210 protein-coding genes, 2 tRNA genes, 1 pseudogene and 2 riboswitches (2 of these 215 only partly in view) are annotated in these 226250 nt (G+C 61.0%); of the genes and pseudogenes, 80 read left to right on the top strand and 133 right to left on the bottom strand.

Annotation, left to right across the window (positions count from 1 at the left end; all coding sequences use genetic code 11):
- Both AB4Z25_RS21845 and AB4Z25_RS21840 read right to left on the bottom strand, forming a co-directional pair.
- Nucleotides 1-1697, bottom strand: partial view of a primosomal protein N' gene (locus AB4Z25_RS21845; RefSeq protein WP_112539080.1) — the 5' portion only. Its footprint begins 520 nt before the window's first position; 1697 of the gene's 2217 nt are visible here — the first part of the coding sequence; its start codon is at nt 1695-1697; the stop codon falls past the left edge of the window.
- A 51-nt stretch (nt 1698-1748) separates the two neighbouring features.
- A complete protein-coding gene (locus AB4Z25_RS21840) occupies nt 1749-2894 on the bottom strand; it encodes an AAA family ATPase (RefSeq protein WP_112539081.1) in 1146 nt (381 codons plus the stop codon).
- A gap of 135 nt (nt 2895-3029) precedes the next feature.
- Here AB4Z25_RS21840 and AB4Z25_RS21835 point away from each other — a divergent pair, with 135 nt between their 5' ends.
- Both AB4Z25_RS21835 and AB4Z25_RS21830 read left to right on the top strand, forming a co-directional pair.
- Nucleotides 3030-3965 (top strand): tyrosine recombinase XerC, encoded by a 936-nt coding sequence (locus AB4Z25_RS21835; protein ID WP_112539082.1) that lies wholly within the window; start codon nt 3030-3032, stop codon nt 3963-3965.
- A gap of 90 nt (nt 3966-4055) precedes the next feature.
- The gene (locus tag AB4Z25_RS21830; RefSeq protein ID WP_112539083.1) at nt 4056-5129 is read left to right on the top strand and encodes a TraB/GumN family protein; all 1074 of its coding nucleotides are present in this window, start codon (nt 4056-4058) and stop codon (nt 5127-5129) included.
- Nucleotides 5130-5351: 222 nt separating this feature from the next.
- Here the strand turns inward: AB4Z25_RS21830 and lpdA are convergent, their stop codons facing one another.
- The 15 genes from lpdA to sdhC form a co-directional block, all read right to left on the bottom strand.
- On the bottom strand, nt 5352-6758 hold the full coding sequence (gene lpdA, locus AB4Z25_RS21825) for a dihydrolipoyl dehydrogenase (RefSeq protein WP_112539084.1): 1407 nt from the start codon (nt 6756-6758) through the stop codon (nt 5352-5354).
- A 43-nt stretch (nt 6759-6801) separates the two neighbouring features.
- On the bottom strand, nt 6802-7554 hold the full coding sequence (locus AB4Z25_RS21820; protein ID WP_112539085.1) for an SDR family oxidoreductase: 753 nt from the start codon (nt 7552-7554) through the stop codon (nt 6802-6804).
- Nucleotides 7551-8057: a hypothetical protein gene (locus tag AB4Z25_RS21815; protein ID WP_442208966.1), complete on the bottom strand. Its 507-nt coding sequence runs from the start codon at nt 8055-8057 to the stop codon at nt 7551-7553. Before AB4Z25_RS21815 ends, AB4Z25_RS21820 begins: the two co-directional genes overlap by 4 nt.
- A complete protein-coding gene (locus AB4Z25_RS21810) occupies nt 8054-8800 on the bottom strand; it encodes a DUF4241 domain-containing protein (protein WP_442208965.1) in 747 nt (248 codons plus the stop codon). The genes AB4Z25_RS21815 and AB4Z25_RS21810 overlap by 4 nt, the downstream gene beginning before the upstream one ends.
- 14 nt (nt 8801-8814) lie before the next feature.
- Entirely contained in the window at nt 8815-10056 is a 1242-nt protein-coding gene (gene odhB / locus AB4Z25_RS21805; RefSeq protein WP_112539088.1) for a 2-oxoglutarate dehydrogenase complex dihydrolipoyllysine-residue succinyltransferase, read from the bottom strand.
- Between the two features lie 51 nt (nt 10057-10107).
- Nucleotides 10108-13092, bottom strand: a complete 2985-nt coding sequence (locus AB4Z25_RS21800) for a 2-oxoglutarate dehydrogenase E1 component (RefSeq protein ID WP_112539089.1) — start codon at nt 13090-13092, stop codon at nt 10108-10110.
- A gap of 166 nt (nt 13093-13258) precedes the next feature.
- Nucleotides 13259-14161 carry a succinate--CoA ligase subunit alpha gene (gene sucD / locus AB4Z25_RS21795; RefSeq protein ID WP_112385776.1) on the bottom strand — a complete coding sequence of 301 codons (903 nt, stop codon included), beginning with the start codon at nt 14159-14161 and terminating at the stop codon, nt 13259-13261.
- 15 nt (nt 14162-14176) lie between these two features.
- Nucleotides 14177-15370 (bottom strand): ADP-forming succinate--CoA ligase subunit beta, encoded by a 1194-nt coding sequence (gene sucC / locus AB4Z25_RS21790; RefSeq protein ID WP_112385777.1) that lies wholly within the window; start codon nt 15368-15370, stop codon nt 14177-14179.
- 40 nt (nt 15371-15410) lie between these two features.
- Entirely contained in the window at nt 15411-16373 is a 963-nt protein-coding gene (gene mdh, locus AB4Z25_RS21785) for a malate dehydrogenase (RefSeq protein ID WP_112385778.1), read from the bottom strand.
- 176 nt (nt 16374-16549) lie between these two features.
- Nucleotides 16550-17713, bottom strand: a complete 1164-nt coding sequence (gene zapE, locus AB4Z25_RS21780; RefSeq protein ID WP_442208962.1) for a cell division protein ZapE — start codon at nt 17711-17713, stop codon at nt 16550-16552.
- Between the two features lie 48 nt (nt 17714-17761).
- Nucleotides 17762-18271 (bottom strand): protease inhibitor Inh/omp19 family protein, encoded by a 510-nt coding sequence (locus AB4Z25_RS21775; protein WP_112385780.1) that lies wholly within the window; start codon nt 18269-18271, stop codon nt 17762-17764.
- Between the two features lie 274 nt (nt 18272-18545).
- Nucleotides 18546-19325, bottom strand: a complete 780-nt coding sequence (locus tag AB4Z25_RS21770) for a succinate dehydrogenase iron-sulfur subunit (protein WP_112517747.1) — start codon at nt 19323-19325, stop codon at nt 18546-18548.
- A 12-nt stretch (nt 19326-19337) separates the two neighbouring features.
- A complete protein-coding gene (sdhA, locus tag AB4Z25_RS21765) occupies nt 19338-21179 on the bottom strand; it encodes a succinate dehydrogenase flavoprotein subunit (protein WP_112517748.1) in 1842 nt (613 codons plus the stop codon).
- A 7-nt stretch (nt 21180-21186) separates the two neighbouring features.
- Nucleotides 21187-21567 carry a succinate dehydrogenase, hydrophobic membrane anchor protein gene (sdhD, locus tag AB4Z25_RS21760; RefSeq protein WP_112539092.1) on the bottom strand — a complete coding sequence of 127 codons (381 nt, stop codon included), beginning with the start codon at nt 21565-21567 and terminating at the stop codon, nt 21187-21189.
- An 11-nt stretch (nt 21568-21578) separates the two neighbouring features.
- Nucleotides 21579-21971, bottom strand: coding sequence for a succinate dehydrogenase, cytochrome b556 subunit (gene sdhC / locus AB4Z25_RS21755; RefSeq protein WP_112517952.1), 393 nt, complete (start codon nt 21969-21971; stop codon nt 21579-21581).
- A 316-nt stretch (nt 21972-22287) separates the two neighbouring features.
- Between sdhC and AB4Z25_RS21750 the strand changes: the two genes are divergently transcribed.
- Nucleotides 22288-22731, top strand: a complete 444-nt coding sequence (locus AB4Z25_RS21750) for a hypothetical protein (protein ID WP_112539093.1) — start codon at nt 22288-22290, stop codon at nt 22729-22731.
- On the opposite strand, the gene AB4Z25_RS21745 is transcribed toward AB4Z25_RS21750, so the two are convergent.
- The 5 genes from AB4Z25_RS21745 to tsaD are packed head-to-tail and all read right to left on the bottom strand — an operon-like array spanning nt 22721 to nt 26188.
- Nucleotides 22721-23368 (bottom strand): class I SAM-dependent methyltransferase, encoded by a 648-nt coding sequence (locus AB4Z25_RS21745; protein ID WP_442208959.1) that lies wholly within the window; start codon nt 23366-23368, stop codon nt 22721-22723. The two genes, AB4Z25_RS21750 and AB4Z25_RS21745, sit on opposite strands and share 11 nt — an antisense overlap.
- A 6-nt stretch (nt 23369-23374) precedes the next feature.
- Nucleotides 23375-23806, bottom strand: coding sequence for an EVE domain-containing protein (locus AB4Z25_RS21740; protein ID WP_112385787.1), 432 nt, complete (start codon nt 23804-23806; stop codon nt 23375-23377).
- Between the two features lies 1 nt (nt 23807).
- Nucleotides 23808-24101: a YciI-like protein gene (locus tag AB4Z25_RS21735; RefSeq protein ID WP_112517751.1), complete on the bottom strand. Its 294-nt coding sequence runs from the start codon at nt 24099-24101 to the stop codon at nt 23808-23810.
- A 9-nt stretch (nt 24102-24110) separates the two neighbouring features.
- On the bottom strand, nt 24111-25094 hold the full coding sequence (locus tag AB4Z25_RS21730) for an NAD(P)H-dependent glycerol-3-phosphate dehydrogenase (RefSeq protein ID WP_112540497.1): 984 nt from the start codon (nt 25092-25094) through the stop codon (nt 24111-24113).
- The gene (tsaD, locus tag AB4Z25_RS21725) at nt 25091-26188 is read right to left on the bottom strand and encodes a tRNA (adenosine(37)-N6)-threonylcarbamoyltransferase complex transferase subunit TsaD (protein ID WP_442208956.1); all 1098 of its coding nucleotides are present in this window, start codon (nt 26186-26188) and stop codon (nt 25091-25093) included. The genes AB4Z25_RS21730 and tsaD overlap by 4 nt, the downstream gene beginning before the upstream one ends.
- Before the next feature lie 72 nt (nt 26189-26260).
- On the opposite strand from tsaD, the gene hemC reads away from it, so the two are divergent.
- The 6 genes from hemC to AB4Z25_RS21695 all read left to right on the top strand — a co-directional run bounded on the left by hemC (nt 26261) and on the right by AB4Z25_RS21695 (nt 32133).
- A complete protein-coding gene (gene hemC, locus AB4Z25_RS21720) occupies nt 26261-27190 on the top strand; it encodes a hydroxymethylbilane synthase (RefSeq protein ID WP_112540495.1) in 930 nt (309 codons plus the stop codon).
- Between the two features lie 5 nt (nt 27191-27195).
- Entirely contained in the window at nt 27196-27894 is a 699-nt protein-coding gene (locus AB4Z25_RS21715; RefSeq protein WP_112540494.1) for a uroporphyrinogen-III synthase, read from the top strand.
- Nucleotides 27895-27984: 90 nt separating this feature from the next.
- Nucleotides 27985-29262, top strand: coding sequence for a COG4223 family protein (locus AB4Z25_RS21710; protein WP_112540493.1), 1278 nt, complete (start codon nt 27985-27987; stop codon nt 29260-29262).
- A 3-nt stretch (nt 29263-29265) separates the two neighbouring features.
- On the top strand, nt 29266-30879 hold the full coding sequence (locus AB4Z25_RS21705) for a heme biosynthesis protein HemY (RefSeq protein WP_112540492.1): 1614 nt from the start codon (nt 29266-29268) through the stop codon (nt 30877-30879).
- Between the two features lie 17 nt (nt 30880-30896).
- Nucleotides 30897-31382, top strand: coding sequence for a TerB family tellurite resistance protein (locus AB4Z25_RS21700; RefSeq protein WP_112385795.1), 486 nt, complete (start codon nt 30897-30899; stop codon nt 31380-31382).
- A complete protein-coding gene (locus tag AB4Z25_RS21695; protein ID WP_112385796.1) occupies nt 31372-32133 on the top strand; it encodes a glutamine amidotransferase in 762 nt (253 codons plus the stop codon). Before AB4Z25_RS21700 ends, AB4Z25_RS21695 begins: the two co-directional genes overlap by 11 nt.
- Here AB4Z25_RS21695 and AB4Z25_RS21690 read toward each other — a convergent pair.
- A pseudogene (locus tag AB4Z25_RS21690) lies at nt 32108-33357 on the bottom strand (MFS transporter). The gene AB4Z25_RS21695 and the pseudogene AB4Z25_RS21690 sit on opposite strands and share 26 nt — an antisense overlap.
- Before the next feature lie 140 nt (nt 33358-33497).
- Between AB4Z25_RS21690 and AB4Z25_RS21685 the strand changes: the two are divergent.
- Together AB4Z25_RS21685 and AB4Z25_RS21680 are read left to right on the top strand one after the other, a co-directional pair.
- Nucleotides 33498-33788, top strand: coding sequence for a YggT family protein (locus tag AB4Z25_RS21685; RefSeq protein WP_112386055.1), 291 nt, complete (start codon nt 33498-33500; stop codon nt 33786-33788).
- A complete protein-coding gene (locus AB4Z25_RS21680; RefSeq protein WP_112540491.1) occupies nt 33785-34099 on the top strand; it encodes a DUF167 domain-containing protein in 315 nt (104 codons plus the stop codon). Before AB4Z25_RS21685 ends, AB4Z25_RS21680 begins: the two co-directional genes overlap by 4 nt.
- Before the next feature lie 2 nt (nt 34100-34101).
- Here the strand turns inward: AB4Z25_RS21680 and ppa are convergent, their stop codons facing one another.
- Nucleotides 34102-34635, bottom strand: coding sequence for an inorganic diphosphatase (gene ppa, locus AB4Z25_RS21675; RefSeq protein ID WP_112517760.1), 534 nt, complete (start codon nt 34633-34635; stop codon nt 34102-34104).
- A gap of 9 nt (nt 34636-34644) precedes the next feature.
- Nucleotides 34645-34854, bottom strand: a complete 210-nt coding sequence (locus AB4Z25_RS21670) for a hypothetical protein (RefSeq protein WP_112540490.1) — start codon at nt 34852-34854, stop codon at nt 34645-34647.
- On the opposite strand from AB4Z25_RS21670, the gene AB4Z25_RS21665 reads away from it, so the two are divergent.
- Entirely contained in the window at nt 34853-35293 is a 441-nt protein-coding gene (locus AB4Z25_RS21665) for an MEKHLA domain-containing protein (protein WP_112540489.1), read from the top strand. The genes AB4Z25_RS21670 and AB4Z25_RS21665 overlap by 2 nt on opposite strands.
- Nucleotides 35294-35303: 10 nt before the next feature.
- Here AB4Z25_RS21665 and AB4Z25_RS21660 read toward each other — a convergent pair whose 3' ends face one another.
- The 4 genes from AB4Z25_RS21660 to AB4Z25_RS21645 all read right to left on the bottom strand — a co-directional run bounded on the left by AB4Z25_RS21660 (nt 35304) and on the right by AB4Z25_RS21645 (nt 41756).
- Nucleotides 35304-35810 carry a GNAT family N-acetyltransferase gene (locus AB4Z25_RS21660; RefSeq protein WP_112385801.1) on the bottom strand — a complete coding sequence of 169 codons (507 nt, stop codon included), beginning with the start codon at nt 35808-35810 and terminating at the stop codon, nt 35304-35306.
- Nucleotides 35811-36013: 203 nt separating this feature from the next.
- Nucleotides 36014-37831 (bottom strand): translational GTPase TypA, encoded by a 1818-nt coding sequence (typA, locus tag AB4Z25_RS21655; protein WP_112385802.1) that lies wholly within the window; start codon nt 37829-37831, stop codon nt 36014-36016.
- Between the two features lie 123 nt (nt 37832-37954).
- A complete protein-coding gene (locus AB4Z25_RS21650) occupies nt 37955-39532 on the bottom strand; it encodes an alkaline phosphatase D family protein (RefSeq protein ID WP_112540488.1) in 1578 nt (525 codons plus the stop codon).
- 133 nt (nt 39533-39665) lie between these two features.
- Nucleotides 39666-41756 carry a M3 family metallopeptidase gene (locus AB4Z25_RS21645; protein ID WP_112540487.1) on the bottom strand — a complete coding sequence of 697 codons (2091 nt, stop codon included), beginning with the start codon at nt 41754-41756 and terminating at the stop codon, nt 39666-39668.
- A 212-nt stretch (nt 41757-41968) separates the two neighbouring features.
- Here AB4Z25_RS21645 and AB4Z25_RS21640 point away from each other — a divergent pair, with 212 nt between their 5' ends.
- Nucleotides 41969-42403 carry a hypothetical protein gene (locus AB4Z25_RS21640; protein WP_112385805.1) on the top strand — a complete coding sequence of 145 codons (435 nt, stop codon included), beginning with the start codon at nt 41969-41971 and terminating at the stop codon, nt 42401-42403.
- A gap of 3 nt (nt 42404-42406) precedes the next feature.
- Here the strand turns inward: AB4Z25_RS21640 and AB4Z25_RS21635 are convergent, their stop codons facing one another.
- Together AB4Z25_RS21635 and AB4Z25_RS21630 are read right to left on the bottom strand one after the other, a co-directional pair.
- The gene (locus AB4Z25_RS21635; RefSeq protein WP_112540486.1) at nt 42407-43048 is read right to left on the bottom strand and encodes a LysE family translocator; all 642 of its coding nucleotides are present in this window, start codon (nt 43046-43048) and stop codon (nt 42407-42409) included.
- Nucleotides 43049-43167: 119 nt separating this feature from the next.
- Entirely contained in the window at nt 43168-44391 is a 1224-nt protein-coding gene (locus tag AB4Z25_RS21630; RefSeq protein WP_112385807.1) for an argininosuccinate synthase, read from the bottom strand.
- A 190-nt stretch (nt 44392-44581) separates the two neighbouring features.
- Here AB4Z25_RS21630 and AB4Z25_RS21625 point away from each other — a divergent pair, with 190 nt between their 5' ends.
- Complete coding sequence (locus AB4Z25_RS21625; protein WP_112540485.1) at nt 44582-45433, top strand: SDR family NAD(P)-dependent oxidoreductase; 852 nt, start codon at nt 44582-44584, stop codon at nt 45431-45433.
- A 98-nt stretch (nt 45434-45531) separates the two neighbouring features.
- Nucleotides 45532-46173 carry a LysE family translocator gene (locus tag AB4Z25_RS21620; protein ID WP_112385809.1) on the top strand — a complete coding sequence of 214 codons (642 nt, stop codon included), beginning with the start codon at nt 45532-45534 and terminating at the stop codon, nt 46171-46173.
- 2 nt (nt 46174-46175) lie between these two features.
- On the opposite strand, the gene AB4Z25_RS21615 is transcribed toward AB4Z25_RS21620, so the two are convergent.
- The 7 genes from AB4Z25_RS21615 to AB4Z25_RS21585 form a co-directional block, all read right to left on the bottom strand.
- Complete coding sequence (locus AB4Z25_RS21615; protein WP_112540484.1) at nt 46176-47429, bottom strand: DUF6596 domain-containing protein; 1254 nt, start codon at nt 47427-47429, stop codon at nt 46176-46178.
- The gene (locus tag AB4Z25_RS21610) at nt 47429-47707 is read right to left on the bottom strand and encodes a YciI family protein (RefSeq protein WP_442208950.1); all 279 of its coding nucleotides are present in this window, start codon (nt 47705-47707) and stop codon (nt 47429-47431) included. Before AB4Z25_RS21610 ends, AB4Z25_RS21615 begins: the two co-directional genes overlap by 1 nt.
- Nucleotides 47708-47874: 167 nt before the next feature.
- A complete protein-coding gene (locus tag AB4Z25_RS21605) occupies nt 47875-48669 on the bottom strand; it encodes an ABC transporter ATP-binding protein (RefSeq protein WP_112540483.1) in 795 nt (264 codons plus the stop codon).
- Nucleotides 48666-49547 carry an ABC transporter permease gene (locus tag AB4Z25_RS21600; protein WP_112385813.1) on the bottom strand — a complete coding sequence of 294 codons (882 nt, stop codon included), beginning with the start codon at nt 49545-49547 and terminating at the stop codon, nt 48666-48668. The genes AB4Z25_RS21605 and AB4Z25_RS21600 overlap by 4 nt, the downstream gene beginning before the upstream one ends.
- A gap of 116 nt (nt 49548-49663) precedes the next feature.
- Nucleotides 49664-50617: an ABC transporter substrate-binding protein gene (locus AB4Z25_RS21595; protein WP_112385814.1), complete on the bottom strand. Its 954-nt coding sequence runs from the start codon at nt 50615-50617 to the stop codon at nt 49664-49666.
- A gap of 89 nt (nt 50618-50706) precedes the next feature.
- Nucleotides 50707-51936 carry a 23S rRNA (adenine(2503)-C(2))-methyltransferase RlmN gene (gene rlmN, locus AB4Z25_RS21590; RefSeq protein ID WP_112385815.1) on the bottom strand — a complete coding sequence of 410 codons (1230 nt, stop codon included), beginning with the start codon at nt 51934-51936 and terminating at the stop codon, nt 50707-50709.
- Nucleotides 51937-52164: 228 nt separating this feature from the next.
- Complete coding sequence (locus AB4Z25_RS21585) at nt 52165-52683, bottom strand: invasion associated locus B family protein (protein ID WP_112385816.1); 519 nt, start codon at nt 52681-52683, stop codon at nt 52165-52167.
- A 337-nt stretch (nt 52684-53020) separates the two neighbouring features.
- On the opposite strand from AB4Z25_RS21585, the gene AB4Z25_RS21580 reads away from it, so the two are divergent.
- Nucleotides 53021-53581, top strand: a complete 561-nt coding sequence (locus tag AB4Z25_RS21580; RefSeq protein WP_112540482.1) for a sigma-70 family RNA polymerase sigma factor — start codon at nt 53021-53023, stop codon at nt 53579-53581.
- Here AB4Z25_RS21580 and AB4Z25_RS21575 read toward each other — a convergent pair.
- Together AB4Z25_RS21575 and AB4Z25_RS21570 are read right to left on the bottom strand one after the other, a co-directional pair.
- A complete protein-coding gene (locus AB4Z25_RS21575; RefSeq protein ID WP_112385818.1) occupies nt 53578-53967 on the bottom strand; it encodes a YkvA family protein in 390 nt (129 codons plus the stop codon). The genes AB4Z25_RS21580 and AB4Z25_RS21575 overlap by 4 nt on opposite strands.
- A gap of 50 nt (nt 53968-54017) precedes the next feature.
- Nucleotides 54018-54326 (bottom strand): 4a-hydroxytetrahydrobiopterin dehydratase, encoded by a 309-nt coding sequence (locus tag AB4Z25_RS21570; RefSeq protein WP_112540481.1) that lies wholly within the window; start codon nt 54324-54326, stop codon nt 54018-54020.
- Between the two features lie 36 nt (nt 54327-54362).
- Here AB4Z25_RS21570 and AB4Z25_RS21565 point away from each other — a divergent pair, with 36 nt between their 5' ends.
- Nucleotides 54363-54863, top strand: a complete 501-nt coding sequence (locus AB4Z25_RS21565; RefSeq protein ID WP_112540480.1) for a low molecular weight protein-tyrosine-phosphatase — start codon at nt 54363-54365, stop codon at nt 54861-54863.
- On the opposite strand, the gene thpR is transcribed toward AB4Z25_RS21565, so the two are convergent.
- Nucleotides 54770-55363, bottom strand: coding sequence for an RNA 2',3'-cyclic phosphodiesterase (gene thpR / locus AB4Z25_RS21560; RefSeq protein ID WP_112517775.1), 594 nt, complete (start codon nt 55361-55363; stop codon nt 54770-54772). The two genes, AB4Z25_RS21565 and thpR, sit on opposite strands and share 94 nt — an antisense overlap.
- A 68-nt stretch (nt 55364-55431) precedes the next feature.
- Entirely contained in the window at nt 55432-56076 is a 645-nt protein-coding gene (locus AB4Z25_RS21555) for an arylesterase (RefSeq protein ID WP_112385822.1), read from the bottom strand.
- Nucleotides 56077-56129: 53 nt separating this feature from the next.
- On the opposite strand from AB4Z25_RS21555, the gene AB4Z25_RS21550 reads away from it, so the two are divergent.
- From AB4Z25_RS21550 to AB4Z25_RS21540, 3 genes are all read left to right on the top strand, one after another.
- Nucleotides 56130-56837, top strand: coding sequence for an ABC transporter ATP-binding protein (locus tag AB4Z25_RS21550; protein WP_112540479.1), 708 nt, complete (start codon nt 56130-56132; stop codon nt 56835-56837).
- Nucleotides 56834-59377, top strand: coding sequence for an ABC transporter permease (locus tag AB4Z25_RS21545; protein WP_112540478.1), 2544 nt, complete (start codon nt 56834-56836; stop codon nt 59375-59377). Before AB4Z25_RS21550 ends, AB4Z25_RS21545 begins: the two co-directional genes overlap by 4 nt.
- Nucleotides 59378-59571: 194 nt before the next feature.
- The gene (locus tag AB4Z25_RS21540) at nt 59572-60300 is read left to right on the top strand and encodes a Bax inhibitor-1/YccA family protein (protein ID WP_112540477.1); all 729 of its coding nucleotides are present in this window, start codon (nt 59572-59574) and stop codon (nt 60298-60300) included.
- A 149-nt stretch (nt 60301-60449) separates the two neighbouring features.
- Here AB4Z25_RS21540 and AB4Z25_RS21535 read toward each other — a convergent pair whose 3' ends face one another.
- Nucleotides 60450-60686 carry a hypothetical protein gene (locus AB4Z25_RS21535; protein WP_207225207.1) on the bottom strand — a complete coding sequence of 79 codons (237 nt, stop codon included), beginning with the start codon at nt 60684-60686 and terminating at the stop codon, nt 60450-60452.
- A gap of 262 nt (nt 60687-60948) precedes the next feature.
- Here AB4Z25_RS21535 and AB4Z25_RS21530 point away from each other — a divergent pair, with 262 nt between their 5' ends.
- Nucleotides 60949-61506, top strand: coding sequence for a GNAT family N-acetyltransferase (locus AB4Z25_RS21530; RefSeq protein WP_112540510.1), 558 nt, complete (start codon nt 60949-60951; stop codon nt 61504-61506).
- A 3-nt stretch (nt 61507-61509) separates the two neighbouring features.
- Here AB4Z25_RS21530 and AB4Z25_RS21525 read toward each other — a convergent pair whose 3' ends face one another.
- The 3 genes from AB4Z25_RS21525 to acnA form a co-directional block, all read right to left on the bottom strand.
- On the bottom strand, nt 61510-61911 hold the full coding sequence (locus AB4Z25_RS21525) for a DUF2794 domain-containing protein (RefSeq protein ID WP_112540476.1): 402 nt from the start codon (nt 61909-61911) through the stop codon (nt 61510-61512).
- 276 nt (nt 61912-62187) lie between these two features.
- A complete protein-coding gene (locus tag AB4Z25_RS21520) occupies nt 62188-62928 on the bottom strand; it encodes a DUF1223 domain-containing protein (RefSeq protein ID WP_112385827.1) in 741 nt (246 codons plus the stop codon).
- A gap of 220 nt (nt 62929-63148) precedes the next feature.
- On the bottom strand, nt 63149-65839 hold the full coding sequence (gene acnA, locus AB4Z25_RS21515) for an aconitate hydratase AcnA (protein WP_112540475.1): 2691 nt from the start codon (nt 65837-65839) through the stop codon (nt 63149-63151).
- 261 nt (nt 65840-66100) lie between these two features.
- On the opposite strand from acnA, the gene ccmA reads away from it, so the two are divergent.
- From ccmA to AB4Z25_RS21490, 5 genes are all read left to right on the top strand, one after another.
- Nucleotides 66101-66748 (top strand): heme ABC exporter ATP-binding protein CcmA, encoded by a 648-nt coding sequence (ccmA, locus tag AB4Z25_RS21510; protein ID WP_112540474.1) that lies wholly within the window; start codon nt 66101-66103, stop codon nt 66746-66748.
- Between the two features lie 232 nt (nt 66749-66980).
- Nucleotides 66981-67640 carry a heme exporter protein CcmB gene (gene ccmB / locus AB4Z25_RS21505; RefSeq protein WP_112385831.1) on the top strand — a complete coding sequence of 220 codons (660 nt, stop codon included), beginning with the start codon at nt 66981-66983 and terminating at the stop codon, nt 67638-67640.
- Between the two features lie 58 nt (nt 67641-67698).
- Entirely contained in the window at nt 67699-68460 is a 762-nt protein-coding gene (locus tag AB4Z25_RS21500; RefSeq protein ID WP_112517784.1) for a heme ABC transporter permease, read from the top strand.
- A gap of 3 nt (nt 68461-68463) precedes the next feature.
- Nucleotides 68464-68631 carry a heme exporter protein CcmD gene (gene ccmD, locus AB4Z25_RS21495; RefSeq protein WP_112540473.1) on the top strand — a complete coding sequence of 56 codons (168 nt, stop codon included), beginning with the start codon at nt 68464-68466 and terminating at the stop codon, nt 68629-68631.
- Nucleotides 68628-69233 (top strand): DsbE family thiol:disulfide interchange protein, encoded by a 606-nt coding sequence (locus tag AB4Z25_RS21490; RefSeq protein ID WP_112540472.1) that lies wholly within the window; start codon nt 68628-68630, stop codon nt 69231-69233. The genes ccmD and AB4Z25_RS21490 overlap by 4 nt, the downstream gene beginning before the upstream one ends.
- Here the strand turns inward: AB4Z25_RS21490 and AB4Z25_RS21485 are convergent.
- The 6 genes from AB4Z25_RS21485 to AB4Z25_RS21460 form a co-directional block, all read right to left on the bottom strand.
- The gene (locus tag AB4Z25_RS21485; RefSeq protein ID WP_112540471.1) at nt 69230-69817 is read right to left on the bottom strand and encodes a DUF2585 domain-containing protein; all 588 of its coding nucleotides are present in this window, start codon (nt 69815-69817) and stop codon (nt 69230-69232) included. The two genes, AB4Z25_RS21490 and AB4Z25_RS21485, sit on opposite strands and share 4 nt — an antisense overlap.
- Complete coding sequence (locus tag AB4Z25_RS21480; protein ID WP_112540470.1) at nt 69814-70458, bottom strand: septation protein A; 645 nt, start codon at nt 70456-70458, stop codon at nt 69814-69816. The genes AB4Z25_RS21485 and AB4Z25_RS21480 overlap by 4 nt, the downstream gene beginning before the upstream one ends.
- 65 nt (nt 70459-70523) lie before the next feature.
- Nucleotides 70524-72116: a signal recognition particle-docking protein FtsY gene (gene ftsY / locus AB4Z25_RS21475; protein ID WP_112540469.1), complete on the bottom strand. Its 1593-nt coding sequence runs from the start codon at nt 72114-72116 to the stop codon at nt 70524-70526.
- A 15-nt stretch (nt 72117-72131) separates the two neighbouring features.
- The gene (gene mtaB / locus AB4Z25_RS21470; protein ID WP_112540468.1) at nt 72132-73406 is read right to left on the bottom strand and encodes a tRNA (N(6)-L-threonylcarbamoyladenosine(37)-C(2))-methylthiotransferase MtaB; all 1275 of its coding nucleotides are present in this window, start codon (nt 73404-73406) and stop codon (nt 72132-72134) included.
- Nucleotides 73403-74308, bottom strand: coding sequence for a diaminopimelate epimerase (dapF, locus tag AB4Z25_RS21465; RefSeq protein WP_112540467.1), 906 nt, complete (start codon nt 74306-74308; stop codon nt 73403-73405). Before dapF ends, mtaB begins: the two co-directional genes overlap by 4 nt.
- Nucleotides 74309-74381: 73 nt before the next feature.
- Nucleotides 74382-75389: an MBL fold metallo-hydrolase gene (locus tag AB4Z25_RS21460; protein WP_112540466.1), complete on the bottom strand. Its 1008-nt coding sequence runs from the start codon at nt 75387-75389 to the stop codon at nt 74382-74384.
- 293 nt (nt 75390-75682) lie between these two features.
- Between AB4Z25_RS21460 and ffh the strand changes: the two genes are divergently transcribed.
- The 5 genes from ffh (at nt 75683) to trmD (ending at nt 79376) form a co-directional block, all read left to right on the top strand.
- Entirely contained in the window at nt 75683-77254 is a 1572-nt protein-coding gene (gene ffh / locus AB4Z25_RS21455) for a signal recognition particle protein (protein ID WP_112517792.1), read from the top strand.
- A 16-nt stretch (nt 77255-77270) separates the two neighbouring features.
- Entirely contained in the window at nt 77271-77579 is a 309-nt protein-coding gene (locus AB4Z25_RS21450; protein ID WP_112385841.1) for a chorismate mutase, read from the top strand.
- A 48-nt stretch (nt 77580-77627) separates the two neighbouring features.
- A complete protein-coding gene (gene rpsP / locus AB4Z25_RS21445; protein WP_442208943.1) occupies nt 77628-77996 on the top strand; it encodes a 30S ribosomal protein S16 in 369 nt (122 codons plus the stop codon).
- Nucleotides 77997-78122: 126 nt separating this feature from the next.
- On the top strand, nt 78123-78692 hold the full coding sequence (rimM, locus tag AB4Z25_RS21440) for a ribosome maturation factor RimM (protein ID WP_112386059.1): 570 nt from the start codon (nt 78123-78125) through the stop codon (nt 78690-78692).
- Between the two features lie 3 nt (nt 78693-78695).
- Nucleotides 78696-79376 (top strand): tRNA (guanosine(37)-N1)-methyltransferase TrmD, encoded by a 681-nt coding sequence (gene trmD, locus AB4Z25_RS21435; RefSeq protein WP_112540465.1) that lies wholly within the window; start codon nt 78696-78698, stop codon nt 79374-79376.
- 28 nt (nt 79377-79404) lie between these two features.
- Here the strand turns inward: trmD and AB4Z25_RS21430 are convergent, their stop codons facing one another.
- Nucleotides 79405-80859 (bottom strand): NCS1 family nucleobase:cation symporter-1, encoded by a 1455-nt coding sequence (locus AB4Z25_RS21430; protein WP_112385844.1) that lies wholly within the window; start codon nt 80857-80859, stop codon nt 79405-79407.
- A gap of 345 nt (nt 80860-81204) precedes the next feature.
- On the opposite strand from AB4Z25_RS21430, the gene rplS reads away from it, so the two are divergent.
- The 4 genes from rplS (at nt 81205) to leuC (ending at nt 85173) form a co-directional block, all read left to right on the top strand.
- Nucleotides 81205-81741: a 50S ribosomal protein L19 gene (gene rplS, locus AB4Z25_RS21425; protein ID WP_112385845.1), complete on the top strand. Its 537-nt coding sequence runs from the start codon at nt 81205-81207 to the stop codon at nt 81739-81741.
- Between the two features lie 150 nt (nt 81742-81891).
- Nucleotides 81892-82689, top strand: coding sequence for a transporter substrate-binding domain-containing protein (locus tag AB4Z25_RS21420; RefSeq protein WP_112540464.1), 798 nt, complete (start codon nt 81892-81894; stop codon nt 82687-82689).
- A 16-nt stretch (nt 82690-82705) separates the two neighbouring features.
- Nucleotides 82706-83524 carry an amino acid ABC transporter permease gene (locus tag AB4Z25_RS21415; protein ID WP_112540463.1) on the top strand — a complete coding sequence of 273 codons (819 nt, stop codon included), beginning with the start codon at nt 82706-82708 and terminating at the stop codon, nt 83522-83524.
- A gap of 239 nt (nt 83525-83763) precedes the next feature.
- Entirely contained in the window at nt 83764-85173 is a 1410-nt protein-coding gene (gene leuC / locus AB4Z25_RS21410) for a 3-isopropylmalate dehydratase large subunit (protein WP_112385849.1), read from the top strand.
- A 62-nt stretch (nt 85174-85235) separates the two neighbouring features.
- Here leuC and AB4Z25_RS21405 read toward each other — a convergent pair whose 3' ends face one another.
- The gene (locus AB4Z25_RS21405) at nt 85236-86066 is read right to left on the bottom strand and encodes an aldo/keto reductase (protein ID WP_112540462.1); all 831 of its coding nucleotides are present in this window, start codon (nt 86064-86066) and stop codon (nt 85236-85238) included.
- Nucleotides 86067-86163: 97 nt separating this feature from the next.
- Nucleotides 86164-86712 carry a L,D-transpeptidase family protein gene (locus AB4Z25_RS21400; protein ID WP_112386060.1) on the bottom strand — a complete coding sequence of 183 codons (549 nt, stop codon included), beginning with the start codon at nt 86710-86712 and terminating at the stop codon, nt 86164-86166.
- A 141-nt stretch (nt 86713-86853) separates the two neighbouring features.
- Between AB4Z25_RS21400 and AB4Z25_RS21395 the strand changes: the two genes are divergently transcribed.
- On the top strand, nt 86854-87537 hold the full coding sequence (locus tag AB4Z25_RS21395; RefSeq protein WP_112385851.1) for a response regulator transcription factor: 684 nt from the start codon (nt 86854-86856) through the stop codon (nt 87535-87537).
- Nucleotides 87538-87550: 13 nt separating this feature from the next.
- On the top strand, nt 87551-88006 hold the full coding sequence (locus AB4Z25_RS21390; RefSeq protein WP_112517796.1) for a cyclic nucleotide-binding domain-containing protein: 456 nt from the start codon (nt 87551-87553) through the stop codon (nt 88004-88006).
- Here AB4Z25_RS21390 and AB4Z25_RS21385 read toward each other — a convergent pair whose 3' ends face one another.
- From AB4Z25_RS21385 to tesB, 6 genes are all read right to left on the bottom strand, one after another.
- Nucleotides 88007-88810, bottom strand: a complete 804-nt coding sequence (locus tag AB4Z25_RS21385) for an exodeoxyribonuclease III (protein ID WP_112444591.1) — start codon at nt 88808-88810, stop codon at nt 88007-88009.
- Nucleotides 88811-88933: 123 nt separating this feature from the next.
- Entirely contained in the window at nt 88934-89602 is a 669-nt protein-coding gene (locus AB4Z25_RS21380; protein ID WP_112540461.1) for an outer membrane lipoprotein carrier protein LolA, read from the bottom strand.
- 136 nt (nt 89603-89738) lie between these two features.
- Complete coding sequence (locus AB4Z25_RS21375) at nt 89739-92405, bottom strand: DNA translocase FtsK (RefSeq protein WP_112540460.1); 2667 nt, start codon at nt 92403-92405, stop codon at nt 89739-89741.
- Nucleotides 92406-92645: 240 nt separating this feature from the next.
- Nucleotides 92646-94016, bottom strand: coding sequence for an ammonium transporter (locus AB4Z25_RS21370; RefSeq protein ID WP_112385856.1), 1371 nt, complete (start codon nt 94014-94016; stop codon nt 92646-92648).
- 28 nt (nt 94017-94044) lie between these two features.
- Nucleotides 94045-94395: a P-II family nitrogen regulator gene (locus AB4Z25_RS21365; protein WP_162698828.1), complete on the bottom strand. Its 351-nt coding sequence runs from the start codon at nt 94393-94395 to the stop codon at nt 94045-94047.
- 210 nt (nt 94396-94605) lie between these two features.
- On the bottom strand, nt 94606-95490 hold the full coding sequence (gene tesB / locus AB4Z25_RS21360) for an acyl-CoA thioesterase II (RefSeq protein WP_112517798.1): 885 nt from the start codon (nt 95488-95490) through the stop codon (nt 94606-94608).
- A gap of 34 nt (nt 95491-95524) precedes the next feature.
- On the opposite strand from tesB, the gene AB4Z25_RS21355 reads away from it, so the two are divergent.
- Nucleotides 95525-96787 carry a ubiquinone biosynthesis hydroxylase gene (locus AB4Z25_RS21355; protein WP_112540459.1) on the top strand — a complete coding sequence of 421 codons (1263 nt, stop codon included), beginning with the start codon at nt 95525-95527 and terminating at the stop codon, nt 96785-96787.
- Here the strand turns inward: AB4Z25_RS21355 and AB4Z25_RS21350 are convergent.
- The 4 genes from AB4Z25_RS21350 to AB4Z25_RS21335 all read right to left on the bottom strand — a co-directional run bounded on the left by AB4Z25_RS21350 (nt 96784) and on the right by AB4Z25_RS21335 (nt 99307).
- Nucleotides 96784-96972 (bottom strand): Trm112 family protein, encoded by a 189-nt coding sequence (locus tag AB4Z25_RS21350; RefSeq protein ID WP_112385859.1) that lies wholly within the window; start codon nt 96970-96972, stop codon nt 96784-96786. The two genes, AB4Z25_RS21355 and AB4Z25_RS21350, sit on opposite strands and share 4 nt — an antisense overlap.
- A gap of 9 nt (nt 96973-96981) precedes the next feature.
- The gene (locus tag AB4Z25_RS21345; RefSeq protein ID WP_112385860.1) at nt 96982-97653 is read right to left on the bottom strand and encodes an LON peptidase substrate-binding domain-containing protein; all 672 of its coding nucleotides are present in this window, start codon (nt 97651-97653) and stop codon (nt 96982-96984) included.
- Nucleotides 97654-97755: 102 nt separating this feature from the next.
- Nucleotides 97756-98739, bottom strand: a complete 984-nt coding sequence (trxA, locus tag AB4Z25_RS21340) for a thioredoxin (protein WP_112540458.1) — start codon at nt 98737-98739, stop codon at nt 97756-97758.
- A 58-nt stretch (nt 98740-98797) separates the two neighbouring features.
- Nucleotides 98798-99307: a prolyl-tRNA synthetase associated domain-containing protein gene (locus AB4Z25_RS21335; protein ID WP_112540508.1), complete on the bottom strand. Its 510-nt coding sequence runs from the start codon at nt 99305-99307 to the stop codon at nt 98798-98800.
- 253 nt (nt 99308-99560) lie between these two features.
- Here AB4Z25_RS21335 and AB4Z25_RS21330 point away from each other — a divergent pair.
- From AB4Z25_RS21330 to AB4Z25_RS21315, 4 genes are all read left to right on the top strand, one after another.
- Nucleotides 99561-99635: transfer RNA gene (locus AB4Z25_RS21330), tRNA-Gly, on the top strand.
- Nucleotides 99636-99920: 285 nt separating this feature from the next.
- The gene (locus tag AB4Z25_RS21325) at nt 99921-100466 is read left to right on the top strand and encodes an ImmA/IrrE family metallo-endopeptidase (protein ID WP_112540457.1); all 546 of its coding nucleotides are present in this window, start codon (nt 99921-99923) and stop codon (nt 100464-100466) included.
- Nucleotides 100463-101695 (top strand): hypothetical protein, encoded by a 1233-nt coding sequence (locus tag AB4Z25_RS21320; protein WP_442208935.1) that lies wholly within the window; start codon nt 100463-100465, stop codon nt 101693-101695. Before AB4Z25_RS21325 ends, AB4Z25_RS21320 begins: the two co-directional genes overlap by 4 nt.
- Before the next feature lie 288 nt (nt 101696-101983).
- Nucleotides 101984-103315, top strand: coding sequence for a glucoamylase family protein (locus AB4Z25_RS21315; RefSeq protein ID WP_112540455.1), 1332 nt, complete (start codon nt 101984-101986; stop codon nt 103313-103315).
- Here AB4Z25_RS21315 and AB4Z25_RS21310 read toward each other — a convergent pair.
- The 6 genes from AB4Z25_RS21310 to AB4Z25_RS21285 all read right to left on the bottom strand — a co-directional run bounded on the left by AB4Z25_RS21310 (nt 103312) and on the right by AB4Z25_RS21285 (nt 111150).
- A complete protein-coding gene (locus tag AB4Z25_RS21310) occupies nt 103312-104352 on the bottom strand; it encodes an ABC transporter ATP-binding protein (RefSeq protein ID WP_112540454.1) in 1041 nt (346 codons plus the stop codon). The genes AB4Z25_RS21315 and AB4Z25_RS21310 overlap by 4 nt on opposite strands.
- A complete protein-coding gene (locus AB4Z25_RS21305; RefSeq protein WP_112540453.1) occupies nt 104349-106019 on the bottom strand; it encodes an ABC transporter permease in 1671 nt (556 codons plus the stop codon). Before AB4Z25_RS21305 ends, AB4Z25_RS21310 begins: the two co-directional genes overlap by 4 nt.
- 63 nt (nt 106020-106082) lie before the next feature.
- Complete coding sequence (locus tag AB4Z25_RS21300; protein ID WP_112540507.1) at nt 106083-107096, bottom strand: iron ABC transporter substrate-binding protein; 1014 nt, start codon at nt 107094-107096, stop codon at nt 106083-106085.
- Between the two features lie 144 nt (nt 107097-107240).
- The gene (locus tag AB4Z25_RS21295; protein WP_442208932.1) at nt 107241-108230 is read right to left on the bottom strand and encodes an Ldh family oxidoreductase; all 990 of its coding nucleotides are present in this window, start codon (nt 108228-108230) and stop codon (nt 107241-107243) included.
- Nucleotides 108231-108306: 76 nt separating this feature from the next.
- Nucleotides 108307-109845, bottom strand: coding sequence for an L-piperidine-6-carboxylate dehydrogenase (gene amaB / locus AB4Z25_RS21290; RefSeq protein WP_112540452.1), 1539 nt, complete (start codon nt 109843-109845; stop codon nt 108307-108309).
- Between the two features lie 21 nt (nt 109846-109866).
- Complete coding sequence (locus AB4Z25_RS21285) at nt 109867-111150, bottom strand: NAD(P)/FAD-dependent oxidoreductase (RefSeq protein WP_112540451.1); 1284 nt, start codon at nt 111148-111150, stop codon at nt 109867-109869.
- Nucleotides 111151-111372: 222 nt separating this feature from the next.
- Here AB4Z25_RS21285 and AB4Z25_RS21280 point away from each other — a divergent pair, with 222 nt between their 5' ends.
- From AB4Z25_RS21280 to AB4Z25_RS21270, 3 genes are all read left to right on the top strand, one after another.
- Complete coding sequence (locus tag AB4Z25_RS21280; RefSeq protein WP_112540450.1) at nt 111373-112263, top strand: LysR family transcriptional regulator; 891 nt, start codon at nt 111373-111375, stop codon at nt 112261-112263.
- Nucleotides 112264-112327: 64 nt separating this feature from the next.
- Complete coding sequence (locus AB4Z25_RS21275; protein ID WP_112540449.1) at nt 112328-112564, top strand: Lrp/AsnC ligand binding domain-containing protein; 237 nt, start codon at nt 112328-112330, stop codon at nt 112562-112564.
- Between the two features lie 121 nt (nt 112565-112685).
- Complete coding sequence (locus AB4Z25_RS21270) at nt 112686-113855, top strand: glycosyltransferase family 4 protein (RefSeq protein WP_112540448.1); 1170 nt, start codon at nt 112686-112688, stop codon at nt 113853-113855.
- Here the strand turns inward: AB4Z25_RS21270 and AB4Z25_RS21265 are convergent.
- From AB4Z25_RS21265 to epmA, 9 genes are all read right to left on the bottom strand, one after another.
- On the bottom strand, nt 113852-117157 hold the full coding sequence (locus tag AB4Z25_RS21265) for an oligosaccharide flippase family protein (protein ID WP_112540447.1): 3306 nt from the start codon (nt 117155-117157) through the stop codon (nt 113852-113854). The two genes, AB4Z25_RS21270 and AB4Z25_RS21265, sit on opposite strands and share 4 nt — an antisense overlap.
- Before the next feature lie 69 nt (nt 117158-117226).
- On the bottom strand, nt 117227-118402 hold the full coding sequence (locus AB4Z25_RS21260; protein WP_112540506.1) for a glycosyltransferase: 1176 nt from the start codon (nt 118400-118402) through the stop codon (nt 117227-117229).
- 13 nt (nt 118403-118415) lie between these two features.
- Entirely contained in the window at nt 118416-120893 is a 2478-nt protein-coding gene (locus tag AB4Z25_RS21255; protein WP_112540446.1) for a glycoside hydrolase family 2 protein, read from the bottom strand.
- A gap of 16 nt (nt 120894-120909) precedes the next feature.
- Nucleotides 120910-121872, bottom strand: coding sequence for a DUF1839 family protein (locus AB4Z25_RS21250; RefSeq protein ID WP_442208928.1), 963 nt, complete (start codon nt 121870-121872; stop codon nt 120910-120912).
- Nucleotides 121873-121880: 8 nt separating this feature from the next.
- Nucleotides 121881-122789, bottom strand: a complete 909-nt coding sequence (locus AB4Z25_RS21245; protein ID WP_112540445.1) for an amino acid--[acyl-carrier-protein] ligase — start codon at nt 122787-122789, stop codon at nt 121881-121883.
- A 5-nt stretch (nt 122790-122794) separates the two neighbouring features.
- The gene (locus tag AB4Z25_RS21240; protein ID WP_112385875.1) at nt 122795-123976 is read right to left on the bottom strand and encodes an acyl-CoA dehydrogenase family protein; all 1182 of its coding nucleotides are present in this window, start codon (nt 123974-123976) and stop codon (nt 122795-122797) included.
- Nucleotides 123976-124227 (bottom strand): acyl carrier protein, encoded by a 252-nt coding sequence (locus AB4Z25_RS21235; RefSeq protein WP_112385876.1) that lies wholly within the window; start codon nt 124225-124227, stop codon nt 123976-123978. The genes AB4Z25_RS21240 and AB4Z25_RS21235 overlap by 1 nt, the downstream gene beginning before the upstream one ends.
- A gap of 256 nt (nt 124228-124483) precedes the next feature.
- Nucleotides 124484-125536 (bottom strand): lysine-2,3-aminomutase-like protein, encoded by a 1053-nt coding sequence (locus AB4Z25_RS21230; RefSeq protein WP_112540444.1) that lies wholly within the window; start codon nt 125534-125536, stop codon nt 124484-124486.
- Nucleotides 125533-126597 carry an EF-P lysine aminoacylase EpmA gene (gene epmA, locus AB4Z25_RS21225; RefSeq protein WP_112540443.1) on the bottom strand — a complete coding sequence of 355 codons (1065 nt, stop codon included), beginning with the start codon at nt 126595-126597 and terminating at the stop codon, nt 125533-125535. The genes AB4Z25_RS21230 and epmA overlap by 4 nt, the downstream gene beginning before the upstream one ends.
- 150 nt (nt 126598-126747) lie before the next feature.
- Between epmA and efp the strand changes: the two genes are divergently transcribed.
- Nucleotides 126748-127317, top strand: coding sequence for an elongation factor P (efp, locus tag AB4Z25_RS21220; protein WP_112385879.1), 570 nt, complete (start codon nt 126748-126750; stop codon nt 127315-127317).
- Nucleotides 127318-127369: 52 nt separating this feature from the next.
- Here the strand turns inward: efp and AB4Z25_RS21215 are convergent, their stop codons facing one another.
- The 6 genes from AB4Z25_RS21215 to metA all read right to left on the bottom strand — a co-directional run bounded on the left by AB4Z25_RS21215 (nt 127370) and on the right by metA (nt 133251).
- The gene (locus tag AB4Z25_RS21215; protein ID WP_112540442.1) at nt 127370-128098 is read right to left on the bottom strand and encodes an SIS domain-containing protein; all 729 of its coding nucleotides are present in this window, start codon (nt 128096-128098) and stop codon (nt 127370-127372) included.
- Nucleotides 128099-128100: 2 nt separating this feature from the next.
- Nucleotides 128101-129252, bottom strand: a complete 1152-nt coding sequence (gene nagA / locus AB4Z25_RS21210) for an N-acetylglucosamine-6-phosphate deacetylase (protein WP_112540441.1) — start codon at nt 129250-129252, stop codon at nt 128101-128103.
- Nucleotides 129252-130283 carry an SIS domain-containing protein gene (locus tag AB4Z25_RS21205; protein WP_112540440.1) on the bottom strand — a complete coding sequence of 344 codons (1032 nt, stop codon included), beginning with the start codon at nt 130281-130283 and terminating at the stop codon, nt 129252-129254. Before AB4Z25_RS21205 ends, nagA begins: the two co-directional genes overlap by 1 nt.
- Nucleotides 130280-131053, bottom strand: a complete 774-nt coding sequence (locus AB4Z25_RS21200; protein WP_112517819.1) for a GntR family transcriptional regulator — start codon at nt 131051-131053, stop codon at nt 130280-130282. The genes AB4Z25_RS21205 and AB4Z25_RS21200 overlap by 4 nt, the downstream gene beginning before the upstream one ends.
- Before the next feature lie 114 nt (nt 131054-131167).
- Nucleotides 131168-132190 (bottom strand): aldose epimerase family protein, encoded by a 1023-nt coding sequence (locus AB4Z25_RS21195; protein WP_112540439.1) that lies wholly within the window; start codon nt 132188-132190, stop codon nt 131168-131170.
- Between the two features lie 137 nt (nt 132191-132327).
- Nucleotides 132328-133251 carry a homoserine O-acetyltransferase MetA gene (metA, locus tag AB4Z25_RS21190; protein ID WP_112540438.1) on the bottom strand — a complete coding sequence of 308 codons (924 nt, stop codon included), beginning with the start codon at nt 133249-133251 and terminating at the stop codon, nt 132328-132330.
- Nucleotides 133252-133316: 65 nt separating this feature from the next.
- Nucleotides 133317-133394, bottom strand: a riboswitch (SAM riboswitch).
- Between the two features lie 146 nt (nt 133395-133540).
- Between metA and AB4Z25_RS21185 the strand changes: the two genes are divergently transcribed.
- Nucleotides 133541-135379, top strand: a complete 1839-nt coding sequence (locus AB4Z25_RS21185) for an ABC transporter ATP-binding protein/permease (protein ID WP_442208981.1) — start codon at nt 133541-133543, stop codon at nt 135377-135379.
- 4 nt (nt 135380-135383) lie between these two features.
- On the opposite strand, the gene AB4Z25_RS21180 is transcribed toward AB4Z25_RS21185, so the two are convergent.
- The 4 genes from AB4Z25_RS21180 to AB4Z25_RS21165 all read right to left on the bottom strand — a co-directional run bounded on the left by AB4Z25_RS21180 (nt 135384) and on the right by AB4Z25_RS21165 (nt 139161).
- A complete protein-coding gene (locus AB4Z25_RS21180; protein ID WP_112540436.1) occupies nt 135384-136007 on the bottom strand; it encodes a hypothetical protein in 624 nt (207 codons plus the stop codon).
- A gap of 100 nt (nt 136008-136107) precedes the next feature.
- Complete coding sequence (locus AB4Z25_RS21175; RefSeq protein ID WP_112540435.1) at nt 136108-137931, bottom strand: ABC-F family ATP-binding cassette domain-containing protein; 1824 nt, start codon at nt 137929-137931, stop codon at nt 136108-136110.
- A gap of 3 nt (nt 137932-137934) precedes the next feature.
- A complete protein-coding gene (locus AB4Z25_RS21170; protein ID WP_442208924.1) occupies nt 137935-138591 on the bottom strand; it encodes a thiamine diphosphokinase in 657 nt (218 codons plus the stop codon).
- Between the two features lie 42 nt (nt 138592-138633).
- Nucleotides 138634-139161 (bottom strand): MarR family winged helix-turn-helix transcriptional regulator, encoded by a 528-nt coding sequence (locus AB4Z25_RS21165; protein ID WP_112385889.1) that lies wholly within the window; start codon nt 139159-139161, stop codon nt 138634-138636.
- 115 nt (nt 139162-139276) lie between these two features.
- Between AB4Z25_RS21165 and AB4Z25_RS21160 the strand changes: the two genes are divergently transcribed.
- The 5 genes from AB4Z25_RS21160 to AB4Z25_RS21140 all read left to right on the top strand — a co-directional run bounded on the left by AB4Z25_RS21160 (nt 139277) and on the right by AB4Z25_RS21140 (nt 146183).
- Nucleotides 139277-140812: an MDR family MFS transporter gene (locus AB4Z25_RS21160; protein WP_112540504.1), complete on the top strand. Its 1536-nt coding sequence runs from the start codon at nt 139277-139279 to the stop codon at nt 140810-140812.
- 54 nt (nt 140813-140866) lie between these two features.
- Nucleotides 140867-140981: riboswitch (TPP riboswitch) on the top strand.
- Between the two features lie 48 nt (nt 140982-141029).
- On the top strand, nt 141030-142052 hold the full coding sequence (thiB, locus tag AB4Z25_RS21155; RefSeq protein WP_112540433.1) for a thiamine ABC transporter substrate binding subunit: 1023 nt from the start codon (nt 141030-141032) through the stop codon (nt 142050-142052).
- Complete coding sequence (gene thiP / locus AB4Z25_RS21150) at nt 142052-143689, top strand: thiamine/thiamine pyrophosphate ABC transporter permease ThiP (protein WP_112540432.1); 1638 nt, start codon at nt 142052-142054, stop codon at nt 143687-143689. Before thiB ends, thiP begins: the two co-directional genes overlap by 1 nt.
- On the top strand, nt 143676-144386 hold the full coding sequence (locus tag AB4Z25_RS21145; RefSeq protein ID WP_112385892.1) for an ATP-binding cassette domain-containing protein: 711 nt from the start codon (nt 143676-143678) through the stop codon (nt 144384-144386). The genes thiP and AB4Z25_RS21145 overlap by 14 nt, the downstream gene beginning before the upstream one ends.
- Nucleotides 144387-144638: 252 nt before the next feature.
- Nucleotides 144639-146183 (top strand): M48 family metalloprotease, encoded by a 1545-nt coding sequence (locus tag AB4Z25_RS21140; RefSeq protein WP_112386067.1) that lies wholly within the window; start codon nt 144639-144641, stop codon nt 146181-146183.
- A 54-nt stretch (nt 146184-146237) separates the two neighbouring features.
- On the opposite strand, the gene AB4Z25_RS21135 is transcribed toward AB4Z25_RS21140, so the two are convergent.
- The 5 genes from AB4Z25_RS21135 to AB4Z25_RS21115 form a co-directional block, all read right to left on the bottom strand.
- A complete protein-coding gene (locus AB4Z25_RS21135) occupies nt 146238-147101 on the bottom strand; it encodes an RNA polymerase factor sigma-32 (protein ID WP_112385893.1) in 864 nt (287 codons plus the stop codon).
- Between the two features lie 376 nt (nt 147102-147477).
- On the bottom strand, nt 147478-148050 hold the full coding sequence (locus AB4Z25_RS21130; RefSeq protein WP_112385894.1) for a CarD family transcriptional regulator: 573 nt from the start codon (nt 148048-148050) through the stop codon (nt 147478-147480).
- Nucleotides 148051-148447: 397 nt separating this feature from the next.
- Entirely contained in the window at nt 148448-148786 is a 339-nt protein-coding gene (gene fdxA, locus AB4Z25_RS21125) for a ferredoxin FdxA (protein ID WP_112517827.1), read from the bottom strand.
- A 193-nt stretch (nt 148787-148979) separates the two neighbouring features.
- Nucleotides 148980-149384 carry an RNA-binding S4 domain-containing protein gene (locus AB4Z25_RS21120; protein WP_112540431.1) on the bottom strand — a complete coding sequence of 135 codons (405 nt, stop codon included), beginning with the start codon at nt 149382-149384 and terminating at the stop codon, nt 148980-148982.
- Between the two features lie 3 nt (nt 149385-149387).
- Nucleotides 149388-152477, bottom strand: coding sequence for a helicase-related protein (locus tag AB4Z25_RS21115; RefSeq protein ID WP_112540430.1), 3090 nt, complete (start codon nt 152475-152477; stop codon nt 149388-149390).
- 729 nt (nt 152478-153206) lie between these two features.
- Between AB4Z25_RS21115 and AB4Z25_RS21110 the strand changes: the two genes are divergently transcribed.
- Together AB4Z25_RS21110 and AB4Z25_RS21105 are read left to right on the top strand one after the other, a co-directional pair.
- A complete protein-coding gene (locus AB4Z25_RS21110; protein WP_112385898.1) occupies nt 153207-153362 on the top strand; it encodes a DUF3309 family protein in 156 nt (51 codons plus the stop codon).
- 28 nt (nt 153363-153390) lie between these two features.
- The gene (locus AB4Z25_RS21105) at nt 153391-153684 is read left to right on the top strand and encodes a YMGG-like glycine zipper-containing protein (protein WP_112540429.1); all 294 of its coding nucleotides are present in this window, start codon (nt 153391-153393) and stop codon (nt 153682-153684) included.
- Between the two features lie 101 nt (nt 153685-153785).
- On the opposite strand, the gene AB4Z25_RS21100 is transcribed toward AB4Z25_RS21105, so the two are convergent.
- Together AB4Z25_RS21100 and AB4Z25_RS21095 are read right to left on the bottom strand one after the other, a co-directional pair.
- Nucleotides 153786-154511, bottom strand: a complete 726-nt coding sequence (locus AB4Z25_RS21100) for a beta-ketoacyl-ACP reductase (RefSeq protein ID WP_442208921.1) — start codon at nt 154509-154511, stop codon at nt 153786-153788.
- A 59-nt stretch (nt 154512-154570) separates the two neighbouring features.
- Nucleotides 154571-155752, bottom strand: coding sequence for an acetyl-CoA C-acetyltransferase (locus AB4Z25_RS21095; RefSeq protein ID WP_112540427.1), 1182 nt, complete (start codon nt 155750-155752; stop codon nt 154571-154573).
- A 239-nt stretch (nt 155753-155991) separates the two neighbouring features.
- On the opposite strand from AB4Z25_RS21095, the gene phaR reads away from it, so the two are divergent.
- Nucleotides 155992-156564 (top strand): polyhydroxyalkanoate synthesis repressor PhaR, encoded by a 573-nt coding sequence (gene phaR / locus AB4Z25_RS21090; RefSeq protein WP_112385902.1) that lies wholly within the window; start codon nt 155992-155994, stop codon nt 156562-156564.
- Nucleotides 156565-156589: 25 nt separating this feature from the next.
- Here the strand turns inward: phaR and AB4Z25_RS21085 are convergent, their stop codons facing one another.
- The 4 genes from AB4Z25_RS21085 to mtgA form a co-directional block, all read right to left on the bottom strand.
- Nucleotides 156590-156997, bottom strand: a complete 408-nt coding sequence (locus AB4Z25_RS21085; RefSeq protein WP_112385903.1) for a hypothetical protein — start codon at nt 156995-156997, stop codon at nt 156590-156592.
- 144 nt (nt 156998-157141) lie between these two features.
- Complete coding sequence (rpmF, locus tag AB4Z25_RS21080; RefSeq protein WP_006724402.1) at nt 157142-157327, bottom strand: 50S ribosomal protein L32; 186 nt, start codon at nt 157325-157327, stop codon at nt 157142-157144.
- Between the two features lie 153 nt (nt 157328-157480).
- A complete protein-coding gene (locus tag AB4Z25_RS21075; protein ID WP_112540503.1) occupies nt 157481-158128 on the bottom strand; it encodes a glutathione S-transferase family protein in 648 nt (215 codons plus the stop codon).
- A 72-nt stretch (nt 158129-158200) separates the two neighbouring features.
- Nucleotides 158201-158947 (bottom strand): monofunctional biosynthetic peptidoglycan transglycosylase, encoded by a 747-nt coding sequence (mtgA, locus tag AB4Z25_RS21070; protein WP_442208916.1) that lies wholly within the window; start codon nt 158945-158947, stop codon nt 158201-158203.
- Nucleotides 158948-159081: 134 nt separating this feature from the next.
- On the opposite strand from mtgA, the gene AB4Z25_RS21065 reads away from it, so the two are divergent.
- Nucleotides 159082-159996, top strand: a complete 915-nt coding sequence (locus AB4Z25_RS21065) for a polyprenyl synthetase family protein (RefSeq protein ID WP_112540425.1) — start codon at nt 159082-159084, stop codon at nt 159994-159996.
- 112 nt (nt 159997-160108) lie between these two features.
- Nucleotides 160109-160747: a LysE family translocator gene (locus AB4Z25_RS21060; RefSeq protein WP_112540424.1), complete on the top strand. Its 639-nt coding sequence runs from the start codon at nt 160109-160111 to the stop codon at nt 160745-160747.
- Nucleotides 160748-160758: 11 nt separating this feature from the next.
- Here AB4Z25_RS21060 and ispG read toward each other — a convergent pair whose 3' ends face one another.
- From ispG to AB4Z25_RS21045, 3 genes are all read right to left on the bottom strand, one after another.
- Nucleotides 160759-162009 (bottom strand): flavodoxin-dependent (E)-4-hydroxy-3-methylbut-2-enyl-diphosphate synthase, encoded by a 1251-nt coding sequence (gene ispG, locus AB4Z25_RS21055; RefSeq protein WP_112540423.1) that lies wholly within the window; start codon nt 162007-162009, stop codon nt 160759-160761.
- Nucleotides 162010-162104: 95 nt separating this feature from the next.
- Entirely contained in the window at nt 162105-163298 is a 1194-nt protein-coding gene (locus tag AB4Z25_RS21050; RefSeq protein ID WP_112540422.1) for an MFS transporter, read from the bottom strand.
- 49 nt (nt 163299-163347) lie between these two features.
- On the bottom strand, nt 163348-164124 hold the full coding sequence (locus AB4Z25_RS21045; RefSeq protein ID WP_112540502.1) for a DeoR/GlpR family DNA-binding transcription regulator: 777 nt from the start codon (nt 164122-164124) through the stop codon (nt 163348-163350).
- Between the two features lie 247 nt (nt 164125-164371).
- Here AB4Z25_RS21045 and AB4Z25_RS21040 point away from each other — a divergent pair, with 247 nt between their 5' ends.
- The 3 genes from AB4Z25_RS21040 to AB4Z25_RS21030 all read left to right on the top strand — a co-directional run bounded on the left by AB4Z25_RS21040 (nt 164372) and on the right by AB4Z25_RS21030 (nt 166677).
- Nucleotides 164372-165142, top strand: a complete 771-nt coding sequence (locus tag AB4Z25_RS21040; RefSeq protein ID WP_112385912.1) for an amino acid ABC transporter substrate-binding protein — start codon at nt 164372-164374, stop codon at nt 165140-165142.
- Nucleotides 165143-165238: 96 nt separating this feature from the next.
- The gene (locus AB4Z25_RS21035) at nt 165239-165919 is read left to right on the top strand and encodes an amino acid ABC transporter permease (protein ID WP_112540421.1); all 681 of its coding nucleotides are present in this window, start codon (nt 165239-165241) and stop codon (nt 165917-165919) included.
- Complete coding sequence (locus AB4Z25_RS21030) at nt 165916-166677, top strand: amino acid ABC transporter ATP-binding protein (RefSeq protein ID WP_112385914.1); 762 nt, start codon at nt 165916-165918, stop codon at nt 166675-166677. The genes AB4Z25_RS21035 and AB4Z25_RS21030 overlap by 4 nt, the downstream gene beginning before the upstream one ends.
- Before the next feature lie 24 nt (nt 166678-166701).
- On the opposite strand, the gene AB4Z25_RS21025 is transcribed toward AB4Z25_RS21030, so the two are convergent.
- The 3 genes from AB4Z25_RS21025 to AB4Z25_RS21015 form a co-directional block, all read right to left on the bottom strand.
- The gene (locus AB4Z25_RS21025) at nt 166702-167262 is read right to left on the bottom strand and encodes an NAD(P)H-dependent oxidoreductase (RefSeq protein ID WP_112385915.1); all 561 of its coding nucleotides are present in this window, start codon (nt 167260-167262) and stop codon (nt 166702-166704) included.
- A gap of 160 nt (nt 167263-167422) precedes the next feature.
- Nucleotides 167423-170887: a pyruvate carboxylase gene (gene pyc / locus AB4Z25_RS21020; protein WP_112540420.1), complete on the bottom strand. Its 3465-nt coding sequence runs from the start codon at nt 170885-170887 to the stop codon at nt 167423-167425.
- A gap of 119 nt (nt 170888-171006) precedes the next feature.
- Nucleotides 171007-171747, bottom strand: coding sequence for a LuxR family transcriptional regulator (locus tag AB4Z25_RS21015; protein WP_112385917.1), 741 nt, complete (start codon nt 171745-171747; stop codon nt 171007-171009).
- 315 nt (nt 171748-172062) lie between these two features.
- Between AB4Z25_RS21015 and AB4Z25_RS21010 the strand changes: the two genes are divergently transcribed.
- A complete protein-coding gene (locus AB4Z25_RS21010; RefSeq protein WP_112385918.1) occupies nt 172063-173826 on the top strand; it encodes a glucan ABC transporter ATP-binding protein/ permease in 1764 nt (587 codons plus the stop codon).
- Nucleotides 173827-174112: 286 nt separating this feature from the next.
- Nucleotides 174113-174466, top strand: coding sequence for a VOC family protein (locus AB4Z25_RS21005; RefSeq protein WP_112540419.1), 354 nt, complete (start codon nt 174113-174115; stop codon nt 174464-174466).
- A 53-nt stretch (nt 174467-174519) separates the two neighbouring features.
- Here AB4Z25_RS21005 and AB4Z25_RS21000 read toward each other — a convergent pair whose 3' ends face one another.
- The 15 genes from AB4Z25_RS21000 to AB4Z25_RS20930 form a co-directional block, all read right to left on the bottom strand.
- A complete protein-coding gene (locus AB4Z25_RS21000; RefSeq protein WP_112540418.1) occupies nt 174520-175728 on the bottom strand; it encodes an OpgC domain-containing protein in 1209 nt (402 codons plus the stop codon).
- 97 nt (nt 175729-175825) lie between these two features.
- Entirely contained in the window at nt 175826-184351 is an 8526-nt protein-coding gene (locus tag AB4Z25_RS20995) for a GH36-type glycosyl hydrolase domain-containing protein (RefSeq protein WP_112540417.1), read from the bottom strand.
- A gap of 331 nt (nt 184352-184682) precedes the next feature.
- The gene (locus AB4Z25_RS20990; protein ID WP_112386069.1) at nt 184683-184844 is read right to left on the bottom strand and encodes a DUF1328 domain-containing protein; all 162 of its coding nucleotides are present in this window, start codon (nt 184842-184844) and stop codon (nt 184683-184685) included.
- Nucleotides 184845-184998: 154 nt separating this feature from the next.
- Nucleotides 184999-185508 (bottom strand): Dps family protein, encoded by a 510-nt coding sequence (locus AB4Z25_RS20985; RefSeq protein ID WP_112385922.1) that lies wholly within the window; start codon nt 185506-185508, stop codon nt 184999-185001.
- Nucleotides 185509-185690: 182 nt separating this feature from the next.
- Nucleotides 185691-185855: a hypothetical protein gene (locus AB4Z25_RS20980; RefSeq protein ID WP_442208911.1), complete on the bottom strand. Its 165-nt coding sequence runs from the start codon at nt 185853-185855 to the stop codon at nt 185691-185693.
- A 136-nt stretch (nt 185856-185991) separates the two neighbouring features.
- Entirely contained in the window at nt 185992-186180 is a 189-nt protein-coding gene (locus AB4Z25_RS20975; protein WP_112385923.1) for a hypothetical protein, read from the bottom strand.
- A gap of 158 nt (nt 186181-186338) precedes the next feature.
- On the bottom strand, nt 186339-187088 hold the full coding sequence (locus tag AB4Z25_RS20970; RefSeq protein WP_112540416.1) for an ABC transporter ATP-binding protein: 750 nt from the start codon (nt 187086-187088) through the stop codon (nt 186339-186341).
- Nucleotides 187085-187918 carry an ABC transporter ATP-binding protein gene (locus AB4Z25_RS20965; protein ID WP_112540415.1) on the bottom strand — a complete coding sequence of 278 codons (834 nt, stop codon included), beginning with the start codon at nt 187916-187918 and terminating at the stop codon, nt 187085-187087. The genes AB4Z25_RS20970 and AB4Z25_RS20965 overlap by 4 nt, the downstream gene beginning before the upstream one ends.
- Complete coding sequence (locus AB4Z25_RS20960; RefSeq protein WP_112517845.1) at nt 187915-188850, bottom strand: ABC transporter permease; 936 nt, start codon at nt 188848-188850, stop codon at nt 187915-187917. Before AB4Z25_RS20960 ends, AB4Z25_RS20965 begins: the two co-directional genes overlap by 4 nt.
- Nucleotides 188847-189914, bottom strand: a complete 1068-nt coding sequence (locus tag AB4Z25_RS20955; protein ID WP_112540414.1) for an ABC transporter permease — start codon at nt 189912-189914, stop codon at nt 188847-188849. Before AB4Z25_RS20955 ends, AB4Z25_RS20960 begins: the two co-directional genes overlap by 4 nt.
- Before the next feature lie 18 nt (nt 189915-189932).
- Entirely contained in the window at nt 189933-191576 is a 1644-nt protein-coding gene (locus AB4Z25_RS20950) for an ABC transporter substrate-binding protein (RefSeq protein WP_112540413.1), read from the bottom strand.
- A 47-nt stretch (nt 191577-191623) separates the two neighbouring features.
- Nucleotides 191624-192682, bottom strand: coding sequence for a dipeptidase (locus AB4Z25_RS20945; protein WP_112540412.1), 1059 nt, complete (start codon nt 192680-192682; stop codon nt 191624-191626).
- A gap of 156 nt (nt 192683-192838) precedes the next feature.
- Nucleotides 192839-193864, bottom strand: coding sequence for an ABC transporter permease (locus AB4Z25_RS20940; RefSeq protein WP_112385930.1), 1026 nt, complete (start codon nt 193862-193864; stop codon nt 192839-192841).
- A 34-nt stretch (nt 193865-193898) separates the two neighbouring features.
- Nucleotides 193899-195440: a sugar ABC transporter ATP-binding protein gene (locus AB4Z25_RS20935; protein WP_112540411.1), complete on the bottom strand. Its 1542-nt coding sequence runs from the start codon at nt 195438-195440 to the stop codon at nt 193899-193901.
- Nucleotides 195441-195506: 66 nt separating this feature from the next.
- Nucleotides 195507-196436: a sugar ABC transporter substrate-binding protein gene (locus AB4Z25_RS20930; protein WP_112540410.1), complete on the bottom strand. Its 930-nt coding sequence runs from the start codon at nt 196434-196436 to the stop codon at nt 195507-195509.
- A gap of 324 nt (nt 196437-196760) precedes the next feature.
- Between AB4Z25_RS20930 and AB4Z25_RS20925 the strand changes: the two genes are divergently transcribed.
- Nucleotides 196761-197270, top strand: a complete 510-nt coding sequence (locus AB4Z25_RS20925; protein ID WP_112540409.1) for a DUF1993 domain-containing protein — start codon at nt 196761-196763, stop codon at nt 197268-197270.
- Between the two features lie 5 nt (nt 197271-197275).
- On the opposite strand, the gene AB4Z25_RS20920 is transcribed toward AB4Z25_RS20925, so the two are convergent.
- The 4 genes from AB4Z25_RS20920 to AB4Z25_RS20905 all read right to left on the bottom strand — a co-directional run bounded on the left by AB4Z25_RS20920 (nt 197276) and on the right by AB4Z25_RS20905 (nt 202119).
- On the bottom strand, nt 197276-198796 hold the full coding sequence (locus tag AB4Z25_RS20920; RefSeq protein ID WP_442208906.1) for an alkaline phosphatase family protein: 1521 nt from the start codon (nt 198794-198796) through the stop codon (nt 197276-197278).
- 8 nt (nt 198797-198804) lie between these two features.
- Nucleotides 198805-199788: a UDP-glucose 4-epimerase GalE gene (galE, locus tag AB4Z25_RS20915; protein ID WP_112540407.1), complete on the bottom strand. Its 984-nt coding sequence runs from the start codon at nt 199786-199788 to the stop codon at nt 198805-198807.
- A 240-nt stretch (nt 199789-200028) separates the two neighbouring features.
- Nucleotides 200029-201765 (bottom strand): EAL domain-containing protein, encoded by a 1737-nt coding sequence (locus AB4Z25_RS20910; RefSeq protein ID WP_112540406.1) that lies wholly within the window; start codon nt 201763-201765, stop codon nt 200029-200031.
- A 264-nt stretch (nt 201766-202029) separates the two neighbouring features.
- A tRNA-Ser gene (locus AB4Z25_RS20905) sits at nt 202030-202119 on the bottom strand.
- 301 nt (nt 202120-202420) lie between these two features.
- On the opposite strand from AB4Z25_RS20905, the gene rplU reads away from it, so the two are divergent.
- From rplU to AB4Z25_RS20885, 4 genes are all read left to right on the top strand, one after another.
- Nucleotides 202421-202738: a 50S ribosomal protein L21 gene (rplU, locus tag AB4Z25_RS20900; protein WP_112385937.1), complete on the top strand. Its 318-nt coding sequence runs from the start codon at nt 202421-202423 to the stop codon at nt 202736-202738.
- Between the two features lie 37 nt (nt 202739-202775).
- Nucleotides 202776-203045 carry a 50S ribosomal protein L27 gene (rpmA, locus tag AB4Z25_RS20895; protein ID WP_112385938.1) on the top strand — a complete coding sequence of 90 codons (270 nt, stop codon included), beginning with the start codon at nt 202776-202778 and terminating at the stop codon, nt 203043-203045.
- 124 nt (nt 203046-203169) lie between these two features.
- Nucleotides 203170-203826, top strand: coding sequence for a GNAT family N-acetyltransferase (locus AB4Z25_RS20890; RefSeq protein ID WP_112540405.1), 657 nt, complete (start codon nt 203170-203172; stop codon nt 203824-203826).
- Between the two features lie 35 nt (nt 203827-203861).
- The gene (locus tag AB4Z25_RS20885) at nt 203862-204410 is read left to right on the top strand and encodes a GNAT family N-acetyltransferase (RefSeq protein ID WP_112386070.1); all 549 of its coding nucleotides are present in this window, start codon (nt 203862-203864) and stop codon (nt 204408-204410) included.
- 41 nt (nt 204411-204451) lie between these two features.
- Here the strand turns inward: AB4Z25_RS20885 and AB4Z25_RS20880 are convergent, their stop codons facing one another.
- A complete protein-coding gene (locus AB4Z25_RS20880; protein ID WP_112540404.1) occupies nt 204452-205315 on the bottom strand; it encodes an endonuclease/exonuclease/phosphatase family protein in 864 nt (287 codons plus the stop codon).
- Nucleotides 205316-205398: 83 nt separating this feature from the next.
- On the opposite strand from AB4Z25_RS20880, the gene obgE reads away from it, so the two are divergent.
- From obgE to AB4Z25_RS20860, 4 genes are read left to right on the top strand one after another with little or no spacing between them, the layout of a single operon-like run.
- Nucleotides 205399-206481, top strand: coding sequence for a GTPase ObgE (obgE, locus tag AB4Z25_RS20875; protein WP_112385941.1), 1083 nt, complete (start codon nt 205399-205401; stop codon nt 206479-206481).
- The gene (proB, locus tag AB4Z25_RS20870) at nt 206468-207637 is read left to right on the top strand and encodes a glutamate 5-kinase (protein WP_112540403.1); all 1170 of its coding nucleotides are present in this window, start codon (nt 206468-206470) and stop codon (nt 207635-207637) included. The genes obgE and proB overlap by 14 nt, the downstream gene beginning before the upstream one ends.
- Nucleotides 207630-208913, top strand: a complete 1284-nt coding sequence (locus AB4Z25_RS20865) for a glutamate-5-semialdehyde dehydrogenase (protein WP_112540402.1) — start codon at nt 207630-207632, stop codon at nt 208911-208913. Before proB ends, AB4Z25_RS20865 begins: the two co-directional genes overlap by 8 nt.
- 37 nt (nt 208914-208950) lie before the next feature.
- On the top strand, nt 208951-209535 hold the full coding sequence (locus AB4Z25_RS20860; protein ID WP_442208904.1) for a nicotinate-nucleotide adenylyltransferase: 585 nt from the start codon (nt 208951-208953) through the stop codon (nt 209533-209535).
- 266 nt (nt 209536-209801) lie between these two features.
- Here the strand turns inward: AB4Z25_RS20860 and AB4Z25_RS20855 are convergent, their stop codons facing one another.
- Nucleotides 209802-210587, bottom strand: a complete 786-nt coding sequence (locus tag AB4Z25_RS20855) for a class I SAM-dependent methyltransferase (protein ID WP_112540400.1) — start codon at nt 210585-210587, stop codon at nt 209802-209804.
- Between the two features lie 312 nt (nt 210588-210899).
- Between AB4Z25_RS20855 and modA the strand changes: the two genes are divergently transcribed.
- From modA to modC, 3 genes are all read left to right on the top strand, one after another.
- Nucleotides 210900-211691, top strand: a complete 792-nt coding sequence (gene modA, locus AB4Z25_RS20850; RefSeq protein ID WP_112540399.1) for a molybdate ABC transporter substrate-binding protein — start codon at nt 210900-210902, stop codon at nt 211689-211691.
- A gap of 90 nt (nt 211692-211781) precedes the next feature.
- Nucleotides 211782-212483 (top strand): molybdate ABC transporter permease subunit, encoded by a 702-nt coding sequence (gene modB / locus AB4Z25_RS20845; RefSeq protein WP_112540398.1) that lies wholly within the window; start codon nt 211782-211784, stop codon nt 212481-212483.
- Nucleotides 212480-213547 carry a molybdenum ABC transporter ATP-binding protein gene (modC, locus tag AB4Z25_RS20840; protein WP_112540397.1) on the top strand — a complete coding sequence of 356 codons (1068 nt, stop codon included), beginning with the start codon at nt 212480-212482 and terminating at the stop codon, nt 213545-213547. Before modB ends, modC begins: the two co-directional genes overlap by 4 nt.
- On the opposite strand, the gene AB4Z25_RS20835 is transcribed toward modC, so the two are convergent.
- Entirely contained in the window at nt 213548-213925 is a 378-nt protein-coding gene (locus tag AB4Z25_RS20835; RefSeq protein ID WP_112540396.1) for a winged helix-turn-helix domain-containing protein, read from the bottom strand.
- Between the two features lie 199 nt (nt 213926-214124).
- Between AB4Z25_RS20835 and rsfS the strand changes: the two genes are divergently transcribed.
- From rsfS to AB4Z25_RS20805, 6 genes are all read left to right on the top strand, one after another.
- Nucleotides 214125-214571 carry a ribosome silencing factor gene (gene rsfS / locus AB4Z25_RS20830; protein WP_112385950.1) on the top strand — a complete coding sequence of 149 codons (447 nt, stop codon included), beginning with the start codon at nt 214125-214127 and terminating at the stop codon, nt 214569-214571.
- 118 nt (nt 214572-214689) lie between these two features.
- Nucleotides 214690-215172 carry a 23S rRNA (pseudouridine(1915)-N(3))-methyltransferase RlmH gene (gene rlmH, locus AB4Z25_RS20825; RefSeq protein ID WP_112517861.1) on the top strand — a complete coding sequence of 161 codons (483 nt, stop codon included), beginning with the start codon at nt 214690-214692 and terminating at the stop codon, nt 215170-215172.
- Between the two features lie 129 nt (nt 215173-215301).
- Nucleotides 215302-216693, top strand: a complete 1392-nt coding sequence (locus tag AB4Z25_RS20820) for a murein hydrolase activator EnvC family protein (protein WP_442208978.1) — start codon at nt 215302-215304, stop codon at nt 216691-216693.
- Nucleotides 216683-218005, top strand: coding sequence for a S41 family peptidase (locus AB4Z25_RS20815; RefSeq protein WP_112385952.1), 1323 nt, complete (start codon nt 216683-216685; stop codon nt 218003-218005). Before AB4Z25_RS20820 ends, AB4Z25_RS20815 begins: the two co-directional genes overlap by 11 nt.
- A gap of 79 nt (nt 218006-218084) precedes the next feature.
- On the top strand, nt 218085-219281 hold the full coding sequence (locus AB4Z25_RS20810) for a divergent polysaccharide deacetylase family protein (protein ID WP_112540395.1): 1197 nt from the start codon (nt 218085-218087) through the stop codon (nt 219279-219281).
- A 9-nt stretch (nt 219282-219290) separates the two neighbouring features.
- Nucleotides 219291-219824, top strand: a complete 534-nt coding sequence (locus AB4Z25_RS20805; RefSeq protein WP_112517864.1) for an RNA pyrophosphohydrolase — start codon at nt 219291-219293, stop codon at nt 219822-219824.
- A 598-nt stretch (nt 219825-220422) separates the two neighbouring features.
- Here AB4Z25_RS20805 and bfr read toward each other — a convergent pair.
- From bfr to AB4Z25_RS20785, 4 genes are all read right to left on the bottom strand, one after another.
- A complete protein-coding gene (bfr, locus tag AB4Z25_RS20800; protein WP_148194370.1) occupies nt 220423-220914 on the bottom strand; it encodes a bacterioferritin in 492 nt (163 codons plus the stop codon).
- Complete coding sequence (locus AB4Z25_RS20795) at nt 220880-221272, bottom strand: (2Fe-2S)-binding protein (protein ID WP_112517865.1); 393 nt, start codon at nt 221270-221272, stop codon at nt 220880-220882. The genes bfr and AB4Z25_RS20795 overlap by 35 nt, the downstream gene beginning before the upstream one ends.
- 91 nt (nt 221273-221363) lie before the next feature.
- The gene (locus tag AB4Z25_RS20790; protein ID WP_112540394.1) at nt 221364-224819 is read right to left on the bottom strand and encodes an error-prone DNA polymerase; all 3456 of its coding nucleotides are present in this window, start codon (nt 224817-224819) and stop codon (nt 221364-221366) included.
- A protein-coding gene (locus AB4Z25_RS20785; RefSeq protein ID WP_442208976.1) for a Y-family DNA polymerase crosses the window boundary here: on the bottom strand, nt 224816-226250 show its 3' portion. It continues 5 nt past the right edge of the window; only the last 1435 of its 1440 coding nucleotides appear in the window; the start codon falls outside the window, past its right edge; its stop codon occupies nt 224816-224818. Before AB4Z25_RS20785 ends, AB4Z25_RS20790 begins: the two co-directional genes overlap by 4 nt.

The raw sequence follows: 226250 nt of genomic DNA, 5'->3' as shown, positions 1-226250 counted from the left end.
CCGACCAGCGTCATCAGCGGAAAGTTATGACCCTTGGCGACGAGCTGCGTTCCGATGACGATATCGGCCTCACCCTTGGCGATCGCATCAAGCTCCAGCCGCAGCCGCTTCACACCGCCGGTGATATCGGAAGAGAGCACGATGGTGCGCGCGTCGGGAAAATGCCGCTCGACTTCCTCGGCGATCCGCTCCACCCCGGGGCCACAGGCGACGAGATGATCGAGCGTGCCGCATTCCGGGCATGCCTCAGGCGTGCGCTCGGTATGGCCGCATTGATGGCATTGCAGCTGGCTTCGGAAGCGGTGCTCCACGAGCCAGCTTGAACATTGCGGGCATTGGAAGCGGTGACCGCAGACACAGCAGAGCGTCAGCGGTGCATAGCCACGTCGGTTGAGAAAGAGCAGCGCCTGCTCCTTCTTCTCCACCGTCTTGCCGATCGCCCGGATCAGCACCGGCGACAGGAAGCCGCCGCGCTCCGGCGCGTGACGCCGCATATCGACAAGGTGAAGATCAGGCATCGCCGCATCGCCGAAGCGCGTCGGCAGATGGATCGTCGTGTAGCGGCCGCTCTGGCCATTGACCTGGCTCTCCACCGATGGCGTGGCCGAAACCAGCACGACGGGAAAATCACCGATACGGCCGCGCACCACGGCCATGTCGCGTGCATTGTAATAGACCCTGTCTTCCTGCTTGTAGGCCGGGTCATGCTCCTCATCGACGATGATGAGACCGAGATCCTCGAAGGGCAGGAAAAGCGCCGAGCGCGCACCGGTAACGACGCGCACCTCGCCGGTGACCGCCTGCCGCCAGACCTTTTCGCGCATGCGCGGCGCGAGATCCGAATGCCATTCGGCGGGCTTGGCCCCAAAGCGATCCTGAAAACGCTCCAGGAAGCTTGCCGTCAGCGCGATCTCCGGCAACAGGATCAGAACCTGCTTGCCACGCCGCAGCGTCTCGGCGATCGCCTCGAAATAGACTTCGGTCTTGCCGGAGCCCGTCACGCCGTCGATCAGCGACACCGCGAACGCGCCGTTGCGCACCTCGGCCAGAATCTCGTCGGCGGCTTCCTTCTGCGGACCGGCGAGCCGCGAGGCGGCAAAGTCAGGATCCGGCTTTGCGACGACGGGCGGCGGCGGCAGAAAGATGGTTTCAAAAATCCCTTGGCTGATCAGGCCATCCACGACACTGGTAGAAACACCCGCGGCATGGGCGAGCCCCGTCCGCGTCCACGAAACGCCGTCAGAAGCGGTATCGAGCACCCGGGCACGCGCCGGCGTCATCCGCTCCGGTTCGCCGCCGACGAAGCGCAGGCCTTCCACCATCGGCTCCGGTTCAAAAGCATTCGGAGCCCGAAGAGCCATGCGCGCCACGAGACCGGGCGGCGAGAGCGTATAGGCGGCGACCCAATCGATGAAATCGCGCATCTCCTTGGTCAGCGGCGGACAATCGAAGACATGGGTAATCGGCCGCAGCTTCTTCGGATCGACCCCGTCCTCGCCGCCATCCCAGACGACGCCGATCACCTGGCGCGGCCCGAGCGGCACCTGGACGACGGAACCCGGCTCGACCGCCATGCCCTCAGGCACGGCGTAGGAATAGGGCCGCGGCGCAGGCAGCGGAACGAGCACCGGAACCGTGCGGGTTGCCGGTGGTGTCTCGAACAATGCGCCAAAGAGATCGGACGAATCTGTGCTCATCGCGCCAGACCATGCCCGCAACGCAACAGAAAGGAAACCCGCTGAAAACGGCTAGTCGTCGTCATCGTCACCAGCAATCGTGCCCGTCAGCCGCATGCCTTCGATCCAGGTGGCGCCATTCTCACGGATCACCTTGCGGGGTCGCACGCCGCATCGCTCACGCACCGCTTCCGCCAGCTTTTCGGAATGTGTCACGATCCAGACCTGACTGCTCTTCGAAGCCTCAGCAATCATGTCGGCAAGCGGCAATAGCATATCGGGATGCAGGCTCGCCTCGGGTTCGTTAAGCGCGATCAATGGCGGCAGCCGATAGGAAAGAAGTGCAGCCGCAAGACCGAGAAAACGAATCTGTCCATCCGAAAGCTCGCGGGGCTGAAACACCCGATGCGGAAAATCGGGCAGAATAAGCCCGAACTCTGCCGTCTCTCCCGGATCAGGAACAACGAGCTTCGCCCCGCCGAGCGCCGATGCCAGAATACGGTCGAGTTCCACCGTATCCTGCCTGGTATGGACAAGCGTCGCGAACACAGCGGCCAGATTGGCGCCGTCCTCATCGAGCATCGGACCGGTGACGGCGAGGCAGGGGTGGCGCAGAGGCGATGCCCGGTCGGTGCGGAAGCCATGGAAAAAACGCCAATTGCTAACGATCCGCCGGAAGGCCGCAACCTCGGGAAAATGCCCGGCGTCACCGAGCAGCGCGATCGCCGTTTCCGAGGTCAGCGCCTCATCCGGATAGTTCTCCATCCGGCCGTGGCTGCTGCGCACCGAAATCGCCGGACCGGCACGTTTCATCATCACCACCGCCCGGCGCCCGGTCTCGACCGAAAGCTCCTCGGCCTTTACCTGTGGCTCAAGCGCAAATCCCGCGGCAGCGCTCGGAGGCCGGAGCCCGGCTTCGACATGGTAGCGGAACGTGATCGCCCGCTCCTCATCGACGATCTCGACTTCGAGCCGGATACGCGCCGGCCCCTCGGATTTGCGGCGAGTTCCCGACCAGAGTACTGAGAGCATGCCCCCTTCCGCTGCAAGCTCGTGCGCCAATCGTCCCCGCACAGCCGCCTGTACCAGCTGCAGCGCACGGTAGAGATTGGATTTGCCCGCACCGTTTTCGCCAAGAAACAGCGTCGTATCCGCCAGATCCATGCGGATCGAATGCAGCGAACGGTAATTCTGGGCAAACATCGAGCGAAGGCGCATGACATCGCTTTAACGCAAAGCGACGCCAAAAAGAATGGGCGGGACGCGGCTCCGATTTGGCTTGGCTGATCTTAGCGATTCCATAATGTCCCTCGGTCAAGATCGGCAGCGAACACCAAAATCAAGGCCGCCGCCGTGAACGAACTTCTGATTATTGCCGATCCGCGGCTGATGGCCGAACGCAGTGCCTGGCTTATGAGCCTCGCCAGCGAGCGCCGTCTTTCGGCTCACACGCTGGATGCATACGAACGCGACAGCCGCCAGTTTCTGACCTTCCTCACCGGCCATCTCGGCGGCCCCACGACGCTGAAGGATATCCAGGCGTTGCGCCCTGCCGATTTCCGCGCCTTCCTGGCCGCCCGCCGCAAGGTAGGATCGGGCGCCCGCTCGCTCGGCCGCAATCTCGCCGGCCTGCGCTCGCTGCTGCGCTATCTCGAAAAGAAGGGCCTGGTGAACGCTGCCGGTGCCAGCGCGGTGCGCTCACCGAAACAGCCGAAATCGCTGCCGAAGCCGCTTTCCGACCGTCAGGCCGTCACCGTCGTCAGCGGCGAGGCGCAGATGCATGAAGAGCCCTGGATCGCCGCCCGCGACGCCGCGGTCATGACACTGCTTTACGGCTGCGGCCTGCGCATCTCCGAAGCGCTCGATCTGACACCTGGAGATTTCCACGCCGGCGCAACGTCACTGCGCATCACCGGTAAAGGCAACAAGACACGTCTGGTCCCCCTGCTTGCCATCGTCGGGGAGGCGATCGGTAAATACCGCGCGCTCTGCCCGTTCCATCTTGAGGCAACCGAGCCGCTCTTCCGCGGCGCCCGCGGCGGCAAGCTGCAGCCGGCGATCATCCAGCGCACGATGCAGACGATGCGCAGCGCCTTCGGCCTGCCGGAGACGGCAACGCCGCATGCGCTGCGTCACTCCTTCGCAACGCATCTCCTGGCAGGCGGCGGCGATCTGCGCACCATCCAGGAACTTCTCGGCCACGCCAGCCTTTCCACCACCCAGGTCTATACCGGCGTCGATTCGGCCCGGCTGCTCGAAGTCTATGATCGTGCCCACCCAAGGGCGTAATCATTCGTTAACGCATTCCCTTAAAGGAATATGCGCGAAGGCGGCGTAGAGCATGAGATTGATCAAGCACCGCGAGCGGAACCACCAATCATGACGATTTCCATCGGCCACCGCAGACTGCAGATCGCGCAGCCGGGCAACATCCTGCTCTGGCTGATCGCGGCCTTCCACATACTACTGGCCGCAGCCTTGCTCGCCGTTCTCTTCTCAGTTTCGCCGGCTGCCGCTGCCGATGACAGCTGCTCCGGCAAGGATCTGATGGCCGAGCTTAAGCAGAGCGACCCGGCCCGCTACGCCGAAGTCGTCAAGGAAGCCGATGCTGTTCCGAACGGCAAGGGCATCTTCTGGAAGATCGACAAGCCCGGCCTGAAGCCGTCCTGGCTGCTCGGCAGCATGCACGTCACCGATCCCCGCGTCCTGAACCTTCCTGACTACGCCCAGGCAGCGCATGACAGCGCCGATACGATCGTCATCGAATCCGACGAAATTCTTGACGAGAAGAAGGCCGCCGCCGCCCTCCTCGCCCGCCCTGATCTCACCATGTTCACCGATGGCACCACCATCGACAAGCTGCTGTCACCCGAAGACTATGCCCGCCTCGACGCCGGCCTGAAGCAGCGCGGCATTCCGCTTTCAGCCGTATCGCGCATGCGCCCATGGATGATCGCCAGCGCCGTGGCGCTCCCCGCCTGCGAAATCGCCCGCAAGGCCAAGGGCGTACAGTTCCTCGACCAGAAGATCGCCGCCGACGCCATCAAGCAGGGCAAACAGGTCAAGGGCCTCGAAACGTTGGCCGAACAGCTGCAGGCGATGGCCGAACTGCCGATGGAATTTCATCTGAAATCGCTGATCGAAACGCTGGAACTCGGCCCGAAGATGAATGACGTCGTCGAAACCATGACCGACCTCTATCTCTCGGGCGACGTCGGCATGACCATTCCGATGCTGAAGACCGTCTCGCCCGAAGAGGGTGGCGACGGCGACTACGCCGCGTTCGAACAGCGCATCATCCTCGACCGCAACAAGGTCATGGCCGACCGCGCCGCCCCGATCCTCGCCGCCGGCAACGTCTTCATGGCCGTCGGCGCCCTGCACCTGCCGGGCGATCAGGGCGTGATTGAGCTGCTGCGTAAGCAGGGCTTTACGGTTACTGCGGTGAATTGAAGACCTAGGTCTTCGCGCGACGCACAAACTCCCTCATCCCTGTGCTTGTCACAGGGATCCAGCCGGCCCAAGTCCTTGGGCCGAAGAGAGTCCTTTTACCGCGCAGACGCGCGGTGGCTAGATTCCTGTGACAAGCACAGGAATGAGGGAGTTTGTGGGTCGCGCGAACAAAAAAGCCGCAGCCCTCGCGGACCGCGGCTTTCTGGTAAGCAATGACCAATCTTACATATGGATCGGCTTGAAGAACGCCGCCAGCGCCGCTTCCTTCACGGCTTCCGACATCGTCGGATGTGCATGGCAGGTGCGGCCAAGGTCTTCCGCGGAACCGCCGAATTCCATGAGAACAGCGATCTCGTGGATCATCTCGCCGGCGCCGAAGCCGACGATGTGGCCGCCGAGGACGCGGTCGGTTTCCTTGTCCGACAGGATCTTCACGAAGCCGTCGGTCGCCAGCATCGCGCGGGCGCGGCCGTTGGCGGTGAATGGGAACTTGCCGGTCTTGTAGGCGATGCCCGCAGCCTTCAGCTCTTCCTCGGTCTTGCCGACGGAAGCGACTTCCGGCTGGGTGTAGACGACGCTCGGGATGACGTCGTAATTCACATGGCCGTGCTGGCCGGCGAGGATTTCGGCCAGTGCGACGCCTTCGTCTTCAGCCTTGTGCGCCAGCATCGGGCCCTTCACAACGTCGCCGATCGCATAGATGCCTTCGACATTGGTCTTGAAGTGGCCGTCGATTTCGACGCGGCCGCGGTTGTCGAGCTTGACGCCGGCTTCTTCGAGGCCGAGGCCAGCCGTGTAGGGAATGCGGCCGGTCGAGATCAGCACGACGTCGGCTTCAACGGTCTGCGCGTCGCCGCCCTTGACCGGCTCGAAAGTAACCTTCGCGCCCTTGCCACCCTTCTCGACGCCGGTAACCTTGGCGCTGAGATTGATGTCGATGCCCTGCTTGCCGAGCATGCGCTGGAACTGCTTGGAAACGTCGCCGTCCATCGCGCCCAGGATCTTGTCGAGATATTCGATGACGGTGACCTTGGCGCCGAGGCGCGACCAGACCGAGCCGAGCTCGAGGCCGATGACACCGCCGCCAACGACGATCATGGTCTCCGGAACCTTGTCGAGAGCGATCGCACCCGTCGAGGAGACGATGATCTTCTCGTCGATATCGACCTTCACGCCCGGAATGCCGGCAACGTCGGAGCCGGTGGCGATGACGATGTTCTTGGCTTCGAGTTCCTGCACCTTGCCGTCTTCGGCGGTGACGGAAACCTTGCCTGCCGAGACGATCTTGCCGGTGCCCTGGAAGGCATCGATCTTGTTCTTCTTGAACAGGAAGGCGACGCCATCGACATTCGACTTCACCGTCGCATCCTTGTGCGCCAGCATCTTTTCAAGATTGAGCTTCGGCGCCGCAACCTCGATACCGAGCGCATCCATGCCGTGGGCGGCCTGATGGAACATCTCGGAGGCGTGCAGCAGCGCCTTGGAGGGGATGCAGCCGACGTTGAGGCAGGTGCCGCCATAGGTCGCGCGCCTTTCGACTACCGCAACCTTCAGGCCGAGCTGAGCCGCCTTGATTGCCGCGACATAACCGCCAGGGCCGGTTCCGATAACGATCACATCGTAAGCCATTGTTCTTTTCCTTTTATTCGTTCGTTGGTCAGGAAATGGAGGCCTATCGCCCGCCGCTCACATTCATGATGGCGCCGGTCACATAGGATGAATTCGAAGACAGGAGATAAAGCACAGCATCCGCGACTTCCGCGGCCGTTCCCGGACGCTGCATCGGGATGGAAGAGGCCATGTCACGGGCGCGGTCAGGCAGACCGCCGGATGCATGGATATCGGTATCGATGATGCCGGGCCTGATCGCATTGACCCGGACGCCCTCCGTCGCGACTTCGCGCGCCAGACCAATCGTGAACGTATCGATCGCGGCTTTCGAGGCGGCATAATCGACATATTGCGACGGCGAGCCGATGATCACCGCCATCGACGAGATATTGACGATCGCCCCACCCTTGCCGCCATTGCGGGTCGACATCCGGCGCACCGCTTCCGCGGCGCAAAGGATGGAACCGGTGATATTGATACGCATCATGCGCTCAATGCGCTCGACGCTCATTTCATCGACGCGCTGCGGCTGATCGACGATACCGGCATTGTTGACCATGCCATCGAGACGGCCGAAATGCCGGTCGACGGCCTGAAACATAGCGGTAATGTCTGTCGCACTTCCAACGTCGCCATTGATGGCGATGGCATCGCCACCCTTGCTTTTGATCTCGCTGACAACGCTTTCGGCAGCTGCCGCATTGGAAGCGTAGTTGACGGCAACGCGCCATCCTTGGCTCGCTGCAAGCCTGCAGACGGCAGCGCCGATACCGCGGCTTCCGCCGGTGACGAGAAGAACGGGAGCATCGCTCACTTCACACACTCCTTGAAGGAGAAGACATCCCAGGGCGCAACGGCCTGCTTGCCCTCGCCGAGGATCGATGAATCGCGCAGCGCCGGACCGATCGCAGGCAACACGATGCTGGCAACGGCGTTCGATTTCTCGCCGGGCAGGTTGTCGATCGCGCCCTTGTCGTCGACGCCATAGACCGGACCCTGCCAGATCGTGCAGGCGTCGAGATCGGCTCCTGTGGCATCGCCTTCGGGGCAGTTGAACATCACCATGCCGATCGTCCGGGCCGGGTCTTCGGAAGGCATGACATAGCCGTCAAGCACCGCCTTGCTATCCTTCACCGTCATCTTGAACTGATTGCTGGCGGCTGCCGCATCGGAGTTCAGCGGCGAGAATTTCAGCTGATAGGTCCCGTCACGATCCGCATAGACGGCGTTCGACAGCGGGCAGTCTGCCGCCGCAGCAAAACCGGGCAGGATCAGAACAGACGCTGCAACGAGTGCAAGGCTCGATCTCTTGCTCATTGCGCCACCGGCTCCTTCCGCCCATCGGAATTTTCGATCACATAGAAGTCCGTCAACATCACCAGCGGATGACCGTCTTCGGCGAGACCCCAGAAGACCGGATAAAAACCATCGCCCCAGCCGCTCCAGAAGATCGCCACATTGCCGGGCTTGCCTGCGACAGGCGAATGCAGCGCGAAGCGGCCGCCATTGGCATTCAACTCAGGCGCGATGACGTCGTAATAATTCACATCTTCGTCCGGCTTTGCCGCCTGTTCCGTTTCCGCCCGCTCCTCAAGAAGCTTCAGCGTATCGGCGTCCATGTAGGAACCGAGACCGGCATCGACAGGATAACCGAGGATCTCGTCGTCCTTCAGCGCCGCCGGATCCTGACCGGGGATCGCCGCCATCTCCCAGCGCGCAGGCTTGCCTTCACCGAAGCGCATGCTGGCCGCAGCGACGCGGCCGAAGGCCTGGTAGAGGGTGACGGGATAATTACCGGGAGGGACGGTCCGGATGAAGGCCGGGCGGTCTGGCTGCGCCAGCGGATCGGCGGCAATGATATGGCCCGACGTCAGCTGCACATCGCCCATCTTGACGACGGTGATCTTGCGCTCGGCAAGTGCGGCGTCATCCAGCGAAACCAGGTCGAAATTGCTGCTCGCCTTGCTGATATCCCAGGCGGCAGCGAAAGCCGGAACCGGAAGATGCACTGCGGCTGCGCCCAAGAGCGCGAATGCCGCCTGCCTGATCCGGTTCCGCATCGGATTTGCTCCGCTTAGAGATCGAGAACCAGACGTTCCGGATCTTCCAGGCTTTCCTTGACGCGCACGAGGAAGGTGACTGCTTCCTTGCCATCGACGATACGGTGATCGTAGGAGAGCGCGAGATACATCATCGGACGGATGACGATCTGGCCGCCGACGACTACAGGACGGTCCTGGATCTTGTGCATGCCGAGGATACCCGACTGCGGAGCGTTCAGGATCGGCGAAGACATCAGCGAGCCGTAGACGCCACCGTTGGTGATCGTGAATGTGCCACCCTGCATGTCAGCCATCGACAGCGAACCGTCGCGGGCAGCCTTGGCAAGACGGCCGAGGTCCTTCTCGATTTCGGCGATCGACATCTGATCGGCGTCACGGATGACCGGAACGACAAGACCCTTGTCCGTGCCGACAGCCATGCCGACGTGGCAAAAGTTCTTGTAGATGATGTCGGTGCCGTCGATCTCGGCGTTGACAGCCGGGAGTTCCTTCAGCGCGTGGGTCACGGCCTTAGTGAAGAAGCCCATGAAACCGAGCTTCACGCCATGCTTCTTTTCGAAGACGTCCTTGTACTTGGCGCGCAGGTCCATGACAGCCTTCATGTCCACCTCGTTATAGGTGGTCAGCATGGCAGCCGTGTTCTGGGCATCCTTCAGCCGCTTGGCGATCGTCTGGCGCAGACGCGTCATCTTCACGCGCTCTTCGCGGCCGGCATCCTGAACGGTCGACGGCGCACGTGCAGCGACCGGAGCGGCGGCCGGTGCAGCAGCAGCCGGAGCGGAAATGCCCTTGGCGACGGCAGCGATCACATCGCCCTTCAGAACCTGGCCGCGCTTGCCGGAACCATCCACCTGCTCGGAAGCGATGTTGTTTTCAGCAAGCATCTTGGCAGCAGCCGGTGCCGGCGGCATGGAGGACGGTGCGGCAGCGGCAGCCGGGGCTGCGGCAGCAACCGGCTCGGCAACCTTGGCCGGTGCGGCGGCGGCGGGAGCAGCAGCAGGCGCCGCGGCAGCAGCACCTGCGGCGATCTGGCCGAGCAGCGCGCCGAGGCCGACGGTTTCGCCAGCCTGGGCAACGATTTCGGACAGCGTGCCGGAGGCCGGCGCCGGGACTTCGATGGTCACCTTGTCGGTTTCAAGCTCGAGGATCGGCTCGTCCGCCTTGATGGCGTCGCCGACCTTCTTGAACCAGGTGCCGACTGTCGCCTCGCTGACGGATTCACCGAGAGTTGGAACGCGGATTTCTGTGGCCATGATTTTGGTTTCCGTTGATCAGTTTGTTTCGATCGTTGTTCGTTCGTGGGATCAGCCGCCCAACGCATCCTCAAGGAATGCGGCGAGCTGCGACAGGTGCTTGGACATCAGGCCCGTTGCCGGCGAAGCGGCGGCCGGGCGGCCCGTGTAGCGGACGCGCTGATACTTCGCATCGATATGGGCGAGAACCCATTCCAGATACGGGTCGATGAACGACCATGCACCCATGTTCTTCGGCTCTTCCTGACACCAGACCATCTCGGCGTTCCGGAAGCGGCTGAGCTCGTTGATGAGCGCCTTGGCCGGGAACGGATAGAGCTGTTCGACGCGCAGCAGGTAGACATCGTCGATGCCGCGCTTTTCGCGCTCTTCGAGCAGGTCGTAATAGACCTTGCCGGTGCAGAGCACGACGCGGCGGATCTTGGCATCCTTCTGCAGCTTGATCGGGCCGTCCTTGATGACTTCGGCATCGTCCCAGAGGAGACGGTGGAAGGAGGATTCACCCGCCATTTCGGCCAGCGTCGAGACCGCACGCTTGTGGCGCAGCAGCGACTTCGGCGTCATCAGCACCAGCGGCTTGCGGAAGTCGCGCTTCAGCTGACGGCGAAGGATGTGGAAGTAGTTCGACGGCGTCGTGACGTTGGCGACCTGCATGTTGTCTTCGGCGCAGAGCTGGAGGAAGCGCTCCAGGCGGGCCGAGGAGTGCTCCGGACCCTGACCTTCATAGCCGTGCGGCAGAAGGCAGACGAGACCGGACATGCGCAGCCACTTGCGTTCGCCCGACGAGATGAACTGGTCGAAGACGACCTGCGCACCGTTGGCGAAGTCGCCGAACTGGGCTTCCCACAGGGTCAGCGCGTTCGGACGGGCCAGCGAGTAGCCGTATTCGAAGCCGAGGACCGCCTCTTCCGAAAGCATCGAGTTGATGACTTCGTAGCGGGCCTGGGTCGGCGACAGGTTGGCGAGCGGGATATAGCGCTCTTCCGTTTCCTGATCGTAGAGAACCGAGTGCCGCTGCGAGAAGGTGCCACGTTCGCAATCCTGACCGGACAGGCGGATCTTGTGACCTTCCGTCACCAGCGAACCGAAAGCCAGCGCTTCGGCCATCGCCCAGTCGATGTTTTCACCTGACTGAACCATGTTGGCGCGGTTTTCCATGAAACGCTGGATCGTCCGGTGCGCATGGAAGCCCTCGGGAATTTCAGCCAGCTTGCGGCCGATTTCCTTCAGCTGCTTCATCGGAACGGCGGTCTTGCCGCGGCGCTGCTCGTCGGCATTGTCAGCCGTGCGCAGGCCCGACCACTCACCATCCAGCCAATCGGCCTTGTTCGGCTTGTAGCTCTGGCCGGCCTCGAACTCCTGCTCGAGATGGGCGCGCCAATCGGCCTTCATCTTCTCGACTTCGCCTTCGGTCAGAAGGCCTTCGCCGACGAGACGCTCGGCGTAGATCTGCAGCACGGTCTTGTGGCCACGGATGACCTTGTACATCTTCGGCTGCGTGAAGGAAGGCTCGTCGCCTTCATTGTGGCCGTAGCGGCGGTAGCAGAACATGTCGAGGACGACAGGCTTGTGGAACTTCATGCGAAATTCCATGGCGATCTTGGCGGCGTAGACAACCGCTTCCGGATCGTCGCCGTTGACGTGCAGGATCGGCGCTTCGATCATCTTGGCGACGTCGGACGGATAGGGCGACGAACGCGAGAAGGCCGGGTTCGTGGTGAAGCCGATCTGGTTGTTGATGATGACGTGCATCGTACCGGCAACGCGGTGACCGCGCAGGCCGGACAGGCCGAGGATTTCGGCAATGACGCCCTGGCCGGCGAAGGCCGCGTCACCATGGATCAGCAGCGGCAGAACCTTGGCGCGCTCGGTCAACGGAATGGTGTCGCCGTCCCAGACGGTGGCGCCCATATCCTGCTTGGCGCGGGCCTTGCCCATGACGACAGGATCGACGATTTCGAGATGCGACGGGTTTGCCGTCAGCGAAACGTGGACCTTGTTGCCGTCGAATTCGCGGTCGGAGGAGGCACCGAGATGGTACTTCACGTCGCCCGAACCTTCGACTTCGTCAGGTGCGTAAGAACCGCCCTTGAACTCGTGGAAAATGGCGCGGTGCGGCTTTCCCATGACCTGCGACAGCACGTTCAGGCGGCCGCGATGGGCCATGCCGAACACGGCTTCCTTGAGGCCGAGATTGCCGCCGCGCTTCAGGATCTGCTCAAGCGCCGGGATCAGCGATTCACCGCCGTCGAGACCGAAACGCTTGGTGCCCTTGAACTTGACGTCGAGGAACTGCTCGTAGCCTTCGGCTTCGATGACCTTCTGCAGGATCGCCTTCTTGCCCTCGGGTGTGAAAGCCACACCCTTGTCCGGACCTTCAATGCGTTCCTGGATCCAGGACTTTTCTTCCGGGTTCGAGATATGCATGAACTCGACGCCGAGCGTCGAGCAATAGGTGCGCTCGAGGATCTCGATCATCTCGCGCAGCGTCGCGTATTCGAGGCCGAGAACGTTGTCGATGAAGATCTTGCGATCGTAATCGGCGCCGGTGAAGCCGTAATTCTCGGGCGAAAGCTCGTGATAATCTTCGACCGGTGCGGCAATGCCGAGCGGATCGAGCTTGGCGTGCAGATGGCCGCGCATACGGTAGGCTCGGATCATCATGATGGCGCGGACGGAGTCGCGCGTCGCCTGGATGATGTCGGCGCCGTCGCTCGGCTTGCCGGATGCTTCGGCCTTGGCCTTGACCTTGGTCTCGATGACCTTCTCGACGATGCCCCAGTCGCCGTCGAGCGCCGAGACGAGATCGCCACCGGCCGGGATCGGCCAGTGCTTCTTGCGCCAGGATGCACCCGTGGCCGCCTTCTTCACATCGCTCGGATCATCGTCCAGCGCCTTGAAAAAGGCCTGCCACTGTTCGTCGACCGACGACGGATCTTCTTCATAACGGGCGTAAAGCTGCTCGATATAGGCAGCGTTGGCGCCATCCAGAAACGAAGTGATCTGAAACTGCTCGTTGGCTTCTTGCCGTGCCATGGTGTTACGCGGGCGCTTCTGCCCGCCTCCTGACTAAGATGAATTTGCCGGCCATCTCGCCGGCTGCCGCATTCCAATTTACCGCCTGTCCGCGGCACATCTGCATTCGAAAGTCAGCCGGGCGGCGACGGCAGATGCGATCCGCCGCCCGGGTCTATATGTCGGTTCAGCCCTTGAGGACTTCAACCAGCGTCTTGCCGAGGCGAGCCGGGGAAGGCGACACCTTGATGCCAGCTGCTTCCATGGCAGCGATCTTCGATTCCGCATCGCCCTTGCCGCCGGAAACGACTGCACCGGCGTGGCCCATGGTGCGGCCCTTCGGAGCGGTACGGCCGGCGATGAAGCCTGCCATCGGCTTCTTGCGGCCCTTCTTGGCTTCGTCGATCAGGAACTGCGCTGCATCTTCTTCAGCAGCGCCGCCGATTTCGCCGATCATGATGATCGAGGTCGTGGCCGGATCGGCCAGGAACATCTCGAGCACGTCGATGAACTCGGTGCCCTTGACCGGGTCGCCGCCGATGCCGACAGCCGTCGTCTGGCCGAGGCCTTCGTTCGACGTCTGGAAGACGGCTTCGTAGGTGAGCGTGCCGGAGCGCGAAACGATACCGACCGAACCCTTGCGGAAGATCGAGCCCGGCATGATGCCGATCTTGCATTCTTCCGGCGTCAGGATACCCGGGCAATTCGGGCCGAGCAGGCGCGACTTGGACTTGTCGAGGCGAGCCTTGACACGGACCATGTCCATGACCGGGATGCCTTCGGTGATGCAGGTGATGAACGGAATCTCGGCGTCGATCGCCTCGATGATCGCGTCTGCTGCGCCTGCCGGCGGAACGTAGATGACCGATGCGTCGGCGCCGGTGCGTTCCTTGGCTTCGGCAACCGATGCGAAGATCGGCAGGCTTTCGCCCTTCGAGCCGGTCCAGGTTTCGCCACCCTTCTTCGGGTGAATGCCGCCGACCATCTGCGTGCCGTAATAGGCAAGCGCCTGTTCGGTGTGGAAGGTGCCGGTCTTGCCGGTCAGGCCCTGAACGAGAACCTTGGTATTCTTGTTAACGAGAATAGACATGTATAGGTCCTCAAATTAGGCGTTGATCGCCGCGACAATCTTCTTGGCCGCATCGTCAAGATCGTCAGCAGCCGTGATCGCGAGACCGGATTCGTTGAGGATCTTCTTGCCGAGCTCAACATTGGTGCCTTCGAGGCGAACGACGAGCGGAACCTTCAGACCGACTTCCTGCACGGCAGCGACGACGCCTTCAGCAATGACATCGCACTTCATGATGCCGCCGAAGATGTTGACGAGGATGCCTTCGACCTTGGGGTCGGCAGTGATGATCTTGAACGCAGCCGCGACCTTCTCCTTGCCGGCGCCACCGCCGACGTCGCAGAAGTTTGCCGGCTCTTTGCCGTAAAGCTTGATGATGTCCATCGTCGCCATGGCGAGGCCTGCGCCGTTGACCATGCAGCCGATATTGCCGTCGAGGGCAACGTAGGCGAGGTCCCACTTGGAGGCTTCGATCTCCTTGGCGTCTTCTTCGGTCTCGTCGCGCAGCGCCTTGACGTCGTCATGGCGGAACAGCGCGTTGCCATCGAAGGACATCTTGGCGTCGAGAACGCGCAGATGACCGTCCTTCATGACGATCAGCGGGTTGACCTCGAGGAGCGCCATGTCCTTTTCGTTGAACGCCTTGTAGAGCGCCGGGAACAGCGACTTTGCATCTTCGGCCGCAGCGCCGTCGAGCTCCAGAGCCTTGGCAATCGCGGCAACATCGGCAGCGGTCACACCGGCTTCCGGGTTGATGGCGATCGTGTGGATCTTCTCAGGCGTGTCGTGGGCAACGGCTTCGATGTCCATGCCGCCTTCGGTCGAAACGACGAAGGCAACCTGGCCGACCGAGCGATCAACGAGCAGCGAGCAATAGAGTTCGCGGGCAATATCGGCGCCGTCTTCGATGTAGAGACGGTTGACCTGCTTGCCGGCTTCGCCCGTCTGCGCCGTTACCAGCGTGTTGCCGAGCATTTCCTTGGCGTGAGCGACGACCTCTTCGATCGACTTGGCGAGGCGGACACCGCCCTTGGCGTCGGGGCCGAGTTCCTTGAACTTGCCCTTGCCGCGGCCGCCAGCATGGATCTGGCTCTTGACGACGTAGAGCGGGCCCGGAAGCGACTTTGCAGCCGCCTCGGCTTCCTCGACCTTGAGGATCGGCACGCCGCTTGCGACCGGCGCGCCATAGCCCTTCAAGAGAGCCTTGGCCTGGTATTCATGAATATTCATGGATCTGTTCCTGTTTGAATTGCGTGGGGGTGCGCGGGAATTACTTCAGCGCAGGCGCAATGTTGATGCAGGCTTCGCAAAGACCGGCGACAGCGGCGACCGACTTGTCGAAGGCTTCCTTTTCGGCCTTGTTGAGATCGATCTCGATGACGCGCTCGACGCCACCGGCACCGATGACCGTGGGAACGCCGACATACATGTCCTTGACGCCGTACTGGCCGGTCAGCTGCGCTGCGCAAGGCAGAACGCGCTTCTTGTCCTTGAGGTAGGATTCAGCCATTTCGATCGCCGAAGCGGCCGGAGCGTAATAGGCCGAGCCGGTCTTCAGCAGGCCGACGATTTCAGCACCGCCGTCACGGGTGCGCTGGATGATTTCTTCGAGGCGTTCCTTGGTGACCCAACCCATGGTGACCAGGTCGGTCAGCGGAATGCCGCCGACGGTCGAGTAGCGGGCGAGCGGCACCATCGTATCGCCGTGGCCGCCGAGAACGAAGGCGGTGACATCCTGAACGGAAACGTTGAATTCCTTCGAGAGGAACAGACGGAAGCGCGAGCTGTCCAGAACGCCGGCCATGCCGACGACCTTGTTTGCCGGGAGGCCGGAGAACTTCTGCAGGGCCCAGACCATCGCGTCGAGCGGGTTGGTGATGCAGATGACGAAAGCGTTCGGGGCATATTTCTTGATGCCGGCGCCGACCTGCTCCATGACCTTGAGGTTGATGCCGAGAAGATCGTCGCGGCTCATGCCCGGCTTGCGGGCAACGCCTGCGGTGACGATGCAGACGTCAGCACCTTCGATCGCGGAGTAATCGCTGGCACCCGTCAGATTGACGTCGAAGCCTTCGACCGGGGACGACTGGGAAATATCGAGGCCCTTGCCCTGCGGGATACCGTCGGCAATGTCGAACAGAACGATATCGCCGAGTTCCTTGAGACCGGCGAGATGCGCCAGCGTGCCACCAATCATGCCAGAACCAATGAGTGCGATCTTATTACGCGCCATTTCGCTTTTCCTTTGCGAATATAATCGGTCGGGCGGCGCGCCGCGGCGTCGTCCAATGCCGCAATCGCATAGACCTAAAGCCAAAAAATGGCAATGTGTTATTTTTGGTGTAGCATTTTCAATCGTTTAGATGACAAAATTCTTACGTAAACGTAAATCAATTTGTCACCAAATTGTTACTCGGCGGCGGTCTTCTGATGATGCAGCGCAAGATATTCGGCGCTGCGCATCTCGAAGAGACGCGACGCGGTACGATCGAACTCGAAGCCCTCGGTGCCGCGCCGCTCGGCGAGCAACTGTTCCGGCATGGCGGCAGCGGAGGCATGCAGACGCACGCCATGGTCATATAGGGTATCGACGAGAATGATGAAGCGTTTGGCCTGATTTCGCTTGTCCGCCGTCAGAAGCGGAATGCGATCGACGAAAACGGTATCGAAACGGCCTGCGATCGCCAGGAAATCGGCAGCGCCGAGCGGCTTGTCGCAGAGATCGGCAAAACTGAAACGCGCCATCCGGTCGACGGCGAGCGGCACATGGATCGAGCGCCCCTTCATCGGGATCTCTACCGGCTGCGCCTTGCGCCCATGCAGCATCTGCGTCCAAGACGCATCCATGGCCATATCGGTGCGCGCATCGATCGGCGTCAGATAGACCGGCTGGCTGTTCAGCTTCTCCATCCGGTAATCGGTCGGCGAGTCGAGCGTGACAACATCGACATTCTTCTTCAGAAGCTCGACGAAGGGCAGGAAGAGCCCGCGATTGAGGCCATCCCTGTAGAGATTGTCAGGCTCGACATTCGAGGTTGCGATCAGCACGCATCCCTTGGCGAAAAGCTCCGAAAACAGCCGCGACAGGATCATCGCATCGGCGATGTCGGTGACGGTAAACTCGTCGAAGCAGAGAAGCTCCGCTTCCTCATAGAGCGAAGCCGCCACCGGCGGCATCGGATCGGCCTGCTTGGTCTCGCCGTCCTTGAGCTTCTGGCGATGCGCGGCGATGCGATTGTGCACATCGGCCATGAATTCGTGAAAATGCGCCCGCCGCTTCTTCTTGCACGGCGCCATGCCGAAGAACATGTCCATCAGCATCGTCTTGCCGCGGCCGACGCTGCCATGGATGTAGAGTCCCTTGATCCCGGGCTCGGATTTCCTCTTGGAGGCGAACAGCCAGCCGAGAGCGCTCGATTTGGCGGCAGGACGGCGTTGCTTCAGCTGCGACAGAACCCGGTCGAGGCTCTTGGCAACATCCATCTGCGCGGAATCGATCTGAAGAGAACCCGAGGCCGTCAGCGACTTCAATTGTTCGCTGACGCTCAGGGCGTAGTCTGGCATTGGCTGCATGAGGGCTAGTCCGCCTATGCGTGACCGGCGGACGCGCCGCCGGCGCGATTACCGGCTGAGAGTGATCGGCTGGCCGCCATTGGTCTGGCCGGAGAAGCTGTTGTCAGCCGTCTTGTAGACACTGCCGATCTGGTTGCCGCTGCGGTCCTTGAGCAGAACCTGCTTGCCGGAAACTTCCCAGGAGCCCATCGCCGTCAGCTCGCCCGTGCAACCGCGCGTGCCGCCACGCGAACCGCTGCCGAGATTGGTTAGCGTCAGGAACATGTCGCAGCCGCCGTTGACGCGCCAGCTGCCGACCATCGATTCCTTGGTAACATCGAGAGCATTTGCAGCCATGGCGCCCGGTGCTGCCGGAGCTGCCGGGGCCGCGCTCGGCGCCGCCGGAAACTGTGAAGCGCCGCCCGGAGGAGGAAGCTGCCCGCCCTGCACCGACGGTACAGGCTGCGCAGTCAGCGGCGCCGGCTGGCTGCTGTAGCTCGCATTGTCATAGGCCGTACGCTGGCAGCCAGCGAGTGACAGAACAACCGCCACACCTGTCATCGCATATCGCAACTGCATCTTGAGGCTCCCGAATATCCGCCTTGCCGCATCAAAAGTAGTCATCAGACTAATTTTCGAATTAACGTATTTCACTTTGGTTAATCAAGTGAGCACACCCGTAAATTGCCCGTGACAGCATCTGTGCCGGAACGAAGGCAATTCAAGCCGTGCGGCCGCACTTCTGAAGGGAGAATTTGTCAGCACGGTGATCAGCGCAAATTCTCAAGCACTTTCCGGCCTTGCCTGGAGAGTGAAACGGCGCCCGAAGGCGCCGTTCGAAAAGCGATGCCGATCAGACCCGGCGCTCGACCATCATCTTCTTGATCTCGGCGATGGCCTTGGCAGGGTTCAGACCCTTCGGGCACGTCTGCGCGCAGTTCATGATCGTGTGGCAGCGGTAGAGGCGGAAGGGGTCCTCGAGGTTGTCGAGGCGCTCGCCCGTCGCTTCATCTCTGGAGTCGATCAGCCAGCGATAGGCCTGCAGCAGAACCGCCGGACCGAGATAACGGTCGCCGTTCCACCAGTAGCTCGGACAGGAGGTCGAGCAGCAGGCACAGAGAATGCACTCGTAGAGGCCATCGAGCTTCTGGCGGTCCTCGTGGCTCTGCTTCCACTCCTTGGCCGGTGTCGGCGACACCGTCTTCAGCCAGGGCTCGATCGAGCGATGCTGGGCATAGAAGTTGGAGAGATCGGGAACCAGGTCCTTGACGACAGGCATATGCGGCAGCGGATAGATCTTCACCGTGCCCTTGATATCGTCGAGACCCTTGGTGCAGGCCAGCGTATTCGTGCCGTCGATATTCATGGCGCAGGAACCGCAGATGCCTTCGCGGCAGGAGCGGCGCAGCGTCAGCGTCGGGTCGATCTTGTTCTTGATATAGAGCAGACCGTCGAGAACCATGGGGCCGCAATCGTCGATATCGATATAGAACGTATCGATCGACGGCGTCTGGCCATCATCCGGGCTCCAGCGATAGACGCGGAATTCGCGGGTATTCTTGGCACCGGCAGGCTTCGGCCAAACCTTGCCTTCGCGCATCTGGGAGTTCTTGGGGAGAGCGAGTTCTACCATGTCCGGTTCCTCTTAGTACACACGAGCCTTGGGCGCGATCTTCTTGGGATCGATGCCCTCTGCGATCAGCTCGGTGTGAACCGGGCGGTAGTCGAGCTTGACGTCGCCTGCGTCGTTGACCCAGGCAAGCGTGTGCTTGCGCCAGTTGACGTCGTCGCGGCCGGCGAATGCGCCTTCCGTGTAGTCTTCGCGCGCATGCGAGCCGCGGCTCTCCTTGCGGGCTTCGGCGCCGTAGATCGTCGTGATGGCGTTGGCCATCAGGTTCTGCAGCTCCAGCGTTTCGACGAGGTCGGAGTTCCAGATCATCGAGCGGTCGGTGACCTTGATGTCCTTCATCTCGCCCCAGATCGCCGAAATGCGGCGGCAGCCGGATTCCAGCGATTCCTGCGTGCGGAACACGGCCGCGTCTTCCTGCATGGCGCGCTGCATCTTCTCGCGCAGAACGGCCGTCGGCGTGCCGCCGCTGGCGTTCCGCAGCGTGTCGAAGCGATCCATGATCTTGTCGCAGGCAGCAACGTTCAGATGCGGAACCGGCGATGCACGGTCGATGACCTCGCCGGCGCGGATCGCCGCGGCGCGGCCGAAGACCACGAGGTCGATCAGCGAGTTGGAACCGAGGCGGTTGGCGCCGTGCACAGAGGCGCAGCCGGCTTCACCGACGGCCATCAGGCCGGGGATGACCCGCTCCGGATTGCTCGAGTCGGCATTCAGCACCTCGCCCCAATAGTTGGTCGGAATGCCGCCCATGTTGTAGTGAACGGTCGGCAGAACCGGGATCGGCTCGCGGGTCACATCGACACCGGCAAAGATCTTGGCGCTCTCGGAAATGCCCGGCAGACGCTCGTGCAGAACCGCCGGATCGAGATGGTCGAGATGCAGGAAGATGTGGTCCTTGGCCTTGCCGACGCCGCGGCCTTCGCGGATTTCCAGCGTCATGCAGCGTGAAACGACGTCGCGCGAGGCGAGGTCCTTGGCCGAAGGGGCGTAGCGTTCCATGAAGCGTTCGCCCTCGGAATTCACGAGGTAACCGCCTTCGCCGCGTGCGCCTTCGGTGATCAGACAGCCGGAGCCGTAGATGCCGGTCGGGTGGAACTGGACGAATTCCATATCCTGCAACGGCAGACCGGCGCGAGCCACCATGCCGCCACCGTCGCCGGTGCAGGTATGGGCAGACGTTGCCGAGAAATAGGCGCGGCCATAGCCGCCAGTCGCCAGCACCACCATCTTGGCAGCGAAGCGATGGATCGTGCCGTCATCGAGGTTCCAGGCAACGACGCCGGTGCAGCGGCTGCCATCCTCGGACATGATCAGGTCGAGCGCGAAATATTCGATGAAGAATTCAGCGTTGTTGCGCAGCGACTGGCCATAGAGCGTGTGCAGGATGGCGTGGCCGGTACGGTCGGCAACGGCGCAGGTGCGCTGTACCGGCGGGCCCTCACCGAAATTCTGCATGTGGCCGCCGAACGGACGCTGGTAGATCTTGCCTTCCTCGTTACGCGAGAACGGCACGCCGTAGTGTTCGAGCTCATAGACCGCCTTCGGCGCTTCCATGGTCAGATACTGCATGGCATCGACGTCGCCGAGCCAGTCGGAGCCCTTGACGGTGTCGTAGAGGTGCCACTGCCAGCTGTCAGGCGTCATGTTCTGCAGCGAGGCGGCGATGCCGCCCTGCGCCGCGACCGTGTGCGAGCGGGTCGGGAAGACTTTGGTGATGCAGGCGGTGCGGAAACCTTGTTCGGCCATGCCGAGCGTGGCGCGAAGACCGGCGCCGCCGGCGCCGACGACGATCACATCATAAGAGTGATCGACGTACTTGTAGGCCTTCCCATTCTGAGCGGGTGAAGAGGGTGCCATGATACGGTTATCCTACGAATGCAATTTTCAGAATGGCGAAGAGACAGAGCCCGGCGATCAGGATCGAGAAGAAGGTGTTCAGCATCAGGCTGACGATCTTCAGCCATTCGGTGTGAACATAATCCTCGATGATGACCTGCATGCCGAGCTTCATGTGAATGACGCCCGAGATGATCATCAGCCCCATGATGACGGCAACGAACGGGTTCGACAGCGCGTGAACCACGTCTGCATAGGGCTGGCCGGCATGAACCAGCATGAAGATGATGAAGAACAGAAACAGCGGCACGTTGGCGACCGCAGTGACGCGCTGGCGCCAGAAATGATCGGTGCCTTCCTTGGCGGAGCCGAGGCCGCGAACCTTACCGAGCGGGGTACGCATATCCATGAGAGCGACCTTTAACGAATGACGAAGCCGATCACCCAGACCAGCACGGTCAGACAGAGCGATCCGATCAGATTGGCGATGGCGAGCTTGGTCGAGAATTCCTTCCCGAAACCATGGCCGAGATCCCACATGAAGTGGCGGAAGCCGCCGAGCATGTGATGGATCAGCGCCCAGGTGTAACCGAGCAGCACGAGCTTGCCGATGATGCTGCCGAGCACCCAGTTGGCCCAGTCGTAATTCGACTGTCCCGTCGCAGCCGCGATCAGCCACCAGGCGATCAGCAGCGTGCCGACATAGAGAGCGCCACCGGTAATGCGGTGGACGATCGACATGATCATGGTGGGGATTGGTTTGTAAATTTGCAAATGCGGCGACAGGGGCCGGTTATTTGTCACATTCGCCATCAGAACCTCGCGGCGTCTTCTCTGCGCTTCCGGAATACGGAGCATTTCAAGGCAACCACAGGAATGACAAAATTGTCTGTGTGCGTTGCATCAATGGCGACGTTTAATCACCGAAGCCCCGGACGACAAGCACAATCGCCGTCCGCTTTTAATTTAATCGATTCGCGTTACCGGGAAGTTGCTGCAAAGCAAAACTGGCTTCCGGTACTCAGATTTTATCCTGATTTTTCATCGCTCAAGTGGACATCACCGAAGTTTTGACGCAAGCTGCCGTTAACGATTTGTTAACGATCGCATTTTGCGAGGAATACGGCCGATGGTCACGCGTTTTTCGAAAGTCATTCCGCTCATGCTCGGCGCCCTGATGGCGCTGCCTGCCGCCGCCGGCGAACGCTTTCCGCACCACGGTCGCGGCATGGTCCATTTTGCGGGCGGACAGCAATGGTTCGGCGATCGCGACCTCCGTCACGGCCACAACCGCTTTGCCAGATTGCGACAGTTCTCGCCTGTCTATAACGGCTACACCATTCAAGGCAGCAACGCCGCCGCACCGGTGAACAACGGTCCGGCCTATAACGGCACCTATGCTGGTTCCTATGCCTATGACGTCGATGGCGGCACCTATATCGGCGCCAGCGGCTACACGATCTATGCCGCGCCAAGGACCGCCGCGCTGGCCCCCAAGGCCAAAGTGATCGATGTCGCGATCCAGGATGACCCTTGCGAATACGAGGCGAATGTCTGCGTGATCAGGCCCTGAAGCGCCAGACCGTCGTCTTCTTGACTTCGCTATCCTCGAGCGCCCGGGTGACCGGCACTTCGTAGACCGCGCAAAACTCCAGCAGGTCTTTCGGCAGGTAGGCACGGCCGGGATCGCCGACCAGCACCGTCTTGCCCTCTTTCGCCAGCCGCCCAAACCACGGCAGCAACGCATCCGCAAATCCGCGATCGTAAAACACGTCGCCTGCGAGCACGATATCCGCAGCAATGTCAGAGCCAACAAGGTCCGAGCCCTCGAAGCCGACCGCAACCTGGTTTACCGCCGCGTTGAGCCGCACGGCAGTCCGAGCCCAGGGATCGATATCGGCGGCGGCAACGCCAGCCGCTCCCGCCATCTTCGCGGCGATCGCGACGAGGCCAGAACCCGTCGCGAAATCAAGCACCTGCGCGCCACTGACCGTATCGGGATGGTCGAGAACATACCGCGCCAGCCCCTGCCCGCCCGCCCAGGCGAAGGCCCAGAACGGCGGCGGCAGACCAATCTCCGCAAGCTCCTCTTCCGTCTTCAACCATAGCTCATGAGCCTCGCTCGCCAGATGCAGCCGGATCTCCGGCACATGCGGCGGCGCCATGAGGCTGGTATTGGCGCGGATGAAGATTTCAGGATCGGTCTTCAAGAGCGGTCAGCGCGGCGGGTTGTCGAGACCGCCCATGCGGCAGACTTCGAGCCACTCTTCGTCGGTGACCGGCTGCACAGAAAGGCGCATGGAGGTCACCAGCGACATCTTCGACAGCTTCTCGCTTGCCTTCACATCCTTCAGCGTCACCGGCTTCGGAACGTCCATGACGGCGCGGATATCGACGCAATCCCATTTGGGATCGCCCTTGGCCGAGGAATCGGGATGCGAGAGGGCGCAGACTTCGACGATCCCGACAATCTCCAGCCCGTCATTGGAATGGTAGAAGAAGCCCTTGTCGCCGATCTGCATGGCGCGCATGTTGTTGCGGGCGAGGTAGTTGCGGACACCCGTCCACTCCGTTCCCTTCTCCCCGGCAGCCTTCTGCTGCTCCCAGGACCAGGCAGCCGGCTCGGACTTGTAAAGCCAGTGCGCCATCTCAAGCCTCCGGATTGTTGAAGACCCAGTTATAGGGCTTCACCTCGACGCTCTCGAAAAGGCCAGCCTTGGCATAAGGATCTGCTTCGCCAAGCGCCTTGGCGGCTTCCAGGCTGTCGGCCTTGACGATGACGAGGCTGCCATTCGGCTTGCCATCAGCATCGAGGAACGGACCGGCAATCGCCAGCTTGCCTTCAGCATTCAGCTTGTTGAGATATTCGACATGAACAGGACGCGTTTCCATGCGCACGTTCAGATGGCCTGGCTTGTCCTTGCAGAGAAGGGCGAAAAGCATGTCAGTCTCCTATTCGGTGGTGATCGGACGTGTCATCAATTGTTCAATGGCCTCGGCAATCCCGAGCTTGCCCTCGATGATCGCCGAGACGGCGTCGGTAATCGGCATGTCAACGCCAAGCTCGCCGGCCAGCCGCGCGGCAACGGCAGCGGCGAAAGCGCCCTCGACCAGCTGTCCATGCGCTGGATCGGCCTGTTCGCCGCGCCCGAGCGCGATGCCGAAGCGCAGATTGCGCGATTGATGGCTGGTGGCCGTCAGAACCAGATCGCCGAGCCCCGAAAGCCCGCGAACCGTATCCGCCTGCCCACCCTTGGCAGCGACCAGCCGCGACATTTCCGCAAGACCGCGGGCAATCAACGCCGCACGGGCGGAATCGCCGATACCGCGGCCCTCGACGATGCCGCAGGCAATGGCGAGAACATTCTTCAGCGCCCCCCCGAGCTGGACGCCGGTGCGGTCGTCGGATGCATAAAGTCGGAAGGTGCGGCCTGAGATCGCCTGCGCCAGCCGCTCGGCAACGTCCATATCCGCAGCCGCGATCGCCATCGCCGTCGGCAGGCCCTTGGCGATGTCGGCCGCAAAACCGGGACCAGAGAGCACGGCGACACGATGAGCCGGAAGCTCCCGTTCCAGCATGTCGGTCAGCAACGCACCGGTCGCGCGTTCGATGCCCTTGGCGCAGGTGACGACGACAGCATCCTTAGCCAGATAAGGACCATACTGGCGCGCGGCATCCGCCTGCGCTTGCGAGGGCATGGCGAAGAGGACGATCGACGCGTCGCGGATGGCATCCGCTTCTGCAGAAAATTCCAGCGCTTCCGGCAGCGCAATTCCCGGCAGTGCCGCATCGTGCAGCCGTTCAGCCGCGAGATCGGCCATCAGTGCCGGATCCCGGCCGACAAGCGTCACGGCGCTGCGGCCGGTGAGCGCGATGACCGCGGCAAGCGCAGTTCCGAACGCACCGGCACCGATGACAGCAATCCGCTCTCTCATGCCTTGGCTCCGCGTTTGCCGTAATTGACCAATGCCTCGGCATTGGAATCGAGCGGCCAGCGCGACCGCGGCTGAACGTCGAGATCATCAGGCGCCACGCCGATCGCTATGCGCTCCAGTCCAGCCCAGGCGATCATCACGGCATTATCGGTGCAAAGCCGGAGCGGCGGCGCGATGAAGCGGAAGCCATGCGTGCCGCAGAGCGCCTGGAGCGTGCCGCGAACGTCCTGATTGGCCGCGACACCGCCCGCAACCACCAGCGCCGGCTGTCCCTCGATATCAGGAAACTCGCTCTTGAAGCGCTGGAGGCCGCGCCCGATCCGGTCCTTCAGCGTGCGCGAAATCGCTTTCTGGAAGGAAGCGCAGATATCGGCAATATCCTGCGTCGAGACAGGTGCAATCTCGGTTGCCGCCTGGCGAACCGCGGTCTTCAGACCGGAAAAGGAAAAGTCGAGGCGGGCCTCGCCGACCAGCGGGCGTGGGAAGGAAAAGCGATCGGGATTGCCCGATTTCGCCGCCTTCTCCACTTCGGGACCGCCAGGATAGGGCAGCCCCAAGAGCTTCGCCGTCTTGTCGAAAGCTTCGCCGAGCGCGTCGTCGATCGTCGTGCCCCAACGTTCGTACTGGCCGATGCCGCGCACCAGGATGAGCTGCGTGTGGCCGCCGGAAACCAGCAGCATCAGATAGGGGAAGGAAAGCCCATCGGTCAGCCGCGCCGTCAGCGCATGTCCCTCGAGATGGTTGACGGCATAGAGCGGCTTGCCCGCCGCCCGTGCGATTGCCTTGCCGGTCATCAGCCCGACCAGAAGCCCGCCGATAAGCCCCGGACCGGATGTCGCCGCAATAGCATCGACATCGGCCAGCGACACATTGGCACGCTGCAGCGCCTCTTCGATCAGCGTGTCCAGCGCCTCGACATGCGCCCGCGCCGCGATCTCCGGCACCACGCCGCCATAGGCGCTATGCTCGTCCAGCTGGCTCAGCACGACGTCGGAAAGCACATTCGAGCGGCCTTCGGCATCGCGTTCGACGACCGCAGCCGCGGTCTCGTCGCAGCTTGTTTCGATGCCGAGGATGCGTAGAAAGGGAGCCATGAAACCTGATCGTTGATTGCGATGGGGCGGAAACCCGGATACGAGACTTCCGGTAACAACGGATCAAAGCGGATGCAAACAAAACCTTTCCGGATCGGTACGCGGGGCAGCCCGCTGGCGCTCGCCCAGGCACACGAAGCCCGGGACAGGCTGATGGCCGCGCATGGCCTGCCGGAGGAAATGTTCGAGATCGTGGTGCTAACCACGACCGGCGACCGCATCACCGATCGCTCTCTCTCCGAGATCGGCGGCAAGGGCCTTTTCACCCAGGAACTCGAAGAAAAGCTGGTGATCGGCGAGCTCGATTTCGCCGTGCATTCGGCGAAGGATATGGCAACCACGCTGCCGGAGGGGCTCTATCTCTCCGCCTTCATGCCGCGCGAAGACATCCGCGACGCGGTGATCGGCCGCACGGCTGCAAAGCTGATCGATCTGCCGCACGGCGCGACCGTCGGCTCCTCGTCGCTGCGCCGCCAGGCGCTGATCCGCCGCATGCGCCCGGATATCAATGTCATCACCTTCCGTGGCCTCGTCGATACCCGCCTGCGCAAGCTGGCCGAAGGTCAGGTCGACGCGACGCTGCTGGCTCTCGCCGGTTTGAAGCGCCTAGGCAAGGTCGATGTGCTGACGGATATTCTCGAACCTGATACGTTCCCGCCCGCCCCGGCACAGGGCGCGATTGCCATCGAAAGCCGCATCGGCGACGAGCGGATGGACAATTTGCTCGCCGCCATCAACGATACGGCAACCTTCGATGCCGTTTCCTGCGAACGCGCCTTTCTCGGCGCCCTCGACGGCTCCTGTCGCACGCCGATCGGCGGCTATGCGATCTGCGAAGGCGATCAGATCAAGTTCTCCGGCCTGATCATCACCCCGGACGGCCGCCACCAGCATTCGATCACCATCGACGGCAACCGCCGTGATGCGGCCGCGCTCGGAACCCGGGCCGGGCAAGATGTCCGCGACCGTGCGGGAACCACATTCTTCGACGACTGGCGCTAGTCTCCATGCGCGTGCTCGTCACCCGCCCGCATCGTCAGGGGGAGCGAACGGCACAGCGATTGCGAGAGCTCGGCCATGAACCCGTCATGCTGCCGCTCTCCGAGCCGGTGCATGACAGCGCCGCGGCAACTGCAGCCTTGGCGCAAACGGCAGGCCCGCTTGCGGTCACCAGCGCCGAAGCCATCCGGGCGCTGTTGACGCAGTCCTCGTCCTTGGCACCACACCTCGATCGCCCCCTCTATGCCGTCGGTAGCGCGACCGCCGAAGCGGCAATTGCTGCCGGCTTTACCGCGGTGAAGGCAGCCTCCGGCGACGGCCGCGATCTCGCAGAATTGATCACGGCAGAGGCGGCTGGCGCCGTGACGTATCTCGCAGGCACGCCACGGGCGGAAACCTTTGAAAAGCGAGCAGGCGAGCTTGGCCTCCGGCTGACGATTGCCGACTGCTATCACATGAAGCAGATCGCTCCCGGCAAAGAGGCTCTGGAGAGCTTGCAGCGCGCGCCGGCTGACGCCGTTTTGCTGTATTCCCGCGAGACGGCGGCCGCCTTGTTTCGCTTTTTCAATCCCTTGCCGAAATGGCTGGGCACAGCCCGTATTCTCTGCCTCAGCGAGGCCGTAGCAGTAGCCGTTCCGGCCCCGTTGCTGAAAAATCTTCGCATCGCCGCGATGCCGGATGAACAAAGTCTTTTGTCGCTCCTTTGAAGGCGTTAGCTGCCCAAATTTGATCTAACCTCTTTCCTTAACTGGCATCACTGACTAGTTTCGTTGCAATGCAGGAAATATGAGGACCTCATGGTATCGGGAAACCCGCCACGCCATTCGAAGAGAACCGACAAGCCGGTCACCATCGATCTGGAGGCGCAGGAATTTGCCAAGCAGGAGGATACCACTCCAGCGCCTGCTGATGCCGCGCCAGAGACCGAAGAGCAGGCTGCAAGCGCCCTGAACGAATCCCTGGAAGCAGCCCGCACGGACGATGCGCATACCGCAGCGCCGCCAGATGATCCGGTGCGTACGGAAGAACCGGCTGCGGCGGAAATTCCCCAGGAACAACCGGCCTATCGCCACACTGAATCGACTGCATCACACCCGCCTCAGCAACAGCGCGGCGGCTCCACATCGGGGCTGATCGCCGCCGGCATTTTCGGCGGCCTTGTTGCGTTGCTCGGAGCAGGCGCCCTGCAATATGCGGGCTACCTGCCAGGTGTCGGACCGCAACCGGCGCAGACAAGCGAGAACAGCGAGCTGTCGGCCGAGATTGACGGCCTGAAGCAGTCGATCGCCAACCTGGCCGTCTCCCCCAATTCGGATGACGACGCCCTCGACAAGCGCATCTCCGCCCTGGAGACTGCCGCCAAGACACCGGCGGCTGGCCAGCCGGGCGATCCGGCCGCGACCGAAGCCCTTAACCAGAAGATCGCCGATCTCACGGCGCAGGTGGGACAGCTGCAGAATTCGCTCACCCAGGCTTCGCAGCAGCAGGCTTCAAACGGCGCCGACATTACCAAGCGTCTCGACGAAGCCGAAAAGAAACTGAACGAGCCGCGCCAGGATGTTGCCGTCGCTCAGGCAATCGCCGCGGCAGCACTGAAGGCGGCGATCGACCGTGGCGGTCCGTTTACCGCCGAACTCGACACCTTCGCCGGTGTGGCGCCCGATGACCCGGCCGTCAAGGATCTGCGCAACTTTGCCGAAACCGGTGTGCCCTCGCGCGCCGAATTGATCCGCCAAGTCTCCGATGTCGCGACATCGGCCATTGGAGCCGCCAATCAGCCGAGCCCGGATCAGAGCTGGTCCGACCGGCTGATGTCGAGCGCCAAGTCGCTGGTCAGCGTCCGCCCCGTCGGCAATATCGAGGGCGAAAGCGTCGAAGCGATCGCTGCACGCATGGAAGACAAGGTGAAGAACGGCGACCTGCCGGGCGCCGCCAATGAATGGAACGACCTGCCGCCGGCGGCCAAGCAGGCATCGGCCACCTTCAAGCAATCGCTCGAAGCCCGCATCCGCGTGGAAGAGCTTGTCAGCGGAGCTCTGTCAAAGGCCGTCTCCGGCGCCGGCAGGGAGGGCTGACCGATGATCAAGCTCGTCATCTTCGCTCTCGTCGTTCTGGTGCTCGGCTACGGATTCTCCTGGCTTGCCGACCGTCCCGGCGACCTGTCGCTCGTTTGGGAAGGCCAACTCTACCAGACCAAACTGATCGTGGCCGCCAGCGGCCTGATCGCCCTGATCGCGCTTGTCATGGTCGGCTGGTGGCTCGTCCGTACGATCTGGACCTCGCCGCATTCCGTCACCCGCTACTTCCGGGCCCGCAAGCGGGATCGCGGCTATCAGGCGCTCTCGACCGGTCTGATCGCCGCAGGCGCCGGCAACGCGCTTCTCGCCCGCAAGATGGCCGCCCGCTCCCGCGGCCTGATCCGCGCCGACCAGGAACCGCTGATCAATCTTCTGGAGGCCCAGGCCGCGCTGATCGAGGGTCGCCACGACGAGGCCCGCGCCAAGTTCGAGGCCATGGCGAACGATCCGGAGACCCGCGAACTCGGACTGCGCGGCCTCTATCTGGAAGCCAAACGGCTCGGCGCCAATGAGGCCGCCCGCCAATATGCCGAGAAGGCCGCGGATAATGCTCCCTATCTCCCATGGGCGGCGCAGGCGACTTTGGAATACCGCAGCCAGGCCGGACGTTGGGATGACGCGATTCGCCTGCTCGACCAGCAGAAGGCCGCCCGCGTCGTCGACAAGCACGACGGCGACCGGCTGCGTGCCGTGTTGCTGACGGCACGTGCGGGCGACAAACTGGACCGCGATCCGGCCGGTGCCCGCGACGACGCCCTCTACGCGCTGAAGCTGGTCGCCGATTTCGAACCGGCAGCGATCATCGCCGCCAAGGCGCTCTTCCGCGAAGACAAGCTGCGCAAGGCAGCCTCGATCCTCGAGCAGGCCTGGAAGGCAACCCCCCATCCCGAGGTTGGCCGTGTCTATGTGCTTGCCCGCAGCGGCGATTCCGTTGTTGACCGGCTGAAACGTGCCGAGAAGCTGGAAGCCATACGCCCGAACAATGTCGAGTCGCTGCTGGTTGTTGCCCAGGCGGCTCTCGACGCGCAGAATTTCGCCAAGGCCCGCGCCAAGGCGGAAGCGGCGGCCCGCATGCAGCCGCGTGAAGCCGCCTTTCTGCTGCTCGCTGATATCGAGGAAGCGGAAACCGGCGACCAAGGACGTGTCCGCCACTGGCTGGCCCAGGCACTCAAGGCACCCCGCGATCCGGCATGGGTCGCCGATGGCTTCGTCTCCGACAAATGGCTGCCGCTGTCGCCGGTCACAGGCCGCCTCGACGCCTTTGAGTGGAAGGCGCCGTTCGGCCAGCTGGAAGGCCCGGTCGAGGAAGGCTCGGCCACCTCGATCGATACGGCACTCAGGACATTGCCGCCGGTCCGTGAGCAGCGCCAGGAGGCGCCGGCGAGCGATCACCGGATCATCGAGCTGGAACGCGCCGCAACGATCGCCGAGGCGGTCCGTCCGGCACCTGCTCCCGCGGCACCACCGAAACCCGCTCCGGCACCAAAGCCTGCGGAAGCAGCGGCCCCTATACGCCAGCCCGAACCCAAACCATATTATGGAATGCCTGACGACCCAGGCGTTCGCGACAACAAGGCGGCCCCGGAACCCAAGACGCGGCTCCGCCTTTTCTGAGATGGAACGACAACCGCATGTTCGAACGCTTTCAGGCATTCTTCCACAATCTCACCGCAGACGATGGCAGGAAGGGTTTCAGCCCCGATGACCCGCGCATCGCCGTGGCCGCTCTCTGCATGCAGGTCATGGAGGCCGACGGCCAAATCAAGGACAGCGAGAAGAAGCGGCTGCGCAAGCTGCTGAAGGAGCAATACGGACTCGACGGTAAGCAGCTCGATGCGGTGATCGCCGCCGGTCTCGAAGCCGAAAGCAGCGCCGTCGACTACTACCGCTTCACGTCGGATCTCAAGCGCCACCTGAATACCGAGCAGCGGCTGGAGCTGATCGGCATTCTCTGGGACATCGTCTATGCCGATGGCGAGCGCAGCGAGATGGAAGACCACGTCATCTGGCGCATCGCCGATCTGCTCGGCGTCTCCTCGCGCGAGCGTATCCAAAAGCGCCAAGAAGCGGCTGCGCGCGTGACGGATGCGGTCGTGGTGCAAGACGATGCAGATTGAGCGGCCGGTCAATCGCGACAAGCGCCCGATCCTGATCGTTCTCCATCAGGAGCAGTCGAGCCCCGGCCGGGTCGGCCAGCTTCTCGTCGAGAAGGGCTACAGGCTCGACATGCGCCGCCCGGTTCTCGGCGACACACTGCCTGGAACACTCGACGACCACGCCGGCGTTGTCGTCTTCGGCGGCCCCATGAGCGCCAACGATCCCGACGATTTCGTGAAATCCGAAATCAACTGGCTGGACATCCCACTCAAAGAGAACCGGCCATTCCTCGGCATCTGCCTCGGCGCGCAGATGCTGGTCCGCCATCTCGGCGGCAAGGTGCAGGCGAATGCCGATGGCTCGACGGAAATCGGCTGGTACCCGCTGCATCCGACCGAAAAGGGCCGGCTACTGATGCACTGGCCGAAGATGGTCTACCATTTCCATCGCGAGGGCTTCGACCTTCCCCGCGGCGCCGAGCTTCTGGCTGAGGGTGACGCCTATCCGAACCAGGCCTTCCGCTACAACAAGAATGCCTGGGCGCTGCAGTTCCATGCCGAGCTGACGCGGGTGATGATGCACCGCTGGGTCGTCCATGGCGCCCATCGCTTTATTCTGCCTAATGCGCAGCAGGGTCGCGAGCATCTGGAAGGGCGCATGCTCTTTGACGCGCCGCTAAAAGCCTGGCTGAACGAATTCCTCGATATCGTCTTCGAGGGAAAGGCGGCAAAGAGCGCGCCTGTCTCTATGCCGGCGTCGCTGAGCGCATAGGCGCATCCAGCGTATCGATCTGCCGCAGCTGGCGGAGCTCATCGCCCAGATCACCGACACCGCGAGCGTCCCAAGACCGCCAATAACGACCGCAGGCACGGCGCCGAACGTATGCGCCATCGTTCCCGCCCGGAATTCACCGAGCTCGTTCGACGCGCCGACAAAGACCATGTTGACGGCGTTCACGCGGCCGCGCAGCTCATCCGGCGTCCAGAGCGCGATCAGGCTTTCGCGCACATAGACCGAAATCATGTCGGCGGCGCCCATGATCGCCAGCGCGGCAATCGAGGTCCAGGTATGCGTCGAGACGCCGAATACAATGGTTGCGATACCGAACAGACCGACGCCCATGAACATATAGAAGCCGGCGCGATGCTTCATCGGGCGGGCGGCAAGGAACAGCGCCATCACGATCGCGCCGACGCCTGGCGCCGAACGCAGCAGACCGAGCCCCCAGGGGCCGAGCGTCAGGATATCGCGGGCATAGATCGGCATCAGCGCCGTGGCACCGCCGAGCAGCACCGCGAAGAGATCGAGCGAGATCGCCCCGAGCACCACCTTGTCCGCCTTGATGAAACGGAAACCGCCTAGGATCATGTCCCAGCTCTTTGCCTCGCCGGAACTGCGCTGCGCAGGCTTCGGGATCATGAAGAGCAGGATGGCGCCGAGTATCGCGAACACCACTGAGACTGTGTAGGCCGTCGTCGCACTGACGCCATAGAGCAAGCCGCCGAGTACGGGACCGGTAATTGCCGCCAGCTGCCAGGACGACGAATTCCAGGCGATCGCGTTCGAAAGATCCTTCTCCGGCACGAGGTTCGGCGCGAGCGACTGTATGGCAGGCGCAGCGAAGGCGCGCTCGATGCCGAAAATCAGCAGCACGATGAAGACAGGGATCGGCGAGAACGTGCCCGTCACCGTCATGATCAGTAGCGCCAGCGTGCAGAGCGCGCTGACGAGCGAGCAGATCGAGGCGACGGCGCGGCGGTTGTAGCGGTCGGCGACCGAGCCGGTCACCAGCATCAGAACCAGCGACGGTAGGAACTGCACAAGGCCGATCAGGCCGAGATAGATTGCGCTCCGCGTCTGGTCGTACATCTGCCAACCCACAGCAACGCTGAGAATCTGCTGCGAGAAGGACAGCAGGAACTTCGCGAAGAAGAACCGGGTGTAGGAAGAATGCCGGAACGCCGCAAAACGGTCTCCGGTGGACGAGAAAGACATGGGGGCAACCAATGAAACCGGGCCGCGCGGGACAGTTCAAACGCGCCCATTAAACATGATTCACCGCGCGTTAAGACACGGCACTTGCCCGTTTAGTCGCCAATAGCTACATGTCTGTCAACAACGAACTGGAGACGACGATGATTGCCCTCTTTCAAACCATTGATTTGGCTTTGAATCTTTACACCTGGGTGCTGATTGGGAGTGCCATTTTCTCGTGGCTCTATGCCTTCAACGTCATCAATTCCAGCAACCAGTTCGTCAATTCGGTGGGGATGTTCCTCTATAACGTCACCGAACCAGTGCTGCGGCCGATCCGCCGCGTGCTGCCGAACCTGGGCGGTATCGACATCTCTCCGATCATCCTGCTGCTGATCATCTTCTTCCTGCGCTCCTTCATGTGGAACACGATCTTCCCGCTGGTGGCGTGAGCTGTGCCTGGACGATCTTCGACGGCTATCTCCGCCTGACGGTGCGTTTGACGCCGAACGGCGGACGTGACGCCATTGACGGCCTGGAAACAGATGCCGAAGGCGACACGCACCTGAAAGCCCGCGTCAGCGCCGTGCCGGAAAACGGCAAGGCGAACAAGGCGCTCGTCGCCCTTCTCGCAAAATCGCTTCGCGTTCCGAAGTCTGCGATAGCTCTTGTCTCCGGCGAAACGTCGCGCAAAAAAATCCTCCGCATCGAGGGCGATACGGAGGATCTGGTCGAAAGGCTGAAAGCTTTCGGTCGGGCCTGAGCTTACTTCGCCTTCTTGGCGCGCTCGACGGCTTCGAGGATCAGTTCACCGGCTTCCTTGGAGCCCTTCCAGCCAAAGATCTTTACCCACTTGCCGGGCTCCAGATCCTTGTAATGCTCGAAGAAGTGCTCGATCTGCTTGACGGTGATATCGGGAAGATCGGTATATTCCTTGACCTTCTCGTAGCGCAGCGTCAGCTTCGGCGACGGAACGGCGATGATCTTCTCGTCCTTGCCGGAATTGTCTTCCATCATCAGCACGCCGATCGGGCGCACATTGATGACGCAGCCCGGAACCAGCGGACGGGTGCTGGCGATCAGCACGTCGATCGGGTCGCCGTCTTCCGAAAGCGTATGCGGCACGAAGCCGTAATTGCCGGGATAGGTCATCGGCGTGTAGAGGAAACGGTCAACGACCAGCGTGCCGGCTTCCTTGTCCATTTCGTACTTGATGGGATGGCCGCCAACCGGCACTTCAACGATGACGTTGATATCTTCCGGTGGATTGTTGCCGATGGAAATGGCGTCGATGCGCATCAGTGTCCCCTAATATAGGATGGTATCCGGCTGCCAGATAATCAGAATCTCTTCGCAACGCAACATGTCAGGCTCATCTTCCGTCGTTTTGGCTAATAGAGTTTGGCCTTGAAGCAAAAGTTCGGGGATCGGCGCAATAATGGGAAACGGCGCCACAAACAGGTCGCAATATCCAAGTTGGCTTTGCTTTTCAGATTCCCCATTGCGATAGACGGTCATGCATCTTTACGAACAGAAAGACTTTTTCGAACTCGTGTGTGGCAGCTATCGCCGCATTGTCGGCAAGGATCTCGTGCCCCGGGTGCTGACGCAGAGAGAAGCCGTTCGCTGGCTTTACGAGGACGCGCCGTTTGGCCTCCTGGCACACGACACGGCCACAGATCCCGTCTTCGTCTATGGAAACAAGAGCGCTCAGCGGCGCTTTGAATACAGCTGGGACGAGCTCACTGCACTGCCCTCGAGGCTGTCTGCTGAAGCGCCGGAACGCCAGGCGCGCGAGAATTTCCTGCGGCAGGTCGCCGAGCGCGGTTATGTCGACGACTACGAGGGCATAAGGATCAGCAAATCGGGAAAGCGCTTTCCGATTGCGGATGTCACGGTCTGGCAATTGATCGATGTGGATGGGACGATCCGCGGCCAAGCGGCAAGGCTGCCATAAAAGGCAGCCGTCAGTTCCAGATGAAGCCGATCTTCTTCAGCTGCTTGTGGTCGAAATTTTCCATGCCTTCGCAGAAATCGACGCCGCCATGGCCGCGATAGAAGCGGCTGGCATTGTCATTGTCCTCAAGGCACCAGACGACGAGACCATTGCAGCCAAGCGACTTCAGCAGCCGGCGGGCTTCGCCGAAGAGCATACGGCCGAGGCCGATACCCTGATATTCCGGGCGAAGATAGAGTTCGTAGATTTCGCCTTCCTGCGGCAGAGCGCGGGCACGGTTGAGACCAAGCGTGGCATAGCCCGCAACCGTTCCTGCGACGTCAAGAACCAAAAGCGTTGCCGGACCACGGGTGGCCTTGCGCCACCAGCCTTCGCCGCGCCGTTCGATCATCTGCGTCAGTGCGCGATGGGGGATGATGCCGGCATAGGTGTGCTGCCACGCAAGGCGATGCGCCTCCGATATGGCGCGGGCATCTTGCGGCTCGGCCCGCCGAACATCGATCGACAACGTCTTCATAACGCTACTCTGGTCCTTCAGCGGACAATTAACCATGCGCGATCATGCGCCTTCGCCAATTGCCCACAGACTTAACATGTGGACGATGGGCAAAATTTAACGCTTTTTTAACTATTGCGACAAGAAGGATTCGACACGGCGCACAAATAAAAACCCCGGCCTGGAGGGCCGGGGTTTCAACTATCCAGGAATGGCAGCGGCTATCAGGCCGACTTCGCCTTGGCGAAACGCTTGCGGTCGTTCGCGTCGAGATACATCTTGCGCAGACGGATCGACTTCGGCGTTACTTCCATCAGCTCGTCGTCCTGGATCCAGGAGAGAGCGCGGTCGAGCGTCATGCGGATCGGCGGCGTCAGCTTGACGGCTTCGTCCTTGCCGGCAGCGCGGATGTTGGTCAGCTGCTTGCCCTTGAGAACGTTGACTTCAAGGTCGTTATCGCGGCTGTGGATGCCAATGATCATGCCCATATAGACCTTTTCGCCCGGCTCGATCATCATCGGGCCGCGGTCTTCCAGGTTGAACATGGCGTAGGCGACGGCTTCGCCGGCTGCGTTTGCCAGCAGAACGCCGTTGGTACGGCCGCCGATTTCACCCTTGTAAGGCTGATAATCCTTGAACAGGCGGTTCATCACAGCCGTGCCGCGCGTGTCGGTCAAGAGTTCCGACTGGTAGCCGATCAGGCCGCGGGTCGGCGCATTGAACACCAGGCGAACGCGATTGCCGCCCGAAGGACGCAGCTCGGTCATTTCGGCCTTGCGCTCGGACATTTTCTGAACGACGACGCCGGAATGCTCTTCATCGACGTCGATGACGACTTCTTCGATCGGCTCCATCAGCTGATCGTTCTCGTCGCGGTGCATGACGACGCGCGGACGCGACACGGCCAGCTCGAAGCCTTCACGGCGCATGGTTTCGATCAGAACGGCAAGCTGCAATTCGCCACGGCCAGACACGAAGAATGAATCCTTGCCTTCGGCTTCTTCGATCTTCAGCGCGACGTTGCCTTCTGCTTCCTTGTAGAGACGGTCACGAATGACGCGCGAGGTGACCTTGTCGCCTTCGGTACCTGCCAGCGGGCTATCGTTGACGATGAAGGACATGGTGACTGTCGGCGGATCGATCGGCTGCGCGGTCAGTGCCTCGGTGACAGCTGGATCGCAGAACGTGTCGGCAACCGTACCCTTGGAAAGGCCGGCGATCGCGACGATGTCACCTGCGTGAGCCTCTTCGATCGACGTGCGCTCGATACCGCGGAACGCGAGGATCTTCGAGATACGGCCATTTTCGATCAGTTTGCCGTCCTGGCTCAGAACCTTGACGGCCTGGTTCGGCTTGATCGAACCGGAATTGATGCGGCCGGTAATGATACGGCCGAGGAAGGGGTTGGCTTCAAGGATCGTGCCGATCATCGTGAACGGGCCTTCGTGGACCGTCGGCTCCGGAACATGCTTGAGCACGAGGTCGAGCAGCGGTGCAAGACCCTGGTCCTTCGGGCCTTCAGGATTGACGTTCATCCAGCCATCGCGGCCCGAACCGTAGAGGATCGGGAAGTCGAGCTGCTCGTCGGTAGCGTCGAGGTTGGCAAAAAGATCGAAGACTTCGTTGATGACTTCTTCGTGGCGGCCATCCGGGCGGTCGATCTTGTTGATCGCGACGATCGGGCGAAGGCCGACCTTCAGCGCCTTGGAGACGACGAACTTCGTCTGCGGCATCGGGCCTTCCGACGAGTCGACCAGAACGATCGCGCCGTCCACCATTGACAGGATACGCTCGACTTCGCCGCCGAAGTCGGCGTGGCCGGGGGTGTCGACGATGTTGATGCGAACGCCCTTCCACTCGACCGAAGTCGCCTTGGCAAGAATCGTGATGCCGCGCTCTTTTTCCAGATCGTTGCTGTCCATGACGCGCTCTGCAACGCGCTGGTTCTCGCGGAACGAGCCGGACTGTTTCAGGAGCTCGTCCACCAGGGTCGTTTTGCCATGGTCAACGTGCGCGATGATCGCGATGTTGCGAAGTGCCATTATATCAAATCTCTGAGGCTGGGGCGCTACGTCGGGAGGAGGCGCCTATTACGTTTGGCGCGCTCATACAGTGTTTTTTGCGATTGCGAAAGGGGGGAGAGGCGAGAGCGGCCATAGACAGGGTTAACTCGTACGTTGCGGGTCGATGACGGTTCGCCACAACTCGTTGTCATCGCGATCCATCAGGCGCACGGTCATCTGCTCCGTTGCGCCATCGATATCGACCAGGCCGAAGAACTGCATTCCGGCACTTGGCGGCAGATTGGATTCGATCCCTCCCGGTGCCGCCTTGATGAAGCGCACCTCGGGGCCGAACGTGCCGTCCAGCTCCTGCGGTCCATAAGTGCCCGAATGAAGCGGGCCGGAAACGAACTCCCAGAAGGGCAGGAAATCCTGAAACCTGGCCTTTCCGGGATCATAATAATGAGCCGCCGTATAGTGCACGTCGGCCGTCAGCCAGACGATATTGCCGATCGCCGCATCGCGGATGAAGCGCAGTAGATCGGCAAATTCGAGTTCCCGGCCGAGCGGCGCTCCGTTGTCGCCGTTGGAGACGGATTCGCTGCCGCTGCGCTTTCCAAAATCGTCCCAGATCACCAGCCCGACCGGCAGATCACACGCGATCACCTTCCAGGTTGCCGTCGAACGGACAAGTTCGCGCTTCAGCCACGCCACCTGCGCCTCACCGAAAAGCCGCGACTGCGGCGTGATCTCGCGGTCGAGTGCATGGGTATTGGGTCCGCGGTAGGAGCGTAGGTCGACAAAGAAGATATCGAGCAGCGGGCCGTAGGAAACCTTGCGATAGATCCGCCCCGGTTCCTCCGCCACGTAGCGGATCGGCGTCATTTCGTGAAAAGCCCGGCTGGCGCGTGAAGCGAGCGCCGAGACGGACTTTTCCTTGTAACGGTCGTCGGCACGAAGATCGGTTGAGGGAGACCAGTTGTTCAGCACCTCGTGATCGTCCCATTGGTAGAAAACCGGACAGACGGCGTTGAAATCGGTCACGTGCTCGTCCAGCAGATTGTATTTCCACTGGCCGCGAAATTCGGACAGCGTCTGTGCGATCGTCCGTTTCTCGTCGGTGACCACGCGGTTTTTCCAGATCCCGCCGTCTCGCAGACGGATCTCGTCGGGGATCGGATTGTCGGCGTAAATCGTGTCGCCGGAATGGATCATGAAATCAGGCCGGTGATAGGCGATCGTCCGATAGGTCCGCATGCCCTCGTCATCGATCCCCCATCCCTGTCCTGCCGTATCGCCGGACCAGACGAAGCGGATATCCCGCCTTGTCGACGGCGCCGTGCGGAACTGACCGCGAATGGGCTCAGAGCGGCTGTTGATATCCTGCAGGTCTGCAGCCACGAAACGGTAGAAAATCTCCTGATCCGGCGGCAATCCATCGAGCAGCACTTTGCCGGCAAGATCGGTTTCGGGCATGACATCCAAGGATGCAAGCCGAACCGCGTTCGCAAATTTATCGGTGGTGGAATATTCGACGAACAAGCGCGAGGGTCGGTCGACCCGCGCCCAGATCACACCGGAATCCACATCGACATCGCCGGATTGCACGCCCGATGTAAAGACAGGCCGGCTGGACGAGCCACGCGCATAGAACGGCATCGCAAGGCCCGCCGCCGCAAACCCACCGACCGCTCCGACCGAGGATAAAAACCGGCGGCGCGTCGTTTCTTTCAAGATCATGCCAAAGCCCCGGCTGCTTCAGGAGCGGGAACGAAGTGTCCCGCCCCAGCCTTGGGCAACCGTCATGTCAGTCTCTTGAAGACCACATGACGGTTTGCCGAAACTTCGGCGACAGTTTTGTTATGGCAAGCGCTCAGGCATCGCTGCCCGAGAGCTCCTTGAAGGTTGCCAGACCCTTTTTGACCAGCATCGCGTTCGGGCTCGGCAGCTTGCCGCGGAAGCCCTTGTAGGCATCTTCGGGGTCGAGCGAGCCGCCGGTCGAATAGATGTTGTCCTTCAGCTTCGCCGCCATTTCGCGGTTGAAGGCATCGCCGGTTTCCTCGAAAGCCGCAAACGCATCGGCATCAAGCACTTCCGACCACATGTAGGAATAGTAGCCGGCCGAATAGCCGCCGGAGAAGATATGCTGGAAGTGCGGCGAAGCATGACGCATGACCAGCGACTTCGGCATGCCGAGCTCGGCCAGAACCTCCGCCTGAACCGCCATCGGATCATCGACGGCATCGCGCGTATGGAATTCCATGTCGACGATCGCCGAGGAAGTGAATTCCACCGTATTGAAGCCCGCATTGAAGGTCCGCGCCGCGAGAACCTTGTCGAGCAGCGCCTGCGGCATCGGCTCGCCTGTTTCGAAATGCACCGCATATTGCTTGAGGATCGCGGGCACGGTCAGCCAGTGCTCGTAAAGCTGCGACGGCAATTCGACGAAATCACGCGAGACGCCGGTGCCGGAAACGGATGGATAGGTGACGTTCGACAGCATCCCATGCAGCGCATGGCCGAATTCGTGGAACAGCGTTCGGGCGTCGTCAAGCGACAGCAGCGCAGGCTTGCCTTCCGCAGGCTTGGCGAAATTGCAGACGTTATAGATGATCGGCAGCTCGCCGGTGTTGCCGTTCTTCAGCTTCAGCTTGTGCTGCGACTGGAAGGAACTCATCCAGGCACCCGAGCGCTTGGAGCTGCGGGCAAAATAGTCGCCAAGAAACAGCGCCACGAGCTTATCGTGGGCGTCGCGGATTTCGAAGACGCGCACATCGGGATGGTAGGCAGCAATGCCCTTCTTCTCGACAGCCCGGATGCCGAAGAGACGGTTGGCCACGTCGAAGCAGGCTTCGATGATCTTTTCGAGTTGCAGATAGGGCTTCAGCTCCGTTTCGGAGAAATTGAACTTCTGTGCCCGGATCTTCTCCGCATAGAAGCGCCAATCCCAGGGCATAACCTCGTGGTTCTTGCCGTCCTCGGCAATCAGCCGGGCGATATCGGCCTCTTCCTCGCGGGCGCGGGAAACAGCCTTCGCCCAGACTGCACGCAGCAGCTCGTCGACAGCAGCCGGCTTCTTCGCCATCGTGTTGTCGAGCTTTAGCTCGGCGAAATTGCCGTAGCCGAGAAGGCCGGCCATTTCCTTGCGCAGCGCCAGCGTTTCCTTGATGATGCCGCGGTTATCGGTTGCGCCCGCATTCGCGCCACGGGCAGTCCAGGCCTTGAAGGCCTGTTCGCGCAGATCGCGGCGTTCGGAAAATGTCAGAAACGGCTCGATGATCGAGCGCGAAAGGGTGACCGCAAACTTGCCGTCTTCCGCGCGTTCACGGGCCGCCGCCGCCGCCATTGCATCCTTCAGGAAATCCGGAAGACCTGCGAGCTCCGGTCCTTCGGACAGCAGCAGCGACCAGCTCTTTTCGTCGGCGAGAACATTCTGTCCGAAATTGGTCCCGAGACCGGCCAGCTTCTCGTTGATGCCGGCGAGCTTTTCTTGCTCCGGCTTCGGCAGCTTGGCGCCGGATTTCACGAAGCCCTTCCAGTGGCGTTCCAACACCCGCGTCTGCTCCAGGGTCAGCCCCAGTTCCGCGCGCTTTTCCCACAGCGTATCGATGCGCGCGAAGAGACCGGCATTCATGCCGATCTTCGAATAATGCCGCGACATCTTCGGCGAGATCTCCCGCTCAAGCGCCTGGATGACATCGTTGGTATGCGCACCTGCCCGGTTCCAGAACAGCGCCGAGACGCGCGACAGCTCATCGCCGGCGATTTCCAGCGCGACGATGGTGTTTTCGAAGGTCGGCGCTTCGGCATTGGCAGCGATCACATCGATCTCCGTTTCATGAGACGCGAGCGCGGCATCGAAGGCGGCTGCGAAGTCGCCATCATTGAGCGCCTCGAAGCGCGGCAGGCCGTTATGCCCGTTCCAGTTGACGAGCGCCGGATTGAATTCTGGTGTGGAAGGCATGCTGACATCCTTTTACGCAAGCAAGTGAAACGGCAATATAGGTGACGCTTCGCGGCAATGGTATGTTGCTGATCAAATTCGTCTTTTGCCGATACATGGAAGATTTGATCCATGAAAACTGATAGACGAAAATTAACTATTTGTTAACGATTGACGCCCGGCGGTCCTAGACGCTAGTTTTCGCTTACTCTTTTCGTAAGGGGACATGCGCCATGGAAATTTTTTCTGTGCGGTCTTCTCAAAGTTTGCTTTTTAAAAACAGTCACAATAACGCAAAATCTTCGAAGACCTCCGATATTGAAATTGATACTGGACCGGCAGTCCAACCCGGCTTCAGGGTAGACGACGTAACAGCTTCCGGCGGCCCGGATTTCACCGCAGTCAGCCCGGGCGAATTGCGAAGCTATGCCCGGCAGAGCTTCGATTCCGGAGAGCTCGACCAGGACACGTTTGCGGCGATCTCAGAGCCGTTGCCGATGCATGCGATCGATGCGCAGGGCAATCTGCTGGACCTGCGCGGCGTCACCGACGGCACAGCGTTCAATTTCCGTGATTACTACGAAAACCAGCTGCAGATCGCCAAGTCCCTCGGCGACACCGATGGCGAGAAGACACTGAAATCGATCGTCGATTTCATCAGCACCTGACGTTCAGGCCTTGCGCCAGCCAAGTAGCCCGGGCGTCGCATGCAGCAGCGCCTGGGCCGCGAAGCCCATGAACAGCACGCCTGAGCAGCGCACGATCAGCCGCTCGTGGGCGCGATAGAAGCGGCGCACGGCACCCGCACCGATGATGCCGATCAGGATGATATCGGCCACCACGAAGCCGATGAAGGAAACGCAGAGCAGCACAGGCAGCGCCTGGAAATCCAGCGCGCCTGCCGAGCCCGCTACCAGCGCCGTGAAGGTTGCGAGCGCGACCGGATAGCCTTTCGGATTTGTAACCCCGAAGATCAGGCCGCGGCGGAACGGCTTCTCGACGTAGACCAGAGACTGACCGTCAGCCTTCGGTTTAGCCGTCACCGCGCTCCAGCCGATCCACGCAAGATAGAAACCGCAAAGCAGGCCCAGCAGATCGAAAACGAAAGTGCCGATGACCTTGGCGCCAACGATCGCAACAAGCGCCAGTGCTGACCAGAGCGTATCACCCACCAGATGCCCCATCATGAAAAAGGCACCCGCCTTGCGCCCCTGCCCGGCACCGATGCCGAGAAGCTGCAGGAAAGCCGGACCGGGAATGAGCACATAAAAAAGGGCTGCCAGAAAGGCGCCAAGAAGTAACGAATGCGTCATGAAATGCTCCGCGAATGACCCGCGCAGACTATGCAATAGCGCAAAGCCGTCAAGAGCCGGGCCCGGAAACGAAAAAGGCCCGCACAGGGCGGGCCTTTGATATCCGCTGAGGGCTTGGATCAGCCCTTCAGATTGCGCTTGCCGAGCGTGCGCAGGCGCAGCGCGTTGAGCTTGATGAAGCCCGCTGCATCCTTCTGGTCGTAGGCGCCCTGGTCGTCCTCGAAGGTGACCAGCTTGTCGGAATAGAGCGACTTGGGGCTCTCGCGGCCGGTGACCATGACATTGCCCTTGTAGAGCTTCAGCGTCACTTCGCCCTCGACATGCTCCTGGCTCTTGTCGATAAGGGCCTGCAGCATCTCGCGCTCCGGGGAGAACCAGAAGCCGTAATAGATGAGCTCGGCATATTTCGGCATCAGCTCATCCTTCAGGTGAGCTGCGCCACGATCGAGGGTAATCGACTCAATGGCGCGGTGTGCCGCAAGCAGGATGGTGCCGCCGGGGGTTTCATAGACGCCGCGCGACTTCATGCCGACATAGCGGTTCTCGACGAGGTCGAGACGGCCGATGCCGTTGTCACGGCCATAATTATTGAGCGCTGCGAGCAGGGTCGCCGGGCTCATGCGAACGCCGTTGATCGAGACGGCATCGCCCTTTTCGAAGCCGACCTTGATGACGGTGGCCTTGTCGGGCGCGGCTTCCGGCGAGATCGTGCGCATATGCACGTATTCGGGCGCTTCCTGAGCCGGATCTTCCAGAACCTTGCCCTCAGACGACGAGTGCAGAAGGTTGGCGTCGACGGAGAACGGCGCCTCACCCTTCTTGTCCTTGGCAACCGGGATCTGATGCTGCTCGGCAAAGGCCAGCAGATCGGTGCGGCTCTTGAAATCCCAGTCGCGCCACGGCGCGATGATCTTGATATCCGGGTTCAGCGCATAGGCGGACAGCTCGAAACGGACCTGGTCGTTGCCCTTGCCGGTCGCGCCATGCGCGATCGCATCGGCGCCGGTCTTGCGGGCGATGTCGATCAGGTGCTTGGAGATCAGCGGACGGGCAATCGAGGTGCCGAGCAGATAGACGCCTTCATAGACGGCATTGGCACGGAACATCGGGAAGACGAAGTCGCGCACGAATTCTTCGCGCACGTCTTCGATGTAGATTTCCTTGATGCCGAGCATCTCGGCCTTCTTGCGCGCCGGCTCGAGCTCTTCGCCCTGGCCAAGGTCGGCCGTGAAGGTCACGACTTCGGCGCCGAGTTCGGTCTGCAGCCACTTCAGGATGATCGAGGTGTCGAGGCCGCCCGAATAGGCAAGCACGACTTTCTTCACGTCTTTTTTAGGTGCCATGGTGATGAGGTCCGTTGCTGAAGGGCAGCGGCAAACCGCAAAGCCCGGTGTCGCGGGCACTTTTAGCGAGATTGTCACACGACGCAAGGCCAGGGAGCGCCGCTTTTCGGTCGCGGATAGTGTTTGACAGCGTCAAATGCCAACCCATATCTGGCTTCGTCCGCACAACGCTTCGAGGAGAGCCGGTCCCGTGACGAATATTCAAGAGATTTTCAAACCATCCAACGTTGCCGTCATTACCGGCGGCGCCTCCGGTATCGGCCTTGCGGCGGCAAAGCATTTTGCCAAGGCGGGCATGAGCGTCGTCATCGCCGATCTCGGCCAGGAGAAGCTCGCCAAGGCACGTGCCGAGCTCGAGGCCATCGTTGGCGCAGAACACGTTCTTGCAGCCGAAACCGATGTCTCCGACAAGGCCGCGCTTGAGGCATTGGAGCGGACGGTCATCCAGCGCTTCGGCCGTGTTCACGTGCTGATGAACAATGCCGGTATCGGGCCGGAAACCTCGATCTTCAGCCCGCAGGCCGATTGGGACAGCATTCTCGGCGTCAATCTACTGGGCGTCATCAACGGTACCCGCGCTTTCGGCGCTGCGATGGCCAAGCATGGCGAGCCCGGACTGATCATCAACACCGGCTCCAAGCAAGGCATCACCACCCCGCCCGGCAACCCCGCCTACAACGTTTCGAAAGCCGGCGTGAAGGTCTTCACAGAGGCGCTTGAACACGAGCTGCGCAACACCGAAGGCTCGAAGATTTCCGCTCATCTGCTGATCCCAGGCTTCGTCTTCACCGGCCTGACCAAGGGCGACCGCGCCGAAAAGCCGGCTGCGGCCTGGACGCCGGAGCAGACGGTCGATTTCATGGTCGAGAGCCTGGCAAAGGGCGACTTCTACATCCTCTGCCCCGACAACGACGTCGCGCGTCCCGTCGACGAGCGCCGCATGGCCTGGGCCGCCGGCGACATCATCGAAAACCGCCCGCCGCTGTCGCGCTGGCACAAGGACTATGCCGACAAGTTCAAGGCGTTCTTGGAAGCCGAGTAACGACCGGAAACGATCGGCCACATCAGAAGGTTTGATTGGTAATTTTTCGAAAGCCGGATATGAGAAACAATATCTCCTTCCGGCTTTCAGAGTGCACCATGGACTTTCTTCCGACCCTGCCAACGCTCCTCGCCTTTGCCGCTGCAAGCCTGCTGCTTGCAGCAACGCCAGGGCCGGACATGACGCTCTCGATCAGCCGTGCGCTGTCGCAGGGCAAGAAGCCGGCGCTCTATGTCGTCCTCGGCACCAGCCTCGGCATCGTCGTCCACACCATGCTGGTTGCCTTCGGCATCTCGGCGCTGATCACCGCCTCGCCGACCGCCTTCCTGATCCTCAAGACCGGCGGCGCTGCTTACCTGCTCTGGCTAGCCGTACAGGCGATCCGTTTTGGCTCGAAGCTCTCGGTCGAAAAGGTCGATGAGGTCAAGGGCACGCCGCTCTCCAACATCTCCAGCGGCTTCTGGGTCAATCTTCTGAACCCCAAGGTCATCATCTTCTTCATGACTTTCCTGCCGCAGTTCGTCACCGCGGGCGATCCCGCCGTCACGCACAAGCTGCTCTTCCTCGGCTTCTTCTTCATTCTGATCGGCATGCCGGTGAATGCGGCCGTGGTCTTCGCCTCCGACTGGCTGGCCGGCTGGCTGCAGAAGAACAGAAAGGTGCTGCGCGGCATGGACTACACTTTCGCAGGCGTCTTCTCGATCTTCGCGGCGAAGATTTTCTTCACGCAGGCCCGTTAAGCTTAGCTGTCCCGCAGCGCCTCGAGCCGCTGCGCCAGAAACAGCTTCTCGGCCTCGGACAGTGAGAGCTCGATCGCCCTGCCATAGGCGAGCCTCGCCTGATCAACCTGGCCGTCGCGCGCCAGAAAATCGGCCTGCACCGCATAGAAGGGCTGATACTGCGTAAGCGCCATGGCGATCGGCTTGAGCCGGGCAAGTGCTGCGGCCGCGCCCTCAATATAGGACAGCGCGACGATCCGGTTCAGTTCATAGACCGGGTTGTCGGCAGTGCGGGCAAGCGCGCCGTAGAGCAAGGCAATCTGTTGCCAATCCGTATCGGCAAAATCCCGCGCCTCCGCATGCACGGCAATGGTGGCCGCCTGCAGCTGATACGCGCCTGGGCAGCCACGCTTCAGCGCGCGTTCAATCAGGGCCACGCCCTCGGCTATCCCCGTGCGATCCCAGAGGCTGCGATCCTGCATTTCGAGAGTGAGGATCGCGCCGCCCTCGCCGATCCGCGCGGCCCTGCGGGCGTGATGCAGCAGCATCAGCGATAGCAGCCCCTCGATCTCCGACTCATCAGGGCGCAACGCCATCAGCAGCCGCCCGAGCCGGATCGCCTCCTCACAGAGATCGACGCGGATATGGCTGCCGCTGCCGGAAGCATATCCTTCATTGAAGATCAGATAGACGACGGCAAGCACGCTTTCGAGCCGTGCCGTCCACCCCTCCGGCCCCGGCACTTCATAGGCGATGCCGGCCTTGGCGATCTTGTCGCGGGCGCGCACCAGACGCTGTGCCATCGCATCGTGCCGGTCGAGAAAGGCGTCGGCGATCTCTTCGGTTCTCAGCCCGCAGACAGAGCGCAAGGTCAGCGCAACGCAGGTCTTCCGGTCGATCGCCGGGTGGCAGCAGGCAAAGATCAGCTTCAGCCGCTCATCACCGATCGGATCAGGCTCGTCCGCCACGGGCGATGCGCGCTCGAGCTCGTCAAGATAGGTGATCTCTGCAGACTTCGCCCGGAAATTGGCCGAGCGCCGCAGCCGGTCGATCGCCTTGCGGCGGGCGACCTGCATCAGCCAGGCGTTTGGCGAAGCCGGGAGACCATTGCAGCCCCAATGGACCAGCGCCGATTCCAGTGCGTCCTGCAGGCTGTCCTCGGCGAGCTGGAAATCCCGCAGCGCCCCCACCAGGCTGGAAAGGAGACGGCCACCGTCCTGCCGGGCGATCCTGTCGATCGTGTCGGCAACTGGACCGGCGGCCGGAACCTCGCTCATCAGCGGTCGAAGACCATGATCGGCCGCACCTCGACGCAGCCCATAGCCGCATGCGGGATCATCGCTGCGTATTTGATGGCGTCATCGAGATTGTCGCAATCGAGGATGTAGAACCCGCCAAGCTGCTCCTTGGTATCGGCGAAGGGACCATCCATGGTCTCGGTCCGGCCGTTGCGCACCCTGACGGTGGTCGCGGTGGTCACCGACTGCAGCGCATCGCCGGCAACCCAGATCCCATCCTTCTTGTAGGTCTCGGTCGCGGTAGCATAGCCGCTCATCATCTTGCCGAATTCAGGGGAACCTGGGGCGTGCGCGTGCTCGGGTCCATGTAGATCAGCGCTATATATTTCATCATCCGTCTCCTCAGCTCACCACCGCTCCATGCGATGGTGACGGATAACGAATGCGATGCAAGCGGATCGACATCGCCTCGAAAATATTTCGATCAGCCGATCAGCAATGCATCGTCGTCGAGCGTCTGGCCGCGCATCTTGCGAAACATCGCGATCAGGTCCTCGACCTGCAGATCCTTGCGGTTGTCGCCGCTGACATCGAGCACGATCTCGCCGCCATGCAGCATGATCGTCCGATGGCCGTAGTCGAGCGCCTGGCGCATCGAATGGGTGACCATCAGCGTCGTCAGCTTGCGCTCAGAAACGATCTTGTCAGTCAGCCCCATGACGAATTCCGCCATCCCGGGGTCGAGCGCCGCCGTATGCTCGTCGAGCAGCAGCACTTCCGAACCGGCAAGCGTTGCCATGACCAGCGACACTGCCTGCCGCTGACCGCCGGAAAGCAGATCCATACGGTCGGCCATGCGGTTTTCGAGACCGAGATTGAGCTCGCCGATGCGCTCGCGGAAATGCTCGCGGCGCTTTGGCCCGAGGGCCGACGCCAGGCCGCGCCGCTCGCCGCGGCGGGCGGCCAGCGCCAGATTTTCCTCGATAGACAGGACACCGCAGCTTCCGGTCAACGGATCCTGGAACACGCGTGCCACAAGACCGGCCCGCGCCGCCGTCTGCTTGCGCGTGACGTCGGTTGTGCCGATCGTCACCTTGCCTTCGCTGGCCAGAACGTCGCCTGCGAGCACGCCGAGCAGGGTCGATTTGCCGGCGCCATTCGAGCCGATGACGGTGACGAAGGAGCCCTGCTCGATCGTCAGGCTGATGCCGTTCAACGCCTTCTTTTCAAGTGGCGTGCCCTTGCCGAAGACGACCTTGATATCCTGAACGCTGATCATGATGCAGCTCCTCCGCGGCGAAGACGGGGAAGGATCAACGCGATCGTCACGAGTACCGCCGTGACGAAATTGAGGTCCGAAGCCTGCAGGCCGATGAAATCCGTCGACAGCGCAAGCTGGATGGCGATGCGATAGATGATCGAGCCGAGCACGCAGCCGATCAACGCGATCAGCAGACCGCGCCGCCCAAGCAACGTTTCACCGACGATGACGGCCGCGAGACCGACGACGATCGTGCCCACACCCGATGTGACGTCGGCAAAGCCATTGGTCTGCGCAAACAGCGAGCCGCCGAGCGCCACCAGCGCATTCGAGATCGCCATGCCGAGATAGATCTGCCGGTTGGTATCGACGCCCTGGGCGCGGGCCATGCGGGCGTTGGCGCCAGTCGCGCGCATCGCAAGTCCCGCATCGCTCTCAAGGAAACGCCAGACGACGATAACGGCGATGACGACGAGCACGCCGACGAAAAGCGGACGGACGTAGAAATCTCGCAGGCCATGACCGAAGAACGGGCTTATCATCGTGTCGGCATTGATCAGCGCCACGTTCGGCTTGCCCATCACGCGCAGGTTCACCGAGAACAGCGCGATCATCGTCAGGATCGAGGCGAGCAGATTGAGAATCTTGAACCGCACGTTCAGCATCGCCGTGACGATGCCGGCAGCAGAGCCCGCAATCATCGCCACCAGCGCGGCAAGCCATGGATTGACGCCCGCGATGATCAACACCGCAGTGACGGCGGCCCCAAGCGGAAACGACCCGTCGACCGTCAGATCCGGAAAATCGAGCACGCGGAAGGCGAGATAGACGCCGAGCGCAACGAAGGCATAGACCAGCCCCAGTTCCACGGCTCCCCAAAATGCAATCTGGCTCAAGGCCTCCCGCCTTTCTGTTCTTCTGTGCCCGTGCTTTCGCGGGTCTTAAAATACCAAACCGCCCCCGTTTAGAAACAGGGGCGGCTAAACGCAATATCGAAAGCGACGGTTTCGGTTTACTCGACGACGCGGTTGGCGCGCTTCAGCACGCTTTCCGGCAGCGTCACGCCCATCTTTTCGGCGGCCTTCTTGTTGACGACGAGGTCGCTACCGGCAGCAACCTTGACGGCAATGTCGCCCGGGTTCTCACCCTTGAGAATGCGCACGACGATATCGCCGGTCTGCTTGCCGACATCGTAGTAGTTGAAGCCGAGGGCGGCGATCGAGCCGCGCGAGACGGAATCGGTGTCGGCGGTGAAGAGCGGCAGCTTCGCTTCCTCGGCAACGGCAACCGCGCCTTCGAGAGCCGAGATGATCGTGTTGTCGGTCGGCACGTAGATGACGTCAGCACGGCCGACAAGCGCGCGGGCGGCGCCCTGAACTTCCGCCGACTTGGTGGCGGCGGATTCAACGACCTTGAGGCCGGCCTTCTCGGCTTCCGTCTTCAGCACGGCCAACAGCGATACGGAGTTGGCTTCGCCCGAATTGTAGAGATAGCCGATCGACTTCACGTTCGGCAGGATTTCCTTGATCAGCGCGATATGCTCGGCAACCGGCGACATGTCGGACAGACCGGTAACGTTGCCGCCCGGCTTGTCCATGTCCTTCACCAGCTGTGCGCCGAGCGGATCGGAAACCGCGGTGAAGACGACAGGAATATCGCGCGTCGAGGAAACGACGGCCTGCGCCGACGGCGTGGAGATCGGTACGATGACGTTCGGATCTTCGCCGGCGAACTGGCGGGCGATCTGCGCTGCCGTTGCCGGGTTGCCCTGTGCGGATTCGAACAGGAACTTGAGGTTCTCGCCTTCCTTGTAGCCGGCAGCCGCCAGCGTGTCCTGCACGCCCTTGCGAACGGCATCGAGTGCCGGATGCTCGACGATCGCCGTCACGGCAACCGTGACGTCTTCAGCCTTTGCAGGCAGGGTAAGGGCAAGGGTCGCCGCAACGGCGAGCAAGATCGAACGCATAGAGTCCTCCATAGATTATCAGGCGCTTCTAGAAAAAGACGAAGGCCCGATCAATCGCAAAGAACTGTTAGAAGGATCAAACTTGCTGATCAGTCGTCCGCGCCGTGATTGGCAATCATCATCGCTTCGAAGGCGAGACGCTCGGTCTTGCGCATGCGCTCGGATTCCGACTTTAGCTGCCCGCAGGCTGCAAGAATATCGCGGCCGCGCGGCGTGCGGATCGGCGAGGCGTAGCCGGCCGAATTGATGAAATCGGCAAACTTCTCGATCTGCGCCCAATCCGAACACTGATAGTTGGTGCCCGGCCACGGGTTGAACGGGATCAGGTTGATCTTCGCCGGAACACCCTTCAGTAGCTGGATCAACCCCTTCGCGTCTTCCAGACTGTCATTGACGTCCTTCAGCATCACATATTCGAAGGTGATGCGGCGGGCGTTGGAAAGACCCGGATACTTCCGGCAGGCGTCGATCAGTTCCTTCAGCGGATACTTCTTGTTGATCGGCACCAGGATGTCGCGCAGGTCGTCGCGAACGGCGTGCAGCGAGATCGCCAGCATGACGCCGATCTCGTCGCCGGTGCGGAAGATCTCAGGCACGACGCCGGATGTGGACAGCGTGACGCGGCGCTTCGAGAGCGACAGTCCATCGCCATCCGTCGCGATCAGCAGCGCCTGCTTGACGGCATCGAAATTGTAGAGCGGCTCGCCCATGCCCATCATCACGATATTGCTGACCTTGCGGCCCTCGGCCGGCATGATCGTGCCCTGCGGTGCCTCGCGATCCGGGAAGTCGCCCAGCCGGTCGCGGGCAAGCAGCAGCTGCGAGAGAATTTCCTCCGCTGTCAGGTTGCGCACCAGGCGCTGCGTGCCGGTGTGACAGAAGGAACAGGTGAGCGTGCAGCCAACCTGACTGGAAATGCAGAGCGTGCCGCGGCCTTCTTCGGGAATATAGACGGCTTCGATCTCGACGGGACGCCCGGCGCCGCGCGGCGGAAAGCGCAGCAGCCATTTGCGGGTACCGTCGTTGGAAACCTGCTCCTCGACGATTTCAGGACGGGCGATCGTGAAATGCTGCTTCAGCGTTTCGCGCATATCCTTGGAGATATTCGCCATATGATCGAAATCGGAGACGCCGCGCACATAGATCCAGTTCCAGAGCTGGCTGACGCGCATCTTGATCTGCTTTTCCGGCACGCCCTTTTCGCGCAGCGCATCGGCCATCTGCTCGCGCGACAAACCGATCAGCGAGGGCTTCTCGTCGCTGATCTGGGGGCGCGGCGCCTGCGGCTTGGTAACGGCCATAGCATCCATGACGGACATAGTTTCTCGATCCCGAAATCAAAACTGGACGCATCCCGGTAAGCCGGAAGACTTGGCGGGTGACATCGGCAGTTCGCAGAAAATTGAATGCGGAGCTACGGGCAAAGCCGCAATCGTTCCGCCATTGCGCGGGGCTTTATCATCATTTTCCCCGCACGTCACTATAGATGGAAACGGCAAAGGCCGGCGCAAGGCCGGCCTTCGAATTCTTCGATCGAGCGCAAGAGCTTACTTGCAGCTTTCGATCTGCTTCAGCGCCGCCGAAATGCCGGACAGCGAATAGGCGTAGGACGTGCCGGTGCCCTTGCGCGAGACAGCTGTGACCGTCATCGAGTGACCGCCCTTCATCGCCGCCACGAGAGCGGGCTCCTGAGCTGCATTCTCGACCCAGCCCGCCTTGTCCTTGGTGAACATGACGAAGGTCTTGTTGTCGATGACAACGTTGATCTTGGAATTTTCCTTGACCGTGTAGCCCATCATCGCCTGCGGCTCGTAGGAAATGTTCTGGCCCGGGCGCTGCGATACGATGAAGAAGTTATCACCATGATCGACGCTTGCCGGCTGCTTCGTTGTCGGAACGGACAGTACGTAGCAGACGGTGCTGTTGCCCTGCTTGTAGGAATAGGCGCCCCAAGCCTGGAACTGCTGGATGCGGGTCGGCGCCGAGGCTCCGCCCTGCTGCGCTCCTGCGACTCCGGCCGTGATGAGAACGAGAGCGAGAGCGGGTGCGATACTTTTTACAAACATTGATTTCCTGCCGGTTCTTGCGATTCAGCGCCCGATCAGAGCGGGCAGCGCTTTCGTCACGATCTGCTTTATTTTGACTTAATTCAGGTTACCAAAGCGTCAACGGAGACCGTGATTTGTCTCCACCTGTGTCATTTAGGCCTGTGTGTCAACGTTCGGCTTGGTGCGGCTGCCTGCGGTGATGTTATGCGTCGATGACATCGCGTCATCCCTTCGAGAGCAATTTAAGACATAAAGATTCAGGCAAGAGTTTGACCTTTCGAAAATCCGTTGTACCTCATTAAGGTATTGGAAATTCGTCCAAGAATTGCCTGAGCCAGGGGGAACGTGACCGGACATGGATGCTGAGGAAAAACAGCGTTTCGCTGCCCTCGCAAAAGCTGTCGCCGATCAGCGGGACCAGCAGGCTTTCTCCGTCCTGTTCGATTATTTCGCGCCGAGGCTGAAATCTTGGCTGCTTCGCCAACGCATGCCCGCAACCGAGGCAGAAGAGTTGGTCCAGGAAGTGATGATCGTGCTCTGGCACAAGGCCGGTCTCTACGATCCGGCGCGCTCTTCGCTATCCACCTGGCTGTTCCGCATCGCCCGCAACCGCCGCATCGACCTGCAGCGGCGCGCCAGGGCTCGCGTCCTTGATGAAGACGACCCGACACTGCAACCGGCTGCCGAAATCGGTGCCGACGAGGCGGTCGCCAATGATGACCGCGATGCCCATGTGCGCGCCGCGGTCAGCCAGCTGCCGGAGGAGCAGCGCGAGATGCTGCGCGCCGCCTTCTTCCTCGGGCAATCGCATTCGGAAATCGCCGAAGCCACGGGACTGCCGCTCGGAACGGTGAAATCGAGGATCAGGCTCGCCTTCGGCAAGCTCAAGAAGGTTCTGGACGCGGAAACCGCCTAGACGGTCTTCATGCCCTCGGGCTGATCGGCAAGGGCGCGATCGGCAGCCTCATAGTGCTTGGGCTTCATATGGCCGCTGACAAGCGCAAAGGCGGCCGACAGCACGGCAATGTCGTCGGAGAAGCCGACAACCGCGAAAATATCCGGGATCATGTCGAACGGCAGAACGAAATAGGCGAGTGCTGCCAACAGGATGCCGCGGACGCGCGCAGGCGTCGCCGGGTCGGTGGCGCAATAGAAAGCAGCAACGACATCGCGCGAGAAGGGAATCTGCCGGACGGCGCGCTTGAAGGTCGGCCAGAACTTCTTGCGCACGGCCTTTTCCCGGCGGCTCTGGGTTTCCTCATCGCCGGGCAGCAGGATCTCACCGTATTTGACGTCGTCCATTCCGATCTCCTCAAAATGCATGGCCTGATATGGTGACTGCCGGACGCGATTCAATTGTTCGCGTTCAGACCGGCCGCCTTGTCCATTGCCTTGGCCAGTTTGAAATCAAGCTCGGTCAGCCCGCCGGCATCGTGCGTGTTAAGCGTCACGTCGACCCGCGAATAGACATTGAACCATTCCGGATGGTGATTGAGCTTCTCGGCCGAAAGCGCCGACTGCGCCATGAAGCCGAACGCTTCGACGAAGCTGCCGAACTTGAAGGTTTTGGAGATCGACTTGCCGTCCTCGGCAAGCGCCCATCCTGCGACTGCTGCCAGATGCTCGTCGATTGCGCGGCGTTCCAGTTTTTCCATCTTCATGTCATTGTCCTCCGATCACCTTTCATAGGTCTCTTCATGAAACGCGTCAGCATCCTGTTTGTTTGCATGGGCAATATCTGCCGGTCGCCCCTGGCGGAAGGAATCTTCCGCCATGCCGCGGCAGAGGCCGGGCTCTCGGACAAGTTTGCCATCGATGCGGCCGGAACGGGCGGCTGGCACGAAGGCGACCCGCCAGACCGGCGATCAGCCGCAACAGCCAGACAGCACGGGATCGACATATCCGCACAAAGGGCACGCCGCATCCGCAGCGAAGACTTCGCGGCATTCGATCTGGTTATCGCGATGGACCGGAACAACGTGGCCGAGCTTCGGCGCGCATCACCGAACGCCCGCAACATCCACCTTTTCGGCGACATCGCCCTCGGCACCGGCGAAGATATTCCGGACCCCTATTACGGTGGTCCGGAAGGCTTCGAGAATGTCTATGCCAGGCTCTTGGCCGGCTGCATGAAATTGCTTGGCGAACTCGGCGCCGACAGCGCTTCATGGAGCGGGAAGACCTCTTCCGTCAGATAAGGCCCGCCGCCGACCGAATCCCGCGACGAGAGCAGGACGAAGCGCGGCACGGTGAAAGTCGACGTCTGGAAATTGCCGCGGCCCGAGAGGTAGTGAACCACGTCATCGACGCGCGACGACTTCAGGCGGGCAAGCGTCACATGCGGCGTAAACTTGCGGGGATCGGGCGGAAGGCCGATCCTCTGGCAGATACGCTCGATCTCGCCCTGAAGAGCATACATCTCGGGTGAAGGCGATACACCCGCCCAAACCGAGTGCGGCTTCTTGGAACCGAAAGCGCCGATACCATCGAGCCTGATCTGGAATTCCGGGCGGTCGATCCTGTCCAGCCGCTCGACGATCTCGTCAGCGGTGCGGCCATCGACATCACCGATGAAGCGCAAAGTGACGTGGTAATTCTCCACATCGATCCATCGGGCACCGGGAAGACCACCGCGCAGCAATGAAAGGCTCATCGCCGCATTGCGCGGAATTTCGAGGGCGGTAAAAAGTCTCGGCATAACGAGCACTCCCCGAATCTTTTGCAGGTGCTAACACGGAATCACGCAATGGTGAGCCGCGCAAGCCCCTATTTCTTCACAGTAGAAATCGTCCCGATGAAATTTGTGACAGCCGGCTCCATCTTCTGAACCATGACATCCACTCCCTTGGAATTAGGGTGCATACCGTCCTCAAGTTTAAGGCTGGGGTCTAGCACAACGCCATCAAGGAAAAAGGCGTAGAGCGGAACCTGATGTTTTTGCGCCAGTTTCTCGAAGATCGGATTGAACCGAGCAGCATAGTCCGCCCCCATGTTCGGCGGCGCGATCATGCCGGCAAGCAGGACCGGAATACCTCTGTTCTTTAGCCGGGCAATGATTTCATCAAGGTTTCGCTCGGTTTCCTCGGGCGCGATCCCCCGAAGCGCATCATTGGCGCCGAGCTCGAGGATGACGCCGCTCGTTCCGTCGGGAACCGACCAGTCGACCCGCGCAAGCCCTCCGGTCGAGGTGTCGCCGGAAACGCCGGCATTGGTGATCGCGACATCGACGCCTTTCGCTTTGAGTGCGGCCTGCAGCTTCTCGGGAAAGCCGTCTCCCGGCGGCAGCTGGAACCCGGCCATGAGGCTATCACCGAAGCCGACGAGGTTGATTGTCGCGGCATTTGCCAGTGTAGCGGCAAGCAGAGAGCCCGCAATGACAGCGATGTGAAGCAGGCCAACTTTAAATCTCATTCCGCTTTCCCTAAATTGTCGAAGTCTTTGGGATTTATATAGGGCTATTTTCTTTGGCAAAAACCATCATCGAGCTGAAGCACGCGGATTTGACATTGGGCAACGCCGCGGCGTCGGTCCACGTGCTGAAAGGCATCGACCTGACGATCGAGGCCGGCGAATCCGTCGGCATCGTCGGGCCATCGGGATCCGGCAAGTCGACGCTGCTGATGGTGCTTGCCGGTCTGGAAAGGCTCGATAGCGGTGAAATCCACATTCAGGACACGCCGCTCCACGCCATGAGCGAAGATCAGCTGGCTGATTTCCGCGGCCGGAACATCGGCATCGTTTTCCAGTCCTTCCATCTGATCGCCAACATGACGGCGCTCGAGAATGTCGCAGTGCCCCTCGAGCTTGCCAACGTGCCCAACCCGTTCGAGATCGCCCAGCGCGAATTGCGCTCCGTCGGTCTCGGCGAGCGGCTGAACCACTATCCGGGCCAGCTCTCGGGCGGCGAGCAGCAGCGTGTTGCGATCGCCCGGGCGCTGGCGCCGTCTCCCGCTCTTCTGATCGCCGACGAACCGACCGGCAACCTCGATACCGAGACCGGCCGCCAGATCGCTGATCTGCTGTTCGCCAAGCAGGCCGAGCGCGGCATGACCCTGCTGCTCGTCACCCATGACAATGCGCTTGCCAGCCGCTGCTCGCGGCAGATCCGGGTGCGCTCCGGCAAGATCGAAGGCGACAGCCCGGCACGCCAGTCTGCGGCAGTCCTCGCATGACCCTGATCACGCCGCGCGCGTCACTCGCCTTCCGCCTGGCCCTTCGCGAGCTTCGCGGCGGCCTCAGGGGCTTCTACATCTTCCTCGCCTGTATCGCGCTCGGCACCGGCGCGATCGCCGCCGTCAATTCCGTCTCGACCTCGATTACCGACACGATCGCGTCGCAAGGGCAGGAACTTCTTGCCGGCGACGTCCGCTTCGAGCTCAACAATCGCGAGGCATCGCCGGATGAGATGAATTTCCTGCGCGGCTTCGGCAAAGTCTCGATCTCGACGGGGCTGCGTTCGATGGCGAGAAAACCTGACGGTTCCGACCAGGCGCTGGTCGAGGTCAAGGCCGTCGATGACGCCTACCCGCTCTATGGCACGTTCCAATCGGAGCCCGATTATTCGCTGGCGGCCCTGCTCTCCGACCAAAGCGGCACCTATGGCGCGGTAGCCGCCCCGCTGCTGCTTCAGCGCCTTGGCCTTGCCGTCGGCGACGAAATTCTGCTCGGCAACGCAACGCTCAGCATCACGGGAACCGTCAAGACAGAGCCGGACGCGCTCTCCGAGGGCTTCGGCTTCGCGCCACGGCTGATCGTCAGTCGCGCCGCGCTGCAGGCTTCGGGACTGATCCAGACCGGCAGCCTCGTCGAGCATGCCTACAAGATCAAGCTGGATGATCCCGGCGAAATTGGCGCAGTGCGCGAACGCGCTGCGAAGGAGTTTCCCTCCGCTGGCTGGTCGATCCGCACCAGCGATCGCGCTGCGCCATCGCTGACTGAGAATATCACCCGTTTCTCCCAGTTCCTGACGCTGGTCGGCCTTACCGCGCTGATCGTCGGCGGCGTCGGCGTTGCCAACGCGGTCCGGGCCTTTCTCGACTCCAAGCGGACGACGATCGCCACCTTCAAATGCCTTGGCGCGCCCGCGTCGGTCGTAGTGCTCGTTTATCTGTTCCAGATCGCCATCATCGCCTTCGCTGGCATCCTGATCGGTCTGGCGCTCGGCGCCATCTCGCCTGTGATCGCCGCCCAATTCCTGGCCCAGTTCCTACCGGTCTCGACGGCACCGGCGCTCTATCCGGGCGCGCTGCTGCTGGCCGCTGTCTTCGGCATCCTGACGACGCTGGCCTTTGCCATCCTGCCGCTGGGACATGCCCGCGAAGTTCCCGCAACGGCTCTGTTCCGCGAACAGGGCTTCGAAGCCCGTGCCCTTCCCTCCTGGCCCTATATCCTGCTGGCCGCCGTCTTCATGGCAGCACTTGCCGGACTGGCGATCGTCACCGCCTATGACCGCTTCATCGCCGTGGTCTTCGTCGGCGCCATCGTCTTCGCCTTCGTGATTCTGCGCGCCGTCGCCGCCCTGATCGCCTGGCTGGCGAAGCGCAGTCCACGCGTCAATTCGCCGGCGTTGCGTCTGGCAATCGGCAATATCCACCGCCCCGGCGCCCTCACGCCCTCTGTCGTGCTCTCGCTGGGCCTCGGGCTGGCGCTCTTGGTAACGCTGACGCTGATCGACGGCAATCTGCGCCAGCAGCTGACTGGCCGCATGGCAGGCGGCGCGCCGAATTTCTTCTTCGTCGACATCCAGAGTGCCCAGGTGGAGAGCTTCCGCAACCTGATCAAGCAGCAGGCGCCTGATGGCAAGCTGGTGGAAGTGCCGATGCTGCGAGGCCGCATCCTGGCCTTCAACGGCGAAGACGTCACCAAGCGCAAGGTGCCGCCGGCAGGGCAATGGGTCCTGCGCGGCGACCGCGGCATCACCTATTCCGAAAACATCCCCGAGAATGCCACACTCACAGATGGCAGCTGGTGGCCAAAGGATTACAGCGGCGAGCCGCAGGTTTCCTTTTCCGCCGAAGAGGCAGGCGAACTCGGCCTCAAGATTGGCGATACCGTCACTGTCAACGTGCTGGGCAGAAACATCACCGCGCGGATCACCAACCTGCGCAAGGTCCAGTGGGAATCACTGTCGCTGAACTTCGTGATGGTCTTTTCGCCGAATACGTTCCGTGGCGCCCCGCATGCCTGGCTGGCAACGCTGACCGATCCCTCGGCAAGCGCGACCGAAGAGACAGCGATCCTGAAGACTGTCACCAACACCTATCCGACGGTGACAAGCGTCCGCGTCAAGGATGCGATCGATATCGTCAATCAGCTGGTCGGGCAGCTTGCGACCGCGATCCGCGCGGCGGCGTCGGTCGCACTCATTGCCTCCATCCTGGTGCTGGCAGGCGCGCTCGCCGCCGGAAACCGGGCCCGGACGCACGATGCGGTGGTGTTGAAAACGCTAGGCGCAACGCGCGCCATGCTCATCCGCGCCTTCAGTTACGAGTATCTGATCCTCGGCGCGGCCACCGCCATCTTCGCGCTTCTGGCAGGCGGCGTGGCAGCATGGTTCATCGTCAGCCGTATCATGCGGCTACCCTCCGCCTTCCTCCCGGATGTCGCGGGTCTGACGATCGTCACCGCCCTGGTGCTGACCGTCGGGATCGGCCTGATCGGAACCTGGCGCATCCTCGGCCAGAAGGCGGCACCCGTTCTGCGCGAGCTCTAGGGCTGGCACTGGTAATGCAGCGCCCGATAAAATAGCTTCACCTTACGGCGATTTAACCCCGCCGTCGGTTGCAAGGGCCTTGTTTGCAAAGGGCGAAAGCCTCATATTGACCGCAGGCATGCTGGAGCTCCGCAGCGGCGCCCGGGTCGCAAAGCCCGACACCGTATTCACATCGGAGCTTGTAAGAGGAAACTATGGCTGACCTTCGTAACTACCAAAGCCGGGCGCAGACTGGCGAGATGATCGACCAGGGGCTGCGCTCCTATATGCTCAAGGTCTACAACCTGATGGCGCTGGGTCTGGCGATCACGGGTGTAGCCGCCTTTCTGTCTTTCCAATTCGCCTTTGCCGACGGTCAGCTGACCGCCTTTGGCCAGGCCATCTATCTGAGCCCGCTGAAGTGGGTCGTCATCCTGGCTCCTCTGGCCATGGTGTTCTTCCTGAGCTTCCGGATCAACCGCATGAGCGTTTCGGCCGCGCAGACCACCTTCTGGATCTACGCCGCGCTGGTGGGTCTGTCGCTCTCGTCTCTGCTGCTGATCTATACCGGCCAGAGCGTGGTGCAGACATTCTTCATCACCGCCGCCTCGTTCGGCGCACTGTCGCTCTACGGTTATTCGACCAAGCGTGATCTCTCGGCCATGGGCTCGTTCCTGGTGATGGGTCTGTTCGGCCTGATCATCGCGTCGATCGTGAACATCTTCCTGGGCTCGTCTGCCCTTCAGTTCGCGATCTCCGTGATCGGCGTCCTGATCTTCGCCGGCCTGACGGCCTACGATACGCAGCGGATCAAGGAAATGTACTACGAAGCCGATGGTGCCGAAGTCATGGGCCGCAAGGCGATCATGGGCGCGCTGACGCTCTATCTCGACTTCATCAACCTGTTCATGTTCCTTCTGCAGTTCATGGGTAACCGCAAGTAAGACGGAACTGTTGACGGCCAGACCGTCTGGCCGAATGCGAGACAACCGAGCCGCCTGCAACAGAGATGTTGCAGGCGGTTTTGTTTTTCGGAGTGTGGATTGGGCGCTGTGGTCACGCAGCTGGCAAATAGCGGCCAGCCTTGCGCTTCTTAAAGCTTGCGCGCCGCCAGGCGCCGACGGTCGAGCGCAACATGGTCGGAGCCGCGCTTCGTCAGGCGAAATTGCCGCTTCTGGAACTCGCCGCGAATCTCGATAAAGCCCTTCTCCTCGGCTTCGTTCAAGGTCTTCAGGCTGGTGCCCTCAGGGGGAGACTGCCAATCAATGCCGACGGCGGCGTGCAGCAAAACCAGGATCTTGATAATGGCGTTTCTCCATGGCTGACGCATGCGGCCGATCTGCCGCCTGACGCAAAGGCCTGTTCCGCGAAAGCTGTTCTCTAGAAGCTCTGGCGGGTTCGGTCAACTCGCCGGCCTTGGCCACCACACGGCTGTCATCTCCGGCTTGCCGGAACAGAAGGCAGCGGAACAATCACGACGACGGCAGGCAAGTGCCCTGCATGGTCCAGATATCCTTATTCGCTTTTCCTGTTGCCAAATCTCGCGCCGGATGGTTTTCAGCCTGAACCACATTCCAGACATCGGCCGCCCAATGACCGTTAATCTCCGCGATATCGCCATCTCCGACCTCGATGCCATCACCGCGATTTACCGTGAGGCGGTGCTGTCAGGCGTCGCCAGCTACGAGATTGCCCCGCCGGAACGTCAGGAGATGGCCACGCGGCTGGCTGCCATAACGGGCCAGGGCTACCCCTATCTCGCCGCCATTGACGAAGACGGCGTGCTGCTGGGCTATGCCTATGCATCCGCGTTCCGCACCCGCCCGGCTTACCGATGGATGGTCGAGGATTCGATCTATCTGGCGCCGGAGGCCCGGGGAAAGGGCGTTGGCAAGACGTTGCTCGCGGAACTGATTGCCCGCTGCACGGCGCTTGGCTTCCGGCAGATGGTCGCCGTGATCGGCGGAGCCCATCCGGCATCGATCGCGCTGCATCGTTCATTGGGTTTCGAGGAAACCGGCCTGCTCAAGGGTACCGGCTACAAGCACGGCCGCTGGCTGGACACCATGCTCATGCAGCGGCAGCTGGGCGAGGGAAAGGATACCGATCCGGACCCCTCGGTCTATCCAGGCAGCCTTTACAAGGGCTGACGGCTATTTGTCGACGAGCTTCAGCACCTTGTCGAACACCTTCAGCACCTGCTGCAGCTCGTGGCCGCGCTTCAGGATCATGCCGTTGGTGTTGACGACGGAATAGGCGCCCTGCTTGTTGGCAAGCTTGGGGTCTTTCTCGATGGTGAAGAGCGGCATTTCGCCGGAGCGCTTGAAGACGGAGAACACCGCCTTATCCTTCATGTGGTCGATTGCGTAGTCTTTCCACTCGCCCTCACCGACCATGCGGCCGTAGACCCACAGGATCGCATCCAGCTCTCGCCGGTGAAAGGTCACCGGCAACGGATCCTTATTCTGCTTGTATTCTTTAAGATCGACGACGACTGAGGAACTATTGTCGGCGGAACGGTGATCGCCATGCCGCAAATCCGGCTGATCTGTCATCAGTCTCCCAAGGCCTCTCGCTTATGACAGGAGAGTGACAGTTTGCCCGACCCGCCGCAAATTGCAAGTGCGGCCAGTCATCACATTAAGCATATGCTATGCAATCTCCTGAGCGCCGCAATTCAGTCAAAACAGCGCCTCATTTGCAGGGGAAATTCCGCTCACCGATTTGGCGCCAGCGCGCCAAAGGGCCCGGCTGAGCGTATCGACCTTAACCCCAGCCCCGAATACGATTAGCCGGGCCGCCCCGTTTTCCATCCTGAACGGATGAAACTTTCAGATATTTTTCCCGGCCATGACGACGGTTGCGCCCAGGATCGCGGCCGGATCACCGTCAGCCGTAGCAGCCTGTAACAGGATTGCACAGCCTTCAAGGTCGGCCTTTTGCAGAACCGTTGCAGGTAAAGTCAGGCTTGTTGCCTTTCCGTCCCACATTCCGACAGTTTCAATGTCGCTTACGCTGTTGATATAGGAAATCTTCTGGCCGCTGTTTTCGCCCTTCTCGACGTCGATGGTCTTTTCCTTGTCGAAATAGACCATCACCACATTGGCTTTCCCCTGGCCGGCGCCAATCTTGATCTCCAGCTCATCGCCCCGCATCTGCGCATCGATAGGGACATTCAGCCCCTTGCCGTCGGTCGAAAAGCCATCGATCTTGCCGTTGATCGCCGAGAGATCGGAGCCGGTCATATGATCACGGCCGTTGACGACGACCTGCGGCGTGTAAACGTTGCTGCGGCCGAGCATGCGGGCATAGCCGTACTGACGCTCGGTGTTCTGCTTGGAACTCAGCGTGTCGGTCCAGCCGAGATAGTTCCAGTAATCGACATGATAGGCGAGCGCGATCACATTGCCCTGGCCAACGATCTTGCGAAATGCGGCATCGGCAGGCGGACAAGATGAGCAGCCCTGCGAGGTAAACAGTTCAACGACGCCCTTCGGCTTGCCGTCTTCGGCTTGAAGTGGTGCTGCGAGCACCAGACCGGCAATCAGCGAAATCAAAAAACGCGGCGACATTGCAACCTCTTTATCCAGGACATCGGGCGAACGAAGGCCGCGCGGCCTGATTGACGACCGTAGAGATAATCCTTCCGGTTCCAAACGGGAAGTAACGAAGGGGTGAGACATCCCCGCCCGCCGCCATGCCGGGAACACATCGCCGTGAGCCCCGTCCCCGCAAAGAAAAACCGCCGGAGATTGCTCCCCGGCGGCGATTATCATGTGCTTGTCTTAAGAATTAAGCAGCGAGGTCGCGCAGAACCGTCTGCAGGATGCCGCCGTTGTTGAGGTAGATGACCTCATCGAGCGTATCGACACGCGACAGCAGCGGGACGTCCTTCACCGAGCCGTCGCCGTAAGTGATCTTGGCGATCTTCTTTTCGCGCGGCTTGATGTTCTCGAGACCTTCGATCGTGACGATTTCATCGCCCTTGAGGCCGAGGCTTGCCCAGGTCGTGCCTTCTTCGAAGACGAACGGGATGATGCCCATGCCGACCAGGTTCGAGCGATGGATGCGCTCGAAGGACTGGGCGATGACGGCCTTGACGCCGAGCAGGTTGGTGCCCTTCGCAGCCCAGTCGCGCGACGAGCCGTTGCCGTATTCGACACCCGCGAAGATGACGAGCGGAACGCCCTCGGCCTTGTACTGCATGGCCGCGTCGTAGATCGATTCCTCTTCCTTCGACGGGTAATGGATGGTGTAGCCACCTTCCTTGCCGTTCGGGCCGAGCATGTGGTTGCGGATGCGGATGTTGGCGAAGGTGCCGCGCATCATCACTTCATGGTTGCCGCGGCGCGTGCCGTACTGGTTGAAGTCTGCAACGCCGACATTGTGCTCGATGAGGTAGGCACCGGCAGGAGACGCCGCCTTGATCGAACCGGCCGGGGAAATGTGGTCGGTGGTGATCTTGTCGCCGAAGAGACCGAGAACGCGCGCACCCTTGATGTCGGAAATGCCCGTGCCGGTCTTGCCCATGCCGACGAAATACGGCGGGTTCTGAACGTAGGTCGAGTTGTCGTCCCAGGCGTAGGTCTGGCCCGGAGGAACCTGAACGGCCTGCCAGTTCACGTCGCCCTTGAACACGTCGGCGTACTTCGTTTCGTAAAGTTCGCGGGTGACGTATTTCTGGATGAATTCCTGGATCTCGTGCGAGGTCGGCCAGATGTCCTTCAGATAGACCGGGTTGCCGTTCTGGTCTTCACCGATCGGCTCCTTGGTCAGGTCCTTCTGGACCGTGCCGGCGAGCGCATAGGCGACGACGAGCGGCGGGGACGCGAGGTAGTTCGCCTGAACGTCTGGAGAAATACGGCCTTCGAAGTTGCGGTTGCCCGAAAGCACGCCCGAAACAATCAGACCCTTGTCGTTGATCGTCTTCGAGACTGGCGCCGGCAGCGGACCAGAGTTGCCGATGCAGGTCGTGCAGCCGAAGCCGACGAGGTTGAAGCCGAGCTTGTCGAGATCAGCCTGCAGGCCCGACTTCGCCAGGTATTCGCCAACGACCTGCGATCCAGGTGCCAGCGAGGTCTTGACCCACGGCTTGGTCTTCAGGCCCTTGGCTACGGCGTTGCGGGCGAGAAGGCCGGCAGCGATCAGAACCGACGGGTTGGAGGTGTTGGTGCAGGAGGTGATCGCCGCAATGGCGACGTCGCCATGACCAAGATCAAAATCGGTGCCTTCGACCGGGTAGCGGTTCGAGAGCTGGCCTGGCTTCTTGTAGTCGGCGTCCATCGAACCGGCGAAACCGGCAGCGATGTTTTCGAGCGGGATGCGGCCTTCCGGGCGCTTCGGGCCGGCCATGGCAGGTACGACGTCGCCGAGGTCGAGTTCCAGCGTATCGGTGAAGACGAGGTCGGAACCATCGCCATCGCGCCACATGCCCTGAGCCTTGGAATAGGCTTCGACGAGCGCGATACGCTCCTTGGTGCGGCCGGAAACGTTGAGATAGTTGATGGTTTCGCCGTCAACCGGGAAGAAACCGCAGGTCGCGCCATATTCCGGACCCATGTTGCCGATCGTCGCGCGGTCGGCGAGCGGCATGTTGTCCATGCCCGGGCCGAAGAATTCGACGAACTTGGAAACCACGCCCTTCTTGCGCAGCATCTGCACGACCATCAGCACGAGGTCGGTCGCGGTGACGCCTTCCTTGAGCTTGCCGGTGAGCTTGAAGCCGATGACCTCAGGCAGAAGCATCGAGACTGGCTGGCCGAGCATGGCTGCTTCGGCTTCGATACCGCCAACGCCCCAACCGAGAACGCCGAGACCGTTGATCATCGTCGTGTGGCTGTCGGTGCCGACGCAGGTATCCGGATAAGCGATCGTTTCGCCATCCTCTTCCTTCGTCCAGACGGTCTGGCCGAGATATTCGAGGTTGACCTGGTGACAGATGCCGGTGCCCGGAGGAACGACGCGGAAATTCTTGAATGCCTGCTGGCCCCACTTCAGGAAGCGGTAGCGCTCGCCGTTGCGCTGGTATTCCAGCTCGACGTTCTTGGCAAAAGCCTGCGGCGTGCCGAATTCGTCAACGATGACGGAGTGGTCGATGACGAGATCGACGGGAACCAGCGGATTGATCTTCTCGGGGTCGCCACCGAGCGAAACCATCGCGTCGCGCATTGCGGCGAGGTCGACGACGGCGGGAACGCCGGTGAAGTCCTGCATCAGCACGCGCGCCGGGCGATAGGCGATTTCGTTTTCGACGGTGCCCTTGTTGTTCAGCCACTCGGCAACGCCGAGGATGTGCTCCTTGGTGACCGACTGGCCATCCTCGAAGCGCAGCAGGTTCTCCAGCAGAACCTTCATCGAATAGGGAAGCTTCGAAACGCCCGGAAGACCATTCGCCTCAGCCTTGGGAAGGCTGTAATAGACGTAGTCCTTACCATCGACAGTGAGGGTGGAGCGACAATTGAAGCTGTCAAGAGACTTAGACACGAGATACCCCGTTTCTGATAGCCAACACAGTCGTGCGAACGCCTATGCACTTAATGCACATCAGGATGCGGGTACGGCCATTTCCGCTGTCCGCACGTGGAAAGAATATTCCATGTTCGGCGCAAGGATGAAGTTCACGCCGACCGCTGGCGTGGTTGCGGGTCTTATAGATAATTTCTAAGAAGGGTGCCAGATACTGCGTGGCCCATTTCGGACATTTTTTGCGTCGCGATGACTAAAATCTTAATCAACGGAAACGCCATGCATCTGACTGCCGAAAATCTCTCAGCACGCCGCGGCGAAGACCTGATTTTCAAGGATATCTCGTTCCGCATCGAAGCCGGCGAAGCACTGGTTTTGACAGGGAAAAATGGATCAGGAAAGTCCACTTTACTGCGTGTCGCGGCAGGACTTCTGCGGCCCGAAAACGGCAGCGTCCGTTTCGCTGATTCGCAGGGCTCTTCGGACCATCGCGCCAGCGAAATCAGCCACTATCTCGGCCACCGCAACGCGATGAAAAGCGAGCTCATGGTCGCCGAAAACCTGACCTTCTGGCAGGACTTTCTCGGCAACGCTTTCGGTGGCGAGGGATTGCCGATCATGGAGGCCGCGGAAGCCGTCGGCCTCCCCGGCATCACCCACCTCCCCTTCGGCTATCTCTCCGCCGGCCAGCAACGCCGCTTCGCCTTCGCCAAACTGCTGGTCGCCTACCGTCCGGTGTGGATCCTGGACGAACCGACCGCCGCCCTCGACGCGAGTGCGGACAGGATGTTTGCGGAATTAATCGCAACGCATCAGAAGAAGGGCGGGATCGTGCTGGCTGCGACGCATCAGCCGCTGGGGCTGGAGAATGCGAGGGAATTGCGGATGACCGGATTTGCCGGGGTGGATCAGGGGGTGTGGGGATGAGGAATACAGTCAGCCCCGGCGCCAGCATTACCCCCCTCTGCCCTGCCGGGCATCTCCCCCACAAGGGGAGAGATCGGCTGGGCGCCGCTCGTTCTCCTGTTATTATTTGGCTGAGCCGCCGCAACAGGTCGATCTCCCCCCTTGTGGGGGAGATGTCCGGTAGGACAGAGGGGGGTGTCCAGCGCGAAAAGGCCAACGAAACGATTGCCTCGCCAGTCAGAGAGCCCCTCCAATGACCGCCCTCTTCCTCCGCGACCTGAAGCTCTCGATCCGCGCGGGCGGCGGTGCGCTCATCGGCGTCTTGTTCTTCCTGACCGTCGTCGCCGTCATCCCCTTCGGCGTCGGCCCCGATCTCAACCTGCTTTCCCGCATCGGCCCAGCCATTGTCTGGATCGGCGCACTGCTATCGGCGCTTCTCGGCCTCGACCGCCTGTTCCAGGCCGAGCGCGACGACGGATCGCTGGATCTTCTGCTGATGCAGGAAACGCCGCTGGTACTCACCGTCCTCGTCAAATGCCTCGCTCACTGGACCGCCACCAGTCTGCCGCTGGTTATCGCCTCGCCGCTGCTCGGCCTCTTCATGAACATGAACGAGACGGCGATCGGCGCCACGATGCTGACGCTGCTGGTCGGCTCGCCCGCCATCACCTTCATCGGCGCCGTCGGCGCAGCCGTCGCCGTTGCCCTGCCGCGCGGCGGGTTGCTGGTCTCGATCCTCGTGCTGCCGCTCGCCATCCCGGTGCTGATCTTCGGCGTCAGCGCCAGCTATGCGGCCGTCGAGGATCCGGCACCCTTCCTGCCGCCCTTCCTTATTCTCATCGCATTGACGCTGTTCTTTGCGGTCATCGGCCCGGCAGCGGCAGCGCTGGCACTCAGAAACACGTCGGATTGATCATGGCGTTGACCGGCATCAATTGCGGGAAGTACCCGTTCAAGGTAAAGAACCGCTCATGAGCGAAACAAGCCTTGCCATCAGCAAATTCAGCGACCTCGCGAACCCCACGCGGTTCCTGGCGCTGGCACAACGCATCATTCCCTGGATGGCTGGCATCACGGCTCTCTGTCTGGCCGTGGGGCTGTATCTCAGCTTCGCGACCGAGGGTGACTACCAGCAGGGCGAAACCGTCCGCATCATGTACATCCATGTGCCCTCGGCCTGGCTGGCGATGATGTGCTACACGGTCATGAGCATCTCGGCGATCGGCACGCTCGTCTGGCGCCACCCGCTGGCCGACGTCGCAGCCAAGTCCGCGGCACCGCTCGGCGCCGCCTTCACCCTGCTTGCGCTCGTCACCGGCTCGCTCTGGGGCAAGCCGATGTGGGGGACCTGGTGGGTATGGGATGCCCGCCTGACTTCTGTCTTCGTGCTCTTCCTCATGTATCTCGGCCTGATCGCGCTGAATCGCGCCATCGACGATCCCTCGAAGGCTGCCCGTGTCGTTGCAGTGCTGATCCTCGTCGGCTTCGTCAACATCCCGATCATCAAGTTCTCGGTCGAATGGTGGAACACGCTGCACCAGCCGGCAAGCGTCATGCGCCTCGACGGCCCGGCGATCGATCCGGAATTCCTGCGCCCGCTCTTCGTCATGGCCATCGGATTCACACTGCTGTTCTTCACGCTGCACATCATGGCGATGCGCAACGAGATCTGGCGCCGCCGTGTCGCCGCCCAGCGTCGCCTTGCGGCCCGTCTGGCAAGCCGCGAGGACTGATCGATGTCTCACGCTTTCTACGTCTATAGCGCCTACGGCTTCGCTGCCATCATCACCATAGCTGTCACGATCTGGATCTGGGCCGATGGCCGCGCACGCCAGAAGGAACTCGCCGCTCTGGAAGCGTCCGGCATCCGCCGCCGCTCTGCACGGCCGAAGGGCAGCGAATGAGCGCGCCCGAAACCCAGCCGGCCGCCCGCCGCGGCCTCAGCCGCTATGCCGTGGCATTGATCCCACTCGTGGTCTTCGGCGGCATCGCCGCCACCGCCGGGAAAATGCTCTACGACCAGGATTTCCACGGCAAGGATATTTCCGAAATCCCCTCGGCGCTACTCGGCACCAAGGCACCGTCACTCAACCTCGCCCCGCTTGAAGGCTCGAACCTTCCGGCGCTCACCGATGCGGCCGTGAAGGGCAAGCTGACGCTCGTCAACGTCTTTGCCTCCTGGTGCATACCCTGCCGCCAGGAGCATCCGATCCTGAAGCAGCTGGCCGCCGACGGCAGGCTGAACATTGTCGCCATCAACTACAAGGACAAGAGTGCGAACGCGCTCCAGTTCCTGAACGAGCTCGGCAACCCCTTCAACGCCATCGGCGTCGATCCGAACGGCAAGGCAGCAATCGACTGGGGTGTCTATGGCGTTCCTGAAAGCTACCTCGTCGGCCCCGATGGCACGATCCTCTACAAGCGCGTCGGCCCCTTCGACGAGATCAGCATGAAGGAAGGGCTGCTTCCGGCAATGGAGAAGGCCCTGGGGAAACCGGCGTCCTAAACTGCACTCTGCCAGGCCTTCACAGCCTCGACCGGCCAGACCAGCATCAAGACATTGAGCGTCAGGTTGTCCCGGATCATATAGCCGGTGAAAATCTCGAAGAAGATGGCGATCGCCACCGTCAGGGCCACCGGCGCACGCGCGGCGAAGAAGAAACCGACGACCATGAAGACCGCATCCATCGCCGAATTGAGAATGCTGTCGCCGTAGTAATCGAGCGAGATCGTCGCGGCGCGATAACGGTCGATGATGATCGGCGAATTCTCGAGCAGTTCCCAACCGGATTCGATCACAAGCGCCAGCAGCAATCTCGCGCCGATCGGCTTGTCGCGCAGAACGAGGTGCGCAAGCCCGTAAAACAGGAAGCCGTGAATGATGTGGGACGGCGTGTACCAGTCGGACAGATGCTGGGAATTGCCGCTGGAATTGACGGTACCTTCCCAGAGCTTGACGTAACCGCAGGTGCAGATCGGCGTGCGGCCCATGAAATACTCGGCCACGATCTGCGCCAGAAGCACGCCCGCGCAGGCGATGAACCAGAAGTTCTGATGTTTCGTCCGCTCAGCCGTACCGTCGAAGCTCACTTGTCGGTCTCTCCGGCGGGCTGCACCGTATGTTTCAGGATCAGCGGCATCTGCGCCATGGTGAAGATGATGGTAACAGGCATCGTGCCCCAGACCTTGAAGGCGATCCAGAAGTCATCGGAGAAATTCCGCCATACGACTTCATTGAGCACGGCCAGAAACAGGAAGAAGATGCCCCACCGCAGCGTCAGCTTGCGCCATCCCTCAGCATCGAGCTGGAAGGCGGCATTGAAGACATAGCCGAGCAAGGACTTGCCGAAGGCAAGGCCGCCCAGCAGCGCCACACCGAACAGCGCGTTGACGATCGTCGGCTTCATCTTGATGAAGGTTTCGTTCTGCAGATAGATCGACAGCGAGCCGAAGATCAGGACGACGATACCGGAGACGAAGGGCATGATCGGCAGATGGCCGAGGATGATCTTCGAGGCAACTAGCGAAATGACTGTCGCGGCCATGAACAGGCCGGTGGCGACGAACAGTGGACCGCCAAGTTCGCTCAGAGCCGGAAAACGGTCGACCAACCACTGGCCGCGAAGGTTGGCGAAGAAGAAGATCAGCAGCGGGCCGAGCTCAAGCGCCAGCTTCAGCATCGGGTGATGCCGGTCGGCGGAAGAGGGCGTGATATCGCTTTCGGTGGTCATGCGTGCGTCGAACCTATTCGTTTGTCAGGCGCGGCATGCGCGCCCTTCTCGTCATATCTGTGGCATCATTGCCCGAGACCGGCAATGGCATGGGCAAAATCCTCGGCCTCGAACGGCTCCAGATCGTCCACACCTTCGCCGACGCCGATGAAATAAACAGGCAGCTTGTGCTTTGCGGAGATCGCCACGAGGATACCGCCCCGCGCCGTGCCGTCGAGCTTGGTCATGATCAACCCGTTGACGCCCGCCACATTGCGGAAGATTTCCACCTGGTTGAGGGCGTTCTGGCCTGTTGTCGCGTCCAGCGTCTGCAAAACGGTATGCGGCGCATCCGGATCGAGCTTGCCGAGCACGCGCACGATCTTTTCCAGTTCGGCCATGAGTTCCGCCTTGTTCTGAAGGCGTCCTGCGGTATCGATGATCAGCACGTCGCATTTCTTCGCCTTGGCCTGCTCGAAAGCATCATAGGCAAGACCGGCGGCATCGGCGCCAAGCTTGGTGCCGATGAATTCCGACTTGGTGCGATCGGCCCAGATCTTCAGCTGCTCGATCGCGGCGGCACGGAACGTGTCGCCGGCGGCAACCATGACCTTCAGCCCAGCGCCTGAGAGCTTTGCGGCCAGCTTGCCGATCGTCGTCGTCTTTCCGGTGCCATTGACGCCGACAACGAGGATGACATGCGGCTTGTGGCTGAGATCGAGCTGCAGCGGCTTGGCGACCGGCTTCAGCACCTTGGCGATCTCGCTCGCCATGATGCGGCTGACGTCTTCGCCTGTTACGTCCTTGCCGTAGCGCTCAGACGCCAGCGTATCGGTGACGCGCATCGCCGTCTCGACGCCGAGATCGGCCTGGATCAGCAGGTCTTCCAGATCCTGCAGGGTCTCGTCATCGAGCTTGCGCTTGGTGAAGAGCGCGGCGATTTGGCCGGTGAGCTGCGACGAGGTACGGGCAAGGCCGGCTCGCAGGCGTTGGAACCAGGTGAGCTTGGGTTGCGGAACGAGTGGTTCGGGTTCGGAGGCAGCAGCGCCGGTGGCGAAGCCCTTGGGAAGGATGAGCGACGCGGATGCCTCGGTTGTCGTGGATGACGATTCGTCGAGGTCGATGGGCGGGGTACCCCCCTCTGCCCTGCCGGGCATCTCCCCCTCAAGGGGGGAGATCGGCTGGGGGAGCTCGCTCGCTTCTGGAACTATTTCGTCCTGAGCAGAGACCGTTGCAGTTTCCGGCTCGGCGCTATCGGCGAGCTCTTCGCGCGCTATGCTGGCACCAGCAGCCGCCTCGACCTCCAGCTGATCTCCCCCCTTGAGGGGGAGATGTCCCGGAGGGACAGAGGGGGGTGTATCCGCAGGTATTGTGCTTTGGTCTTCAGTTTGGGCCTCAGCTTCCGCCTGCAACAGCGACAACGGCACGACACCGATATCACCCAGCTGCTCGGCATCCGGCAGGATCGCTGGCTCTTCTTCCGCTGGCGCGACTGGCTCGGCCTCGGCAACATCCGCAACCGGCCCACCGGCCGTATCCATCTCTTCCGGCAACACCGGATCGGCAGCGACAGGCAGCTCGTCCTTCACCGGCTCGACGACAGGCGCAAGCTCGTCGGGCTTTGCCTCCTCGAGCGGCTTGCCGAAGGTGAATACCTTTTTGATGAAACTGAACGCCATTTGAATTCCGTAAACTCAGGCGGCTTCCGCCGCCGTCAATTGCATGTCGAGGTGCTTGCCGTTGTGGCCGGTGATCTCGGCCTGCAGCAGGGAGCGCGGGCGAAGGCCGGGAGCGGCGGCAAGCGTGAAATTTTCCGTATGTGCCAGACCGTTGTTTTCCACCAGCAGCCACTGCCGCGTTCCGACCATCCTGTCCAGATGGGAGCGATGCAGCGTCTGACCAGTGGCGCGCAGCCGCGCGGCGCGGTCCTTGATCAGCGAACGATCGAGCTGCGGCATGCGGGCGGCGGGCGTTCCGGGACGCGGGCTGTAAGGGAAAACGTGCAGATACGCGATATCAGCCTCTTCCGCGAGGCTGGCGGCATTGGCGAACATCTCCTCGGTTTCCGTCGGGAAACCGGCAATCATATCCGCACCGAAAGCCATGTCCGGCCGCAGGCGCCGCACCTGAGCGACAAAGTCGAGCGCATCGGCGCGGCTGTGCCGCCGCTTCATGCGCTTCAGGATCATGTCGTCGCCATGCTGCAGCGACAGATGCAGATGCGGCATGAACCGCGATTCGTCGGCGATCAGGTCGAACAGATGATTGTCAGCCTCGATGCTGTCGATCGACGACAGCCTGAGGCGGCGGATTTCGGGGATCTGCTTCAACAGCGTCTTGGCCAGCATTCCAAGCGTCGGCTGCCCTGGCAGATCGGCGCCATAGCTGGTCGCATCGACACCGGTCAGAACGATCTCGCTGTATCCGCCCTCGACCAGGTTGCGGGCCTGATCGACGACAGCCCCCATCGGCACCGAACGCGAATTGCCGCGGCCATAGGGGATGATGCAGAAGGTACAGCGGTGATCACAGCCATTCTGCACCTGGATGAAGGCGCGCACATGCCCGTCGATATGCTTGACCATCTGCGGCGCCGTCGCCTTGACGCTCATGATATCGTTGACGCGCAGCTTCTCTTCCGCCGAAACCCCGAAATCCGGCAGCGCGCGATAGGACGCGCTTTTCAGCTTCTCTTCATTGCCGAGGACAGCATCGACCTCGGCCATTTCGGCAAAGACTTGGCTTTCGGTCTGCGCCGCACAGCCGGTCACGATGATGCGGGTATGCGGATTATCGCGCCGCGCGCGGCGGATCGCCTGGCGGGCCTGACGCACGGCCTCGCCGGTGACGGCGCAGGTATTGACTAGGATGGCATTGTTGAGCCCGGCCTTCTCGGCCTCCGCCCGCATCACTTCGGATTCGTAGGTATTGAGACGGCAGCCGAAGGTGATGACCTCGACGCCGCTCACCGCGCCTCGGCTCCCTGTTCCGCGTCGCGTGCCCAGCTGCCGGTCTTGGGATCGACCATGCCGGACCATTCCCATTCGGCCGGACCGGTCATGATGACGTGGTCGTCGCGCTCGCGCCATTCGATCGAGAGCGATCCCGCGTTCGGGCTGCTCGCAACCTTGATCGTGACATCGCGGCCGGTGCGGCCGGTGCGGGCAGCGGAAACGGCCGTGGCGCAAGCCGCCGAACCGCAGGCAAGCGTCAGGCCGGCGCCGCGTTCCCACGTCCGCGTGGTGATCGAAGACGGCGAGGTGACCTCGGCCAGGGTGATATTCGCCTTTTCAGGGAACATCGGGTGGTTTTCGAGCAGCGGCCCGAAACGGCCGAGATCGAAGGACATCACGTCCTTGTCGACCCAGAAGATCGCATGCGGATTGCCCATCGAGGCAACCGACGGCGAATGCAGCACCGGATTGTCGATCGGCCCGATCTGCAGTTCGATCCGGCTCGTATCGTAGAATTCTTCGGCAAGCGGGATCCTGTCCCATTCGAAAACGGGCTTGCCCATATCGACCGAAATCGTCCCATCCGCCTGCTCGACGGCATTGAGTATCCCGGCGACGGTCTGGAAGGTGAAGGCCTTCTTGCCGGTCTCAGCAGCGAGTGCCTGCACGACGCAGCGCGTGCCGTTGCCACAGGCCTGGGCCTTCGAGCCGTCGGAATTCAGGATATCGATCCAGGCGTCCGTACCCTGAGCCTTCGGATCATGGATCGCCATGATCTGATCGAACTGTGTTGCCGGATCGGCGTTCAGCGCAATCGCCGCAGCGGGCGTCACGGCATCCGGACGACCGCGCATATCGACAACCAGGATCTTGTTTCCAAGCCCGTTCATCTTCGCGAATTCGACCGTTGTGCTCATTGCTGCTGCTTCCATTGCTTTCGGCCTGTATATGGCGGAAATGCGCGGGAATTACCAGTAGGCCGCCGATAGCTCAAGCCTTGGGAACATCGAACACTTCCCCTGCCCTCAACGGCCGGAAACGGCCAGGCGCGATGTTGCGCGCCGCAAGCGCGGTCTCCAGCGCCTTGACTGGCGCATCGATTGCCTCGTTCGTCAGCTGGAACGTCGCGAAGTGGTGCCCTGCCACATAGGCAGCATTGGCGAGCTCCATGCCCTCCACCGCCTCATCCGGGTTTTGATGCTGCCCCTTCATGAACCAGCGCGGCTCGTAAGCGCCGAACGGCAGGATCGCCAGGCGGAAGCCGCCATGTTTTTCGCGGACAGCGCGGTAGTTGATGCCATCGTGAAAGCCGGTATCGCCGACATGGTAGATCTTGCCTGATGGCGTCGAAATGACGAAGGCTGCCCAGAGCGCCATGCGCCGGTCGCGCGTGCCGCGCGCCGACCAGTGATGGCAGGGCTCGGCATCGATGGTGACGCCATCCCAATAAGAAAGCCGGTCGCCCCAATCCATATCGGAAATCTTCGCCTCGGGAATGGCACGGTGAATGATCGTATCGTTTCCGAGCGGCGTCACGAAATGCGGGCCATGCTCCTCGAACAGCCGCTTCAACGTCCTGATATCGAGATGGTCATAGTGATTGTGCGAGACAAGCACGATATCGATCGGCGGCAGATCCTCGAAGCGAATGCCAGGTGGCGAAACGCGGCGCGGGCCGGCGAAGGAGAAGGGGCTGGCGCGATCCGACCAGACAGGATCGGTCAATATATTCAGCCCGGCGACCTGGATCAGCATCGTCGCATGGCCAATCATGGTCACCCGCAAATCCTCGCCGCTGACGCGTGCTGCGGGCTTGGCGGGCGGAAACGGGCTTTGCACCGCCTTCGGCCAGCGAAAACGCCCGCCGCCGAACTGCCAGCGCATCAATTCGCGAAAACCGAGCGGCTCGATCCCATCGGGATTGAAGAAATGGACGCCGTCAAAATGGTCCGAGACCGGCCCCTGGTAATAGGAATTGCGCATCTTGGCATCGGGCATGAACGGATGGACTCTCGTGGCGGAAGGATGCATTTGGGAAGGCGCAGGCGGTTTGAGAAGGACCGGAAGCGTGAATTTGCCCGCTTCGGCTTGACTTTCCGGCCGCTTTCCTGTTTACCGCGCCTCAATTCTGCGACGAGCGACATGACTCCGAGCCGCCGACCGGGACCCGATCCCGGAGGTCCACACCCGACAGCGCGATGCGCCCTCGGGTGCTTTTTGGCTTTGCGTCTTGTTTTCGTCAAGGAAAAGCACGAGGTTTCCGGCATATCCGGAAACACAAGGAAGAGCCTATGTTTGAAAACCTCCAGGACCGTCTTGGATCCATTCTCAATGGACTGACAGGCCGTGGCGCGCTTTCGGAAGCCGATGTTTCCGCTGCGCTGCGCGAGGTTCGCCGTGCCCTTCTGGAAGCCGACGTTTCGCTCGAAGTCGTCCGTGGCTTCACCGACCGTGTTCGCGAAAAGGCTGTCGGCGCCGAAATCCTGAAGTCGATCAAGCCCGGCCAGATGGTCGTCAAGATCGTCCATGACGAGCTGATCGAGATGCTCGGCGGCGAAGGCGTTGGCGTCGATCTTCATGCCGTTGCCCCCGTCGTCATCATGATGGTTGGTCTGCAGGGCTCGGGCAAGACCACGACCTCGGCCAAGATTGCCAAGCGGCTCACCGACCGCGACAAGAAAAAGGTGCTGATGGCGTCGCTTGATACGCGCCGTCCCGCCGCCCAGGAACAGCTGCGCCAGCTCGGCGTCCAGACCGGCGTCGATACGCTGCCTGTGATCGCTGGCCAGTCGCCGACCGATATTGCCGCCCGCGCCGTTCAGGCCGCCAAGCTTGGCGGCCACGACGTCGTCATCCTCGACACCGCCGGCCGCACGCATATCGACGAGCCCTTGATGGTCGAAATGGCCGACATCAAGAAGAAGTCGAACCCGCATGAAATCCTGCTGGTCGCGGATTCGCTGACCGGTCAGGATGCCGTCAACCTCGCCCGCAATTTCGATGAGCGCGTCGGCATTACCGGCCTCGTTCTGACCCGCATGGACGGCGATGGCCGTGGCGGTGCAGCCCTTTCGATGCGCGCCGTCACCGGCAAGCCGATCAAGCTCATCGGCGTCGGCGAGCGCATGGGCGAGCTGGAAGAATTCCATCCCCGCCGTATCGCCGACCGTATCCTCGGCATGGGCGACATCATCTCGCTGGTCGAGCGCGCCGCCGAAAACATCGATGCCGAAAAGGCAGCCGCCATGGCTGCCAAGATGGCCAAGGGCAAGTTCGACCTGAACGACCTCGCCGACCAGCTGCGCCAGATGCAGAAGATGGGCGGTATGGGCGGCATCATGTCGATGATGCCCGGCATGTCGGGCATGAAGGACAAGATGGCGTCGGCCGGCCTCAACGACAGCCTGTTCGGCCGCCAGCTCGCCATCATCTCCTCGATGACCAAGGCCGAGCGCGCCAATCCCGATATGCTGAAGCATTCGCGCAAGAAGCGTATCGCCGCCGGCTCCGGCACCGATGCCTCCGACATCAACAAGCTTCTGAAGATGCACCGCCAGATGGCGGACATGATGAAGATGATGGGCGGCAAGGGCAAAGGCGGCCTGATGAAGCAGATGATGGGCGGCCTCGCCGGCAAGATGGGTCTTGGCGGCATGGGTGGCGGAATGGGCGGCATGCCCGACCTCTCGAACATCGACCCGAAGCAGCTGGAAGCGCTCCAGAAGCAGGCTGAAGCAGCGGGTCTTGGAAAGCCGGGCGGCGGCATGCCGGGCCTCGGCGGACTTCCGGGCCTGGGCGGCGCCAAGCTGCCGGGTCTCGGTGGCGGTTTCCCGGGGCTTCCCGGTTTGCCCAAGAAGAAGTGAAAGGGTCGCTTGAACGATGATTGATCCTGAAATCAAAGCCCAGCTTTCGAGCTACCGCCAGTCGATCGACAATATCGACGCGGCACTCGTCCACATTCTGGCCGAACGCTTCCGCTGCACCAAAGAGGTCGGCGTTCTCAAGGCCAAGTACCAGCTGCCGCCGGCCGATCCGGCGCGCGAAGAATACCAGATCGAACGCCTTCGCCGCCTGGCCAAGGATGCCAATCTGGATCCGGATTTCGCCGAGAAGTTCTTGAACTTCATCATCAAGGAAGTCATCCGGCATCATGAGCAGATCGCTGCGGACCACGCCGCAGCAAAATGAACCTGCCGCCCTACGAAGCGGTCAAGAAAAGCCTAAGGAGTAAATGACATGGCACTGAAAATTCGTCTCGCACGCGGTGGTTCCAAGAAGCGCCCGTACTACCACATCGTTCTCGCTGACGCCCGTTCGCCGCGCGATGGCCGCTTCCTGGAGAACCTCGGTTCCTGGAACCCGATGCTCGCCAAGGACAACGACGCGCGCATCAAGCTCGACAACGACCGCATCAAGCATTGGCTCGATCAGGGCGCACAGCCGACCGACCGCGTTCTGCGCTTCCTCAACGAAGCTGGTCTCGCCAAGCGCGACACCAAGAACAACCGGGAAAAGGCAAAGCCGGGCAAGAAGGCTCAGGAGCGCGCTGCTGAGAAGGCTCAGAAGATTGCTGACGCCGCCGAAGCTGCAGCTTCCGCAGAATAATCCGCAAGGATTTCGTTTCGAACGGGCGGCATGGCGACATGCCGCCCGTTTTCGTTTTCATTCCGGCGCACTTCGTTTATGAGAGGCTTGAACTCGGATCGATGCAGAATTCGGATGAAGGACACCATGACAAAGCTTGAGAACCCCGTGCTGATGGGCACCATAGGCGGCGCGCAGGGCATCCGCGGGGAAGTTCGTGTCAAGCCTTATACGGCCGACCCGACGGCACTCGGCGATTACGGCCACCTGCACAGCCTCGATGGCCGCGTCTTCGAGATTCTCGAGCTGCGCGAAATGAAGAACATGGTCGTCGTCCGCTTCCGCGGCATCAACGACCGCAACGCCGCCGAGGCGCTGAACGGCCTTGAACTCTATATGGAACGCGACAATCTTCCGGACGACGAACTGGAAGAGGATGAGTTCTATTATGCCGATCTCGAAGGTCTCGAAGCGCTCGACGACAAGGGTGTCAGCTACGGCACGATCACGGGTGTTTTCGATTTCGGCGCCGGCGATCTGCTGGAACTCAAGGGCCCCGGCAAACGCCCGGTGCTGATCCCGTTCTCGGAAGCTTCGGTGCTGGAGATCGATCTCGAAGGCGGTACGATCCGTATCGACCCGATGGCAGCCGGCCTGATCGACGATCCGGAAGACATCTCCAAGCTCGCCACCGGCAAGCCGAAGAAAAAGAAGTAAGCCATGGCCTTCCGGGCAAGCGTGCTCACCCTTTATCCGGAGATGTTTCCGGGCCATCTCGGCTTCTCGCTGTCAGGCAAGGCGATGGAGCGCGGGCAGTGGTCGCTGGAAGCCTTCCAGATCCGCGATTTCACCGCCGACAAGCACCGCACCGTCGACGACACCCCCGCTGGCGGCGGCGCCGGCATGGTGCTGAAGCCGGATGTGCTTGCCCGCGCCATCGATACTGTTTCCGAAAACGACAATCGCCCGCGCCTGCTGATGAGCCCGCGCGGCAAGCCCCTGACGCAGCAGCGCGTGCGCGAACTCGCCGCTGGCGAAGGCGTGATCATCGTCTGCGGACGTTTCGAGGGCGTAGACCAGCGTGTCATCGAGGCGCGCCAGCTCGAGGAAGTCTCGATCGGCGACTATGTGCTCTCAGGCGGTGAACCGGCGGCGCTGACGCTTCTCGACGCCATCATCCGTATCCTGCCCGGCGTCATGGGCAACGATCTCTCGGGCCTGCATGAAAGCTTCGAAGGCGGCCTGCTGGAGCATCCGCATTATACCCGTCCGCAGGAATGGGAAGGCCGCGAGATCCCTGCAATCCTGACCTCTGGCAATCACGGCGCCATCGAGAAATGGCGGCATGAACAGGCCGTTGCCCTGACCAGGAAACGACGGCCCGACCTCTTGGAAGAATAGGCGCCCGGAAGACCAGGCGCCTCTTTTGTCAGGTGGCGGCGCCGACGGCAGAGCCGCGCGTGCTCATCCTCAGCACGTAATAAACCAGACCGCCGATGCCGACGCCAAAGAACCAGCCATAGGTACCCCACCAATCCGGCAGGATCGATGTGAAGGTCGGCAGGATCGACGAAAAGACCACGCCGACGATGAAGGCGATGAAGGCATTCGCATGCCAGCCGTTCTGGAAGCGGAATTCGCCGTCTTCGCGGTAAAGGGCCGCGACATTCAGTTCGCCCTTCCGGATCAGATAGTAATCCACCATCATCACCCCGAAGATCGGCCCCATCGTCGAGCCGATGAAGTTGACGAAATGCGCCGCACCCGTCTCCCAGGGCGCGAATGGATAGAGTACGAGCGCGATCAGGGCCGCGATATAGCCGCCCCGCTTGAAGCTGATCTGCCGCGGGAAGACGTTCGAGAAGTCGAAGGCCGGCGACACGAAGTTGGCGACGACGTTGATGCCGAGCGTCGCGACCGCAAAGGTCAACGCCGCCAGCAGCGCCAGGAACCAGCTGTCGAACTTCGCCGAAATCGCTTCCGGATGCAGCAACACTTCACCATAGACGGTGAAAGCCGCCGTCGTCGTCACGCCCGCCACCAGGCAGAAGGCGAGAAGATTGATCGGCAGGCCCCAGAGGTTGCCTTTGCGCAGGGTCTTGGTGTCCTTGGCGTAGCGCGAGAAGTCGCAGAAGTTCAGATAGAGCGCTGCGAAATAGGTGATCCATGTCGCGGCAACGGCGGCCAGCGCCGGGAACGATCCGGGTTCACCGGGAACGCCGGCATCCTTGGTCTTCTCAAGCAGAACATCGCGCGGGATCTCGCTGCCGAAGGAGAAAGTGCCGGCCTTGACCACGAGATAGACGGCAAGCACCAACATCATGATCCAGACCGCAGGCCCGGCCCAATCCTGAAACTTGCGGACGGTTTCCATGCCGCGCTGGATGATCAGCAGCTGCAGCGCCCAGATGATCACGTAGCAGATCAGCTCCAGCGTCGAATGCCCGAGCATATGACTGTTCTGGTGGAAGGCGAGAATGCTGTCATTGCGGATAAGGAGCGCGACGATCGCACCCGAAGCCGCCGCCGTCTGCGCACCATACCAGAAGCAGGCAACGACGGCGCGCACCAGCGCCGGGAGGTTGGCGCCGAACGTGCCGAAAGAAGCACGAGCGAGAACTGGGAAAGGTACGCCCGTCTTGACGCCGGCATTGCCGACAAGGCTCATCAGGCAGAAGATGACCAGCGAGCCGATGCCGATCGCAATCACGAAATTGATGAAGCTGCCGCACAGCAGGAAAAGACTTGCGGCGAGGTAATAACCCCAAAGACTATGGACGTCTGAGGTCCAGACGTTGAAGATACTGAAGGCGCCCCATTTCCTCTCTTCTGCAGGCGCCAGGTCCTCGTTATACAACGAAGGCGATGGATTGCTTATCGACATTCATTCCCCTCCAAATTCCCACGGGCCATGATTTGGCCCGAATCAGAATCTGCTCCTAAATTAGGCATTCGACAAATATTTAATCAGGAAACTCGCTGCCTTGATTGCGTGCAGCATCCGGCAACCGGCACACGAGACGGACGCTCCCTGCTGTTTTTCAGGGCGGGAGGGGTGACAAAGCCTGCGCGATAGGGTATGCGCACGCCCGGAATGGGAAAAAATCCCATCAACCACGTAAAGAAAAGCAGACGAATTCGCTCCTGCCTTAATGGGCATATATCCGAGGCTTCGCCAAAGATAGATCGTAGAGCGCTCTGGCTGTTGAACCAACAAAGAGGTTGAGTCATGAACATCATTCAGCAGCTTGAGGCCGAACAGGTCGCCAAGATCGAAGCCAAGCGCACCCTGCCTGAATTCTCCCCGGGAGACACCGTCCGCGTCAACGTGAAGGTCACGGAAGGCACGCGTACCCGCGTCCAGGCCTACGAAGGCGTTTGCATCGCCCGCTCCGGCGGCGGCCTGCAGGAAAACTTCACGGTCCGCAAGATCTCCTACGGCGAAGGCGTCGAGCGCGTATTCCCGGTTTACTCGCCGATGATCGAAAGCGTCGAAATCGTTCGCCGCGGTAAGGTCCGTCGCGCCAAGCTCTACTACCTGCGCGACCGTCGCGGTAAGTCTGCCCGTATCGTTGAAGACACCGGCGTTCGCGCCCGCAAGCTCAACGACGCCGAGCGCGCCGCCGTTGCCGAGGAAAAGGCACGTCTGGAAGCTGAAAAGGTTGCTGCAGCACAGGCTCTCGCCGCCGAAAAGGCAGCAGCCGAAGCCGCTGAAGCAAAGGCAGCCGCAGAAGCAGCAGCCGCTGCTGAGCCTGCAGCAGAATAAGTTCTGCCCAGCGCAAAATTCTTGCATGAAAAGGCGGTCCTCGGGCCGCCTTTTCTGTTTTAGAGCCGCAGCCGCGCACTGGCCGCTCTTGCCATCGCGTTCTCTTCTATGACAGTTTCCGCCAGCCACATTTTACCGGGGATTTTCAGCATGCTTTTCCGCCGCACCATTCTCGCGGGCCTCGCAGCCCTTTCTCTTTCGTCGCTCACCGCTACTGCGGAAAGCCTGCCCGATCTCGGCGGCAAGTCGGTCGTGGTCGTGACCGAAAACGCCTATCCGCCGCTGCAGTTCGTCGATCCGAAATCCGGCAAGCAGATCGGCTGGGAATATGATGCGATGAACGAGATCGCCAAGCGGCTGAATTTCAAGGTCGAGTACCAGAACACCAGCTGGGACGCGATGATCCAGGCGGTCTCCGACAACCAGTACAACATCGGCATGACCGGCATCACCATCAAGGACGACCGCAAGGCGAAGGTCGATTTCTCCGACCCCTACATGCGCTCGCAGCAGTTCATGCTTGTTCGCGCCGATGAAAGCCGCTTCACCGACGGCAAGACCTTCGGCGCCTTCAAGGATGGCCTGGTCGGCGCCCAGCCGGGCACCTCGCCCTTCTACACCGCCGTCTATGAGATCCTCGACGGCAACGAGCAGAACCCGCGCATCAAGCTCTTCGAAACCTTCGGCGCCACCGTTCAGGCCCTGAAGACCGGAGACGTCGATACGGTGCTGACCGACGGTGTCGCCGCCAAGGGCTATGTGGATGCCTCGAACGGTACGCTCAAGGTCATCGGCGGCCCGCTCGGTACCGAGGACTTCGGCTTCATCTTCCCAAAGGGCTCGGATCTCGTTGCCCCGGTCAACGCCGCCATTGCCAGCCTCAAGGCCGACGGCACACTCGATGCGCTGAACAAGAAGTGGTTCCTCGACTACAAGATGGGCCAGTAATTCCGGATCATCGCAGATGGCGCCACACCCATCCCCGCGATCCGAGAAGGGCGACTATCCCTGGTGGCTGGTCGCCCTTGCCGTTATCGGCATCATCCTCGCCATCGTCATCGTCACCAACGGCATCTATGCGCAGGTCTTCCAGACCGTCTTCAATGGCGTCTGGATCACTGTTTTCGTCACCATCGTCGCCTTCGTGCTGGCGACGATCCTCGGCCTCGGCATCGCGCTCCTCGGGCTGTCCGACAGCAAGGTGCTGCGACAGATCTCGCGTTTCTATATCGAGATCATCCGCGGCATCCCGATGCTGGTGCTGCTGTTCTACGTCGCCTTCGTCGGCGCGCCCGGCATTGTCGCTGCCTATAATTTCCTGATCACACCGCTGGTAAAATCGGGCATCGCCGAACCCATTCTCGTTCGCGACCTGTCGCTGATGTGGCGGGCGATCATCGCGCTGATGATCGGCTACTCCTCCTTCATCGCCGAAGTCTTCCGCGCCGGTATCCAGTCCGTCGATCACGGCCAGATCGAAACCGCCAAGGCCCTCGGCCTGTCGCGCTATCACCGCTTCCGGCTCGTCATCTTTCCGCAGGCGATCCGCGTCATCTTCCCACCGCTCTCCAACGACTTCGTCTCGATGGTGAAGGATAGTTCGCTGGTCTCCGTGCTCGGCGTCTCCGACATCACGCAGATGGGCAAGGTCTACGCGTCCGGCTCCTTCCGCTTCTTCGAGACCTACTCGATCGTCACCTATATCTACCTGATCCTGACGATCGGCCTGTCGCTGGGCCTCAGGCAAGTGGAGCAGCGGATGCGCCGCAGGCACGGGCGATAGTCCTAACGATTCGAATTGCCGTTTATGAGAAAAATCGCTATATCCAGCCTCATGGAAAGCAAGTTCAAGTGCACAGGCGCGCATATTTTCGTGCTGCAGGACCATTATCGCCTGCCGGCGCGGTTCTTTGCGTGCGTTTCGGGCGCTCTCAACAGCCGACTTCGTTGATCGAATGACGGCCGGCGGGCCTTGCCGCCATTTCCCTTTTTTCCATTGCATCCAAAAACGGACATACCGCTATGAGCGCACCGCGTACCCTTTACGACAAAATCTGGGACGATCACCTGGTTGACGAACAGGCCGATGGCACCTGTCTTCTCTACATCGACCGCCATCTGGTCCACGAAGTCACGTCCCCGCAGGCTTTCGAAGGCCTGCGCATGACGAACCGCAAGGTTCGTGCGCCGGAGAAGACGCTGGCGGTGGTCGATCACAACGTTCCGACCTCTCCCGATCGCCACCTCGGCATCAAGAACGAGGAAAGCCGCATCCAGGTCGAGCAGCTGGCGATCAATGCCGCCGAGTTCAACGTCGAGTATTACTCGGAGAACGACAAGCGCCAGGGCATCGTCCACATCATCGGTCCGGAACAGGGCTTCACCCTGCCGGGCATGACGATCGTCTGCGGCGACAGCCACACCTCGACCCACGGCGCCTTCGGCTCGCTCGCCCACGGCATCGGCACCTCTGAAGTCGAGCACGTTCTCGCCACCCAGACGCTGATCCAGAAGAAGGCCAAGAACATGCTGGTGCAGGTCGACGGCCAGCTACCGCCGGGCGTCACCGCCAAGGACATCGTTCTTGCCATCATCGGCGAAATCGGCACCGCCGGCGGTACCGGCTATGTCATCGAGTATGCCGGCGAAGCCATCCGCGCGCTGTCGATGGAAGGCCGCATGACGATCTGCAACATGTCGATCGAAGGCGGCGCCCGCGCCGGCCTGATCGCGCCTGACGAAATCACCTTCGAATACCTGAAGGACAAGCCGCGTGCACCGAAGGGCGCCGAGCGCGAACAGGCGATCGCCTATTGGAAGACGCTGAAGACCGACGAAGGCGCCCATTTCGACCGCATCGTCAAGCTCAACGCCGCCGAACTGCCGCCGATCGTCTCCTGGGGCTCCTCGCCTGAAGACGTCATCTCGGTTCAGGGCATCGTTCCGAACCCGGACGATATCAAGGACGAAACCAAGCGTACCTCCAAGTGGCGCGCGCTCGACTATATGGGCCTGAAGCCCGGTACGCCGATCACCGACATCAACATCGACCGCGTCTTCATCGGCTCCTGCACCAACGGCCGCATCGAAGACCTGCGCGAAGTTGCCAAGGTCGTCGAAGGCAAGACCGTTGCCTCCACCGTCAGCGCCATGATCGTCCCGGGCTCCGGTCTGGTGAAAGAACAGGCGGAGAAGGAAGGCCTCGACAAGATCTTCAAGGCGGCCGGCTTCGACTGGCGCGAGCCGGGCTGCTCGATGTGCCTCGCGATGAACGACGACCGCCTGAAGCCGGGCGAGCGCTGCGCCTCGACCTCGAACCGCAACTTCGAGGGCCGTCAGGGCTTCAAGGGCCGCACCCATCTCGTGTCGCCTGCCATGGCAGCAGCCGCGGCGATCGCAGGTCACTTCGTCGATATCCGCGAATGGAACTGAGCCTTTAGGTTCAGGACGTGAAAAGGGCGGCCTTAAGCCGCCCTTTTTGTTTCTGAATAATATCAGAACGTCGCCGTATAAGGATCGGGCCCCATCCGGGCGCCCTTGTCATCAAGCTTGGCGATCGCAGCCATATCGTCGGCATCCAGCTTGAAATCGAAGACGTTGAAATTCTCTTCAATGCGTGACGGCGTTACCGATTTCGGGATCACCACCAGTCCGGCATCGATATGCCAACGGATGATCACCTGCGCCGGCGTCTTGCCATGCTTCTTGGCGATCTCACCGATGACGGCATTGGCGATGAATTTGCCCTGCCCGAGCGGGCTCCAGGATTCCGTCACGATGTTAAGCTTCTTGTGCGCCTCCTGCGCCGCCTTCTGCTGGAAATCAGGATGCAGTTCGATCTGGTTGATCACGGGCACGACGCCGGTATCGCCGATGATGTGCTCCAGATGATCCGGGTAGAAGTTCGATACGCCGATCGAGCGCGCCCGGCCCTCTTCCTTGATCTTCACGAAGGCCTTCCACGTCTCGCGGTAGAGGCCGCGATGCGGCGACGGCCAGTGGACGAGATAGAGATCGACATAGTCCATGCCGAGCTTCTTCAGGCTGCCGTCGAAGGCGCGAAGCGTATTGTCATAACCCTGATCAGGGTTGCGCAGCTTGGTGGTGATGAAAACGTCCTTGCGGTCGAGACCGGAGGAGCGGAAGCCTTCGCCAACGCCCTGTTCGTTGTCATAGCCGGACGCCGTGTCGATATGGCGGTAACCGGCCTGCAGCGCCTTCAGCACTGTTGGCGCGGCGATATCCTGCGGCGTCTGCCAGACGCCCAGGCCTACCTGCGGAATGGAATGTCCGTCATGGAAAGTAATGATGGGTTGATTGGCCACAATATGTCTCCGTCAATTTGAAAGCCGGCGCACCCGAGGCAGCGCGACGTCGAGAAGCCATATAGGACGGCGGCGAAGAATTATCACCCCTTGAGATTCAGAGAACCCTGATGACCGTCCCCTTGCGCATGTGGGGCAGCATGCGGCGCATGTCCTGCGGCTTGACGGCGACGCACCCGTCCGTCGGCTGGTAGCCGGGGCGGATCAGGTGGAAGAAGATCGCCGAGCCGCGATAGCGCGCCCGCGAAGACACGTTCCAATCCATGACGAGGCAGACGTCGTAAAGGCCGTCCTTGCGCTTCAGTTCCTCATGGCTCTGCTTGAAGGGCGCCTTGACCAGACGGTTATAGTTGGCGTTTTCAGCCTGATCGCACCAGAGCATGCCGGCACGGATGCGCGAAAGCGCAAGCGGTGTCGTGATCCGCTGTGGACGCTCGCCGCGCCGGAAGCCGTACAGCAGCTTCATCGAGGCCACCGGCGTTGCCCCATCCCCCTCGCGCTTCAAGACGCTGCGGCCCGTCCGGCCGATCGCTGCAGGCACGACGATAGGCCCGCACTGCACCAGCGCCCGGCTCTTTTTTCCCGGTTGAGGCCTGACAAGGATGGTGGAGATACGCTTTGCCGCTCTCTGCCTTGTTTTTTCCATTATTGTCACATGTTTTTGTTTTGCTTGGATGTTCGATGAAATCATATCGATCCGGGCGCTGCAACCGCGTGTCTTGCGCTCTTTGCCAATCATCGAATTTGGCGTAGGACTTGTAAGACGGAACCTGAGGAACAAAGCCGCATGACCGCACGCACCATTCTACTGGTGGATGACGATGACGACCTACGCGAAACCCTGACGGAGCAGCTCGCGCTCTATGAGGAATTCACGGTTCTCCAGGAATCGACCGCCGGCAAAGGCGTGCAGGCTGCCCGTGGAGCACCCATCGACCTTCTGATCATGGACGTCGGCCTGCCTGACATGGACGGCCGCGAAGCCGTCAAGCTGCTGCGCAAGGGCGGCTTCAAGGCGCCGATCATCATGCTGACCGGGCACGACACCGATTCCGACACCATTCTCGGTCTTGAGGCCGGCGCCAACGATTACGTGACAAAGCCCTTCCGCTTCGCCGTCCTCCTCGCCCGCATCCGCGTGCAGCTGCGCCAGCACGAGCAGAGCGAAGACGCTACCTTCACGGTCGGTCCCTATCTCTTCAAGCCGAGCCAGAAACTGCTGACCGCCGAAAACGGCCAGAAGATCCGGCTGACGGAAAAGGAAGCGGCGATCATCCGCTATCTCTACCGCGCCGAACAGAAGGTCGTGACCCGCGACGTGCTGCTCGAAGAGGTCTGGGGCTACAATTCCGGCGTCACCACGCATACGCTGGAAACCCACGTCTATCGCCTGCGCCAGAAGATCGAGCGCGACCCGTCCAATGCCGAAATCCTCGTCACCGAGAACGGCGGATACAAGATCATACCGTGAGGCAGATGCGCAGATGGCGCTGACAGACGACATCCACACGCTCTCGCAGCTGCCGCTCTTCAACGGCATGTCGGACGACCAGCTGCGCCTGGTCGCCTTCGGCGCTGATCGCCGCGTCATCTCCACCGGCCAGATGCTGTTCCGCGAGGGCTCTCCAGCGGAGAGCGCCTATGTGGTCACCAGCGGCGCTTTGGAGCTCACCGTGATGGACAAGGATGGGCATCATCGGGTGCAACGTGTCGCGGGACCCGGAACACTGCTTTCCGAACTTGCGCTGGTGACGCTGGTGGAGCGCAAATATACCGCGGTCGCCCGCGAGGATACCGGCATCATCCGCATCACCCGCTCGCTCTTCCATCGCCTCATCGAGGAATATCCGGAAGCCGCCAAGCTCATCGAAAACCGCATCCGCGACAATATCGCGGAGCTCGCTGCGCGCGCCACGGCGCAGCTCCACCGCTTTTCCTGATCAGAGATTGAAGTAGGCCGTCACGGGAACGTGGTCGGATGGCTTTTCCCATCCGCGCGCTTCCTTGAGTATCTCGACACGCTGCAGCAGCGGCCCGAGATCGGATGAAGACCAGATGTGGTCGAGGCGGCGGCCCTTGTCGGCCGCTTCCCAATCCTTGGCCCGGTAGCTCCACCACGTATAGAGCTTCTCATTGGCGGGCACATGCTGGCGCATCAGATCGAGCCAGGCGCCGCGCTTGATGACCTCAAGCAGCCCCTCGGTCTCAACAGGCGTATGGCTGACGATCTTCAGCAGCTGCTTGTGCGACCACACGTCGTGCTCCAGCGGCGCGATGTTGAGATCGCCAACCAGAATTGAGGACGTGTTGGGCTCGGCATTGGCCTTCAGCAGCTTCATCTCATCGACAAAATTGAGCTTGTGGGCGAATTTCGGATTGATCGCGATGTCAGGCTCGTCGCCGCCTGCCGGCACATAGAAATTATGCAGCCGGATGCGGCGCCCGCCGCGCTCGAAGATACCCGAGATGTGCCGCGCATGGCCGACATCGCCGTAGTCGAAACGGTGATCCTCGACGATCGGCAGCCGCGATGCAATCGCCACGCCATGATAGCCCTTCTGGCCGTGAAACAGGATGTGCTCGTAGCCCATCGCCTTCAGCGGTGCCAAAGGAAACAGCTCGTTCGGAACCTTGGTCTCCTGCAGGCAGAGGATATCGGGCTGATGCTTCAACAGGAATTTCTCGACGATCGGCATCCGGAGACGGACGGAATTGATGTTCCAGGTCGTGATCGAGAAGCTCATGCTAATGCCTTTCATCGAGGGGTGAAAAGGCTTTAGAGCAAAGCAGTGCCGGAGGAAACGGGCGGCAAAAGAAAACGCCCGGACAAAGCCGGGCGTCGCTTCAATGGGATGAGATCGGCGGGGTCAATCGCGCGAGGCGGCCGTCCCAGGAATGCTTTCGTAAGGCACCCGGAACACCTTGTCGTCGAACTGCACGCCGGTCTTGACGTTGAACACCATCACGGAGGTGTCCTTGCCCTGGTTGTCGGTGATCGTCCACTGGCGCAGGTCATAGGTCTTCGGATCGAACATCATGGTGATCGTCGAATTGCCGAAAACGGTATTGTTGCCAAGCGCGATCGTCGTCAGGTCCGACTCTTCCTTGACGCTCTTCACCGAACCATCGCTGAGATTGATCTTCTGTGCCAGCAGCAGGCTGAGCGGCGTCTTCGACAGCGGATAGAGGTTCCAGGTCTTGAGCTTCAGATTGCCGATCGCGACATTCTTGCCGTCAGCGATCACCCGGATCGGCGACGGGTCGTCGTAGTTGAAACGCAGCTTGCCGGGCCGTTCGATGAAGAACTTGCCGCCCGTCTGCTCGCCACGCGGGCCAAACTGCACAAACTCGCCCTGCATGGTACCGACGCTCGAAAAATGGTCGGCGATCGCCTGTGCCGTCGAAGAGCCCGCGGCTGCCGCCTGAGCAAAAGCATTGAACGGTAATGCGGCCGACAAGGCGCCGAGCGCCATCGCGCCCAGCATATGGCGGCGCGTCAGCGAAAAGCCGTTCATGAATGAATCGGAGTTGTTCATCTAGGTCTCCTTTATGCGACCTGCTTGCTGCCGAAAGGCGGCGTCTTCATGGCGCAGACGCATAGCTGCGAGAGGTAACGTTTTCGAGGCGATCAGGTTTCCGTGAAGCCGTTGCCTCGAAAGATTTTTTCAAGTGTCAGCGATCGAGTATATCACCTTCGGTCGGAACGAGGATCTCGCGTTTACCCGCATGGTTGGCGGGACCGATGATCCCTTCCTGCTCCATACGCTCGATCAGCGATGCAGCGCGGTTATAACCGATGCCGAGGCGGCGCTGGACATAGGACGTCGATGCCTTGCCATCGCGCAGCACGATGGCCACCGCCTGGTCGTAGGGATCGTCGGAATCGGCAAGATTGGAGGTTCCGGCCGGGCCGCCACCGTAGTCACCATCTTCGTCGTCATCGGCTGTGATCGCATCGAGATACTGAGGCGCGCCCTGCGTCTTCAGGAATGAAACGATCTCCTCGACTTCCATATCGGCCACGAACGGGCCGTGGACGCGCTGGATGCGGCCGCCGCCGGCCATGTAGAGCATGTCGCCCATGCCGAGCAGCTGTTCTGCACCCTGCTCGCCAAGAATGGTCCGGCTGTCGATCTTCGACGTCACCTGGAAGGAGATACGGGTCGGGAAGTTGGCCTTGATCGTGCCGGTGATGACGTCGACGGACGGACGCTGCGTCGCCATGATAACATGGATCCCAGCGGCACGGGCCATCTGCGCCAGTCGCTGCACCGCGCCTTCGATATCCTTTCCGGCGACCATCATCAGGTCGGCCATTTCGTCGATGATGACGACGATATAAGGCATCGGCTGCAGGTCGAATTCTTCCGTCTCGTACATCGCCTCGCCGGTATGACGATCGAAACCGGTCTGCACGGTACGCGAAATCTGCTCGCCCTTGGCAAGCGCCTGCTCGACGCGGGCATTGAAGCCGTCGATATTGCGGACGCCGATCTTCGACATCTTCTTGTAGCGCTCCTCCATCTCGCGGACAGTCCACTTGAGCGCAACGACGGCCTTCTTCGGATCGGTAACGACAGGCGACAGCAGATGCGGGATGCCGTCATAGACGGAGAGTTCCAGCATCTTCGGATCGATCATGATCAGACGGCACTGTTCCGGCGTCATCCGGTAGAGCAGCGACAGGATCATCGTGTTGATGGCGACGGATTTACCGGAACCGGTGGTACCAGCGACCAGCAGATGCGGCATCTTGGCGAGGTCGGCGATCACGGCTTCGCCGCCGATCGTCTTGCCGAGCGCCATGGCGAGCTTCGCCTTGGATCCCTCGAAATCACGCGAGGCGATCAGCTCGCGCAGGTAGACGGTCTCGCGGGTCGAATTCGGCAGTTCGATACCGATGGCGTTGCGGCCCGGCACGACGGCGACGCGGGCAGCGATCGCGCTCATCGAGCGGGCAATATCGTCGGCAAGGCCGATGACACGGGACGACTTGATACCCGGAGCAGGCTCCAGTTCGTAGAGCGTGACGACGGGGCCAGGACGGACATGGATGATCTCGCCCTTGACGCCGAAATCTTCGAGAACGCCTTCGAGCATCCGCGCATTCTGTTCAAGGGCATCGGCGGACAGCGTGCTGTCGCGGACGACATTCTTCGGCTCGGCCAGAAGATGCATCGGCGGCAGCTGGAAGCCTTCCGGACGGATGAAGCTGCCCTGCGATTCGCGGTCAAGACGCGCACCTGGCTTCGGGCGGGATGCTGCAGGCGTCACCCGCGGCTCCTGCTTGCCGCCGGAACGCGCCGGGGCGCGCATCATCCAGCCATCCTCGTCGTCATCGGGAAGGATATCGGCGGGGCGAGGCGGCATGTCGGTGTCAAACGCATCATCGTCGTCATCGTCATCGAGCGAGATCGACGGCGCGGAGACGATACGGCGCTGCGAGGCCGCACCCACATCCATCGACGGGTCCATGCGCTCGCCGCGGCCGGCAGGCGCCTTGGCGCGCACCGGCTCGTTGAGCTTGCCGAATTCGTCATCGTTGAAATCGTAGGGCGATTCGAAGTCGCTCTGGCGGCGCTTGCGCGGACCCATGCCGAAGATGCGGCGCATGCGCGCCTGGCTCATGTACCAGGCATGCGTCAGCGCGCCGAAGGCGAGCCAGCCACCTTCATCGTCGCCATCATCCTCATCGGCTTCACCAACCGAACGCGCCTTGGAGCGCGTTTCGGTAAAGTCCTCGGCAATATCGTCATCTTCTTCGGTGCGACCGACGATACCGGCCGCAAACAGCATCATCCAGACGGTCGGCACCGCGAAGACGCAGCCGACGGCGGTTGCGAATGTTCCGGTCGGATAGGCGCCGACGAACAGTGCCGGGAAGCGCAGAATCATGTCGCCGATGACGCCGCCGATACCGTTCGGGATCGGCCAGGTCAGTGGTGGCGGAAAGCAGCCGATGACGGCAGAGGAAAGCACCGAGCCGAGCGCCCACGCACTGCCGCGCGCCGGGATGCGGCTGATATGACGGCCGGAGATCATCGCCAAAGCCCAGGCAACGACTGGCAGAAGCGCAATGACGCTCGCAAGTCCGAAGAACTGCATCGCCAGATCGGCAAAGGCAGCACCGCTATAGCCGAGGATATTGCTCGGAGCATTGCCGGTTGCGTAGGAATAGCTTGGATCGGCGACGTTCCATGTGGCCAGCGCCGCAACGGCAAGCGCCAGCATCAGGAAGATCGCAAAGCCTAGTAGAGCCTGCGCCTGCCTGAACAGGAACCCTGAAAGGGAGAAACGGTCCGGCCGGCTATCGATCGCCGGCGACGTGCTTCTTGCCATATGTCCTACCGTCCATGTGCTGCGGCGCGAATCGCTCGCGCAATTCACGCAGAATGCGTCTCTTCCACCTAACCAGAGGACGGTTAAAGCGGTGTTAACCATGACATCAGGGTATTAGTATGTTGAAAATAAAAGGGCCCGAACCTTGGAAGGTCCGGGCCAAAATGCGGTCTATGTTTTCGATAGGCCGCGACGGGCTGTTCAGCGGCGCCCTTTTTGCCGGGCGCCGCAATCCCCTGATTACGAATGGTAGGCAGCTTCGCCGTGGGTCGCGAGATCGAGACCTTCGCGTTCGGCTTCGACGGCAACACGCAGGCCGACGATGAGATCGACAACCTTGTAGAGGATCGCCGAACCGACGCCGCACCATACGATGGTGGTGGCGATAGCCGTCAGCTGGGTGACGACCTGGCCGCCCATCGTTACACCTTCGGCATAGCCGACGCCGCCGAGTGACGCGCTGGCGAAGATGCCGGTGGCGATAGCACCGAACATGCCGCCGACGCCGTGAACGCCGAAGACGTCAGCCGTGTCGTCATAGCCGAACTTGTTCTTCACGACCGAGACGAAGAAGTAGCAAAGCGGCGAAACGATCAGACCCATGACGATCGCGCCCATCGGGCCGACGATGCCGGCAGCAGGCGTGATGGCAACGAGACCAGCGACCATGCCGGAAGCGCCACCGAGCATCGATGCCTTGCCGCGCGTAAGCGTTTCGACGATTGCCCAGGAGATGACGGCAGCAGCGGTGGCAACGAAGGTGTTGACCGTTGCGAGCATGGCGCCGCCCGAAGCTTCGAGGTTGGAGCCGGCGTTGAAGCCGAACCAGCCGAACCAGAGCATCGAGGCACCGACCATGGTCAGCGTCATCGAATGCGGAGCCATCATGTCCTTGCCGTAGCCGGTACGCTTGCCGACCATGATCGCGCCGATCAGACCGGCAACGCCGGCGTTGATGTGAACGACCGTGCCGCCTGCGAAGTCCAGCGCGCCCATCTTGAAGAGCAGGCCGTTGGCGTCCCAGACCATGTGAGCGATCGGGAAGTAGACGAAGGTTGCCCAGAGCGCGCAGAACAGAACGACTGCCGAGAACTTGATGCGTTCGGCAAAGGCGCCGACGATCAGGGCAGGCGTGATGGCAGCAAAGGTCATCTGGAACATCGCGAAGATGAACTCAGGAATGACAACGCCCTGCGAGAAGGTCGCAGCCGTCGTATCTTTGGTGACGCCGGCAAAGAACATCTTGGCCGTGCCGCCCCAATACGGGCTTTCCGAGCCGCCGAAGGCGAAGGAGTAGCCATAGATGACCCAGATCAGCATCAGAACCGCAGCGACCATCGTGCACTGCATCAGAACCGAAAGCATGTTCTTGGCGCGAACGAGACCGCCGTAGAACAGCGCCAGGCCAGGCAGGATCATGAAGAGAACCAGCAGCGTGGAGATGAACATGAAGGCGGTGTCGCCCTTGTCGGCGACTGGAGCAGCAGCAGCGGCAGCGGCCGGAGCGGCCGTCGTCGCGGCGTCCTGTGCAAAAGCAGCGACCGGCGCCAGAAGCGCAGCCGATGCAGCGCCGAACCGCGCAAATGTGGAAGAAAACTTCGAAATTGACATTGGTAAAAAGCTCCTTGCTCAGCGGTTCTTAGAGCGCTTCGGTATCGGTTTCGCCCGTGCGGATGCGGACGGCGTGGTCGATGGAGTAAACGAAGATCTTGCCGTCGCCGATCTGGCCGGTCTTGGCCGACGATGCGATGGCTTCGACCGCCTTGTCGACGATCTCGGTGGCGACTGCGATTTCGATCTTGAGCTTCGGCAGGAAGCTGACCGCATATTCGGTGCCGCGATAAATTTCAGTATGTCCCTTTTGGCGCCCGTAGCCCTTAACTTCGGTCACGGTCAGGCCTTGGATGCCGATCGCGGTGAGGGCTTCGCGGACCTCATCGAGCTTGAACGGCTTGATAATGGCCATCACAATTTTCATCTGGTTTCCCATCCTTCGTTATCCTCGGCACGGAGCCGACTCTCCTTGCCGCTGACGTTTGCGAGCAGCGACCGGGGATATACATTCAAGGGGCGTGCCAGATTCGAGGCGCGTTATAAATTATTGAAAAGTAAAGACTATATCGAAGGATGCCAATTTTGAGGCATTTGGCGGCGCAATAAAAGCTTAAATAATGCGCAAAACTGCGAATATGCACATTATTTATTCATCTGCCTTTTTCCGAATCAACCCCTCCTGGGCGACCGACGCAATCAGAACACCTGAGCGCGTAAACAGGCTACCGCGGGTCAGCCCGCGGGCACCCGAGGCAGAGGGGCTATCCTGGGTGTAGAGCAGCCAGTCGTCGAGTTTGTCCGGCCGGTGAAACCACATGGAATGGTCGAGGCTTGCGACTTGCAGCGTCTGATCGAAAATCGACGTCCCATGCGCATAAAGCGATGTGTCGAGCAGCGTCATGTCGGAGAGGTAGGCAAGCACCGCTGCCTGATAGAGCCGGTCATCCGGGACCGGGCCAGTCGCCCGCACCCAGACGTCCTGACGTGGCTCCAGTTTCTCGCTCGAGAAATAATGCGTCAGCGAGACCGGCCGGATCTCGATCGGCCGCTCGCGCTCCCAGTATTTGCGGATCGCGGCTGGCGCATGCGCGAGATACTGGTCCTTGATCTGCTGTTCGCCAAGCAACTTTTCCGGCGGCGGCACATCCGGCATTCCGGCCTGGTGGTCGAAGCCTGGCTCCTCGATCTGAAACGAGCAGGAAAGCGCGAAGATCGCCTTGCCGTGCTGGATGGCGACGACGCGGCGGGTATTGAAGCTCGATCCGTCGCGAATGCGCTCGACCTGATAGATGATCGGCACCGAAGGATCGCCTGGACGCATAAAATAGGCGTGCAGCGAATGCACGATCCGCCCGGGCTCAATTGTCCGCTGCGCCGCCATCAGCGCCTGGCCGATCACCTGCCCGCCGAAAACGCGCTGCCAGCCGACCTGCGGACTGCGGCCGCGAAAGATGTCGATTTCGATCGGCTCAAGATCGAGCGTCGCGAGAAGGGTTTCCATGGCGGTCGGTTTTGCCGCAGCTGCGGTCATTTGCTTGCCCCCGGCAGTAGGAAGTAAGGGAGCGATGATCTATATAGATCGCGATTGTATTCACAAGGCTGAGGAGTGGGCGATGCTTGATATGCTGGTTGTTGGCGGTGGCTATGTGGGCCTGTCCGCGGCGGTGGCTGTCAAGCAGGCGGCGCCGCATCTTGATGTCGCCGTCGTCGAGGCAGCACCCGAGCATGTCTGGCAGAAGGATATGCGGGCATCCGCCATCATCGCCGCCGCCGCAAAGATGCTGGAGGTTTTCGGCATCTGGGAGAATATCCGCGGCGAGGCCCAGCCGATCACCAAGATGATCGTCACCGATTCCAAGACATCGGATCCCGTTCGTCCGGTGTTCCTGACCTTCGACGGCGAGATCGAAGATGGCCGCCCCTTCGCGCATATGATCCCCAATGCGGTGATGGTCCGCGAGCTGCGCGGCGTCTGCGAGCGGCTCGGCATCGAGATCCGCCACGGGCTGAGCGCTACCGGGCTGAAGACCGGCGAAAATACCGCGACGGTGGAGCTGTCGGATGGCAGCAGCATCGAGGCTCGCCTTGTGGTCGCCTGCGACGGCGTGCGTTCCAAACTCCGTGACCTCGCCGGCATCAAGACCGTCAGCTGGGACTACGGGCAATCCGGCATCGTCGCCACAGTCGAGCACGAGCGGCCGCACAATGGCTGCGCCGAGGAGCATTTCCTGCCCTCCGGACCCTTCGCTATCCTGCCGCTGACCAACAACCGGTCATCGCTGGTCTGGACCGAGCGCACCAGCGATGCAAACCGCCTCGTTGCCGGCGACGATCTGATTTTCGAGGAAGAGCTGGAGCGCCGCTTCGGTCATAAGCTCGGCGCGCTGAAGGTGATCGGCGTCAAACGCGCCTTCCCGCTCGGGCTGACACTTGCGCGGTCTTTTGTGGCACCGCGCTTCGCGCTTGCCGGCGATGCCGCCCACGGCATTCACCCGATATCGGGCCAGGGCCTCAATCTCGGCTTCAAGGATGTCGCCGCACTTGCCGAAACCATCGTCGAAGCCGACCGCCTCGGTCTCGATATCGGTTCGATCAACATTCTGGAGCGCTACCAGACCTGGCGCCGTTTCGACACGTTCCGGATGGGGGTCACGACGGATGTTCTGAACCGGCTGTTTTCGAATGACGTGACGCCGATCCGCATCGCCCGCGATGTCGGCCTCGGCATCGTCGATCGCCTCCCCGGCCTGAAGTCGTTCTTCATCGGCCAGGCGGCAGGAACGACCACAAAAACCAATCCGCGCCTCCTCGCCGGTGAAGCGATCTAGTCGTCCAGCCTTCGAGCCTCGGAAACCAGCATGATCGGGATTCCATCGCGGATCGGATAAGCGAGCCTTGCCTTTTCCGAGACCAGCTCGTTGAGCTCCCGATCATAGCTCAGCCTGCCCTTTGTCAACGGGCACACCAGGAGCTCCAGAAGCTTCGGATCGACGCGGCTGAGTTTTTCGTCCATTCCGGTTGCTTACTGCAAAACCGTGTCGGAGTCACCGAAGACCCGCGCCAGCACGATCTCGGTAATGGCGATCAGTGTTTCCGCCCGCGTTTTCAGGTCGGGCGCCTCCAGCAGCGCCTGCTTTTCGGCCGGGCCGAAGGGCGACATCATGGCCAGCGAATTGACGAGCGTCAGATTGCTCGCGCGCTCGACGCTGTCCCAATCCGCTTCCAGCTTGTTGGCATCGAGATAGGCCCTGAAGGCAGAAAGAAGCGCTGAGCGATCGACTGCATCCTCTTCGTCGCGCGCCGACAGATCGGAAATGAACGGTGCTATGCGGAAGGTACGGAACGGCTCGTGCGTCACCTTCTCGCCAATCAGCCGGAATCGGCAGATGCCGGTCAGCGAGACGATATAGCGGCCATCGCCGGTCTCTGCGAAAGAGGTGATACGGCCGACGCAGCCGACGGGTGCGAGATTGCACTCGCCGCTCTTGTCGTCGGTCTCCACGAGCGCCGGCTGCACCATGCCGATCAGCCGGTTTCCGGCCATCGCCGCATCGAACATGGCGAGATAACGCGGCTCGAAAATGTTTAAGGGAAGTTGCCCGGTCGGCAGGAGGAGAGCGCCGGTCAGGGGGAAAACAGCGACGGTTTCCGGCAGATCACCGGGTTTCAAATATCTCGCATTCCCGACTTGCATGAAATTTCGTCCCGCATTCTTCAGGCAGGAAAAATCGTAGCCCTTGCCATCCCTTTTGAATGTGGTGCCCCTGCTCAAAAACGCAAGGGCACCCGCATCAAGTTAGGAGAACAGCATCGCCGAAAGCTTGCGGCGGGCGGCAACCGTGGCCGGATCCTTGAAACCCCAGACCTCGAAGAACTGCAGCAGCTGGCGCCGCGCGCCGTCGTCATCGAAGGTGCGGTCCTTGCGCATGATCGTCAGCAGATGCTCGGCCGCCTCATCGCGCCGTCCCTCGACGTTGCGTATCTTGGCGAGCTTCACCCGTGCTTCGTGGTCATCGGGATTACCGGCAAGCATCTGCTCCAGCGCAAAGGGGTCGCCGAGCTTGCGGGCTTCCTCGATCTGATCGAGCTTCTTGAGAACGGCCTGGATGCCAGCATCCTTGGAAAGTTCCTCAGGCAGATCGGTCAGCGCCTCGCGGGCGCGCTCATGCTGGTTGGCGGCAATCATGCATTCCGCCATGCCGGCAAGCGCCTTGGCATTCTCCGGATCGGCCTGCATCACCGCTCCGTAGAGCTGTGCAGCGCCGTTGACATCGCCCGCCGCCAGAAGACCGGCGGCTTCTTCGAGAACGGCTTCGATCTCGGCCGCCTGATCGGCACCGGCAGGACCGGCAAGGCGATCGATGAACTGGCGCACCTGGCTCTCCGGCACGGCGCCCATGAAGCCATCAGCCGGACGGCCGCCGACGAAGGCGATGACGGCGGGAATCGACTGGATGCCGAGCTGGCCTGCAATCGACGGATGGTCGTCGATATTCATTTTCACCAGCTTCACTCGGCCCTGGGCCTCGTTGACGACCTTTTCCAGAACAGGCGTCAGCTGCTTGCACGGGCCGCACCACGGCGCCCAGAAATCGACGAGAACCGGCTGGTTGCGCGAATCCTCGATGACGTCTTTCGCGAAGTTCGCCGTCGTCGTGTCCTTGATATAGCCGCCCGCTGCCGCCGGCGCGGAAGCAACCTGCGGCGCACCGCCGCCATAGGTCGCCGTTGCCGACATCGTGCCGTAGGACGTGCTGTAGGGGTTGTCGTTGCCGCTCATAGGTATCTCCCGCCAATGCCGGTCGCGCCCGGCCTTTTTCTAGCGCTAAAATCGTATGTCAGGCCGTGACTTTCAAGACAAGCGGCTTGTGACCCGTCGCTTCCATGAAGCGGATGAGATCGGCGCTGGCAATGGATGTCGTCGCATCGTTGGAAAGCGGATGGCAGTTGACGATCTCTTCCTTCATCAGATCGGCATCGAGAACGAAGGTGACGTTGCTGCCGGTATCGTTGATCGCCCCGAACGCAGTGACCGATCCCGGAATCACGCCCAGATATTCCATCAGCTTTTCCGGCTTGCCGAACGAAACCTTGCTGGCAGCACCGATCAGCGTGTGCACCGTCTTCAGATCGACGCTCGCATGCTCCTCCACGGTCAGCAGAAAGAACTGGTCCTTCTTGTCCTTCACGAACAGGTTCTTCGTATGGCCGCCTGGAATCTCGTCGCGCAGCGACACCGATTCTGCAACCGTGAACACCGGAGCATGATCCTTCGTGGCATGCTGGATGCCGAGCTCGTCGAGAAAGGCAAAAAGCTCGTCGCGGGTCTTCGGCTTCGTATCGGTCATCACGCCATCCATCTCACAAAAATTGCGGGCAGGCGCTTTGATTAAGTCCGGGCCTCAGCTTTTGCAATGCGCGCGATCGACGCTTTCGCCCGGATTTGCGGCATTTTCGGAAGTTTTTCCAAAGGCTTACAATTTTTCTTCGCCTCTCCGTCATTTCCCTGTTGCATTTGAAAATCGTTTGGGCGATATAGCGCCCGTCGCCGCAAGGTGGCGCCCACGGTCCTCACAACTACCACAGGCCATGGGATTATGAGCGGGTGTAGCTCAGTGGTAGAGCACAACCTTGCCAAGGTTGGGGTCGAGGGTTCGAACCCCTTCGCCCGCTCCAAACTTCCTTAATAATGTCATAGGCTTGCGGAGCTCGGTGTTTAGTCAACTTTTGACGGCGCCATCTAAGGTACCACATAGGGACCTTGCGCTACGTCTATCCTCCCCAGGATCCGCCAAGATCGAGTGCTACCCCTGCGGAAGCCAGCCCTACGTTTCCAAGAAAGAATCATGACCGGACTCCGTTAAGGATCAAAGTCAAGCCCCGTTGTGCAAGAACAAAAAGTGAAATATTATCTTCGGCACGTGAGTCGAATCAACATGGGCCTTTTGGAGAAATAGCACGATGGTGGAATATTCAGACCCCATCCCAACAAGAGCGTCAAAGGTTGCTGTGTCTACTTTCGCCGAGCAGCTCGCGATCAATCTTGAATTCAAAGCCGGTGATCCGCTCGACCCCCTGGTGTCTCAACTCAGTGGCAAGATTACTTATCGCAACCCCATTGGCGCGGAGAAGCCGGAGTCCATCCGCATTGAACCGACTGGCGAATTTGAGATCTTTCTGCCTAGCGTCACTTCTTTAGGAAGAGATCGCTTCACCATAGCGCACGAACTTGGTCATCTTTTCCTGCATTTCCCGCTCGTTCAAAATTCGCGCCCGGAGAGTGGTATGAAGGCTACTCGTTGGGTCGATGAGACCAATCAAGACCTGCAGCGCTGCGAGTGGGAAGCCAATTGGTTTGCCGCTTCATTTGTTATGCCATCGGGAAACTTTCGAGAGGCATGCCGTCAGTATGGCAGCATATCGACGGTCGCATCGATCTTTGGAGTGACTGAAGCTGCCGTTCGGGTGCGGGCTAGCACACTGAACGTCGAGGCTCTCAATAATTGAACAAGTGTCCCGAATACCGTCTTAGGCTTTTTCTATCCGTCGATCTCGTTGGATCAACGGCTTTCAAGTCAAATCCCAATGCTGGCTGGGTCGATAGGTTCAAACATTTCTATCGTGAGTTTCCCCGCATTGTTGACTTGGTTTATAGAGAAACCAAGAGTTGCCGCAACGACAACATGGAATTGACGTCTGGCCCCAAGCTGTGGAAGCTGGTCGGAGACGAAATTTTGTTCTGTTGTAGGGTCCAAAGCCTTCAGCACCTCTCGTGCGCAACAATGGCGTTTCTAGATGCATTAGAGCAGTACGGCTCTATCATTGATGAAGACCCAGATACATCGACCCTGGACGTTAAGGGAGCAGGATGGGTCGCGGTTTTCCCTGCCGAAAACGTCAGTTTGAAAATCGAGGGCAGCAACATTCGGTCTACCAAGGATGGCGTTGATTATCTAACGAAGGGCTTTGAGGCGGAGGCTGATGCGAAGCCTGCGCAATTCGATTTTATCGGTCCAGCTATAGATGCCGGGTTTCGGTCCTCAAAGAACGCCTCGGCTGACCGATTTTCTTCTTCCGTAGAGTTAGCTTATCTGCTTGCGGATGCCGCAAACAAGAATCTCTTCCTGAGGCCTTTTTCCTATCACGGCAGGTCTCCGCTGAAAGGGGTCCACAGAAATGCTCCTTACCCTGTAATTTCGATCAATTCCGAGCGGGATCCACTGAAACGCGACTTGCTCGCACGGGAAAGGGTTCTAACCAACGACCAAGAAGCCGCCCCGCTCCATCTGCGTGAATTTCTGCAGGCGTATATGGAGCTTAACGGACTAGAGCTCCCGAAACTTAAACTAAAAAATGATTCTCCTGAGGAGATGCCTCCGTCTTCCTACGAAAAATTCCGGGAGTCGTGGGACGTGACATCAAAGGGGACAAAAGAGCAGGATGATAGCATAAGCGAGGCCGAAAAGCCTGCGTCCGACGCTCCCAATCCTGCGCCTCTCGATGACGCAATCAAACGGTTTGCGGAGCACGTTAGCGCGCAAGCAAAATCATTCAATACGGCTGAGATACTTGAGCGGGCAAGAATAGCTCAATCAACCGCATCGCTAGTTGCTCGGCAAATCGAAGCGCAGCGTAGGGCTCTGCAAGTGCCGATACCTGTTAGTAAGGTCAAAAATTCGGGCAAGAATGACGACTCAACTACGGCCAAGCGCACTGACAAAAAAGACAGTGATTAGCAAAATATCTATGTCTATCTTAAGCTTGCTCTCAACATCGGCCTAACAACCGTCCGCACACCCGGAAATGCATCCAAGTTTGAGGATGCACATGTTGGGACTATACCTTCGCTTATCTTCCTTCCAGCGGCTCGGTCGCTGCGCTTTCGCGTCTTGAAGCGCTCCAGCGCGATCTGTCTTTGCACCGTTCCCAACCAACGATCTGTTCAAGCCGCACTTTCAAAAAGGTTTGATTTGCGGGCCACGCATCGCCATGTTGAAGCAGGGGCGAAAACAAACGGTTTGAGTATGCTGCAACGACTCGACGATACGGATGCTGCGCTGATCGACAGGCTGCAACAATCCGCCTTCAACTACTTCCTGAAACACACGAACCCTGACAACGGGCTTGTCGCCGACACGTCGGTCGATGGTGTGCCGTGCAGCATCGCTGCCGTCGGCTTCGCGCTGTCGTCCTATACGGTCGGCGTCGAACGCGGCTGGCTCACGCGGGCGGCAGCAGTTGAGCGGACACTGGCGACCGTGCGGTTCTTTGCCGGAAGCCATCAGGGCCGGGAACGCCACGCAACCGGTTATCGCGGCTTCTATTACCACTTCCTGCACATGGATACCGGCCACCGCGCCTGGAACAGCGAGCTGTCGACCATCGACACGACATTGCTCGTTGCCGGCATGCTGACGGCAGCCGCCTATTTCGACCGCGCCGATGATGGTGAGCGGGAAATCCGCGATCTCGTCAAAACCATCTACGAGCGCATCGACTGGACCTGGGCGCTGAACAAGGGCCACACCATCTCGATGGGCTGGAAGCCCGCCAGCGGCTTCCTGCGCTGGCGCTGGCAGGGATACGACGAGGCGGTGCTGCTCTATACGCTGGCGCTCGCCTCACCCACGCACCCGATCCCGCAGGCGAGCTACGACGCCTTTACCTCAAGCTATTCCTGGATGCTCCACAAGGATCAGGCCTATCTTTATGCCGGTCCGCTGTTCATCCATTTCTTCTCGCACGCCTGGATCGATTTCCGCGGCATCCAGGACCGCCCGATGGCCGCGCGCGATTGGGACTATTTCCGCAACACGCAGGTTTCGATCGCCGTGCAGCGCGATTACGCCGTGCGCAATCCCGGGCATTTCGTCGGCTACAACAAGGATGTCTGGGGATTGTCGGCGTCCGATGGCCCGCCGCCGAGCCGCCATATGCGCGGTGGACGCCATCCGAAGGTGCTGGGCTATGCGGCGCGCGGCGCGCCACTCGGACCCGATGACGGCACGATTGCGCCCTGGGCAGCGCTCGCATCGCTTCCGTATGACCGTCAGGCGGCGATAGACGGCACCAAGGCCCTGCTCGAGACCTATCCCGATCTCATTTACGAAGGCCGCTTTCCTGGCGGCTTCAATCCGACCGTCAAGACCAAGCGGCCCGAAGGCTGGGTGGACGACCGCTGCGTCGGCATCGACCAGGGTTTGCTGGTGATGACGATCGAAAACGACCGCTCGGATTTCATCTGGGGCCTGATGCGGCAATCGCCGGTCATTCGCCTTGGGCTGGAGCGTGCCGGCTTCACCGGCGGCTGGCTGGAACAGAGCGACGAAATCGATGCGAGCCGGAAGACGGCTTAGCGGACGCTGAAAACGTGGGCCTTGCCAGCGATATCGAGACGGACGCGATCGCCGGTCTCCGGCAAGGCGACGCTCGACGTCTTGATAAGAATGGGCGGCAGCGCCACCCCTTCCAGCGAGACGGCGACCGTACAGGTCGCGCCGCCGAATTCCACTTCGACCACCCGCCCGTGATAGGCGGGCTGGCTGTCATCGGGAACGACGCGGATCTGCTCGGGCCGCAGCATGATCTCGGCCTTGCCCTGATGATCGCCATCGACGGCAACCTTGCCAAGCGCGCAATCGGCAAATCCGTTGCGAACGATGGCGGGCAGCATGACGGCATCACCCAGAAACAGCGCCGTCTCGCGATCCTTCGGCTGCAGATAAAGCTTCTGCGGCGAACCCGCCTGCACCAGCTTGCCATCGCGCAGCACCGCCACCTGATCGGCAAAGGACAGCGCCTCGCCCTGATCGTGCGTGACGAGAATGGTGGTGATCCCGGCGGCCTGCAACACGCGGGCAACGGCCTTGCGCATGTTTTCGCGAAGACCGGTATCCAGCGCCGAGAACGGTTCGTCGAGCAGCATCAGCCGCGGCTTGCGGCCAAGCGCACGCGCAAGGGCGACACGCTGCTGCTGGCCGCCTGACAGCTGATGCGGCCGGCGCGTCAGCATGTTGCGGTCGAGCTCGACCATATCGAGCAGCTCGAGGATCCGCTTGTCGCGATCGGCCGCACCCCGTTCGAAGCCGAAGCCGATATTGTCGGAGACGCTCAGATGCGGAAACAGCGCGCCGTCCTGCGAGACGATGCCGATGCCGCGCTTGTGGGCGGGCACGGCCGACGGGCCATTGGCAAGCACTTCGCCATCGAGGCAAACCTTGCCCTGATCCGGACGTTCGAAACCGGCAATCAGCCGCAGAAGCGTGGTCTTGCCGGACCCCGACGGTCCGACGACCGCGGTACGGCTGCCGGCCGGTACATCCAGCGACACATTGTCGAGCGCCGTGACCGGGCCATAGCGCTTGCTGGCGGATTGGATCGAGAGCAGCGTCATTGTCCGGCAGTCCGTTTCGATTGAACGTAGAGAAGCAGCGTCAGCGGCAGCGACAGGATGATCATCATCACAGCATAGGGTGCTGCGGAGACATAATCGATCTCGCTGGTCAGCGACCAGAATTTCGTCGACAGCGTTTCAACGCCGTTGGGCGACAGCATCAGCGTTGCCGTCAGCTCGTTGGTGATGCCGAGGGCAACAAGCGCGATACTGGCGGCAAAGCCGGGTGCTGCGAGCCGCATGGTGATCTGGCGAACGGCCTGGGCCGGCGTGCGGCCAAGGCCCATCGCCGCCCGTTCCAGCTCCACCGGCGCCTGCGCGATGCTGGCGCGCAAGCCGACCATGGCGCGCGGCAGGAAGAGCAGAACATAAGCGACGGTCAGCGTTGCGAACGTCTGGTAGAGCGGCAGCACGAGGCGGACGGTAATCGTCACCAGCGCCAGCGCCACGACGACGCCGGGCAGCGAGCCGACATAATAGTGGCAGGCTTCGAGGAAGCGCTGGAAGCGCCCAGGTGCTCGGACCGAAAGCCATGCCATCGGCACGGCAGCGATCGTCGTCAGAATGCCGCCGGCGACCGCAAGCACGATCGTCTGCAGAAAAGCATTGCCGACAGTATCGATGCGCCAGATTTCCGCACCGCCGAGATAGAGCCAGCGCCCGAGCGTCACCAGGGGAACACCGAGCGTCAGAACGGCAACGACGACAGGCAGCAGAATGGCCGGAACGACGAACCATCCGAGCCGGCGACGGTCGGCCGGGCGCGCCGAACCGGACCCGACCCGGGCATAACGCTCGTTGCCGCGAACCAGAATTTCGAGACCGAGCAGGAACAGGCAGCAGCCAACCAGCACGCCGCCCAGCATGTTGGCCGCCGGGCTGTTATAAGCCGACTGGAACTGATCGACGATCGCCGTCGCGAAGGTGTCGAAACGGATCATCACATAGAGCCCGTATTCCGACAGCAGATGCAGGGCGATCAGCAGCGAGCCGCCGCAGATTGCCAGCCGCAGCTGCGGCAGCACGGTCCGGAAAAACATCTGCCATGGGTTGAGCCCGAGAGAAGCCGCCGCATCCTCGATCGCCGGATCGAGCCGCCTGAGAGCGGCTGCCACGGGCAGATAGAGAAACGGATAGTAAGCGAGAACCGAAACGAAGACGCCGCTTTCCAGCCCGCGCATGCCGGGCACGAGGCTGATCCAGGCATAGCTGTGCACGAAGGCAGGCACCGCAAGCGGCGCGACCGCAAGCCACGACCACAGGCGCGAAAACGGAATATCCGTCCGTTCGGTCAACCAGGCGAGCGTCACCGCAAGCGCAATCGATAGCGGGATCGTCAGCGCTTCGAGAAGCACCGTATTGACCATCAGCTCGCCGACACGCGGGCGGAAGACCAGCGCCTTCACCGTGTCCCAGCCGACGTCATAGGTGATCCAGGCGATGAAGCCGAGCGGCACGAGGCTGAAGGCAGCGACGACCGTTGCGAAGACAACGACGGAAGCGTGCGGCATGCGCCCGCGAAGGGAAGCGATTGTGCTGACCGGCGCTTCATTGCCGGCAAGGCCGGTCACGAGCGATCTGTTGTCTTGCAGCAAGGCCGACGCCTTTGTGACGCTGAAAAAGGAAGGCAACCGCCTCGTCAGGAAGCGGTTGCCATGATTGATCATGCCCTAGGGTTTTCTTGAGCCAAAAGCAATAGTTTTGACTCCCGAGCCCTGCGGCAGATGGGCTTAGATGAGGCCGGCAGCCGTCATCATCTCGACGACCTTCTTGCTGTTCAGCTCGGAGGCTTCGACCTTCGGCGCGTTCAGCTCCTTGAGCGGAACGAGCTTGGCGTTGGATTCACCGCTGACGGCATATTCATAGGAGGTGCCGTCCTTGAGGATGGCCTGGCCTGCCTTGCCGGCGATGAACTTCAGGAACGCCTGGGCTTCCTTCATGTGCTGCGTCGACTTGAGAATACCGCCGCCGGAGATCGAGACGAATGCGCCCGGATCCTGGTTCTTGAAGTAATGCAGGCCGACATTGGCGCTGTTTTCAGCGGTCTTCGCCTGATCGCCGAACCAGTAATAGTGATAGATGATCGCGCCTTCGACTTCACCGGCATTGACTGCCTTCAGCGCAACGCTGTTGCCCTTGTAAGGCGTCGCGTTGTCCTTGAGGCCCTTCAGCCAGGCAGCGGTCGCTTCCTCCCCCTTCAGCTGCAGCAGCGCGCTGACGATTGCCTGGAAATCGGCGCCAGCAGGAGCCGCACCCCAGCGGCCCTTCCAGGCCGGGTCGGCGAGGTCGAGCATCGACTTCGGCAGCTTGTCTTCGGTCAGCTTGCGCTTGTCATAGGCAAATACCGTCGAGCGGGCAGCAATACCCGTCCACATGCCGTCAGCAGGGCGGTATTCGGCCGGAACCTGGTCCAGCGTCTCCTTGTCGACGGGCGCGAAGAGACCGGCGCCATCGACCAGCGTCATCGCAGGCGAGTTTTCGGTCAGGAACACGTCAGCCGGCGAGGCGTCGCCTTCCTGGATGATCTGGTTGGCAAACTGCATGTCGCTGCCCTGGCGCATGGTGACCTTGATGCCGGTCTCCTTGGTGAAGGCATCGATCCACTCGCGGCCGAGGCTTTCGTGCTGCGCGTTATAGACGACAATACCCTCGTCCTGAGCGTAAGCGCCGGAAGCGAGCGAGGTTGCAGCCAGAAGCGACGCGGCAAGCGCCAGCGCAGAACGGCGCGTGATGGAATTGGTCATGATGCCCTCCATGGCATTGGCACCCTGCTGGGGGTGTGGGGTGCTGCGCGGCACCCTATATTTTTCCTGACTTCAATTTTCAAGTTTGCTTCACGAAACCGCGATCACAAATACTTGAAATTATTCATCAAGTTTAGAACGATTCTATACCGCAGCGATGTCCGCGATCACGTCATCATCGACATCGATACCGTTTTCGATCGCCGCCCGGCGTGCATTTTGCCCACGCCGTCCCGGCAGACGGACGCCTGGATCGGACGAGATTTCGTTGGCAAGCTCCGTCAGCCGCGCTGCCGCAAATGCGCCGCCGCCGGCTTCCGGATTGATGACGATGATCATCTGGCCGAGACCCGGAGCCGCACCCTTGTCGTCGAAAAGCGATGTCGATTCATAGGAAAAGTTGGAGCCGGTCAGCGGCGCAGCCAGGATCTCGACCATCATCGCCAGCGCGGCCCCCTTGGCTTCGCCTGACGGCACCATCGTGCCATCCAGGGCTGCCACGGCATCCGTGGTCGGCTGGCCATCGCGGTCGAAAGCCCAGTCGGCAGGGATCGGCACACCCTTCTGACGGGCGGCCATGATCTTGCCGCGGGCAACGCGCGAAAGCGCCAGATCGATGACAACAGGGTCCTGCCCGGTCACCGGCGCCGCAAAGGCGATCGGATTGGTGCCGAACAGCGGCTTACGCCCACCCCATGCGGCCATCGCTGCGGTCGCGTTGGCAACCATGATGGCGACAAGACCCGCTTCGGCGAAACGCTCGACCGTCAGCGCCAGAACACCTGCATGGTGCGAGCGGCGGATGGCACCCATGGCGATACCCTGCGTCCGAGCCATCTCCGTCAGGATGGGCACCGCAAGATCGAATGCCGGATAGGCATATCCATGGCAGGCATCGACCTGGATGACCGAAGGATAGGGCTGATAGAGGATCGGCCTGACGGTACCGTCGACCTTTCCGGACTTAGCCTGGGCAGCATAGGCGGCAACGCGCCGGAGCCCGTGCCCGCTCTGCCCGGCTGCTTCTGCGGCGACGAGCGCACGCGCCACGGATCGCGCATTGCCCTCTTCAACCCCGCTGCGTTTCAACGCCTCTATGACAAGCGTTTCAGCGGCAGCAAGCGTCAGATGCATGGGAAAAACCTTGGCGAAAACAAAAAGGGCGACGACGGTGTTACGTCATCGCCCCCGGTGCTGCAATGCGGCTGCCTTATTCGACGTCGAACTTCACGCCCTGCGCCAGCGGCAGTGTCTTGCCGTAGTTGATGGTGTTGGTGGCGCGGCGCATATAGGCCCGCCATGCATCCGAACCGGATTCGCGGCCACCGCCCGTTTCCTTCTCGCCGCCGAACGCACCGCCGATTTCAGCACCCGACGGGCCGAGATTGACATTGGCAATGCCGCAATCCGAACCGCGCGCCGAAACGAAGGTTTCCGCCTCGCGCATATCATTGGTGAAGATCGACGAGGAAAGGCCCTGCGGCACGGCATTATGCAGTTCGAGAACCTCATCAAAGTCGCTGTATTTCATGACGTAGAGGATCGGCGCAAATGTTTCATCGACAACGGGACCCGTCTGCGACGGCATCTCGACCAGAGCCGGGCGAACGTAGAAGGCTTCGCCAGCGCCGTTTTCGACCCGTTCGCCACCAGTGATCTTGCCACCCGCCGCATTGGCAGCAGAGAGAGCTGACTGCATTTTTTCGTAGGCAGCCTTGTCGATCAGCGGCCCAACCAGCGTACCGTTCTCCAGCGGATTGCCGATGGTGACCGAACCGTAGGCCTTCTGCAGGCGCGGAACGAGCGTGTCATAGACGCTGTCGTGGACGAACAGACGGCGAAGCGTCGTGCAACGCTGACCGGCCGTGCCCATTGCCGAGAAAGCGACGCCGCGCAGCGTCAGGTCGAGATCGGCACTCGGGCAGATGATGGCCGCGTTGTTGCCGCCGAGCTCCAGGATGGCGCGGGCAAAGCGCTGCGACAGGCGAGGACCGACAGCGCGGCCCATGGCCGTCGAGCCGGTCGCCGAAACCAGCGGAACCTTGGGGTGATCGACAAGGGCTTCGCCGACATCGCGGCCGCCAATGAGCAGGGTCGAAAGATTAGCCGGAGCCTTGCCGCCTTCGGCGATGAAGCGCTTCAACGCCTTCTCGAACAGCGCATGTGTCGCCAGCGCCGTCAGCGGCGTCTTTTCCGACGGTTTCCAGACGACCGAATTGCCGCAGACGAGCGCAAGAGCCGCATTCCACGACCAGACGGCGACCGGGAAGTTGAAGGCCGAGATGATGCCGACAACGCCGAGCGGGTGCCAGCTTTCCATCATCCGGTGCTCGGAGCGCTCGGTGGCGATCGTAAGGCCGTAAAGCTGGCGCGAGAGGCCGACCGCGAAATCGCAGATGTCGATCATTTCCTGAACTTCGCCGAGACCTTCGGAGGTGATCTTGCCGACTTCGATCGAAACGAGGCGGCCGAGCGCGCCCTTGGCCGCGCGCAGCTCCTCGCCGAGCAGACGGACAAGCTCGCCGCGCTTCGGCGCCGGAACGGCACGCCATTCGGCGAAAGCCTGGTGGGCGGCATCGATCGCCTGCTTGGCGTCGGCAACACTATCTTCCTTCAGGACACCGATTTCCTTGCCTGTGACAGGCGAGGTAACGCGCAGCGTTCCGCCGGTATAGCGGGCGGCATCGACGCCGAGTTCGGACAGCAGCTTTTTGGTTTCGGCTGTAAGATCGAGGCTAGCGATGGTCATGTGTTTCCAACCTTCTTGTTCTTAAAAACGCGCATCGGCGAAGTGGGCAACCTGGGCGCCGGCTTCGTACCACATTTCCTTCAGCGCCCGGAACCCCGGCTCGCGCGGATCCGTCAGCGGCAAGGGCAGCTCGGCCTCGCTGAGGCGGCCAAGAATATGTTCGGCGAGCGTCCGGCCGAAAACCGTGCCAGGTGCAATACCGCGGCCATTATAGCCCGAGAACCCGACGACGTTATCGGCAAACTTGTGGAACCGCGGCAAGGCATTGTCGGTCATGCCGATCTTGCCATACCACTCGCATTCGAACTCGACCTCGCCGATCTGCGGGAAGAGCTTGCGCAGCGAACGCTGCGCCCAGCCCTTGTGAACCGCGGTACCGGTATTGCGAAGCGCCCCGACGCTGCCGAAGACGAGACGGCCTGCCTGATCCATCCGGAAGGACGACAGGATTTCCTTGGTATCCCAAACGCCTTCGCGGCCGGGCAGGATCGACTTGCGCAGATTATCGCCAAGCGGCGTGGTCGCGAGATTGAAATAGGGGAGATGCACCTGTTCGGTGCGCACCTGTTCCCAGGGGCCGGTGCTATAGGCATCCGTCGCAACGATGATCCAGTCAGCGGTAACGGTCCCCTGTTCGGTGCAGACGACCCATTTCCCACCCTGACGCTCCGTCGCAATCACTGGGCTTGCCGTGTGCAGGGAAACACCGGCTTGCACGGTAGCTCGCGCCAGCCCACGGGCATAGGCGAGCGGCTGCAGCGTTCCGGCTCGCATGTCCAGAAGCGCTCCGGCATAGGCATCGCTACCGATCCGGCGCGCCGTCTCCGCTGCATCCAGCACGGTCACAGGCGCACCCCGCTTGCCCCACTGCGCCGCCCGGTTCTCGATCTCCTTCAGCCCCTCGGAGCCGACGGCGCAGTGCAGAGTTCCATTCGTTTCGAGCTCGCAGGAAATGTCGTGCTTGGCAATCAGCTCCATCACCAGGCGCGGCGCATTGCCCAGCATGTCGAGCAGCCTCTCGCCGTGAACCGGTCCGAGCACACCGGGAAGATCATCAGGCATCACCCACATGCCGGCATTGATCAGACCGACATTGCGCCCGGCGCCGCCAAAGCCGATTTCCTTGGCTTCGAGAAGAACGACCTTGCTGCCGGCTTCCGCCAGATGGAGGCCGGAAGAAATCCCGGTATAGCCGCCGCCGACAATCACCACATCGGCCCGCACGGATCCGGTCAGCGGCGCGGTTACAGGCGGCTGGGGCGCAGTCTTTTCCCAAAGTCCATGCGAGCGCGGATCATTCAGCATCGGTCAATCCATCCAAAGGCGAAACCGCCGTTAATCTAGCGCCGCGACGGCAACCGCGAAAGCACTCTCCGATGCCTTCATAGCAGGCATCTCACCGCGAATGGATGATTTCCATCAGGCCACGAGTTCATTCCGAATATGCGCGACAGATTTCTTTACAAACCGGTTTTCACCGTGAATATCGACGTTTCGGAAACAGGTCATTCTGAAATGGACTGAACTATGCTCGCATCCCGCCGCTTCCTGCCCTCGATATCGCTGCTCGCGGCCTTCGAAGCCGCCGCGCGGACCGGCAGCGTTACCGCCGCCGCCCGCGAACTCGATTTGACACAGAGTGCCGTCAGCCGGCAGATCAAGGCTCTGGAAGAGCAGCTGAGCGTCGAACTCTTCCTGCGCGAACGCCAGACCGTCCGGCTGACGCTGGCAGGCGACGGCTATGCGAGGGAGATCCGCGAGGCGCTGCGCCGCATCTCGAGTGCCTCGCTGAACCTGCGCGCCAACCCCTATGGCGGAACGCTGAACCTCGCCATTCTGCCAACTTTCGGGACCCGCTGGCTGGCGCCAAGACTCGGCCGCTTTCTCAGCCAGAATCCCGGCGTCACCATCAATCTCGTTACCCGGCTCTCGCCCTTCGATTTCCGCCTCGATTCGATCGACGCAGCCATCCATTTCGGCCATCCCTATTGGCCCGGAGCCGAACTGACGCTGCTGATGTCGGAGAAGACAGTTCCAGCCTGCAGTCCGCAATTTCTGAAGGGTCACGGCATCGGCAAGGCCCATGATTTGCTGGACGTGCCGCTGCTGCATCTGACGACCCGGCCGGATGCCTGGGAGGCATGGTTTGCCGAAAACGGCGTTGCCTTCCAGAGCCTTCACGGCATGCTCTTCGACCAGTTCGCCACCGCCGCCCAGGCGGCCGTCGCCGGGCTTGGCGTTGCGCTGCTGCCGACTTTCCTCATCCAGGACGAGCTGAAGCGCGGCGATCTCGTCGCTGCCATCGATGGAGAAATCGAAAGCCGCGAGCGCTACTATCTCGCCCACCCTTCCGAACGCGCCGATTATCCGCCGCTGGCGGCCTTTCGTGCTTGGATCGAGACTGAGGCGAAGTCTTGAGCTTGCATCATGGGAGCGGTTTCGCGCATTATGCGCGCAAACATTCACTCCGCAGGAAATCCCCATGAAGCCCATTTTCGTCCAACTCCAGTGCGCACCCGGCAAGACCTACGAGGTTGCCGACGCCATCTACCAGACGGAACGTGTTTCTGAGCTCTACTCAACCAGCGGCGACTACGACCTGCTGATGAAGGTCTATATCGAAGAAGGCCAGGACATCGGCAAGTTCATCAACGATAACATCGCCAGTATCCCCGGTATCGTCCGCTCCCTGACGACGCTGACCTTCAAGGCATTCTGATCTCCAGGATTAACTCTCTTCCGGAAGATTTCCGGCTGCCGCGCGCTCCGTAAACCGGGCCTTAAGGCGATCCGGTATCTCGTCCGGCACTATGGCGCGGCCCGTTCCGGGATCAGGGAGCATGGCATTGGAAGCAAAGGCAGAGCAGGCAAATGCAGCACCGCTGATCGTGCATGTCGTGCGCCAGTTCCTGCCGAACCGCGGCGGACTCGAAGACGTGGTCGCCAACCTGGCGCGCGAGACCGTCAAGCGCGGCTACCGCGTCCGGGTCGTCACGCTCGACACGCTGTTCACGGCGCGCGACCGCAAGCTTCCGCCGCATGAGATTATCGACGGTATCGACGTCGTGCGTATCCCCTGGTCCGGCAGCACCCGCTATCCGATCGCACTGCAGGTCCTTCGCCATCTCGCCGACGCCGATCTTGTCCACGTCCACGCGATCGATTTCTTTTTCGACGCGCTGGCACTCAGCCGCGTCCTTCACCGGAGGCCGATGATCGCGACGACGCATGGCGGCTTCTTTCACACGCAGAAGCATGCGGCCCTCAAGAAGATATGGTTCCAGACGCTGACACGGTTCTCGGCGATGAACTACAAGCGTGTCATCGGCTGCAGCGCCTCCGATATCGCCCAGTTCTCACAGATCGCCGGCAATACCGTGCTGATTGAGAACGGCGTCGATATCGGCAAGTTCGCAGACAGCGCATCACGCCAGCCGCGCCGCCGGATCGTCACCATCGGCCGCTTCTCGGTCAACAAGCGGCTCGACCATCTCCTCGATGCCATGCAGGTTCTGGCCGCCCGTGATCCGGAATGGCATCTGGATATCGTCGGCTCGGAATCGGATCTGAAAGGCGCCGATCTCACGCGCGAGATCGCGGCCCGCGGCCTCGATCGTGCGGTCGGCCTTCATGTCGGCATCGCCAATCCGGAGATACGATCTCTGGTCTCGGCGGCATCGCTCTTCGCCTCAGCATCCGAATACGAAGGCTTCGGCCTCGTTGCGCTGGAAGCGATGAGTGCCGGCCTTTATCCGGTTCTCAACGGCAATGCTGCCTATGTGGCACTAGCCGAACGCAAGATGCCGCTATCGATTGCCGATTTCAGCGATCCGGAAAATGCAGCGGCAGCACTCGAGCAGGCCTTCGCGGCGATTTCGGCGGAACCGGCGGCAATGCGCGATGCGCTGATCGCTGCCGCCAGACCCTATTCATGGGATCACGTCGCCGGACTCTATATCGATCTCTACAGATCGCTCGGTATCCCGGCTTTCCAGCGGATTGCCGCTTAAGCTTTCGCCAGCTTGGCGATCTCATCCAGCACGATCCGGCGCGATTCCAGCGGCGTCAGATTGTGGTCGGCATCCTCAAGCATCACGAGACGCACGTTCGGATAGCGCGATAGTTTGCGACCACCAGGACCGAAGTGGAAATACATGTGGTCGAGGCCGACATCCGCTTCGCTGTAGATGAGTGTCAGCGGCACGTTGCGCTTGCCGAACGATGCGAAGGCCTGTTTCACCTCGCGCGCCACATGCCCCTTGTGCGGCAGCAGCTCGATCAGCGGCGCGAAGCGATGCGACACCCGGCGGCCGAGGGCGATAAAGATGTTCTGGAAGGCCGCCTTCACATCGACCTGACCACGGAAAAGCCGCTTCAGCGTCTCGATGTTCATCAGCCGCTGGCTGTAATCGTCGACGCTGCGCGGTACCGAGACCACATGCTCCTTGGCGACCTGAACGGCAGGATCCCAGTAATAGACGAAAGGATTGATCGAGACGACCGCCTTCAGGCGCTCATCGGCAATGCCGGCACGGAAGGCCACATAGCCCCCGCTGCAGCGCCCGGCGACCATCACGGGGCCAGGAACATGGGTCTCCAGGAGATCGAGCGCGGAGACAGCGTCATCGATCTGCGTCTGCGAATAAAGGATCTGGTCCGGTGCATCAGGGCGCGGAACGCTGTCGCCGACATTGGCGGAATCGAAGCGCAGAGACGTCACGCCTTGGCGTGCAAGCTCGCGCGACATGTCGACGATCGCCCGGCCCCAACCGGCATGCCGGTCGTAAGCGGTCGTGAGGAACATCACCGAATTGCCCTTGGACGCCCCAACCGGCCGGCTGATGACGCCGACGAGATGGTGATGCGCACCGAAACGCACCGGCACTTCTTCAAAGCCATCGCCGTGCAGGATCTGGTTCTCGGCGGGAACCACCGAATTTGCCGCCGTGGCATCCGGCACCGTGTTCGTCTCGATCCAGCGCGTCAGTTCGGCAACGACACGCATCGGCGTCTTCGCAAACAGCGGATTGGTCGCCAGCTCGTCATACCCCTCGAACACAGTCTCGTCGACGGTCGCGCCGAGTGATCTGAGGGCAGTGGCAAAGCTGGAATCGCCGACGCGCGATGGGTGCTCGAAGATCACATAATGCGATGCAGCCAGGCTCTCCGGCGCCGTCAGATTGAGCTTGCGGATTTCCGCGGCAATCGCCTCGGGCATGAACAGGCCCGCGATCGTTACCTGATCCGCCGGAGCGTGCTCCTTGCTAAGGCCGAGATCGGCGTGAATGATCTTCGCCCACATGTTCAATTCGCGCAGATAGCCACGCCCGCTGAGAACCGGCGCCAGCATCGCGACGCCACTGACGCCTGGGATCGTCGCGCCGATACGCTGCACCAGCGCTGCACCGATCCCCTGTGCGATCAGGATGATCTGGTCGCAACCGCTCAGCGATTTCAGCTCTTCGGCCGCAGCACGAACCGATGCTTCCCAGCTGGACAGCGTTGCCGGCTGATTGCCGAAATCAAGTGCGTCGCCGGTGCCCAGATAATCGAAGCGAAGGCTGGGAACGCCGATATCCGAAAAATGCTCGGCAGCGACGCGATAGAACTTGCGGCTGCACATTTCCTCGAAGCCCCAGGGGCTGACGAAGAGGACGGCGGAGGACCGCTTGGTGACGGCAGGATTTTCGGGCATGAACAGCCCGATCGTGCCGTCGAAGGCAACCGGGAAGGCGGCGCTGCGGCCAGCACCTTCAGCCGGCTCGTGAACGGCCTCGGCTGGTTTTTTATGATCATTCTCCGGCTGCAGCGGCGCGATGAATTGCGCGGCCTTCAACGCCGGGCCGCGCAACGCAGACGGCACCTTGCTGAGGATCGAGCGAATGACAATTGCGTCTTGTCTCGGAATGACCTTGAGAAGTTTGAGTGCGAGCAGATAGGCGACACCGCCTGCGATGATCGCCAGCACCAGGCAAACAGGATTGTGGACGAGCTCAAGGACCGCGAGAGCGGCCAATGCGCAAAGCACGGCCGCCACCGTCACCTTCGCGAGGCTGACATAGAGGGTCGAAAGCTGACTTCCAAAGCCGGTCTGTTTGATCATGATCACGCACATCACGACAAAAACAGCGATGCGAACGACCGCAGCGCCTTCCGCCGCAAAAGTAGGCACCAGGAGTAAACAACCGCCTACCATGACAAGGCCACCAATCACACTGGTCTTCAGGCGATCGCGCACCCGGTCCATGGACAGCAGGTAGAGGCTGAGGATCTGCATGAAGGTGTAGGCAGGTGCGGCCAGCGCCAGAAGCATGACGACGGGACCGCTCGGGCGGAAGGCTTCGCCGAACACGCTGACAACGAGAACACCCGAGATCGCCGCCAGTCCAAAGCTCATCGGCATGATGATATAGGCCATGCTGCGGGTGACCGCGGCGAAGACCTCGACGGGCAGCGTCGAATCCTTACTGTTGTGCCGCTGCTCCGAATAATAGGGCAGCAGGCTGCCGGTCATCTGGATCGGCAGCTGCAGGGCGATATTGGCGACCGACAGACCGATCGCGTAGTAACCGACCATCTCGACCGACCAGAATTGCTGCAGGAACAGCAGTTCGAGGCGATTTATGAAAACAGAATCAATCAGGAACTGCGTCGATATGATCACCGACGACGAGGCGAGGACGCTGAGCGAAATATCGCATCTGTCCCGCTTGGTGAGCAGGATCGGCATGGTCGCGATGAAGAACACCAATTGGCCGAGCGCATAGCCGATCAGCACGCCCTCTACGCCATACAGCACCGCGCCGATCGCGACGCCACCGAGCTGCAGGATCGAGACCCCGACGGTGAGCTTGAAGAAATCGCCGAGACGCTTTTCGCCGATCAGGTAGAATTTGACGAAGGAGCCGATAGCCTGAATGAAGAACAGCGCGCCCGTCACCATCGCCACCGACGGCGCCGTTTCGGCCCAATGCATCTCTTCCGACGACAGGAAGAAGATGCCGTAGAGCCCGAGCAGCACCACCGTCGAAAACAGCATGAAGGTGACGAGGATCGAGGCAAAGCCCATGCGGCGCTTGCTGTCGTAGCCTTGCACATTCAATTGCGGCAGCGTCTTCAGAAGCGTGATGCTGGAACCCAGTTCGGCAATCGACGCGCCGGTGACCACAAGCCAGAGCGAAAAGGCAACGATGCCGTTTGCCTCCGGGCCAAGCAGGCGGGCGGTGATGATCGACGATGCAAAACCGGTAGCCAGCAGCAGCATACCCGCAGCCGCGTTCATCACCGAATTCGCTATGATCCCGTTCGACATCCGTCTCTTTCCATTGGCTTCTCAGCCATTCCTAATGTGAAACCGTTAAATAAGGGCCGAGGAGTTCGGTTAACGGCCCGCACCGGCAAGCGCCTGCAGCGCTTTCTCGTAGGTATTGGCCTCCAGATAGGCGACCAGGAAGCGCTTGGCGCGAGCGGCCTTTTCCTTCGCCGCCTCCGGGTCGGAATAAATCTGATCGAGGTAGCCCGCCGCCACTTCAGGCGACGGATCGGCCCAGACTGCACCCTTCAGCGCCGCAAATTCCGGATGCGTATCGACAACTGGGATCAGCGATGGCGCGACGTTCCAGGTATTTTCTGGGTCGCAGAAATCGACGGTGCCGGACCATCCCGTGGTCACGACAGGGGTATTGTGAATGATCGCTTCGGCAACGGTCAGGCCGAAACCTTCCGAACGGTGGAGGGAGATATAGGCGTCGGAATCGCGGATCAGCCCGTTGATCTCGCTGCTCGCCAGCTTGTCCGTGACGATACGAATCCGGCTATTGCCCTCGGCCGAACGGTAAAGGGCTGCAAGGCCGGGATCCTTCGCCGGATCACCGCTTCCCTTCATCAGCAGGAAAGCCTTTGGGCAGCGCCGCTGAAAGGTCTTGAAAGCATCGATGACAGCCTGCGGATTCTTGCGGTTGATCGACGATCCGGCGCTGAAGATGAAGCTGACCAGAAACGCGTCGTCCTCGACACCGAACTTCGCTCGCATCCCGTCCGCAGCCGGCTTCTCCGTCACCGGATGCGGCACGACGACGACAGGCGCACTGGTCAGCGGCGCAATCGCCTTGCGGGTAAATTCGGAGGGGACAAAAACCGCGTTGACATAGCGCGCGCCGTTCCGCCACTCCGGTGGCACGATCTCCAGCTCCCAAGCCCAATAGCCGATGTTATAGGCGCAGGCGAATTCCCGCAGTCCGGTGCTGAGCACCGGCCGCGGCAGCATTGGCGGATTGAGGTGCCAGATACGCGTTCCCGGCTGAACCGCATTGCCTGCGGCAGCCTTCCATTCGACGGACGCGCCTTCATCGGTATGTGTGCTGACATCCCGCAGCGAGATCCGTCGGCCGCCCGCCGCCAGCGCGTCGGCGCAAAGCCGCGCGGATTCGCCTACACCGGCCATCATCGACAGATAGCCGGCAACTTCGATCGGCCGTGCCGGATCGAAAGCCACCCGGGATTTCGGGATCAGCCGCTGCAGGACATGGGAGCGAAAGGCACGGTAGAGAGATCGGATAGGCATCTGTTTTTCAACCACCCACGCCGAAAGCAAAGCGGCGCATACTGCCGGCGCAAAGCACCTCGCCCTGAGGCTCTCCCGCCTTAGTGCCAACAGGCGTCAGCCGGATACGGCGCTGGATACCCGGCGCCAGATGAAACCAGTCGTCAGCTGGGCGGTACCCAGCAGCATCGATGTGAAGCGACTGGGCAAGGCAGTTGGCGGAGACATCGAGTGCCCATGCGCCGCCGTCATCCACCAATGTCACGGCAACATCGGCATCGTGAAACGCCTTTGCCCGACCAAGCGGAAAGTGGAACGCCTCGGCCAGCAGGTCACCTTCCACCGAGCGCAGCCGCGCCACCGTAACGTCATGCGATGGCGGGCCGAAACGGAAGGCGTAGGTGGTATCGAAGAAGGCCCCGAAAAGTTCGGTCGCCGCGATCTTCTGCTTGCTCCGCGCTGCGATTGTCAGGCTCTGGCTGCCGCTTGCCGCCTGCTGCCGGCCGTCGCGGAAGCATATAAGCTCAAGTTCCACCGCAAGATCAGCAGCCGTCTCATTGATCACATGCACATCCAGACCATTGGTCCCTTCGTCCGTCAGCACCACCTGCAAAGGCCGGAAGGCCCGGCGCATTGCATGCCAGACGGGCTTGGGTTCGCCGGTGGAATCGATCACCCCCCAGCCCGGTCCGGGCAGCAGATCCTGTAGCGTCCAGACCAGCGCGCCGTCGCAACGAGATCCGGTGCGGCGCCATTCGGCAAAGGTCTCGGTCAGCACTTCGCCTGTGACGGCACGGGAAAGATCGAGATAGCGTTCCGGATTTTCGCGGCGAAGCCTCGCCGGATCGGTATCGTAGAGCAGCCCAAGATAGTGATCCCTGATATCCTCGAAATCCCAGGACGCGCCGCGGTCGCGCGGCACCCGGGCCTTCCAGAGAGGGCTGTGAACGGAGGGCACGTCGAGATGCCGCTGCAACGTTCTCTGCTGCGGGACATGCGCGAAGGCAAGGCTTTCGGCGGCGAAACGCACATCGGCCCGGCGCGCATCGTCAAGCGGGCGCATATAGGCGCCAACGCCGTAGTAGTGCGTGACCCCTGCATTCGGCGAAAACGGCATGGCCCCGCCATAGGGCGAATTCGGAACGTAGGGCACATCCGGCCGCAGCCGCGAAGCGATCGCCGGGATCACTTCGTCACTCACCGGACCGCCCCAGAACTCCCGCGGCAACCCGAGCATCGCCGCCTGTTGGTGCACCTCGCTGCCACCGCAGAGCACGGCAAGCGAGGGTGAGGCCTGAACCCCATGCAGGAACCCTTCGACTTCGGCATGGACGTGACCGATGAAGGTCTTGTCGTTGCGTGGATAGTCGAAATTGGCAAACATGAAGTCCTGCCAGACGAGCAGGCCGAGCTCATCGCAGAGCGCGAAGAAATCGGGCGTCTCGTACACCATCGTGCCGCCGACGCGGATCATGTTCATGCCGGCCTCGGCAGCCAGCCGCAGGAACGGCTCGTAATCGGCCCGCGCGCCGGGAAGCCGCACGATGTCGGCGGTGGTCCAGACGGCACCCCGGCAAAAGACGCGCTCGCCGTTGACGCAAATCCCGAAGCCGTCGCCATCGGCCCCGCGATCGAGGGTGATCGTGCGGAAACCGGTCTTGCCGAGCGGATACTCGACGTCGTCGGAAACCAGCGCCAGATCGTAGAGTTCAGGCGTGCCGTGCGTGTGCGGCCACCACGGCTTCACATCGGCAAGCTTGAGGATGGCCGAATAGTGGTTCTCGCCGATCTTTTCAAAGGCCGTCTCTTCCCCGCCGCAGCGCAGCTGAAGGATCGGATCCTCCGCGGCGGAATAAAGCGAAACGCTGACCCGTCCGCTGCCATCCTCATCCAGAACGCTGCGGATCGAGACATTGTCGATCGAAACAGGGCCGCTGCGCACCAGCGATATCGCCCGCCACGGTCCGATGGCGTGGATCTCCGGGCACCAGCCCGGCATATGGCCGAGCACGGTGGTGCGGACATTCTTGAGGCCCGGCGGCGTGATCATCTGCGGGCGCCAGCGGGCGCGCGGCCCGGGCTCGGTAAGCTTCGGCGCAAGTGCCCGGAAACACAGCGCAAGCTCGTCGCCGCCTGCAAGCGTCACCGGAATTTCGTGAGCGGTGAACATGCTTTCCGAAAACAGCAGCTCTTGGCCGTTGACGAACACGTGGCAAAGCGTTGCCAGTCCCTCCAGCCGCAGAATCCAGTCTCCCGGTTCTGTGTCGAACAGGCGGCAGACATACCAGGCATCCCGGGTGTTCAGAGGCTCCGGATTTTCCCTGTCGAACAGGCCGGCTCTCTCGAGCGCTTCGGCAGCGGTGCCGGGCACCGGTGCGGCGATGAACTGCGACGTCGGCGGGATATCATGCGGCACGGCATAGGCATCGGGTTCCGTGAGAACGAGGTTCCAGCCTTCCGAAAGCAGGACCTCTTCTGCGCCGACGCTCGCCAACCTGCCTCGCATGATCAAGCCTCCGGTGTCACAGCCGCTCGGAAATCGAAGCCATCATGGAATCCCATGCATCGGCGGCCGGATCAAGCGCGGTCTGCAGCGGCTCGAATTTCTTGCGGGTCACGGCCCGCGCCAATTGGAACTGCACGGATTTGGCCGTCTCAGAAATCTGCCGCGCATCCGCCTCGGCGCTGCCGAACTGCCCCGGCGCAAGCCAGGCGAGATGATCCGCCGCCAGCTCGAAATTGGCGCCGAACTGGCGAAGCGTGTTGAAGGCATATTTGTGGAAGAAGCCGAAGGGCCGCTCGGCAATTTCCTCGACCTGTTGCGGGAAGACCGAGGCAAAGGCGCGGATCGGATTGCGGGCCGGGCGGTGGGCGAGATGCTTTCTGAAGATTGTTTGGGAAGCCGCCCGCATCTCCGCATCGCCTGGAAGCATCACCGGAAACTTGGCAAATTCAGTGTAGGGCAGAAACAACGCTCCGTCCGCGCCTGAATTCAGCTGAAACAGACCGTCAAAATCCTCGCCATCCAGCGCGAAGAACCCGGCATTGTGGAAATACTCGACGCGCTTCGCATCGAAATCCAGCCGGTTGATCGCCACGGTCGTCTTGCCGTGCTCGGTGCGGTAGGCAGTGCCCTGGGTGTCGGGCATGTAATAGGAATCCATCTCGATCAGGCAGAGCCGCCCGCGGCCGATCTGCGTTTCGATATGGCGCTCGACGCGATCGAAGATCGCCAGTTCGCTGACGCGAATGCCGTAGAGCGTTTCCAGATCTTCCAGCGGCACCTTGAAGAAGGTGAACTGGTCGCCCTCGAAATCCTGCGTGATGGTGAAGCCGAGCATCGCTTCCGGGGGCAGGCCGAGCGTGTTCAGTACCTCGATCCAGAGATCGATATAGCAATTGGTTTCCGGCCACATGCGCTCGCTGGAATGGAGCGCATGCCTGACGTAGCCATCCGGAGCGATAGCCGGGAAAACAGCCTTCATCAGACGTCTCAGCCCCAGAGCGCCTTGCGGACATTTTCCGGCCATTCCTTCACGTCGAGACCGTGATGGTGGAACAGTGCAAGCGCGATACGTTCCAGACCGAAGCCGACGCAGGCGGTATGCGCCACGCTGCCATCCTCAAGGTTCAGACCCCACTTCAGGCCAAACGAGTCCTGATGGTAGTTGAAGCTCATGCAGGCGGTCGGATTGGCGGTCGAAGTGATCGGGATCAGCAGCTCGAACTTGAGGTTCTGGTCGCGCTGGTTGTTGACCATCATCTTGCCGGCGCGGCCGAAGAATGGATCGTTCGCCACGTCGATGACCACCTCGAGGCCAACCAGCTTCATCATCTCGACGCCGCGATCCATCCAGCGCTGGCGGAAATCCGTCACGTGGCTCTCGGTGCCCATGCAGACATATTCGCGCATGCGGAACAGCTGCTGGCGTGCCGGATCCTTGGAAGGCTCATGGCGGAAGCAGTAGGACTGCAGATCGTAAAGACCGCCCTTTGCCGGCAGGTTGCCGCGCTTGGCGACCGTCGGGTAGAGCGGATAGCAGGCCGCCGGCGTCAGCACGATCTCGGTCGCTTCCTGGCCCTTGGTCCAGTCGTCACCGACTTCCATGCATTGCAGCAGGTTCATGTGATCGAGCTCGGCGCCGCAGAAGCTGTGCACCGTACCCGCAAGCTGCGGGAAGCTCTTCATATAGCCGCTTTTCTCGAAGATCGCCCGGTTCATGCCTGGCGGAAAGCGCATGGCTTCGGCACCGTCGGCGCCGCCGAACCTGTCGATCAGCCGCTCGAAAGCGGAGATTACGTCTTCGAACTGGCCGCTGCGGCCGTAGAGGCCGTCAACGCCGGTATCGATCAGCAGGCCGGATTCGAAAAGCCGGTCCAGAAACGAGGTCTGCATATCCATGTGAGTCACCCCAGTAGGCTAGTGTCCTGCTTGTGGACGAGAAGCATGCTCGACGTGTTGCCGAGGATGCGGTCATTGGAAATCATCAGCTGCGCGGAATGCGCATCGCGAAGGTGCCGGCCGACGCTGAAAGGCGTGCCGTTCTTGTAGCCCATGATGCCGCAGATCAGCATGACGTGGTTGACGATCTCGAGGATCGTTTCCGACGAGGCGATCTTCACGTTGTTCATGGCAACGGCAAAACCCATCGACGACAGCTTGTCGGGATCGGCCTTTGCGTCTTCATAGGCCTTCAGGCCCGCGACGACATTCGACTTGACCATCTGCAGAAGGTTCGAAACCTCGGCAAGGCGTAGCGCACCGGGCGGCGGAGCGCCGGGCGATTTGCGTGCGGCAGCGCGCACGAACGCCTGGGCTCGGCAGACGGCATCGACCGCGATGCCGTACCAGACGCCGCTCCAGAGGAGATGCGAGGAGGCAAGCATCGACTGGGCTGCGATTTCGGCAAACGGCTTCGGCAGGATTTGTGCCGCCGGCGCTTCGCCCTTGAAGAGGAAGCCGTCGGAGCAGGTGCCGCGCATGCCGAGCGTATTCCATACATGGGTTCGCTCGAGCGTGTACTGGTCCTTGAGGAATGCCGTCAGCACCTGATCCGAAGACGCGGCCTCCGGGCCGCTGCGCGACGTGATCAGGATAGCATCGGCATGTGAGCCGTAGGAGATGACGGTCGCGTCCTTTTCGAGACGGCAAGTATCGCCGGTGATCTCGATGGCGCAGATGCTGTTGCGCAGATTGCCGCCAATGCCGCCTTCGGTCGTCGCAGAGGCGATCAGCAGCTGTTCGGCCGCGATACGCCGCATGAAACCTGCATGCCACTCGCTGTCAGCACCATGCTCGACAAGGCTAGAAAGCTTGATGTGGTGCATGGCGAAAACCATGGCGCTTGCGGCGCAAGCCTGGCCAAGAACAGAGCAGAGTTCGGCGATTTCGGTCGTCGTCGCGCCCTCGCCGCCAAGGTGGCGGGGGATCTGGATGCCGAGCAGACGTTCGGCCTTCATCGCATCGGCAGCTTCCCGCGGGAAACGGCCTTCGGCATCGACGGTGTCGGCGTGCTTAGCCGCAATCTCGGCGACGCGCGCGGCCCGCGCCGCAAAGCTCTCTTCCGTGATCTTAACCGGGAAGTTCATCAGGCGACCTTCCGGCTGTCCTTGATCATATCGACGGTCTTTTCGATCGCCGAGATGCTGGCGAAGGACTTGCGGTTGAGAAGATTGTCGGGGAATTCGATATCGAACGCTTCTTCGATCGCCAGCATCAGCTGGACCGATGCAAAGGATGTCAGACCCGCCGCGTAGAGATCGGCGTCGTCGGCGACCTGGTCGATCGACGCGGGAAGCTTGCCGAATTTGGCTATAATATCGCGGATTGTCTTGTTCATCCGAACATCTCCAAGATTGTCATGATCCAGAGCAGGCGTTCATCGCCTTCATCATGAGCGCTCTTTTAGGCCGGAAAACCCAATATTCCGCTAATTTGTCTGGTTAAAGATGAGCAAGATTCACACTTAAAGTTTTATCGAGTATCGCGCCCTGATTGAATTTCGCCGTTTCTGCTCAAATACTTGCCTCGCCAGTTTGGCGTAATACAGGAGCGGCGCGAAGGACTTCCCAGTGCAGAAATGGAACGGAAATCTTCTATCCCGCCGGAGGATAGCTGTGCTCGCCGCCCCTGTAATCGGAGACCGAGAAGCAACCGTCGGCGGTTTTGCGAACGCCGCTTTCGGCGATCACGGTCTTTCCGTAGCCGCCCGGAATATCCAGAATATAGGCTGGCTGGCAGAGGCCGGATATGCGGCCGCGCAAGGCTGCGACGATCGCCTGCCCTTCCTCGATCGACAGCCGGAAATGGCTGGTGCCGGGCGCAAGGTCGGGATGATGCAGGTAATAGGGCTTGATACGGTTCTCGACGAACGTCTTCATCAACGACGCAAGCACGTCCGCATCATTGTTAACGCCCTTCAGCAGCACCGATTGGCTGATCATGACGATACCGGCATCGACGATCCGCGCGCAGGCCGCCCGCGCTTCGGCCGTAAACTCGCGTGGATGATTGGCGTGCAGCGCGATGTAGACGGTCTTGCCGCTCGCCTTCAGGGCGTCGATGAGCGCCACATCGATCTTGCGCGGATCGACCACGGGCACGCGGGTATGAAACCTGACGATCTTGACGTGATCAATCGCCGAGAGCTCCCGCATGATGTCCTCCAGCCGCCGCGGCGAGAGGATCAGGGGATCGCCACCGGTGAGAATGACCTCCCATATTTCGTCATGCTGGCGGATATAGTCGAAGGCTGCCTTCATTGCCTCCGGTTCGAGCGTGCCGAGACCTTGCGGCCCGACCATCTCGCGGCGGAAACAGAAACGGCAATAGACCGGGCAGACATGCACCGCCTTCAGCAGCACGCGATCCGGATAGCGATGCACGATCCCTTCAACAGGGCTGTGCGGGAGATCACCGATTGGATCGTCCCGCTCTTCCGGTGTCGTCTGCAGTTCGGAAACATCGGGCACGAATTGGCGAGCAATGGGATCGGCCGGGTCTGCACGGTCGATCAGCGCCGCAATCGATGGCGTCAACCCGATCGCATAGCGCGCCGCGACATCTTCGAGCGCCAGCCGGTCGGCGTCCCCGATCAAGCCTGCGCTCGACAGGTCATCGACGCTCTTGATCGGCCTGACGATATTCATCGGCCATACTCCGCGACGGGCGCCCACAGCACCTGATCGATGCGCGAAGCACCGGTCGCCAGCATCACCAGCCGATCGAAGCCGAGCGCGATGCCGCTCGCCTCCGGCATGATCTGCAACGCCTCGAGAAAATCCTCGTCCAGCGGATAGCGCTCGCCATAGATGCGTGCCTTCTCGGCCATCTCGATCTCGAAACGGCGCCGCTGTTCGGCAGCATTCGTCAGCTCGCCGAAACCATTGGCGAGCTCGACGCCGCAGGCGTAGACCTCGAAGCGCTCGGCAACCCGTGGATCCCGGCCTGACGGCCGCGCCAGAGCAGCTTCCGAAACAGGATATTCGTCGAGAATGGTTATGCGGCCGAAACCGAGATGCGGCTCGATTTTCTCGACCAGCGCGCGGCTAAAGAGATCGGCCCAGCCATCGTCTTCGGCGACACGCAGGCCGTTGCGGCGCAATTCGGCCGCCAGATGCTCGCGATCGGTCGAGCCATCGGCAGCAACGGAGCCAAGCAGATTGATCCCGGCATGGCGATCGAAAGCCTCGGCAACCGAAATCCGCTCCGGGCCGGCAAAAGGATCGGCCTCGGCACCGCGATACGTCAGTTTGGATGCCTTGGCGGTCTCGGCAGCGAGTGCTGCGATCCGCACGCAATCCATCATCAGCGTCTCGTAGCTTTCTCCCGCCCGGTACCATTCCAGCATGGTGAATTCAGGATGGTGCAGCGGCCCGCGCTCACGGTTGCGATAGACATGCGCGAAGCAGGCGATCCGCTGCTCACCCGCCGAGAGGAGCTTCTTGCAGCCAAATTCGGGCGAGGTGTGCAGATAGAACGGCGCCGGCTGGCCATCCGTCGTCAGCGCTTCAGTCGCGAAGGCATGCAGATGCGCCTCGTTGCCCGGTGACACCTGAAGTGCGGCCGTATCGACCTCGACAAAATCTTCGCCGGCGAAATAAAGACGCAGCGCGGCCTGGATCGCGTTGCGCCCGATCAGGAACGGGCGGCGATCCGCATGGACGTCGGGCGTCCACCAGGGCGAGGCTTTGGCGCTCGTCAGGCTCATTCTCCGCTTTCTTCACCGCGACGGCCAACGCTGGGCTGGCTTTTCGCCGGATTTTAAGTTAGTTGCCGCCCCAAAGGAAAATTAATCGCGTCTAGAGGGCTATTGCGACAGTCCTCTACGACGCCGAAGGCTGAGTTACAAGGAAGTCTTATGGTCAAGATCATCGCCTCCTCCGTCCGCAAGGGCAACGTTCTCGAAGTGGATGGCAAGCTGTATGTCGTTCTTACGGCCAACAACTTCCATCCTGGCAAGGGCACGCCGGTGACCCAGGTCGACATGCGCCGCATCGTCGATGGCGTGAAGGTGTCCGAGCGCTGGCGCACGACCGAGCAGGTCGAGCGCGCATTCGTCGAAGACGTCAACTTCCAGTTCCTTTACGAGGACGGCGAAGGCTTCCACTTCATGAACCCGGAAAGCTATGACCAGGTCGTCGTCGACAACGAGACGATGGGTGATCAGAAGGCCTATCTTCAGGAAGGCATGACCTGCATCCTGTCGATGCACGAAGGCATTGCGCTGGCTCTCCAGCTGCCGCGCCATGTGACGCTCGAAATCACCGAGACCGAGCCGGTCGTCAAGGGCCAGACCGCATCGTCCTCCTACAAGCCGGCAATCCTTTCGAACGGCATCCGCACACTGGTTCCGCCGCATATCGATGCCGGCATCCGCGTTGTCATCGCGACCGAAGATAACTCCTACGTCGAGCGCGCCAAGAACTGATTGTCCGCAGGGGCAAAGCAAAAGGCCGGCGTCTCCGCCGGCCTTTTTCGTTTCAGAGATGCGGGTTGCGCGGCCGGTAGCGTTTGACCAGCTGCTGGTTCACCTCTGCAGCGCCCGGCATGTTGGCGCTGAGATAAACCGGCGCATCGCCTGACTTGGCGAGCTCCGAGGCCACCTCGGCAAAGATCGCATTGAGCACGGTCGCCCCGACTGCCGTCGAGACCGGCCCGACCTTCAGCCCGCTCCCTTCGATCTCGATGACGGCATCGCCCGGCGGAAGTCCGTTGTCGAGGACGATATCGGCAACCTCGGCCAGCCTGCGGCGGCCGTTGGCGATCGCCTTGGAATATTCGATCGAGGTGATGGCGATTACCTTGGCGCCGATCTCATGGCCATAATCGGCGGCTTCAAGCGGCGCGGCGTTCACGCCGGAATTGGACGCGATGATGATGACGTCACCCGGCTGCATGCCATAGCGCTCGAGCACCGGACGAACGAGACCTTCCGTCCGTTCATAGACTGAACTGATCACCGCACCCTCGTGCAGCATCGCAGAACCGACAAGCACAGGAACGGTGAAAGCAAGGCCGCCAGCCCGGTAATGCACCTCTTCGGCCAGCATATGGGAATGGCCGGTGCCGAAGACATAGACCCGCTTGTCGCTACGGGCCGCTTCGAGGATCGCCGCGGCGGCCCGCTGCATTGGAACATCGAGAGCCGATTTCAGCTGGCCGAGCCGCTCGATCAGGTTCGAAAAATAAGCATCGGTGATCGCAGTCATCGCTACTTCCTCTCCCCGCCGATCCAGGCCGCGGTGACCTCGATCTTGTCGGTCAGGTGCACGAAGTCGGCGCGATATCCGGGAGACAGGCGGCCGTAGCCATCAAGCTGCAGGAAGCGTGCCGGATAAAGCGTCGCCATCCTCAGCGCTTCGGCCAGGGTCAGGTCGAGGTAGGTCACGCAATAACGGATGCTGGACGCCATATCGACATCCGACCCCGCCAGAGTGCCGTCATCCAGAACTACCCTGGAGCAGAAACTGCCGCTCTCGCGATGAACGGTGCGGCCATTCAGCGTGAAGCTGTTCTTGTCGGAGCCGACCAGCGACATCGCATCGCTGACGAGGAAAAGCTTTCCTTCGCCGCGCTTCGCACGCAGCGCCGTGCGCAGTGCCTTCGGATCGACATGGTGGCCGTCGGCGATCACACCGCACCAGGTTGAAGGGTGATCGATCGCCGCACCAACGAGACCCGGAGCGCGATGCCCCATCTGGCTCATCGCGTTGAACAGATGCGTGACGCCGCGGGCGCCGGCATCGAAACGCTCTTCCGCCTGCTCGCTGCTGCAATCGGAATGTCCGATGCTGACGATCACGCCGGCTTCTGCAAGCGCACGTACCTGCTTCACGCTCACCTGTTCGGCAGCCATTGTGATAAGCAGCGTGCCTATCGCTTCGCGCGCCGCAATGAACGCCTTGACGTCTGCGTCTTCGACCGGACGCATTAGCGATGCAAGATGCGCGCCCTTGCGGGCGGGTGCCAGGTGCGGGCCTTCGAGGTGCAGACCGGCGACACCGCGGTTGATCTTGACTGCTTCCTTGGCAGCCTCGATCGCCGCCTTGGTGGCGTCAGCCGTGTCGGTGATCAAGGTCGGCAGCAGTGCTGTCGTGCCATAGCGGCGATGCCCATCGGCGATGATGTACATCGACTCCGGCGATGGCTCGTCGTTTAGCATCCGGCCGCCGCCGCCGTTCACCTGCGCGTCGATGAAACCGGCCGAGAGAACACCACCGTCAAGCACAACCGTCTCGCCCTCAGGCAGATCGTTGAGTGCAGCGATGGTCTCGACGCGTCCGTTCGAAACGACCAGCGCCCTTTCGTCATGGAAGCGCTCGCCGTCGAAGATCCGGGCGCCGGTGAAGATCTTGCGGGACATCAGACGGTCTCCGTAACCTTGAGCAGGTTTGCCGGCTTGTCGGGATCGAAGCCCTTGCGGCGCGTGACCGACTCGATGAGGCGATAGTAGACGAGCAGCGAAACCAGCGGATCGAGAAGACCGTTGCCGGTCGAGGGAATACGCAGGTTGACCCCGGAAAGCGGCTGCGTCGAGAAGGGTACGGTCGTCGCGCCGAGCTTCTGCAAGCGTTCGAGCGCCTGAACGTTATTGGCATAGGCGGCATCGTCAGGCGCAAAGGCGACGATCGGGAAGCCCGGCTGCACGAGACGCATCGGACCATGCATCAATTCAGCCAGCGAGAAGGCTTCGGCATGCAGGCCAGACGTTTCCTTTGCCTTGAGCGCAGCTTCGAGCGCAATCGCGAAGGCCGGTCCACGGCCTGCGGTGTAAAGCGAGCTGGCGTTGAAAAGCACGTCCTCGGCCGCGGCCGTGTCGATGCCCGATGTGGCCGACAGTGCGCCCGGAAGCTTCTGCAGAGCGACCTGCAGGTCTGAAGCGCCGCCGATCGCAGCCGTTACACCGGCAAGTGCTGCAACCGAAGCGATGAAGGATTTCGTCGCGGCAACGCTCTTTTCCGGTCCGGCATTGAGGCCGAGCACAATATCGGCCTGATTGCCGAGTGGGCTATCGGTAACGTTGACAACGGCGATCGTGGTCGCGCCGCCCTTCTTCGCCGCTTCTTGCAGGGCAACGATGTCAGGGCTGGCGCCCGACTGCGAAACCGTGAAGTGAATGCCGCCCTTCAGATGTAGCGGCGCGCCATAGACTGACGCGATCGACGGACCGACGGAAGCCACCGGAACGCCGCAGGTGATTTCGAAAAGATACTTGAAGAAGGTGGCTGCATGGTCGGAAGACCCACGCGCCGCGGTCGTCACCACGCTCGGCCGAGCCGAGGAGAAAAGCTTGGCAATTTCGGCAAAGGCCGGCTTTTCCTTTTCGAGCAGGGTCGCCACGACCTCCGGCGACTGGCCGGCTTCCTGCAGCATCAGCGACGTGTTCTCACTCATAGTTCATCTCCAATTCTCAATTCTGCAACGAAATCATAAGCATCGCCACGATAGTGCGAGCGGGTATATTCAACGACGCGCTGATCTTCGAGGCGGGATATCCGCTCGATCAGCAGGGCCGGCGCACCGGCCTTGACGTTCAGCATGGCGGCCGAGGATGGGTCGAGCGTCACGGCCGTCAGCCGCTGCAGCGCCCGCACCGGCTTGTGGCCGTTGGCAGCCAGGGCGTCATAGAGCGAACCCTCGCCGCCCGCCTGTTCGCCGACGAACTTGACCGGAACGACGGCCCGCTCGATCGCCAGCGGCAAACCATCGGCAAGACGAAGACGATCGAGCCGCAACACCGGCTCGTCCTGACCAAGCCCCAGCAGAAAGCTTTCTTCCGGCGATGGCTGATTGATTTGCCGGGAGAGGATTTTCGCCGCCGGAGAGCGGCCGCGCGAACGCATGTCTGCCGAGAAAGACGAGAGCCGCCAGAGCGATTGCTCCATGCGCTCGACACGCGCCGAAACGAAGGTACCGCTGCCGTGTCGTGATTCAAGCGCGCCTGAAGACATCAGCTCGCGATAGGCGGTGCGCACCGTGACACGCCCAAGCTTCAGGGCCTCGGCAAGATCGCGCTCACCGGGAAGCGCAGCGCCGGGCTTCAGCAACCCCTCCTGAACAAGACCGGTCAATGCCAGGGCCAGCCGCTTGTAGAGCGGTCCGGTCGAGGCCTCGTCGCGCAGTCCGCGCGCATTCAGCTCTGCTATCAGACTGGTTCTATCCATAGGCGCGCATTAGAACCTATTTAGAACCAGTCTTCAAGCTGAATCTGCGCCACAAAAAGAAACCCTCGTGACGGATCACGAGGGTTCGCAAAACCAGCGATCAAATCGAACGCGTCAGTTCTTGGTGAAGATGTAATCCGTTTCCTGCCGCAGGACCTCGCCCGGCCGTAGCACGGCATTCGGGAAGCCCTCGTGATTGATCGCATCCGGCCAGACCTGTGTCTCCAGGCAGAAGCCGGCGAACGGTCCGTACTTGCGGCCGTCCAGACCGGGCACGGCGACATTCAGCTTGAAGCCGGCATAGAACTGCACGCCAGGTTCGGTCGTCCGCACTTCCATCGACACGCCGGAATTGAGGCTGCGGGCCAGCACGGCGGTGCGCTTGGCGACACGCTCCTTCGACAGGCAGAAATTATGATCGTAGAGCGCCTGTTCCGAACCTTCGAAACGCTTCATCGGCGCCATTTCGCGGAAATCGAAAGCCGTGCCGTCGACCGGGCGCAGTTCCCCTGTCGGGATCTGCCGCTCGTCGGTCGGCAGATAGTGATCGGCCGCGATCATGATGTCGTGGCCGAGCGCGTCGTCTCGGCCGTCGAGATTGAAATAGGCATGCTGGCAGACATTGGCGAGCGTCGGTTGGTCGGACGTCGATTCATAGACGATCGAGAACTCGCCGTTGCCGTGAACGCGGTAGGTCGCCTGGATAGTGCAATTGCCCGGATAGCCGGCGCGGCCATCGGGATCGACGATCTTCAGGACAACGCGATCGACGGCATGCTCGACGATCGTCCAGTTGCGCTTGGCAATGTTATCGCTGCCCCCATGCAGGTGCGAGACACCCTTTTCGTTGAGCTCCAGCTGGTAGGCCTTGCCGTCGAGCGTGAACTTGCCGCCGCCGATGCGGTTGGCGCAGCGTCCGGGCGTCGCACCGAAATAGGAGGAGTAGGCAGGATAGTCGGCAAAATTGTCGAAGCCGAGAAGCAGCGGGGCATCGTGGCCGTCGAGCCTGAGATCCTGAATGACAGCGCCCCAGCTCATGATCTTGGCCGTCAGACCGCCGCCTTTGATCTCGACACGATAGACGGTTTCTCCGTCTTTCGTCGTTCCGAAAACTTCCCGCTTGAGCTCTTCCGCCATTATACAATCGTCCTGAAATCTGTTCGCATCCGGCAGCGAAACTGCCCCCATTTGCCGCGAACCGCAACTGCCAATGCCAAAAAAGAAATGCCGCTGCGGCAAAGGCAGCGGCATAGCATCAACAGATTGATAAGCCGTCAGATTTTCGTGCCGATCTTGTTAAGGTCGTAGGACGTCGTCTGATAGATTTCATTGATCCAGTTGCCGAACAGCAGATGTGCATGACTGCGCCAGCGATTTTGCGGCGGCAGCGCCGGATCATTATGCGGGAAGTAGTTGTGCGGCATCTTGATCGGCACGCCAGCATTCACGTCGCGGAAATATTCGTCAGACAGCGACGTCGAATCGTATTCGACATGGTTGAAGATGTAGAGGCGTTTGCTCGCCTCTTCCTGAACCAGACAGACGCCCATCTCGTTTGATTCCATCAGGATCTCGAGACCCTGCGCCTTCTCGATGTCGCCGCGGCGCACTTCCGTCCAGCGCGACACCGGAATCTCGAAATTGTCCGAGAAGCCGTTGAGATAGACCGAGGACGGTTTCAGGTTCTTGTGGCGATAAACGCCGAATGCCTTCTCCTTCAGCTCATGCTTGGGAACGCCGTGGAAGTGATAGATCGCCGCCATCGCGCCCCAGCAGACATTCATCGTCGAATGCACGTTGGTCTTCGTCCATTCGAAGATCTCCTGCATCTCGCTCCAGTAGTTGACGTCCTCGAAGGGCATCAGCTCGATCGGCGCGCCGGTGATGATGAAGCCGTCGAACTTGCGATGCTTCACCTCTTCCCAGGTCTGGTAGAAGGCCAGCAGATGGTCTTCCGACGTATTCTTGGCCTTGTGGTTGCCGACCCTGACCAGCGACAGCTCGACCTGCAGCGGCGAGGCGCCGACAAGGCGCGCCATCTGCACTTCAGTCTTGATCTTGTTCGGCATGAGGTTGAGAAGCCCGATCTGAAGCGGGCGGATATCCTGGCGGATAGCCACTGTCTCAGTCATCACCCGCACACCCTCCTGAACGAGGGTTTCGAAAGCGGGCAGCGTGTCAGGAATCTTGATGGGCATTGCATTCACTCGATCGAACAGGACAACCGGCAAATAAAAAAACCGGTGGCGAAAAAAGAATCGCTACCGGTCCGCACGCGGCCCTTTAGCGACTTATTTAACGTGGCTGCAAGCCGGCCGGCCAAATCACCACGATCCTCTAGATAGCGCTGACAGCGCCGCGAATCAATCGTGATTCGCAGCCTGCACTTTGAGCTAGGTAACTCACGCATTAATGACTGGTAGAATCTGTTGATGGACAGCACGCGCTACCATGTTAATCAGGGATGATGCTGTACAGGAATGCATGATGACGGACGACGCCAAAGGCGGGGCTGTCGGCCAGCGGCAAGATAGGGTCGGATACGATCTCAGCCTCGGCTATCGCCTCAAATTGATGTTTTTAGCCTTCTGGGCTTCGAAAGTGCGCGGCAAGATCCTGTCTCTCGCCGCTATCCTTATGTTCGTCATCTTGGCGACGGCCTACGGCCAGGTCGTTCTCAACCGCTGGAACGCGCCGTTCTACGATTCGCTGCAGCGGCGCGATGTCGGCGAATTCTTCCATCAGCTTCAGATTTTCGGTTTGATCGCCGGCTCCCTGCTGCTTCTCAATGTCGGCCAGGCCTGGCTGAACCAGATGACGGCGCTCTATATGCGCGAGGGCCTGACCCGCGATCTCGTCGATCAATGGCTGAAGCACAAGCGGGCCTTGCGGCTCGCCTCAAGCGGGCTGATCGGCGTCAATCCGGACCAGCGCCTGCACGAGGATGCCCGCAACCTTGCCGAAAGCACCACCGGCCTCGTTCTCGGCCTCATCCAGTCGACGATCCTTCTCGTCAGCTTCATCGGCGTGCTCTGGGAACTGTCGAGCGGCTTCGTCTTCCACTTCCGCACCTATTCCTTCGCCATCCCCGGTTACATGGTCTGGGCCGCCGTCTTCTATGCCGCGTCGGCATCGATCCTCAGCCAGATCGTCGGCAGAAAGCTGGTGCCGATCAACGCCGAGCGCTTCTCCAAGGAAGCCGAACTCCGCTTCTCGCTGATGCACGCCAACGAGAACATGCCGGCGATTACCGTCGCCAGAGGCGAGGAAAACGAGCGCCAGCGCATCAATACCGATATCAGCACGGTTCTCGCTGTGCTCAAGCGGCTGACCATGGCCAATACCAACCTGACCTGGGTTTCCGCCGGTTACGGCTGGCTGGTCATCGTCATCCCGATCATCGTCGCAGCACCCGCCTATTTCTCCGGCGGCCTGACCTTCGGTGAGCTGATGATGTCGGTCGGCGCCTTCAACCAGGTCAATACGGCGCTGCGCTGGTATGTCGCCAATTTCGGCCCGATCGCCGAATGGCGCGCGACGCTGAACCGCGTGACCGATTTCCGCCATGCGCTTGAGCATATGGATGAGCCGCTCAATCCGAAGAATGTCATCGCCTACGAGGATACGGCTGCCGACAGGCTTGTGATGAAGAACGTCACCATCGCCGCCAAGCTCGGCGAAGAAGTCGATCAGTGCGGCGGCTTCCGCCTGCACGAGCCCGATGTGACGCTGAAGGCCGGCGAGAAGGTGATGATCAACGGCGATCACAACGTCAATCGGAAGCTTCTCTTCCAGGCGATGGCCGGCCTCTGGCCCTGCGGCAGCGGCACGATGGGCCTGCCGCCCTCAGACGACATCCTGTTCGTCCCCCAGGTCGCCTATATCCCCGGCGGTACGCTGCGCGAGGCGCTCTCCTTCCCCGAACCGGCCGGTTCCTACAAGAACGAGGATATCGAGGCCGCTCTGGAGAAAGCCGGGCTGCGTCAGTTGATCAGCCGCCTCGACACGCGGGCGCGCTGGGACAAGGTTCTAGATTCAGACGAGCAGAAGGCCATCGGCTTTGCCCGGCTTCTGCTCGTGCGGCCGCGCTGGGTGGTGTTCGACGAAGTGCTTGAAGGCCTGGAGCCGGAATGGCAGGCGACGCTCACCAAACTGCTGACGGCGCTGCCGGAAACATCGATGATCTATATCGGCCGCTCGGAGATCTATATGGAGATCCTGAAGCCGAAGGTTCTCCATCTGGAAGCGATCGCCTCCAAGACAGAAGAACCGCCGCCACCGCCGAAAACCGGCACCGGCCGCCCCGCAGCGGCACCGGTTATCTAGCGAATTACATCGGCTGAACGCCGCTGAGACCGACCGAGACCTGTTTCGAGGAGACGCTGCCGTCGGCAGCCTTTTCGGCGTTGACGATCACCGCCGCGCCTGGCTTCAGATCGTCCTTAGTCGCCGAAGCGATGGTGACGACCTGTGTGCCATCAGGGATGGCAATGGTCTTTTCCTTGCCCTGGTAGGTGAGCGTGATCGTCTTGCCGTTGATCGCCTTGACGGCGGTGCTGACGGTCGCGTTGGTCATCTCGGTATTCGGCTTGGCATCCCAGGGGCGGTTACCCTCGCCGGTACCCTTCATCGATGCCGGGAAGATCATCACCTGCAGCGCGTCATTCGGCCCGCTGCCCTTCGGCATCGAGCCGACGCCGACGAAATCGCCCGGTTTGATGTCATCGACGGCCGCCCGCTGGATGCCGCCAACCCGGAAGCCCGATTGCATGGCGATCGACTGGTCGGTTCCATCGCGGGTCTTGATGGTCAGCACATCGCCGTTGAGGCTCTCGACGATGCCGCGAATGCGGACACGCTGCGTATCGTCGGCCTGGCTGGACTGAACGGTTGAAAAGCTGATGACTGCGGCGGCGAGCGCCGTCAGAAATGCGGAAGAAAGCTTGCGAGACATATGACTATTCCTTGTCGCCACGATAGCAGGCATATCCCCGGCTGCCGGAGCGGACTCTAGAGCCGCACCGGGACACCGGCGAATCAAGGAAACGTGAGACTCAGCCTTCGATCTCCTCCCTCAGCATTTCCAGCTCAAGCCATTCTTCTTCCATCTTCGTCACGCTGTCGCGCAGCTTTTCCATCTCGGCGGCAAGCTTGTTGAAGGTCGCCGGATCCTTGGTGAAGAGGTTCGGGTCGGCCATCTTCTCTTCGCGCTTGGCGATCTCGGCCTCAGCCTTGGCCATTTCTTTCGGCAGGTTCTCGAGTGCGAACTTCTGCTTGAACGAAAGCTTACCCTTACCCTTCGGCGCCTCGGCAGAAGGCGAAGCTTCCGCCTTTACCTTTTCGGCAGCCTTATCTGCCCTCCGCCGCTCATCCAGCGCGCCTTTCCGCTGCGCCATCATGTCGGAATAGCCGCCGGCATATTCGATCCAGCGGCCATCGGGCGCATCCGGAACGGCGGGCGCAATCGTCGAGGTCACGGTACGGTCGAGGAAGTCACGGTCGTGGCTGACGAGAATAACCGTGCCCGGAAAGCCGGCAACGATTTCCTGCAGCAGGTCGAGCGTTTCGATATCGAGGTCGTTGGTCGGCTCGTCGAGGATCAAAAGGTTGGTCGGCCGCGACAGGATCCGCGCCAGCATCAGCCGCGCGCGCTCACCGCCGGAGAGGTTCTTGATCGGCGTGCGCGCCTGCTCAGGCTGGAACAGGAATTCCTTCATGTAGCCGGTCACATGGCGCTGCTCGCCGTTGACGAGCAGGTTCTCGCCGCGGCCATCGGTCAGGTAATTGGCCAGCGTATCATCGAGGTTGAGTTCCTCGCGCTTCTGGTCGAGCGTTGCGATTTCGAGATTGGTGCCGAGCTTCACGGTGCCGCTGTCGGGCACCAGCTGGCCAGTCAGCATCTTCAGCAGCGTCGTCTTGCCCGCGCCGTTCGGCCCGACAAGACCGATGCAGTCGCCGCGATGCACGCGAATGGAGAACGGCGTCACGATCGGCCGCTCGCCGTATGTCTTGGTGATCTTGTCCGCCTCGATGACGAGCTTTCCGGATTCCTGCGCATCCGAAACGCTCGCCTGAACGGTGCCCTGCGGACCTTTGTGGCCGCGATATTGCGAGCGCATGGTCTGCAGTTCGCCGAGGCGGCGCATGTTGCGCTTGCGCCGCGCGGTTACCCCATAGCGCAGCCAGTGCTCCTCACGCTCGATCGACTTGCCGAGCTTGTGCTGCTCCAGCTCTTCAGCTTCCAGAACCTGATCGCGCCAGGCCTCGAAATGCCCAAAGCCCTTATCGAGGCGCCGGGACGTGCCGCGGTCCAGCCAGACCGTCGCCGTCGATACTTTTTCAAGGAAACGGCGGTCGTGCGAGATCAGAACGAGGGCGCTGCGCGTCTTCTGAAGTTCGCCTTCCAGCCATTCGATGGTCGGCAGGTCGAGATGGTTGGTCGGCTCGTCGAGCAGCAGGATATCCGGCTCCGGCGCCATGACGCGGGCAAGTGCTGCGCGGCGGGCTTCGCCGCCAGAAAGGTTCTTCGGGTCTTCCTCGCCGGTGAGGCCGAGATGCGACAGAAGATAGGTGACGCGATAGGGATCGTCGCCCGGCCCAAGCCCGGCCTCGGCATAGGCCTGCACCGTTGCAAAACTTCCGAAATCAGGAGCTTGCTCAAGATATCGGACCGTCGAGGAGGGATGCCGGAACACCTCGCCGGACTGCGCCTCGGCAATGCCGGCAGCGATCTTCAGCAGCGTCGACTTGCCGGAACCGTTGCGGCCGACGAGGCAGATCTTGTCGCCCGGCTCGACCTGCAGGCTTGCGCCCGCCAGCAACGGCGCGCCGCCGAAGCTCAGAAAGATGTCGTCCAGTTTGAGAATGGGAGGCGCCAAGGATCAGACTCCGGAAAGGTCATAGGGGCGGGCAAGGACGATCGCGCGGCCACTGCCGAGCGTGAACCGAACCTTGCCTTCTGCCACATTGGAAATGGTACGCGACGAGCCGAACGGCAAATGGAAATCCGAGAGCGGATAGCGCGCGTTTTCGATGAAGAGACCACGCAATTCGCTGAAACCGGGAACCGAGAACAGGCTGTTCTTCGGCAGGTCGAGCTCGATGGAACCTGAAAGAAGCGGAACCGCTTCCTCCAGCCCCGAAGTGAGCAACAGGTCGATACCGTGTTCGGCGAGGCTGACGGCATAGAGAAGGTGCTGAAGCGCATGGTCGGACCGCTCACCCGCCAGCGCACCGGCAAGGATCAGCCGTTTGGCGCCGCGGGCTATCGCTTCGGAAACAGCGATCTCGCCATCCGTCGAAGCTTTGGCCGCGGGATAGGGCTGCTTCGGCACGCTCGGAAACGCACCTTCGAGATCCGGTGCGGTGGAATCGAAATCACCCACCCAGAGCTCCGGCACGACGCCGAGCTCTGCCGCATGCCGCATGCCGCCATCGGCCGCGATGAAGCGGCTGCCGGCAATCGCATTTCGCAGCCGCTCTGTCGGCGTCAGCTCGCCGCCGAGCAGGATCGTGAAGGTCGTCTGGGTCATGGGCATTGCCCATAGCGCAAAGCAGGGGTCGAGGGAAAGGGGCGGGGCTTAACCGGGCGTGCCCTTATCGCGCCGTTCGAAGGCTTTTTCATAACCGTCGATAAAGCGCTCATAGAGTGCTGCGAAGGCATCGACGTCCGTGTCGCTCCAGCCGTCGAGGATTTCTGTGATCAACGACAGCTTCTGCGCCCGGATTTCCGACAGCAGCCGCTGGCCGATCGGCGTCATCACCACGACGATGCGCCGCGCATCAGCTTGCGATGCTTCGCGGCGAAGAATGTTGCGGCTGACCATGTCGGCCACCACGCGGCTGGCGCGAGACGGATCGATCCGCAGCATTTCTGCAATCATCCCGACCGTCACTTCATCGGCCGGCTGCGCACGGCGCACGGCGTCAAGAACATCGAGATGCGAGAGCTCGAGATCCGGCGCGACGCTCTGGATTGCCAGACGCCCGATCAGCCGGCGCCCTGTCATCAGCTTCATCCGGGTCATGCTCTGGCCGATGCTGGAAACGCTTTCGTTCTCCAGTGACAGCGGATCAAGCTCGTGAATGCGGGCGGGTTTCTCGTTCATGCGCCGAGCATAACAGAAGGCTTGCGCGAAGGAAATATGCCTGCGTCATTCTGGTGTCATTGACATTTATATGCTTTTGTCACATAAATTGGCGATCAAGATTGGAACTGTCTTCATGGATATGCAGCTTGCCTCCCAGCCGCTCGTGACGGATCCCCGCCGCAGGCTTATTCTCTTCCTGTTTCTGATGACCGCGATGTTCATGGCAACGCTGGACAATCAGATCGTCTCGACGGCGCTGCCGACCATCGTCGGCGAATTCGGCCACCTCGAACGCTTCGGCTGGATCGGCTCCGCCTATCTGCTGTCGCTGAGCGCAGTCATGCCCGTCTATGGCAAGCTCGGTGACCTCTTTGGCCGCAAATACGTGATGATGACCGCGATCGCGATCTTCACCGTCGGCTCCGCCGTTTGCGGTCTCGCCGTCTCGATGAACACGCTGATCGCCGCTCGCGTTTTGCAGGGCCTCGGCGGCGGCGGCATCATGGTATCGATCTTCGCCGTCAATGCCGATCTCTTCGAGCCGCGCGAACGCGCCCGCTACCAGAGCTATTCCAGCCTCGTGCTGATGGCATCGAGCGCCATCGGCCCCGTTCTCGGCGGCATGATGAGCGATCTCTTCGGCTGGCGCTCGATCTTCCTCGTCAACGTGCCGATCGGTTTCATTGTCTTGATCGGCCTCGCGCTGATGCTGCCCTATCGCAAGCCGCACCGCCGCCCGAAGATCGATTATGCCGGCGCCCTGCTGCTGGCGATGACGACAACGAGCATCGTGCTGATGGCCGATGGCAGCGAGCTGTTCGGCTCGATCCTGGCGCCGCAGAGTCTGGGGATCATCGGTATCGGCGCGCTTTGCGCCATCGCCTGGGTCTTCGTCGAGCGCCGCGCCGCCGAACCGATCGTCCCGCTGTCGCTGTTCCGCAACCCGACCTTCCCGCTTCTCCTGATCATGTCGATCACCGGCGGCGGCATCGCAATCGGCATGGCCAATTACTTCGCGCTGTTCCTGCAGACGACCACGGGCCTGTCGCCCTCGCATGCCGGCCTGCTCTTCGTCATGCTGACCGGCGGGCTGGTCTGCGGTTCGCTCTTTGCCGGGCGCATGATTTCGCGCACCGGCCGCTACAAGCCCTTCGCCATCGCCAGCCTCTCCTGCAGCGCCGTCGCTTTCGCGCTGCTGTCTCAGGTCCATGCCGGTACGCCGCTGCCGATTATCGGGTTGCTGATGATGCTGCACGGCATCGGCATCGGCTTGTCGCAACAGGTGCCTGTGATCGGCGTCCAGAACGCCGCTCCGGCGCGTGATGTCGGCGCCGCCACCGGTTCCGTCACGCTGTCGCGCATGGGCGGCGCCTCGATCGCCATCTCCATCTACGGCGCCATTATCGGCTCACAGCTGACGAAGGTCGGCATCTCTATCCCCGGCGTTTCCGATATCGAGCAGCTGACGCCGAAGATGATGGCAGCCCTCCCCGAAGCCAGCCGCCAGGCAGTGGCCGACGCCTATGCCAGCGCTTTCACGCCGCTTTTCATGACCTCCTGCGCCTTTGCTCTGATTGGATTGATTGCAGCGCTTTCGCTGAAGCCTGTCCAGTTGCCGCGCCACGGCGAGACCAAGAACACGGCCGCGGCGGCCGAAGCCGCCGAGTAAAAGCAAGGGCGCGCTGCGCCCTTGTCATAAGGCCTGCATCGCTATACATCTGCCAACGCTCTAACGGGGTGCCCTGTATCCGCAAGGATATCTGGCTGAGAGGCTTTCAAGCCAACCCGCGGAACCTGATCCGGCTAACACCGGCGGAGGGATTAGACGCGTGACACCAGGCACCGCCCTTTTCCCCATGACAAAACTTTTTAGGAGGAGGCGCGCCATGCCCGGCCGCAAACCATTGATCGCATCATTCGTCACGGCTTTCCTTGCCGCAACCGTCACTCTGTCGCCGGCGCAGGCCGCCGACAAGACGCTGACGGTTTACACCTACGAGAGCTTCACCTCGGAATGGGGACCCGGCCCCAAGGTCAAGGAAGCCTTCGAAAAGACCTGCGCCTGCACAGTCAATTTCGTCAGCGTCGCCGATGGCGTGGCGCTTCTCTCCCGCCTGAAGCTCGAAGGCGCCTCGACCAAGGCCGACGTCGTTCTCGGCATCGATACCAACCTGATCACCGAAGCCAAGGACACCGGCCTGTTCGACGTAAGCGGCGTCGATACCAGCGCCCTCAAGGTACCCGGCGAGTTCAAGGACGATGTCTTCGTCCCCTATGACTACGGCCACTTCGCCATCATCTACGACACACAGACGATCCAGAACCCGCCGAAGAGCCTGCAGGAACTGGTCGACGGCGACCCCTCGCAGAAACTCGTCATCGAGGATCCGCGCACATCTACTCCCGGCCTCGGCCTGGTGCTCTGGGTCAAGTCCGTCTATGGCGACAAGGCGCCGGAAGCCTGGGCCAAGCTCAAGAACCGCATCCTGACGGTGACGCCCGGCTGGTCTGAAGCCTATGGCCTGTTCACCAAGGGCGAGGCGCCGATGGTATTGTCCTACACGACCTCACCAGCCTATCACATGGTCGCCGAGAACACCGACCGCTACCAGGCCGCAGCCTTCTCCGAAGGTCACTACATCCAGATCGAAGTCGCCGGCCTGCTGAAAAACGCTCCCGACAAGGATCTCGCTCGTGACTTCCTGAAATTCATGGTCACACCGGGCTTCCAGGACACCATTCCGACCAACAACTGGATGATGCCTGTTGCGGTCACATCGACGCCGCTGCCGGATGCCTTCGGCAAGCTGGTCAATCCGTCCAAGACCTTCCTGATGAGCCCGGATGATGTCGCCAAAAACCGCAAGGCCTGGATCGATGAGTGGCTGACGGCCATGAGCATCAACTGATGTTGCAGACGGCGGCGGAACGGCGAAATGCGCTGGCGGGCGGGGCGGTCGGTCTCGCCGCCATCCTGCTTTTCATCGGCATCGCCGCCATCTCGCTTGCTGCTTCCGGCGGAGGTTCTACCTTCGCCGGCATCATCTCGGATCCCTACATTCTCCGCGTCCTGCGCTTCACGCTGCTGCAAGCGGTTATCTCCACGCTGCTCTCAGTTCTCCTGGCGCTCCCCGTCGCGCGGGCGCTTGCCCGCCAGCCGAACTTTCCCGGCCGCATCTGGATCATCCGGCTGATGGCCGTGCCGATGGGATTGCCCGTTCTGATCGGCGCGCTCGGGCTCATTGGCATTTGGGGACGGCAGGGCCTGCTCAATACCGCGTTGCTCAAGCTCGGCCTGTCCGAACCCGTTAGCATCTACGGACTGACCGGCATCTTGCTCGCCCACGTCTTCTTCAACCTGCCGCTCGCCTGCCGGCTGATGCTCGCCGGCCTGGAGAGGCTGCCGTCCGAATACTGGCTGATGGCAAGCAATCTCGGCATGCGCCCGCGCGCCGTCTTCCGCTTCATCGAATGGCCGGCGATCCGCGGCCTGATCCCTGGCATTTCAGGGCTGATCTTCATGCTCTGCGCCACCAGCTTCACGCTGGTGCTGACGCTTGGCGGCGGACCGGCGGCAACGACGATCGAGGTGGCGATCTACCAGTCGCTACGTTTTGATTTCGACCCGGGCCGAGCGGTAGCTCTGTCCTTGCTGCAGATTGCCCTGACCGGCCTCATCCTCGGCGCCATGTCGTTTCTCCCCGCCAGCCGTGACGAAGGGCTGACCGCCGGACGCCACTCCATGCGTTTCGATGGCAGAATGCCAATGGCAAAACTGTCAGATGGCCTGCTCCTCGCTCTCGCCACGGCTTTTCTAATCTCGCCATTGCTCTCCGTGTTGGTAGCCGGCCTGAGAGCCGACCTCCCGAAGCTGGTCGGCGAGCCGGTCTTCTGGCAGGCCGCAGCGATGAGCTGCGGCATATCCCTTTCCGCCGCCACATTGGCCCTTGTCGTGTCAGCAGCCCTGATCCGCGCCCGCCAGACCATCAGCGCAGACAAGCGCTCCAAGCGCGGCAGCCGCGCCCTCTACGCCGCGATAGGCGGAGCCTCGTCAATGGTGCTGCTGGCGCCTCCCGTAGTTCTTGCGACCGGCTGGTTCATGGCGCTCAGGCCATTCGGCGACGCCTCTGTTTTTGCGCCTGTCCTTGTGGTCCTGATCAATATGCTGATGGCCCTGCCCTTCGTCATGCGCGTGCTCGAACCGGCTTATCTCGTCCATCAGCGGCGCACCGCGCGCCTATCGGCAAGCCTCGGCATAACCGGCCAGGCGCGGCTGCGGCTCATCGACTGGCCGGGGCTGCGCAAGCCGTTGCTGACCGCCCTGTCTTTCGCCATGGCGCTGTCGCTCGGCGATCTCGGCGCTGTCGCCATGTTCGGATCCGATAGCTTTGTCACGCTTCCATGGCTGGTCTACAGCCGCATGGGAAGCTACAGAACCAACGATGCCGATGGCCTTGCGCTGATCCTCGGCGTCATTTGCCTATTGCTGACGATCGCCGGAACATCCGGCCAGGTGCGAGGACATGGTGCCGATGACGGCCGCTGATATCACCATGCAGAACGTTCGCCTGACGCTCGGCAGCCACGCCTTCCATTTCGATTGCACGCTGCCCCGCGGCCAGATCATTGCCGTGACAGGCCCATCGGGCGCCGGCAAATCGACCTTCCTCAATCTGCTGGCGGGTTTCGAGACGCCGGAGAGCGGCCGCGTTCTGCTCGCCGGACATGATGTTACCGGCAGTCACCCGGCCGAGCGGCCCGTCTCGCTTATCTTTCAGGACAACAATCTCTTCGCTCATCTCGATATCTTCACCAATGTCGGGCTGGGCATCAATCCGGCCCTGAAGCTCACACCGGCGGACCGCAGCCGCATCTCGGCCGCGCTGGCTCAGGTCGGCCTGACTGGCTTCGAAAAAAGGCTTCCGGCAACGCTTTCCGGCGGCGAACGGCAGCGCGCCGCCTTTGCCCGCGCCCTCGTCCGCAAGCGGCCGATCCTGCTTCTCGACGAACCCTTTGCCGCCCTCGACCCCAGCCTGCGCAACGGAATGGCGGAGCTTCTGACGGCAATGCAGCGCGAGACCGGAGCGACCGTCATCATCGTTTCACATGACCCCGATGAGGTTCGCCGCATTGCACAATATGGCGTTTTCATCGACCATGGCGCGATTGCGCTCGCCGCGCCGTTGAGCGAATATCTGGCTGATCAGAGCACGCCCGCATTGCGGCAATTTCTGCAGGGCTGACGAATATCCACGCCGCGATGGCACTTTCGCCACAATTTCATCGGAGCGAAAGAACTCCTTAACCACGCTAAGCTTGCTAAATTACAACGGCGCCATAATTACGCAGAGTCTCGCTATGCAACCGATGCGGAAATCAGCTACAGCAATGACGTCTGTTCCCCCGTTGTGCAATGCGAGAAGCGGGATGGACGCCTGTTGAACCCCGTTGGAAGTGGCCGGATCGAACATTTGGCGAGCCGGCCGAAAAGCAAGATGATTCGGAGAGCCAGACTGGACAGCATGACGACGTGGACGAGACCCGCGCCTTCCAGGAACGTGCTATCCGCTTTGCGTCAACGGGGACGGCATGCGCTGCTTTTGACGGCAGCTGCCATGGCTCTCAACGGCTGTCAGTCAATCATCGAACAGTCCTACCAGCCGACGGTTTCCCCCTCGTCAAATCCGCAGATCGTCGATGAGGTCCAGAAGAACGACCCGCGCGCCGCGATGGGTGCCCGGGAGCATCCGCGCATCGTCGCCAGCTATGGCGGCGAATACAAGGATGCCAAGACCGAGCGGCTTGTCGCCCGCATTGCCGGCGCCCTGACGGCGGTTTCCGAAAATCCGAGCCAGTCCTACCGCATCACCATCCTGAATTCGCCGGCGATCAATGCCTTCGCGCTTCCGGGCGGCTACCTCTATGTGACCCGCGGCCTGCTGGCGCTCGCCAACGACGCTTCCGAAGTCGCTGCCGTCCTATCGCATGAGATGGGCCACGTGACCGCGAACCACGGCATCGAGCGCCAGAAGCGCGAAGAGGCGGAAGTCATTGCCAGTCGCGTGGTTGCCGAAGTCCTGTCGAGCGATATCGCCGGCAAGCAGGCGCTCGCCCGCGGCAAGCTGCGTCTCGCCGCCTTCTCCCGCCAGCAGGAACTGCAGGCCGACGTGATCGGCGTGCGCATGCTGGGCGAGGCAGGCTACGATCCCTACTCGGCGGCACGCTTCCTTGACAGCATGGCCGCTTACAGCCGCTTCATGTCGGCCGATCCCGACGCCGACCAGAGCCTCGACTTCCTGTCGAGCCACCCGAATTCGGCCCAGCGCATCGAGCTTGCGCGTGACCACGCCCGCGCCTTCGGCCAGGAAGGCAAGGTCGGCGATAAGGGCCGTGACTATTATCTCGATGGCATCGACGGCCTGCTCTACGGCGACAGCCCGGAAGAGGGCTATGTGCGCGGCCAGACCTTCCTGCATGGCGGCCTCGGCATCCGCTTCGACGTACCGCCCGATTTCACCATCGACAACAAGGTCGAAGCCGTCATGGCGACCGGCCCGGGCGATGTCGCGATCCGCTTCGACGGCGTGGCCGACAGCAACAACCAGAGCCTGACGAACTACATCTCAAGCGGCTGGGTGACCGGCCTCGACCCGTCGACGATCCAGCCGACGACAATCAACGGCATGGAAGCCGCAACCGCCCGCGCCAGCGCCGATCGCTGGGATTTCGACGTAACCGTCATCCGCAACAACCAGCAGATCTTCCGTTTCCTGACGGCCGTACCGAAGGGCAGCACAGCGCTGCAGCAGACGGCGGACGTGCTGAGAGCAAGCTTCCGCCGCATGACGCCGGACGAGATGTCGTCGCTGAAGCCGCTGCGCATCCGCGTCGTCACGGTACGTGCCGGCGACAACATTACCACGCTCGCGGCCCGGATGATGGGCACCGATCGCAAGCTCGACCTTTTCAAGCTGATCAACGCCCTGCCGATGGGCGCGTCCGTTGCACCCGGCGACCGCGTGAAAATCATCGCCGAATAAAAAAGGCCCGGTGCGAACCGGGCCAGTCTGTGCTTCTGGGAGTAAAGACTACTTTCAGGCGTAGGCGGCCATATGCGGATCGGCGCTGACAAGCGCGCTGCGCAACTTTTCCATCGCCCGGCTCTCGATCTGGCGTACCCGCTCCTTCGAAATTCCGAGATCGGCGCCGAGCTCTTCGAGAGTCGCCCCGTCTTCGGCCAGGCGCCGTGCACTGATGATCTTCATCTCGCGCTCGTTGAGATGCGTCAGCGCCGAGGCCAGCCAGACGCGGCGGCGCTCGCCGTCGATCATGTTCGTCACCTGCTCGTCCGGCAGCGGCTCGTTGCTGACGAGGAAATCCATCTTCTCGGCACTGTCGGCGTCCCCGGAGACCGAAGGCGCCTGCAACGACGCATCGTTGCTCGAGAGCCGCGCATCCATCGTCTGCACGTCCGCAAGGCTGACGCCGAGCGCAGCAGCGATTTCCTGATGAATCGACTGCACGGTCAGCTGGGTGTCGCCACGCGCCAGCTTGGCGCGCAACCGGCGAAGGTTGAAGAACAGCGCCTTCTGCGCCGAGCTTGTGCCGCCGCGAACGATCGACCAGTTTCGCAGGATATAATCCTGGATGGAGGCACGGATCCACCAGCTGGCATAGGTCGAAAACCGCACTTCGCGTTCGGGCTCGAACCGCGCTGCAGCTTCAAGCAGACCGACATACCCTTCCTGGACGAGATCGCTCATCGGCAGGCCGAAATTGCGGAACTTGCCGGCCATTGAGATGACAAGACGCATATGCGCCATGGCGATCTGGTTGCGCGCGCCGCGGTCGTCATTGTCCTTCCAGCGGATCGCCAGCTGATGCTCTTCCTCGCGGGCAAGATAGGGAGCCGCCATCGCAATTTTGATCATGCGCCGGTCTGCAGACATGTTCCTCATATCGGTCTCCTAAAATCAGGCCTCGCGCCCAAACAAAAAAACAACGAAGGTTGGTTTCCAGAACGTCGCCGCCCGGATCAAATTCAGCTCTCGAATGCAAAAGGCCTCTCTCCTGGACTTTTCAGGAGGAGGCCCTATCTCTTCAACAAGTACCGGTCAGACGGTCAGGCAGGATCTGATTCTTCAAGTTGCCGTTCCGGCAAAATGTGGAAGCCATGACCCACTCCTCGTCCAGCGTTCAAACCAGCGGACGAACGGTGGGCTCCACCGGTTTTTTGTCCGCACTTACGAGATTTAAACGCGTCAGCGCGGAAAAAGTTCCAATAAAAAACCCGGCTCGAAGGCCGGGTTTTTTGCAAGGAAAAACAAAGTGCTATTATGCGGCTTCGTCCTGGGAGTCGTCTTCTTCGATTGCCTTGCCGCGCTTCGGACCCTTGTTGAGGTTGGTCTCGACGAGACGGACGGCTTCCGTTTCCGACATCTTGTTCACGGCAGCGATTTCGCGAGCCATACGGTCGAGGGCAGCTTCATACAGCTGACGCTCGGAATAGGACTGCTCCGGCTGGTTTTCGGCACGATAGAGATCGCGCACGACTTCTGCGATGGAAATCAGGTCGCCGGAATTGATCTTGGCATCATACTCCTGCGCACGGCGGGACCACATGGTACGCTTGACACGAGCCTTGCCCTGCACAACCTTGAGCGCGCGCTCAACGAAGTCGGTTTCCGACAGCTTGCGCATGCCGATGCTCATCGCCTTTGCGACCGGAACCTTCAGACGCATCTTGTCCTTTTCGAAATCGATAACGAAAAGTTCGAGCTTCATGCCGGCAACTTCTTGCTCTTCGATAGCGGTGATGGTACCGACGCCATGAGCGGGGTACACGATCGATTCACCGGTCTTGAAGCCGTGGCGAGCTGCTGAAGGTTTTTTCTGCTGGGTCGTCATACTAATCAAAAACTCCCTGTTACGCTTCCGGCGGCGGCCGGAGCCGGGTCAGTCAGGCCCGGATGAGACGGTAGAATTCCCGTCGGGTGACTTCACTCTGGTCCCACCAGACATAAGCAAAGAAATTCGTGCACGCGATTAACGATCGGACAGCTCAACTCGTTGATATGTCACGGAAACCGCGTACGGATTTAATTTGCTTTCGTGATGGTTTTGGGCACGCCTCGTGCCTCAAATGGGTCAGTCTCTAGAACCTATCACAAAAATATGAGGAAATCAATAATTTGGTGCGTGTGAGTCATGCGGGCAACACATGGCTCACATATTAGTGAAGCATCACTTGAAACGTTTAAGCGCCTTCTGAACCCGATTTCAGGCGGATTTCAGCAGCTTGAACTCAATCGCCCGCGCCGGGCTTTTCGGAGAAGTACTTCTCGAATTTGCCGGTCTCGCCGTCCATTTCCTTGGCCTCGGGCATCGAGTCCTTTTTGACGGTAATATTGGGCCAGACGCTGGCATATTCAGCGTTGATCTTGAGCCATTTGTCGAGACCCGGCTCGGTATCCGGCTTGATCGCCTCGGCAGGACATTCGGGTTCGCAAACGCCGCAGTCGATGCATTCGTCGGGATGGATGACGAGGAAATTCTCGCCTTCATAGAAGCAATCGACCGGGCAGACTTCCACGCAGTCGGTATATTTGCAGCGAACGCAATTGTCGGTCACGACATAGGTCATGAAGAACTCCAGGATTTCACGCGAGCGGGGAGACGAACCTGGAACGTCGCGTCTTTCCCTGTGCCGGAGGAGCAGCGTTGACTGGCTTGGGAGGCAAGAACGCAGTCCGGCGAGTTGATTGTGACGTATCGGCTTTACAGCCTGATTTCAAGGATTATCCATCTTCAAAAACCGGCGGCGCAGACAGAGTTTTCTAATCCTCGCCCGACTGGAGCCTGTCGATTGCCCGCCGCTCTTTCTTTGTCGGCCGTCCTGCCCCCGCGCCGCGGATCGCCTGCTCGTAGGCGGTGAGACGTTTCGTCTCATCTTCAGGCGGCGTGATGTTCTCGTAAAGGCGCTGCGCCTCTTCGAAAGGCCCCCGCCGCTCGCCCGGCAGTTTGACAAGGAGGACGACGTCCCGGCGATCGAGTTGCAGCTCGACGCGATCGCCCGCCTTGACTGTCTGGCTGGGCTGGATGGCACGTTCGCCATTGATGCGAACGTGCCCTGATTGCACATGGCTTTGCGCCAGGGAGCGGGATTTCACCATGCGCGTGAAGAACAGCCACTTGTCGATGCGCTGGCGCGAACCGCTTGCTGGCTGTGTCTCCCCGCCCATCGATTACTTCTTCATCTGCTCCTTCAAGGCAGCGAGCTTGGCGAAGGGCGAATCCGGATCGATCGGCTTTTCCTTGCGCGGCGGCTTTGCCTCGAAGCGCAGCGGCTGGGCGCCGCCACGGTTGTTGTTGCGATCCTTCCGGTCACCACGGTCCTGACGGTCGCCACGCTGTTCGTTGCGATCGCCACGGCCCTGATGCGGCTTGCCGCCGTCGCGGCCGCGCTGCTGGCGGTTCCCATCGCGGCTTTCGCGATTACCTTCGCCGCGGTTGTTGCCTTCAGCGCCTTCAGTCGCGCCGCCCTGACGGCGGTTGCCCTGCTGGCGCTCGCCGCCGCGGCGTTCGCCGTGGTTGCGCACCGGGCGCTGGTTGTCGTTGCGGCCGCCGAGGCGCCACAGCAGAACCGGCTTCGGCTCCTGCGGTTCGCCGCTTTCGGCCGTCACTTCGGCAGCTTCAGCAGGCGCTTCGGCAGCAACAGGTGCAGCCTCGGCAGCGGGTGCTTCTGCGGGCGCTTCTGCAGGTACTTCCTCAGCACCATCCGCATCGTCGTGATCGGCCTTGTCGGATGCTTCTTCGGCTGGTGCCTCGCTCGCGGCCGGTGCAGCCGACGCATCTTGCGTGGCAAGATGGGCGGCAGCCTCTTCGGCCTTCACGGCATCCGCACGGTAACCGAGACCCTTGAGGATCTCTTCCATGTCCTCAAGCGTCGCGCCGAGGATGGAGAGCATTGCGGTCGTCGTCGTAAAGCGGCGGCCGTCATAGGCACCCTCGGGACGGTTTGCCTGACCCGGCTTCCACTGCAGCAGCGGACGGATGATATCGGCAAGCCGCTCGAGAATATCGATACGAACAGCCCGCTTTCCGAGGAACCGGAAACCGGCGAGCTTGTAGAAGGTGCGCTCGAAGCTCGGATCAGTGACGACAGACGTACGGCCAGCGGCCAGAACCGGAATGAGGTCGCCGTAACCTGGCTTGTCGAGGCCGTCGTTCTTCAGCGCCCAGAGGAGCGTGATCAATTCGGCAGGCGCCGGCTTCAGAAGTGCCGGAACGAAGATGTGGTAAGCGCCAAACCGCACGCCGTAGCGGCGCATTGAGGCACGGCCATCCTGATCCAGCGACTTGACGTCGTCGGCGACGTCGCGGCGGAACAGTACGCCGAGATTCTCGACGAGCTGGAACGCCAGACCCTTTGCCAGGCCCTGCAGGTCTTCAGCGCGCGACAGATCGTCGAGCGGCTTCAGCACCGTGCTGATGTGATGATTGACGAAGCGCTCGACGCGGGCTGCGACATGATCGCGCGCATTTCCGGTCAACTGCTCGTCGGCAAGCAGGATCACCCGCGGCCGCATGATGTGGTCGCTGCCCGAAAGCCGCGCCACGGGATCGCCGAGCCAGCGCACTAGGCCATCGGCGCTGATCGCCAGATCGCCATTGCCGGCAGCATGCATGCGCGCAGCGCGCGCTTCGAATTCCAGAGCAAGCGCCTTTTGTGAAGCAGCCTGTACGGCCTTGGCGTCCGGTCCATCCGTTCCACCGATGGGCGTGAAGCGGAAACCGCTCAACTGACCCACATGATGTCCCTCCACGAAGACATCACCATTCACACTGATTTCAGCTTCCAGCATCGCATTCTCTCTCAGGCGCTTCATGAGCACAGATGTCCTGCGATCAACAAAGCGTTTCGTCAACCTTTCATGTAACGCATCGGACAATCGATCTTCGATTTCCCGCGTCTTTTCCTGCCAGTGTGTCGGATCGGCAAGCCAACCGGGCCGGTTCGACACATAGGTCCAGGTTCTTATCTGCGCGATTCGCGCCGAAAGCGTGTCGATTTCACCGTCCGTCCGGTCCGCACGATGCACCTGCTCCGCGAGGAAATCTTCGTTCACCGTGCCACGGCGGACGAGATCAGAAAAGAGGGTCGAGATCAGATCGGCATGCTGGGCCGGTGCAATACGCCGGTAGTCGGGCAGTGCACAAGCTTCCCAGAGCTTTTCAACCCTTTCCGGCTTGGTCGCAAGATCAATAATTTCCGGATATCGTGAAAGATGTTCCAGCGCCTGCTGATCGACCGAAGGCAGGGATCGCGTCAGCCCCTGGACGCTCGGCGGCTTTTCCAGGCTTGCGCGCAGCGATTGTATCGAGGCGAAGTCGAATTCCTTGGTCCGCCACTGCAGAACCTTGACGTTGTCGAACTCGTGCGCCTCGATCCGCTGCACCAGTTCATCATCAAAAGGTGCGACCTGCCCGGTGACGCCGAAGGTGCCATCGCGAACATGGCGGCCGGCACGCCCGGCGATCTGGCCAAGTTCTGCGGGATTGAGATTGCGGAACTGGTAGCCGTCGAATTTCCGATCTTGCGCGAAGGCGACATGATCGACGTCGAGATTGAGCCCCATGCCGATCGCATCGGTGGCGACCAGATATTCGACATCGCCCGCCTGATAGAGCGCCACTTGCGCATTGCGCGTCCGCGGGCTGAGCGCGCCAAGAACGACGGCCGCGCCGCCGCGTTGGCGCCGGATCAGCTCGGCGATGGCGTAAACTTCGTCAGCCGAGAAGGCGACGATCGCCGAGCGCTGCGGCAGCCGGGTAATCTTCTTCTGCCCGGCATAGAGCAGCTGCGACAGTCTCGGCCTCTCGATGACGGTAATACCAGGCAGCAGCTGCTGGAGAATGGGGCGCATCGTGCCGGCGCCGAGCAGTAGCGTCTCGTCGCGGCCACGCAGATGCAGGATGCGATCGGTGAAGATGTGCCCGCGCTCAAGATCTCCAGCGAGCTGCACTTCGTCGATCGCGACGAAGGCCGCCTTGGTTTCGCGCGGCATCGCCTCGACAGTGCAGACCGAGAAGCGCGCATTGGGCGGAGAAATCTTTTCCTCGCCCGTGACCAGCGCGACATTGTGCACACCGACCTTCTCGACGACCCGGCTATAGACCTCGCGCGCCAGAAGGCGCAGCGGCAGCCCGATCACGCCGGTGCCATGCGCGACCATGCGCTCGATGGCATAATGCGTCTTGCCGGTATTGGTCGGCCCGAGCACCGCGGTCACACCGCGCCCACTCAGTATCATCGGCTGCGAATTCAGTGTCATGGTCCATGCAAGTGAGGCGGGGAGCCCCGGGGTCAATTCAGCAGACAACACATGGACAGGGCAACCGGCAAACGCAAGAGCCGGATGATGCGAATGCGCTGCTAATTTGATTCAACAAGCGGCGCTAAGCCTCTGTTTTGAGATTCGGAACAGCTTGAGAACGAATCAGCGACGAATCGCAGACTCGCGGTGATTCAGCTTTTGTTCACGGCTAAGTATTGGTTTTGAATCAGCTTTTCCCACTAGATGCTGAATCACCGGAATCCGGCAATTTGCAGCAGGCGGCCTTGGACGGCCTCTTTTCATCCAGCGTCAACCGCAAAGACGGAAAACCCCGAAAACCACAGAATTAACCTTCGGGTCAAAGCCGGAACGAATCACAGACGAATCGCCGACAGCCGCAAATTCCGCTTTTGTTCGCCACTGCATATTGATGAACTGCGCGAACGGGCGCTATATGCAGCCTCCTCGATTGCAGGATCAGCATTGAAAATCGGGCGCCATTAACACTTTCCGCCCTGAGTTTGATGTTTCGTTAAAATTTTCTGCGGAACAGCGGAACCTTTTTGAGCCTGACGCGTTTATACCGTCCCGTAGAATATAAGTTCCGGCACCATCAAGAAAACTCCATCCTGAAATTGCACGCACATAAGTTTAGCCGGGAACAAAAACCCGGCTACCGTGTTTATTGTCCATTCGTAACTCGCGGTGAGTTGAAGGACAGAAAACATGCTCAGTACGATACTTCTTATTATCCTTATTCTGCTTTTGATCGGCGCTCTGCCGAATTGGGGTTACAGCCGCGCTTGGGGCTATGGACCTTCTGGCGGTTTGGGGCTAGTTCTCGTCATTATCATTATCCTTGTCCTGATGGGCCGCATCTAAAGGCCATGTAACTGGGGAGTTGTAAGTCATGATGAAGAAGATTGTTCTCGTTGCAGCACTCGTGGGTGCGCTTGCATCGTGCACGGCAACTGAGCAGGGCACCGCAATCGGCGCTGGCTCTGGCGCCCTTATTGGCGGTGCGGTTTCCAACAGCTGGGGCGGCGCAGCCGTCGGCGCCGTTGCAGGCGGCCTGGTTGGCGCTGCAGTCGGTAACTCGGTCGATCAGCGCAATGGCCGCTATTCGGGCCAGCGCGTCTATCGTGACCGCTACGGTTGCTACGTAGCCTACTCGAACGGCTCAACGCGCCGCGTTCGCTGCTAACAATAGACTGATCTTTTGAAAACGGGCGCCTTGGCGCCCGTTTTTGTTTCAACCGTTTGCGCTGGATCTCTGTGAGTAAACTCCCGGGACCTCAGGCCGTATCAGACGAAAAACTGACCGCCATTCGCCGTGAGCGTCGAGCCGGTGATGAACCCAGCGTCATCCGAGGCCAGGAACACCACACAGCGCGCGATCTCTTCAGGTTCGCCAAGACGGCCAACCGGGATCTGCGGGATGATCCGCTCGTTCAGCACCTTTTCCGGAACCGCAAGAACCATCTCCGTGCCGATATAACCGGGGCAGACGGCGTTGACCGTGATGTTCTTCGCCGCACCCTCTTGCGCCAGCGCCTTGGTGAAGCCGAGATCGCCGGCCTTGGCAGCTGAATAGTTGACCTGTCCCATCTGGCCTTTCTGGCCATTGATCGACGAGATATTGACGATACGGCCGAAGCTGCGGTCACGCATGCCGCCCCAGATCTGATGGGTCATGTTAAAGAGGCCGGTGAGGTTGGTGTTGACGACCTCATGCCACTGCTGCGGGGTCATCTTGTGAAACATCGCGTCGCGGGTGATACCGGCGTTGTTGATCAGAACGTCGATGGGGCCGAGCTCGGCCTCCACCTTGGCGATGCCCTCGCCGCAAGCGGCATAGTCGGAAACGTCCCACTTGAAGACCGGGACGCCGGTTAGGTCATGAAAGGCCTTGGCCTTCTCTTCGTTGCCAGCGTAGTTCGCCGCCACCTTGTAACCGGCGTTCTTGAGCGCCACCGAAATTGCTGCACCGATGCCACGTGTGCCACCGGTGACCAAAGCCACTCTGCTCATGTTTCGCTCCCCTTGTTATCGCCTTCGATCCCGCCATTAAGGCATGGATCGCATGCTATTTAAAGTGCTTCGAGGCACATCGCGACGCCCATGCCGCCGCCGATGCAGAGTGTTGCCAATCCCTTCTTCGCGCCGCGGCGCTTCATTTCGAAAACCAGCGTATTCAGAACGCGGGCACCTGAAGCACCGATCGGATGGCCGATGGCGATCGCGCCGCCGTTGACGTTGACGATCGCCGGATCCCAGCCGAGATCGCGGTTGACAGCACAGGCCTGCGCCGCGAAGGCCTCGTTGGCCTCCACCAGATCGAGATCGCCGACCGACCAGCCTGCTTTCTCAAGCGCCTTGCGCGATGCCGGGATAGGGCCTGTGCCCATGACCTGCGGGTCGACACCCGCGGTTGCCCAGGAAACGATGCGCACGAGCGGCTGGATACCGCGGCGCGCAGCCTCCGCTTCGGTCATCAGAACAGTTGCGGCAGCACCATCGTTGAGACCGGACGCATTGGCGGCAGTCACCGTACCGTCCTTGTCGAAAGCCGGGCGAAGCTTGGTCATCGCCTCGATCGTCGCACCGTGGCGGATATACTCGTCGGCATCGACGGTCACGTCACCCTTACGGCCCTGGATGACGAAAGGAACAATCTCATCCTTGAAGCGGCCGGCCTTCTGCGCGGCCTCCGCCTTGTTCTGCGAGGAAACCGCGAACTGGTCCTGCTCGTCGCGCGAAAGCTGCCACTGGCGGGCGATGTTTTCCGCCGTGATCCCCATGTGATAGCCGTAGAAGGCGTCGGTGAGGCCGTCCTTGATCATCGTATCGATCATCTTCATGTCGCCCATCTTGGTGCCGCCGCGAAGATGCGCAGCATGCGGCGCCATCGACATCGATTCCTGGCCGCCGGCGACAATGATCTTTGCATCTCCGGTTGCGATCTGCTGCATGCCGAGCGCAACAGCGCGCAATCCGGAACCGCACAGCTGATTGACACTCCAGGCCGTCGCTTCCTTGGGAACACCCGCCTTCATCGCTGCCTGACGCGCCGGGTTCTGACCCTCACCAGCCTGCAGGACCTGGCCGAGAATGACCTCGTCCACCTCTGCGGCATCGACGCCGGCGCGCTCGAGCGCACCCTTGATGGCCGTTGCTCCGAGTTCGTGTGCAGGGACTGTGGCAAAGGCGCCGTTGAAAGAGCCGACCGCTGTGCGGGCTGCGCTGGCGATGACGATGGACGTGTTGCTCATGGAAAGCCTCCTCGCGTTTCAGCACTTTATATAGGTCGAAACTGGCAAAGCTTTTAGCCCGAGTCAAACGCCAAGACCGTCATATGGCAATTTTAGCCCGCACTTACGAAGACGCGAAATATGACGGGAATAAAAGGGGTTGCCGCATCGCACAAAGAGATTGTCACCGGCGTTCTTTTGCGTCTACATTCGATATTGGAGGAATTTCCACATCATCAGACGGGGTTCAGGAGACTGATATGGCGAAGAATGAGGGTCAGATAGTCATCAAGAAATACGCCAATCGCCGACTCTATAATACAGGCACCAGCACCTATGTGACGCTGGAAGACCTGGCGGAGATGGTGAAGAAGGGCGAGGACTTCACGGTCCAGGATGCCAAGTCTGGCGATGACATCACCCACTCGGTATTGACCCAGATTATTTTCGAGCAGGAATCGAAGACCGGCAACACGCTGCTGCCGATTTCCTTCCTTCGACAGCTGATCACCTATTATGGTGATCAGATGCAGATGGTCGTTCCGAGCTTTCTCGAACACTCCATGAAGGCCTTCACCGAGCAGCAATCGCAGATGCGCGAGCAGGTGACCCGCGCCTTCGGCGAAACGCCGATCGGCAAGAACCTGCAACTTCCGATGCAGATGGTCGAGGAGCAGGTGCGCCGCAACACCGAGATGTTCCAGCAGGCGATGCAGATGTTTTCGCCCTTCATGACCCCTCCTGCCAAGGAGACCAAGAAGGCTGAAGCCAAGGACATCGACGAGCTGAAGGAACAGCTGAGGGCGCTTCAGAACAAGCTGGACAATCTCTGATCTCCGGGCGTTTCGAGGAAACGCTCTAAAGCCCGATCGAGACGTCTCGCCCCGCGGTGCGGATCGAGACGGCAAAGCCGCCGATCACATCGATCAGCGCAATCGTCATCAAGATGAAGAACACCTGGGTCGCCGCATCCTGGACGAGCAGAAACTCGACCAGGAAGGCGATGAAGACAAGCATCGACAGCATGTGATTGATCAGGCTGCCGGAGCCGTTGCGCGTCGCCTTCAATATCTCGAAGAATAGCACCACGAGCGCGATGACGATGAAGAGATCGCCGAGAGACATGCTCCAGATCGCGCCTGAGATCATCGACAAAACGATGATGTCGTGCTGAAGCGCGGGAATACCGCCGCTTCCCATCAGGCCGAGCATTGCCATGTTGTAAAGAATAAATGGAATGATCATCAGCGGCATTGCACCAAGCATCTCGGTCTGTTCTCCCTCTATTCAGGGAATACTGCCGTAGATCGCCGTCTCACTTCAAGACAATTGCGAATATCGTGGTGCGCAAACGCAAAAAGACCGGCTGAAAGCCGGTCTTTCAATCTGGAAAACCAGAAACAGGAAAGCTTACGCGCTTTCCTTCGGCGTCAGAACCTGACGGCCGCGATACATACCGGTCTTCAGATCGATATGGTGCGGACGGCGCAGCTCGCCGGAGTTCTTGTCTTCAACGTAGGTCGAAGCCTTCAGTGCGTCTGCAGAACGGCGCATACCGCGCTTGGACGGGCTCGTTTTTCTCTTCGGTACAGCCATTTCTCGTACTCCACTTCACGGGCAACACATTTCCGGCCAGACTGGCGGCCGAAACGACATGTCGCGATTTCGGAAATTTTGCGCGCTTATACATGCGATAAACGGCCTTGACCAGTCCCTAAACAGATTTTTTGAGAATCCTTTGATTCCCGTTCAAACCTCATCGTGCGGCACGATCCACGGTTCGGCGCGCGCAGCCGCTTCCCACTTCCGCCAGGCGGGATGCGCCTTGACGGCCGCCATATAGCTCAGCGTATCGCCGGATGTCACGAGGTCATAGACATCGAAGCGATTGACGACAGGCGCAAACATTGCATCGGCAGCCGAAAAACTCCCAAACAGGAACGGTCCACCGGATTGCTCCCGCAACTCCCGAAAGATCGTCTCGATACGCAGGACGTCGGCCATCACGCCATCGGCAAGCGCAATCTTGCCTTTCGGACGGCGAATGTTCATCGGGCAGGCATTCCGAATGGCCCGGAACCCGGAGAGCATCTCCATCGAAACGGAGCGGGCGGCGGCCCGCTTCGCACGATCCTTCGGCCATAGCCCGGCTTCGGGATAGAGTTCGGCAACATACTCGATGATCGAAAGCGATTCCCAGACGCGGACGTCACCATGATGCAGCGCCGGAACACGACCAGTTGGCGAAAATTCCTTGAAGCGCGGGTTGCCTGCCTCGAAGTCGAAGGGAGTGAGAACTTCCTCGAAGGGAATGCCCGCTGCCTCCATGGCGATCCACGGCCGGAAGGACCAGGAGGAATAGTTCTTGTTGCCGATATAGAGCGTGAGCTTGTCCATGAGCCGATCCATGCGCCGTTTCAGCTCTATCTACCGGCCGCCGCCCCTGCTCACCAATGAATTATTCGCAGCTCAATCATAAATGCATCTGATGTAATCGCCGGCACCCTGGGCGCGGCGCTCGATCACCGCCGCAAGCCGCCTCAGGCCGCGGCCGGGCTTGCCGGCATTGCGGTCGATCGGGTTGGGCAGCGAGACGGCGAGCAGCGCCGCCTGGCGCCGAGACAGCTTGGACGCCGGAACCTTGAAATGGTAACGCGCCGCCGCCTCGATACCGTAGATACCCGGCCCCCATTCAGCGATGTTCAGATAGATTTCCATCAGCCGCCGCTTGGTCCAGACAAAATCGGAGGCGACCGCCAGAGGCAGCTCAAGACCTTTGCGCACAAAGGAGCGGCTGTTCCAGAGAAACAGGTTCTTTGCCGTCTGCATCGGGATCGTGCTGCCGCCGCGCGTCGAGGCGCCATCCAGCGTATCCTCGATCAGCATCCGCATCTCGCCCCAATCGACACCACCGTGGAAGCAATACTGGCCGTCTTCGGACATCATCACCGACTGCACCAGCGCCGGCGAGATATCATCCAGTGACACCCATTGACGATCGTAGCCGCGCAAAAGCACGAGATCGCGCAGCATCAGCGTCGAGACCGGATGAATAAAGGGAATGAGATAGAGGATGATCAGCGCATAAGGCAGGATGCATAGAGCCAGGATACCAAGCACAATGCGGGCAGGCAGCGAGCGGCCGCGCAGCCATGCATACATCCGCCGATGAGCCGGCATGGCGATGCTTTCCTCTCTCTGCGGCGTTATATCCAACGTCTAGCCCAGACCTGTTCCCTGCGTCCTCCATACCGTCTGAGAAAGGCCAAGGCCAGAGCACAACGGAAATCTTGATCTCTCCATCTACAATTCCGTTGCGCCGCGGCCTTTGCTCATGCCAAACAGCGGCCATGAACGCCAGTCCAGACCCATTTTCCGAACGGTTGAAAAGCAACGCCAGAGAGATCGAAGCGCTGCTGGAAGCGCTGCTTTCGAAAGACGTTCTGTCCGACGAGATCGCCCGGCCGGAAAGCCTGCGCGCTGCCATGCATTACGCCGTGCTGAACGGCGGCAAGCGGCTGCGTCCGTTCCTGATTATCGAAAGCGCTCTGCTGCTCGGTGGCGACAGAGAGACTGCGCTGCGCGTCGGCGCAGCACTTGAATGCGTTCATTGCTATTCGCTTGTTCACGACGATCTCCCGGCCATGGACGACGACGATCTGCGCCGCGGCAAGCCGACGGTGCACATCGCCTTCGACGAAGCGACCGCCATTCTGGCCGGCGACAGCCTGCTGACCTACGCTTTCGACATCATCGCAGCGCCTGAGACCGCGCTTTCCGACGCCCGCAAGACCGCACTGATCCTGGCGCTCGCCCGCGGCTCTGGCCTCGGCGGCATGGCCGGCGGCCAAGCACTTGATCTAGCGGCGGAAAGGCAGGCGCCCTCCGCCGATGGCATTATTACATTGCAGGCTATGAAAACCGGTGCCCTGATCCGTTTCGCCTGCGAGGCCGGCGCGATCGTTGCTGGCGCCGCAGACGACGAGCGCAAGCGCCTCCGGGCTTTTGGCGAGAAGATCGGCCTTGCCTTCCAACTTGCCGACGATCTGCTGGACATCACCTCGGACGCCGAGACCATGGGCAAGGCAACTGGCAAGGATGCCGGACGCGGCAAGGGAACACTGGTCGCGCTCAATGGCATCGCCTGGGCCGAAGCTGAACTCCGTCGCCATGTAAATGACGCTGTGGAGCTTCTGGCCCCTTACGGCGAGAAGGCAGGCACGCTGATCGCCACCGCCCATTTCATCGCCGAGCGCAAGAGCTGAAAAGGAGCGGGGGACCGCAGACCGGCAAAATGCAGGCAGCCGAAGACGTGCGGGTGACGGCGCGTGCGTTTTATGACAGTGTCCGCGCGTCAAATCTTACGAGCGCCCCATCATGCACGAGACCATTTCCTACCTGCCGCAGATCCTTCCGGCCTATATCGCCTATGTGATCGCCGTCATCAGCCCCGGCCCGGCAATCATGGCGATCGTCGCCACCTCAATGACACAGGGGCGCAAGGCGGGGATGACGATCGGCGTTGGCATTTTTGGCGGCTCGTTCACTTGGGCCTGCGCGGCAGCCCTCGGGCTGGCAACGCTGCTTCATAGCTATGCGATCGCGCTAGAGATTTTGAAGGTCTTCGGCGGGCTTTATCTGCTCTACCTCGCCTACAAAGCCTTCAAGGCGATGCGTGCTGGAAATGGCCTTCAGCAAGCGCAGGAAGTGAAGCCGCTATCGGCGCGGGCGCTTCTGCTCAAGGGTTACGGAATCCACGTCACCAATCCGAAGGCGATCTTTGCCTGGCTCGCCATCATCGCGCTCGGCATGCCGCAGGGCGCACCGGGTTCGGTGGCCGTGCTGATCGTCGCCATCTGCCTGACGACAGGCTTTGCAATCTTCATGGGATATGCGGTGCTGTTCTCGACCCCGCATGCACTGAAGGTCTACCAGAGCCTGCGCCGCTGGATCGAAGGTGCGATGTCCGCCTTCTATTGCTTCGCAGGGCTGAAGCTCCTCACCAGCCGCATCTAGCGGCTGGCTTCTTATTCGGCAGCGGTCTTCTGGCCGAAACGCTTCTCGATATAGTCGGCAACCAGCGCCTCGAAATCGGCCGCGATATTCGGGCCGCGCAACGTCAGCGCCTTCTCACCGTCAATGAAGACGGGCGCGGCCGGCGTCTCGCCGGTGCCTGGCAGCGAGATGCCGATATCGGCATGCTTGCTCTCGCCCGGGCCGTTGACGATGCAGCCCATGACAGCAACGTTCAGCGCCTCGACGCCCGGATATTTCTCGCGCCAGACCGGCATGTTCTTGCGGATGTCGTTCTGAATGTTCTGCGCCAGCTCCTGGAAGACCGTCGACGTCGTGCGGCCACAGCCGGGGCAGGCGGCAACGACAGGAATGAACTGCCGGAAGCCCATGACCTGCAAGAGCTCCTGTGCCACCTGCACTTCGCGCGTCCGGTCGCCATTCGGCTCCGGCGTCAGCGACACGCGGATCGTATCGCCGATACCGTGCTGCAGCACATAGCCCATGGCCGCCGATGAGGCGACGATGCCCTTCGAGCCCATGCCGGCTTCGGTGAGGCCGAGATGCAGGGCATGGTCGGAGCGCTCCGACAGCATCGAATAAACGGCAATCAGATCCTGCACCTGGCTGACCTTGGCAGACAGGATGATGCGGTTGCGCGGCAGGCCGATCTCTTCGGCGAGATTGGCCGAGATCAGCGCCGACTGGACGATGGCCTCGCGGGTCACCTGGCGTGCTGAAAGCGGTGAGCCCGCCTCGGCATTCTGGTCCATCAGCGCCGTCAGCAGATCCTGATCGAGCGAACCCCAGTTGACGCCGATGCGGACCGGCTTGTCGTAGCGGATCGCCATCTCGATGATCTCGGCGAACTGCTTGTCCTTCTTGTCCTTGAAGCCGACATTGCCGGGGTTGATGCGGTATTTCGCGAGAGCCTCGGCACAGGCGGGATGATCGGCAAGCAGCTTGTGGCCGATATAATGAAAGTCGCCGATCAGCGGCACGTCCATGCCAAGACGCAGCAGGCGCTCGCGGATCTTCGGCACGGCAGCGGCACTTTCGTCGCGGTCGACGGTGATGCGGACCATCTCCGAGCCGGCCTTGAACAGCGCCGCGACCTGCGCCACCGTCGCGTCGATATCGGCGGTATCGGTATTGGTCATCGACTGTACGACAACAGGCGCGCCGCCTCCGACAATCACTCCGCCGACATCGACGGCAACGGAAGAACGGCGCGGTTTCGGATCAAAATCCGTGGCTGAAGACATGAAGAGAGCTCTTGGACCCTTTGAAAATCGTGCCTTTCAGGTGGATCATGCCTGCCTGCTTGTCAACCGCCCCGCGCTTCACTTTTGTTGGCGGCCTAGTGGCCGCCACCCGAGGCGCCGTCGGCATAGCGCGCCAATCTCGAGAAGATCAGAACGACGACCAGAAGGGCCGGCAGCGCCATGAACACCGTCGAGAAGCCGATATGCTCGGCAACAAAACCGATTGCCGAAGGCGCAACCAGCATTCCGGAATAGCCCATGGTCGTCACCACCGAGATGCCGATCCCCGGCCTCAGGCCTGGCACGTTGCCGGCCGCTGAAAAGGCGATCGGCACCATGTTGGAAATGCCGATGCCGCAGAAGGCGAAGCCGACGATCGCAAGCTCCGCAGTCGGGGCAAGGGCTGCAATCAGCATGCCGACGATCGCAAACAGCGTGCAGACACGCAGCGTCTTCACGCCGCCGAACCTGTCGCGCACCATATCGCCGGCAAAGCGCATGATCGCCATCGTCAGCGAGAAGGCAGCGAAACCGAAGCCCGACAGAGCGACGGATGCGCCCATTTCCTGGCGCAGATACAGTGCGCCCCAATCCAGCACCGCGCCTTCCGGAACCATGGAGAACAGCGCCATCAGGCCGAGCAGCCATGGCAGCGGCACCATCGGCAGGCGGGTCTTTTCCTTCTTCTCATCCGGATGCGGCGGGTCCGAAAGCATCATCGGCCACGCGACGGCAAGAAAGGCAGCGGCAAGCACCGTCGCAAGTCCGGCGTGACCGAGCACGCCGATCTTGGAAATCAGCAACCCGCCGAGCCCGGAACCGATCAACCCGCCAAGGCTCCAGAAAGCGTGGCAGGACGACATGATCGCCCGGCGCATCGACTTCTCGACGGCCACCGCATTGGCATTCATGGCAACGTCCATGGCGCCGACGAAGCCGCCGAACAGGAAAAGCGCAATGCTGCCGGTGATGACATTGGGCGCAACGGTCAGCGCCAGAAGGATCGGCAGCAGGCAGACGGCCGTCGCCAGCGAGACGACGCGCGAGCCGTGCTTTGCGATCTTCGCGCCGGCAATCGGCATCATCGTCAGGGAGCCAACGCCGAAGACCAGGATCATCAGGCCAAGCTCGAATTTGCTGATGCCGAGCCGTTCGGCGAATTCCGGAATTTTCGGTGCCCAGCAGCCGACCAGGAAGCCGTTCATCAGAAACAGCAGTGAAACCGCGACCCGGCTCTTCGGCATGAATCCGCGCTGCACGCCCGGCATCGCATGTAGTTGATTATCCATTGTCCCGTCTCATTCACTATCGCCTGCCTCTTTGGCAGGTCACTTCAATTCAATTCGCCGCCACGGCCTGCACCGTGCGGCACCCGCGCTCGCGATAAGCCGCGAGCAATGTTTCATCGGCGTCATGCTCAACCACGAGGCATTCGCAATGCGCCACCGGCAGCACGCTATGGGGTGCTGCCGTGCCGAATTTCTCCGATGTCGCAGCAACCAGAACCTGGCGGCTCTTGGAGGCTGCGAACCGCTTGAACTCGGCATCCTCGAAGCCGAAGGTCGTGACCCCCGCTTCCAGATCGACGCCGCAGGCACCGAGCACGCAGAGATCCGGAGACAATTGCTCCATGTCGCGCAGCGCCTTGGCACCGAGCGCGCCGCCGACCTGCCGGTCGATCAGCCCGCCGATAAGGATGACGTTGATACCCGTCTTGTCGAGCAGCGCTGCGGCAATGGCCGGCGCATTGGTGGCCGCTGTCAGCAGCATCTCCTGGGGAAGGGCGTTGGCGATCGCGAGATTGGTGCTGCCCGCATCGAAGAAAACCGTCGATCCCGCCTTGATCTGCGAGACGGCGGCCTGTGCCAGCGACTGCTTGCGCTCGAAAGCGACGCTCATTCGCTGCTTCAGACTGCCGCCTGCCGGCGAAATCGGCAAAGCGCCGCCATAGACGCGCTCGCAAAGTCCGGCCGCCGCCATCTCGCGAAGATCACGGCGAACAGTATCCTCGGATACGCCAAATTCGGCGGCAAGCTCCGCTGCCAGCACGCGGCCATGCGTCTGCAGCTTCAGCGAGATGATGCCTTGCCGCTCGCGCAGCAACATTTCGTTCATATTCATCCTTGATCCCGACACGAACAGGCACAAACAAACACAAACGTGCATAAACAGATAATCGTATGCATGCAATGGGGTCATCGGCACACGTTTATTGACGCCCTGAAACAAGCCGCGCTAAAAGTGCGGCAAATGAGAAAAATATTCGCAGTTGCCAATTTTCTTTGCAGTTTTCTACGCTTCGCACCGCCTTGTTTTCTGCGATCAATGCGGCATTGAATTTCCTCCTTTACGGAACAGAAAAATGAAAATCCTGAAGACCATCGCCACCGCAGCCCTGATCTCCGCCGCAGCCTTTGCTGCCCATGCTGGCGAAAACCTCGCCGCCATCAAGTCCGCTGGCGTTCTCAAGATCGGCACGGAAGGCACCTACGCGCCCTTCACCTATCACGATGACAGCAACAAGCTCGTTGGCTTCGACGTCGAGATCGGCGAAGCCGTCGCCGCCAAGCTCGGCGTCAAGGCCGAGTTCGTCGAAGGCAAGTGGGACGGCCTGATCGCCGGTATCGACGCGAAGCGTTACGACACCGTCATCAACCAGGTCGGCATCACCGATGCGCGCAAGCAGAAGTACGACTTCTCCGAGCCCTACATTGCCTCCAAGGCCGTGCTGATCGCCCGCACCGACGACGACAGCATCAAGTCCTTCGCCGATCTGAAGGGCAAGAAGGCCGCTCAGTCCCTGACCAGCAACTTCGGCAAGCTTGCCGAGCAGTCGGGCGCCGAGCTCGTCGGCACCGATGGTTTCGACCAGTCGATCCAGCTCGTGCTGACGAAGCGTGCAGACGCAACCGTCAACGACAGCCTCTCCTTCCTCGACTTCAAGAAGCACAAGCCTGATGCGCCAGTGAAGATCGTCGCCCAGCAGGAGAATGCCGATTATTCCGGTATCATCATCCGCAAGGGCGAGCCGGAACTGCTTGAAGCGATCAACAAGGCTCTCGTCGACATCAAGGCCGACGGCACCTACAAGAAGATCGCCGACAAGTATTTCGGTCAGGACGTTTCCAAGTAACTCCGTTGCGCCGGTTTTCCCGCGCATCGACTTGATCTATAGAGTGTAGAGCGTCCGGCGATTTCGCCGGACGTATCTTTTTCAGAGGGTCGTCCCGTGCCTCATTGGCTTCAACTGATGGTGGAATCGCTGCCTACCCTTTTGTGGGGCGGCATCAAGTTCACCATCCCGCTTACGCTGCTCTCATTCTCCTTCGGACTGATCCTCGGACTGGCAACGGCCGTCGCCCGGCTGTTCGGCCCGGCACCCTTTGCGGCAATTTCCCGCTTCTATGTCTGGATCATCAGAGGCACGCCGCTGCTCGTCCAGCTTTTCGTCATCTTCTACGGCCTGCCCAGCATCGGCATCCTGCTCGACGCCTTCCCGGCTGCCCTGATCGGCTTCACGCTCAATATCGGCGCCTACAGCTCCGAGATCATTCGCGCCGTCATCTCATCGGTGCCAAAGGGTCAGTGGGAAGCCGCATATTCCATCGGCATGAACTGGCGTCAGGCGATGACCCGCACTGTCCTCCCACAGGCAGCCCGTGTCGCGGTGCCGCCGCTCTCGAATACGTTCATTTCGCTGGTCAAGGACACCTCGCTTGCCGCCGCCATCACCGTGCCGGAACTCTTCCAGGCCGCGCAGCGCATCGTGGCGACGACCTATGAGCCGCTGATCCTCTATATCGAAGCCGCTCTCATCTACCTCGTCCTCAGCTCCGTCCTTTCGACGCTGCAGGTGCGGCTGGAGCGCCGTTTTGCCCGCTATGGCGGCATGCTGGAGGCAAACGCATGATCGAGCTCTCCAATATCGAAAAACGCTTCGGCGACGCCGTCATCCTGAAGGATATCAGCATCCGCATTCCCGAAGGCAGCGTCACCGCGCTCGTCGGCCCCTCGGGTGGTGGCAAGAGCACGCTGCTGCGCTGCATCAACCTGCTGGAAATTCCAACGGCCGGTTCCGTCCGCATCGGCGAGGAGACGCTGGATTTCGCGCCCGGCAAGCGCACCGGCTGGCAATCGATCCAGAAGATCCGCCGCCAGACCGGTATGGTTTTCCAGAATTTCCAGCTTTTCCCGCATCAGACCGCGATCGAAAACGTCATGGAAGGACTGGTCACCGTTCTCAGATGGCCGAAAGAAAAGGCCCGCGAGCGTGCCATGGAGCTGATGACCAAGGTCGGCATGGCCCACAAGGCGGATGCCTGGCCCTCGACGCTGTCAGGCGGCCAGCAGCAGCGCGTGGCAATTGCCCGCGCTCTCGCCCCGTCGCCACGCGTGCTGCTCTGCGACGAGCCGACCTCGGCACTCGACCCGGAACTCTCGGCCGAGGTGGTCGATGTTCTCGGTAAGCTTGCAAACGAGGGAACCACGATGGTGATGGCGACGCATGACCTGCGTCTCGCCTCGAAGATCGCCAACAATGTCGTCTTCCTGGAGGCGGGTAGCGTCGTCGAAACCGGCAGCGCCAAGGCAATCTTCACCGCACCCGAGCGCGAGCGCACCAAGCGCTTCATCTCGACAATCAACGCCGCCCATACCTACGATATCTAGGCACGGGCGGCGCAAGGTCCGGTCTTAGCCAGCGCGCGCAGCCTTCAGCGCCTTGCCCCACCAGATCAGCTGCTCGAGCTGGTTCTTGGCGGCCTCGGCAAGATGCGGATAGTCGTTCAGGCTCTTCCCATCCTTGGCGACGGAAAGATATTCCGGGAAGCTGATGTGGACGCCGGTCCTGACCGACGCGGCGCTCATTTCGACGAAGACCAGCCGCAGATGCTCGACCGCACGGGCACCGCCGACGCCGCCATAGCCGACGAAGGCAACCGGTTTCTGGATGAAATCGCCAAGATCGATGGCGTTTTTCAGCACTGCCGTGGGGGCGTGATTATACTCGGCGACCGTGAAGATGTAGCCGTCGAATTCACGCAGCTTCTTTTTCCAGCGCTCGGCCGTCTCGCTTTCGGCCTCGCTGGCCGATGCTTCACCAAAGAAGGCCATCGGATAATCGAGAAGATCGAGCACCTCGACATCCAGTTCCGGACGCTCGGCGGCGATCGCGGAGATCCACTTCGCAGGATGATCGGCAAAACGCCCGATACGCGTGCTTCCAACGATAACGGCGATTTTGAGCTTGCTCATTGTGACCCTTTCCTGATCCGCAAATGATTGGAAAGGTCTGGATACTAGGCCAAGGTTGAAACCCGGCAAGCCCAAAGGCGCCAAAGACGGCGTGGCCACGATAGTTTATTGCAGCAAGACGGGATCGGGAGGCGGGCAACAGGCCCGCCTCCCGTAAGACTTAGGCAGAGTAGGATACCAGCAGGTCCTTGGCATCGATCTGGTCGCCGGCCTTGACGAGAACTTCGGCGATCGTGCCGTCCTTCTCGGCGTGGATCGCCGTTTCCATCTTCATCGCTTCGATCGACACCAGCACATCGCCGGCATTGATCGCTTGTCCGGGGGAGACGAAGACGCGCGAGATGACACCCGGCATCGGCGCGCCGACATGGGCGGCATTGCCCGGCTCCGCCTTGCGGCGGGCAGCAGCACCCGATGCGCCATGGGCGCGATCCGGAACCTTGATGCGGCGCGGCTGGCCGTTGAGTTCGAAGAACACGGTGACCATGCCCTGGCTGTCGGTGCCGCTCATCGCCTGATTGACGACGACGAGCGTCTTGCCCTTCTCGATATCGGCAAACAGCTCCTCGCCATCGCCAAGACCGTAGAAATAGGCAGGCGTTGGTAGTACCGAAACCGGGCCGTAAGTGTCCGACGCCAGCGCAAAGTCGGTGAAGACCTTCGGATACATCAGATAGGAGGCAAACTCGAAGTCGGTGACCTCGCGCTCCAGCTTGGTCTCGATCGTCTTGCGCTCGGCATCGAGATCGGCCTCTGCAAGCAGCGAGCCCGGGCGGACCGTATACGGCTTGTCGCCCTTCAGCGCCTTCTTCTGCAACGCCTCCGGCCAACCGGAGGGCGGCTGGCCGAGATCGCCCTTCAGCATCGAAACGACAGATTCCGGGAAGGAGACTTCCTTGTCCGGGCTGACGACATCGGCAACCGTCAGATCCTGCGAGACCATCATCAGCGCCATGTCGCCGACGACCTTGGAGGACGGCGTCACCTTGACGATATCGCCGAACATCTGGTTGGCGTCCGCATAGGCCTGCGCCACGCGATGCCAGCGGGTCTCAAGGCCGAGCGAGCGGGCCTGTTCCTTGAGATTGGTGAACTGGCCGCCGGGCATCTCGTGGAGATAGACTTCCGATGCCGGTCCCTTGAGATCGCTCTCGAAGGCCGCGTACTGGTGGCGCACCGCTTCCCAGTAGAAGGAGATACGGCGGATCCATTCGGGATCGAGCCCCGGATCGCGCTCGGAACCACGCAGCGCTTCGACGATCGAACCGAGGCAGGGCTGCGAGGTATTGCCCGACAGCGCGTCCATCGCCGCATCAACAGCATCGACACCAGCATCGACGGCCGCAAGAACCGTCGCAGCAGCGATGCCCGACGTATCATGCGTGTGGAAATGGATCGGCAGGCTGGTCGCCTCGCGCAGCGCCTTGAACAGCACCTTGGCAGCAGCAGGCTTCAAGAGGCCCGCCATGTCCTTCAGCGCGATGATATGCGCGCCGGCCTTTTCGAGCTCGACGGCCAGATCGGTGTAGTACTTCAAATCATACTTTGGGCGCGCCGAATTGAGGATGTCGCCCGTATAGCAGATCGCCGCTTCGCAGAGCTTGTTCTCTTCGGCAATGGCATCCATGGAGACACGCATGTTCTCGACCCAGTTCAGGCAGTCGAAGACGCGGAACAGATCGATGCCGCCCTTTGCTGCCTGACGGACGAAGTATTTGACGACATTGTCAGGGTAGTTGGTGTAGCCGACGCCGTTGGCACCGCGCAGCAACATCTGCAACAGCAGGTTCGGCGCCGCTTCGCGGACCTGCGACAGCCGCTCCCAGGGATCTTCGGTCAGGAAGCGCATGGAAACGTCGAAGGTCGCGCCGCCCCAGCATTCCAGCGAGAGCAGATTCGGCAGCGCGTGTGCGTAGGTCCCGGCAATGCGGGCTATGTCGTAGGTGCGCATACGGGTCGCCAGCAGCGACTGATGGCCGTCGCGCATCGTCGTATCGGTCATCAGCACGCGCTTTTCGTTGCGCATCCATTCACCGAATTTCTTCGGCCCGAGCTTGTCGAGCAGCTGCTTGGTGCCGTCAGGGATAGCGCCGCCGTTGGTGTAGGGCACCACGGGCTCGGCAATGTCTGCGGATGGCTTCGGCCGGTCCTTGGCTTCCGGATGGCCGTTGACGGTGACATCGGCCAGGTAGGTGAGCAACTTGGTGGCGCGGTCCTGACGCTTGACCTGCTGGAACAGCTCCGGCGTCGAGTCGATGAAGCGCGTCGTGTAGCTATTATCCTTGAAGCTCGGATGCGTGATGATCGCTTCGAGGAAGGTCAGGTTGGTGGCAACGCCGCGGATACGGAATTCGCGCAGCGCCCGGTCCATGCGGGAAATCGCTTCCGAAGGGTTCGGCGCCCAGGCCGTGACCTTCACCAGCAGCGGATCGTAGTAGCGGGTGATGATGGCGCCCGAATAGGACGTGCCGCCATCGAGACGGATACCGAAGCCCGATGCCGAGCGGTAGGCAGTGATGCGGCCGTAATCCGGGATGAAGTTATGCTCCGGATCCTCGGTGGTGATGCGGCACTGCAGCGCGTGGCCGTTGAGCTTAATGTCTTCCTGCTTCGGAACGCCAGACTCCGGCGTGCCGATCGCGAAGCCGTCGAGGATATGGATCTGCGCCTTGACGATATCGATGCCGGTGACGACTTCGGTGACCGTGTGCTCGACCTGGATACGCGGATTGACTTCGATGAAGTAGAATTTGCCGGTATCTGCATCCATCAGATATTCGACGGTGCCGGCACCGATATAGTTGGTGGCCTTGGCGATCTTCAGCGAATAGGCAGCCAGTTCCTGGCGCTGCGCTTCTGAGAGATAAGGGGCCGGCGCGCGCTCGACGACCTTCTGGTTGCGGCGCTGGATGGAGCAGTCGCGCTCGAAGAGATGCACGACATTGCCATGGGTATCGCCGAGAATCTGGCTTTCGACATGGCGCGCGCGCTCGACGAGCTTCTCGAGATAGACCTCGTCTTTGCCGAAGGCGGCCATTGCCTCGCGCTTGGCTTCCGTCACTTCGCGGGCAAGATCCTTCGGATCGCGAATGGCGCGCATGCCGCGCCCGCCACCGCCCCAGGAGGCCTTGAGCATCACGGGGTAGCCGATCTCTTCGGCCATCTTGGCGACGATTTTCATGTCATCAGGCAGCGGCTCGGTTGCCGGAACGACGGGAACACCGACGGAGATCGCGAGATTGCGGGCCGCGACCTTGTTGCCGAGCTGGCGCATCGTATCCGGCTTCGGACCGATGAAGATGATGCCGGCGGCGTTACAGGCATCGACGAATTCGGGGCTCTCGGACAGCAGGCCGTAACCTGGATGGATCGCATCGGCGCCGGACAGCTTGGCAACACGGATCACCTCGTCGATCGACAGATAGCTCTCGATCGGCCCGAGATCACGGGCAAGATGCGGGCCGCGGCCGACCTGATAGCTTTCATCGGCCTTGAAACGGTGCAGCGCGAGTTTGTCTTCCTCTGCCCATATCGCGACCGTTTTTATCCCGAGCTCATTGGCCGCGCGGAACACGCGAATGGCGATTTCGGAACGGTTGGCGACAAGAATCTTGGAAATGGGCAATGCACTCTCCTCAAAGCACGGATCACGCGGGCAATGCTGCACCCGCGAAGAGAATTCTTAACGTGCTGTTACAGAAAGTTCAATTTCCCTTGCCGCCACGAAATAGAATTTCTCCGTCATTAGGTAATTAAGCCGTACCTAAAGGCCAGAGCGACCGCCTGTTGACGGTTTTTGGCCTTCAGCTTGTCCTGAATACCGTTCATGTACCAGTCGACTGTGTGGTTGGAGATGCTGAGCAGCTTGCTGATTTCGATCGAGGTCATGCCGTCGGCGAGATAATGCAGGATCTCCAGCTCGCGCCGCGTCAGCGGTGTCTCCATCAGAGTCGGGCTATCGAGTGCATCGGCGTCGCCACGCAATTCGAGCAGCCGCCAGAACGCCTTGTGGGTCACGCCACAGAACAGCGACATCTCCACCGGCGACAGATCGACCGGGACGCCGCCGATGCTGAGGCTCCCCAGCAGACCACTACGGCCGTGAACCGGGAAGACGTAGCCGTCGCCCAGGCCATGCTGTGCAGCGTCGGCCATCATCTGCTCCATGCGACGCTGGTGCGGATCGCGCCGGTAGGCAGCAAGTCCTTCTCGCCAGCGGAAAGGCCGGTGCGTCTGGCCGAGATAACGCATGGTCGGGTCGATGAGGAAATATTTCTTGGTTGCATAGACCTGTGTCCAGGTCTCCGGCCAATCGCCGGCCAGCACTGTGCCCCAGGGATCGACGCTGCGTTTCGGATGGCGCAGAAGCACATAATATTGGAAGCCGTAGGAATGCAGGACATTCTCCAGCTCCTCGACGACACGCTCGACCTTCTTGCATTCCTCTAGAACGACAAGCAATTGAATCAACGAATGAATATTCACAAATGCCCCCTGCCCGAAAAGGGCGTGCGGTTGAGGGCCGTCGACCGGCACTAACGCAGCCGGCATCCCAACGGTCTTCGGTTCAATGATTTAACCCGTATGAGTTTAAGGTGCGACGTACCGCCTTCCAAATGCAAGCGAAAATTGTCACAACCGTTCTTGGGTGAACAACTTTCGGCCCATGTCATCTCGTCGCACCCTGCTTTTAACGCCTCCTGAAAAGTCCCGGGTGAACACGGTGTTAATCGCCGGTTCAGGTAGATTTTAGTAGCGTCGCAACATCCCGTTTTGCAGATGCACAAAAGAGGTACTGCCGTGTCGCTATTCAAGGTCTATGCAAGAGCCTTGCGCTACCTTGGCGCATACAAGCTCCGCGTATCCCTGGTGGTCGTTGCCAATATTGTTCTGGCTGCCATCACCATCGCGGAACCGATCCTCTTCGGCCGTATCATCGATGCCATCTCCGGCAAGGGTGACGTGAAGCCGATCCTCTTCATGTGGGCAGGCTTTGCCGTCTTCAACACCATCGCCTTTGTGCTTGTCGCCCGCGAGGCCGACAGGCTGGCGCATGGCCGCCGCGCCACGCTTCTGACCGAAGCCTTCGGCCGCATCATCTCCATGCCGCTCTCCTGGCACCACCAGCGTGGCACGTCGAATGCGCTGCATACGCTGCTGCGCGCCTGTGAAACGCTGTTCGGCCTCTGGCTCGAATTCATGCGCAATCACCTGGCAACTGCCGTCGCCATCATGCTCTTGGTTCCGACCGCCATGATGATGGACCTGCGCCTGTCTGCGGTGCTCGTCGTGCTCGGCGTTGCCTACTGGCTGATCGGCCGCCTCGTCATGAGCCGCACCAAGGATGGTCAGGCTTCTGTCGAAAACCACTACCACACCGTTTTTTCGCATGTCAGCGACTCGATCAGCAACGTCTCGGTCCTGCATAGCTATAACCGTATCGACGCCGAAACCCGCGCCCTGAAGGGCTTCACCGACCGCCTGCTGCAGGCGCAGTATCCGGTTCTCGACTGGTGGGCGATCGCCGGTGCGCTGAACCGCATGGCTTCCACCATCGCAATGATGATCATTCTGGTCATCGGCACGCTGCTGGTACAGGCCGGCGAACTGAAGATCGGTGACGTCATTGCCTTTATCGGCTTTGCCAACCTGCTGATCTCGCGCCTCGACCAGATGCGCCAGTTCGCAACGCAGATCTTTGAGGCCCGCTCGAAGCTCGAAGACTTCTATGTCCTCGAAGACTCCGTCCGTGACCGCGAAGAGCCTGCCGGCAATGTGGATATCAAGGACGTCAAGGGCGAAGTCGAATTCCGCGACGTCTCTTTCGGCTTCGGCAATTCCTCGCAGGGCTTGCACAGCGTCAACTTCAAGGCCAAGGCCGGCCAGACGATCGCTATCGTCGGCCCGACCGGCGCCGGCAAGACAACGCTCGTCAACCTGCTGCAGCGCGTCTACGACCCTGACAGCGGCGAGATCCTGGTCGACGGCCAGGACATCACCAAGGTCACCCGCAAGTCGCTGCGCCGCTATATCGCAACCGTCTTCCAGGATGCTGGCCTGCTGAACCGTTCGATCAGCGACAACATCCGCCTTGGCCGCGAGGGCGCCAGCGAAGAAGAAATGCGTCAGGCAGCAGAAGCCGCCGCCGCAGCCGACTTCATCGAGACCCGCGAAGACCAGTATGACACCCATGTCGGCGAGCGCGGCAACCGCCTCTCCGGCGGTGAGCGTCAACGCATCGCGATCGCGCGCGCCATCCTGAAGGATGCGCCGATCCTGGTGCTCGACGAAGCGACCAGCGCGCTTGACGTCGAAACGGAAAACCGCGTGAAGGCTGCTATCGACAACCTGCGCCAGAACCGCACCACCTTCATCATCGCCCACCGTCTGTCGACGGTCCGCGAGGCCGACAAGGTGCTGTTCCTCGACAACGGCCGGATCGTCGAACAGGGCAGCTTCGACGAACTGAGCCAGAGCAATGGCCGCTTCGCCGCCCTTCTCCGCGCCAGCGGCATACTCACGGACGAAGAAGTCCGCAAGGCACACGCGACCGAAGCCGCATAAACTAGCGGCCGCACAGAACTTGGATATCAGGCCGGAGGGTTCGCCCCTCCGGCCTTTTCTTATGTGGCAGCGGATCAGCGGATGGAAATGCTCGAGCGGCGACCACTGAAGTCCGGCGCCACCTGCTCAAGAGAAGCTTGCAGTCCCCGCTTGCCACCAGATTGATGGCGTGGGGCAAACCGAGATGGCAGAAGCGATCGCGGCTCATCACCAACACCGGATGAGAGCTTCAATCTCCCAATAGAAGGCTCTAGCATCGCCCCTTCACAACCAGGGAGGATCCATCATGGCCGTACGCCGCATCATTGCCAATCTGCCGGCAGCCGATCAGGCACGGACGCAGCGCTTCTATGGTGAAGTGCTTGGGTTGGATATTCTGATGGACCATGGCTGGATCATTACCTATGGCAATGCCACCGCGATGCAGGTTCAGCTCAGCATTGCCAGCGAGGGCGGCTCAGGCACGCCTGTTCCGGATATCTCCATGGAAGTCGATGATGTCGATGCCGTTCTCTCGGCGATGCGGCAGGCAAAATTCGAGATCGTCTACGGCCCCGCCGACGAGCCGTGGGGCGTCCGGCGCTTCTTTGTCCGCGATCCCGCGGGCAAACTCGTCAACATACTGCAGCATATAAAATAAGCCGGCGGGCTGTTGCGCCGCCGGCTTGATATCTTGGAATCTTTGGCACGCCGTTACTTCCGCCCGTCGTTGATCCGCACCGGAACCGGCATGGCGCCGCGTCCGATCGCTGGCTTGGCCTTCTCATCCAGACGCTTGCGCTCCAGATGGTAGGCATAGGCGAACTGCGCGGCGATACCGGCAACCACGAACATCGGTCCGATGAACTGATCGCGGTTGGTGACATAGAGCAGGACCTGACCCGCCATCGCCAGGATCGTACCGGCAACGAAGATGTTCAGCGAATGCCGGCCAAGGATCGTCAACGGATGATCCGCCGGGCGGCGCAGCATGCGCGACAGCGCCGGGATGTTGATGACGAGATAGGTCAGGGCCAGCACATGCAACAGACGCGGCAGCGACAGGAAGGTCTTGTCGAACCCGGTCAGAACGCTTGGGAGACCCAGTGCCGCCAACGCGTTGCCGAGATCCCAGAGGTGACCGACAACCCAGGCGAAGGACAGGGCCACATAGCCGGATGCCAGCACGAACAGGATCGGGTGCTGCGGCAGCGAGCCGCCGCGCTTGACGTGCATCATCCCAACGATGCCGATGGTGAAGATGAACTGCCAGGACAGCGGGTTCAGGAACCAGTAGTCGGCAATGATCATGTTATGCGGGGCGATCTGATAGATACCGGCCATCAGCCACACAGCGCCCGACACGCTGAGTGCCAGCAACGGATGCCAAGAGTTCAGCAGCAGGATGATCGGCACCATCAGCATGAGGGCGCCATACATCGGCAGGATATTGTTATAGCCGATCTGGTGGCCGAGCAGCAGCAGCGCCGGAATGCCCTCTTTCAGATTTGTCAGCACGGCAAGAATATTGATTTCCACCAGCAATCCGGGCCGGTGGAAGAGCCAGGCGCCGCAAATGAACAGCGCCAAGGTCATGAAGGTGGTGATCATGTGGGCAAGGTAGAGCGTGAAGGCGCGCTTCACCGCTTTCTTCGTCATCTCGAGCCTGCGGCCGAACTTGAAGCCCGATCCATAGGCCAGACCGACAGCGATACCCGAGATCAGGACGAAAGCCTCGGCAGCATCGGAGAAGCCGAAATTCTTCGTCGTTACATATTCGAAAATCTGCCCGGGGACGTGGTTGATGAAGATCGTGATCAGGGCCAGCCCGCGCAACACGTCTAGTCTTGTGTCACGCTGCGGCCGGGCCGCGGATCGGGAAACGCGCTCAGCGCCGATGGCTTTTTCCGGCGTAGTCGCCATTATTCTCTCCTGGTTCCGATTTGCAAACGCGGTTGCGGCCAAAAGGTTTCCCTTTTGGCCGCAACGAATCGCCGGAGTGTGAGCTTACGAAATGCTGCTATCCGACCGGATATCCCTCAGAGGGATTGGCGATGTCGTTGCCATTGATAACAACACTGTAGCCGCCGGGTTGGGACGATTTTGAGACCGAAATGCGGTATTTCACACCGGAATGTTCGACCTCTGCCGAGAAGCCATCCCAGGTGCTTGGCAGCGCCGGACGGACAAACAGACGCCCGTCCTTCAGCCGGATTCCGAGGATTCCCTCGACGGCCGCACGGTATAGCCAGCCGGCCGATCCCGTGTACCAGGTCCAGCCGCCGCGGCCCTTGAGAGCGCCTTCGCCATAAACGTCAGCAGCAATCGTATAGGGCTCGACACGATAAAGCTCGGCCGATCCCTTGTCCCGCGAATGGGTGATCGGGTTCAGCAGTTCGAAGCAGGCGAACGCATCGTCACCGCGGTTCATCTCGGCAAGTGCCATGACCACCCAGGTCGCCGCATGCGTATACTGGCCGCCGTTCTCGCGAACGCCCGGAGGATAGGCCTTGATATAACCCGGATCCTTGGCCGAGGTGGCGAAAGGCGGTGTAAACAGGCGGATGATGCGGGTATCGCGATCGACGAGGCGGTTCAGCACCGCATCCATCGCTGTCTTCGCATGCTCGGGATCGCCTTCGCCCGAAAGCACGCTCCAGGACTGCGCGATCGAATCGATCTGGCATTCCAGGCTTTCCTTCGAACCCAGCAGGCTGCCGTCGTCGAACGTGCCGCGGCGATAGTAGCCGCCGTCCCAGCCTGCGCTCTCCAGTGCTGCCTTCAGCTCGCCGAGATGCTTGGTCCAGCGCTCGACGCGCGCCGTGTCGCCACGCTCCTGCGCATAGGGCGTGAACGAGCGAAGCGCACCGGCAAGGAACCAGCCGAGCCAGACGCTGGTGCCTTGGCCATGAATGCCGACGCGGTTCATGCCGTCGTTCCAGTCGCCGCCGAGGATCAGCGGCATGCCGTTCGAGCCGGTCCGCTTGATCGCCAGATCGAGGGCGAGAGCGGCATGTTCGTAGATGCTCGCCTTCTCCTCTGAAATCTCCGGCTTGTAGAACGAGTCGTGTTGTCCCTCGAGAAGCGCCGGCCCTTCGAGGAACGGCAGCTCTTCGTCGAGCACGGACTTGTCGCCGGTGACGCTGCAATAGTGATGGAGGCCATAGGCAAGCCAGACGACGTCGTCGGAGATCAGCGTGCGGACGCCCGCACCCGTTCCCGGCAGCCACCAATGCTGAACGTCACCCTCACGGAACTGACGCGAAGCGGCGTTGACGATCTGGTTGCGCGCCAGCGACGGATCCTGCAGCACGAAGGCCAGAGTATCCTGCAGCTGGTCGCGGAAGCCGAAGGCACCGCTCGCCTGATAGAAGGCCGAGCGCGCCATGATTCGGCAACCGAGGCTCTGATAGGGCAGCCAGGCGTTGATCAGATTGTTCATGCCCTGATCGGGCGTGGAAATCTGCACCTTGCCGGTGAAGCCCTGCCAGAAATCACGGTTTGCCTGAACGGCATCATCGATGCTCGCGGAACGGATATCCTTGAGCAGAGCCGCCGCCTCGTCCTTCGAGCCGGTATCCCCGAGGAAGAACGTCACGTCGCGGCTTTCGCCCGGCGCCAGCGTGATATCGATCGCGAGCACCGCGGCCGGATCGCCGTCGAGTTCCTTCGCGCCCGAAAGCGGAACGGAGGGCTTCAACGCCTGCGGCGACTGGATCGTACCCGCCTTGCCGATGAATTCGCGGCGGCTGGTCGCGAAGCTCGATGGTTTCTCGCTCGCCGCGAAGAACGATACGCGCTTCGAAAAATCGATGCTGTACTGGTTGGCGGCGAAGACAGCACCCGTTTCCTCATCTGCCGATGACAGGATGAAGGGTGTGGTGCGCTGCGGATTGTTGCCGAGCACCCATTCGACATAGCCGTAGAGCCTGAGCTTGCGGGCGCCGGAGCCGTTGTTGCGCAGGCGCACGCGCTGCATCTTCACCGGCTTTTCGCGATGAACGGTCTGGGTGACCTCCATGGCGATATCGTTCTGCTCGCTGGAGAAGACCGAGTAGCCGAGACCATGGCGGGTTTCGAAACGCGCGTCGGCGCGCTGCGACAGACCGGCATAGGGCGTCAGGATGGCGTTGTTGTCGAGGTCGGCGACATAGATCGCCTCACCCGAGCGATTGACCACGGCATCATTCGACCAGCTGGTCAGCTGATAGTCACGCGAGTTCACGGACCAGGTGAAACCGGCGCCTTCAGCGGAAACATGGAAGCCGAACTTGTCGTTCGAAATCACGTTGATCCACGGCTGCGGCGTTGCGGTGCCGCCGGCAAGGCGGACGACATATTCGCGGCCGTCGCGGGCAAAGCCACCAAAGCCGTTCCAGAAGTCGAGATCGCCCTGCTCCTCGATGTCAGCAGCAACCGGACGCGGCTTGATGACAGGCGCGATGCGCTTCGGCGCTGCCGCCTTGGCGCGTTCGGCCGCCTTCTGCATCTCTTCCTGCTCTTCCTTCGAAGGCGAGGTCAGAGCAATGGCGCGATTGATCTGATCGATCACCTTGCCATTCTTCGCGTGGAAGGTGACGCGGGCAGCGGCCAGCAGCGCGTGATAGGTCGTCTCCTCCATCAGATCCTTGCGGACGGCAAAGATATGCTGGCGTAGACCATCGGCCTGGCCCATGCGGCGGACGTTTTCGCACATCTGGTCGACAGCGTGCTGCATGTCCTGCGCATAGGAGGAGGCGCGCTCATTCATGATCACCAGATCGGCGGTGACGCCGCGCGAGCGCAGATATTCCTGCGTCAGCAGCGCTTCACGCACGATATCGAGATCCAGATCATCGTTGATGCGAAGCATGAAGATCGGGAAGTCGCCCGAGATCGCCAGCGGCCAGAGCGACGACTGCGAGGCCATGCCCGCCTGAACGGCAGCGGCATCGGCGCGCAGATCCATATCGGGATAGACCAGATAGCGGCCGAGATGCTGGAAGGCGGCAGCCTGCTGCGAGGTGACACCAACATGGCGCATCTGCACCTGCGTACGCGTCCATGCCTGAACCAGCTCGTGCTGGAAAGCATCGGCGTGGCGGTAGCGCTCGACGGCCTTGTCCACCTCGTCGCGGCTTGGCGCAGCGATCGTCCAGAAGATCACGCTGACCTTCTTGCCTGCCGGCACGCGAACCGTCCGGCGCAGCGACAGGATCGGATCGAGCGTGAAGCCGTCGGTACCCGACAGCGTCGCACCCGGATCGAAGGCAGCAGCGTCAGAAAGGCTGCGGCCACGGCCGAGGAACTTGCGGCGATCGGTTTCGAACTCGGTCTGACGCTGCGGACCGGCGCTGTCGACGATCAGATGGGCGATGCTCATGTTCGCTTCATTCGGATCGCGCTTGTTGCGCTCGGCGCGGATCACGTCACCGCGCTTGCCGAAGTCGGTCTTGACGAACATGCGGGCAAAGGCCGGATGTGCATTATCCGTGTCGTCGCTGGTGAGCACAGGTTCCATATAAGAGGTCACTTCGATGAAGCGATCTTCCGAACCCATGTTAAGCAGCGTCAGGCGGCGGCCGTCGGCATCGTGCTCGGTGGCGACGATGCATTCGACTTCGCTGGTCAGATCGCCGACGACCTTGGTGAACTCCGCCTTTTCATCGGCGAAGAGCACGTTGACCTTTTCGCCTTCGACACTCTTCGGCTCCGCGGTCGCCGACCACCATTCGTTGGTGACAGTATCGCGCAGGAAGATGAAGCTGCCCCAGCGGTCTTCGGTCGGGTCGGGCTTCCAGCGGGTGACGGACTGCCCGTTCCAGCGGGCATAGCCGGCGCCGGTCGCCGTCAGCATCATCGAGTAATGGCCGTTCGACAGGAAGACGAGTTCGCGGTCGCGAGACAGCGGATCGGCAATCTTGCGCAGTTCCGGACGCAGAAGATCGTCCTGGATGCTGGCAGGCGTGTCGGACTCGTGCTTGCCGCTCATCACGGGGATATCGCGCGGCGCCTTTTCCTGCAGCAGCAGCTCGGCCGCTTCGATCACCGGATCGGAGTGGAAGAGTTCGCGCAGGTGACCGTTGAAGGCGACGTTGGCGACGGCCGCGATCGACATGCCATGGTGGTGTGCATAGTAGTTATAGACCACCGCGCACTTCTTGCCCTCGGGCACGCGGGTCGGCGTGAAGTCGACGGCGTCATGATAGCCATACTTGCCGAGTGCGCCGAGCGCACGCAGGCGGTCGAGGTTTTCCAGTGCTGCCTTCGGATCGTACTGGCTGGCCAGGATCGATGCATAGGGCGCAATGACGGCGTTGTGGCCGAGACCACGCTTCAGGCCGAGCGTTGGCACACCGAAGTTGGTGTACTGGTAGTTCATGTTATGGTCGCGGGCATTGAAGGCCGCTTCCGAGATGCCCCACGGAATGCCGAGCTTGCGGCCGTAATTCATCTGTTCGACGATGACCAGATTGTTGGTCTGGTTGAGAATACCGCCACCGCGCTCCTGCATGACCAGAGGCGGCATCAGATATTCGAACATCGAGCCGGACCAGGAGACCAGCGCGCCGCGCGAGCCGACCGGAACGACCTGACGTCCCAAGCGGTACCAGTGCTCGGTCGGCAGATCGCCCTTTGCGATGCCGAACAGCGAGGTCAGGCGGCATTCCGATGCCAGAAGGTCATAGCAGGCTTGATCGAGTTCGCCGCTTTCGACGCGGTAACCGATCGACAGCAGGCGGCGCTCCGGACGGAACAGAAACGAGAAGTCCATCGAGAAGGCGAGATCGCGGGCCTTGTCGCGCAGCGCAATCAGGCGCGGACGCAGCGGATCGATATTCGACAGATCGTACGTGCTGTCGGAAATATGCGCTTCGCAGACCTTGACCAGCTGCTCGGCCCAGCGGGTCAGCTCGCCGCTCAGCGACGACTTGACTTCGTGGTCGAGATTGGCAGCCAGCTTCTGGATGTCGCGGGCAAGGACCGCCAGGTTGATGACGCGGATCGATGCGAACTCGTGCTCGCGCTTCACAGCGGCCAGTGCGTTCTGGAAGCCGATGATGCGTTCTTCCAGGCGGCGGCGCAGCGGGCGGACGGTCTTGCGATCGTCAGGCAGGTCGGCAAGCACTTCGCCGAGAATGCCGGCAGTATCGCCGACACCATCGAGATTGCCCTGCATATGCGCCGACGGCGCTTCCGCCCAGTTGCGGCAGGCCGACGAAACGGCGATCAGGTGGCCGGCAAGGTTGCCACTATCGACGGCCGAGACATAGCGCGGGCCGAGCGTCTGCAGCGTGTCGGTATGATACCAGTTGAACAGGTGGCCGCGATACTTCTCCATCTTGTCGATGGTCGCGATCGTCTTTTCCAGCCGGTCGATGGTCTCTTCGAAGGAGAACCAGCCGAACTGGCGGCCGGAAACGACCGAAAGAAGATAGACGCCGATATTGGTCGGCGACGTCCGGGTTGCCACGATCACGTGCGGCGTTTCCTGCACGTTATCAGGCGGCAGATGGTTCTGCTCGGCCGTCGTGAACGTGTCGAAATAACGCCAGGTGCGGCGTGCGATCTTGCGCAGTTCGGTGGAGTCGGACTCTGCCACTTCGAGCCGGTCTTCGGTTTCTGCCGACTGGCTCACATAATAGGCAACGAGCGGCGAAAGGATCCAGAGAACGGCGAAGGGAATGCCGACGAGGAATGCCTTGTCGCCCGAAAGCGCCGCGAAGGCGAGCGCAAGCAGTGCCAGCACCGGCGCATGCCACATGGCCTTGTAATAGGAAGCAATCGTTCCCTGTTTGCCAGCCTGAACGCTGGCGGCGGTGCGCCATTGCAGCATCAGTTTGTGGCTGAAGAACAGACGGTACAGCGAGCGGCCGATGGCATCGGCCATCATGCAGGCGGTATCGGCAATGAAGACGATCCGCAGTGCGACCTGCGCATTGGCCGCGCGGATATCCGACCAGACCGTATAGAGATGTGCGCGGGCGACGATATCGCTGGTGCGCGGGATGATGCCGTTGATCAGCGACAGCGTCGGGGCGACGAACAGGCAGAAGATCAGCAGGATCTGCCAGACGAGCGCGCCGAGCGGACCCATGAAATACCAGCCGAGCACGGATGCGAAGAACCAGGCGATCGGGGTCAGCGAGCGTCGCAGGTTGTCGAACATCTTCCAGCGGCCGAGCGCGGTGACGCCGTATTTCGGGTTGAACATGTAAGGCAGCAGCTGCCAGTCGCCGCGCGCCCAGCGATGCTGGCGCGAGGTTTCGACTTCGTAGCGGATCGGGAAGTCTTCGACGAGCTCCAGATCGGTGACGAGCGCGCAGCGCGCCATGGAGCCTTCGAGAAGGTCATGGCTGAGAACCGAGTTCTCGTCGATACGGCCCTTCAGCGACGCCTCGAAGGCATCGACATGATAGAGACCCTTGCCGGTGAACGTGCCCTCGCCCGCCAGATCCTGATAGACGTCGGAGACGGTGAAGACATAGGGGTCGAGACCACGGTTGATCGAGAACACGCGCTGGAAGACCGACGCATCCTTGCCGGTCGTCAGCGACGGGGTGACGCGCGGCTGCAGAACGCCATAGCCGCTTTCGACGCGGCCGGTCTTCGGGTTGAGCACCGGGCGGTTGATCGGATGATAGAGCTTGCCGACGAGCTTGGTCACCGCATCGCGCATCAGGCGCGTGTCGGCATCGAGCGTCATCACATACTGGACGTTCTCCGGCACGATGTTGGCGCCCGGCAGATAGGTGGTGTCGGCATCGCCGCGCAGCAGCATGTTCAGCTCATGCAACTTGCCGCGCTTGCGCTCCCAGCCCATCCACGCGCCTTCAGAAGGATTGTAGAGGCGACGGCGGTGAAGCAGATAGAAGCGGGTCTTGCCATCGGACGCGTAGCGCGCCGAGAGGTTCGCGACTTCGCGGCGGGCATAATCCAGCACTTCGAGATCGTTGGCGGTTTCCTCGACCTGGCTGTCCGGCCAGTCGCTGAGCAGCGAATAGTAGATCTCACCGCGCGGGTTCGCGAGATAGTGAACCTCGAGATTGCGGACGAGCTCATCGACGCTATCGCGGTTGGAAATCAGGCAGGGCACGACAACGAGCGTGCGCGCGTCCTCCGGAATGCCCTCCTTGAACTCGTAGCCAACGAGACGCGATGGCGTCACGAAGAACGATAGCACGGTGTTGAATAGCCCCGTCGCGCCTTCCGAAGCGGGCAGCGAGAACATGATCAGGAGAACGATGATCTCTGCAGGGCTCATGCCGGCATTCGCCATGAACTTGCCGACAATCACCATCGCCAGAATCGTCAACAGAGCGACAGGTACGGCGATCGAAAGCCAATTGAATTTCCGGACGGTGCGAACGAAATGCTGCACGAGCGTCGGGCGGTAATTCGCACGCGCCTCGAATTTCGGGCGATGCATGCCCGCGAGGAAGCCGCCGACATTCGGCTCGTGCGGCTGCGGCTCGTCGGAGGCCTTGGCCTCCTCGGTCATATCCAGCGCCAGCTGCGCCACTTCCATTTCACTGAGCGGCGAACGCTTGGCGAGCTTTTCGATCTGCTTGCGGTATTTGTTGCGCGAGCCGGAATCGAGAATGCCGTAGTCCGACTTGTCCCAGAGCAGCTGATCGACATGGCTCACCTGCTCGACCCAGACCGACCATTCGGTGTCGTCGATCTCGCGCAGGCTGCGGATGATGTTGCCCATCGTCACATTGCCTGAGGACAGGCGGCTGTGCTCCGCCATCGTCGCTTCTTCGGTATCGCGGCCGAGCGAAGCGAGACGGTCGTCCAGCCAGGCAATCGCGAGGCTCGACGATTGCGAGCCATCGCGCATGCGGTAGAGGAACTGCGTCGAGAACGTGTTGTCCTCGGCAAGCGTCTCCAGTGTCTTCAGGTATTCGGCAGCCTTGGCAGGATCTGCCAGACGCACCAGTTCGTCGGCGGCCTCGTTGGCGCGGCGGCGCATCCGGCGGCTGCGTTCGACACGGCTCGAAATGCGGCGCAGGTTTTCAACGAGCACATAGCGGACCAGCGACGGAACAGCCCAGAGCTCGCCAATCTTCAGCGTCTCTGCCTGCTGGAAGCCATCGACGAGCGCCGTTAGGCTTTCCTGCGAGACGGTGCTGTGCGTATGCGCCACGTAGAGCCAGGCCAGAACCAGCGTCCGCGGGATCTGCGTGCCGCCAACATTGACGGTCGGCAATTCGCGATAGAAGCGGCGCGGAAAGTCGCGGCGGACTTCCTGGATCGCCTCTTCGACGATGTAGTGGTTGTCGAGCAGCCACTCCGCGGCAGGCGTGATGGTCTCGCCCGATTCCACGTCTGCGGCGGTCGTGCGATAGACGCGCAGGATTTCCTTTTCGTTTTCCTTGTGCCGCGCGAAGAAATCGAAAGGCGCGAAGGCGGGAAGCGATTCCGCTCCGCTTCGGGCGACCATTTCGCCCATCGCCTTGATGTCTTCGATGGAGAGGTATGTCGAACGGATCGAGTCGTTATGATCGATCTGCTTCGTTTCGGAATCGCGCGACGGGGTCGGAGACGGATTGGAAATTGACATGGGTTCGGTTCTGGATCCAAACAAAGTTATGGTAATTTTGGCTAGCCTTTTGCACCGGCAAATATGACTGCCGCATGAACGGCAGAGCACTGTTGCTCAAAGATACTATGGCAGCCGATTTTTCGATGCGAAACGGTTTAAGCCCTGCTTTATCGCACAGCTGTGACCATGATGGCAGTGCTTCTTGTCCCTCCCGCAAAGCCATTTCCTCAAAGTTGGACACTAAGCGGATAATTCAAGTCAAGAGCGAAGAATTGGCACTGGAGACATGAAAAATCCGGCGCCGCTCCGGCACCGGATTTTCATCGACAACGTTGGCGGTTCGCGCGTGTCAGCGCCGCATTAGACGCATGAAAAGCGAGACGACGAACAGTACCAGGAACAGGAAGAACAGAACCTGTGCGATCGATGCAGAGGCGCCGGCGATACCGCCAAAACCCAACAGGCCAGCGATCAGGGCGACGACGAGAAATACCAGAGCGTAATAAAGCATGCCCATCTCCTTGTTTGGTGACAGATAAACGAAGATCCGTGACCAAGGTTCCGCGAGATTGAGAAAATCTTTCGATATCAATGAATTATGAAAAAGGGCGCATGGACATGAGCATGCGCCCTCGCGACGGCGGTAAGGCGCAAAGCGCCCACGCCTACTTTGCAATGATGGCTTTCAGCATCCAGAGCGCCTTCTCGTGAAACGTCAGGCGGTCGGTCAGCATGTCGGTGGTGACAAGATCCTTGTTGTCGTCGGCAGCGGTGCCGGCTTCGCGCATCGCTCTGCAGGCCGCCTCGTGGTCAGCGATCAGGTCGCGTACCATGTCTTCGGCCGTCAGTTGGCTGAAGTCGCCATTATCGGGCGCGAATTTCGCGGCGTCCCCGACGCGAGCCGGCGCCAGGTGACCAAGGGCGCGAATACGCTCGGCGATGATATCGGTCGCCTTGAAAAGCGTATTGTAGTGCTCTTCGGTCAGCTCGTGCAGCGGCTTGAACAGCGGGCCGACGACATTCCAGTGATAGATGTGGCTCTTGATCACCAGATGATAGGTGTTCGCCAAGATCGCCGACAGGCTCTTTGCCATGTCTGCGCAATATTTGTCGGTCAGTCCGGTTTTCACCGAGACGTCACGCGATTTCGGTTTCAGTACGGCTGTATTTGCCATCGTCCTCAACTCCTGACTGGGAACGCCAGACAGCGTGGAACGGAAGGAGAAGGATGATGACCGGGGTCCGGTACACTATGCCTTTAACGTCCATTCCCGATACGCTGAATGCGTAAGCAGAGAATGCCGCGGATGGCACATTGTTCCGAAGGAATGGCACCGGCAGAGCGCCGGTGCGAAGATCAGCCGATCAGGCCGAATACGAACGCAGCGACGAATGCGAAAGCTGCGGTCAGCAGCACAGCATGAACGCCAAGCTGCAGCCTGCCGCGCACGGAGAGCGGCTTCTTTGCCGGCACGGAACCATAATGGTTCGCGTGAGTATGCGATATACCCAGGTCTGCCATGTGTTGCCTCCGTCTGTTCTCTTTGGTGCGGCTTTATGCCTGCACCTTTATTCTTATATTCTCTATCAGGTAGGTAGAGATAAAATTCCTTCCAGAGGCAACCGGGTAGAAAATCCAACCGGTGCTGGAAGAAAGCTCAGCAGAGAGTGCGCCAGGCCCAGATCAACGACCGTTCGATCGCATTTTCCTCGCGCTGCGCAGCAGCGGAGACATCGATGAAGCGGCGGTCCTTTTCGGCAGGAATAGAAACGACTGGCTGCTCGCTCCGCTCGGCCTTCACCGGCGGCTCGAGATATCCCATGGTCATGCCACCGAGAAAGAACATCCTTACCTCCATGATCACGAAAACTAACAATCGTTAACGGGATCATGACAGATGAAACGGGCCTGTCAATAGTCTAGTCGAATGGTCGTCTTTAACGCTACGTTAACCTTAACCGCGCGCATGGAGCAGACTTTTCAAGCACTTGAAAAACCTGCATTTCAGCTTTTGACGAAGCCTTTGCTCGCGACCATCAGATTGCGGGTGTATTCTTCCTGGACATCGGCGCGGGCAAGCTCGGCCGAGCTCAAGCGCTCGACGACGGCGCCATTGCGCATCACCGCGAGCTTCTCGCACATATGGGTGACGACGCCGAGATCGTGGCTGACCATCACGAAAGTCAGCTTTCGATCGCGTCGGATCTGCTCCAGCAGGTTCAGCACTTCGGCCTGAACCGAGGCATCAAGCGCCGAGGTCGGCTCGTCGAGTAGCAGCACGGACGGCTCGACGATCAGCGCCCGAGCGATCGCCACGCGCTGGCGCTGGCCGCCGGAAAGCTGATGCGGATAGCGGAAGCGAAAACCATTTCCGAGGCCGACTTCGTCAAGCGCGCGGGCAATACGCGTTTCACCATCGCTGATGCCGTGGATCGCCAGAGGCTCAAGCAGCAGCCGGTCAATCGTCTGGCGCGGATGAAGCGAACCATATGGGTCCTGAAACACCATCTGGACGCTGCGATAGAAGGCCTTGCTGCGCTTGGCGCCCTGCAGCGCCTCGCCATGAATGCGGATCGTGCCGGAGCTGACGGGCGCAAGCCCCGCGACGGCCCGCAGAAGCGTCGACTTCCCCGACCCGGATTCCCCGACAAGCCCGAAGGACTCGCCGGTACCGACCTCGATGCTGACATCCTTCAGGGCGTGGAAATCGTCATAGACGACGCCGAGTTTTTCGACAGAGAGTGCTGCGCTCATGCGGCCCACTCCGGCTTGCGGTCAAGAACCGGCAGCGGATGACGGCTCTGGCCAATCTCCGGCATGCAGTTCAGCAGGCCCTGTGTATAGGGATGCTGGGCATTCTTCAGGTCGGATGCCTTCAATTCCTCGACAATCCTGCCCGCATACATGACGATGACACGGTCACAGAAGGACGAGACGAGGCGCAGATCGTGCGATACGAAGATCAGGCCCATGCCGCGTTCGGAAACGAGCTTGTCCATGATCTTCAGCACATCGAGCTGAACGGTCACGTCGAGCGCCGATGTCGGCTCGTCGGCAATCAACAGCTCCGGCCCGGCGATCAGCATCATGGCGATCATCGCCCGCTGCCCCATGCCGCCGGAAACTTCATGCGGATAGAGATCGAAGACCCGCTTGGGATCGCGGATCTGCACCGCCTCTAGCATGGCAAGCGCCCGTTCCTTGGCCTCCGCTCGCCCGACCTTTTCATGGGTCTTCAGCGTCTCGCAGATCTGCCGGCCGATCGACATGACCGGATCCAGCGAATATTTCGGATCCTGCAGCACCATGGCGATCCGCTTGCCGCGCAGAAGACGCCGCTGCTTGGCGGAGGCGGACAGGAGATCGATACCGTTGAAGTCGAGCCTGTCGGCGCTGACGACGGCGTGCTTCGGGGTGAGGCCCATGATGGCGCGGCCGGTCTGAGACTTGCCGGAGCCGGATTCACCGACGATACCGAGGCGCTCCTTGCCGAGCGTTAACGACACGCCGCGCACCGCCTCGATCACGCCTGTGCGCGTCGGATAGCTGACGCGCAGATTGTTGACGTCGAGCAGCTCGGTCATTGGCCGCTCTCCTTGGGATCGAGGGCATCGCGCAGACCGTCGCCGAGCAGGTTGAAGCCGAGGCTGACAATCAGGATGGCGATACCGGGCATGGCGGCAACCCACCATTGATCAAGAATGAAGCGGCGGCCCGAGGCGATCATCGCACCCCATTCCGGCAGCGGCGGCTGGGCGCCGAGGCCGAGAAAGCCGAGACCGGCCGCCGTCAGGATGATGCCCGCCATATCAAGGGTCACGCGGACGATCAGCGACGAGATGCAGAGCGGCATGACATGGCGGATGATGATGCGAATAGGCGAGGCGCCCATCAGCTTCACCGCAGAAATATAATCGGAGCGCCGCACCGTCAGCGTTTCGGCGCGGGCGATACGGGCATAAGGCGGCCAGGAGGTGATGGCGATGGCGATGACCGCGTTCTGGATCCCCGGCCCCAAGGCCGCGACGAAGGCAAGTGCCAGCACCAGCTTCGGAAAGGCCAGAAAGATATCGGTGATCCGCATCAGGGTCGCATCGACCCAGCCGCCGGCATAGCCGGAGACGGTGCCGACGATCAGCCCGATCGGCGCGGAGATGATGGCGACGAGAACGACGACGAAGAGCGTGAGCCGCGAGCCATAGATCAGACGCGAATAGATATCGCGGCCCTGATCGTCGGTGCCGAGAAGATAGCCGGCAGTGCCCGGCGGCATCAGCCGCGCGTTCTTGAGATCACCGATGACAGGCGAATGCGTTGCCAGGAGATCGGCGAAGGCCGCGACGAACAGTAGCCCGATGATGATCACCAGGCCGACGACGGCGAGCTTGTTGGCGGTGAACTGCCGCCACGTGACATAGGCGCGCCCGAGACGCGCCTGCGTGCGTGATTGCGGCCGGTCGGAAAGCAGCCATTCGCGGCGGCTCATCGGAGGTGTCTGGTTGACCGGAACCGTCATCGGCTTCGCGTCCTTGGATCGAGGGTCCGGTAAAGAAGATCGGACAGGAGGTTGATGCCGATGAAGACGGTGCCGATGACGATCGTGCCGCCGAGCACGGCGTTCATATCGGCGCTCTGCAGCGAGTTGGTGATGTAAAGACCGATGCCCGGCCAGGAGAACACCGTCTCCGTCAGCACCGAACCTTCAAGCAGCCCGGCATAGGAAAGCGCGATGACGGTTATCAGCGGAACGCCGGCGTTGCGCAGTGCGTGGCCCCAGATCACCCGCGTTTCGGAGAGGCCCTTGGCGCGTGCTGCGACGATATACTCCTGGCTGAGCTCGTTCAGCATGAAGCTGCGGGTCATGCGGCTGATATAGGCGAGCGAGAAATAGCCAAGTAGTGAGGCAGGCAGGATGATGTGGCGGAAGACATCGTAGAAGACGTCCCACTGTCCTTGCCAGGCGCTATCGAGCAGATAGAAGCCGGTGATCGGCGTAAAGGTATATTCGTAGACGATGTCGATACGGCCCGGGAACGCCACCCAGCGCAGCTTCGCATAGAAAACGACAAGTGAGATCAGGGCCAGCCAGAAGATCGGCACCGAATAGCCGATAAGCCCGATGACACGCACCACCTGGTCCGCCAGGCTGCCGCGGCGCACCGCAGCCAGCACGCCGAGAGGAATGCCGATCACCGCGCCGATGATCGTGCCACAGGTTGCCAGTTCGATCGTCGCAGGAAATGCGCGGCGGATATCGGTCATAACAGGATTGGTCGTCAGCACCGAATTGCCGAAATCCCCGGAGAGAATGCCCTTCAGATAGATATAGAACTGCTCGTAGAGCGGCAGGTCGAAGCCCATTTCGCGGCGCACGCGCTCGACCACATGGGTCGGCGCCCGGTCGCCGAGAATGGCAAGAACCGGATCGATCGGCACCACGCGGCCGATGAAGAAGGTGACGGCCAACAGGCCGAGATAGGTCGTGACCGCGGCAATCAGAAAACGCCCGAGTGCCTTGGCGAGCGGAAGTGCGCGGCCCCTTGCGGGCCGCGCCTCCACTTTTGTTTCAACGATGCTCAATGAACCAATCCTACCGGATTATTCCTTGGCGATCGGACCGACATAGTTGGTATCGAAGCTCGGGCCGAGCTTGAAGTCTTTCAGGCTCTTGCGGTAGCCGGCCACTTCGATCTGCTGGAAGATGAAGACGAAGGGGCTGTTTTCCAGATATTTCTTCTGGATCTCTTGGTACATGGCGGCGCGCTTGGCACCGTCACGCTCCAGCAGCGCAGCCTTGGCTTCCTTGTCGAGATCCGGTGCCTCGAACGTGTTGCGCCAGGCGAGCGTCTTGTTGGTGCCCGCATCCGAATTGTCAGGGTTCGAGGTGAACGTGTCCGCATTCGAATTCGGATCAAAGTAGTCCGAGCCCCACTGGCCGATATAGATATCGTGCGTGCGGGCGCGATACTTCGTCAGCGTCTGCTTGCCGTCACCTGGGACGATTTCGAGTTTGATACCGGCCTGTCCCAGCGTCTGCTGCATGGATTCGGCAATGCCCGTGACCGGCTGCGTGTTGCGCACGTCCATGGTGACGGAGAAGCCATCCGGCAGGCCTGCCTTTGCCAGCAGCTCCTTGGCCTTGGCGACGTCGAGCTTGAACGGATTTTCGTCAAGCGCGCCAAGCTGGCCCTTCGGCAGGAAGGTTTGGTGAACTTCGCCGATACCCTTGATGAGCGTCGAGCTGATCGCATCGTAATCGACCAGATACTTGAAGGCCTGCTGCACTTCAGGCTTCTTCAGGTTCTCGTTCTTCAGGTTGAGGCTGACGTAATAGATCGTGCTCTTCGGCGCGTCTGTCGTCGCCAGATCGGCATTCTTCGCCACGGCATCGAGATCGCCCGGCTCGAGGTTACGCGCGATATCGATGTCACCCGCCTCAAGCGCCAGGCGCTGTGCCGAGCTTTCCTTCATGTAGCGGTAGATGACCCGGTTCAGCTTCGGCTTGTCGCCGTAGTAATTGTCGTTGCGCTCGAGGACGACGACTTCATTGGCGCGCCATTCGCGCAGTTTGAAGGCGCCAGAGCCGGCATAGCCGGTCTTCAGCCAATCGTTACCGAAGTCGTTGTCATACTTGTGGTCGGCATCAACGGTCACAGGCTTGACGTGATCGAGCACCAGCTTCTTGTCGACGACGGAAGCAACCGTTGCCGTCAGGCAGTTCAGCACGAAGCTCGGCGCATAGGCCTTGTCGACGGTGAAGATGAAGGTATTCGGATCGGCAGCCTTGGCCTTTTCCGTGACGTTGTCGCCGGTGAGGCCGAACTGGGTGAGAATGAAGGCCGGGCTCTTGTCGAGCTTGACGGCACGCTCGAAGGACCATGCGACGTCTTCTGCGGTGATCGGGTTGCCGGAGGCGAACTTGAGGCCCGGCTTCAGCTTGAAAGTATAGGTCAGGCCATCATCGGAAACGGTCCAGCTTTCAGCAAGGTCACCCTTGACCTTCGAGGTGTCGGCCATATCGAGGCGCACCAGCAGGCTGTAGCTGTTGCTGGTCACTTCCGCGGTCGAGAGCTCGAAAGCTTCGCCTGGATCCATGGTGATGATGTCGTCGATGGCGAAGCCTTCGACCAGCGTATCCTTCGGCGTTTCAGCAAAGGCGGCAGGCGCTGCCATCATGAGAAGCGAAAGAGCAGCACCGGCAGAAAGGGCACGGAAGCTGCGGTTCAGTTTGGTAATCATCATTGGTTCTGTTCCCCTGTTTTTGATTGATTACAAAGCAGTTCTGAGGCTCAGACGTCCTTCTCCCTCCACGCCGAAGCCAGGATTCTCAGCCAGTTCTCGCTGGCAAGTTTCTTGAGATCGTCCTCACCATATCCACTGTCCCGGAGGGCGGCAATCAGCTTCTGGTTGCCTGCAGCGTCACCGATTTCATCGGGAATCGTCGCCCCGTCGAAGTCGGATCCGAGTGCCACGCAATCGATGCCGACGCGCCCGACGAGGTGGTCGATATGGCGGATCATGTCGGAAAGCGGCGTCTCGCCATCGGAGCGTCCATCCGGGCGCAGCATGGCCGTCGCATAGTTCAGACCGACGAGCCCCTTGCATTCCCTGATGGCATCGAGCTGCTTGTCGGTCAGGTTGCGGGCAACGGGCGTCAATGCATGCGCATTGGAATGGGTGGCCACCAGCGGCTGATCGCTGGTCTTGGCAACATCCCAGAAGCCCTTCTCGGTGATATGCGACAGATCGATCATGATGCCGAGGCGATTGCACTCGCGCACCAGCTCGAAACCGGCATCCGTGAGACCGGGCGCCGTATCCGGGTTTTTCGGGAAAGCGAACGGCACGCCATGCCCGAAGACATTGTGGCGGCTCCAGACGGGGCCGAGCGAGCGCAATCCGGCAGCATAAAAGACCTCGAGCGCAGCAAGATCCGGCCCGATCGCCTCGCAGCCCTCTATGTGCATGACGGCGGCAAAGACCCCACTCGCCATGGCCGCGCGGATGTCCTTGACGCTGCGGCAAAGGCGCCAGGCACCGGCAGTATCGAGACGCAGCGCAATCGCCGCCATCTCCGTCGCGATCCCCAGCGAGGGCAGCCGATCGAGCGGTGCCGAGAGTGGGGTTTCGTAGTGACCGTTTTCATCCGGATCGGCAAAGACAAGATCGCCGGACGGGATGTAGATGGCGCAGAGGCCGCCGGCCAGACCGCCTTGGCGGGCGCGGGGCGCATCGATATGGCCCTGGGTCGTTCCGTTCAGAAATTCGGCGACCGGATCGTTGCCGTCTCTTTCATGTGTCCAAAGCCTGAGGAGAACGTCGTTGTGGCCATCGAATACGAGCTGCATCTGTCTTCCTGCTCTACCCTTCCGGGCAAATATCAAGTGACAACAATAGAAAGGCTGGAAAAATAGGCCAGCCCCTTTTTTAGAAATTTGCGGCGCCGCTGAAATAGGCGCCAAACGTGAAAACGGGGCCATCTGGCCCCGTCATTTTTTCATGTTTCAGTGCTTTGCGCGTTTCTTCTGCCGGTAGACGTCGACGACGACGGCGGCAACGATGATCACGCCCTTGACGATTTCCTGGTAGTAGGCATCCACCCGGAGGAAGGTGAACCCTGAGGTCATGACGCCGAGAATGACCGTGCCGATCACGGTACCGGTGATGCGCCCGACACCGCCCGTCAGCGACGTGCCGCCGATGACAGCTGCAGCGATCGCATCGAGTTCGTACATCACGCCCATGCCAGCCTGCGCCGTCTGCGCACGGGCTGCAGTCACGACACCGGCGAGACCGGCGAGCAGACCCGCGATAGCGTAGACCTTGATCAGATGCGCTTCGATATTGATGCCCGAAACGCGTGCCGCCTGCATGTTGGCGCCGATCGCATAGGTGAACTTGCCGTAGCGGGTATAGCGGAGCGCGATGTGGAAGATCAGCGCGACGACGAGGAAGACGATAACAGGCCAGATACCCGTACCGATGAAGTTGAACTGATCGGTCAGGCCGGAGACCGGCTGGCCCTTCGTGTACCACTTCGAGATGCCGCGTGCCGACACCATCATGCCGAGCGTGGCGATGAAGGGCGGGATCTTGGTCTTGGCGATCAGCTGGCCATTGATATAGCCGGCCAGAAGGCCGATCAGCAGGCCGACGCCGATCGGCACGAAGAACGGCATGTCGGTCAGCGATGGATAGAGCGCACGTGGCCAGGTGGAGGCCTGGGCAAAGCTCGCCGCGATCATCGCCGTCATGCCGACGACCGAACCCGAGGAAAGATCGATACCGCCGGTTATGATGACCTGCGTCACCCCGACCGAAATGATGCCGATCACCGAGACCTGCAGGATCATGATCGTCAGGCGCTGCGGGTTCATCAGGAAGCTCTGGCCGATGAAGATCCAGCCGAGAATCTCGTAGACGAGGGCGATGCCGATCAGCACCAGGAAGATGCTGAGTTCCGGCGGTATCCGGCGGCGGCGGACCCGGGCTGCGAGCGGCGCATGGCCTTCTGCTGCATCTGTGTTCATGTTCAAACCTCCCTTTGGCAATCGAGCGGCGCGTTTACTGCGCGGCGAGCTCCATCACCTTCACCTGTGTTGCTTCGGCGCGATCGAGGAAACCGGTCACCCGCCCTTCATGCATGACCATGATGCGGTCACTCATGCCGAGCACTTCCGGCATTTCCGACGAAATCATGATCACCGCGACGCCGTTTCTCGCCATCTCGGTCACCAGCCTGTGGATCTCGGCCTTGGCGCCGACATCGATGCCGCGTGTGGGCTCGTCGAGGATCAGGATCTTCGGATTGGTGAGCAGCCAGCGGCCGATCAGCACCTTCTGCTGGTTTCCGCCCGAGAGATTTTCGACGCGCTCGTCGAGATTGGGCGTCTTGACCCTGAGCCTGCGCGCCATGTCTTCGCAGGTCTTCTCCAGCGCCCGCTCCTGCACGAAGCCGCCCTTGACGAACTTGTCCTGCAGCACGGCGATCTGCATGTTTTCGAGCACGTTGAGGATCAGAAGACAGCCCGTGTCCTTCCGGTCCTCGGTGAGGAAAGCCATGTAGTTCTGGATGGCAACGGTCGGCGAGTTGATGTCGACCTTCTTGCCGAACAGCTCGATCGTACCGGCACTGGCTGGCGTCACACCGAACAGCGTTTCGGCGACATTCGAACGCCCGGAGCCGACCAGACCGGCCACACCTAGAATTTCGCCGGCGCGCACATCGAAGGAGACATCGCGAAAGACGTTGTTGAGCGTCAGATCCTTGACCGACAGCACGACGTCGCCGATCGGAACCTCTTCCTTCGGAAACATCTGGGTAATCTCGCGGCCGACCATCATCTTGATGATGTCGTCGCGCGTCACATCGGTAGACGCATGCGTGCCGATATACTTGCCGTCGCGGAACACCGAAAACTCGTCGGCGATCGCAAACAGCTCGTTCATCTTGTGGGTGATGTAGACGATGCCGATGCCCTGGGCTCTCAGGGCGCGAATGATATCGAACAGGTGAGCGACTTCACGCTCGGTCAGTGCCGAGGTGGGCTCGTCCATGATCAGAACGTCTGAATTGTAGGAAACCGCCTTTGCGATCTCGACCATCTGGCGGCTGGCAACCGAGAGATGACGCACTTCGATATCCGGATCGATATCGATGTTGAGCCGCTGAAACAGCTCCTCGGTCATGCGATACATCTCGCCATGATCGACGAACCCGAAACGGCTCTTCGGCTCGCGGCGAATCCAGATATTTTCAGCAACCGTCATGAACGGCATCAGGTTCAGTTCCTGATGGATCATGGCGATGCCGTTTTCCAGCGCATCGAGCGGCGACTTCAGCTGGATGTGGACGCCCTTGAGACGCACCTCGCCCTTGTCAGGCGTATAGATGCCGGCAAGGATCTTCATAAGCGTCGATTTTCCGGCGCCATTCTCGCCCATCAGCGCATGCACCGAGCCGCGCTTCAAGCGGAACTGAACGTCGTCGAGTGCGACGACACCTGGAAATTCCTTGCGAACGCCCTCGGCACTCAGCAGGAATTCCGCATTCGGAACGGCCCCGCTGGCGCGCACGGCAGCCATGGTGGACGGGCTGATAGCCATCTTCTTCTCTCCGGATACGGCAGGAACTGGATGCGGGCATGACGCCCGCATCCGTGACACGGCGCCTTAGTTCTTGGCGACGAAGTCCTTGACGTTTTCAGGGGTGACGAGCTGGAAGGGAATGTAGACCTTTTTGTCGATCTTTTCGCCCTTGGCGAGCTTCAGAGCCGCATCGAGCGAGCCCTTGCCCTGACCTGCCGCGTCCTGGAACACGGTCACGTCGAGATCGCCGGCCTGCATGGCGGCAAGCGCGTCCTGCGTGGCGTCAACGCCGCCAACGACATAGTCCTTCATGTCCTTGCCGGCGGCCTTGAGGGCCTGGATCGCGCCGATCGCCATTTCATCGTTGTTGGAGATGACAGCATTGAACTCAAGACCACTGGAGAGCCAGTTGGTCACCAGGTCGGAGCCCTGGGTACGATCCCAGTTTGCTGTCTGCTCTTCGACGATCTCGATACCCTTGCATTCGTCGGTCTTGATGACGTCATGAACGTCCTGGGTGCGCATGCGGGCAGCCTGGTTCGACAGTTCGCCCATGATGACCACGGCCTTGCCCTTGCCACCGAGGAGACGGCAAACTTCCTTGGTTTCCAGCGTGCCGGATTCCAGTTCGTTGGAAGCGACGAATGCCTGATTGTCAGGCAGCGTGTCGACGTTGACGGGCTGGCGGTTGACGTAAACCAGCGGAATGCCGGCATCGGCGGCGAGCTTCGACATCGCAGCCGTTGCGTCAGTGTCGACGGGGTTGACGATGATTGCATCGACCTTGGAGGCGATGAAATTCTGGATCTGGCTCTGCTGCTTCGACACGTCGTTCTGCGCGTCTTCGACCTGCAGCGTCACGCCGCTCAGCGTCTTCGAGTAATCGATCATGCCGTTGCGCAGAACAGTCAGGAAGTTGTCGTCGAACTTGGCCATGGAAACGCCGACCGTTTCCGCATGCGCGGCCGTCGACATGACAAGCGCCATCGCGGTGCCCAGGATAAACTTTTTCATTTTATTTCCTCCACAAAGCGGTGTCCGGCAGCACCCTCCTCACGCCGGAACTTCGGGCCCAGCCCAAAAGCCTTAATTCCAGTTGACCGCCACTCCCGTGAGGCGGCTCCGTCAAAACGGAACAAACAAACCGTAAAATTTGCCTGACGGAATATTCATTCCATTTTCCTGCGGCGACGTCAACTCTTTTTAAAGCAATGCCGAACGCAGCTGCTGGCCGGAAAAATCTGCGATGGCATGAGACGTGCTGATGCAATCGTCATCATCCACGCCTAGATATGCGGCCTCAGCACCACGCTGATCCCTTTGCCCCAGGAGATTTCCATGTCCGTTTCCATGTACACGCTTACCGTTCCGATCTTTCAGCGCGGCCTGAAGACGCTGAGCACCTATCTCGACAAGGCCGAAGCCTACGCAAAGGAAAAAGGGATCGATTCCAGTATCTTGGTGAACGCGCGGCTGGCACCGGACATGCTGCCGCTGTCAGGCCAGTTTCAGCGCGCCACGGATAGCGGCAAATTCGGCATCACCCGTCTGACATCGACAGACGCACCGAAATTCGAGGACAACGAAACGACGATTGCTGAGCTGCACGAACGCCTGGAAAAAGCGGAAGCCTACCTCGCCACGGTCACGCCCGAGATGCTTGAAGGCACGGAGAAGAGCGAAGTGACACGCTCCCTCGGCGGCAAGACGATAACGCTGAGCGGCCAAGAATATCTTACTGCCTTCGTACTGCCGAACTTCTATTTCCACATCGCCATGGCGCACGCCATCCTGCGCAACCAGGGCGCGCCGGTCGGCAAGATGGATTATCTCGGCAGCTTCGGCTGAGGCACTCAGGGCCGGTAGGACACCGGCCCTTTTTCCGTTAGCTCGGTAAAGGCGAGCGTCTGGTCGAGGTGGCTCGCCCGCAGCGACAGCAGGCGCTCGGCATAGGCGAGCTGCACCTGCGCGTAAGCCGGATCGCCGGCCAGATTGCGAAGCTCCATCGGATCGGCCTTCAGATCGAAGAGCAGCGGCGGCAGGGCGGTAAAATGCACATACTTGAAATGATCGTCGCGGATGACGGCAAGATTGCACCGGTTGGGCGCCAAGCCGAAATGCGCCTGCGCATCGCCGCTGGCGATCTCCCGGAAATCAAACTCCCAGAAAGCCGCATCGCGCCAGTCCGAGACCGGCTTTTCTTCAAGAAATTGGCGAAGCGATCTGCCGTCGAGGCCGTTTTTCGCTGACGCGCCGAGTGTCTCGCACAGCGTCGGGAAAATATCGGCCGCACTGGTGAAATGATCGACCGACACGTCTTTTGCAGCCGCCCGCGGATCGCGGATGACGAGCGGGATACGATAGCTGCCGTCGAAGAAGCCACCCTTCCCCAGCGTCCAGTGATCGCCCATCATCTCGGCATGATCGGAGGTGAAGACAATGACGGTATCGTCCCATGTTCCGGCGTCCTTCAGAGATTGAAAGATACGTCCAAGCTGCGCATCGACCTCTGAAATCATTCCATAGTAGATCGCCCGGATGGCATCGAAATCCTGAGCACCCCAGTCATTCACCGCGCCTTCGGCACCGGAAATGAAACTGCCTTTCGAGGCCCGCGGCATTGCATAGTCGAGATAGGGATGCGCCTGCATCTCATCCTGCGCCGACGGTCCGCGCGAAAAGACCGGCCCGTCCCCGGGCTTGTACATCGCACCGTAAGGTTCGGGCACCGAGAACGGCGGATGCGGTCTGAGAAAGGAAACATGCGCGAACCACGCACTATCCTGCTCGCCCAGCCAGCGGATGAATTCGCCAGCTAAAAACGCTGTCTGCGTCTCATCCTTCGAATAGAACGTGCCCGCAGCCGAAATATCCCCTGGCCCCGCGCCGACTGGAATATGAATGTCACGGCTGACGGCATCGGCGTGGCCGCGCGACCGCAGCCAAGACAACCACTGCTTTTCATGCTCAGGCAGCAGCTGGCGCGCGGTAAATCCGGGCAGCAGCCCTTCGTAGCTGGTCAGATGCGGATCGCCGGCCTCGAGCGCTCGCGGGTCAGGAGCCGTATCGGTATAGCCGAACAGCGTCGGGTCGTAGCCTGCGCGCCGCGCCGCCAGCGCCAGATTGTCGAACCGCCGGTCGAGCGGCGAGCCGTTACGGCACACCCGGTGATTCATCTGGTAGAGACCGGTATAGAGTGTCGCCCGCGCCGGCGAACATGGCGCGGCCCCCGCAAAGTGATTGCGAAACAACACGCCCTCAGCGGCGAGCGCATCAACGTTCGGCGTCCTGACAACAGGATGGCCGACCGCCGCAAGGCAATCGCCACGCCATTGGTCAGCTGTGATCAGCAGGATATTCTGACGTTTCGGCAAGGCACGCCTCAGTGCTGATTGGTTCGGGAATGCCAGCGCCAGGCTGACTGGATGATCTCGGACAGATCATATTGCGGCACCCATCCGAGCATATCCCGCGCCTTGTCGTTATTGGCGACCAGCGTGTGCGAATCGCCTTCGCGGCGGCCGATATACTCGACCGGGAAAGGCCGTTTCGAGACATCCTCAATCGCCCCAAGCAGCTCCTTCACCGTCGTGCCGGTCCCGGTTCCGAGATTGAGCGCCACGGAATCGCCGCCACGCAGCAGATATTCGACAGCGCGCACATGGGCATCGGCAAGGTCGAGTACATGGATGTAATCGCGTACACAGGTGCCGTCGCGGGTCTCGTAGTCGCTGCCGAACACCTTGAACCCCTGGCGGCGGCCGAGTGCCGCATCGATCGCCAGCGGGATCGCATGGGTTTCCGGATCGTGCCATTCGCCGATGCGGCCGTCGAAATCGGCACCCGCCGCATTGAAATAGCGCAGAATGACGGAGCGCAGGCTCTTGTACTGGTCATAATCCGCCAGGGCCTGCTCAACGATATATTTGGTGCGCCCGTAGGGATTGATTGGCACCTGCCGGTGCGTCTCATCCAGCGGCACGCTCTGTGGCAGGCCATAGGTCGCACAGGTCGAGGAAAAGACGAAGGCATTGATGCCTGCCGCCTGCGCGGCCGACAGCAGCGTCAACGTACCGATTACATTATTTTCATAGAAGGCAACTGGATCTTTGACCGATTCACCCACCTCGATCAGTGCCGCAAAATGCAGGATCGCGGAAGGTTTGTGCTTGGCAAGCACCTCGTCCAGCCGGGCCCGGTCGCGAATATCGCCCTCCTCGGCCGGCCCCCATTTGACGAACTCCCGATGCCCGTTCGAGAAATTGTCGAAGACAACGGGCTTGTAGCCCTTGTTGGCCAGATCCAGGCACGTATGCGAGCCGATATAGCCGGCGCCGCCGACCACCAGAACAGTTTCACCAGCCATTCACCACCTCTATTGCCGTCTCGGATGACGGAACCCTAGAGGAGATAAACGGCGAGAAAAAGGGGAATTGCAAAACCGATGCTGCAGGGCAGCAAAACAGGCATAACAAAGCTCTGCGCAGGCGCGTCGTGCGGTAACGTTTTGGGATTTTCAGCGGAAGAGCGAGCTTGCTCTCAGCGATTCCAGAGCGAAAACTGGTGGCCCGCATGGCATTCGCAGACAATCCGAATACCGCCGAGATTATAACGCTTTCCGGCGCGGAGTTATTGCAGCGTTTTGCAGCAGCGACGTAATGGCGGAAACCGGCTGCGGCCTGCCGAAGGCATAGCCTTGCAGGATGTCGGCACCGAGTTTCGCCAGCACTTCTGCATGGGCGATCGTCTCGACACCCTCGGCAACGATCTCGACATCGAGCGACCGGGCGATATCGATCAGCGAGCCGATCAGCCGCCGCTGGGTCTCATTTTCCAGAACCGGAAGCACCAGCTGGCGATCGATCTTCACCCGGTTGGGACGCAGTTCGACCAGACCGAGCAGCGAGGCGTGGCCGGAGCCGAGATCGTCGATCTCGATGTCGATGCCGCACTCCCGGATCTTGTCGATATTGCGCTTCACCTGGCCGCTCAGGCTATCGAAGAAGATCGTTTCAATGAGCTCGAAACTGATGCGTCCCGGCGGGATCTGCAGCTGCTTGACCTTGGCCGGCAGGTTCGGATCGGCGAGACGCTCGGCCGACAGATTGACGGAAACCCGCGGCACGTCGAGGTCCGCAAGCGACCAGCGGTTAATGTCGAACAGGGCGCGCTGCAGAATCGCGTCGTCGATTGCCTCCATCAGGCCGTGAGCGGCCGCCAGCGGCAGAAACTCCGCCGGGCTTCTGACACCCTTGGCGCTTTCCCAGCGGGCGAGCGCTTCCAGGCCGCAGATCTCATAGCTGCGCGCATCGACCTGAACCTGATAGAAAGGAACGACCTCGCCAGCCCTGAGGCCCGTCTTCAACTCCTGCAGCAGCTGCTTTTCAGCGTTTATCTTGTTGGCAAGCGACGGCGAGAACAGCTCATCGCGATTGCGGCCGCCACGCTTGGCTTCATAGAGCGCGAGGTCCGAGGAGGCGAGCAGCGATGCCAGCTGATCCGAGGGCGCACTGGCCAGGCCGATCGAACATTCGATGACAAAGGGCTCGCCGTCTATGTCGAGCGGGCGTCGCAGAGCCTGGCGCAGGTCGCGGACGATGCCGGAATCCCTGCCTGGCGACAGATGGTGCGAGACGATGACGAACTCGTCGCCACCAAGCCGGGCGGCGATCTCGCCGTCTCCCACACAGGCCGTCAGCAGCGAACCGACATGGCGAAGAACCTGGTCACCGCCGGCATGACCGAAACGGTCGTTGATATCCTTGAAGCGATCGATATCGATATGACAGACGGACACGATCCGGCCCGCCTCCCGCCCAAGAGCTGCAAAAGCCTCGTCGAATGCCCGCCGGTTCAAAAGCCCGGTCAGATAGTCGTGATCGGCGGCGTAGCGCGCATCGGCGCGGCTGCTATCAGCGGCCTCGCGCTCGCGCGCAAGCTGCTCGTTGCGCAGAACATCTTCGGTGACGTCCCATTCCGCTCCTATGAAACACGGCTCTCCCTGGCCATCGACGAAATACTTTGCGCGGGACCGTATATGCCGTACGGCGCCATTCGGCCGGATGATGCGAAATTCGGAAGCATAGTCGCTCCTATTCCTGATCGCTTCCTCGAACAGTGCGCTGGCACGGCTACAATCGTCGGGATGAACGCTTTCGAGCCAGACGACGTCGAGCAAACCCTTGTTGATGCCATAGATACGCTGCAGCTGCTCGTCCCAGCGCGTCTGATTTTTCAACAGGTTATGCTGCCAGATACCGATGCCGGAGGCTTCGAGCGCAATATTGAGCTGCCGAACCAGATCTTCCAGTTCGTTGTTCGTCCAGGTTAGTTTCGTTTCCACTGCGTTCCGGCCTCTTTTGCAGCACTATGCCGGTTATTGCTTAGGAAATACTGAAGCCATTCTCCCGAGTTCCACCCTCGATTTTTTACAACCGTCTGCAATTCTTGAGCGAGTGATCGCCAGGATTTCGAAGATTACGAGATGGGATGGGTTCGTCCGGAGAGGCAATTGGAATGTTGCCTTGCAAGGCAAAATGCCCTCGTCGCAGCGAACAGTAAGTTCACGCGTGTAATCGCAAGGCCAAAACTGAATGTAGAAAAATGATGGCGGAGAGGGTGGGATTTGAACCCACGGTGCCCTTGCAGGCACGCCGCATTTCGAGTGCGGTACATTCAACCACTCTGCCACCTCTCCGCGGTCTGGTTGACGCCGTTAAGCGCGGGCTGTCTCTTAGCGATAGAATCACGGGCTGGCAAGACGAAATTGCGACGCTTTTTCATCCTTCTGCCTTGACAGATTTTTGACACTCGTCTATCCCGCCTCCGCAATAGGCGTGGAAAAGTCCGTGCCTTGCCCGCCTCGCGCTCGCGTGAGGTTTCACCGGCAGACAGAATTTGGGGTTTGGCCCCGAAATCCCTGCTTAACACAGACTGATAAGAAGACAGCCACCTGCGGTTTGCAGGGAGAGCTGGATCGAACATGAAAGGATTAAAAAATGTTCGCAGTCATCAAGACCGGCGGTAAGCAGTACCGTGTGGCAGCAAACGACGTGCTGACCATCGAGAAGCTTGAAGCATCCGCTGGCGACTCCATTGAATTCACCGAAGTACTCGTCATCGGCGAAGGCGCCGATGCAGCGATCGGCGCACCCTTCGTCAAGGGCGCATCCGTCAAGGCCGAAGTGGTCGAGCAGAACCGTGGCAAGAAGGTCATCGCCTTCAAGAAGCGGCGCCGTCAGAACTCGAAGCGCTCGCGCGGTCATCGCCAGCATCACACGGTTGTCCGCATCACGGACATCCTGGCAGCCAAGTAATCGGTTTCGGGCAACTAAGGTTTAAAGGAGAAATCCAATGGCACACAAAAAAGCTGGCGGTTCGTCGCGCAACGGTCGTGACTCTCAGTCCAAGCGCCTTGGCGTGAAGAAGTTCGGCGGCGAAGCCGTCATCGCAGGCAACATTATCGTGCGTCAGCGCGGTACGCAGTGGCATCCGGGCGCCAATGTCGGCCTCGGTAAGGACCACACCATTTTTGCACTTACGAACGGCAATGTAGACTACCGAACGAAGGCCAATGGTCGCGTGTACGTATCTGTAATGCCGAAAGCGGAAGCAGCGGAATAAGCCGGTAGCGCTCTAAAACAGCCGGCGTCTCATCGACCCGGCTGAGCGTATCAGGTTCAGTCCAGAAAACAGGGGAGATGGGGCGCCATCTCCCCTTTTTCTTTGTCCATAAGGAGGACTGAACATGCAAGGCGAACTGATCAGGGTCGACCAATCAAGGTCACCCCGGGAAGACCAGAGGTCTCCCAAGGAGCGGCTGAGGCCGGAGCGGTTAAGGACCGATTGCCCTGTCTTGTTATCTGAAAGGCTCGTCATGCGCGCGCCCCACGTGGAAGACATTGACGCCCTTTCCCATCTCGCCAACAACGCCAAAGTCGCCACAATGGTATCGCGCATGCCGCACCCGTATACCGCCAATGATGCCGCCGACTTTGTACGTCGAACGGCGAATGGCGAGATCGGCAAGTGCGTCTATGCCATTACCAAAGCCGAAAACGGCGCGTTTATAGGCTGCTGCGGCGTGGAACCGCATGCCGATGGACGCACCGTCGAGATCGGTTACTGGCTCGGCGAACCTTTCTGGGGGCAGGGCTACACCACGGAAGCCTGCCACGCGCTGGTCGATATGGTGTTCCGCACCCGCGAAAGCGTCGACCAGATCGACGCCCGTTGCCGGGTGACCAACGTCGCGTCGCGCCGCGTCATCCAGAAGTGCGGCTTCCAGTTCCAGGGCTCCGGTCTTGCCGCGTCGCTGGCGCTCGGATCCAACGTCCCGGTCGAATGGTACAGGCTCGACCGCAAGACCTGGATGTCGCTGAGAAGCTGGGGGGCACTGTCATGAGCGCAGCTCTTCTCGACCGCCAAAAGGTCCAGCCGATGACACCGGGCGCTGTTCCCGTCATCGGCACCGCCAGGCTTTCGCTTCGCCCGCACCGGCTGAGCGATGCCGATGCCATCGCCGGATCGCTCAGCGATTTCGCGGTAACCAGGATGCTGGCCCGCGTGCCGGCACCCTACCACCGGCAGGACGCCCTGGATTGGCTGGTTCCAGTCACCTCGGGGCGGCTGCAGGATTGGCATCTGGCGATCACCAGCGGAGACGATACCCATATCGGGATGGTCTCCGTCGAGCTTCGCCATGGGCGCTGGCACCTTGGATACTGGCTGAACCGCTACTACTGGCGGCGCGGCTACATGAGCGAAGCGGTCGCCGGCGTGCTGGAGCGGTTTTCGCGCCGGATGCCGGAGATGCCCGTTCACTCCGGCGTCTTTGCCGATAACCCCGCCTCGCTGCGGCTGCAGGAAAAGCTCGGCTTCCGCATGAGCGGGTGCTCGGAGATCTACAGTTTCGCCCGCAACACCATGGTGTCGCATGTCGAAACCGTCCTCCAGCCCGGCGCGCTGCAAAGCGTCAAGGCCGCCTGACTGAGACTGAAACGCCGCGGCAGGAATGCCGCGGCGTTTTTCTAGACTTCGATCTCGACCCAAACCGGGAAGTGATCCGAACCGACCGAATCCGTATCGACATGGGCGGCCTTGAGGCTGCCTGCCAACCCGCCGCTGACGAAGCAGTAATCGAGATGCATCCGCTTTCCGTGATCCTTGGGATCCATCCAGCTGTAGCTTTTGGGGTGATAGCCATCGAGCGCCGCCAGCGCATCGACAGGCGTGCGGACGCGCGGGACACGCCCGTAGTATCCGTCCTTTGCGCCCGCAAGCGCGCAATATTCAGGCGATTCCGGCACCATGTTGAAATCACCCATGACGACGTAATCCTCCGGCAGCGGCAGCTCCTCGAAATCGAGCTCGCCTGCACCGCTGACGGCACCGCCTTCGAGGCAGAAGCCATTGATCCGGTCGTTGAGATGGCGGATCTGGGCAATGCGCTCATCGACCGAAACATGGTCGAGATGCACCGAATAGACGCGCAGCGGCCGCCCGGGAATGTCGATCAGCGCCTCCGTCGCCCCCCGCTGCAGATTGAGTTTCGACACCGTGCGGCTGCGCGGCAGGAGATGCGTGCGCGAGGACAGGATTGGAAAGCGCGACAGGATCATGTTGCCGAACTGGAAGCGTGTGCCGCGGGGCGGAAAGCCGCTTTCACCAGCCGCGACATGCAGATCAAAGGGCGCGCCATAGACCCAGAAATAATCGGGAAACAGCGCCGCGAGATCGGCGACCATGTCGGCAAAATCGTTCGATTCCGAGCCTCTGGTCACTTCCTGCAGCGCGATGACGTCAGCCCCTTCGAGACTATCCGCAATGCGGCCAAGGTCGTAAATCCCATCAAGACCGAAGCCGTACTGTATGTTATAGCTCGCAAACTTCACGATATTCTTTGACCTCCGCATGAACCGCCTATATCGAAAGCGGCGAATAAGGCGCGTTAATAGCCACCGGTACTGGAAGTAAAATGAAATTTCTCGACGAAGCAAAGGTCTATATCAAGTCCGGAGACGGCGGTGGCGGCAGCGTGTCGTTCCGTCGCGAGAAATTCATCGAATTCGGTGGACCGGATGGCGGCGACGGCGGACGCGGCGGCGATGTCTGGGCCGAAGCGGTCAACGGATTGAACACGCTGATCGATTTCCGCTTCCAGCAGCATTTCAAGGCGCAGATCGGCACCCACGGCATGGGCCGCAACCGCACCGGCGCCAACGGCAGCGACGTCACGCTCAAGGTACCAGTCGGAACGCAGATCTTCGAGGAAGACCGGGAGACGCTGATCTGCGACCTCACCGAAGAAGGCCAGCGCTTCCGCATCGCGGCAGGCGGCAATGGCGGCTTCGGCAACGCGCATTTCAAGTCTTCGACCAACCAGGCGCCCGATTGGGCCAATCCTGGCCTCGAAGGCGAGGAAAAGACCATCTGGATGCGGCTGAAGCTGATTGCTGATGCCGGTCTGGTCGGAATGCCGAATGCCGGCAAGTCCACCTTCCTGGCGTCCGTCACCCGCGCACGCCCGAAGATCGCCAATTACCCCTTCACCACGCTGCACCCGAATCTCGGCGTCGCGACGGTCGATGGACAGGAATTCATCCTAGCCGACATCCCGGGCCTGATCGAGGGTGCCCATGAGGGCGTCGGCATCGGCGACCGCTTCCTCGGCCATGTCGAGCGCACCCGCGTTCTCTTGCATCTTGTCTCCGCGCAGGAAGAGAAGGTCGGCAAGGCTTACAAGACGGTGCGCCATGAGCTTGAAGCCTATGGCCAGGAGCTCGGCGAAAAGGTCGAAATCGTCGCGCTATCGCAGATCGACGTGCTCGACGACGAGACGCTGAAGAAGAAGACCAAGGAACTCGCCAAGGCCTGTGGCCGCACGCCGTTCCAGATTTCGGCGGCGACCGGCAAGGGCATGACCGAGGTGCTGCGCGCTTTGCGCGAGATCATCACCGAGGCCAATGCCGGCTCGGCTGAAAAGATCGCCAAGGCACCGAAGCTTCGTCACCGCGATATGGCCTCCGACGAGGAAAGCGAAACGGATGACAACGCGTAAGTCTCTGGATCGCCATCGCCGCATCGTCATCAAGATCGGCTCCGCACTGCTCGTCGATCGCAAGACGGGTTTGAAGAAGGCTTGGCTGGACGCGATGTGCGCCGACATCGCGGCGCTGAAGAAAAAGGGCGCCGATGTTCTCGTCGTCTCGTCTGGCGCTATCGCCCTTGGCCGGTCGGTTCTCGATCTTCCCTCCGGCGCCCTGAAGCTCGAAGAGAGCCAGGCAGCCGCAGCCGTCGGCCAGATTGCGCTGGCCCGCGCCTGGTCCGAAAGCCTCTCGCATGATGAGATCGTCGCCGGGCAGATCCTGCTGACGCTTGGCGATACCGAAGAGCGCCGCCGCTATCTGAATGCGCGTGCCACCATCAATCAGCTGCTGAAGATCGGCGCCGTGCCGATCATCAACGAAAACGACACGGTCGCCACCAGCGAAATCCGCTACGGCGACAACGACCGGCTGGCCGCGCGCGTCGCGACCATGACCGGGGCCGACCTGCTGATCCTGCTCTCTGATATCGATGGCCTCTATACGGCGCCGCCGCATCTCGATCCGGAGGCGAAATTCCTGGAGACGATTGCCGAAATCACCCCGGAGATCGAAGCCATGGCCGGTGGTGCGGCTTCCGAGCTGTCGCGCGGCGGCATGCGTACCAAGATCGATGCCGGCAAGATCGCGACGACCTCGGGCTGCGCCATGATCATCGCATCGGGCAAGACCGATAGCCCGCTATCCGCCATCGAAAACGGCGCGCGCTCCTCCTGGTTCGCGCCTTCAGGAACGCCCGTCACCGCCCGCAAAACTTGGATCGCCGGCCAGCTGCAGCCAGCCGGCGAACTGCATGTCGATGAAGGCGCCATGACCGCGCTTGGCGCCGGCAAGAGCCTGCTGCCTGCCGGTGTCCGCAAGATCAACGGCATTTTCAGCCGCGGCGATGCCGTGGCGATCATCGGCCCCTCCGGACGCGAGATTGCCCGCGGCCTCGTCAGCTACGATGCCGACGAAGCCCGCCAGATCGCCGGGCGCAAATCGGCTGAGATCGAGAAAATCCTCGGCTATCCCGGCCGCGCCGCCATGATCCACCGTGACGATATGGTGATGACGGCGCAGATAAGTTCGAAATCCGAAAGGCAGAAGAAGGACGCAAGCTATGCTTGATACGGTTGCGCAGAGCCCTGACATTGACGTGCTGATGAACGACATCGGCCGCAAGGCAAAGGCTGCAGCGCGACCGTTGGGCTTTACCTCGACAGACAGCAAGAACAAGGCGTTGAACGCCATGGCCGATGCGATCCTCCGGAACAAGGCACACATCCTTGCGGAGAACGCCAAGGACCTGAAGGATGTCGAAGGCGGGGCTCTGCTTGCCTCGTTCGTCGACCGCCTGACGCTGACCGACAAGCGCGTCACCGAGATGGCTGAAGGCATCCGCACCATTGCCGCACTCAAGGATCCCGTCGGCGAAATCATCGCCGCCTGGGACCGGCCGAACGGCCTGAAGATCGAGCGCACCCGCACGCCTCTCGGCGTCATCGGCGTGATCTTCGAAAGCCGCCCGAACGTGACCGCCGATGCCGGCGCGCTGTGCCTGAAGGCCGGAAACGCCGTCATCCTGCGCTGCGGCTCGGATTCGCGCCGCTCCTCGCAGGCAATCCACGCCTGCCTGGTCGAGGGATTGAAGGAAGCAGAGCTGCCCGAACACGCCATCCAGCTCGTACCGGTCACCGACCGGGCGGCCGTCGGCGCCATGCTACGCGGCCTGGAAGGCGCGATCGATGTCATCGTCCCGCGCGGCGGCAAGAGCCTTGTCGCTCGCGTCCAGAACGAGGCCCGCGTGCCGGTTTTCGCCCATCTCGAAGGGCTCTGCCACGTCTATGTCGATAAATCTGCCGATCTCGCCATGGCGAAAGACATTATCGTCAACGCCAAGATGCGCCGAACCGGCGTGTGCGGCGCTGCGGAAACCCTGCTGATCGATAAAGCGGTTGTGGGCACCCACCTGAAGCCGTTGCTGGAAGCGCTGGCTGCCGCCGGATGCGAGATTCGCGGCTCCGCGGCAGTGGTCGATGCTATCCCCGGCACCAAGCCGGCAACGGAAGAAGACTGGTCGACGGAATATCTCGACGCAGTGATCTCCGTTGCCATCGTCGATGGCATATCGGGCGCGATCGGCCACATCCAGACTTACTCCTCGAACCATACCGAGGCAGTGCTTGCGGAGGATGCAGCGGTCGTCGAGCGCTTCTTCACCGAGATCGATTCCGCCATTCTGCTGCACAATGCCTCGACCCAGTTTGCCGATGGCGGCGAGTTCGGCATGGGCGCCGAGATCGGCATCGCCACCGGCAAGATGCATGCCCGCGGCCCTGTCGGCGTCGAACAGCTGACCTCCTTCAAATACCGCGTTCGCGGCACCGGACAGACGCGGCCCTGACGTGATTCCAGAAGGACTAGACCGGCACTATCTTCGCATGCCGCACACCGAGCGCGGCATGGTCGTCGGTCTTTTCGGAGGGTCCTTCAATCCGCCGCACCAGGGCCATGCGCTAGTGGCCGAGATCGCCATCCGCCGTCTCGGGCTTGATCAGCTATGGTGGATGGTTACGCCCGGCAACCCGCTGAAGAGCCGTAATCACCTGGCGCCGCTGGCGGAACGCATCGCCCTCAGCAAAGCGATCGCGCCGGATCCGCATATCAAGGTCACGGCTTTCGAACAGGCGCTGGGGATCAGCTATACGGCCAACACGCTGGCGAAGGTGAAAGCCCGCAATCCGCATGTTCACTTCGTCTGGATCATGGGTGCCGACAGCCTGCAGACATTCCACAAGTGGCAGAAATGGCAGGATATCGCAAAGACCTTCCCGATCGCCGTCATCGACCGCCCGGGATCGACGCTGTCCTTCCTGTCGTCGAAGATGGCGAAGACCTTCGACTACGCGCGTGTCGATGAAGACGATGCAAGAGCGCTCTGGAAAAAACCGGCGCCTGCCTGGACCTTCATTCATGGGCCACGTTCGGCGCTGAGTTCGACCGCGATCCGCAAGGCCGCCGAATAATCCGAGTTGTGAGAAGAGCAGAAATGAAAAGCCCGACGGGGGAGGATCCGTCGGGCTTCATAAACTTGATCGACAACTGGGAGGAGGAGTGTTGCCGATCCATATCGAACGGCCTTGGGAGGAGGAGTGGCCGTTTCGATGCTTAAGTTCTATCATAATCGATTGAAAAATGAACATCGTATATCGCAATGCAGCAATGCGCAGTATGCAAGGCTAGGCTAAGCATTCCGGATGATCCTGCTCGTTTTTCGGGCAATCCAAACGGGCTATCGGTAGACCCGCTCGGAAAAGGCGCTCATTCCAGACCTGATCATCAGTTCGTAGACCATTCGCCTGCTGATTGGATTATGGAGCCTTGCAACTTTGGATCCGAGAAACTCCGTCTCCGTGTGGTCGAAGGCGGTCAGATCCGCCGCATTGGCGATGGTGTCATAGTAGAACTGATGGTGATCCCGGCGGCAGACGTAGGTCTTGTATTTGGTCATGCAGAAAGCAGAGAACTCCGCACCGTTTTCCCGCAGGAAATCGGCAACGCCGACAGTAACCTCCGGCCAGGCCGGATTGAACGTGTCGTCGAAGGCGATGATGCCGTGTGGCGCGAGGCTATCCTTCGCCAACCGGCTATCGGCGACGATATGCGGCAACATGTGGCCGCCATCGATGCTGAAGAAACGGACTTCTCCGATCTTGTCCTTTATCTCGCTTGCCGAGAGCCGGGTACTGTCGCCGGTGACGACCAACGCCTCGTCAACGGCAAGCCCAAGCCGCCGTCCGTTATCCAGGAAACGCCCGTATTGCGGCGAAGCGCCGTCGCCGGTCTGGCCGATGTCGAACAGATCGATCGCCAGCAGTTTCTCATCCGGCCCGCAGATCTTCCGGAACAGATAATAGGAGCGTCCGTAGAAGACGCCGATCTCGGCTATGCCACCGTCAAGGTTGTCGCTGTTTTGTCTTTGCAACAGAGAGAGGAACACAAGTGCGTCGGGCGGATCGATATATCCTTCGATCGTCTGTAAATCATGAAAGATGAATTTCCGTGTCGCCGAGTTCATCAAACCTGCAGATCCTCTTCGCCTGTGATTTCATAGCGTTTTCCGCATCTATAGGCACGAAGTAAACAGCATATCAGGCAGGATTATCAAGCTTAACGTAGAGAATTTCAGATTTTACTTGGAATTGCAGCACGATAGGCAAGAATACCTGCAATTTATACGCGATAAATGTCAAATTTATCGATTCATTTGTGGCAATACCTAGGCAGAAAATGCGGCCACGCATCAATATGTTTGTGAAAATATATCCCTAGCCAACGCGAGGCAGATCGATATATTCGCTTCGATATTTCGATCTGGGGAGTGAATTTTATGCAGAATCGCCGTCATTGGATGAAACTGGCTATTGCCGCTATTTCCGCCGGCTTTATCGGCCTCGGCACACTGCCGCAGCCGGCTGCGGCCGCCGAAAAGGTGACCGTCTTCGCCGCCGCGAGCCTGAAGGACGCCCTCGATGCCGCAAACGCCGCCTGGACCAAGGAAAGCGGCAAGGAAGCCGTGGTCTCCTATGCTGCCAGCGGCGCGCTTGCCAAGCAGATTGAAAACGCCGCACCGGCAGACGTCTTCATTTCCGCCGATCTCAACTGGATGGATTATGTCGCCGGCAAGAAGCTGATCAAGGACGACACCCGCTCCAACCTTCTCGGCAACCGCCTCGTGCTGGTCGCCGCCAAGGACAAGGCAAAGCCCGTCGACATCAAGCAGGGCTTCGACCTTGCTGGCCTTATCGGCGACGGCAAGCTGGCAATGGGCGAGCCGAAATCCGTTCCGGCCGGCAAATACGGCCAGGCCGCTCTCGACAAGCTCGGCATCTGGAAGTCGGTTGAGCCGAAGGCTGCCTTCGCCGAGAGCGTTCGCGCCGCACTGGCGCTCGTTTCGCGCGGTGAAGCCCCTTACGGCATCGTCTACCAGACCGACGCAGCCGCCGATAAGGGCGTTGCGATCGTCGGCACCTTCCCGGCCGATTCCCACCCGCCGATCATCTATCCGGTGGCGCTGCTCGCCGAAAGCAAGAATGCCGATGCGGCCGCCTATCTCGACTTCCTGAAATCCGACAAGGCGGCAGCGTTCTTCACCGCGCAGGGTTTCACGATCCTGAAGTGATCGAACTGAAATGATTGCAGAATTTCTTTCTGCAGCTTAGCGTGAAGGCTCGCATTTCTGCGAGCCTTCTATTTTTGGAGAAGACGGATCTTGGATGCCCTTGGCCTGAGCGCGGAAGAATGGACGGCGATCATGCTCAGCCTTCGCGTCTCCATCGTGGCGATGATCGCCAGCCTGCCTTTCGGCATCGGCGCAGCGCTGCTGCTCGCCCGCGGCCGCTTCTACGGCAAGTCGATTCTGAACGGCATCATCCATCTTCCGCTCATCCTGCCGCCTGTCGTCACAGGCTTCATCCTTCTCGTCCTGTTCGGCCGCCGCGGGCCGGTCGGCAGCCTGCTCGACCAATATCTCGGCATCGTCCTCTCCTTCCGCTGGACGGGCGCTGCGCTGGCCTGCGCCGTGATGGGCTTCCCGCTGATGGTGCGCAGTATTCGCCTCTCCATCGAGGCGGTCGACCGCAAGCTCGAAGAGGCGGCAGGCACTCTCGGCGCAAGTCCGCTCTGGGTATTCCTGACTGTCACCCTGCCGCTGACATTGCCTGGCATCATCGCGGGAATGATCTTGTCTTTTGCAAAGGCCATGGGCGAGTTCGGCGCCACGATCACCTTCGTCTCGAACATCCCCGGCGAAACCCAAACGCTGTCCGCCGCGATCTACACGTTCACGCAGGTGCCGGGCGGCGATGCCGGCGCCTTCAGGCTGACGCTGGTGGCCGTCGCCATCTCCATGGCGGCGCTACTGGCATCCGAATACATGGCCTATCTCGCCGGCCGGAAAGTGGATCCGGCATGACGCTGACCGTTGACGCCCGCCACCGCCTCGGCGCCTTCAGGCTCGACGGCGCCTTCAGCTCCGAGAACGGCGTGACTGCGCTCTTCGGCCGTTCCGGATCCGGCAAGACCTCGATGATCCGTATCATCGCCGGTCTGACACGCCCGGAAGAGGGCAGGGTGCTTCTCGATGGCGAACCGTTGACCGATACTGCCAAGGGCATCTTCGTTCCGCGTCACCGCCGCCGCTTCGGCTATGTCTTTCAGGAGGCGCGGCTTTTCCCGCATCTGAGCGTCCGCAGCAACCTCACCTATGGCCGCTGGTTCGCGCCGAAAGCCGGGCGCGCGGATAATTTCGATCGCATCATCGACATGCTGGGGATCGAGCCGCTGCTGACTCGCGCACCGGCAAAACTCTCCGGCGGCGAGAGGCAGCGTGTGGCAATCGGCCGGGCACTGCTGTCTTCCCCGCGCCTGCTTCTGATGGACGAGCCGCTGGCAGCGCTCGATGAAGCACGCAAGGCCGAAATCCTGCCTTACCTCGAGCGTTTGCGCGACGAGACGCAGATCCCGATCGTCTATGTCAGCCACTCGATCGCCGAGGTCGCCCGCCTGGCGAACCAGGTTGTCGTCATGCGCGACGGCAGGGTGGAAGCGATCGGCAGCGCCGCCGACATTCTGAGCCGGCCATCGGGAAGCGAGGGACGTCGGGAAGCCGGCGCGCTTCTGGAGGGGACGGTGACAGGCGTCGATCCGAAACACCAACTGGCGACGGTGGCGCTGAAGACAGCCGAGCTGCAGCTACCAGGCGTCGCGGCCGAGCCGGGCAAACGGGTGCGCATCCTGATCCCGGCTCGCGACGTTATGCTGGCGACAGTGAAGCCCGAGGGCTTGAGCGCCCTCAACATCATTGACGGCACGATCCGTGAATTGGCGCCTGCCGACGATGGCACGGTCGAGGTTCAGGTCGATTGCGGCGGCGATGTCATCCTGTCGCGCATCACGGCACTGTCGGTGGAGAAGCTCGCGCTGGCGCCCGGAAAGGCCGTCTTTGCCGTGATCAAGACGGTTGCGCTGCAGCCCTGATCATTCCGTGGCGCCGTCGGTGGGGCTGCGGTTTCCCTCGAGCCAGGCAAGGTCGCTCGCCAGCGTTGTGCGAACCGTTTCCTCCATGCGGCGGAAACGGGCAAGCAGTTCTTCTCCGAACGGCGTCAGTGCAGCACCGCCACCCTTCTGCCCGCCGCGCTGCGATTCGACCACCGGCTGCTTGAACATCCGGTTCATGTCGCTGACCAGCAGCCAGGCGCGCCGGTAGGACATATCCATAGCCCGGCCGGCGGCCGAGATCGAACCGGTCTCGCGGATATGCTCAAGAAGCTCCATCTTGCCGCGCCCGAGCCGGTCCTCGTGCGGAAAGCTGATGCGCAGCACTGGAATGAGATTGGGTCTCGCGGGATCAGGCATGAAGTCAGTATTTTCCGAATGAACCGCTGCACTTTACGCGTGGCCTTGGCCGCTGTACACAGCCGCCGGAAATACCGGCCTGTCATAATTGTTGATCGCGCAGACAAGTCTTCGCGCCATGAAACCACGGCCGTGTCTTGAAAGATTAATTGTTTGATGCCTATCTTAACCATGATTTGGAACGCCCAAATCAGTTGATGTGCATGTCTGTTATTCCAGGAAAGGGAAAGCACTGACAACAGTACACGCCAAGGGAAGAACGCTCGCCGTTATCCCGAAGAGCCCGGAACGTGGCGCCGATGCCGCTGCCCGCGCCCTGCAAGCCGTCCTCGTGAGCCTCGAGGACTCGAAAGCTGAAGATATCGTCACCATCGACATTGCTGGGAAATCTGCGCTGGGCGACCATATGGTCGTTGTCTCAGGGCGATCGACCCGTCACGTCATGGCGATCGCAGACCATCTCCTCTCCGACCTCAAGGACGACGGCTTCGGTGCCGCGCGTGTCGAAGGCCAGGATGCAGGCGATTGGATCCTGATCGACACCGGCGATATCATCGTGCACGTTTTCCGCCCCGAAATCCGCGAGTTCTACAACATCGAAAAGATGTGGGCTGCGCCGGACCTGGACGAGGAAACGCTGCACTAACAGGCGCCACGCCTTCACCGGCGCCTGAGACGCGGCATGCAAGCAAGGCCGGAAACATTGGACACCGGCCAGCAGGCCGGTTTTGCGTTCTTCGGAATGCTGAACAGGAGCGGGTGACATGCGTATTGGTCTTTTTGCCGTGGGGCGGCTCAAATCCGGCCCTGAGAAGGATCTTGCGGCCCGTTATTTCGACCGTTTTTCCAAGGCGGGCCCGGCGGTCGGGCTCGAATTCTCCCGTGTTGCCGAAGTGGCCGAAAGCCGCGCCTCGAATGCCGAAACGCGCAAGCGCGAGGAGGCGGGGATGCTTTTGAAGACCCTTCCCGAAGGCGGCGTCCTCATTCTGCTCGACGAGCGCGGCAAGGCGCTCGACAGCGAGGCTTTCGCCAACACCCTCGGCACCTATCGCGACAATGGCAAACGCGATCTGACGATCGCCATCGGCGGCGCCGACGGGCTGGATCCGGCGCTCTACGACAGGGCCGACATGACGCTCTGTCTCGGCAAGATGACATGGCCTCACCAGATCGTCCGCACCCTGATCGCCGAGCAGCTCTACCGCGCCGTTACCATTCTTTCCGGGCATCCCTATCACCGCGTCTGAGGGTCACGCAGCCGTGTTATCAGGCACGCCGATCTTTCTGGTCAAAGCCGCCAAATCAGCTTAGTCTCCGCGCGATTTTGAGAGTTGCCCCGAACACGCATGACAAGAAGCGCCCGCAAGCGAATGAGCCTGATTTTGCCTCTGCTTGCGGCTGGCATTGCTGCGGCAAATCCACCTTCCGGTTTGAGGATGGAGGCGCAAGCGCAGGACGCCGCCCCCGCTGCCGCAGCACCGTCTCCGCAGGCTATCACGCCACCGCCTGACCCCGCCGCCGAGCTGGCGAGGAAGCGCGATGAGACGCGCGCAGAGCTCGATGCGCTGTCGAAGACGATCAATCTTTCGTCAGATAAAGTGAACGAGCTTGAGAAGAGCATCGCCGATCTCGACAAGAGCAGTTCGAGCATCCGTCAGGCACTGATCGATTCCGCCGCCCGCCGCAAGACGCTGGAAAAGCAGATCCTCGACAGCGAGAAGAAGCTCGCCGATCTGGGCGTCAAGGAAGACGGCATCCGCCGCTCGCTGCACGACCGCCGCGGACTGCTTGCGGAAGTACTGGCAGCCCTCCAGCGCATGGGCCGCAATCCGCCACCGGCGCTGCTGGTCACTCCCGACGACGCCCTCGCTTCGGTTCGCAGCGCCATCCTGCTCGGTGCTGTCGTGCCGGGAATGCGCAAGGAAACCGATAGGTTGGCGGCCGACCTCAACAATCTCGCAGCCCTGCAGACCGCAAGCGCCAAGGAGCGTGCCGGTCTGACGGCGACGATGGCCAACAGCATCGAAGAGGAGCGCCGTATGGATCTCCTGCTCGCCGAAAACGACAAGCACAGCCGCAGCAGCGCTGCCGAACTCGACGCCGAAAAGAAGCGCTCGGAGGAGTTGGCAGGAAAGGCGACGACGCTGGAAGGCCTCGTCGCCTCGATGGAATCGGAAATCTCTTCCGTGCGCGAAGCTGCCCAAGCGGCACGGCGCGAAGAGGAAAATCGCAAGCTCCTGACCGACGAGCAGCGGGCCCAGGCGAAGGCCCTGGCGGACAGCGGAGTGCCCGATAAAAACCGCATTGCGCCCGCATATCCGTTCGGAGAATTGAAGGCGAAATTGGAGCTGCCCGTAGCGGGCGATATTCTGCGTCAGTTTGGCGATGCCGATGGCACCGGCCACGAGGCGATGGGCATGACGCTGGCGACCAATCCGGACTCGGTGGTCACCGCACCTGCCGACGGACTGGTGGTTTTTGCCGGCGCTTTCCGCAGCTACGGCCAGATGATCATTCTCGATACAGGCGACGGATACCACCTCGTTCTATCCGGCATGGACACGATCAGCACCCGCCAGGGCAAGTTCGTTTTTGCCGGTGAGCCGCTTGCGGCAATGGGCGCGAAAAGAGTGGCAAGCGCGACAGCATTGGCGCTGGAAACAAACCGGCCAACGCTTTACATTGAATTTCGAAAGGACGGTAAACCGGTCGATTCCCGGCCGTGGTGGACCGCCAAAGACACTGGAAAGGCACGCAATGATTCGTAGGGCTTCTCTTGTTCTGGTCGGCGCATTGATGGGTGCGACCGCGATGAGCGTCATTTATTCGGCCGGCGTGCCTGCCGAGGCGGCCGGTGCTTCCACCTACAAGGAGCTCTCGGTATTCGGCGATGTCTTCGAACGTGTCCGCGCCCAATACGTGACGCCGCCGGCTGAAGACAAGCTGATCGAAAATGCCATCAACGGCATGCTCTCCTCGCTCGATCCGCATTCCAGCTACATGAATGCCAAGGACGCCGAGGATATGAGCACCCAGACGAAGGGTGAATTCGGCGGCCTCGGCATCGAAGTGACGATGGAAGACGAACTCGTCAAGGTCATCACCCCGATCGACGATACGCCTGCGGCCAAGGCCGGCGTTCTCGCCGGTGACTATATTTCCGAGATCGATGGCCAATCCGTTCGAGGCCTCAAGCTCGAGGACGCCGTCGAGAAGATGCGCGGCGCCATCAACACCCCGATCAAGCTGACACTCATCCGCAAGGGCGCCGACAAGCCGATCGAACTGACGATCGTTCGCGATGTCGTTGCCGTCCAGGCCGTGAAGTCCCGCGTCGAGGATGATGTTGGCTATCTGCGCATCATCTCCTTCACCGAGAAGACCTATCCGGATCTCGAGAAGGCGATCACCAAGATCAAGGAAACCGTTCCTGCCGACAAGCTCAAGGGTTATGTCCTCGACCTGCGTCTTAACCCGGGCGGTCTGCTCGATCAGGCAATCAAGGTATCGGACGCCCTGCTGCAGCGCGGCGAGGTGGTGTCCACCCGCGGCCGCAATCCGGATGAGACCCGCCGCTTCAATGCCGGCCCGGGCGATCTGACGGATGGCAAGCCGGTTGTTGTGCTGATCAACGGCGGTTCGGCCTCGGCTTCGGAAATCGTAGCCGGCGCCCTGCAGGATCTGCGCCGCGCGACCATCCTCGGCACCCGCTCATTCGGCAAGGGCTCCGTCCAGACGATCATCCCGCTGGGCGAAAACGGCGCGCTGCGTCTGACGACGGCACTCTACTATACGCCGTCGGGCCGCTCGATCCAGGGCACCGGCATCACGCCTGATATCAAGGTCGAAGAGCCGCTTCCTGATGATCTGAAGGGCAAGATGGTAACCGAGGGCGAATCCAGCCTGCGCGGCCACATCAAGGGCCAGAGCGAGACGGATGAAGGCTCGGGCTCGGTCGCCTATGTGCCGCCGGATCCGAAGGACGACGTCCAGCTGAACTACGCACTTGATCTGCTGCGCGGCAAGAAGACCGATCCGGCCTTCCCGCCGAACCCGGACAAGGCGGTTTCCGCAAAGTAATTGAGAAAATGCATCAGGCCGGAGTAACATCCGGCCTGATGATTCTGACTGTTTCCCGGTTTTGGGGCGGGCGAGGAAATTGGGAACGGATTTGCATGCACCACTCGGCCAGAACCGTAAACCTGGCCCGAAGCGGCCAGGTATCCTGCGGATAGGCCGGATAGCCGCCAGCCTTTGCCTGATCGGCATAGGCGGCTTTTCTCTTTATACAGCAATGCGCGATGACGGCCTGCAACAACCGAAACCGGCGCCCGAAACGCAAGCGGCTTCACCCGCCACAGATGCGGTCCCGACACCAGCGACACCGGATCAATCGACCGCCAACGGCATGACGCGTTCCGATCCGCATTCCGGCGCCAATGTCGAGAAGATGGTGACAGGTGACGGCTCTGTCGTCACCAAATACAGCCCACGCCCGCGTGACGGCGACGGCCCGGCTCTGATCGACGCGACCCAGGTCGGTCAGGATCCGCGTATGGCCGCCATGCCGAATCACAGCCTTCTGGAAGACTCGCCCTTCGGCCGTCTGCCTATTGTCGGGCCGGATGGCCGCAGGCCAATGGATCAGTATGCGCGGCCCTGGTCCGGCGCCCGCGGCACTCGGATTGCCATTGTGGTCAGCGGCCTCGGTCTCAGCCAGACGGGCACGCAGCGCGCCATCAAGGAACTCCCCGAGGAAATCACCTTCGCCTTTGCAGCCAGCGGCAACAGCCTGCAGCGCTGGATGCAGGACGCGCGGCGAGGTGGGCACGAGATCCTCATGCAGGTTCCACTTGAACCATTTGATTACCCGGCAAACGATCCGGGTCCGGAAACGCTACTGACATCGAAATCGCCCGCCAAAAATGTCGAAAACCTGCACCGCGCCATGGGGGAGATCACCAATTACACCGGCATCATGAATTATCAGGGCGGCCGCTTCCTCTCCAATCCGGATGCGATGGAGCCCGTGATGCGTGATATCGGCAAGCGCGGCCTGCTGTTCCTCGATGACGGTTCCTCAGCGCAATCGAAGACCGAAGCCGTCGCCAGGGGAACCGAGCTCCCCTATGCATTTGCCGATCTGCAGCTTGACGGCCAGCTCGATGTCAACGCCATCATGCAGAAACTTGACGAGCTCGAACGCATCGCCAAGCGCAATGGTCAGGCGATCGGCGTTGCCTCTGCCTTCGACGAAAGCATTGACGCCATCTCCAAGTGGAGCGAAGAAGCCGCCATGCGCGGCATCGAGATCGTCGGTGTCGCCGCGCTGGCAAACGACCCGAAAAAGCCCTGAGGAAACCTGATGACCAAGGCGCCGATCACCGCAGACGACCTGCCCTACCGCCCCTGCGTGGGCGTGATGATCCTCAACCGTGAGGGACTGGTTTGGGCCGGACGGCGCATTCCGATCGGCAATTCAGAGTATGACGGCTCGGCGCAGCTCTGGCAGATGCCGCAGGGCGGCATCGACAAGGGCGAGGAGCCGCTGGAGGCTGCCTATCGCGAGCTTTATGAAGAGACCGGTATGAAAACCGTCTCCCTTCTCGGCGAGGCGAAGGATTGGATTAATTACGACCTGCCGCCGCACCTGATCGGCATCGGCCTGAAGGGCAAGTTTCGCGGCCAGACCCAGCGCTGGTTTGCCTTCCGCTTCGAAGGCGACGACAGCGAAATCGCCATCAACCCGCCGCCGGGCGGCCATGAGCCGGAATTCGATGCCTGGGAATGGAAGCCGATGGCCGACCTGCCGGATCTGATCGTGACCTTCAAGCGCAAGGTCTATGAACAGGTCGTTGCCGAATTCTCGCACCTGGCAGGATTGAAGGCCGCGGAATAGGCAGCTCATGCCGCGCAATGCCTTTCAGGTGAGTTCGCTTGTTCTGGCAGGGTGCAATCCACCGCGCTCATTGCGAGGATCGCAACGGCGCCGAAGAAGGCTTGGAACGACCCGCCACCGCGCCTTATCGACACGGTCTGAAAAGGCAAGTTTTGCGGCCGATGCACCGCGGTTTGCCTTCAGCGTCGAAGGTGACAACAAGGAAATCCCCATCGAGCCGCCACCGGGCGCATGAAGGGGAATTCGATGCCGGGGAATGAAAGCCGATGACTGGCCTGCCGGGTCTGATCGGACCTTCAGCGCAGGGCTACGAACAAGTCGCAGCCGAATTCTCGCATCTGGCTGGATTGGTCGCGGAATAGAGAGCACGGGTCGCGCAATGCTCTCAGGAGGATTCGCCTGTACCGGCAGCGGCGCACCACGCCGCGTGCATCGCCAATATCGAAACGGCGTCGAAGCGTGAAGGCGCCAGCAATCTCGGAAAGCCATTACGGCTCCCGCAAAGCCTATGAGTATCCTAGCCCAAGGTAGCAAACCCCGCCAGAAACTGGCGAGGCTTGTCATTATCTGACAACCGCTTTCGCGGCCGTTTCGGGGCTCAGTGACCTTCCGCGTCGTTTGCAGAGTCGGCGTTCAGCTGGCCATACTTGGCCTCGCCGATCTTTCCGAGCAATTCGAGCTGGGTTTCGAGGAAATCGATATGGCCTTCCTCGTCCATCAGCAGCTCTTCGAACAGCTTCATGGAGACGTAGTCGCCGGCGTCATGACAGATGTCGCGGGATTTCTTGTAGGCCGTGCGGGCGTCATATTCGCCAGCAAGATCGGCTTCCAGCACTTCCTTGACGTTCTGACCGATGCGAAGCGGCGCCAGCGTCTGGAGGTTGGGATGGCCTTCGAGGAAAATGATACGCGCGACGAGACGGTCGGCGTGATGCATCTCTTCGATGGATTCGGCCCGTTCCTTCTTGGCAAGCTTGGTGTAGCCCCAATCTTCGAGAAGGCGGTAGTGAACCCAATACTGGTTGACTGCACCGAGTTCGAGGAACAGTGCCTCGTTAAGCCGCTCGATGACTTTTTTGTCGCCTTTCAATGTCCGCTCTCCTGTTTTCTTCATGGAAATTCTTCAGGCGGGACATGAAATCAAATATTTCGTCTTCCGTCGAGTGGCGACGGGCGTGATAGTCCTCGGTGGTCTGGATGATGATATCCACGACATTTGGAAAACAGCCGCAGCAGCGGCCGCGTTTCTCCATGGCGTGATAGACTTTCGCAGGCACGATAAGCTGCCAACAGTCATCATCGAGAAGGCTGTTGATAACCTCCCGGATTTCTTTGTCGGTTATGTAATTGCAGCTGCAGACGAGCACGTCATCATTCCAAACATGACATTCACTATCGTGTTTTCTGCTAAAGAAGATGGTGGCTGTCAAGAAAAAATCGACACCCATAAACCGTCGTCGAAGACCCAAAATGTCACATCGGCGTGAGCAAAAGGCGGCGCTCCGGCATATCGATTTGTTCTTACAGGATTTTCCGGCTTCAATGGAAATTGCGGCCCCGCGGCATCACTTTTGCAGTTTCTCCGGTGGCTGGCTCCCGCGTCCGGTCGAGCATGCGTTTTTCCAAGGCCGCCCTTTCGAGATTGGTCATGATCCTCTTCTGCCGCTGATCGACAGTGGGACGTAACGCTTCATCCGAGCGGTCGCTGGCGCCGAAACGCCGCGCTTCCTGCTGCAGAATACCGAGAGCCGGCGTCATGTCCTCGATATGCTCGACCACGGTATGGATGACACCGCTCTGGCTCTGAAGCTTCCCGCGGATCTTTACCAGACGCGCACCCATGACGATGGCACGATACTTCTCGAAAATCGCTGGCCAGACGATGGCATTGGCCACCCCTGTCTCATCCTCCAGCGTCATGAAGACGACGCCCTTGGCAGAGCCCGGACGCTGACGGACAAGGACGAGGCCGGCAATCGTCACCCGCCTGCCATTCTCGACCTGCAGCAGGTCGACATTGCGCCAGATGCCAGCCTTGCTGAATTCCTCGCGCAGGAACGAGACGGGATGCGCCTTCAGCGACAGGGACAGATAGCGGTAATCTTCGATGACCTGCTCTCCAGGCAGCATTTCAGGCAGGTTTGTCTCCGGCTCGACCTGAAGATCATCTTCAGCTGCGCGCTCGAACAGCGGCAACCTCTCCGCTGCGCTCTGCGCATCCAGAGCCCGAACAGCCCAGAGCGCCTCACGCCGCGAAAGTCCGATGGATCCGAAGGCATCGGCATCGGCAAGCCGCTCGATATCGGTTTTCTTCAGGCCTGATCGCCGCCAGAGATCGTGGATCGAACGATAGCCCCCGTCGCGCTGCGCCACCAGTCTCCGCATCGCATCTTCCGAAAGGCCTTTTATCTGCCGGAATCCGAGCCGGACGGCCCGCTTGGATCGAATGACGCTACGCATCGCGGCATGACGAAAATCGATCCGCCGCCGATCGAAAACCGCATGTTCCAAAAGGCAATCCCAATCCGAATGGTTGATATCGGCCTCGCGGATCTCGACACCATGCTCCCGCGCATCCCGCACCAGCTGTGCCGGCGCATAGAACCCCATCGGCTGCGAGTTCAGCATCGCCGCGCAAAAGACGTCAGGATAGTAAGCCTTCATCCAGGAAGAGGCGTAAACGAGCAGGGCAAAGGAGGCCGCATGGCTTTCAGGGAAGCCGTACTCCCCAAACCCCTTGATCTGGTTGAAGCACTGCTCCGCAAATTCCTTGGAATAGGTTTTGGCAACCATTCCCTCGATGAACCGGCTCTCGAACCCTCCGATCGTGCCGGTCCTTTTGAACGTCGCCATGGCTCGCCGCAACCTGTCGGCCTCGGCTGGTTCGAACCCCGCCGCGGTGATAGCAATCTGCATCGCCTGTTCCTGAAACAGGGGAACGCCGAGTGTCCTCTCCAGCACCGGTTTCAGTTCTTCGCTCGGATACTCGATCTTGACGCCACTTTTGAACTGCTCGCGCCGCTTGAGATAGGGATGCACCATATTGCCCTGGATCGGACCCGGCCGGACGATCGCCACTTCGATGACCAGATCATAGAACCGGTCCGGCTTCAGCCGTGGCAACATGCTCATCTGTGCCCGGCTCTCGATCTGGAAGACACCGAGCGTATCGGCCCGGCACATCATCTCATAGACGGGCCTGCCCTCCTCGCCATGTTCCCTGTTGCCGAGATCGGCAAGGGTCTTCCTGACCTCATAATGATCCTCAAGAAGCGTGAAAGCCTTGCGCAGGCAGGTCAGCATGCCGAGCGCCAGGACATCCACTTTCAGTATCCGGACATTGTCCAGATCATCCTTGTCCCACTCGATCATGTAGCGGCCGGGCATCGCCGTCTTCATGATCGGCACGATTTCGTCGAGCCGGTCGCGCGTGATGACGAAGCCGCCGACATGCTGGGTCAGGTGCCGCGGAAAGGACAGAAGCTCGGAGGCATATTGCAGCACATTCCGGGTCATCGGATCGAACATGTCGAGACCGGCAGCCTTCGCCTCGCGCTCGGAGAGGCTATCGTCCGACCATCCCCAGACCAGGCTGCCGATTGCCGACTGCACGTCTTCGGAAAGCCCGAAAGCCTTCGCCACTTCGCGCCCTGCCGAGCGCGTCCGGTAGGTGGTCACCCCCGCCGTCAACCCGGCATGGTTTCGTCCATAGGCCTCGTAGATGAACTGGATGACCTCTTCGCGCCTGTCATGCTCGAAGTCGACATCGATATCCGGTGGTTCGTCGCGATCCATGGAAATGAACCGGTCGAAGAGCAGGGTGCTTTTTTTAGGATCGACTTCCGTGATCTCCAGACAATAGCAGATGACCGAATTGGCCGCCGAGCCTCGTCCCTGGCAGAGGATATTCTTCTCGTAGCGTGCGTAATGAACGATCCTGTGAACCGTCAGAAAGTAGGCCGCATAGTCTTTCTGTCTGACCAGATCGAGCTCGTAGTCGATCTGTTCCTGGATTTTTTCCGGCACCGCTTCTGGATGATACCGCTTGATCGCGCCCGCCCGCGTCAGCCGGTCCAGCGTCTCATATGCCGTTTCCCCAGGCGCATTTTCTGCCGGATAGTTATGGCTGATCTCGTCCAGGGAAAATTCCAGCCCGGCAAAGAACCTGCCGGTATTCTCGATCGCCTCGGGATAGTTTCTGAAGAGCCGCGACATCTCGCGGCTCTCCTTGAGATAACGCTCGGCGTTTGGGGCGAGAAGAAAGCCAGCCTTGGGGATGGCCACGTGCTCGCGAATGGCCGTCACGACATCGGACAAGGGTCTGCGGGTTCTGTCGTGATAGAGGGGCTGATTGGTCGCGATCAACGGGACGCGGTTTTCCGCCGCGACATTCGAGAAGGTTGCAAACGTCAGCGCATCATGGCCGTTATAGGCAGGGGTCAGGGCCAGAAACAGATTTGCACCAAACCGTTCCTTCAGGCGTCCGAGGCAATCCGAAAACAGATCTCTGCGGGTAGAGGCATTGAGAATGGCCAGGGAAGGAACGGCAGCCAGCATCATGCAGTCACCCCATTCCATCATATCCGCCTCCTCCAGCAGACACGTCCCTTTGACCGCACCGTCCTTCAGATTTCCGGCGCTCAGAAGCCGGCAGAGATGCGCCCAGCCCTGCCGGTTCTTGGGATAGGCCAGGATGTCGGGCGTCTGATCACAAAAGACCAGGCGAGCGCCCGGCTGGAAAGGAACGGGCTGCAGAATATCCTCCGCCTTTTCATCCTTTTCCAGCTCGCCCGCCAGCTTCCGTTCATACTTGCCGCGGAAAACCTTCGTCTGGGCATAGGCGCGCACGACACCAGCGACTGAATTCCGGTCAGCGATCCCGATGCCAGAAAGGCCGAGAATGGCCGCCTGAGTGACGATCTCCTCGGGCCTGGAAGCCCCTTCCAGGAAGGAAAAGTTCGTTCTGGCGCCGATTTCGAAAAAGGCCGGTGTCATGCGAAAACTCCATGCATGAACCATTGCGGCATATCCGGTCCGTAGTGACCTTCGCGATAGATCCAGAAGCGATAGCCTTGCTCGTCCTCGACGCTGAAATAATCACGCTCCTTGGCATCCACACCATCGATCCACCATTCCATGGCGATCCGCTCCGGCCCTTCGCTTTTCAGGATGCGGTGCCGGATACGCCGCCAGCGAAAATACGCCGGAGCTCCGTCAGGCACCTCGGCAGCAAAAGCCTCCATCGGTTCGGGCATGGTAAGCAGGCGAACGGGTCTATCGCCCCTTGCCATCGGAGCGGCCAGCTCCCGGGGCGATTTGTTCAAGGTCTCGATCGCCGGAACGGCAAAGACTGCACGTTCCGGAACGTGACTTTCACGCTGTTCAAAACGGATCAGGCATTCCTCGCCAAGACGGGCCGAAACCTTGTCCACGAACCCGGCAAGCGAGATCGCCGTCTGCCGTTCTCCCTCGAAATCATCCTGTTCGTTTTGGAAGTTTTCATGCCTGAGAACATTGATCCGCAGGATCTCGAAACCATAGCCGGCATCGAGATCATCATGAATTGCCGTCAGCCGCTCGCAGAACAGGCTGGCAATGCGCTGCGGATCACGCAACGGCCGGGAGGTACCGGCAGAAATTCGAAAGACGCAGCCATCCACCCGGAACAACACCAGTTCGAAGACCCTTCCGCCGATGCCTTGCGTCTCAAGCGAAGGCTGCAACGCATGCGCAACCTGACCTGCAAGAAGAAGAATGTCCTCTTCGGCCGTAATCGCCTCGGCAAGCCGCCGCTCCGCCGAAAGGCTGGCAATAGGCAGGCGGGGAGAAACGGGCTCCTCATCCAGGCCCAGCGCCTGATCAAGCCGCAAAAGAACAAGTGCGCCGAAGCGGCGGGTGAGCGGCGCGCGTGGCGCCTGCATGAGATCGCCGATATAGCGGAGGCCGAGTTTCTGAAGGGCTGCAACGACAGGCGCATCGAGGCGGAGCGCGGTGACCGGCAGAGGTTCGAGAACAGAACCCGCCTCATCCTCGGCAATCACCCCGCCTTCGCCAAAACGGCTGACGGCCCAGGATAGCCCGGGCGACGAGGAAATCGCACCACCCACGTCCAGGCCCATCTGATGGAGCCGCAAGAGGATATCTTTTAGCATCGCTCTTTCGCCGCCGAAAAGATGAGAGCAGCCGGTAATATCGAGAAACAGCCCGTCCTTGCCGTCGAGGGCGACCAGCGGCGTGTAGCGGTCGCACCAGTCGGCGATCGCATCCAGCAAGCGCCGGTCGGCAGCAGCGTCCTCCTCGATGACGTCGATGACCGGGTGAATGGCGCGGGCTTCGGCAACGCCAAGCCCTTTTCTCAGGCCGAGCTTCTCCGCCTTTTCGTCGAGCGCCGTCAGCCGCATCGTATTGTCGGACCGGCCCGAGCAG

The organism is Rhizobium sp. RAF36 (assembly GCF_052114105.1).
In the GTDB taxonomy this organism is placed as follows: domain Bacteria; phylum Pseudomonadota; class Alphaproteobacteria; order Rhizobiales; family Rhizobiaceae; genus Rhizobium.
Note: the sequence above shows the minus strand (reverse complement) of the source record. Positions and strands in the feature narration are given on the sequence as shown.

What these genes read in the sequence shown, in the direction of transcription:
- sucC (WP_112385777.1), bottom strand. Translation starts at nt 15,370, where the DNA reads ATGAATATTCATGAATACCAGGCCAAGGCTCTCTTGAAGGGCTATGGC.
- AB4Z25_RS21370 (WP_112385856.1), bottom strand. Translation starts at nt 94,016, where the DNA reads ATGTCAATTTCGAAGTTTTCTTCCACATTTGCGCGGTTCGGCGCTGCA.
- AB4Z25_RS21095 (WP_112540427.1), bottom strand. Translation starts at nt 155,752, where the DNA reads ATGAGCAACACGTCCATCGTCATCGCCAGCGCAGCCCGCACAGCGGTC.
- AB4Z25_RS21480 (WP_112540470.1), bottom strand. Translation starts at nt 70,458, where the DNA reads ATGACCACCGAAAGCGATATCACGCCCTCTTCCGCCGACCGGCATCAC.
- ccmD (WP_112540473.1), top strand. Translation starts at nt 68,464, where the DNA reads ATGTCTCACGCTTTCTACGTCTATAGCGCCTACGGCTTCGCTGCCATC.
- AB4Z25_RS21115 (WP_112540430.1), bottom strand. Translation starts at nt 152,477, where the DNA reads ATGACACTGAATTCGCAGCCGATGATACTGAGTGGGCGCGGTGTGACC.
- sucD (WP_112385776.1), bottom strand. Translation starts at nt 14,161, where the DNA reads ATGTCTATTCTCGTTAACAAGAATACCAAGGTTCTCGTTCAGGGCCTG.
- AB4Z25_RS20960 (WP_112517845.1), bottom strand. Translation starts at nt 188,850, where the DNA reads ATGACGGTTCCGGTCAACCAGACACCTCCGATGAGCCGCCGCGAATGG.
- AB4Z25_RS20965 (WP_112540415.1), bottom strand. Translation starts at nt 187,918, where the DNA reads ATGACCGAGCTGCTCGACGTCAACAATCTGCGCGTCAGCTATCCGACG.
- AB4Z25_RS21205 (WP_112540440.1), bottom strand. Translation starts at nt 130,283, where the DNA reads ATGAGTGAGAACACGTCGCTGATGCTGCAGGAAGCCGGCCAGTCGCCG.
- AB4Z25_RS21390 (WP_112517796.1), top strand. Translation starts at nt 87,551, where the DNA reads ATGGCGCTGACAGACGACATCCACACGCTCTCGCAGCTGCCGCTCTTC.
- rlmN (WP_112385815.1), bottom strand. Translation starts at nt 51,936, where the DNA reads ATGTCCGTCATGGATGCTATGGCCGTTACCAAGCCGCAGGCGCCGCGC.
- amaB (WP_112540452.1), bottom strand. Translation starts at nt 109,845, where the DNA reads ATGACCATCGCTAGCCTCGATCTTACAGCCGAAACCAAAAAGCTGCTG.
- AB4Z25_RS21135 (WP_112385893.1), bottom strand. Translation starts at nt 147,101, where the DNA reads ATGAGGAACATGTCTGCAGACCGGCGCATGATCAAAATTGCGATGGCG.
- AB4Z25_RS21685 (WP_112386055.1), top strand. Translation starts at nt 33,498, where the DNA reads ATGATTGCCCTCTTTCAAACCATTGATTTGGCTTTGAATCTTTACACC.
- ispG (WP_112540423.1), bottom strand. Translation starts at nt 162,009, where the DNA reads ATGTCTTCAGCCACGGATTTTGATCCGAAACCGCGCCGTTCTTCCGTT.
- AB4Z25_RS20890 (WP_112540405.1), top strand. Translation starts at nt 203,170, where the DNA reads ATGCAAGGCGAACTGATCAGGGTCGACCAATCAAGGTCACCCCGGGAA.
- AB4Z25_RS21635 (WP_112540486.1), bottom strand. Translation starts at nt 43,048, where the DNA reads ATGACGCATTCGTTACTTCTTGGCGCCTTTCTGGCAGCCCTTTTTTAT.
- AB4Z25_RS21775 (WP_112385780.1), bottom strand. Translation starts at nt 18,271, where the DNA reads ATGCAGTTGCGATATGCGATGACAGGTGTGGCGGTTGTTCTGTCACTC.
- AB4Z25_RS21460 (WP_112540466.1), bottom strand. Translation starts at nt 75,389, where the DNA reads ATGCCCGATGCCAAGATGCGCAATTCCTATTACCAGGGGCCGGTCTCG.
- proB (WP_112540403.1), top strand. Translation starts at nt 206,468, where the DNA reads ATGACAACGCGTAAGTCTCTGGATCGCCATCGCCGCATCGTCATCAAG.
- AB4Z25_RS21085 (WP_112385903.1), bottom strand. Translation starts at nt 156,997, where the DNA reads ATGCTTGGTGCAATGCCGCTGATGATCATTCCATTTATTCTTTACAAC.
- AB4Z25_RS21525 (WP_112540476.1), bottom strand. Translation starts at nt 61,911, where the DNA reads ATGACAGATCAGCCGGATTTGCGGCATGGCGATCACCGTTCCGCCGAC.
- AB4Z25_RS21770 (WP_112517747.1), bottom strand. Translation starts at nt 19,325, where the DNA reads ATGGTAGAACTCGCTCTCCCCAAGAACTCCCAGATGCGCGAAGGCAAG.
- AB4Z25_RS20885 (WP_112386070.1), top strand. Translation starts at nt 203,862, where the DNA reads ATGACACCGGGCGCTGTTCCCGTCATCGGCACCGCCAGGCTTTCGCTT.
- efp (WP_112385879.1), top strand. Translation starts at nt 126,748, where the DNA reads ATGGTCAAGATCATCGCCTCCTCCGTCCGCAAGGGCAACGTTCTCGAA.
- ccmA (WP_112540474.1), top strand. Translation starts at nt 66,101, where the DNA reads ATGCATCTGACTGCCGAAAATCTCTCAGCACGCCGCGGCGAAGACCTG.
- AB4Z25_RS21130 (WP_112385894.1), bottom strand. Translation starts at nt 148,050, where the DNA reads ATGACGACCCAGCAGAAAAAACCTTCAGCAGCTCGCCACGGCTTCAAG.
- zapE (WP_442208962.1), bottom strand. Translation starts at nt 17,713, where the DNA reads ATGCAGCCAATGCCAGACTACGCCCTGAGCGTCAGCGAACAATTGAAG.
- rplS (WP_112385845.1), top strand. Translation starts at nt 81,205, where the DNA reads ATGAACATCATTCAGCAGCTTGAGGCCGAACAGGTCGCCAAGATCGAA.
- AB4Z25_RS21710 (WP_112540493.1), top strand. Translation starts at nt 27,985, where the DNA reads ATGGTATCGGGAAACCCGCCACGCCATTCGAAGAGAACCGACAAGCCG.
- AB4Z25_RS21665 (WP_112540489.1), top strand. Translation starts at nt 34,853, where the DNA reads ATGCATCTTTACGAACAGAAAGACTTTTTCGAACTCGTGTGTGGCAGC.
- rpmF (WP_006724402.1), bottom strand. Translation starts at nt 157,327, where the DNA reads ATGGCTGTACCGAAGAGAAAAACGAGCCCGTCCAAGCGCGGTATGCGC.
- AB4Z25_RS21145 (WP_112385892.1), top strand. Translation starts at nt 143,676, where the DNA reads ATGACGGCCGCTGATATCACCATGCAGAACGTTCGCCTGACGCTCGGC.
- AB4Z25_RS21640 (WP_112385805.1), top strand. Translation starts at nt 41,969, where the DNA reads ATGGAAATTTTTTCTGTGCGGTCTTCTCAAAGTTTGCTTTTTAAAAAC.
- ffh (WP_112517792.1), top strand. Translation starts at nt 75,683, where the DNA reads ATGTTTGAAAACCTCCAGGACCGTCTTGGATCCATTCTCAATGGACTG.
- AB4Z25_RS21735 (WP_112517751.1), bottom strand. Translation starts at nt 24,101, where the DNA reads ATGCTTTTCGCCCTTCTCTGCAAGGACAAGCCAGGCCATCTGAACGTG.
- AB4Z25_RS21740 (WP_112385787.1), bottom strand. Translation starts at nt 23,806, where the DNA reads ATGGCGCACTGGCTTTACAAGTCCGAGCCGGCTGCCTGGTCCTGGGAG.
- dapF (WP_112540467.1), bottom strand. Translation starts at nt 74,308, where the DNA reads ATGAGCACAACGGTCGAATTCGCGAAGATGAACGGGCTTGGAAACAAG.
- AB4Z25_RS20865 (WP_112540402.1), top strand. Translation starts at nt 207,630, where the DNA reads ATGCTTGATACGGTTGCGCAGAGCCCTGACATTGACGTGCTGATGAAC.
- AB4Z25_RS21185 (WP_442208981.1), top strand. Translation starts at nt 133,541, where the DNA reads ATGACGGACGACGCCAAAGGCGGGGCTGTCGGCCAGCGGCAAGATAGG.
- sdhD (WP_112539092.1), bottom strand. Translation starts at nt 21,567, where the DNA reads ATGGATATGCGTACCCCGCTCGGTAAGGTTCGCGGCCTCGGCTCCGCC.
- ftsY (WP_112540469.1), bottom strand. Translation starts at nt 72,116, where the DNA reads ATGGCGTTCAGTTTCATCAAAAAGGTATTCACCTTCGGCAAGCCGCTC.
- AB4Z25_RS21830 (WP_112539083.1), top strand. Translation starts at nt 4,056, where the DNA reads ATGACGATTTCCATCGGCCACCGCAGACTGCAGATCGCGCAGCCGGGC.
- AB4Z25_RS21800 (WP_112539089.1), bottom strand. Translation starts at nt 13,092, where the DNA reads ATGGCACGGCAAGAAGCCAACGAGCAGTTTCAGATCACTTCGTTTCTG.
- AB4Z25_RS21000 (WP_112540418.1), bottom strand. Translation starts at nt 175,728, where the DNA reads ATGGCGACTACGCCGGAAAAAGCCATCGGCGCTGAGCGCGTTTCCCGA.
- AB4Z25_RS21365 (WP_162698828.1), bottom strand. Translation starts at nt 94,395, where the DNA reads ATGGGAAACCAGATGAAAATTGTGATGGCCATTATCAAGCCGTTCAAG.
- AB4Z25_RS21705 (WP_112540492.1), top strand. Translation starts at nt 29,266, where the DNA reads ATGATCAAGCTCGTCATCTTCGCTCTCGTCGTTCTGGTGCTCGGCTAC.
- AB4Z25_RS21295 (WP_442208932.1), bottom strand. Translation starts at nt 108,230, where the DNA reads ATGCATCTGACGCTTGCTGCCGCTGAAACGCTTGTCATAGAGGCGTTG.
- AB4Z25_RS21605 (WP_112540483.1), bottom strand. Translation starts at nt 48,669, where the DNA reads ATGATCAGCGTTCAGGATATCAAGGTCGTCTTCGGCAAGGGCACGCCA.
- AB4Z25_RS21100 (WP_442208921.1), bottom strand. Translation starts at nt 154,511, where the DNA reads ATGAGCAGAGTGGCTTTGGTCACCGGTGGCACACGTGGCATCGGTGCA.
- AB4Z25_RS21415 (WP_112540463.1), top strand. Translation starts at nt 82,706, where the DNA reads ATGGCGCCACACCCATCCCCGCGATCCGAGAAGGGCGACTATCCCTGG.
- AB4Z25_RS21045 (WP_112540502.1), bottom strand. Translation starts at nt 164,124, where the DNA reads ATGAACGAAATGTTGCTGCGCGAGCGGCAAGGCATCATCTCGCTGAAG.
- AB4Z25_RS21420 (WP_112540464.1), top strand. Translation starts at nt 81,892, where the DNA reads ATGCTTTTCCGCCGCACCATTCTCGCGGGCCTCGCAGCCCTTTCTCTT.
- AB4Z25_RS21005 (WP_112540419.1), top strand. Translation starts at nt 174,113, where the DNA reads ATGGCCGTACGCCGCATCATTGCCAATCTGCCGGCAGCCGATCAGGCA.
- AB4Z25_RS21400 (WP_112386060.1), bottom strand. Translation starts at nt 86,712, where the DNA reads ATGGAAAAAACAAGGCAGAGAGCGGCAAAGCGTATCTCCACCATCCTT.
- thiB (WP_112540433.1), top strand. Translation starts at nt 141,030, where the DNA reads ATGCCCGGCCGCAAACCATTGATCGCATCATTCGTCACGGCTTTCCTT.
- AB4Z25_RS21030 (WP_112385914.1), top strand. Translation starts at nt 165,916, where the DNA reads ATGATCGAGCTCTCCAATATCGAAAAACGCTTCGGCGACGCCGTCATC.
- rimM (WP_112386059.1), top strand. Translation starts at nt 78,123, where the DNA reads ATGACAAAGCTTGAGAACCCCGTGCTGATGGGCACCATAGGCGGCGCG.
- AB4Z25_RS21315 (WP_112540455.1), top strand. Translation starts at nt 101,984, where the DNA reads ATGCTGCAACGACTCGACGATACGGATGCTGCGCTGATCGACAGGCTG.
- AB4Z25_RS21195 (WP_112540439.1), bottom strand. Translation starts at nt 132,190, where the DNA reads ATGGCGGAAGAGCTCAAGCGGGAAGTTTTCGGAACGACGAAAGACGGA.
- rpmA (WP_112385938.1), top strand. Translation starts at nt 202,776, where the DNA reads ATGGCACACAAAAAAGCTGGCGGTTCGTCGCGCAACGGTCGTGACTCT.
- AB4Z25_RS21230 (WP_112540444.1), bottom strand. Translation starts at nt 125,536, where the DNA reads ATGAATATCGTCAGGCCGATCAAGAGCGTCGATGACCTGTCGAGCGCA.
- AB4Z25_RS21555 (WP_112385822.1), bottom strand. Translation starts at nt 56,076, where the DNA reads ATGAGATTTAAAGTTGGCCTGCTTCACATCGCTGTCATTGCGGGCTCT.
- AB4Z25_RS20940 (WP_112385930.1), bottom strand. Translation starts at nt 193,864, where the DNA reads ATGAACACAGATGCAGCAGAAGGCCATGCGCCGCTCGCAGCCCGGGTC.
- AB4Z25_RS21240 (WP_112385875.1), bottom strand. Translation starts at nt 123,976, where the DNA reads ATGAACTTCCCGGTTAAGATCACGGAAGAGAGCTTTGCGGCGCGGGCC.
- obgE (WP_112385941.1), top strand. Translation starts at nt 205,399, where the DNA reads ATGAAATTTCTCGACGAAGCAAAGGTCTATATCAAGTCCGGAGACGGC.
- AB4Z25_RS20950 (WP_112540413.1), bottom strand. Translation starts at nt 191,576, where the DNA reads ATGATGATTACCAAACTGAACCGCAGCTTCCGTGCCCTTTCTGCCGGT.
- leuC (WP_112385849.1), top strand. Translation starts at nt 83,764, where the DNA reads ATGAGCGCACCGCGTACCCTTTACGACAAAATCTGGGACGATCACCTG.
- AB4Z25_RS21025 (WP_112385915.1), bottom strand. Translation starts at nt 167,262, where the DNA reads ATGAGCAAGCTCAAAATCGCCGTTATCGTTGGAAGCACGCGTATCGGG.
- rlmH (WP_112517861.1), top strand. Translation starts at nt 214,690, where the DNA reads ATGCGTATTGGTCTTTTTGCCGTGGGGCGGCTCAAATCCGGCCCTGAG.
- AB4Z25_RS21335 (WP_112540508.1), bottom strand. Translation starts at nt 99,307, where the DNA reads ATGACCGATACGAAGCCGAAGACCCGCGACGAGCTTTTTGCCTTTCTC.
- AB4Z25_RS21280 (WP_112540450.1), top strand. Translation starts at nt 111,373, where the DNA reads ATGCTCGCATCCCGCCGCTTCCTGCCCTCGATATCGCTGCTCGCGGCC.
- AB4Z25_RS21670 (WP_112540490.1), bottom strand. Translation starts at nt 34,854, where the DNA reads ATGACCGTCTATCGCAATGGGGAATCTGAAAAGCAAAGCCAACTTGGA.
- AB4Z25_RS21595 (WP_112385814.1), bottom strand. Translation starts at nt 50,617, where the DNA reads ATGCGTTCGATCTTGCTCGCCGTTGCGGCGACCCTTGCCCTTACCCTG.
- hemC (WP_112540495.1), top strand. Translation starts at nt 26,261, where the DNA reads ATGCAAACAAAACCTTTCCGGATCGGTACGCGGGGCAGCCCGCTGGCG.
- trmD (WP_112540465.1), top strand. Translation starts at nt 78,696, where the DNA reads ATGGCCTTCCGGGCAAGCGTGCTCACCCTTTATCCGGAGATGTTTCCG.
- AB4Z25_RS20835 (WP_112540396.1), bottom strand. Translation starts at nt 213,925, where the DNA reads ATGCCTGATCCCGCGAGACCCAATCTCATTCCAGTGCTGCGCATCAGC.
- mdh (WP_112385778.1), bottom strand. Translation starts at nt 16,373, where the DNA reads ATGGCGCGTAATAAGATCGCACTCATTGGTTCTGGCATGATTGGTGGC.
- thpR (WP_112517775.1), bottom strand. Translation starts at nt 55,363, where the DNA reads ATGCCGAGACTTTTTACCGCCCTCGAAATTCCGCGCAATGCGGCGATG.
- nagA (WP_112540441.1), bottom strand. Translation starts at nt 129,252, where the DNA reads ATGTCCCGCAAGATCTTCACCGGCGCCCGGATCTTCGACGGCGAGCGC.
- AB4Z25_RS21490 (WP_112540472.1), top strand. Translation starts at nt 68,628, where the DNA reads ATGAGCGCGCCCGAAACCCAGCCGGCCGCCCGCCGCGGCCTCAGCCGC.
- AB4Z25_RS21610 (WP_442208950.1), bottom strand. Translation starts at nt 47,707, where the DNA reads ATGAGCGGCTATGCTACCGCGACCGAGACCTACAAGAAGGATGGGATC.
- AB4Z25_RS21810 (WP_442208965.1), bottom strand. Translation starts at nt 8,800, where the DNA reads ATGCGGAACCGGATCAGGCAGGCGGCATTCGCGCTCTTGGGCGCAGCC.
- AB4Z25_RS21270 (WP_112540448.1), top strand. Translation starts at nt 112,686, where the DNA reads ATGGCATTGGAAGCAAAGGCAGAGCAGGCAAATGCAGCACCGCTGATC.
- AB4Z25_RS21500 (WP_112517784.1), top strand. Translation starts at nt 67,699, where the DNA reads ATGAGCGAAACAAGCCTTGCCATCAGCAAATTCAGCGACCTCGCGAAC.
- AB4Z25_RS20855 (WP_112540400.1), bottom strand. Translation starts at nt 210,587, where the DNA reads ATGAACTCGGCGACACGGAAATTCATCTTTCATGATTTACAGACGATC.
- AB4Z25_RS21350 (WP_112385859.1), bottom strand. Translation starts at nt 96,972, where the DNA reads ATGGACGAAAAACTCAGCCGCGTCGATCCGAAGCTTCTGGAGCTCCTG.
- AB4Z25_RS20930 (WP_112540410.1), bottom strand. Translation starts at nt 196,436, where the DNA reads ATGAAAAAGTTTATCCTGGGCACCGCGATGGCGCTTGTCATGTCGACG.
- AB4Z25_RS21235 (WP_112385876.1), bottom strand. Translation starts at nt 124,227, where the DNA reads ATGAACAAGACAATCCGCGATATTATAGCCAAATTCGGCAAGCTTCCC.
- AB4Z25_RS20795 (WP_112517865.1), bottom strand. Translation starts at nt 221,272, where the DNA reads ATGGGTGTCGATTTTTTCTTGACAGCCACCATCTTCTTTAGCAGAAAA.
- AB4Z25_RS21040 (WP_112385912.1), top strand. Translation starts at nt 164,372, where the DNA reads ATGAAAATCCTGAAGACCATCGCCACCGCAGCCCTGATCTCCGCCGCA.
- AB4Z25_RS21700 (WP_112385795.1), top strand. Translation starts at nt 30,897, where the DNA reads ATGTTCGAACGCTTTCAGGCATTCTTCCACAATCTCACCGCAGACGAT.
- metA (WP_112540438.1), bottom strand. Translation starts at nt 133,251, where the DNA reads ATGCCCATCAAGATTCCTGACACGCTGCCCGCTTTCGAAACCCTCGTT.
- AB4Z25_RS21285 (WP_112540451.1), bottom strand. Translation starts at nt 111,150, where the DNA reads ATGCTGAATGATCCGCGCTCGCATGGACTTTGGGAAAAGACTGCGCCC.
- AB4Z25_RS21750 (WP_112539093.1), top strand. Translation starts at nt 22,288, where the DNA reads ATGGTCACGCGTTTTTCGAAAGTCATTCCGCTCATGCTCGGCGCCCTG.
- AB4Z25_RS21615 (WP_112540484.1), bottom strand. Translation starts at nt 47,429, where the DNA reads ATGAGCGAGGTTCCGGCCGCCGGTCCAGTTGCCGACACGATCGACAGG.
- epmA (WP_112540443.1), bottom strand. Translation starts at nt 126,597, where the DNA reads ATGAGCCTGACGAGCGCCAAAGCCTCGCCCTGGTGGACGCCCGACGTC.
- AB4Z25_RS20970 (WP_112540416.1), bottom strand. Translation starts at nt 187,088, where the DNA reads ATGAGCGCAGCACTCTCTGTCGAAAAACTCGGCGTCGTCTATGACGAT.
- modC (WP_112540397.1), top strand. Translation starts at nt 212,480, where the DNA reads ATGACGCTGACCGTTGACGCCCGCCACCGCCTCGGCGCCTTCAGGCTC.
- AB4Z25_RS21520 (WP_112385827.1), bottom strand. Translation starts at nt 62,928, where the DNA reads ATGTCGCCGCGTTTTTTGATTTCGCTGATTGCCGGTCTGGTGCTCGCA.
- AB4Z25_RS20925 (WP_112540409.1), top strand. Translation starts at nt 196,761, where the DNA reads ATGTCCGTTTCCATGTACACGCTTACCGTTCCGATCTTTCAGCGCGGC.
- thiP (WP_112540432.1), top strand. Translation starts at nt 142,052, where the DNA reads ATGTTGCAGACGGCGGCGGAACGGCGAAATGCGCTGGCGGGCGGGGCG.
- sdhA (WP_112517748.1), bottom strand. Translation starts at nt 21,179, where the DNA reads ATGGCACCCTCTTCACCCGCTCAGAATGGGAAGGCCTACAAGTACGTC.
- AB4Z25_RS21165 (WP_112385889.1), bottom strand. Translation starts at nt 139,161, where the DNA reads ATGAACGAGAAACCCGCCCGCATTCACGAGCTTGATCCGCTGTCACTG.
- AB4Z25_RS21325 (WP_112540457.1), top strand. Translation starts at nt 99,921, where the DNA reads ATGGTGGAATATTCAGACCCCATCCCAACAAGAGCGTCAAAGGTTGCT.
- ppa (WP_112517760.1), bottom strand. Translation starts at nt 34,635, where the DNA reads ATGCGCATCGACGCCATTTCCATCGGCAACAATCCACCGGAAGATATC.
- AB4Z25_RS21250 (WP_442208928.1), bottom strand. Translation starts at nt 121,872, where the DNA reads ATGAAGGCTGTTTTCCCGGCTATCGCTCCGGATGGCTACGTCAGGCAT.
- AB4Z25_RS21840 (WP_112539081.1), bottom strand. Translation starts at nt 2,894, where the DNA reads ATGCGCCTTCGCTCGATGTTTGCCCAGAATTACCGTTCGCTGCATTCG.
- AB4Z25_RS21065 (WP_112540425.1), top strand. Translation starts at nt 159,082, where the DNA reads ATGAACGCCAGTCCAGACCCATTTTCCGAACGGTTGAAAAGCAACGCC.
- AB4Z25_RS21170 (WP_442208924.1), bottom strand. Translation starts at nt 138,591, where the DNA reads ATGCCCATGACCCAGACGACCTTCACGATCCTGCTCGGCGGCGAGCTG.
- AB4Z25_RS21375 (WP_112540460.1), bottom strand. Translation starts at nt 92,405, where the DNA reads ATGGCAAGAAGCACGTCGCCGGCGATCGATAGCCGGCCGGACCGTTTC.
- AB4Z25_RS21140 (WP_112386067.1), top strand. Translation starts at nt 144,639, where the DNA reads ATGATTCGGAGAGCCAGACTGGACAGCATGACGACGTGGACGAGACCC.
- AB4Z25_RS20815 (WP_112385952.1), top strand. Translation starts at nt 216,683, where the DNA reads ATGATTCGTAGGGCTTCTCTTGTTCTGGTCGGCGCATTGATGGGTGCG.
- AB4Z25_RS21540 (WP_112540477.1), top strand. Translation starts at nt 59,572, where the DNA reads ATGGCTGACCTTCGTAACTACCAAAGCCGGGCGCAGACTGGCGAGATG.
- tsaD (WP_442208956.1), bottom strand. Translation starts at nt 26,188, where the DNA reads ATGGCTCCCTTTCTACGCATCCTCGGCATCGAAACAAGCTGCGACGAG.
- AB4Z25_RS21575 (WP_112385818.1), bottom strand. Translation starts at nt 53,967, where the DNA reads ATGGACGACGTCAAATACGGTGAGATCCTGCTGCCCGGCGATGAGGAA.
- AB4Z25_RS21535 (WP_207225207.1), bottom strand. Translation starts at nt 60,686, where the DNA reads ATGCGTCAGCCATGGAGAAACGCCATTATCAAGATCCTGGTTTTGCTG.
- AB4Z25_RS21255 (WP_112540446.1), bottom strand. Translation starts at nt 120,893, where the DNA reads ATGCGAGGCAGGTTGGCGAGCGTCGGCGCAGAAGAGGTCCTGCTTTCG.
- AB4Z25_RS20980 (WP_442208911.1), bottom strand. Translation starts at nt 185,855, where the DNA reads ATGGCAGACCTGGGTATATCGCATACTCACGCGAACCATTATGGTTCC.
- AB4Z25_RS21050 (WP_112540422.1), bottom strand. Translation starts at nt 163,298, where the DNA reads ATGGATAATCAACTACATGCGATGCCGGGCGTGCAGCGCGGATTCATG.
- AB4Z25_RS21180 (WP_112540436.1), bottom strand. Translation starts at nt 136,007, where the DNA reads ATGTCTCGCAAGCTTTCTTCCGCATTTCTGACGGCGCTCGCCGCCGCA.
- AB4Z25_RS21385 (WP_112444591.1), bottom strand. Translation starts at nt 88,810, where the DNA reads ATGAGCTTCTCGATCACGACCTGGAACATCAATTCCGTCCGTCTCCGG.
- AB4Z25_RS20990 (WP_112386069.1), bottom strand. Translation starts at nt 184,844, where the DNA reads ATGCTTTATTACGCTCTGGTATTTCTCGTCGTCGCCCTGATCGCTGGC.
- galE (WP_112540407.1), bottom strand. Translation starts at nt 199,788, where the DNA reads ATGGCTGGTGAAACTGTTCTGGTGGTCGGCGGCGCCGGCTATATCGGC.
- tesB (WP_112517798.1), bottom strand. Translation starts at nt 95,490, where the DNA reads ATGACCGCAGCTGCGGCAAAACCGACCGCCATGGAAACCCTTCTCGCG.
- AB4Z25_RS21310 (WP_112540454.1), bottom strand. Translation starts at nt 104,352, where the DNA reads ATGACGCTGCTCTCGATCCAATCCGCCAGCAAGCGCTATGGCCCGGTC.
- AB4Z25_RS20995 (WP_112540417.1), bottom strand. Translation starts at nt 184,351, where the DNA reads ATGTCAATTTCCAATCCGTCTCCGACCCCGTCGCGCGATTCCGAAACG.
- AB4Z25_RS21585 (WP_112385816.1), bottom strand. Translation starts at nt 52,683, where the DNA reads ATGTTTGTAAAAAGTATCGCACCCGCTCTCGCTCTCGTTCTCATCACG.
- AB4Z25_RS21645 (WP_112540487.1), bottom strand. Translation starts at nt 41,756, where the DNA reads ATGCCTTCCACACCAGAATTCAATCCGGCGCTCGTCAACTGGAACGGG.
- fdxA (WP_112517827.1), bottom strand. Translation starts at nt 148,786, where the DNA reads ATGACCTATGTCGTGACCGACAATTGCGTTCGCTGCAAATATACCGAC.
- AB4Z25_RS21570 (WP_112540481.1), bottom strand. Translation starts at nt 54,326, where the DNA reads ATGAAGATGGAAAAACTGGAACGCCGCGCAATCGACGAGCATCTGGCA.
- AB4Z25_RS21660 (WP_112385801.1), bottom strand. Translation starts at nt 35,810, where the DNA reads ATGAAGACGTTGTCGATCGATGTTCGGCGGGCCGAGCCGCAAGATGCC.
- AB4Z25_RS21630 (WP_112385807.1), bottom strand. Translation starts at nt 44,391, where the DNA reads ATGGCACCTAAAAAAGACGTGAAGAAAGTCGTGCTTGCCTATTCGGGC.
- AB4Z25_RS21715 (WP_112540494.1), top strand. Translation starts at nt 27,196, where the DNA reads ATGCGCGTGCTCGTCACCCGCCCGCATCGTCAGGGGGAGCGAACGGCA.
- phaR (WP_112385902.1), top strand. Translation starts at nt 155,992, where the DNA reads ATGGCGAAGAATGAGGGTCAGATAGTCATCAAGAAATACGCCAATCGC.
- typA (WP_112385802.1), bottom strand. Translation starts at nt 37,831, where the DNA reads ATGGCACTTCGCAACATCGCGATCATCGCGCACGTTGACCATGGCAAA.
- AB4Z25_RS21120 (WP_112540431.1), bottom strand. Translation starts at nt 149,384, where the DNA reads ATGGGCGGGGAGACACAGCCAGCAAGCGGTTCGCGCCAGCGCATCGAC.
- AB4Z25_RS21200 (WP_112517819.1), bottom strand. Translation starts at nt 131,053, where the DNA reads ATGGATAGAACCAGTCTGATAGCAGAGCTGAATGCGCGCGGACTGCGC.
- AB4Z25_RS21110 (WP_112385898.1), top strand. Translation starts at nt 153,207, where the DNA reads ATGCTCAGTACGATACTTCTTATTATCCTTATTCTGCTTTTGATCGGC.
- AB4Z25_RS21815 (WP_442208966.1), bottom strand. Translation starts at nt 8,057, where the DNA reads ATGAGCAAGAGATCGAGCCTTGCACTCGTTGCAGCGTCTGTTCTGATC.
- ccmB (WP_112385831.1), top strand. Translation starts at nt 66,981, where the DNA reads ATGACCGCCCTCTTCCTCCGCGACCTGAAGCTCTCGATCCGCGCGGGC.
- AB4Z25_RS21060 (WP_112540424.1), top strand. Translation starts at nt 160,109, where the DNA reads ATGCACGAGACCATTTCCTACCTGCCGCAGATCCTTCCGGCCTATATC.
- AB4Z25_RS21565 (WP_112540480.1), top strand. Translation starts at nt 54,363, where the DNA reads ATGAAACGCGTCAGCATCCTGTTTGTTTGCATGGGCAATATCTGCCGG.
- AB4Z25_RS20805 (WP_112517864.1), top strand. Translation starts at nt 219,291, where the DNA reads ATGACCAAGGCGCCGATCACCGCAGACGACCTGCCCTACCGCCCCTGC.
- AB4Z25_RS21380 (WP_112540461.1), bottom strand. Translation starts at nt 89,602, where the DNA reads ATGAACAACTCCGATTCATTCATGAACGGCTTTTCGCTGACGCGCCGC.
- AB4Z25_RS20945 (WP_112540412.1), bottom strand. Translation starts at nt 192,682, where the DNA reads ATGCAGCTCGTATTCGATGGCCACAACGACGTTCTCCTCAGGCTTTGG.
- AB4Z25_RS21430 (WP_112385844.1), bottom strand. Translation starts at nt 80,859, where the DNA reads ATGTCGATAAGCAATCCATCGCCTTCGTTGTATAACGAGGACCTGGCG.
- AB4Z25_RS21275 (WP_112540449.1), top strand. Translation starts at nt 112,328, where the DNA reads ATGAAGCCCATTTTCGTCCAACTCCAGTGCGCACCCGGCAAGACCTAC.
- AB4Z25_RS21450 (WP_112385841.1), top strand. Translation starts at nt 77,271, where the DNA reads ATGATTGATCCTGAAATCAAAGCCCAGCTTTCGAGCTACCGCCAGTCG.
- AB4Z25_RS21265 (WP_112540447.1), bottom strand. Translation starts at nt 117,157, where the DNA reads ATGTCGAACGGGATCATAGCGAATTCGGTGATGAACGCGGCTGCGGGT.
- trxA (WP_112540458.1), bottom strand. Translation starts at nt 98,739, where the DNA reads ATGAGCGGCAACGACAACCCCTACAGCACGTCCTACGGCACGATGTCG.
- AB4Z25_RS21300 (WP_112540507.1), bottom strand. Translation starts at nt 107,096, where the DNA reads ATGACCAATTCCATCACGCGCCGTTCTGCGCTGGCGCTTGCCGCGTCG.
- modA (WP_112540399.1), top strand. Translation starts at nt 210,900, where the DNA reads ATGCAGAATCGCCGTCATTGGATGAAACTGGCTATTGCCGCTATTTCC.
- AB4Z25_RS20860 (WP_442208904.1), top strand. Translation starts at nt 208,951, where the DNA reads ATGCCGCACACCGAGCGCGGCATGGTCGTCGGTCTTTTCGGAGGGTCC.
- odhB (WP_112539088.1), bottom strand. Translation starts at nt 10,056, where the DNA reads ATGGCCACAGAAATCCGCGTTCCAACTCTCGGTGAATCCGTCAGCGAG.
- AB4Z25_RS21395 (WP_112385851.1), top strand. Translation starts at nt 86,854, where the DNA reads ATGACCGCACGCACCATTCTACTGGTGGATGACGATGACGACCTACGC.
- AB4Z25_RS21730 (WP_112540497.1), bottom strand. Translation starts at nt 25,094, where the DNA reads ATGAGAGAGCGGATTGCTGTCATCGGTGCCGGTGCGTTCGGAACTGCG.
- AB4Z25_RS21075 (WP_112540503.1), bottom strand. Translation starts at nt 158,128, where the DNA reads ATGGACAAGCTCACGCTCTATATCGGCAACAAGAACTATTCCTCCTGG.
- rplU (WP_112385937.1), top strand. Translation starts at nt 202,421, where the DNA reads ATGTTCGCAGTCATCAAGACCGGCGGTAAGCAGTACCGTGTGGCAGCA.
- AB4Z25_RS21160 (WP_112540504.1), top strand. Translation starts at nt 139,277, where the DNA reads ATGGATATGCAGCTTGCCTCCCAGCCGCTCGTGACGGATCCCCGCCGC.
- AB4Z25_RS20935 (WP_112540411.1), bottom strand. Translation starts at nt 195,440, where the DNA reads ATGGCTATCAGCCCGTCCACCATGGCTGCCGTGCGCGCCAGCGGGGCC.
- AB4Z25_RS21695 (WP_112385796.1), top strand. Translation starts at nt 31,372, where the DNA reads ATGCAGATTGAGCGGCCGGTCAATCGCGACAAGCGCCCGATCCTGATC.
- AB4Z25_RS20975 (WP_112385923.1), bottom strand. Translation starts at nt 186,180, where the DNA reads ATGTTCTTTCTCGGTGGCATGACCATGGGATATCTCGAGCCGCCGGTG.
- AB4Z25_RS20790 (WP_112540394.1), bottom strand. Translation starts at nt 224,819, where the DNA reads ATGACACCGGCCTTTTTCGAAATCGGCGCCAGAACGAACTTTTCCTTC.
- sdhC (WP_112517952.1), bottom strand. Translation starts at nt 21,971, where the DNA reads ATGGCGAATGTGACAAATAACCGGCCCCTGTCGCCGCATTTGCAAATT.
- AB4Z25_RS21620 (WP_112385809.1), top strand. Translation starts at nt 45,532, where the DNA reads ATGGACTTTCTTCCGACCCTGCCAACGCTCCTCGCCTTTGCCGCTGCA.
- AB4Z25_RS21245 (WP_112540445.1), bottom strand. Translation starts at nt 122,789, where the DNA reads ATGGATATGCAGACCTCGTTTCTGGACCGGCTTTTCGAATCCGGCCTG.
- AB4Z25_RS21105 (WP_112540429.1), top strand. Translation starts at nt 153,391, where the DNA reads ATGATGAAGAAGATTGTTCTCGTTGCAGCACTCGTGGGTGCGCTTGCA.
- AB4Z25_RS21305 (WP_112540453.1), bottom strand. Translation starts at nt 106,019, where the DNA reads ATGATCAATCATGGCAACCGCTTCCTGACGAGGCGGTTGCCTTCCTTT.
- AB4Z25_RS21545 (WP_112540478.1), top strand. Translation starts at nt 56,834, where the DNA reads ATGACCCTGATCACGCCGCGCGCGTCACTCGCCTTCCGCCTGGCCCTT.
- AB4Z25_RS21580 (WP_112540482.1), top strand. Translation starts at nt 53,021, where the DNA reads ATGGATGCTGAGGAAAAACAGCGTTTCGCTGCCCTCGCAAAAGCTGTC.
- AB4Z25_RS20985 (WP_112385922.1), bottom strand. Translation starts at nt 185,508, where the DNA reads ATGGCAAATACAGCCGTACTGAAACCGAAATCGCGTGACGTCTCGGTG.
- AB4Z25_RS21215 (WP_112540442.1), bottom strand. Translation starts at nt 128,098, where the DNA reads ATGACTGCGATCACCGATGCTTATTTTTCGAACCTGATCGAGCGGCTC.
- AB4Z25_RS21530 (WP_112540510.1), top strand. Translation starts at nt 60,949, where the DNA reads ATGACCGTTAATCTCCGCGATATCGCCATCTCCGACCTCGATGCCATC.
- AB4Z25_RS21345 (WP_112385860.1), bottom strand. Translation starts at nt 97,653, where the DNA reads ATGCAAGTCGGGAATGCGAGATATTTGAAACCCGGTGATCTGCCGGAA.
- AB4Z25_RS21650 (WP_112540488.1), bottom strand. Translation starts at nt 39,532, where the DNA reads ATGATCTTGAAAGAAACGACGCGCCGCCGGTTTTTATCCTCGGTCGGA.
- AB4Z25_RS21355 (WP_112540459.1), top strand. Translation starts at nt 95,525, where the DNA reads ATGATCTATATAGATCGCGATTGTATTCACAAGGCTGAGGAGTGGGCG.
- lpdA (WP_112539084.1), bottom strand. Translation starts at nt 6,758, where the DNA reads ATGGCTTACGATGTGATCGTTATCGGAACCGGCCCTGGCGGTTATGTC.
- rpsP (WP_442208943.1), top strand. Translation starts at nt 77,628, where the DNA reads ATGGCACTGAAAATTCGTCTCGCACGCGGTGGTTCCAAGAAGCGCCCG.